Source organism: Flavobacterium sp. IC2-16 (assembly GCF_055521455.1).
In genome coordinates this window covers 1,153,429-1,384,114 of the sequence record NZ_CM145480.1, presented here as the reverse complement: position 1 = coordinate 1,384,114, position 230,686 = coordinate 1,153,429, and the positions used below count along the sequence as shown (strand labels likewise).

215 protein-coding genes and 1 tRNA gene (1 of these 216 cut by a window edge) are annotated in these 230,686 nt (G+C 35.3%); 106 read left to right on the top strand and 110 right to left on the bottom strand.

Translation table 11 applies throughout. The features are described 5' to 3' along the window. The 4 genes from ACZ1JT_RS06260 to ACZ1JT_RS06245 all read left to right on the top strand — a co-directional run. Window positions 1-911, top strand: the 3' portion of a protein-coding gene (locus tag ACZ1JT_RS06260) for an ATP-binding protein (protein WP_465092987.1). It extends 436 nt beyond the left edge of the window; the window shows 911 of its 1,347 coding nt (coding positions 437-1,347); its start codon lies beyond the left edge, outside the window; its stop codon occupies window positions 909-911. 139 nt (window positions 912-1,050) lie between these two features. Continuing rightward, window positions 1,051-1,542, top strand: coding sequence for a hypothetical protein (locus ACZ1JT_RS06255; RefSeq protein WP_465092986.1), 492 nt, complete (start codon window positions 1,051-1,053; stop codon window positions 1,540-1,542). A 12-nt stretch (window positions 1,543-1,554) separates the two neighbouring features. Further along, window positions 1,555-2,019 carry a hypothetical protein gene (locus tag ACZ1JT_RS06250; protein ID WP_465092985.1) on the top strand — a complete coding sequence of 155 codons (465 nt, stop codon included), beginning with the start codon at window positions 1,555-1,557 and terminating at the stop codon, window positions 2,017-2,019. Window positions 2,020-2,021: 2 nt separating this feature from the next. Beyond that, window positions 2,022-2,816 (top strand): YoaK family protein, encoded by a 795-nt coding sequence (locus tag ACZ1JT_RS06245; protein WP_465092984.1) that lies wholly within the window; start codon window positions 2,022-2,024, stop codon window positions 2,814-2,816. Between the two features lie 53 nt (window positions 2,817-2,869). Here ACZ1JT_RS06245 and ACZ1JT_RS06240 read toward each other — a convergent pair whose 3' ends face one another. Both ACZ1JT_RS06240 and ACZ1JT_RS06235 read right to left on the bottom strand, forming a co-directional pair. Beyond that, window positions 2,870-3,085: a hypothetical protein gene (locus tag ACZ1JT_RS06240; protein ID WP_465092983.1), complete on the bottom strand. Its 216-nt coding sequence runs from the start codon at window positions 3,083-3,085 to the stop codon at window positions 2,870-2,872. Window positions 3,086-3,106: 21 nt separating this feature from the next. Then, window positions 3,107-3,325: a DinB family protein gene (locus ACZ1JT_RS06235; protein WP_465092982.1), complete on the bottom strand. Its 219-nt coding sequence runs from the start codon at window positions 3,323-3,325 to the stop codon at window positions 3,107-3,109. 80 nt (window positions 3,326-3,405) lie between these two features. On the opposite strand from ACZ1JT_RS06235, the gene ACZ1JT_RS06230 reads away from it, so the two are divergent. From ACZ1JT_RS06230 to ACZ1JT_RS06205, 6 genes are all read left to right on the top strand, one after another. After that, entirely contained in the window at window positions 3,406-3,756 is a 351-nt protein-coding gene (locus ACZ1JT_RS06230; protein WP_465092981.1) for an arsenate reductase family protein, read from the top strand. Beyond that, a complete protein-coding gene (locus ACZ1JT_RS06225) occupies window positions 3,756-4,688 on the top strand; it encodes a DMT family transporter (protein WP_465092980.1) in 933 nt (310 codons plus the stop codon). The genes ACZ1JT_RS06230 and ACZ1JT_RS06225 overlap by 1 nt, the downstream gene beginning before the upstream one ends. Window positions 4,689-4,727: 39 nt before the next feature. Next, window positions 4,728-5,588: a YicC/YloC family endoribonuclease gene (locus ACZ1JT_RS06220; protein WP_465092979.1), complete on the top strand. Its 861-nt coding sequence runs from the start codon at window positions 4,728-4,730 to the stop codon at window positions 5,586-5,588. 72 nt (window positions 5,589-5,660) lie between these two features. After that, on the top strand, window positions 5,661-6,236 hold the full coding sequence (gene gmk / locus ACZ1JT_RS06215) for a guanylate kinase (protein ID WP_465092978.1): 576 nt from the start codon (window positions 5,661-5,663) through the stop codon (window positions 6,234-6,236). A gap of 67 nt (window positions 6,237-6,303) precedes the next feature. Further along, window positions 6,304-6,885 carry a nicotinate (nicotinamide) nucleotide adenylyltransferase gene (nadD, locus tag ACZ1JT_RS06210; RefSeq protein ID WP_465092977.1) on the top strand — a complete coding sequence of 194 codons (582 nt, stop codon included), beginning with the start codon at window positions 6,304-6,306 and terminating at the stop codon, window positions 6,883-6,885. A gap of 70 nt (window positions 6,886-6,955) precedes the next feature. Next, window positions 6,956-8,122: an iron-containing alcohol dehydrogenase gene (locus ACZ1JT_RS06205; protein ID WP_465092976.1), complete on the top strand. Its 1,167-nt coding sequence runs from the start codon at window positions 6,956-6,958 to the stop codon at window positions 8,120-8,122. A gap of 21 nt (window positions 8,123-8,143) precedes the next feature. On the opposite strand, the gene ACZ1JT_RS06200 is transcribed toward ACZ1JT_RS06205, so the two are convergent. Together ACZ1JT_RS06200 and ACZ1JT_RS06195 are read right to left on the bottom strand one after the other, a co-directional pair. Then, window positions 8,144-9,688, bottom strand: coding sequence for a T9SS type A sorting domain-containing protein (locus ACZ1JT_RS06200; RefSeq protein ID WP_465092975.1), 1,545 nt, complete (start codon window positions 9,686-9,688; stop codon window positions 8,144-8,146). A 105-nt stretch (window positions 9,689-9,793) separates the two neighbouring features. Then, on the bottom strand, window positions 9,794-10,672 hold the full coding sequence (locus tag ACZ1JT_RS06195) for a nicotinic acid mononucleotide adenyltransferase (RefSeq protein ID WP_465092974.1): 879 nt from the start codon (window positions 10,670-10,672) through the stop codon (window positions 9,794-9,796). 136 nt (window positions 10,673-10,808) lie between these two features. On the opposite strand from ACZ1JT_RS06195, the gene ACZ1JT_RS06190 reads away from it, so the two are divergent. Together ACZ1JT_RS06190 and ACZ1JT_RS06185 are read left to right on the top strand one after the other, a co-directional pair. After that, window positions 10,809-11,804, top strand: coding sequence for an NAD(P)H-dependent glycerol-3-phosphate dehydrogenase (locus tag ACZ1JT_RS06190; RefSeq protein WP_465092973.1), 996 nt, complete (start codon window positions 10,809-10,811; stop codon window positions 11,802-11,804). 196 nt (window positions 11,805-12,000) lie between these two features. Continuing rightward, entirely contained in the window at window positions 12,001-12,978 is a 978-nt protein-coding gene (locus ACZ1JT_RS06185) for a TerC/Alx family metal homeostasis membrane protein (RefSeq protein WP_465092972.1), read from the top strand. Between the two features lie 11 nt (window positions 12,979-12,989). Here the strand turns inward: ACZ1JT_RS06185 and ACZ1JT_RS06180 are convergent, their stop codons facing one another. The 4 genes from ACZ1JT_RS06180 to ACZ1JT_RS06165 form a co-directional block, all read right to left on the bottom strand. Then, window positions 12,990-15,755, bottom strand: coding sequence for a GH92 family glycosyl hydrolase (locus ACZ1JT_RS06180; RefSeq protein ID WP_465092971.1), 2,766 nt, complete (start codon window positions 15,753-15,755; stop codon window positions 12,990-12,992). Between the two features lie 102 nt (window positions 15,756-15,857). After that, on the bottom strand, window positions 15,858-16,265 hold the full coding sequence (locus ACZ1JT_RS06175; RefSeq protein ID WP_465092970.1) for a hypothetical protein: 408 nt from the start codon (window positions 16,263-16,265) through the stop codon (window positions 15,858-15,860). Window positions 16,266-16,307: 42 nt separating this feature from the next. Next, window positions 16,308-17,327, bottom strand: coding sequence for a phenylalanine--tRNA ligase subunit alpha (gene pheS, locus ACZ1JT_RS06170; RefSeq protein ID WP_465092969.1), 1,020 nt, complete (start codon window positions 17,325-17,327; stop codon window positions 16,308-16,310). A gap of 78 nt (window positions 17,328-17,405) precedes the next feature. Beyond that, entirely contained in the window at window positions 17,406-17,762 is a 357-nt protein-coding gene (locus ACZ1JT_RS06165) for a hypothetical protein (protein WP_465092968.1), read from the bottom strand. Between the two features lie 144 nt (window positions 17,763-17,906). On the opposite strand from ACZ1JT_RS06165, the gene ACZ1JT_RS06160 reads away from it, so the two are divergent. After that, a complete protein-coding gene (locus ACZ1JT_RS06160; RefSeq protein WP_465092967.1) occupies window positions 17,907-18,452 on the top strand; it encodes a CvpA family protein in 546 nt (181 codons plus the stop codon). Between the two features lie 4 nt (window positions 18,453-18,456). Here the strand turns inward: ACZ1JT_RS06160 and ACZ1JT_RS06155 are convergent, their stop codons facing one another. The 9 genes from ACZ1JT_RS06155 to ACZ1JT_RS06115 all read right to left on the bottom strand — a co-directional run bounded on the left by ACZ1JT_RS06155 (window position 18,457) and on the right by ACZ1JT_RS06115 (window position 28,360). Continuing rightward, window positions 18,457-19,200: a tetratricopeptide repeat protein gene (locus tag ACZ1JT_RS06155; protein WP_465092966.1), complete on the bottom strand. Its 744-nt coding sequence runs from the start codon at window positions 19,198-19,200 to the stop codon at window positions 18,457-18,459. Window positions 19,201-19,210: 10 nt separating this feature from the next. Next, entirely contained in the window at window positions 19,211-21,025 is a 1,815-nt protein-coding gene (locus ACZ1JT_RS06150; protein WP_465092965.1) for a BatD family protein, read from the bottom strand. Window positions 21,026-21,039: 14 nt separating this feature from the next. Beyond that, the gene (locus ACZ1JT_RS06145; protein ID WP_465092964.1) at window positions 21,040-21,783 is read right to left on the bottom strand and encodes a tetratricopeptide repeat protein; all 744 of its coding nucleotides are present in this window, start codon (window positions 21,781-21,783) and stop codon (window positions 21,040-21,042) included. Then, window positions 21,783-22,829 (bottom strand): VWA domain-containing protein, encoded by a 1,047-nt coding sequence (locus ACZ1JT_RS06140; protein WP_465092963.1) that lies wholly within the window; start codon window positions 22,827-22,829, stop codon window positions 21,783-21,785. The genes ACZ1JT_RS06145 and ACZ1JT_RS06140 overlap by 1 nt, the downstream gene beginning before the upstream one ends. Window positions 22,830-22,835: 6 nt before the next feature. Beyond that, a complete protein-coding gene (locus ACZ1JT_RS06135; protein ID WP_465095277.1) occupies window positions 22,836-23,837 on the bottom strand; it encodes a vWA domain-containing protein in 1,002 nt (333 codons plus the stop codon). Continuing rightward, window positions 23,837-25,453, bottom strand: a complete 1,617-nt coding sequence (locus tag ACZ1JT_RS06130; protein ID WP_465092962.1) for an LPXTG cell wall anchor domain-containing protein — start codon at window positions 25,451-25,453, stop codon at window positions 23,837-23,839. The genes ACZ1JT_RS06135 and ACZ1JT_RS06130 overlap by 1 nt, the downstream gene beginning before the upstream one ends. Window positions 25,454-25,467: 14 nt before the next feature. Further along, complete coding sequence (locus ACZ1JT_RS06125) at window positions 25,468-26,331, bottom strand: DUF58 domain-containing protein (protein ID WP_465092961.1); 864 nt, start codon at window positions 26,329-26,331, stop codon at window positions 25,468-25,470. Window positions 26,332-26,398: 67 nt separating this feature from the next. Further along, entirely contained in the window at window positions 26,399-27,403 is a 1,005-nt protein-coding gene (locus ACZ1JT_RS06120; protein WP_465092960.1) for an AAA family ATPase, read from the bottom strand. A 153-nt stretch (window positions 27,404-27,556) separates the two neighbouring features. Continuing rightward, on the bottom strand, window positions 27,557-28,360 hold the full coding sequence (locus ACZ1JT_RS06115; RefSeq protein ID WP_465092959.1) for a DUF4382 domain-containing protein: 804 nt from the start codon (window positions 28,358-28,360) through the stop codon (window positions 27,557-27,559). Window positions 28,361-28,481: 121 nt separating this feature from the next. On the opposite strand from ACZ1JT_RS06115, the gene ACZ1JT_RS06110 reads away from it, so the two are divergent. Continuing rightward, a complete protein-coding gene (locus ACZ1JT_RS06110) occupies window positions 28,482-29,639 on the top strand; it encodes a DUF5929 domain-containing protein (protein ID WP_465092958.1) in 1,158 nt (385 codons plus the stop codon). A gap of 90 nt (window positions 29,640-29,729) precedes the next feature. On the opposite strand, the gene ACZ1JT_RS06105 is transcribed toward ACZ1JT_RS06110, so the two are convergent. From ACZ1JT_RS06105 to ACZ1JT_RS06085, 5 genes are all read right to left on the bottom strand, one after another. Continuing rightward, window positions 29,730-30,545 (bottom strand): carboxypeptidase-like regulatory domain-containing protein, encoded by an 816-nt coding sequence (locus ACZ1JT_RS06105; protein ID WP_465092957.1) that lies wholly within the window; start codon window positions 30,543-30,545, stop codon window positions 29,730-29,732. 126 nt (window positions 30,546-30,671) lie between these two features. After that, window positions 30,672-31,196 (bottom strand): hypothetical protein, encoded by a 525-nt coding sequence (locus ACZ1JT_RS06100; RefSeq protein ID WP_465092956.1) that lies wholly within the window; start codon window positions 31,194-31,196, stop codon window positions 30,672-30,674. A gap of 129 nt (window positions 31,197-31,325) precedes the next feature. Further along, entirely contained in the window at window positions 31,326-31,988 is a 663-nt protein-coding gene (locus tag ACZ1JT_RS06095) for a response regulator (protein WP_465092955.1), read from the bottom strand. A 32-nt stretch (window positions 31,989-32,020) separates the two neighbouring features. After that, window positions 32,021-33,847: a tetratricopeptide repeat-containing sensor histidine kinase gene (locus ACZ1JT_RS06090; RefSeq protein ID WP_465092954.1), complete on the bottom strand. Its 1,827-nt coding sequence runs from the start codon at window positions 33,845-33,847 to the stop codon at window positions 32,021-32,023. Between the two features lie 245 nt (window positions 33,848-34,092). After that, complete coding sequence (locus ACZ1JT_RS06085; RefSeq protein ID WP_465092953.1) at window positions 34,093-34,302, bottom strand: hypothetical protein; 210 nt, start codon at window positions 34,300-34,302, stop codon at window positions 34,093-34,095. Window positions 34,303-34,464: 162 nt separating this feature from the next. On the opposite strand from ACZ1JT_RS06085, the gene ACZ1JT_RS06080 reads away from it, so the two are divergent. From ACZ1JT_RS06080 to ACZ1JT_RS06070, 3 genes are read left to right on the top strand one after another with little or no spacing between them, the layout of a single operon-like run. Continuing rightward, the gene (locus tag ACZ1JT_RS06080) at window positions 34,465-35,193 is read left to right on the top strand and encodes a metallophosphoesterase family protein (protein WP_465092952.1); all 729 of its coding nucleotides are present in this window, start codon (window positions 34,465-34,467) and stop codon (window positions 35,191-35,193) included. A 26-nt stretch (window positions 35,194-35,219) separates the two neighbouring features. Continuing rightward, a complete protein-coding gene (locus ACZ1JT_RS06075; protein ID WP_465092951.1) occupies window positions 35,220-35,765 on the top strand; it encodes an autotransporter outer membrane beta-barrel domain-containing protein in 546 nt (181 codons plus the stop codon). A gap of 10 nt (window positions 35,766-35,775) precedes the next feature. Next, a complete protein-coding gene (locus ACZ1JT_RS06070) occupies window positions 35,776-36,360 on the top strand; it encodes a PhnA domain-containing protein (RefSeq protein WP_465092950.1) in 585 nt (194 codons plus the stop codon). A gap of 67 nt (window positions 36,361-36,427) precedes the next feature. Here ACZ1JT_RS06070 and ACZ1JT_RS06065 read toward each other — a convergent pair whose 3' ends face one another. From ACZ1JT_RS06065 to ACZ1JT_RS06055, 3 genes are read right to left on the bottom strand one after another with little or no spacing between them, the layout of a single operon-like run. After that, entirely contained in the window at window positions 36,428-37,795 is a 1,368-nt protein-coding gene (locus tag ACZ1JT_RS06065; RefSeq protein ID WP_465092949.1) for a DUF5689 domain-containing protein, read from the bottom strand. Between the two features lie 6 nt (window positions 37,796-37,801). Continuing rightward, entirely contained in the window at window positions 37,802-38,413 is a 612-nt protein-coding gene (locus tag ACZ1JT_RS06060; RefSeq protein WP_465092948.1) for a choice-of-anchor J domain-containing protein, read from the bottom strand. Window positions 38,414-38,425: 12 nt separating this feature from the next. Then, complete coding sequence (locus ACZ1JT_RS06055) at window positions 38,426-41,218, bottom strand: carboxypeptidase-like regulatory domain-containing protein (protein ID WP_465092947.1); 2,793 nt, start codon at window positions 41,216-41,218, stop codon at window positions 38,426-38,428. A 412-nt stretch (window positions 41,219-41,630) separates the two neighbouring features. Here ACZ1JT_RS06055 and ACZ1JT_RS06050 point away from each other — a divergent pair, with 412 nt between their 5' ends. From ACZ1JT_RS06050 to amaB, 3 genes are all read left to right on the top strand, one after another. Then, window positions 41,631-42,728 carry an endonuclease/exonuclease/phosphatase family protein gene (locus tag ACZ1JT_RS06050; RefSeq protein ID WP_465092946.1) on the top strand — a complete coding sequence of 366 codons (1,098 nt, stop codon included), beginning with the start codon at window positions 41,631-41,633 and terminating at the stop codon, window positions 42,726-42,728. 66 nt (window positions 42,729-42,794) lie between these two features. Beyond that, the gene (locus ACZ1JT_RS06045) at window positions 42,795-43,331 is read left to right on the top strand and encodes a 3-hydroxyanthranilate 3,4-dioxygenase (RefSeq protein ID WP_465092945.1); all 537 of its coding nucleotides are present in this window, start codon (window positions 42,795-42,797) and stop codon (window positions 43,329-43,331) included. A gap of 97 nt (window positions 43,332-43,428) precedes the next feature. Further along, entirely contained in the window at window positions 43,429-44,979 is a 1,551-nt protein-coding gene (gene amaB / locus ACZ1JT_RS06040; RefSeq protein WP_465092944.1) for an L-piperidine-6-carboxylate dehydrogenase, read from the top strand. A gap of 108 nt (window positions 44,980-45,087) precedes the next feature. On the opposite strand, the gene ACZ1JT_RS06035 is transcribed toward amaB, so the two are convergent. The 3 genes from ACZ1JT_RS06035 to ACZ1JT_RS06025 all read right to left on the bottom strand — a co-directional run bounded on the left by ACZ1JT_RS06035 (window position 45,088) and on the right by ACZ1JT_RS06025 (window position 56,440). After that, window positions 45,088-46,956, bottom strand: a complete 1,869-nt coding sequence (locus ACZ1JT_RS06035; RefSeq protein ID WP_465092943.1) for an OmpA family protein — start codon at window positions 46,954-46,956, stop codon at window positions 45,088-45,090. Between the two features lie 18 nt (window positions 46,957-46,974). Beyond that, window positions 46,975-47,898 carry a PorP/SprF family type IX secretion system membrane protein gene (locus ACZ1JT_RS06030; RefSeq protein ID WP_465092942.1) on the bottom strand — a complete coding sequence of 308 codons (924 nt, stop codon included), beginning with the start codon at window positions 47,896-47,898 and terminating at the stop codon, window positions 46,975-46,977. A gap of 67 nt (window positions 47,899-47,965) precedes the next feature. Further along, window positions 47,966-56,440 carry a choice-of-anchor J domain-containing protein gene (locus tag ACZ1JT_RS06025; protein WP_465092941.1) on the bottom strand — a complete coding sequence of 2,825 codons (8,475 nt, stop codon included), beginning with the start codon at window positions 56,438-56,440 and terminating at the stop codon, window positions 47,966-47,968. Window positions 56,441-56,626: 186 nt separating this feature from the next. On the opposite strand from ACZ1JT_RS06025, the gene hflX reads away from it, so the two are divergent. Beyond that, window positions 56,627-57,847, top strand: a complete 1,221-nt coding sequence (hflX, locus tag ACZ1JT_RS06020) for a GTPase HflX (RefSeq protein WP_465092940.1) — start codon at window positions 56,627-56,629, stop codon at window positions 57,845-57,847. A 55-nt stretch (window positions 57,848-57,902) separates the two neighbouring features. Here the strand turns inward: hflX and ACZ1JT_RS06015 are convergent, their stop codons facing one another. The 13 genes from ACZ1JT_RS06015 to ACZ1JT_RS05955 form a co-directional block, all read right to left on the bottom strand. Then, window positions 57,903-58,811 carry a DUF3078 domain-containing protein gene (locus ACZ1JT_RS06015; RefSeq protein ID WP_465095259.1) on the bottom strand — a complete coding sequence of 303 codons (909 nt, stop codon included), beginning with the start codon at window positions 58,809-58,811 and terminating at the stop codon, window positions 57,903-57,905. Between the two features lie 72 nt (window positions 58,812-58,883). After that, window positions 58,884-59,387 (bottom strand): DUF2480 family protein, encoded by a 504-nt coding sequence (locus tag ACZ1JT_RS06010; protein WP_465095258.1) that lies wholly within the window; start codon window positions 59,385-59,387, stop codon window positions 58,884-58,886. 64 nt (window positions 59,388-59,451) lie between these two features. Beyond that, window positions 59,452-59,775 (bottom strand): SUF system Fe-S cluster assembly protein, encoded by a 324-nt coding sequence (locus ACZ1JT_RS06005; protein ID WP_026980635.1) that lies wholly within the window; start codon window positions 59,773-59,775, stop codon window positions 59,452-59,454. A gap of 10 nt (window positions 59,776-59,785) precedes the next feature. Continuing rightward, entirely contained in the window at window positions 59,786-60,208 is a 423-nt protein-coding gene (locus ACZ1JT_RS06000; RefSeq protein ID WP_465095257.1) for a SufE family protein, read from the bottom strand. A gap of 1 nt (window position 60,209) precedes the next feature. Beyond that, window positions 60,210-60,680: a hypothetical protein gene (locus ACZ1JT_RS05995; RefSeq protein ID WP_465095256.1), complete on the bottom strand. Its 471-nt coding sequence runs from the start codon at window positions 60,678-60,680 to the stop codon at window positions 60,210-60,212. Window positions 60,681-60,692: 12 nt separating this feature from the next. Continuing rightward, window positions 60,693-61,907, bottom strand: a complete 1,215-nt coding sequence (locus tag ACZ1JT_RS05990) for an aminotransferase class V-fold PLP-dependent enzyme (RefSeq protein ID WP_465095255.1) — start codon at window positions 61,905-61,907, stop codon at window positions 60,693-60,695. A 67-nt stretch (window positions 61,908-61,974) separates the two neighbouring features. After that, on the bottom strand, window positions 61,975-63,132 hold the full coding sequence (locus ACZ1JT_RS05985) for a hypothetical protein (RefSeq protein WP_465095254.1): 1,158 nt from the start codon (window positions 63,130-63,132) through the stop codon (window positions 61,975-61,977). Then, window positions 63,116-64,111 carry a DUF2157 domain-containing protein gene (locus ACZ1JT_RS05980; RefSeq protein ID WP_465095253.1) on the bottom strand — a complete coding sequence of 332 codons (996 nt, stop codon included), beginning with the start codon at window positions 64,109-64,111 and terminating at the stop codon, window positions 63,116-63,118. Before ACZ1JT_RS05980 ends, ACZ1JT_RS05985 begins: the two co-directional genes overlap by 17 nt. Before the next feature lie 109 nt (window positions 64,112-64,220). Beyond that, on the bottom strand, window positions 64,221-65,537 hold the full coding sequence (gene sufD / locus ACZ1JT_RS05975) for a Fe-S cluster assembly protein SufD (RefSeq protein WP_465095252.1): 1,317 nt from the start codon (window positions 65,535-65,537) through the stop codon (window positions 64,221-64,223). Between the two features lie 60 nt (window positions 65,538-65,597). Next, window positions 65,598-65,972, bottom strand: a complete 375-nt coding sequence (locus ACZ1JT_RS05970) for a four helix bundle protein (protein WP_465095251.1) — start codon at window positions 65,970-65,972, stop codon at window positions 65,598-65,600. Between the two features lie 41 nt (window positions 65,973-66,013). Then, window positions 66,014-66,751 (bottom strand): Fe-S cluster assembly ATPase SufC, encoded by a 738-nt coding sequence (sufC, locus tag ACZ1JT_RS05965; RefSeq protein ID WP_465095250.1) that lies wholly within the window; start codon window positions 66,749-66,751, stop codon window positions 66,014-66,016. Between the two features lie 31 nt (window positions 66,752-66,782). After that, the gene (gene sufB, locus ACZ1JT_RS05960; RefSeq protein WP_465095249.1) at window positions 66,783-68,231 is read right to left on the bottom strand and encodes a Fe-S cluster assembly protein SufB; all 1,449 of its coding nucleotides are present in this window, start codon (window positions 68,229-68,231) and stop codon (window positions 66,783-66,785) included. A 15-nt stretch (window positions 68,232-68,246) separates the two neighbouring features. Then, window positions 68,247-68,576: a HesB/IscA family protein gene (locus ACZ1JT_RS05955; RefSeq protein WP_465095248.1), complete on the bottom strand. Its 330-nt coding sequence runs from the start codon at window positions 68,574-68,576 to the stop codon at window positions 68,247-68,249. Window positions 68,577-68,752: 176 nt separating this feature from the next. Here ACZ1JT_RS05955 and ACZ1JT_RS05950 point away from each other — a divergent pair, with 176 nt between their 5' ends. The 4 genes from ACZ1JT_RS05950 (at window position 68,753) to ACZ1JT_RS05935 (ending at window position 73,924) form a co-directional block, all read left to right on the top strand. After that, window positions 68,753-69,613, top strand: a complete 861-nt coding sequence (locus ACZ1JT_RS05950; protein ID WP_465095247.1) for an MBL fold metallo-hydrolase — start codon at window positions 68,753-68,755, stop codon at window positions 69,611-69,613. 99 nt (window positions 69,614-69,712) lie between these two features. After that, on the top strand, window positions 69,713-70,141 hold the full coding sequence (locus ACZ1JT_RS05945; protein ID WP_465095246.1) for a MarR family winged helix-turn-helix transcriptional regulator: 429 nt from the start codon (window positions 69,713-69,715) through the stop codon (window positions 70,139-70,141). Between the two features lie 250 nt (window positions 70,142-70,391). Further along, a complete protein-coding gene (locus tag ACZ1JT_RS05940) occupies window positions 70,392-71,990 on the top strand; it encodes a S8 family peptidase (protein WP_465095245.1) in 1,599 nt (532 codons plus the stop codon). Window positions 71,991-72,052: 62 nt separating this feature from the next. After that, the gene (locus ACZ1JT_RS05935) at window positions 72,053-73,924 is read left to right on the top strand and encodes a M1 family metallopeptidase (protein ID WP_465095244.1); all 1,872 of its coding nucleotides are present in this window, start codon (window positions 72,053-72,055) and stop codon (window positions 73,922-73,924) included. 53 nt (window positions 73,925-73,977) lie between these two features. Here the strand turns inward: ACZ1JT_RS05935 and ACZ1JT_RS05930 are convergent, their stop codons facing one another. Then, window positions 73,978-74,583 (bottom strand): acyloxyacyl hydrolase, encoded by a 606-nt coding sequence (locus tag ACZ1JT_RS05930; protein WP_465095243.1) that lies wholly within the window; start codon window positions 74,581-74,583, stop codon window positions 73,978-73,980. Between the two features lie 75 nt (window positions 74,584-74,658). Between ACZ1JT_RS05930 and rnpA the strand changes: the two genes are divergently transcribed. The 6 genes from rnpA to ACZ1JT_RS05900 all read left to right on the top strand — a co-directional run bounded on the left by rnpA (window position 74,659) and on the right by ACZ1JT_RS05900 (window position 81,403). Next, on the top strand, window positions 74,659-75,057 hold the full coding sequence (gene rnpA, locus ACZ1JT_RS05925; protein ID WP_465095242.1) for a ribonuclease P protein component: 399 nt from the start codon (window positions 74,659-74,661) through the stop codon (window positions 75,055-75,057). 60 nt (window positions 75,058-75,117) lie between these two features. Next, window positions 75,118-75,993: a DUF4349 domain-containing protein gene (locus tag ACZ1JT_RS05920; protein ID WP_465095241.1), complete on the top strand. Its 876-nt coding sequence runs from the start codon at window positions 75,118-75,120 to the stop codon at window positions 75,991-75,993. A 2-nt stretch (window positions 75,994-75,995) separates the two neighbouring features. Beyond that, window positions 75,996-77,633 carry a S41 family peptidase gene (locus tag ACZ1JT_RS05915; RefSeq protein WP_465095240.1) on the top strand — a complete coding sequence of 546 codons (1,638 nt, stop codon included), beginning with the start codon at window positions 75,996-75,998 and terminating at the stop codon, window positions 77,631-77,633. Between the two features lie 66 nt (window positions 77,634-77,699). Beyond that, the gene (locus tag ACZ1JT_RS05910; protein ID WP_465095239.1) at window positions 77,700-79,688 is read left to right on the top strand and encodes a KUP/HAK/KT family potassium transporter; all 1,989 of its coding nucleotides are present in this window, start codon (window positions 77,700-77,702) and stop codon (window positions 79,686-79,688) included. Window positions 79,689-79,690: 2 nt separating this feature from the next. Beyond that, the gene (locus ACZ1JT_RS05905; protein WP_465095238.1) at window positions 79,691-80,503 is read left to right on the top strand and encodes an OmpA family protein; all 813 of its coding nucleotides are present in this window, start codon (window positions 79,691-79,693) and stop codon (window positions 80,501-80,503) included. Window positions 80,504-80,509: 6 nt separating this feature from the next. Next, window positions 80,510-81,403, top strand: coding sequence for an OmpA family protein (locus tag ACZ1JT_RS05900; RefSeq protein WP_465095237.1), 894 nt, complete (start codon window positions 80,510-80,512; stop codon window positions 81,401-81,403). A 1-nt stretch (window position 81,404) separates the two neighbouring features. On the opposite strand, the gene ACZ1JT_RS05895 is transcribed toward ACZ1JT_RS05900, so the two are convergent. The 4 genes from ACZ1JT_RS05895 to ACZ1JT_RS05880 form a co-directional block, all read right to left on the bottom strand. Further along, the gene (locus tag ACZ1JT_RS05895) at window positions 81,405-81,851 is read right to left on the bottom strand and encodes a GNAT family N-acetyltransferase (protein ID WP_465095236.1); all 447 of its coding nucleotides are present in this window, start codon (window positions 81,849-81,851) and stop codon (window positions 81,405-81,407) included. Then, window positions 81,820-82,839 carry a DUF4837 family protein gene (locus tag ACZ1JT_RS05890; protein WP_465095235.1) on the bottom strand — a complete coding sequence of 340 codons (1,020 nt, stop codon included), beginning with the start codon at window positions 82,837-82,839 and terminating at the stop codon, window positions 81,820-81,822. Before ACZ1JT_RS05890 ends, ACZ1JT_RS05895 begins: the two co-directional genes overlap by 32 nt. Before the next feature lie 31 nt (window positions 82,840-82,870). Then, window positions 82,871-84,745, bottom strand: a complete 1,875-nt coding sequence (locus ACZ1JT_RS05885; RefSeq protein WP_465095234.1) for a LysM peptidoglycan-binding domain-containing protein — start codon at window positions 84,743-84,745, stop codon at window positions 82,871-82,873. A gap of 101 nt (window positions 84,746-84,846) precedes the next feature. Continuing rightward, entirely contained in the window at window positions 84,847-86,034 is a 1,188-nt protein-coding gene (locus ACZ1JT_RS05880; RefSeq protein WP_465095233.1) for a phosphoglycerate kinase, read from the bottom strand. A gap of 138 nt (window positions 86,035-86,172) precedes the next feature. Between ACZ1JT_RS05880 and ACZ1JT_RS05875 the strand changes: the two genes are divergently transcribed. Both ACZ1JT_RS05875 and ACZ1JT_RS05870 read left to right on the top strand, forming a co-directional pair. Then, window positions 86,173-87,321 carry a DNA polymerase III subunit gene (locus tag ACZ1JT_RS05875; RefSeq protein WP_465095232.1) on the top strand — a complete coding sequence of 383 codons (1,149 nt, stop codon included), beginning with the start codon at window positions 86,173-86,175 and terminating at the stop codon, window positions 87,319-87,321. A 5-nt stretch (window positions 87,322-87,326) separates the two neighbouring features. Next, on the top strand, window positions 87,327-87,722 hold the full coding sequence (locus ACZ1JT_RS05870) for a DoxX family membrane protein (RefSeq protein WP_465095231.1): 396 nt from the start codon (window positions 87,327-87,329) through the stop codon (window positions 87,720-87,722). Here ACZ1JT_RS05870 and ACZ1JT_RS05865 read toward each other — a convergent pair. From ACZ1JT_RS05865 to ACZ1JT_RS05840, 6 genes are all read right to left on the bottom strand, one after another. After that, window positions 87,717-89,987, bottom strand: a complete 2,271-nt coding sequence (locus ACZ1JT_RS05865) for a helix-turn-helix domain-containing protein (RefSeq protein ID WP_465095230.1) — start codon at window positions 89,985-89,987, stop codon at window positions 87,717-87,719. The genes ACZ1JT_RS05870 and ACZ1JT_RS05865 overlap by 6 nt on opposite strands. Before the next feature lie 62 nt (window positions 89,988-90,049). Further along, window positions 90,050-90,619, bottom strand: coding sequence for an OmpH/Skp family outer membrane protein (locus tag ACZ1JT_RS05860; RefSeq protein WP_465095229.1), 570 nt, complete (start codon window positions 90,617-90,619; stop codon window positions 90,050-90,052). Between the two features lie 242 nt (window positions 90,620-90,861). Further along, window positions 90,862-91,716 carry a class I SAM-dependent methyltransferase gene (locus ACZ1JT_RS05855; RefSeq protein WP_465095228.1) on the bottom strand — a complete coding sequence of 285 codons (855 nt, stop codon included), beginning with the start codon at window positions 91,714-91,716 and terminating at the stop codon, window positions 90,862-90,864. A 135-nt stretch (window positions 91,717-91,851) separates the two neighbouring features. Further along, window positions 91,852-93,729 carry a tRNA uridine-5-carboxymethylaminomethyl(34) synthesis enzyme MnmG gene (gene mnmG / locus ACZ1JT_RS05850; RefSeq protein ID WP_465095227.1) on the bottom strand — a complete coding sequence of 626 codons (1,878 nt, stop codon included), beginning with the start codon at window positions 93,727-93,729 and terminating at the stop codon, window positions 91,852-91,854. Window positions 93,730-93,775: 46 nt separating this feature from the next. Then, a complete protein-coding gene (gene ybeY / locus ACZ1JT_RS05845) occupies window positions 93,776-94,195 on the bottom strand; it encodes an rRNA maturation RNase YbeY (RefSeq protein ID WP_465095226.1) in 420 nt (139 codons plus the stop codon). Further along, a complete protein-coding gene (locus tag ACZ1JT_RS05840; protein ID WP_465095225.1) occupies window positions 94,188-97,493 on the bottom strand; it encodes a hypothetical protein in 3,306 nt (1,101 codons plus the stop codon). The genes ybeY and ACZ1JT_RS05840 overlap by 8 nt, the downstream gene beginning before the upstream one ends. 801 nt (window positions 97,494-98,294) lie before the next feature. Between ACZ1JT_RS05840 and gltX the strand changes: the two genes are divergently transcribed. Then, window positions 98,295-99,797 (top strand): glutamate--tRNA ligase, encoded by a 1,503-nt coding sequence (gltX, locus tag ACZ1JT_RS05835; RefSeq protein WP_465095224.1) that lies wholly within the window; start codon window positions 98,295-98,297, stop codon window positions 99,795-99,797. Window positions 99,798-99,832: 35 nt separating this feature from the next. Here the strand turns inward: gltX and ACZ1JT_RS05830 are convergent, their stop codons facing one another. Continuing rightward, on the bottom strand, window positions 99,833-100,486 hold the full coding sequence (locus tag ACZ1JT_RS05830; RefSeq protein WP_465095223.1) for an outer membrane beta-barrel protein: 654 nt from the start codon (window positions 100,484-100,486) through the stop codon (window positions 99,833-99,835). A gap of 102 nt (window positions 100,487-100,588) precedes the next feature. Here ACZ1JT_RS05830 and ACZ1JT_RS05825 point away from each other — a divergent pair, with 102 nt between their 5' ends. Then, window positions 100,589-101,554 carry an SPFH domain-containing protein gene (locus ACZ1JT_RS05825; protein ID WP_465095222.1) on the top strand — a complete coding sequence of 322 codons (966 nt, stop codon included), beginning with the start codon at window positions 100,589-100,591 and terminating at the stop codon, window positions 101,552-101,554. Between the two features lie 30 nt (window positions 101,555-101,584). On the opposite strand, the gene ACZ1JT_RS05820 is transcribed toward ACZ1JT_RS05825, so the two are convergent. The 4 genes from ACZ1JT_RS05820 to ACZ1JT_RS05805 all read right to left on the bottom strand — a co-directional run bounded on the left by ACZ1JT_RS05820 (window position 101,585) and on the right by ACZ1JT_RS05805 (window position 104,910). Continuing rightward, complete coding sequence (locus tag ACZ1JT_RS05820; protein WP_465095221.1) at window positions 101,585-101,821, bottom strand: DUF6327 family protein; 237 nt, start codon at window positions 101,819-101,821, stop codon at window positions 101,585-101,587. A gap of 9 nt (window positions 101,822-101,830) precedes the next feature. Continuing rightward, window positions 101,831-102,181 carry a phage holin family protein gene (locus ACZ1JT_RS05815; protein WP_465095220.1) on the bottom strand — a complete coding sequence of 117 codons (351 nt, stop codon included), beginning with the start codon at window positions 102,179-102,181 and terminating at the stop codon, window positions 101,831-101,833. 2 nt (window positions 102,182-102,183) lie between these two features. Further along, a complete protein-coding gene (locus ACZ1JT_RS05810; RefSeq protein ID WP_465095219.1) occupies window positions 102,184-102,480 on the bottom strand; it encodes a YtxH domain-containing protein in 297 nt (98 codons plus the stop codon). Between the two features lie 330 nt (window positions 102,481-102,810). Continuing rightward, entirely contained in the window at window positions 102,811-104,910 is a 2,100-nt protein-coding gene (locus tag ACZ1JT_RS05805) for a glutamine--tRNA ligase/YqeY domain fusion protein (protein WP_465095218.1), read from the bottom strand. A gap of 84 nt (window positions 104,911-104,994) precedes the next feature. Between ACZ1JT_RS05805 and folB the strand changes: the two genes are divergently transcribed. Both folB and ACZ1JT_RS05795 read left to right on the top strand, forming a co-directional pair. Then, complete coding sequence (folB, locus tag ACZ1JT_RS05800; protein WP_465095217.1) at window positions 104,995-105,354, top strand: dihydroneopterin aldolase; 360 nt, start codon at window positions 104,995-104,997, stop codon at window positions 105,352-105,354. 58 nt (window positions 105,355-105,412) lie between these two features. Next, window positions 105,413-105,483: transfer RNA gene (locus ACZ1JT_RS05795), tRNA-Cys, on the top strand. 59 nt (window positions 105,484-105,542) lie between these two features. Here the strand turns inward: ACZ1JT_RS05795 and ACZ1JT_RS05790 are convergent. The 4 genes from ACZ1JT_RS05790 to rnr form a co-directional block, all read right to left on the bottom strand. Further along, the gene (locus ACZ1JT_RS05790) at window positions 105,543-106,232 is read right to left on the bottom strand and encodes a LysE family translocator (RefSeq protein WP_465095216.1); all 690 of its coding nucleotides are present in this window, start codon (window positions 106,230-106,232) and stop codon (window positions 105,543-105,545) included. Window positions 106,233-106,317: 85 nt separating this feature from the next. Beyond that, complete coding sequence (locus tag ACZ1JT_RS05785; RefSeq protein WP_465095215.1) at window positions 106,318-107,007, bottom strand: head GIN domain-containing protein; 690 nt, start codon at window positions 107,005-107,007, stop codon at window positions 106,318-106,320. Window positions 107,008-107,011: 4 nt separating this feature from the next. Then, the gene (locus ACZ1JT_RS05780; protein WP_465095214.1) at window positions 107,012-108,409 is read right to left on the bottom strand and encodes a T9SS type A sorting domain-containing protein; all 1,398 of its coding nucleotides are present in this window, start codon (window positions 108,407-108,409) and stop codon (window positions 107,012-107,014) included. 26 nt (window positions 108,410-108,435) lie between these two features. Further along, window positions 108,436-110,613, bottom strand: coding sequence for a ribonuclease R (gene rnr, locus ACZ1JT_RS05775; RefSeq protein WP_465095213.1), 2,178 nt, complete (start codon window positions 110,611-110,613; stop codon window positions 108,436-108,438). Between the two features lie 110 nt (window positions 110,614-110,723). Between rnr and ACZ1JT_RS05770 the strand changes: the two genes are divergently transcribed. Further along, window positions 110,724-110,963, top strand: a complete 240-nt coding sequence (locus tag ACZ1JT_RS05770) for a putative signal transducing protein (protein ID WP_465095212.1) — start codon at window positions 110,724-110,726, stop codon at window positions 110,961-110,963. Here the strand turns inward: ACZ1JT_RS05770 and ACZ1JT_RS05765 are convergent, their stop codons facing one another. Beyond that, the gene (locus tag ACZ1JT_RS05765; RefSeq protein WP_465095211.1) at window positions 110,964-112,433 is read right to left on the bottom strand and encodes a T9SS type A sorting domain-containing protein; all 1,470 of its coding nucleotides are present in this window, start codon (window positions 112,431-112,433) and stop codon (window positions 110,964-110,966) included. 76 nt (window positions 112,434-112,509) lie between these two features. On the opposite strand from ACZ1JT_RS05765, the gene rpiB reads away from it, so the two are divergent. Both rpiB and ACZ1JT_RS05755 read left to right on the top strand, forming a co-directional pair. After that, on the top strand, window positions 112,510-112,941 hold the full coding sequence (gene rpiB / locus ACZ1JT_RS05760) for a ribose 5-phosphate isomerase B (RefSeq protein WP_465095210.1): 432 nt from the start codon (window positions 112,510-112,512) through the stop codon (window positions 112,939-112,941). A 120-nt stretch (window positions 112,942-113,061) separates the two neighbouring features. Then, window positions 113,062-113,973, top strand: coding sequence for a cation diffusion facilitator family transporter (locus ACZ1JT_RS05755; RefSeq protein ID WP_465095209.1), 912 nt, complete (start codon window positions 113,062-113,064; stop codon window positions 113,971-113,973). Here ACZ1JT_RS05755 and ACZ1JT_RS05750 read toward each other — a convergent pair. Both ACZ1JT_RS05750 and ACZ1JT_RS05745 read right to left on the bottom strand, forming a co-directional pair. Then, a complete protein-coding gene (locus ACZ1JT_RS05750) occupies window positions 113,970-114,233 on the bottom strand; it encodes a DUF1294 domain-containing protein (RefSeq protein ID WP_465095208.1) in 264 nt (87 codons plus the stop codon). The two genes, ACZ1JT_RS05755 and ACZ1JT_RS05750, sit on opposite strands and share 4 nt — an antisense overlap. Before the next feature lie 30 nt (window positions 114,234-114,263). Further along, entirely contained in the window at window positions 114,264-114,845 is a 582-nt protein-coding gene (locus tag ACZ1JT_RS05745) for a hypothetical protein (protein ID WP_465095207.1), read from the bottom strand. Window positions 114,846-115,074: 229 nt separating this feature from the next. On the opposite strand from ACZ1JT_RS05745, the gene ACZ1JT_RS05740 reads away from it, so the two are divergent. Further along, complete coding sequence (locus ACZ1JT_RS05740; protein ID WP_465095206.1) at window positions 115,075-117,198, top strand: Tex family protein; 2,124 nt, start codon at window positions 115,075-115,077, stop codon at window positions 117,196-117,198. Window positions 117,199-117,252: 54 nt separating this feature from the next. Here ACZ1JT_RS05740 and tatA read toward each other — a convergent pair whose 3' ends face one another. Further along, window positions 117,253-117,435: a twin-arginine translocase TatA/TatE family subunit gene (gene tatA, locus ACZ1JT_RS05735; RefSeq protein WP_465095205.1), complete on the bottom strand. Its 183-nt coding sequence runs from the start codon at window positions 117,433-117,435 to the stop codon at window positions 117,253-117,255. A 201-nt stretch (window positions 117,436-117,636) separates the two neighbouring features. Here tatA and ACZ1JT_RS05730 point away from each other — a divergent pair, with 201 nt between their 5' ends. The 10 genes from ACZ1JT_RS05730 to rfbD are packed head-to-tail and all read left to right on the top strand — an operon-like array spanning window position 117,637 to window position 126,800. After that, complete coding sequence (locus ACZ1JT_RS05730; RefSeq protein ID WP_465095204.1) at window positions 117,637-118,110, top strand: peptidase; 474 nt, start codon at window positions 117,637-117,639, stop codon at window positions 118,108-118,110. A gap of 5 nt (window positions 118,111-118,115) precedes the next feature. Further along, the gene (locus ACZ1JT_RS05725; protein WP_465095203.1) at window positions 118,116-118,460 is read left to right on the top strand and encodes an SdpI family protein; all 345 of its coding nucleotides are present in this window, start codon (window positions 118,116-118,118) and stop codon (window positions 118,458-118,460) included. Window positions 118,461-118,462: 2 nt separating this feature from the next. Continuing rightward, window positions 118,463-119,950 (top strand): GH3 auxin-responsive promoter family protein, encoded by a 1,488-nt coding sequence (locus ACZ1JT_RS05720; protein ID WP_465095202.1) that lies wholly within the window; start codon window positions 118,463-118,465, stop codon window positions 119,948-119,950. Between the two features lie 4 nt (window positions 119,951-119,954). Further along, window positions 119,955-120,791 carry a carboxypeptidase-like regulatory domain-containing protein gene (locus ACZ1JT_RS05715; RefSeq protein WP_465095201.1) on the top strand — a complete coding sequence of 279 codons (837 nt, stop codon included), beginning with the start codon at window positions 119,955-119,957 and terminating at the stop codon, window positions 120,789-120,791. 43 nt (window positions 120,792-120,834) lie between these two features. Further along, entirely contained in the window at window positions 120,835-122,523 is a 1,689-nt protein-coding gene (locus tag ACZ1JT_RS05710; RefSeq protein ID WP_465095200.1) for a DUF6909 family protein, read from the top strand. Between the two features lie 9 nt (window positions 122,524-122,532). Continuing rightward, entirely contained in the window at window positions 122,533-123,516 is a 984-nt protein-coding gene (locus ACZ1JT_RS05705; RefSeq protein WP_465095199.1) for a hypothetical protein, read from the top strand. Continuing rightward, window positions 123,516-124,526, top strand: coding sequence for a dTDP-glucose 4,6-dehydratase (gene rfbB, locus ACZ1JT_RS05700; protein ID WP_465095198.1), 1,011 nt, complete (start codon window positions 123,516-123,518; stop codon window positions 124,524-124,526). The genes ACZ1JT_RS05705 and rfbB overlap by 1 nt, the downstream gene beginning before the upstream one ends. Window positions 124,527-124,555: 29 nt before the next feature. Further along, window positions 124,556-125,413 (top strand): glucose-1-phosphate thymidylyltransferase RfbA, encoded by an 858-nt coding sequence (gene rfbA, locus ACZ1JT_RS05695; protein ID WP_465095197.1) that lies wholly within the window; start codon window positions 124,556-124,558, stop codon window positions 125,411-125,413. Then, window positions 125,413-125,964, top strand: coding sequence for a dTDP-4-dehydrorhamnose 3,5-epimerase (gene rfbC / locus ACZ1JT_RS05690; RefSeq protein ID WP_465095196.1), 552 nt, complete (start codon window positions 125,413-125,415; stop codon window positions 125,962-125,964). Before rfbA ends, rfbC begins: the two co-directional genes overlap by 1 nt. Next, the gene (gene rfbD / locus ACZ1JT_RS05685) at window positions 125,958-126,800 is read left to right on the top strand and encodes a dTDP-4-dehydrorhamnose reductase (protein WP_465095195.1); all 843 of its coding nucleotides are present in this window, start codon (window positions 125,958-125,960) and stop codon (window positions 126,798-126,800) included. Before rfbC ends, rfbD begins: the two co-directional genes overlap by 7 nt. A 4-nt stretch (window positions 126,801-126,804) precedes the next feature. Here the strand turns inward: rfbD and ACZ1JT_RS05680 are convergent, their stop codons facing one another. Further along, entirely contained in the window at window positions 126,805-130,161 is a 3,357-nt protein-coding gene (locus ACZ1JT_RS05680) for a CotH kinase family protein (RefSeq protein WP_465095194.1), read from the bottom strand. Window positions 130,162-130,392: 231 nt separating this feature from the next. On the opposite strand from ACZ1JT_RS05680, the gene ACZ1JT_RS05675 reads away from it, so the two are divergent. From ACZ1JT_RS05675 to ACZ1JT_RS05610, 14 genes are all read left to right on the top strand, one after another. Further along, the gene (locus tag ACZ1JT_RS05675) at window positions 130,393-131,454 is read left to right on the top strand and encodes an NAD-dependent epimerase/dehydratase family protein (protein ID WP_465095193.1); all 1,062 of its coding nucleotides are present in this window, start codon (window positions 130,393-130,395) and stop codon (window positions 131,452-131,454) included. Window position 131,455: 1 nt separating this feature from the next. After that, on the top strand, window positions 131,456-133,369 hold the full coding sequence (locus tag ACZ1JT_RS05670) for a hypothetical protein (protein WP_465095192.1): 1,914 nt from the start codon (window positions 131,456-131,458) through the stop codon (window positions 133,367-133,369). Then, complete coding sequence (locus tag ACZ1JT_RS05665) at window positions 133,369-134,433, top strand: NAD-dependent epimerase/dehydratase family protein (RefSeq protein WP_465095191.1); 1,065 nt, start codon at window positions 133,369-133,371, stop codon at window positions 134,431-134,433. Before ACZ1JT_RS05670 ends, ACZ1JT_RS05665 begins: the two co-directional genes overlap by 1 nt. A gap of 2 nt (window positions 134,434-134,435) precedes the next feature. Continuing rightward, window positions 134,436-135,170, top strand: a complete 735-nt coding sequence (locus ACZ1JT_RS05660) for a glycosyltransferase family 2 protein (RefSeq protein WP_465095190.1) — start codon at window positions 134,436-134,438, stop codon at window positions 135,168-135,170. 51 nt (window positions 135,171-135,221) lie between these two features. Further along, window positions 135,222-135,770, top strand: coding sequence for a hypothetical protein (locus ACZ1JT_RS05655; RefSeq protein ID WP_465095189.1), 549 nt, complete (start codon window positions 135,222-135,224; stop codon window positions 135,768-135,770). A 75-nt stretch (window positions 135,771-135,845) separates the two neighbouring features. After that, window positions 135,846-136,661 (top strand): FkbM family methyltransferase, encoded by an 816-nt coding sequence (locus tag ACZ1JT_RS05650; protein WP_465095188.1) that lies wholly within the window; start codon window positions 135,846-135,848, stop codon window positions 136,659-136,661. A 6-nt stretch (window positions 136,662-136,667) separates the two neighbouring features. After that, entirely contained in the window at window positions 136,668-137,966 is a 1,299-nt protein-coding gene (locus ACZ1JT_RS05645) for an oligosaccharide flippase family protein (RefSeq protein WP_465095187.1), read from the top strand. Between the two features lie 242 nt (window positions 137,967-138,208). Then, window positions 138,209-139,207 (top strand): hypothetical protein, encoded by a 999-nt coding sequence (locus ACZ1JT_RS05640; protein WP_465095186.1) that lies wholly within the window; start codon window positions 138,209-138,211, stop codon window positions 139,205-139,207. Further along, window positions 139,197-140,303, top strand: a complete 1,107-nt coding sequence (locus ACZ1JT_RS05635; RefSeq protein WP_465095185.1) for a glycosyltransferase family 4 protein — start codon at window positions 139,197-139,199, stop codon at window positions 140,301-140,303. Before ACZ1JT_RS05640 ends, ACZ1JT_RS05635 begins: the two co-directional genes overlap by 11 nt. A gap of 45 nt (window positions 140,304-140,348) precedes the next feature. Continuing rightward, a complete protein-coding gene (locus ACZ1JT_RS05630) occupies window positions 140,349-141,443 on the top strand; it encodes a DUF1972 domain-containing protein (RefSeq protein ID WP_465095184.1) in 1,095 nt (364 codons plus the stop codon). After that, the gene (locus ACZ1JT_RS05625) at window positions 141,397-142,719 is read left to right on the top strand and encodes an O-antigen ligase family protein (RefSeq protein ID WP_465095183.1); all 1,323 of its coding nucleotides are present in this window, start codon (window positions 141,397-141,399) and stop codon (window positions 142,717-142,719) included. Before ACZ1JT_RS05630 ends, ACZ1JT_RS05625 begins: the two co-directional genes overlap by 47 nt. Before the next feature lie 6 nt (window positions 142,720-142,725). Continuing rightward, window positions 142,726-143,709, top strand: a complete 984-nt coding sequence (locus tag ACZ1JT_RS05620; RefSeq protein ID WP_465095182.1) for a UDP-glucuronic acid decarboxylase family protein — start codon at window positions 142,726-142,728, stop codon at window positions 143,707-143,709. A gap of 1 nt (window position 143,710) precedes the next feature. Continuing rightward, entirely contained in the window at window positions 143,711-145,063 is a 1,353-nt protein-coding gene (locus ACZ1JT_RS05615; RefSeq protein WP_465095181.1) for an undecaprenyl-phosphate glucose phosphotransferase, read from the top strand. After that, window positions 145,063-145,839, top strand: coding sequence for a glycosyltransferase family 2 protein (locus ACZ1JT_RS05610; protein WP_465095180.1), 777 nt, complete (start codon window positions 145,063-145,065; stop codon window positions 145,837-145,839). The genes ACZ1JT_RS05615 and ACZ1JT_RS05610 overlap by 1 nt, the downstream gene beginning before the upstream one ends. On the opposite strand, the gene ACZ1JT_RS05605 is transcribed toward ACZ1JT_RS05610, so the two are convergent. Next, a complete protein-coding gene (locus ACZ1JT_RS05605) occupies window positions 145,812-147,134 on the bottom strand; it encodes a phenylacetate--CoA ligase family protein (RefSeq protein WP_465095179.1) in 1,323 nt (440 codons plus the stop codon). The genes ACZ1JT_RS05610 and ACZ1JT_RS05605 overlap by 28 nt on opposite strands. 113 nt (window positions 147,135-147,247) lie before the next feature. On the opposite strand from ACZ1JT_RS05605, the gene purD reads away from it, so the two are divergent. Next, window positions 147,248-148,519: a phosphoribosylamine--glycine ligase gene (purD, locus tag ACZ1JT_RS05600; protein ID WP_465095178.1), complete on the top strand. Its 1,272-nt coding sequence runs from the start codon at window positions 147,248-147,250 to the stop codon at window positions 148,517-148,519. A gap of 48 nt (window positions 148,520-148,567) precedes the next feature. On the opposite strand, the gene ACZ1JT_RS05595 is transcribed toward purD, so the two are convergent. Then, window positions 148,568-148,798: a DUF6341 family protein gene (locus ACZ1JT_RS05595; RefSeq protein ID WP_465095177.1), complete on the bottom strand. Its 231-nt coding sequence runs from the start codon at window positions 148,796-148,798 to the stop codon at window positions 148,568-148,570. A 117-nt stretch (window positions 148,799-148,915) separates the two neighbouring features. Here ACZ1JT_RS05595 and ACZ1JT_RS05590 point away from each other — a divergent pair, with 117 nt between their 5' ends. Further along, complete coding sequence (locus tag ACZ1JT_RS05590; protein WP_465095176.1) at window positions 148,916-149,845, top strand: DUF6427 family protein; 930 nt, start codon at window positions 148,916-148,918, stop codon at window positions 149,843-149,845. Here the strand turns inward: ACZ1JT_RS05590 and upp are convergent. Then, a complete protein-coding gene (gene upp, locus ACZ1JT_RS05585) occupies window positions 149,840-150,493 on the bottom strand; it encodes a uracil phosphoribosyltransferase (RefSeq protein ID WP_465095175.1) in 654 nt (217 codons plus the stop codon). The two genes, ACZ1JT_RS05590 and upp, sit on opposite strands and share 6 nt — an antisense overlap. Before the next feature lie 67 nt (window positions 150,494-150,560). On the opposite strand from upp, the gene ACZ1JT_RS05580 reads away from it, so the two are divergent. Continuing rightward, complete coding sequence (locus tag ACZ1JT_RS05580) at window positions 150,561-151,166, top strand: DUF4254 domain-containing protein (protein WP_465095174.1); 606 nt, start codon at window positions 150,561-150,563, stop codon at window positions 151,164-151,166. 11 nt (window positions 151,167-151,177) lie between these two features. Next, entirely contained in the window at window positions 151,178-152,215 is a 1,038-nt protein-coding gene (locus ACZ1JT_RS05575) for a glycosyltransferase family 9 protein (RefSeq protein WP_465095173.1), read from the top strand. Window positions 152,216-152,227: 12 nt separating this feature from the next. Here the strand turns inward: ACZ1JT_RS05575 and ACZ1JT_RS05570 are convergent, their stop codons facing one another. Both ACZ1JT_RS05570 and ACZ1JT_RS05565 read right to left on the bottom strand, forming a co-directional pair. Further along, complete coding sequence (locus ACZ1JT_RS05570; RefSeq protein WP_465095172.1) at window positions 152,228-153,016, bottom strand: hypothetical protein; 789 nt, start codon at window positions 153,014-153,016, stop codon at window positions 152,228-152,230. Window positions 153,017-153,185: 169 nt separating this feature from the next. Then, the gene (locus ACZ1JT_RS05565; RefSeq protein ID WP_465095171.1) at window positions 153,186-154,238 is read right to left on the bottom strand and encodes a 2Fe-2S iron-sulfur cluster-binding protein; all 1,053 of its coding nucleotides are present in this window, start codon (window positions 154,236-154,238) and stop codon (window positions 153,186-153,188) included. A 184-nt stretch (window positions 154,239-154,422) separates the two neighbouring features. Between ACZ1JT_RS05565 and porW the strand changes: the two genes are divergently transcribed. The 10 genes from porW to atpG all read left to right on the top strand — a co-directional run bounded on the left by porW (window position 154,423) and on the right by atpG (window position 163,237). Continuing rightward, the gene (porW, locus tag ACZ1JT_RS05560) at window positions 154,423-157,086 is read left to right on the top strand and encodes a type IX secretion system periplasmic lipoprotein PorW/SprE (protein WP_465095170.1); all 2,664 of its coding nucleotides are present in this window, start codon (window positions 154,423-154,425) and stop codon (window positions 157,084-157,086) included. 2 nt (window positions 157,087-157,088) lie between these two features. Continuing rightward, window positions 157,089-157,490, top strand: a complete 402-nt coding sequence (locus ACZ1JT_RS05555) for a bactofilin family protein (protein ID WP_465095169.1) — start codon at window positions 157,089-157,091, stop codon at window positions 157,488-157,490. Beyond that, complete coding sequence (locus ACZ1JT_RS05550; RefSeq protein WP_465095168.1) at window positions 157,462-157,686, top strand: AtpZ/AtpI family protein; 225 nt, start codon at window positions 157,462-157,464, stop codon at window positions 157,684-157,686. Before ACZ1JT_RS05555 ends, ACZ1JT_RS05550 begins: the two co-directional genes overlap by 29 nt. Next, a complete protein-coding gene (locus ACZ1JT_RS05545) occupies window positions 157,679-158,110 on the top strand; it encodes a hypothetical protein (RefSeq protein WP_465095167.1) in 432 nt (143 codons plus the stop codon). The genes ACZ1JT_RS05550 and ACZ1JT_RS05545 overlap by 8 nt, the downstream gene beginning before the upstream one ends. Before the next feature lie 81 nt (window positions 158,111-158,191). After that, window positions 158,192-159,334, top strand: a complete 1,143-nt coding sequence (atpB, locus tag ACZ1JT_RS05540; protein WP_465095166.1) for a F0F1 ATP synthase subunit A — start codon at window positions 158,192-158,194, stop codon at window positions 159,332-159,334. Window positions 159,335-159,367: 33 nt separating this feature from the next. Further along, entirely contained in the window at window positions 159,368-159,559 is a 192-nt protein-coding gene (gene atpE, locus ACZ1JT_RS05535) for an ATP synthase F0 subunit C (protein WP_008255642.1), read from the top strand. 87 nt (window positions 159,560-159,646) lie between these two features. Further along, window positions 159,647-160,147: a F0F1 ATP synthase subunit B gene (locus ACZ1JT_RS05530; RefSeq protein ID WP_465095165.1), complete on the top strand. Its 501-nt coding sequence runs from the start codon at window positions 159,647-159,649 to the stop codon at window positions 160,145-160,147. A 6-nt stretch (window positions 160,148-160,153) separates the two neighbouring features. Beyond that, window positions 160,154-160,681: an ATP synthase F1 subunit delta gene (gene atpH / locus ACZ1JT_RS05525; RefSeq protein WP_465095164.1), complete on the top strand. Its 528-nt coding sequence runs from the start codon at window positions 160,154-160,156 to the stop codon at window positions 160,679-160,681. 38 nt (window positions 160,682-160,719) lie between these two features. Continuing rightward, entirely contained in the window at window positions 160,720-162,294 is a 1,575-nt protein-coding gene (atpA, locus tag ACZ1JT_RS05520; RefSeq protein ID WP_465095163.1) for a F0F1 ATP synthase subunit alpha, read from the top strand. Window positions 162,295-162,379: 85 nt separating this feature from the next. Beyond that, window positions 162,380-163,237 (top strand): ATP synthase F1 subunit gamma, encoded by an 858-nt coding sequence (atpG, locus tag ACZ1JT_RS05515; protein WP_465095162.1) that lies wholly within the window; start codon window positions 162,380-162,382, stop codon window positions 163,235-163,237. A gap of 50 nt (window positions 163,238-163,287) precedes the next feature. Here atpG and ACZ1JT_RS05510 read toward each other — a convergent pair whose 3' ends face one another. Next, the gene (locus ACZ1JT_RS05510) at window positions 163,288-165,366 is read right to left on the bottom strand and encodes a prolyl oligopeptidase family serine peptidase (RefSeq protein WP_465095161.1); all 2,079 of its coding nucleotides are present in this window, start codon (window positions 165,364-165,366) and stop codon (window positions 163,288-163,290) included. 148 nt (window positions 165,367-165,514) lie between these two features. Here ACZ1JT_RS05510 and ACZ1JT_RS05505 point away from each other — a divergent pair, with 148 nt between their 5' ends. The 6 genes from ACZ1JT_RS05505 (at window position 165,515) to ACZ1JT_RS05480 (ending at window position 171,941) form a co-directional block, all read left to right on the top strand. Further along, complete coding sequence (locus tag ACZ1JT_RS05505) at window positions 165,515-166,981, top strand: lipopolysaccharide biosynthesis protein (RefSeq protein WP_465095160.1); 1,467 nt, start codon at window positions 165,515-165,517, stop codon at window positions 166,979-166,981. A gap of 35 nt (window positions 166,982-167,016) precedes the next feature. Further along, the gene (gene dut, locus ACZ1JT_RS05500) at window positions 167,017-167,451 is read left to right on the top strand and encodes a dUTP diphosphatase (RefSeq protein WP_465095159.1); all 435 of its coding nucleotides are present in this window, start codon (window positions 167,017-167,019) and stop codon (window positions 167,449-167,451) included. Between the two features lie 94 nt (window positions 167,452-167,545). After that, window positions 167,546-168,556 (top strand): sugar phosphate nucleotidyltransferase, encoded by a 1,011-nt coding sequence (locus tag ACZ1JT_RS05495; RefSeq protein ID WP_465095158.1) that lies wholly within the window; start codon window positions 167,546-167,548, stop codon window positions 168,554-168,556. A 1-nt stretch (window position 168,557) separates the two neighbouring features. Then, window positions 168,558-169,910 carry a tetratricopeptide repeat protein gene (locus ACZ1JT_RS05490; RefSeq protein WP_465095157.1) on the top strand — a complete coding sequence of 451 codons (1,353 nt, stop codon included), beginning with the start codon at window positions 168,558-168,560 and terminating at the stop codon, window positions 169,908-169,910. Then, complete coding sequence (gene lolB1 / locus ACZ1JT_RS05485) at window positions 169,910-170,677, top strand: lipoprotein insertase outer membrane protein LolB1 (RefSeq protein ID WP_465095156.1); 768 nt, start codon at window positions 169,910-169,912, stop codon at window positions 170,675-170,677. Before ACZ1JT_RS05490 ends, lolB1 begins: the two co-directional genes overlap by 1 nt. 19 nt (window positions 170,678-170,696) lie before the next feature. After that, on the top strand, window positions 170,697-171,941 hold the full coding sequence (locus ACZ1JT_RS05480) for a murein hydrolase activator EnvC family protein (RefSeq protein WP_465095155.1): 1,245 nt from the start codon (window positions 170,697-170,699) through the stop codon (window positions 171,939-171,941). A gap of 34 nt (window positions 171,942-171,975) precedes the next feature. Here the strand turns inward: ACZ1JT_RS05480 and ACZ1JT_RS05475 are convergent, their stop codons facing one another. Together ACZ1JT_RS05475 and ACZ1JT_RS05470 are read right to left on the bottom strand one after the other, a co-directional pair. After that, window positions 171,976-172,485 (bottom strand): acyl-CoA thioesterase, encoded by a 510-nt coding sequence (locus tag ACZ1JT_RS05475; protein WP_465095154.1) that lies wholly within the window; start codon window positions 172,483-172,485, stop codon window positions 171,976-171,978. 68 nt (window positions 172,486-172,553) lie between these two features. After that, on the bottom strand, window positions 172,554-173,498 hold the full coding sequence (locus tag ACZ1JT_RS05470) for an HU domain-containing protein (protein WP_465095153.1): 945 nt from the start codon (window positions 173,496-173,498) through the stop codon (window positions 172,554-172,556). 183 nt (window positions 173,499-173,681) lie between these two features. On the opposite strand from ACZ1JT_RS05470, the gene dprA reads away from it, so the two are divergent. Beyond that, a complete protein-coding gene (dprA, locus tag ACZ1JT_RS05465; protein ID WP_465095152.1) occupies window positions 173,682-174,788 on the top strand; it encodes a DNA-processing protein DprA in 1,107 nt (368 codons plus the stop codon). 49 nt (window positions 174,789-174,837) lie between these two features. Here the strand turns inward: dprA and trpS are convergent, their stop codons facing one another. Continuing rightward, window positions 174,838-175,809 carry a tryptophan--tRNA ligase gene (gene trpS, locus ACZ1JT_RS05460; protein ID WP_465095151.1) on the bottom strand — a complete coding sequence of 324 codons (972 nt, stop codon included), beginning with the start codon at window positions 175,807-175,809 and terminating at the stop codon, window positions 174,838-174,840. Between the two features lie 68 nt (window positions 175,810-175,877). Here trpS and ACZ1JT_RS05455 point away from each other — a divergent pair, with 68 nt between their 5' ends. Continuing rightward, window positions 175,878-176,627, top strand: a complete 750-nt coding sequence (locus tag ACZ1JT_RS05455) for a lysophospholipid acyltransferase family protein (RefSeq protein WP_465095150.1) — start codon at window positions 175,878-175,880, stop codon at window positions 176,625-176,627. 94 nt (window positions 176,628-176,721) lie between these two features. Here the strand turns inward: ACZ1JT_RS05455 and ACZ1JT_RS05450 are convergent, their stop codons facing one another. The 4 genes from ACZ1JT_RS05450 to recA all read right to left on the bottom strand — a co-directional run bounded on the left by ACZ1JT_RS05450 (window position 176,722) and on the right by recA (window position 180,538). Further along, window positions 176,722-178,452, bottom strand: a complete 1,731-nt coding sequence (locus ACZ1JT_RS05450) for a hypothetical protein (RefSeq protein ID WP_465095149.1) — start codon at window positions 178,450-178,452, stop codon at window positions 176,722-176,724. Next, complete coding sequence (locus tag ACZ1JT_RS05445) at window positions 178,449-178,994, bottom strand: RNA polymerase sigma factor (protein WP_465095148.1); 546 nt, start codon at window positions 178,992-178,994, stop codon at window positions 178,449-178,451. The genes ACZ1JT_RS05450 and ACZ1JT_RS05445 overlap by 4 nt, the downstream gene beginning before the upstream one ends. A gap of 26 nt (window positions 178,995-179,020) precedes the next feature. After that, window positions 179,021-179,437 carry a hypothetical protein gene (locus tag ACZ1JT_RS05440; RefSeq protein ID WP_465095147.1) on the bottom strand — a complete coding sequence of 139 codons (417 nt, stop codon included), beginning with the start codon at window positions 179,435-179,437 and terminating at the stop codon, window positions 179,021-179,023. Window positions 179,438-179,533: 96 nt separating this feature from the next. After that, window positions 179,534-180,538: a recombinase RecA gene (gene recA, locus ACZ1JT_RS05435; RefSeq protein WP_465095146.1), complete on the bottom strand. Its 1,005-nt coding sequence runs from the start codon at window positions 180,536-180,538 to the stop codon at window positions 179,534-179,536. Window positions 180,539-180,725: 187 nt separating this feature from the next. Between recA and trhO the strand changes: the two genes are divergently transcribed. The 9 genes from trhO (at window position 180,726) to ACZ1JT_RS05390 (ending at window position 190,338) form a co-directional block, all read left to right on the top strand. Further along, window positions 180,726-182,099, top strand: a complete 1,374-nt coding sequence (gene trhO, locus ACZ1JT_RS05430) for an oxygen-dependent tRNA uridine(34) hydroxylase TrhO (protein ID WP_465095145.1) — start codon at window positions 180,726-180,728, stop codon at window positions 182,097-182,099. 190 nt (window positions 182,100-182,289) lie between these two features. Next, window positions 182,290-183,462: a PSP1 domain-containing protein gene (locus ACZ1JT_RS05425; RefSeq protein WP_465095144.1), complete on the top strand. Its 1,173-nt coding sequence runs from the start codon at window positions 182,290-182,292 to the stop codon at window positions 183,460-183,462. Continuing rightward, entirely contained in the window at window positions 183,434-183,931 is a 498-nt protein-coding gene (locus ACZ1JT_RS05420) for a gliding motility lipoprotein GldH (RefSeq protein ID WP_465095143.1), read from the top strand. Before ACZ1JT_RS05425 ends, ACZ1JT_RS05420 begins: the two co-directional genes overlap by 29 nt. A 2-nt stretch (window positions 183,932-183,933) precedes the next feature. Continuing rightward, window positions 183,934-186,234, top strand: a complete 2,301-nt coding sequence (locus tag ACZ1JT_RS05415) for a penicillin-binding protein 1A (RefSeq protein WP_465095142.1) — start codon at window positions 183,934-183,936, stop codon at window positions 186,232-186,234. 60 nt (window positions 186,235-186,294) lie between these two features. After that, window positions 186,295-186,996, top strand: coding sequence for a CoA transferase subunit A (locus tag ACZ1JT_RS05410; RefSeq protein WP_465095141.1), 702 nt, complete (start codon window positions 186,295-186,297; stop codon window positions 186,994-186,996). 2 nt (window positions 186,997-186,998) lie between these two features. Then, entirely contained in the window at window positions 186,999-187,658 is a 660-nt protein-coding gene (locus tag ACZ1JT_RS05405) for a 3-oxoacid CoA-transferase subunit B (RefSeq protein ID WP_465095140.1), read from the top strand. Between the two features lie 10 nt (window positions 187,659-187,668). Next, window positions 187,669-188,688 (top strand): polysaccharide pyruvyl transferase family protein, encoded by a 1,020-nt coding sequence (locus ACZ1JT_RS05400; protein ID WP_465095139.1) that lies wholly within the window; start codon window positions 187,669-187,671, stop codon window positions 188,686-188,688. Between the two features lie 20 nt (window positions 188,689-188,708). Beyond that, complete coding sequence (locus ACZ1JT_RS05395; RefSeq protein ID WP_465095138.1) at window positions 188,709-189,875, top strand: class I SAM-dependent rRNA methyltransferase; 1,167 nt, start codon at window positions 188,709-188,711, stop codon at window positions 189,873-189,875. Window positions 189,876-189,885: 10 nt separating this feature from the next. Then, window positions 189,886-190,338 (top strand): hypothetical protein, encoded by a 453-nt coding sequence (locus ACZ1JT_RS05390; protein WP_465095137.1) that lies wholly within the window; start codon window positions 189,886-189,888, stop codon window positions 190,336-190,338. 136 nt (window positions 190,339-190,474) lie between these two features. Here the strand turns inward: ACZ1JT_RS05390 and ACZ1JT_RS05385 are convergent, their stop codons facing one another. The 13 genes from ACZ1JT_RS05385 to hemA all read right to left on the bottom strand — a co-directional run bounded on the left by ACZ1JT_RS05385 (window position 190,475) and on the right by hemA (window position 203,088). After that, complete coding sequence (locus tag ACZ1JT_RS05385; RefSeq protein ID WP_465095136.1) at window positions 190,475-192,076, bottom strand: fumarate hydratase; 1,602 nt, start codon at window positions 192,074-192,076, stop codon at window positions 190,475-190,477. A 228-nt stretch (window positions 192,077-192,304) separates the two neighbouring features. Next, window positions 192,305-193,744, bottom strand: coding sequence for a nucleoside recognition domain-containing protein (locus ACZ1JT_RS05380; RefSeq protein WP_465095135.1), 1,440 nt, complete (start codon window positions 193,742-193,744; stop codon window positions 192,305-192,307). A gap of 57 nt (window positions 193,745-193,801) precedes the next feature. Next, entirely contained in the window at window positions 193,802-194,515 is a 714-nt protein-coding gene (locus ACZ1JT_RS05375) for a 3'-5' exonuclease (protein ID WP_465095134.1), read from the bottom strand. A gap of 60 nt (window positions 194,516-194,575) precedes the next feature. Continuing rightward, window positions 194,576-195,733: a serine hydrolase domain-containing protein gene (locus ACZ1JT_RS05370; protein WP_465095133.1), complete on the bottom strand. Its 1,158-nt coding sequence runs from the start codon at window positions 195,731-195,733 to the stop codon at window positions 194,576-194,578. A 178-nt stretch (window positions 195,734-195,911) separates the two neighbouring features. Beyond that, the gene (locus ACZ1JT_RS05365; RefSeq protein ID WP_465095132.1) at window positions 195,912-196,382 is read right to left on the bottom strand and encodes a methylated-DNA--[protein]-cysteine S-methyltransferase; all 471 of its coding nucleotides are present in this window, start codon (window positions 196,380-196,382) and stop codon (window positions 195,912-195,914) included. 59 nt (window positions 196,383-196,441) lie between these two features. Then, window positions 196,442-196,828: a c-type cytochrome gene (locus ACZ1JT_RS05360; protein ID WP_465095131.1), complete on the bottom strand. Its 387-nt coding sequence runs from the start codon at window positions 196,826-196,828 to the stop codon at window positions 196,442-196,444. Beyond that, window positions 196,828-197,826, bottom strand: a complete 999-nt coding sequence (gene hemB, locus ACZ1JT_RS05355) for a porphobilinogen synthase (RefSeq protein ID WP_465095130.1) — start codon at window positions 197,824-197,826, stop codon at window positions 196,828-196,830. The genes ACZ1JT_RS05360 and hemB overlap by 1 nt, the downstream gene beginning before the upstream one ends. Before the next feature lie 19 nt (window positions 197,827-197,845). Further along, window positions 197,846-198,220, bottom strand: a complete 375-nt coding sequence (locus tag ACZ1JT_RS05350; protein ID WP_465095129.1) for a four helix bundle protein — start codon at window positions 198,218-198,220, stop codon at window positions 197,846-197,848. A gap of 25 nt (window positions 198,221-198,245) precedes the next feature. Beyond that, the gene (gene hemF / locus ACZ1JT_RS05345) at window positions 198,246-199,160 is read right to left on the bottom strand and encodes an oxygen-dependent coproporphyrinogen oxidase (RefSeq protein ID WP_465095128.1); all 915 of its coding nucleotides are present in this window, start codon (window positions 199,158-199,160) and stop codon (window positions 198,246-198,248) included. Between the two features lie 41 nt (window positions 199,161-199,201). Beyond that, window positions 199,202-200,227, bottom strand: coding sequence for a uroporphyrinogen decarboxylase (hemE, locus tag ACZ1JT_RS05340; RefSeq protein ID WP_465095127.1), 1,026 nt, complete (start codon window positions 200,225-200,227; stop codon window positions 199,202-199,204). Between the two features lie 17 nt (window positions 200,228-200,244). Further along, complete coding sequence (locus tag ACZ1JT_RS05335) at window positions 200,245-200,913, bottom strand: uroporphyrinogen-III synthase (protein ID WP_465095126.1); 669 nt, start codon at window positions 200,911-200,913, stop codon at window positions 200,245-200,247. After that, window positions 200,913-201,836: a hydroxymethylbilane synthase gene (hemC, locus tag ACZ1JT_RS05330; RefSeq protein WP_465095125.1), complete on the bottom strand. Its 924-nt coding sequence runs from the start codon at window positions 201,834-201,836 to the stop codon at window positions 200,913-200,915. The genes ACZ1JT_RS05335 and hemC overlap by 1 nt, the downstream gene beginning before the upstream one ends. Next, the gene (gene hemA / locus ACZ1JT_RS05325) at window positions 201,829-203,088 is read right to left on the bottom strand and encodes a glutamyl-tRNA reductase (protein ID WP_465095124.1); all 1,260 of its coding nucleotides are present in this window, start codon (window positions 203,086-203,088) and stop codon (window positions 201,829-201,831) included. The genes hemC and hemA overlap by 8 nt, the downstream gene beginning before the upstream one ends. 230 nt (window positions 203,089-203,318) lie before the next feature. On the opposite strand from hemA, the gene ACZ1JT_RS05320 reads away from it, so the two are divergent. After that, entirely contained in the window at window positions 203,319-204,185 is an 867-nt protein-coding gene (locus ACZ1JT_RS05320) for a helix-turn-helix domain-containing protein (protein WP_465095123.1), read from the top strand. Window positions 204,186-204,222: 37 nt separating this feature from the next. On the opposite strand, the gene ACZ1JT_RS05315 is transcribed toward ACZ1JT_RS05320, so the two are convergent. The 9 genes from ACZ1JT_RS05315 to ACZ1JT_RS05275 all read right to left on the bottom strand — a co-directional run bounded on the left by ACZ1JT_RS05315 (window position 204,223) and on the right by ACZ1JT_RS05275 (window position 211,870). Next, window positions 204,223-205,044: a hypothetical protein gene (locus ACZ1JT_RS05315; RefSeq protein WP_465095122.1), complete on the bottom strand. Its 822-nt coding sequence runs from the start codon at window positions 205,042-205,044 to the stop codon at window positions 204,223-204,225. Window positions 205,045-205,056: 12 nt separating this feature from the next. Continuing rightward, on the bottom strand, window positions 205,057-205,818 hold the full coding sequence (locus ACZ1JT_RS05310) for a hypothetical protein (protein WP_465095121.1): 762 nt from the start codon (window positions 205,816-205,818) through the stop codon (window positions 205,057-205,059). A gap of 12 nt (window positions 205,819-205,830) precedes the next feature. After that, window positions 205,831-206,577 (bottom strand): hypothetical protein, encoded by a 747-nt coding sequence (locus ACZ1JT_RS05305; protein WP_465095120.1) that lies wholly within the window; start codon window positions 206,575-206,577, stop codon window positions 205,831-205,833. A 334-nt stretch (window positions 206,578-206,911) separates the two neighbouring features. After that, window positions 206,912-207,733 (bottom strand): hypothetical protein, encoded by an 822-nt coding sequence (locus ACZ1JT_RS05300; RefSeq protein ID WP_465095119.1) that lies wholly within the window; start codon window positions 207,731-207,733, stop codon window positions 206,912-206,914. A 7-nt stretch (window positions 207,734-207,740) separates the two neighbouring features. Beyond that, window positions 207,741-208,508, bottom strand: a complete 768-nt coding sequence (locus ACZ1JT_RS05295) for a hypothetical protein (RefSeq protein ID WP_465095118.1) — start codon at window positions 208,506-208,508, stop codon at window positions 207,741-207,743. Window positions 208,509-208,521: 13 nt separating this feature from the next. After that, complete coding sequence (locus tag ACZ1JT_RS05290; RefSeq protein ID WP_465095117.1) at window positions 208,522-209,271, bottom strand: hypothetical protein; 750 nt, start codon at window positions 209,269-209,271, stop codon at window positions 208,522-208,524. A gap of 249 nt (window positions 209,272-209,520) precedes the next feature. Continuing rightward, complete coding sequence (locus ACZ1JT_RS05285) at window positions 209,521-210,336, bottom strand: hypothetical protein (RefSeq protein ID WP_465095116.1); 816 nt, start codon at window positions 210,334-210,336, stop codon at window positions 209,521-209,523. Window positions 210,337-210,347: 11 nt separating this feature from the next. After that, a complete protein-coding gene (locus tag ACZ1JT_RS05280) occupies window positions 210,348-211,106 on the bottom strand; it encodes a hypothetical protein (RefSeq protein WP_465095115.1) in 759 nt (252 codons plus the stop codon). Window positions 211,107-211,117: 11 nt separating this feature from the next. Beyond that, window positions 211,118-211,870 (bottom strand): hypothetical protein, encoded by a 753-nt coding sequence (locus tag ACZ1JT_RS05275; RefSeq protein WP_465095114.1) that lies wholly within the window; start codon window positions 211,868-211,870, stop codon window positions 211,118-211,120. A gap of 360 nt (window positions 211,871-212,230) precedes the next feature. On the opposite strand from ACZ1JT_RS05275, the gene hemH reads away from it, so the two are divergent. From hemH to ACZ1JT_RS05245, 6 genes are all read left to right on the top strand, one after another. After that, a complete protein-coding gene (gene hemH / locus ACZ1JT_RS05270; RefSeq protein WP_465095113.1) occupies window positions 212,231-213,247 on the top strand; it encodes a ferrochelatase in 1,017 nt (338 codons plus the stop codon). A gap of 2 nt (window positions 213,248-213,249) precedes the next feature. After that, window positions 213,250-213,807: a CopD family protein gene (locus ACZ1JT_RS05265; protein ID WP_465095112.1), complete on the top strand. Its 558-nt coding sequence runs from the start codon at window positions 213,250-213,252 to the stop codon at window positions 213,805-213,807. Further along, a complete protein-coding gene (locus tag ACZ1JT_RS05260) occupies window positions 213,808-215,280 on the top strand; it encodes an ATP-binding protein (protein WP_465095111.1) in 1,473 nt (490 codons plus the stop codon). 5 nt (window positions 215,281-215,285) lie between these two features. Further along, window positions 215,286-216,068: an enoyl-CoA hydratase/isomerase family protein gene (locus ACZ1JT_RS05255; protein ID WP_465095110.1), complete on the top strand. Its 783-nt coding sequence runs from the start codon at window positions 215,286-215,288 to the stop codon at window positions 216,066-216,068. Window positions 216,069-216,141: 73 nt separating this feature from the next. Beyond that, window positions 216,142-217,485 carry an NADP-specific glutamate dehydrogenase gene (gene gdhA / locus ACZ1JT_RS05250; protein WP_465095109.1) on the top strand — a complete coding sequence of 448 codons (1,344 nt, stop codon included), beginning with the start codon at window positions 216,142-216,144 and terminating at the stop codon, window positions 217,483-217,485. Between the two features lie 248 nt (window positions 217,486-217,733). Continuing rightward, the gene (locus ACZ1JT_RS05245; protein WP_465095108.1) at window positions 217,734-218,501 is read left to right on the top strand and encodes a hypothetical protein; all 768 of its coding nucleotides are present in this window, start codon (window positions 217,734-217,736) and stop codon (window positions 218,499-218,501) included. Window positions 218,502-218,594: 93 nt separating this feature from the next. On the opposite strand, the gene ACZ1JT_RS05240 is transcribed toward ACZ1JT_RS05245, so the two are convergent. The 6 genes from ACZ1JT_RS05240 to ACZ1JT_RS05215 form a co-directional block, all read right to left on the bottom strand. Beyond that, complete coding sequence (locus tag ACZ1JT_RS05240) at window positions 218,595-219,239, bottom strand: HD domain-containing protein (protein WP_465095107.1); 645 nt, start codon at window positions 219,237-219,239, stop codon at window positions 218,595-218,597. 61 nt (window positions 219,240-219,300) lie between these two features. Then, window positions 219,301-220,299 carry an acyl-ACP desaturase gene (locus ACZ1JT_RS05235; RefSeq protein WP_465095106.1) on the bottom strand — a complete coding sequence of 333 codons (999 nt, stop codon included), beginning with the start codon at window positions 220,297-220,299 and terminating at the stop codon, window positions 219,301-219,303. Window positions 220,300-220,304: 5 nt separating this feature from the next. Beyond that, window positions 220,305-221,039 (bottom strand): lysophospholipid acyltransferase family protein, encoded by a 735-nt coding sequence (locus ACZ1JT_RS05230; RefSeq protein WP_465095105.1) that lies wholly within the window; start codon window positions 221,037-221,039, stop codon window positions 220,305-220,307. Window positions 221,040-221,127: 88 nt separating this feature from the next. Then, window positions 221,128-221,538 (bottom strand): BrxA/BrxB family bacilliredoxin, encoded by a 411-nt coding sequence (locus ACZ1JT_RS05225; RefSeq protein WP_465095104.1) that lies wholly within the window; start codon window positions 221,536-221,538, stop codon window positions 221,128-221,130. Window positions 221,539-221,606: 68 nt separating this feature from the next. Continuing rightward, window positions 221,607-222,077, bottom strand: a complete 471-nt coding sequence (locus tag ACZ1JT_RS05220) for a thioredoxin family protein (protein WP_465095103.1) — start codon at window positions 222,075-222,077, stop codon at window positions 221,607-221,609. Beyond that, window positions 222,077-224,329, bottom strand: a complete 2,253-nt coding sequence (locus tag ACZ1JT_RS05215; protein ID WP_465095102.1) for a TonB-dependent receptor — start codon at window positions 224,327-224,329, stop codon at window positions 222,077-222,079. Before ACZ1JT_RS05215 ends, ACZ1JT_RS05220 begins: the two co-directional genes overlap by 1 nt. 99 nt (window positions 224,330-224,428) lie before the next feature. Here ACZ1JT_RS05215 and ACZ1JT_RS05210 point away from each other — a divergent pair, with 99 nt between their 5' ends. The 3 genes from ACZ1JT_RS05210 to ACZ1JT_RS05200 are packed head-to-tail and all read left to right on the top strand — an operon-like array spanning window position 224,429 to window position 227,370. Further along, entirely contained in the window at window positions 224,429-225,085 is a 657-nt protein-coding gene (locus tag ACZ1JT_RS05210; protein ID WP_465095101.1) for a metal-dependent transcriptional regulator, read from the top strand. Window positions 225,086-225,087: 2 nt separating this feature from the next. Continuing rightward, entirely contained in the window at window positions 225,088-226,971 is a 1,884-nt protein-coding gene (locus ACZ1JT_RS05205; protein ID WP_465095100.1) for an Nramp family divalent metal transporter, read from the top strand. 3 nt (window positions 226,972-226,974) lie between these two features. Beyond that, window positions 226,975-227,370, top strand: coding sequence for a hypothetical protein (locus ACZ1JT_RS05200; protein ID WP_465095099.1), 396 nt, complete (start codon window positions 226,975-226,977; stop codon window positions 227,368-227,370). A gap of 127 nt (window positions 227,371-227,497) precedes the next feature. Here ACZ1JT_RS05200 and feoB read toward each other — a convergent pair whose 3' ends face one another. The 3 genes from feoB to ACZ1JT_RS05185 all read right to left on the bottom strand — a co-directional run bounded on the left by feoB (window position 227,498) and on the right by ACZ1JT_RS05185 (window position 230,611). Next, window positions 227,498-229,600 carry a ferrous iron transport protein B gene (gene feoB / locus ACZ1JT_RS05195; RefSeq protein WP_465095098.1) on the bottom strand — a complete coding sequence of 701 codons (2,103 nt, stop codon included), beginning with the start codon at window positions 229,598-229,600 and terminating at the stop codon, window positions 227,498-227,500. Between the two features lie 3 nt (window positions 229,601-229,603). After that, window positions 229,604-229,840, bottom strand: a complete 237-nt coding sequence (locus ACZ1JT_RS05190; RefSeq protein ID WP_465095097.1) for a FeoA family protein — start codon at window positions 229,838-229,840, stop codon at window positions 229,604-229,606. Window positions 229,841-229,933: 93 nt separating this feature from the next. Then, window positions 229,934-230,611 carry an SCO family protein gene (locus ACZ1JT_RS05185; RefSeq protein WP_465095096.1) on the bottom strand — a complete coding sequence of 226 codons (678 nt, stop codon included), beginning with the start codon at window positions 230,609-230,611 and terminating at the stop codon, window positions 229,934-229,936. Window positions 230,612-230,686 lie beyond the last annotated feature (75 nt).

Sequence of the window (230,686 nt, the reverse complement as noted above, 5' to 3'; positions counted from 1 at the left end):
ACTTAATCAAAACGTTACTTTTTGCAATTGTAGCCGCCTTTTTACTATTGCTCTATATTGCCATTTATTTTTCGAAAAACATTTTCAAGCCTATTTCGAAAATTAATGAACAAGTAAAAGAAATAAGTTCTGAAAATTTACACCTCAGACTTAAAGACCACAATAACGAAGAAATCAACCAGCTTACAAATACGTTTAACGATATGCTGGATCGAATCGAAACTTCATTTGAGACCCAAAACAACTTTATCAGTAATGCATCACACGAACTAAGAACACCTTTAACGGCAATTATTGGTGAAGCCGATGTTGTTTTAACCAAAGAACGATCGGCTGACGAATACATCGAATCACTAAAAATTATTTTACAAGAAGCAGAAAAACTCGACAATAAAACCAAGGCTTTATTGTTTCTGGCACAAACCGGTTTTAATGGCAAAACTCAAAAATTCGAAGAAATTCGCATTGACCAAGTGCTTTGGGATGTTAAGGAAACTTTAGAAAAATTGAACCAAAAACATGTCATTTTTTTCGATATGGATTTACTTCCTGAAGATCCTTTAAAACTAAAAACATTTGGTAATGAACAACTTTTACATTTGGCCTTCAGCAATATTATAAGTAATGGTTGTAAATATTCCAACTACAACACCGTTCGCGTTTCAATTGGAGCATCAGATGATTTTATATACATCATAATTAAAGATGAGGGTATTGGAATCCCTGAAAACGAAATAAAATACATTTACGATCCATTCTTTAGAGCTTCAAACACTAAAAACTTTGAAGGTTACGGCATTGGTTTGCCGCTTACTCGTAATATCATACGAATGCACCACGGTACATTACTAGTTTCCTCTATAGAAAACCAAGGAACCACCGTTCAAATTACACTACCTGTGGGCAGTTAAAAAAACTAATTCGATTTCTATTTATTTTCTAATCGTATTCTAATCTCTTGCAGCCTATTTTAATTGAATTTTAATTCCGCTTTTATTAGGCTCTAATTTGGAGCAGATAATTTTGTCTTGTAAAATTAAAACAACCGTTATGAGAAAAAAAATTCTGATTCAAATTGACTTTACTATACAATCGTTAGCCATTCTAAAAAAAACATTACAGCAAAACCCTAAAACATCTTACGATATTATCCTTATTCATGGGTGGCATTCCAGTGATTCTATTCGTGAATTACTTTTTGCGCCAAAAGCCAAACAACTTGAAAAAATAACACCCTCCGATTTCGAAGAGGCTCTTGAAGTTATTCGAAACAAATTTTCCAGTCAAATCAATTCATTGGTCATCGATCTTTTTTCTGGAACAAATCAAAACGCTTTCAACAATTATGTAAATGCCAAACATATCGATGAAATTATACTCTCTAATCAGAAACATGTTTTGAAACATTTCAAGAGTTTTGATTTAACCTCGTATGCAAAAAAAAGTAAAATCTCAACAACCATACTGGATACAGCTATCGATAATCTTCCTGAAAAAGGAAAATTAGCCGAAGTTTTTTTCAATCAGGTATCGGTTGGTTAATACCTTAAACTGATGAAATTTTTAATTAAATATTTTAGTTTCTTAACTCTTGGCGTACTGCCATTATTGCTGTTAATGAGTGCTTCGAAAAATCCAGAATCCTCAATAACTGGAGGCTGGCAAGAAGTCAACTGGGAATATGAACGAGCAGATAAAAACGATACCGTGGATGCTCATTTTAACACCATAACCAATTACGCAAAAGATATTGTAGGTCAGAATTTAATCATTCATAGAGCCGAAAAATGGAATTTCTATCCGAATGGAACTCTTATTCTAAAAGGAGCAAATGGCTATTTGGAAAAATTAGATTGGGTTTTAAAAGGACGAGGAAATTTATTGGTTATTAAACACTCATCGGGCAAAGAAGAGAATTACACCATCAACGAAATCTCTAAAAACAAACTTGTTCTAAATTTTAACACCGATACACAAATACGAGGAATTGCAAGATTAACTTTTGAAAAAATAAAATAATTATGCTTCGAAAACACGATAAAAGAACTTTAGCCGACAACATTAAATTAGGAACCTTAACCGCATTTTCTGCCGGGATGGTTAATATTGGATCACTATTATTGTTCTTCTCGTTTTCATCTAATGTAACAGGACATTATGCAATCTTGGCTTCCGAAATAGTGAAAGGCAATTTCTACCAAATCGCAGTTGTGTTTTGCTGGATTTTTTTCTTTTTCTTCGGAAGTTTTACTTCTAACCTAATTATCATTCATTTTAACCATAAAAACACATACGTTGCTCATGCTACACCATTAGTTCTTGAAATGATCTGCTTATTATTCGTAGGTGTTTATGGTGACTATTTTTATACAGAAACTTTAACAGAAACGGAAGTTTTACTCACTCTGATGCTTTATGCTATGGGATTACAAAACGGATTAACCGCCAGCATCTCCAACTTATCCGTAAAAACAACACATCTTACCGGTACTACTACCGATTTAGGCATTTTGTTTTCAATGTTTACCATGCGTGAGAACAGACAGAACAAAGCATTGCGAGGCAGAGCCAAACTTTTATTGGCAATAACGAGTTCATATTCAATTGGTGCTATTCTTTCTGGTTTTACGTATATCTACCTAAAATTTAAAATGTTTTATGTAGTAAGTTTAGTTCTGGTTATCATTATTTGCTACGATTTATATCGTTTACGCATCAAAAAAAACCGACATCAAAAAAGAAGTCTCAAAATCAATTGGGAAAATATACCCATTACTTTTAAATTGATAAAACGCAAAGAATCAATCACGTCATAATCCGATTGATGAATACTCCGAATAGCCATTTTTTTTCTATTCGGAGTTATTTTTTATAAAAACTTGCGAATTTGCATCATGATTCCCGTATGAATCGCTTCGTGGTAATTGTTAAATTCCATAGCTTCTTTAGCATTTCTAATCGTAAATCCAGACATCGTTGTAAATTCATTATAGTCTTTAAAAATTTCGGTAGAAAAATCGGTTTTGGTCTTCTCAAGCGTATCAAAAAGCAACCCTTTTATTGTTTCTATTTCAACAGCATCCACAATTCCTTCAGGCTTTGTACCTCACTTGTATTTTTCTACCATCGCATCGGAAACCATCATAGGCAAACCCGACAATTTATACACCAACATTTGCTGCACCACCACAATGTGGCCAATATTCCAAATAAGATTATTGCTAAAACCTTCTGGGATAGTATTCAATTGATTAAGACTATAATTTTCAAGGAAATTCAACAATACATTACGACTGGTTCGATTAATTTCAAAAGTAGATTGCATAATTTTTTTTATAAAAATAGTGATTTTTAGACTTCAAAACGGTGTATTTTTGCACTTCACTTTGAACATAATCTACCATTATGAGAAAAATATATTATCTTAAAACGTGTAGCACCTGCCAACGCATTTTAAAATCGCTTCCTAACTTAGAAAGTTTTCAATTACAAGACATAAAAACAGAACCAATGACTATTAAACAAGTAGATGAAATGGCTAAAATGGCCGGTTCGTATGAAGCCTTGTTTAGCAAAAGAGCTACTTTATACAAAGAAATGGGCTTGAAAAACGAAACCTTAACAGAAGCCGACTACAAACGCTATATATTAGAACATTACACCTTTTTATCGCGCCCAGTTATCATAGCTGATGCTAAAATTTTTGTAGGTAATAGTTCGAAAACTGTTCAGGCTGTAATTGAATTTTTAAGCTAATGAAGGCGCGCTCGTATGCCCTTATAGCCGCCTGGATGGTCGCTATGATTTACGGGGTAACTTTCACCATTGCTAAAGATGTAATGCCAAAATACATTGATGCTTTTGGTTTTATTTTTCTTCGCGTTGGAGGCTCGATGCTACTCTTTTGGCTAGTTGCCTTATTTGTAAAAACCGAAAAAGTTGACCGAAAAGATTTTCCAAGAATTTTAGCCGCAGCCTTTTTTGGTGTGGCATTCAACATGCTTACCTTTTTTAAAGGATTAAGCTATACTTCTCCAATTATGGGAGCCGTATTAATGGTTACTACTCCAATGATTGTTTTGGTTTTGTCGGCTATTATTATGAAAGAACGCATGGAAAACCGAAAAGTTTTTGGCATCCTACTCGGATTGGTCGGAACCGTTACCCTAATTTTATACGGCAGAGAGAAAGTAAACGCACCTAATGCAAGTTTAGGGAATTTACTGGTTTTTGTCAATGCGGTTTCTTACGGTTTTTACCTGATTTTAGTAAAAAAGCTAATGGACAAATACAATGCTTTTTCATTTGTAAAATGGATTTATCTCTTCGGATTTCTAATGGTTTTTCCGTTTGGATGGCGTGAATTTGAGGTAGTAGATTGGAGCATAGTGCCAGCCTCGGCGTATTTGAAAATTGGATTCGTGGTGGTGGTATCTACTTTTCTGACCTATTTATTAAACCTACTCTCCATGCGGGAACTTAAACCAACCACAGTAGCAGTTTTCATCTATTTACAACCTTTGTTTGCATCTATTTTCGCAATAGGATTAAGTAAAGATTCTTTAAGTTGGATTAAAATAGGTTCTGCTGCATTAATTTTTATTGGTGTGTATTTGGTAACACAGAAAAAACCCGTTGTAAAGGAGTCTCTGTCGGAGGAATTAAACCTCTCAGAGCACAAACACTAAATACTTTTAATTATCTTTGAAGTTTATTTCTCAAAAAGTATGATACAATCGATGACCGGATTTGGTAAAGCAACATTACAGCTGCCAACCAAAAAAATTACCGTTGAAATCAAATCATTAAACAGTAAAGGTTTAGACTTGAATGTTCGAATGCCTTCGGTTTATCGTGAAATGGAATTGGGACTTCGCAATCAGATTTCTCAAAGTCTAGAACGCGGAAAAGTTGATTTTTCCTTATATATTGAAGTGACTGGAGAAGAAACTTCAACAAAAGTTAACGCACCTATAGTAAAAGCTTATATTTCACAAATGCGTGAAATTCTTCCCGATGCCGACGCTACTGAACTTATGAAAATGGCTGTTCGAATGCCGGATGCAGTAAAAACAGAGCGCGATGAAATCGACGAAAACGAATGGAAAAAAATCGCATCGGTAATAGAAGAAGCCTTAACCAATATCAATCAGTTTCGAAAAGACGAAGGGATTTCTTTAGAAAATGAGTTCAAATTACGTATTGCTAACATTCGCATGTATATGGAACAAGCCTTAGAGCTTGATCCAGAACGTATTGCCAACATTAAAAACAAATTGCAAACCGCAATTGATGAACTAAAAGTAAATGTTGATGAAAATCGCTTCGAACAAGAACTGATTTACTATTTGGAAAAATTAGACATTACGGAAGAAAAAGTTCGATTAACCAATCACTTAGATTATTTCATTGAAACACTAAACGGAAACGAAGCCAATGGCCGTAAATTAGGATTCATTACTCAGGAAATGGGTAGGGAAATAAACACTATGGGATCCAAATCAAACCACGCAGGCATGCAAAAACTGGTGGTAAAGATGAAAGATGAATTGGAAAAAATTAAAGAACAGGTTTTGAATGTCTTATAAACCATCATTACAAAAAACAAACAACAACACAATAAAGCTAAAGGCTAGCCGCTAAAAGCTAAAAATAAAAGAATGAATAAAGGAGGAAAATTAATTGTATTCTCGGCGCCTTCAGGCTCTGGAAAAACAACTATAGTAAGACATTTATTGGGAAAAGAAGATTTGAATCTTGAATTTTCCATTTCGGCAGCTACACGTGAACCTCGTGGCGAAGAAGTGTCCGGAAAAGATTATTATTTCATGTCGATTGAAGAGTTCAAAAAACATATTAAAGCTGAAGATTTTGTGGAGTGGGAAGAAGTTTATCGAGACAATTTCTATGGCACATTAAAAAGTGAAGTAGAGCGCATTTGGGCTTTAGGAAAAAATGTGATTTTCGATATTGATGTGGCGGGTGGACTGCGAATTAAATCGAAGTTTCCAGAAGAAACTCTAGCCGTTTTTGTAAAACCGCCTAGTGTTGACGAATTAAAACGTCGTTTAAAAGAACGTTCTACCGAAAGTGAAGATAAAATCAACATGCGAATTGCAAAAGCCCACGTAGAATTAGCTACTGCACCACAATTTGACACCATTATCAAAAATTACGATTTAGATATCGCGAAAGAAGAAGCGTATCAATTAGTGAAGGATTTTATAAATAAGTAAAAAGAGAAAAGGGATAAGAAAAAAGTAAACTGCTTTTTACTTATCTCTCCTCACTTATCCCTAAAAAATGAAAATCGGACTCTATTTCGGAACCTTTAACCCCATACACATCGGGCACCTCATCATTGCCAACCATATGGCAGAGCATTCCGATTTGGATCAAATTTGGATGGTGGTAACACCGCACAATCCGCACAAACAAAAAAGTTCCTTATTGGATGATTACCATCGCTTACACATGGTGCATCTGGCCACAGAAAATTATCCAAAAATTAAACCTTCAGATATCGAATTTAAGTTGCCTCAACCCAATTATACCGTAAACACACTCGCTCATTTGCAGGAAAAACATCCAAATCATGAGTTTTCATTAATTATGGGCGAAGACAACCTGAATTCGCTTCACAAATGGAAAAATTATGAAGTGATTCTGCAAAATCACAACATTTATGTGTATCCAAGAGCTGCTTCAGGAGAAATAGATGCTCAGTTCATCAATCATTCAAAAATTCATCGTGTGGGAGCACCCATTATTGAGTTATCATCAACTTTCATTCGTGAAAGCTTAAAATCGGGTAAAAACATTAGACCAATGCTCCCTGAAAAGGTTTGGGACTACATTGACCATAATTTGTTTTATAAAAAATAAGTTCAATTAACATAGTTTTAAAAGTCTTTAATACAATCTTCAGTAACTTTAGGCTTCAAAATTTTAAATCATGTTAAACTTCGAATTATACAATCCTACCAATTACGTTTTTGGAAAAGGACAAACTTCTAAATTAGTTGATTTAGTTCCAAAAAACACTAAAATCTTACTGGCATACGGCGGCGGAAGTATTTTTAAAAATGGTGTTTATGAACAAGTAAAAGCTGCACTACCTAACGCTGAAATTTTAGAATTTGGTGGTATTGAGCCAAATCCGCGTTACGAAACCCTAATGAAAGCCGTAGAAATTATCCGAAATGAAAACATCGGATTTATTTTGGCTGTTGGAGGAGGGAGTGTGATAGACGGTGTAAAATTTATCTCGGCTGCGGTTAAATTTGACGGAAACCCAATGGATATCTTACACAAACGTCTTCTCATTAAAGACACCTCTCAAGTTATCCCATTCGGAACCGTATTAACATTGCCCGCTACTGGTAGTGAAATGAATTCGGGAGCAGTAATTACTATTAATGAAACACAAGAAAAACTATCCTTTGGCGGTAGTGCCTTGTTTCCGAAATTTTCAATTTGTGATCCAACTGTTATTGAATCACTCCCAAAACGACAAATACAAAATGGTGTTGTAGATGCCTTTACACACGTAATGGAGCAATATTTAACCTACCCGACAGACGCCCTTCTACAAGACAGAATTGCTGAAAGCATTTTACAAACACTCGTAGAAATTGGTCCTGGAGTAGCTGAAAATCCTACCGATTATAAATTAGCTTCCAATTTTATGTGGTGTGCAACCATGGCGTTAAACGGATTGATTCAAAAAGGCGTACCTACCGACTGGGCTACACACATGATTGGACATGAATTAACAGCTTTGTACGAAATTGACCATGCACGTACACTTGCAATCATTGGACCGAGTCTATATCGTGTAATGTTTGAAACCAAAAAAGAAAAATTAGCCCAATACGGCGAACGTATATTCAAAATCAATGAAGGCTCAACAGAAGATAAAGCCGAGAAAGCTATTGAGAAAACTGTTGATTTCTTCCATAAAATGGGTATGTTAACCAAACTTTCGGAAAACACTAGTAACTACGAAAATACTGCCGACTTTATCGTAAATCGTTTTGAAGAAAGAGGTTGGAAGGCATTGGGTGAAAAGCAAAATATAACGCCTGATAAAGTGCGTGAAATTGTCGAAATGAGTTATTAATAAAGCGCTCTTAGGAGCGCTTTATTGTTTTATAATTTTAATTTCTTTAGAACCATATTCACCATATAGTTTTAGAAAATAAACCCCGCTAGTCAAAGAAGAAAAATCGATAGGTTGACTTACCAAGGCTCCAGTTATAAACTTAATTTCTTGACCTAAAGCATTAAGAAGGACTATTGTATAAATTTCCTTTTCATGCAATACCGTAAGCTTATTTGATACCGGATTGGGAAACACTTTTATATCTTGATGTTCCAAAGAATGTAAACCTAAAGACGGCTGAACTTCTATACTAATTACAAATGTGCTAGTTCCATTAGAATTTGATGCTGTTATTAGATAATCTGTCATTGGAGAAACTTGCGTAGGTGTCCCACTAATAACCCCAGTAATTGCATCGAATAACAACCCTGGAGGTAATTCTGGAGAAATGCTATATCCATAAGTGGAAATTTTTCTAATCTTATGGTTTCCATAATCGGAAATGTAAAGTTCAGAATCGGAAGCTGCACATATCCCGGTTGGATTTTTAAAAGAAGCTAAACTAGCCGAACCATCAACAGCTCCCATATTGCCAGAACCTGCAAAGGTAGAAACCTCACCAGTTAAACTTATTTTTCTAATTTTATGATTACCCTCATCGGTAACATAAAGCACATTGTTCATGTCGATAGCAACAACTGCAGGATTAGTAAACCTTGCATTATCACCAACTCCATCAATTGCCCCAGAAGTTCCGTTTCCGGCAAAAGTTGTAACCTGACCCGTATTGTCAATTTTTCTAATACTGTGATTACTATAATCGGCAACGTAAAGATTTCCTAAAGAATCGAACGCTAGCCCAGTTGGACCATTAAATTTAGCAACATTAGAAGCCCCATCTTGAAATCCTTGTGTTGTACCTGAATACGTTGTAACAACTCCGCTTGGTGTAATTTTTCGAATTTTATGATTGTTCCAGTCGGCAATATATAAATTATCGTTTGCATCAATTGCCATAGCTGCCGGATAGTAGAATTTGGAAGCAGTACCCGTTCCGTCAAGATAACCCGCTACAGAACCCGCAAAAGTTGAGACAATTCCAGAAGGTGTTATTTTTCGAATACGATGATTACTTTGGTCGGTTATAAAAATATTGCCGTGCGAATCGGTTACTGCGCCATCAGGATATCGAAAAGTTGCCGAACCAACGCCTCCATCTGTATTTCCAAGCGTACCTGTTCCCGCATAAGTTGACACCAAACCATCGGTAGTTATCTTGCGAATTTTATTGTTACTTCGGTCTACCACAATAATATTACCAAGATTATCAAGAGCCACTACAGTCGGATAATTAAAACTTGCCGCCGTACCGATGCCATCTGCATTCCCAATCGATCCAGAACCCGCCAACGTAGAAACTACAGGCTCATTAGGAACATCTCCCCCGTTGTTTATTGGCGTTAATGGAGAAATTTCTATTCCAGCAAAAAATGAATTCGGTGTAGCATAGGAAATATTCGGTGCTTGCCCATACAGCAATTCCGTCAAGAATAATACCGCTAAAATCCTGATTATCCGAATCATATTAAAAAAACAAAAGCAAATGTACTAAAAAAACGGAAGGCGCTCCGAAATAAATTTCAAGAGCGCCTTCCTCACCAAAAACAAAAAATATTAACTAATCCTAACCTACACTTTTATGGTATTTTTAATACGTTCTTTACCTCCTTGTTTCATGTATTGGATAAAACCTCTACCTTGAAACTCATATGTTGTTCCTGAACTTTGATGGTATAATCGTATTCTGTTGTCATTGATAACGGTGAGAACAAAAGATTCATTGCCCCAAAAATCATAATCTAGTGTTAAAATTTTCTGATACGGATTTCCCGAAACATTAAACACTCCGTAAAGCCCAGTAAAATCCCAATAAATAGAATTTACAGGAATTCCTGGCATATCTTGAGACGAACGAAATTGATTTCCAGATGATAAGAACTGAATAAAATGTTCGTTATCAAAATCGTTTAAAGCTCCTACATTGCTTGTATAAACCTTTTCCCAGGCACTATATTCCTGAAGAAAATAGGTAATATTATCGTAAAACAATGCATCATAATTAAACGTATTTCTCTGATAACCTATCAAATAATAGCTCACATTGTGATAATGATCAATTAACTGAATACGATTAGCACTAATTTGAACTACTTCGGTTTCATAATATCCATAGATATCGTGATAAAAACGAATTGTATTGGGTGTATAATCGTAATATCCGATGTCTATACCAAATCCATTACCCGTGGAACCGCTATATGCAATATTATTGTTTGCATATAATGTTCCGTTTAAAAACGAAATGGTAAAAGCACGGGTTAAAAAAGGCACATCTCCAACTCCGGTTGTTGCATTATAATCTACATACCAAAGTTCGTAGCGTTCCATTAACTGCGGAAGCGTAACTCCGTTATTTACATAATCATCGTGATACGTATTCTCAACATAACATGATGAGAGCAATAGAGGCGCTACAATGGCGGCGAAAAGTAATTTTACAGTTTTCATACGCTTCATATTTAAAGTTCAAAATATGTAATTCAATTAGCATGCCAAATTGCATTAAGCCTAACGAAGTATTCTTATAAATTTTAAAAGATTAGTAAAATTGAGTATTTTTGGAATTAGAAATTTGAAAATCAAAATGACGGATACTCCAAAATTTGCAGTTATTGGTGGTGGAAGCTGGGCAACAGCTATTGCAAAAATGCTATGCGTAAACCTACCAGAAATATCTTGGTACATGCGAAACACCTACGCTGTAGAGCATATTAAAATAAACAAGCACAATCCGAATTATTTGAGTTCAGTTGAATTTGATACCAAAAAATTACGCCTTACTACCGATATCAATGAAGCGATTGCTTACGCTGATTACATCATTTTTGCTATTCCTTCAGCTTTTTTAAGCAGTGAATTGGAAAATTTAACAGTTGATTTAAAAAATAAAGTTATTTTTTCAGCCATCAAGGGTATTGTTCCTGAAACAAGTTTAATTGTTGGCGAACATTTTCACAAGACATATTCCATTCCTTATGAAAACATTGGAGTAATCACAGGACCTTGCCATGCTGAAGAAGTTGCGTTAGAGCGTCTATCGTACTTAACCATTGCTTGTGGTGATGAAGAAAAAGCAAAAGTCATGGCTAAGAATCTAAACAGTCATTATATCAAAACTAAAATATCAGACGACATTATTGGTACCGAATATGCTGCAATGTTGAAAAACATTTACTCTATTGCTGCAGGTATCGCTCACGGATTAGGTTATGGAGACAACTTTCAAGCCTTATTGATGAGTAATGCAATTCGGGAAATGAAAAAATACATCAAAAAAGTCCACAAAATGAAACGAAACATTAACGATTCGGCTTATTTGGGGGACTTACTGGTAACTGGATATTCCATTTTTTCACGAAACCGTATGTTTGGAAATATGATTGGAAAAGGATACACGGTAAAATCGGCACAAATGGAAATGAGTATGGTTGCCGAAGGGTATTATGCTACTAAAAGTGCTTACAATCTTAATCAGGAATACAAGGCAAAAACTCCCATTATAGACGCCGTGTATGACATTCTTTATGATGGAAAAGAACCAAAAAAAGTATTTAAAAAGCTAACTGAAAAATTAGACTAATTTTTTTACTTTTAAGACGTTTCAACGGTTTTTGATTTTAAAACCTCATAAACCCTTGTTTTTAAAGCATTTATAGCTGTGTTTGGAAAAATAGCCTTATTTTAAAACCTGCCAAAACCCTTGATTTTACTGGGTCTTTCATTTTTTTCCTTGGATAAAAAAAGAACACTTATCTTCGTTTCATAAATACCGAAAAATGGACAAACTAATTAACCATCCGGGCATTTTAACTGTTTTTGGCATTGTTATACTTGCCATGTTGTTACTGGATTTAGGCGTTTTCAAAAAAAGCAATCATGCAATTAGCAATCGTGAGGCCTTACTCTGGTCGGCACTTTGGATTTCCTTGGCAATGGGATTCAGCGGAGTTATATATTATTATATGGGTGTCGAGAAATTTGCTCAATTTCAATCGGCTTACTGGATAGAAAAGGCACTTTCGGTAGATAATCTTTTTGTTTTTATACTGGTTTTCGGATTTTTTAACGTCAAAAAAGAATTGCATCACAAAGTCCTGTTTTGGGGTATTTTAGGCGCCTTGGTTTTTAGAGCTATCTTTATTTTTACCGGTGTTGAGCTGATTAATCTAACCTATTTACCCGAAATGAATGTTTTAGGGCATTTGGTAAAAATTAATGTAATTCTTTCCCTTTTCGGACTTTTCCTGGTTTTTGCCGGTATAAAGTCTTGGTTTTCAGACGAAGACGACGATGGCGAAAGGGATTTTACGAAAAGCCCAGGTGCCAAGCTTATTTACCGTTTTTTCAAGGTAAGCTCAAACTACGACGAAGATAAATTTTTCACCATTCAAAACGGTATAAAAATGGCTACTCCGTTGCTTGTAGTTGTAGCCGTAATTGAATTTACCGATTTGATTTTTGCAGTAGATAGTATTCCTGCCATTTTTGCCATTGCGCCAAACGATCCGTTTATCTTATACACCTCAAATATTTTTGCCATTTTAGGCCTTAGAGCGCTTTATTTCCTATTAGCTAACTTCATGCATATGTTTAGCCGTTTAAAGTACGGATTGGCCATTATTTTAGCCTTTATCGGAGTTAAAATGCTTATCGCTCCTTTCTTTCACATTTCTTCTCCCGTTTCTTTAATGATTGTAGGTAGTGTACTGCTGCTTTCTGTGGCTTTATCGCTTGTTTTTCCTGTAAAAGAATAGTTGGATTGTATTTATTTTATATTAATCTCATCTATAAAAATATAAGCATCGCCACCTGCTCCTTGATGCCAGCCAGGTAATTGTCCGTAATTATATGCTAGTATTTTCACGTATTGGGCCTGCGTGTTTTTTAATTTCAAACTAAAATTTCGAATTTGAGACTCTTCACTGCTCGCTTCAATTTGATTGACAACAGTTCCTAGCAAAGTAAACGTAACATTATCGTTAGATATATAATACTCTACTTTCGTGGGCATTAAAATCCAAGCTCTAGAATCTTGCAAAAAACGAGCATCTATCTCACTAATCTTTTGCAGTTTTTTTAAATCAATTATGGCTTCAAAATTCTGCCCTTGAAAACCTTGCCAATCCCCTTTTCGCCAATTTTCTGTTCCAATAATACCGTCTATTAACCCTTCGGGACCACCGGCATGGTATTGAGGATTATACTTCGATTTTAAATCAACAGTCCATTCGTTTGCTTTTTTGAAATATTTGGCCGAAACCACATTACTTTTTTGGCCAAATTGATTGGTTGTATAAGCATAAACAACAGTCGTTTTATTTATTTTAAAAGGTTTTGAATATTTTTTAAACTTTTTATTGTCTAATGAATAGTAACTCGTTCCCTTAGAATTAGAAGCTATTGTAACAAACATTTTACCTTTAAATGATTTGCTATCGGACTTTATTACTGGAACCGGAACAAGATTTGTGCTTTCACTTGATTTATTCTCAGCAATTGTTTCAGAATATTTTTTAACATCCAACTGCAGTGATTTTCCACCTTCTAAATTCACATTTATAGAATTAAAAAAGGGTTTTGTATGTTGCCAAGTTCCTGAACCTGGTGTAACCGAATACATGCCCATTGCACTTAAAACATACCATGCACTCATTTGACCGCAATCTTCGTTGCCAATTAAACCATCAGGAGTGTTTTTATAAAATTCATTTAAAATAAACTTTATTTTTTCATGCGTTTTTTCGGGTTTCCCAATAAAATTATACAAATACGCCATATGATGACTTGGTTCGTTACCATGAGCATACTGCCCAATAAGTCCTGTAACATCAACCTGTTCTCTTCCTGTGGTTTTGCTTTCACTATTGAACATCTCATCTAACTTGGCTTCAAATTTTTCAGGCCCACCATATGCTTCAATCATACCAGGAATATCTTGTGGAACAAAAAAAGTATATTGCCAAGCATTTCCTTCGGTAAAATTATTATTCACTTCTCTAGGGTCAAAAGGTGTATCCCAACCTCCATTTTTCTTCGGACGAATAAATCCCGTTTCCCAGTCAAAAAGGTTTTTCCAATTTTGAGAACGTTTCATGAAATAATCATAATCATCCTTTTTGTTGAGCAGCAAAGCCATTTGAGCTATACACCAGTCGTCATAGGCATATTCCACCGTTTTGGAAACGCTTTCATGCTCGTCATCAATAGCAATAAAACCATTTTTTTTATACGCGTCCAACCCCAAATGGTCCAGCATGGCCGAATGTTTTGCTGCTTCAAAAGCTTTTTCATAATCAAAGCCTTGAATTCCTTTTACCATGGCATCTGCTATTACTGATACTGAATGATAACCAATCATACAATCTGTTTCGTTAGAAGCCAGTTCCCAAACAGGTAATCGCCCACCTTGTTCGTATTGTTTAATGAAGGTGTTGATATAATCGGAAGTTCTTTTTTTATCTATAAATGTATACAAGGGATGTGCACCGCGAAACGTATCCCAAAGCGAAAAAACACTGTAATAATCGAACGTGTCTGCTACATGGATTTGATTGTCACGGCCTCGGTATTTACCATCCAAATCTTCTGCAATGTTAGGTTGCATCATGGTGTGGTACAACGCTGTATAAAAAATGGCTAATTGGTCTTTGTCTTTAGAGTCTACTTCAATTTTAGAAAGTTCTAAATTCCATAGAATTGCTGCGTCTTTAATTGTACGCTCAAAATCCCAATGCTTAATTTCAGTTAAATTTAATGCCGCTCCTTCATAACTTGTTGGAGACAAGGCAACTTTTACCCAAATTTTTTCGCCTTTTACAACTTCTTTAGAAAAACTTAACGCTAAGTCGGTGCCGGTATACCAATTCGATTCGTTTTTACCGTTTGCTCGCACTTTTGAAATAGTCATCGGTAAGTTAAATTCTATACGAGCATACACATACTGATCTCTTGCCCAAGCCTCACTTCTTCTTAAAACTTCAACAGTCCGACTATTTACTACTCGAATTTCGCCTTCTAACAATTTATCTCGATGATTTAAATCTAAAATGATATTGGCTTGTCCGTTTTGATTGAATGTATACTCATGAAAACCAACACGTGTTGAAGCGGTTAATCGCACGTTGATGTTGTGCTTATCTAATGTAACACTATAAAATCCAGCCAATGCTTTTTCGTTTTGATGTGAAAAAGAAGAAGAATATTTTGAATTATCCAATGAAGGTTCGCCCATGGTAGGCATAAGCATAATATCGCCATAATCGGAAACACCTGTGCCGTTTAAATGCGTGTGTGAAAATCCGTAAATAACAGAATCGGAATAATGATAACCGCCACAACCATCCCAACTACCATCAATTCTAGTATCGGGAGACAACTGAACCATCCCGTAGGGCGTTGTTGCACCAGGAAAAGTATGTCCGTGTCCTCCGGTTCCAATGAACGGATTTACATATTGGACAAAATTATGCTGTTGTGAAAAGGCTAAAACCGAAAATAAAAGGGCTAAAAAAAGAAAAGCAGATTTTCTCATAAAGGTTACGACTGAAAATTTTCTCTAAAATAAAAAATAATCAAGAACCTACTCAATAAAAAATATGATTTACATCCCAATTTTAAGGGTTTATGTCATGTTTTATTTTACGAGAACACCACGTTTGTTCATAACAGGAACATCGGTTAAGGCTTTATCATTTATAGTGTTAGCGCGAAACACATACGTTTTATCATAAAGCTTGTCTCCAATAAAAAAAGTAACTGCAAATTCATTATTCAGTTGTAAAACATTATTTTCAAGCAATTCTATCTTTACTGCAGTATTGGCTTCCACTTCTTTAAAAGCATGACGAAAAGTACCTGTTTTACGGTCTTCTCCATTAATTTGACCGTAAGCTCTAGATACCACGATAGCCATTTCTAACTTCACATCGTTGTCGTTAACCAAATGAGCATACCAGGAATTTTCCATAAAATCATCGTTCCATTCCTGAACGGCTGCTACGTAAACATTTTCTACTTTGGGAATAATAATATCTTTTTGCATAAACTTAAAAGCGGAAAAAAGGCGGAAAAAATCCGCCTAAAATTATATACTCGATTTGAATTGTTCCAAGAAACGAACATCGTTTTCATAAAACATTCTAATATCTCCAATTTGATATAATAACATTGCAATACGCTCGATACCCATACCAAAGGCAAAACCATTGTATTTGTTTGCGTCAATACCACAATTTTTCAAAACATTAGGATCAACCATACCACATCCCATAATTTCCAACCATCCAGTACCTTTGGTAATACGGTAGTCGGTTTCAGTTTTTAATCCCCAATAGATATCTACCTCAGCACTTGGTTCGGTGAACGGGAAATAACTTGGACGCAAACGGATTTTTGATTTTCCGAACATTTCTTTCGTGAAATACAACAACGTTTGCTTTAAATCGGCAAAAGAAACATTTTGGTCTATATACAAACCTTCCACTTGGTGGAAAATACAATGCGAACGGGATGAAACCGCTTCATTACGAAAAACGCGGCCTGGCGAAATTGTACGAATAGGTGGTTTATTACCTTCCATATAACGAACTTGAACGGAAGAAGTATGCGTACGCAACAAGACATCCGGATTGGTTTGGATAAAGAATGTATCCTGCATATCACGTGCTGGATGATATTCCGGCAAGTTTAATGCAGTAAAATTATGCCAATCATCTTCAATTTCTGGACCTTCGGAAACATTAAAACCGATATTGGAAAAAATATCAACAATTTGATTTTTTACAATAGAAATTGGGTGGCGCGAACCAATAACCAAAGGCTCGCCTGGGCGTGTTAAATCTCCATAAATTCCAGTTGAAACTTCTTTGCTTTCTAGAATATCCTGAATTGTTTTAACCTTTTCTTCCGCAGTAGTTTTCAAAAGATTGATTACTTGGCCAAATTCTTTTTTCTGATCGTTTGGAACGTTTTTAAATTCGGCAAATAAATCCTTCAATAACCCCTTACTTCCCAAAAATTTAATTCGGAAAGCCTCTAATGTTTCTTTATTATCTGTAGTAAAAGCTTGAGCTTCACCAATGTATTCTTTGATCTTATCTGTCATCGTCGTGCGGTAATTGGATGCAAATTTAGTTTTTTTTGAGTGATTAGTAAATAGGTAACATGAATTAGTTCCTAAATCTTACTCAATAAATTCTTTTTCTAAAAAATAGTTTACAATTGCTTCTTTCATTAAAACAGATTGCTCCCCGGCTTTTAATGGCGGTAATTGTTCTTTTATTTTATAATGAGGCCATCTTTCTTCATCAAAAAAATCGAATTCGTAATATCCATAAGGTTCTAGAAGTCGGCAAATAGCAATATGCATTAAGTTGACTTTTTCGTCTTTTTTGAATTTTCGATTCAATTGTCCTAATTCTTGAACGCCAATTAAATAAATAATTGCATCTAAATCGAGGATTTCGCCATCGGCAAATTGATTGGAAAGTTTATGTACAACCGCATCCCAGCGGGTTTTTAATTGCTCGTCTCTTGACATTTTTTTGAGTTAAGAATTAGAAAGTTAAGCGTTAGGGTTTTTTCCTTTTCGAAACTTCTAAAATTATTTTCACAAAGATACGCTTGAATTTATAAGTTATAAAAAAACTTTTACCTTTGAAGCTTTACCTTTTTTACTTAAACCATGAGTTATATTGATATTGTTCTAGCCGCATTACTTGTTTTCGGACTTATTAAAGGATTGAGAAACGGACTCTTTGTAGAATTGGCTTCTCTAATTTCTTTTTTTGTTGGAATTTACGTTGCCATTAAATTTTCTTATGTTGCAAAAGGTATTTTAGAAGGGGCGGTTTCTTGGTCGCCAAAAACCATCCAAGTTGCTGCTTTTGTAATCACATTAATTATTGTAGTTGTAGGCATTCATCTTCTAGCCAAGGTGTTTACCGGAATTGCCAATTTTGCTTTTTTAGGATGGTTAAACACTCTTGGTGGTGGTGTGTTTGGTGCTTTAAAAACAGCTTTATTACTTGGAATCGTATTGAGTTTATTTCAAAAAGTCAACCTCAACGATATGATTATATCAAAAGAAACTCAAGAAAAATCATTGCTTTTTAATCCGATTTTAAAAACTTCCGAAGTATTGTTACCTGTATTAACCGATTGGTTCGACGAATTAAGAAAATCACAGGAAGCGAATCCACAAACGGAAAATTCGAATCCATCCGAATAACTGCTTATTTTAGTTCTTTAATAACGTCTTTAGGAATCCAGCCTTCGGTTTCATCAGTGAGTTGAATTTTTCGCCAACTGTCTTGTTCTTCCAAAACAAAAACTTTAGCTCCTTCGTGTAGTTCAAAAGCCTCAGGCGCATTAGTTTTAGGTTCACTTTTAACCGAAACCACTTCATTAAACACTATAGCTGGGCGCTCTGATTTGTAGTTGTTACGTTCCGAAATTGCTGCACTCACACAAAATAGTATTGTTATCAATCCAATTACCATACTCACAAAAAATGTGCGTTTTAGCAATGATGTTCCAGCAAAATAGTACCCTATAAAAAACAACAAAAACAACACCGAAAATGCTGTGGCGAATTTAGCCCAAGTATCGTAATGAAACACATCTAAAGCTTCGTTCAACATAACAGAAAAACCAACTTTAGGCACTACTTTAATTTCATCGATTGCCATTTTTTGGGCAAACTTCAAATTGGTTTGAATTTCTTGATCGTTTGAATTAAGCAATAACGCTTTTTCGTAATTGTATATCGCCGGAGCTACTTTATGTAGTTTATAATAGCAGTTTCCTAAATTAAAATACAATTCGGCCGATTGCTCACCAGATTGCAAAACAGCATCATACGCCACTATAGCCTCTTCGTATTGCTCCTTCTTATACAAATCGTTTCCTTTTTGAAAATCAGATTGAGCCATCATTACTTGAGAAACCAATAGCACTATGTATAGTATCTTTTTCATTTTTTTACCCTTAAATCTGTTTACTTAATTCGGAAATTACACGTACGGCTTTATCATAATCTTGTTGCATTGCTACCGAAGTGGCTGGTGCATATCTGGCAAATTCACAGTTATCCATCAACTGCATAAAGCTTATTGTTGTTTCGTTTTGAGCATTTTTAGACTCTAAAAGCTCCTGAATGTTTTCCTTACTCATCTCGGAGGTTTCAATTTTGAGTTTTGCTTTTAAGAAATTATGCATAGCGCGCTCCAAGGCATCATAAAACGGTTCTTTATTGCCCAATTGTTTGCTCGCTTCCGAAAGGAATTTTCTAGCCAGTTTGTTGGACTGTCTGATTTTATTTCCAGCAACATCACCATCGATAGCTTCTTTTTTCTTTTTGGCCAATACAATGATTGGAATGATGAAAAACGGAGCAAAAAGTAATCCGTAAAACAGATTGGAACCCAGAAAATCGGTTTTATTTATTGCTGTGAGTTCAGTTTTCGATTTGATAAAAGCAAACTGATCGCTTTTACTAATAGTTTGTTTTTGACTTTCATTCGACTTTCCTTCAGCAACCGGAACATTTCCTTCTAAAACATTGATTTTAATTTCTTCGGAAGCAATTGTTTTGTAGGTTTTAGAGTTTAAGTCAAAGTATGAAAACACAATCGGCTTAATAATATAGCTGCCTTTGTATTGAGGCACAACCGTATAGGTATCGGAAATTGTACCTTGAGTTCCGCTTAATGGTGTTGAAACGTTTTCTTTGTGTTCCGGATCGTACATTTCTAAAGCATTTGGCACTACTGGTTTAGGCAAAGAAAACAGTTTCATATTACCCTTACCGGCTACGCTTACCTCAATTTGCATTGATTCGCCAGCTTTTAAGGTTGTTTTAGACGGTTTTACTTTGAAATCGAAATACCCAACAGCACCCGAAAAATCTTCCGGCTTACCGGCTTCAGGCAGTGGTTTTACTGTAATTTTCTTTTCTCCGGCAGAAACCTTTTTTGTTCCATTAGCATATTCCATTCTTCCAAACATATCACGACGCCCTGTTGGTGATTGCATGGTAATATCTAACGACAAAGGCTCTATAGTTAACATACCAGCTTTTTGAGGATATAAAACTGTTTTTCTAAGGATGACATAACGGTAGTCTTCACCATTGTATTTCCCCATTTGAACCGACAGGTTTTTCACATCGATGGCCTGGCTCCAAAAATTATTGTATTTAGGACTTGTAGCCTCTCTAAAGTCGCTTACACTTACATACGGACTCACATAAAGTTTGTAAACAGCGGTAATAGGTTCGTTTAAGTATGGATTAGCATTGGAAATTTCGGCTACAAGGTGAATACCATCGCCTTTTAACTCTGGTGGGGCAACCGGCTGCACTTGGCGTGGTCTTCGGTTACCGAAAATAATAGCAAAAGGATCTTCCTCTTCTTCCGGTTCGGGTTGTACAACTGCATTTCCAACAGTCACTTTTACCGAATTGGTTTTATATATTTTTCCTGCAATTTCTATAGACGCCGGACCAATTACAAATGTTCCTTTTTTGGTTGGTGCTAAGAAAAAAGAATATGATTTACTAAACGATTTTTTACCGTTTACCCATGAATAATTTACCGATTGATTTGGACCACCAAACACTTTAAACGACTCGAATGAGGGAGCTTCAAAATTATCACCATCATCATTCATTGTAAAGTCGATTCGCAATCGTTCGTTGATTCCAATAGACGATTTGCTCACCGTTGCTTTAAACTCAACTTGAGCAAAAACTGCTTGAACAGCAAGTAATATCAGCGCTATACATCCTTTAATCTTCATCATTCCAGTACTATTGACTACCAGTCTTTTTCATTTTGTTTCGGACTTCCTTTTACTTCTTTCCCTTTAATACGTTCCTGAATTTTCTTTTCTTCGTTATTTAAAGCATCCAGTAATTTTTGCATTTGCTCCTTAGAAGCACCGCTTGGCTGGGGCTTAGGTTGCTGTTTGTCTTGATTTTCTTTATTGTCTTTATCCTTGTTTTCGTCAGGTTTGTTTTGTTGATCTTTTTGATCTTGTTTGTCTTTATTTTGGTCTTTATTGTCCTTTGGTTGTTGTTGTTTGTCTTGGTTTTTATCCTTATCCTTTTTGTCTTTATCGTCGTTTTTAGGCGGATTCTCTTTTAACTTTTGCTTAGCCAAAGCATAATTATACCTTGTTTCTTCGTCCTTTGGATTGTTACGAAGTGCGTTTTTATAGGCTTCCACTGCACCTTGATAATTTTTTTCGGTCATTAATGCATTACCAAGATTATGAAAAGCGCGGTGTTTTTCATCTTTCGTTTTGGCTTCCTGAACCGTTCTTAAATAAGCACTTTTGGCCTCACTCGGTTGGTTTTGACGGTAAATAGCATTTCCTAAATTAAACGATGCCTTTGCCTCTTTTGGATTTTTAAATTGTGATTTTCGATACTCCACCTCAGCCTCAGCATACTTTTTTTCTTCGAATTCATCATTGCCTTTAGGCAAATTTTTATCTTTCTCTTGAGCAAAAAGCACAACAGAAAAAAGAAGAAGACTATAGTTAAAAACAATTTTCATTATTTTTTATTCTTTTCATTAAATAAATTCAAACGGTGAACCCAAGCTGTTTTTCGTTCTAAAAAGAAAACATCTAGAAACAACAATAAAAATGAAGCGCCTAAAAACCATTGAAATTGCGATTGGAAATTAGCCACTTGTTGGCTTTCGAAATCGGTTTTTTCAAGATTGTTGAGTCCGTTTTTAACAAATTCCAACACCTCTTTAGTGCTTCCACCAAAAACGTATCCTCCATTGGCATTTTTAGCAATTGTTTTAAGCGTTTCTGGGTATAATTTTGTCATTACGGTTTCTCCATTTTGATCTTTTTTAAAGGCCTCAATTACTCCATTATGACGTAACGGAATTGGCCCACCTTTTTCGGTTCCAACCCCTATGGTAATAATTTTTATTTTCTTTTCTTTAGCCGCTTCCAAAGCTTCTTGAAATCCATCACCGTGATCTTCACCATCGGAAACCAAAATAATAAGCTTACTGGTTTGTGGATCATCAAAATATTTTGTTGCCATAGTTATAGCATCTCCTAAAGCAGTTCCTTGGGATGAAACCATATCGGTATTCATACTTTGAAGGTACATCTTTGCTACACTATAATCTGTTGTGATGGGCAAAACCGGATAAGCACTACCAGCATATCCAACAATTCCAATACGGTCACTTCCGAGTTGATTGATAATTTGAGAAATCAATTGTTTACTCTTTTCCAATCGATTCGGTGCGATATCTTCGGCCAACATACTTTTAGAAATATCGATTGCAAATACAATATCGACACCTTGTCGTTTAACCGTTTCTACCTTAGTCCCAATTTTAGGGTTTACCAATCCAACAATTAAAAAAGCAAGTCCCAATAAAACCACAACCACTTTTAAAACAGGTTTAAAAGTAGATTTTTCAGGGCTTAGGTGCTTTAACATTTGAACATCGCCAAATTCTTTTTGCTTTTTTTGTTGCCAAAATAAATTCACAAGAAAAAGCACCAGCACTATTGGGAGAATTGCTAGCAAATAAAAATATTTAGGCTCGTCTAATTCAAATAAATTCATAATTAACTATATAAAACTTCTAAAAATAGTTTTACGCAACACCATTTCGAGTACTACAAAACCTAAGGCAAACAATGCCATCATTCGAAACTTTTCGTCGAAGTTGTAAAATCGTTGTTCTTTTATTTCCGTTGTTTCCAACTTATTAATTTCCTTGTAAATGGATTCTAAACTCTGATTGCTTGTAGCCCTAAAGTATTTACCGTTGGTCATTTTAGCAATTTCTTTCATCAAGTTTTCATCAATTTCAACTTTCATCATTTTGTACAAAAACTTTCCGTTTGGTGCTATTGCATATGGAAATTCGGCATTCCCGTTGGTTCCAATTCCTACTGTATAAACTTTAATACCGTATTCTCTAGCAATTTCTGAAGCCATACGAGGATCAATAAAACCAGAATTATTAACCCCGTCGGTCAAAAGAATGATAATTTTGCTCTTGGCTTTACTATCTTTCAAGCGGTTTACTGCAGTGGCTAATCCTACACCAATTCCAGTACCGTCTTGAAGATTATTGTCGTATTTTACATTGGCTAATGCGTTTAACACGACATCTTTATCGCTAGTTACCGGTGTTTTGGTATAACTTTCAGCAGCATAAACCACTAATCCGATTCTATCGTTTACGCGTTCTTCCACAAAAGAGGAGGCTACCCGTTTTAACGCTTCCATTCGGTTTGGCTTTAAATCTCTCGCCAACATACTTCCAGAAACATCAATTGCCATAACAATGTCAATTCCGCGGGTAGTTCTAGATTTATTGGTTACATCGGTAGATTGAGGTCGGGCCAAGGCAACAATTAAAGCACTTAGAGCCAACATTCGTAATACGAATAAAAGCGGCTTTAATTTTGGCAATAGCGAACCCGTAATTTTAAACCCTTTAGTTGTACTAATTTTTAGCGTTGCTGCCTGTTCATTTTTTTTCCAGAAATACCAACCTATTGCTAAAGGTAGCAGTAAAAACAGCCAGAAAAATTCTGGATTTGCAAATGTTATATGCTTCATCATGGTGCTGCTTTTCTTAGTTCAATTGAGTTTAAAATACGGCTGGTTATTTTGTTTCCAAATTCATCACCTTCTTTAGAAGCTAAAATAATTTGTTGTAAACCACCTTCTTGACCAAAAACAATAAACTCGTAATATAATTTTACCGATGTTCTCTTTATAGGATCCAGCATTGACATTGTGCCATACGCCTTTCTGCCCGAAAGTCCTTCTCCAGTACTAAAATCTTCAGTTTTTACAATAACATCTTGAGCCCCACGAGCTTCAAGCAATTTCAGCCCTCCTTCGATAGCCTTATCCAAAACGTTTGAAGCTTGATCTTCAGGCATTGCCTGCTTAAATTTAGTGGTGCTTACCGTAATGAAATAGTCGTCAAAATACCCACCAAACTGGAACATCTGCATTTCCTTAATTAAAGCCATAGCCTCTTTAGGAATTTCTTTGGTGGCATCCATTCGTTTTAAAACCTCAGGCGTTGAAATAACTACACCTGGATTTCCATATTCACTGGTTATCCATTCTTTCTCATATAATTGTTCTGTGGACTGACCAAAAATACCGCTGTATTGAAAAAGGAAATACGAAGCTCCTAATCCAATTACAGCTCCTAAAACGGTTCCAATAATTTGATTGCGTTTTTTAATTTTAGCTTTTCTAAGTTCTTCCTGATGTCTAGCATAATCGAAAGTATCTTCTTCATCAATTTCTTTTGGAAGCGATTTATCGATAGTAACAATTATTTTTTCAATATTTTTTCGATCCTCTACAATTTCAAAATCCAATGGTTTGGATTTAGCAAACTTAACCAAATCAGCATTTTTAAGGATTTTTTCGAAAGTTTCCATGGTTTCCTGACGAATGCCCATTTTCTTTTTCATAGAAGCGGTTTTCATTGCTTCTAATAGCTCATCCGTTGTGCTTTCCATAGCTGGAATATGAACCGTTTCTTCAATGTAATTTCGAGTAATATCGGTCATTTCAGAATAATACGATTTTACATCCCCTTGTTCCAAAAGCGCTTTTTTCTCTAGATTTTGCAATAGACTTGTTGCTTTTTCAATAGGAGACGCATAAACGATTTCTTCTTCTTTAGGTTTGTTTTTATATTTTTTGTACAACCAAAACGCTAAAAACCCTAGTAATGCAAGTAATAACAACCCTAACAAAACCCACCAAATTGTTGAAGAATCGTTTTCTACTGCAATAATTGGCTTGATATCGTACATTTTTTGTTTAAGAGTATCGACAACAACATTATTAACCTCAACAACAGCCGAATCAGACAAAAACTGTTTGTTTCCAATTAATACCGGAATACGTGGCAACACATATCTCCCGGAATCAAACTGTGTTAAACCGTATTTTTTAATGAATTCGTATTGGGCATTTTTCTTAACCGTATCTACAGGCATCGATTCAAGAACTTCAAATGGACCAATATTTTTTACCTCGGGAAAAGCAACACGCGTTTCTTTGGTTCCTTGTATTTTAAGGGTTAAAAAGAATTGTGAGCCAATTTTAATTTTGGTTGAATCTACACTGGTTTGTACCGGTTGTTGTGCAAAACCGGCAATGGTAATCCATAAAAATAAAAATATGTACTGTATTTTTTTCATTTGGCTTTAACGGACTATCTTGATTTAAAATACCCCAATAGTTTCTTCACATAACTTTCGTCTACACGAGTACTCACGGTACCAGAACCGCAACGTGAAAAAGTTTCCTTAAAATATTTTACGTTTTCTTGATATTGCTTTTCATACTCCATTCGCACTGTTTTTGAATTGGTATTAACCAACATAATCTCTCCAGATTCGGCATCTTCCATAGGAACCATTCCTAAATTTGGTAGCGTTTCTTCACGTTGATCATAAACTCGAACCCCTGTCACATCGTGTTTTTTTCCAGCAATTTTAAGCGTTTGCATATAATCGCTAGTCATAAAGTCTGAGATTATAAAAACAATAGCCTTTTTCTTTTGAATTCCGGAAAGAAACTTAAGTGCTTGAGACAAATCAGTTTTTTTGCTTTGAGGCTTAAATTCGATTAATTCACGAATGATACGTAAAACATGGGATTTCCCTTTTTTAGGCGGAATGAACAATTCGATTTGATCTGAAAACAGAATCAAACCAATTTTATCATTGTTTTGAGTTGCCGAAAAAGCCATGGTTGCAGCTATTTCGGTAACAATTTCATTTTTAAACTGATTTTGGGAGCCAAAAGTTTCCGAACCACTGCAGTCGACCATTAACATCATAGTCAATTCGCGTTCTTCTTCAAAAACTTTCACATAAGGTTCGTTGTAACGTGCCGTAACATTCCAATCGATTGCACGAACATCGTCACCAAATTGGTATTGGCGCACTTCCGAAAAAGTCATTCCTCGGCCTTTAAAAGACGTGTGATATTCTCCCGAAAAGATGTGATTGCTCAATCTTCGGGTTTTGATTTCTATTTTGCGTACTTTTTTTAGTAATTCTTTGGTATCCATCTTCTTCAGTAATTAGCACTTCTTTGTTAGCTGCCACTGTGAACTGTGACTGAAAACTGTTTACTGATTAAGGCACTTCTACTTCGTTAACAATTTTGTTTATGATATCTACCGAAGTAATGTTTTCTGCTTCTGCTTCGTAGGTAATTCCGATTCTGTGACGTAACACATCGTGAACCACGGCGCGAACATCTTCAGGAATCACATAACCACGACGTTTGATAAATGCATAACATTTTGCAGCGGTTGCTAAATTAATGCTTCCCCTTGGTGATGCTCCGAAACTGATTAACGGTTTCAAATCGGCCAATTTGTATTTTTCTGGATAACGAGTAGCGAAAATGATATCCAAGATGTATTTTTCAATTTTTTCGTCCATGTAAACTTCACGAACGGCTTGTTGCGCCCGTAAAATTTGTTCTAACGAAACTACTTGGTTTATTTTTTCGAATCCGCCGCTTAAGTTTTGGCGAATAACTTGACGTTCGTCTTCCATTTTAGGATAATCGATTACGACTTTCAACATAAAGCGGTCAACTTGAGCTTCTGGTAACGGATACGTTCCTTCTTGTTCTACTGGGTTTTGAGTAGCCATAACCAAGAATGGTTTGTCTAGCTTAAATGTTTCGTCACCAATAGTTACCTGCTTTTCTTGCATTGCCTCTAAAAGCGCCGATTGCACTTTTGCAGGAGCACGGTTAATCTCATCTGCTAAAACGAAATTAGCAAAGATTGGACCTTTTTTGATGGAGAAATCATTTTGTTTGATATTGTAAATCATCGTTCCCACAACATCCGCAGGAAGTAAATCGGGAGTAAACTGGATACGACTGAATGAACCGTGAACGGCTTGGGAAAGTGTATTAATGGCTAAGGTTTTTGCTAAACCCGGAACACCTTCTAACAAAATATGCCCTTGTGCTAAAAGTCCGATAAGCAATCGTTCCACCATTGTTTTTTGACCCACAATTACCTTGTTCATTTCCATGGTAAGAAGATCGATAAAAGCGCTCTCTCTTTCTATTTTTTCATTAATTGATCTAATGTCGAAAGTAGTTGTATTTTCTTCCATACTGCTTATTTTTTTGAGCCGTGAAATTACTAATTCATTTTGATAGTGCAAATTGAAAATTAATTTGTTGCTTCGTTGTTAATAATTGGTTAAAAAACAAAAGACAACCAAGGTTTTGGCTGTCTTTTAATAAAATTTTCAATAGTTTTTAACTTATGGCAGTGTAACGCTTCCTAAATTGGTAATTTGACCGTTAACCACAACCACATTTTCTACCATAAAAACGGCCAATCCTGAAGTAGGATCTGGAGTTATGGTTACAGTATATGTTCCTGATGGAATTCCGTTTAACTGAAACGCTCCTTCTTCATTGGTATAAGCCGAAACTTCCACACCATTAACATCTACCGACACTAACATTTGCGTGGAAATTGGCAACACTGTTCCTTTAATTATACCAGATGTTGCTTCGGTAACAACTCTTATCACTGGATGCAAGTTATAATTACCAGAACCCCCTGCTTCTACAACCACAGAATGCTCTACATCAAAATCCAGAAGAAAATTATAGGTAACTCCGGCTTGTAAATTCTGATTCACTTTCAATTTTAAACCCGATTGTTGAGCACTTGGCGTATTTAGCGGATATGTTACCCCGTCTTTCACGACAGAATTTTCACTTCCCAACACCAAACGAATCTGACCTAAATAGCCTGAAGGAATACTATTGTCAGCCAACAAAACATTAATTCCGCCGGTTAAATCTAATAAATTGTAAACCCCCGGATTAACATTACCAACACTTACCCAACCGTTGTCGTCTGCATTCGAATTGTTTTTTATCTTCACATCTACAACCTCAACATATACCGCATCATAATCGCCAGGCGCATCGGCCATTCGAATTGTTACCCTTGAGGTTCCTGATTCATCATCTGTACTGGAACAACCCACTGCCATAACAGCAATGAAAATGGTTGTTAAAATTGTCTGCAAATAGTTTTTTAAATTATTCATAAGAATTCGTTTTAAATTACTAATTTGATAACGTGTTCCTTTACTATGGTCATATATCTGTTAACAAAAATTAACGAACTTTATAAAAAATTTAGGTTTCCATATTTAATCGCTCTTTAAGATGATTAACAAACGCTTATTAATTAAAAACCTTTTAGCTCACAATGATGAGTGCAGTTTTTATGACAAAAAGCGTCAATTGAATTTACACACTAAGGAAGGAAAAGCGAAATTTTTAAAACACATCTGTGCTTTATCTAATTCTAACCCCATGAACAACTCCTATATTGTGGTGGGTGTAGAAGATCAAGACAATGAAATTGTGGGCGATGATTTTTTTGACGATAGTCGGATACAAAACTTGGTTAACGCTTTTTTGGAAAATCCTCCTAAAATTCAGTATGAAAATGTTCCTTTTCCAAATTTACCAAAAGACAAAGTAATTGGGTTGGTTACCATTAAAGCTAATAATAAAGTTTCGTCTTTTAAAAAAGGGATTTATACCATTCCGGCCAATAGCATATTTATGCGCAGAGGCAGCAATTCAATTCCTGTTGAAAATGTATCGGAAATCCCAAATTCAATTAAAACAAAAAATCAGAATACCGATACTGTAATCAGTATAGAAAACAACTCCAGAAACAGCATTGCGCATACGCTTGAAGGGGTAATTGATTTTATGAACAACCGTCATAAAGACATGAGCCCAAGGTATCATGTTTTTAAAGAACTCTTTGTGGTGTGCTGGGCCGGAAACAAAAAGAAAGTGCGCGACAAAACTTTTTTTTTTCGCGTAGATATTGAGCTCATTAACGAACAAGTAAAGTTATTTTATTCGGCTTTAGATGAAGTCACAATTGCGTTTGATGACAAAACATTTTCGATAACCGAATACGTTCCTTTAGGATTAAACGATAAAACCAGCTACTATCCATTAGAAAAAGTAACCTTGCATTTTTTTGATAACGGTTATTATAAAATGGAAACTGAAATGTTATTTGAGCCCCCAGAATACAATAGAAAAATGTTGTTTCATATTTACAATTCCAATTTATCCTTGCTCGCCAAGTTGGAAAAAGGAATGTCTTTATCGGAACGGGAAGAAAAAGATTTGGAAAACTTACCTCCCACGCTTATGATTTGCTATTTGAATGGTTTTAAAGATGCTAAACAAAAACTGATTGATGCAAAAGTGTTTTTAAAACAGCACATGAACCCAGCAGTATACATTTCGTTTAAGGAAATGATGCGAATTTTAAGAAAAGTAAAATACAATTAAGGAAGCAAGATGTTGCACATGATGCTGAATACCCAAGTAAAACAGATGAAAAGCAACTTTATCATTAGTCGAATTATTTTAAGTCGAAAGCTATTTAATAATTGTCATTCCGAAAGACATACTTCTGTTAACATTTTTACCTGAAGTGTTTTTTATTATATCATTAATAGACATTTTGTTAAGTCTCATATCGAAAACGTATTTAATATATGAAGCTGTAGTATAATCTTCAATTTTATTATCTGTCAAGGCAACATGAATAAAGGATTTTTCTTTTAAAATTTCACCAGTAGCATCAATATCCCCAATTACCTCCAACCCCAAAAAAATTCCATTTTTAGGAATAAATATATTCTCACCTTCAATATCAATTTCTAATTTTTCCTTTTTATTGGGATCAATTAAAAAAACATTACTACTATATATTTGTTTTTTAATGTTATGATTTTTATCTGTTGAGTAAACATTAATCCTAATAGCTGTTTGAGCAACTTTATTGGCGTTTTTCTCTTTTCTTTTTATAAAATTAAACGTGAAATTTTTTATTGTAGAATTAATACTTTGCTCACTTGGAATTATTAACGTTACAATTTCTGATTTAGGGCTAACCGGCCAACTTGAAAAGCTACTATTCTTTTTAGGAAAATCTATATATTTACTAATAGTCACCTTATTCGACACAACAACTTCTCTTAACAAAACGGCATTTTGCGATAAAATTATTGTGTCTTTAATTTCTGCAGCTTTTACAAAATAATTATTAAAAGAAATATGAGAAAACAATAGTGTATCATTAGAACTTTTATCGATTTCAAAAAAGCCGTTCTCGTCGGAATAAACACCATTTTTATTGCCAAATAAAATAGAGACAAATGGAATAGGCTTACGATTCAATGAATCAATCACGATAACTCTTTTCTGAGAAAAAACATTTGTGATGGTTAATAGTGTAGTAATAAATAGTATTGTTCTCATTTTCTAACTAATGTTAATACAGCCGTTTAAATATTTAATCGGCTGTATTTTAATAAATTAACAACCTTCTATATATGTCCCAGTGTTTACCCACATAACATAATAAGAACATGATCTATAACATTCACCCGTAGGTGTAGTCCAAGATGGTCCGCAGCTTTCTCCCCAAAATTTTAAAGCAGAAGAACCGTTCAAATTGATTTTTTCAATTTCTTTAACTAAGTCAATCTTTATAAAAGATTCAAATTGATTTTCTTTTTGTAAATTAATTATATCCGTTTTGTTGTTTTTAATACTTATTGCTTTTATCTCCTTTGTTTCACTTAGGTAATCAACCAAATACAAAACTTCATTCGTGATCTTATCTACAGCAACATATCCTTTGATTTGTCCATTTTCTTTGTTTAACACTTCTGAAACTATAACGGTTTCATTATTTACCTTAGTCTCTGTGGATTTACCCAAAAAATATCCCGACGAATAATAGCTGTCCAAAAATTTACTTTTTAATGGTGAGGCAAAAAGTACACTTGTTGACAATAAGATTGTTAGAATAAAAACTTTAGAGAATATTTTTTTCATTTTTACTTTTAACTTTTAATAATTAATTTTTACTTTTTTTCTTCAAATTTTCTGCAGCAATTTGATAGTGTAAAAGTACTTTTATCAGAAAAATCACAGTTGTGGTTTTTCCGCAATTAATGTTAAAAGTTAAATAAAGCTCATTTTTTTTGCCTCACGAATAATGTCTTCATCATTGCCTTTATCAATACAGAAATAGTCTTTTATTTTGGCTTTTCGTTTTTCGACAGCACTTTCCGTTAAGTTTACCTCCGTGGCAATGGATTTAGTTTTGAAACCCTGGGAAATTAAAATGATTATTTGTCGGTTAATGCTATCTAGATACTCTTCTCGGGAAAGCAACTCTTTAATCGCTTTTTGAACTGTTTCGCTATAGTAGGTTTTACCTTCCATTATACAATTGAAGGCTAAAAGAAGCTCATCGCCGCTAAAATCGCTCTTAATCAAGAGTCCGTTAGGATTTATTTTTTTTACGATATCATAAATAATAAAGGATTCTGCATGCGAAGTCACCATCACAATTTTGGTTTTTGGATGATTTTTTCGAATTAGCAATGCCAAATCTTCACCAGAATGAATGCCTTCTTCTTCATAAGGCGGCATGCTTCGGTCAAGAAAAACAATATCGAAATTGAATGGAATTTCTCTATTAATGATACAATAAAAAGCATCTTTACAATTGTAACATTCGGAAGATTCGATTGTTATATTTTGTTCGTTGTAGGTTAATATTGTTTTATAGCCGAGGATTTGGGTTTGATGATCGTCTATAAACAAAATTTTAACTGGCATCTGATTAAGAAATTTCGTGTGAAAGTAGGAAATTATGTCGGAACATTCAAGGTTATTCGGGTTCCTTTTCCTTTTTCAGAATTAATTTTCAGCGTTCCGTTGATTTCCAAGGCGCGATCTTTCATGTTTTTAAGACCAATACCTCCTTTGGTAGCCTTTAAATCGAATCCGACACCATCATCGGCAATGAAAATAACAAAACCTGTTTCATTTTTTTGCATTTCGATGGTTACCGATTTAGCTTCGGCATACTTCTGTACATTCTGTAATGCTTCCTGAAGAATTCGATACACCTGCATTTTAACCATGCTAGAAACTATAGACCAATCGATTTTTTCGTCGACAATTAATTTAAAATTCACCCAAGAATGTTCTTTGATGCCACCAATAAGGTTGGTAACTACTGCGGTAAAATCGGAAGAATCGGCAAAGAGATTATTGGATAAATCGTGGGATATCTGACGAATTTCTTTTTCTACATCTTGAATACTGTTCACATGTTCTACGCAGCGCTGCAAGACTTCGCTATCAGGATTTTTACCCAACACAAACAAATTCATTCGTATTCCAGACAATTTCCCTATGACACCATCGTGCAAATCTTTAGCGATTCGACGTTTTTCAATTTGTTTGCCTTCTTCAATTTTTTGATGCTGATCGAGCATGAGTTGGTAAATTTCAGCATTGGCCTTTTGTTGACGTTGCAAAAATTCCAATTCACGATTTTTGGCCCGCTGAATTTGAATAACATACAACAACCCTAAACTGGCTAATAGGAAAATGGCTCCGCCAAGAATCAAGGAACGTTGTGCTGCAATTTTATCTTTTTCGATTTCAACCAATTTCTTTTCGTTGGTGATTTCATCGGTTTCAAATTCAATTCGGGCAAATTTGTTTCGTGTGGCGCGTTCTACATTTTGAAGGCTATCACTTAAAGTAATATAGCGCTGATTGTATACTGTGTTATGCTCCGGCTCGATATGGGTTAATAATTCGAGTGCTTTTAGTTCATCTTCAAAAAGTCTGTTTTTATGAGCCAATTGTAACACCTCATGACCGTATTTTTTAGCTGTATATACATCCTTTTGCGCAAAGTAATATTCGGAAAGATTGAGTTTGGAGGTAATTTGAATGTGGATATTGTTTAAACTGTCTCCAATTTTTAAGGCTTCAAAAAAGGTTTTTAAACAATCTTTTTTACCCAATTTAAATTGAGCATAAGCCTTATTGTTCTTTAAATAGCAGTACATTACAGGGTCTTTTTTAAAAAAATTGTCAATTTTCAAAGCTTTGTCCAGGTTAAAAATAGCTTCTTGGTAATTTTTCTTTTTTAAAAGAATTTTAGAAATGTAATTATATGGTTGAGCTTTTAATGTAAAATACTGTGGGTCGTCAATTAATTCATCAACTTTAATAATTGCTTTTTCATAATATTTTTGAGAATTTTCATAATCTTTAGTTTCAAAAAGGGAATTACCAATAGTAATAAAAGAATCATAAACTATTCTTTTATTATTTTTCTTTGAGGCTATTTTCAGTGATTTTATAGCAATTTGTTCTGCACTAGCATAATCTTTAGCCAAAAACAACAATGTGGCCTTGTTCGCTAAAATTTCTTCTAAATATTTTTTCTCAATACTTGACCTAGAAATCTTTTCGGCTTTAGAAAAATAAAAAAAAGAACTGTCACTTGAGTAATTAATTAAATTATATACTCCTAATGCATAATTAGACTTAATCCCTGCAAAAATATTTCCTGTTTTTTTATAGTATTCTAAAATCCTTTTATTAATGTCTAGATATGAATTGTAGTCATCAATATAATAATATTTATCAGCCAGAACAATATACTTAGTCAACACTATTGAATCAATAGGTTCTGAATCTAAACACTTCTTAACACTATCACAAAATTGTTTTTTGTTACTTTTTGATAATGCTTTTTTAATGTTGACTGAAGATAATGAATCCTTTGCAAAAACTTCTTTATTAATTTCTGAGCTTTGTTTTTTACACCCAAAAAAAAGAAAACAAATTATAAATAGAAAGATATTTTTTTTCAAGAAAATTTTCTTTCAAAAATAACAATTCTAATCAAATATTTTTATGGTTTAGGTTTTGTAGGCGGCTCAGATTCATCCTCATCTTTAGAAATCGAATCCCGCATCATCATCGCTTGGGTTATTTCTTGTTGTGGTTCAGTATTTTCAATTGTAGTTTTTTTAGGACCGTTCGATTCCATTTCATCAACAGAACACGAGTAAATGGTTAGCGATAATGCTATTAAAAGGGCAATTTTTGTGGTGGTTTTCATAGGTCTTGTGTTATTTTTTGTTACGCCGCAAAACTATTTTAACTCAAAACGTATTTTTTGTGGATTTTTATCAAAAAATGTTAAATTTATTTTAACGCCTAGTTCCGCTTTGATTATCCCAATAGTTTTTGGAACTTTGACTAAAATTTGAAGTCTTTTATCATGAACAGAACCCTAGTAATTGGAGACATTCACGGTGGCTTAAAAGCCTTAGAACAAGTATTGGATCGTGCTAAGGTCACCCCCAATGATACTCTTATTTTTTTAGGTGATTTTGTTGATGGTTGGAACGATACGCCTCAAGTACTTGATTTTCTTATCACACTTAATACCACGCACAATTGCATTTTTATTCGTGGAAACCATGAAGAAATGGTGCTCCAATGGCTAGCCTTTGGAGAAGACAATGAAGAATGGAGAAGACACGGCGGCCAGTCAACAGTAGATGTGTACCAAACTGTTTCTGAAGAAAGAAAAATCAAACACATAGATTTTCTAGAAGGGTTACAGGATTATTATCTAGACACTAAAAACCGTTTGTTTATACACGCGGGCTTTACCAATTTAAAAGGTGTAGAATACGAATATTTTAAGGCTATGTACTGGTGGGATAGAACCTTATGGGAAGCGGCATTGGCTATGGACAAAACACTTTCCAAAAAAGATCTTTTTTACCCAAAACGATTGGCTTTGTATAACGAAATTTTCATCGGACATACACCCGTAACGCGTATCGGGTATTCTGAACCTGTAAACCGGGCCAACGTATGGAACATTGACACTGGTGCTGCTTTTAAAGGCAGATTAACCATAATGGATGCCGATACTAAAGAATATTGGCAAAGCAAGCCCCTACCAGAGCTTTATCCAAATGAAAACGGTAGAAATTAATTAGGTATATTTGTAAAAAAAGGAGTATGAAAACAAAACCTTTTCTTCCGCTTCTGTTGCTGATGTTCACTCTTGTTACTTCGGCACAGTCTAAAAACGAAATAAAACTTAATATCCTAAACACTATAGCGATTGCTTCGGTTGAGATTGGCTATGAACATTTTCTAGACAACAATCAAGCGGTAAACGTAGAATTATTGATTAATGATCAGTTTTCCTATTTCTTGGAAACCAGTTGTAAGAAGTTCAACACAAGTAGCGTTTTAACATCATATAATTTCTATTTCAACAACAAAGGTGATAAAGGTTCGGGATATTATATGTATCCACTTTTAAAATATCGCTTTGGTGCATTTGAAGAAAAGAAAACTATTGATGGGATTGAAGTAACTGAAAAAACTCAACTAGACAGTTTTATCTTAGGTTTGGGAACGGGTTATAAATGGTCATGGAACGATAAATTTGCTATTGGACCATATGCTAGTATTGCTCGTAATTTTAGCAGTACTGTAAATGATAAATTTATGGCAATAGAAGTAAACGCCGGATTTAGTATAGGATATCGATTTTAAAACAGGAAAAATGAGTGTAATTGAAAAAAAATTAAAGGACAGAAGTGATTCAAAATGCGAATTGTGTGGCAACCCCCACGATTTAGAAGTATATAACATTCCGCCAGATTCTACCGATAGTTTAACGGATAGTCTTTTGGCTTGTAAAACATGTTTGGAGCAGATAAACAATCCCGAAACAACAGATCCAAATCATTGGCGTTGTTTAAGTGAAAGCATGTGGAGCGAACATCTACCTGTTCAGGTTGTAGCTTGGAGAATGCTTAACCGATTGAAAAAAGAAGGTTGGCCTCAAGATTTATTGGACATGATGTACTTAGATGAAGAAACCTTGACTTGGGCTGCTGCTACAGGAGAAGGAGATGATGATGAAGGCAAAATTATTCACAAAGACTCTAATGGCAACATTTTAAATGATGGAGACTCGGTAGTTTTAATTAAAGACTTAGATGTAAAAGGCGCAAATTTCACCGCAAAACGTGGAGCACCAGTTCACAACATTAAATTGGTTTGGGATAACGCAGAACAAATTGAAGGACGTGTAGAAGGCCAACACATAGTGATTTTAACGCAATACGTTAAAAAAACAAAGTAATTTCAATTTCATTCTTAAAATAAAAAAAGCCCGCAAATGCGGGCTTTTTTGTATTTATATACAGCTATTAGTTTACTGTAATATCGTCAATTTGCATAGTTGTAGTAATACCACCATTTCCATTTCCAGAATATTCAAAGATAAAATATCCATTTCCAGTTAAAGCAGCTGGAATAGCATAGTTACCACTAGCGGTAAATGTAGTAGCATAACCACTAGCAGGACCATTAGGGATTGTAAAATTAGAAGTAATATTAACTAATGTAGCATTGTTGATATTTGTTCCTGGAACGTAATCCATAGAGTAATATATTTTCAATGGAGAACCATTATCATATCCAGACAATGTTTTGAAAGAGAATGTACTTGCAGCAGTCATATCTACAGGAACAATGAACAATGTTCTGTTTTGCTCAGGTGTACCACCAAAAGAACTCATTTGAATGTATTTGTTACCTCCAAATGTTTTCACTTGCCAATATCTTGTACCGATTGCGGCATCATTGATATATTTAGGGAATATTTGTTGGTTTGTAGTTGTATACGATGTAAATGGCTCCGTAAAAGCGCCTGAATAAACAATTGCAGTACCACCAATTGGAGGGAACATGTCGATAGCTAAACGATCGTTTTCCAATTGAATATCTCCTTCGGTACGAACCATAAATTGAAAATCACTACCAAATTTGGTCATAACTCCACGAATTTTTCCATTTAAAGATGGAACTGATTTTGCAGAAAAAATAGCAAACTCACTAACTCTAAGAATTACAGTGTTTCCAAATTCATCTGTAATTAAGTGATTGGTTGCACTTCCTAAGTTGTTAAGTGATGGGTCAAAATATTTTTTCCCTAATGATGCATCAGTAAACTGAACATTATCCAATTCGATAAGTTTGTTCAAATTGGCATTGTTTTTAGCTTGAGTGATTGTTAAATGGTTAACAATATCATCTTCGTCTACTTTATCACAAGAACGTTTTACAACATCTTGATATTCAACCCCAGAAATTCTTCCAACTTGACCAGCATAATCAGAACCAATTACCGTAGAACTGTTCGACGTTGCAAAGTATCGATCTTTCATGTTTACATATACCTTTCTTCCTGGCTCATATTTAGTATATAAATTATAAGCGTCGATTGGCATACTAAACCCAACAGCTCCATCGGTAGATACCATTGAAATCGATTTGTAAAAATTACCACCTTCATCACTTGAAGTCACATACGCTTCGATAATATCATCTCCAGTATATTGTTGTTCAGAAGCTGTAGCAGTAGAAGTAATATCGATTACTTCTTTAGTTACCGTCAATGAAGTACATTCACCCGATAAATCCGGAGTGTTATAATCATCTCCATTCACACAGCTCATAGCAATTGAACCAATAAGTCCTGCTGCTAATATTCCTTTTATAGTTACTTTTTTCATAGTCAATTAGTTTAAAGTATAAACTTTGATTTTATCTACCTGAAACAATCCGTCTAATGTTGTACCATTACCTGTTACTTTGAAAGCAATATGTAATGTTCCTGTGTATGAAGACAAATCAATCTCTCCAGATGGAATGTAGGTATAATTATTAGTTGTATTATCTGCAACTACAGCGTCTAACTGCGTCCATGTAGCAGCAGCAACGTTTGAACCATCGTAATCTGTTGAAACGAATACTTCAATTTTATTGTTTGGATTATCCACAAAGTTTGATGCTGTTTGGAACGTTAATATCTCACCTTCGTTCGCATCCATATCTATACCTGGAGTAATAAGCCATCCAATGTTAGAAGCTTGTCCACTACCAAAAGAACTAAATTGTGCATAACCATCATTGTTGAAATCTCTTTCAATCCACAATTTTGTACCGGCTTCTGCATAGTTTGTCCAACCTACATAATCAAAATTTTGATTATAATTGATATCGTTGAAATCTTCTGAGAATATTACCGGACGAACTGTTGGAATGTCATAATCATCTTCACTCACACAACTAGTCATTACTCCTGCTAAAGCAGCTAAAAGTAAAATAGGTTTTATAAATAACTTTTTCATAGCTAATCTAAATTAGAAGTTAATGTAAACGTTTACGAAATAAGTTCTTCCGTATCCGTAGAAATATTTAGGGCCAAAACCTCTTGTTCCACTTGCCATATCTTGCAACATATCTGGATACGTTGCTTTTCTTGACTGTTCAAAACCTCCAGTTTTGTATTCAATATCAAAAACGTTGTTAACCGTTGCGAAAAAACCTAGAGTACTTCTTGTTTTCTTGTCAATCATCCAAGATTTTCCTCCAGTTAAATTAACTAAGGTAAAGTTATCAAATTTTTCTTGTTTTAATAAAGTACGAACGTTCTCATTTGTTGCTCCAGGGTAAGAAAGACCTGTAGTTCCATCAATAGAGAAATTGTCTGTACGTAACACGTTTGAAACATCTAAAAAGTTATCTGCTAAGTAGTTCGCATTTGCACTTACCCACCAGAAATGAGGATCACGGTATTCTAAACCAAATGAATACGCTTGTTGTGGCATACCCGCTTGTCTGTAACCTCTTAAATATGTTTTTCCGAAATCTACTAACGGGAACTGATTAGTCACAGAAGCTTGTGCGTCATCATTCAATTTTAAGTTCGGGTTGTTTGTATAGATATACTGACCGTAAGAAGCTACTCCTGTTGCTTTAATTGTTGAAGTAATTTGGTATTCGATACCTAACTCTCCACCAATATTTCTTTTATCCATTCCGGTAACAATTTCACTTACGAAAGCATCAGCATCGCCACCATCATCTCCTCCAATACTTTCAGCATAGTAGAATGATAATTTAGACGTGTTTTGAATCTTAGAGATAAATCCTGTTAAACGCGCTTTTACTTTTGGCGTACGTAAAACATAACTTGCATCTGCACTGAATACTCTTTCATTATCTAAATCTGGAGTAATGTTGTTATTTAAACGTGCATTAGCAAATGTATTTCTTAACGTTGGTGCTTTAGTTAAATAAGCTCCGTTAAAGTTCAACATGTGATTTCCAGTGATTTTATACGTTAAACCACCTTTGAAACCAAAGTTTTCGAAAATTTCTTTAGCACTATCTCCATAAGAGTTGTTTGCATAAATTCCGTTACGGTACAAACCTTCTCTTTTGTATTCTGATCTTGAAAACGATTGAGCTACATAAAAATCAACTTTTTTGTAGTTGAATTTAAATTGAGTAAATCCGTCGAAAACTGTTGCAAACAAATTATAATTATATCCATATCTGTCTCCTTCACCTACTTGACGGTTTGGATTGTTCAAGTCTGATTGTGAAGCATCACCAGTATAGAAAGTATCAATGTCGTTAAAATAAGCACCTCCCATTAAATCCAATAAGTTTTGGAAATTGTGCGATTTTAATCTTTTAAAAGTAGCACCTGCATTTAAGGTAATGTTATCACTTAACTCTGAAGTTAAAATTGAGTTAGCGCTAATTTGTTTGTCGTCTGTACGATCTTCATACAACACATATGCACTGTTTCCTCCAGCTGTATTTTGGTTCGCTTGGTACATTGCATTCCAATCAATTTGGCTGTGGCTTAAGAAATAGTTCTTAGCGATATCTGCTTGAACATAATCCGGTTGCCAAACTCCTGTTGATGAATGATAGTTCAAGTAGTAACTTGGTAAGTTTCTGTAGTAGGTAGGATCCGGGCTGTTTGCCAATTGGTAATCTAATCTTGAGTTACCGATTGAACCCGACTGATATGCTACGTTTGTATTTAATGTGTTTTTAGTGTTGATTTTCCAATAATGACTTAACATTAAAATTGGCTCTTCAACATCTTTATCACGAGAGTTTCTTTTCTTTCCATCTTGCCATCCCCAGTATGAGTTGTAACGAACACCCATTAAGTCGTTTACTTCTTTAGTATTTGGAGAAGATTTTCCTCTACTGTTTTGCGCATAAATTGAAGTAAAGTTCAAACTGTGTTTTTCACCTAATTTCTTTTCAACACTTGCGAAAATTGAATTAGCACCGTAATCGGTTCCTTCAAAATAACCTTCTTGTGCCCAACGTCTAGACGCTGAAACCACAAAAGCCCATCCTTTAGAATTCATACCTGAAGCATGAGTTCCCATAGCTCTCCAGCTATAGTTCGTGTTAGTTCCAGAGAATGACACTCTGTTTCCTGGACGATAGAAAGAAGCTCTAGTGTTAATTTCTTGTGTTCCTAATATGCCACCGAAAGTATAATCTGATGGTGCAGAACCCATTGTAAATTCCTGGTTACGGGTTGCGTCATTCAATCCACCCCAGTTACTCCATTGTGGTCTTCCATCGTATAACTTATTCATAACAATACCATTAATCATGGTAGTTCCATAAGCATTATCTAAACCACGTATTCTAAAACGTGCTTGACCCCAGTTAAAAGCAGCCGCTTGCTGATATGCATCACGTGAAGCTTGTAAAAGTCCAGAAGTAGTTTCCGAACCACTGTTGTCATCACCTAAATCATTTTCGGTGATTGTGATTAAAGACATTTGTTGCTCAGAAGTAACGTCTTCTTCTAAAACAACTACACCTAAATCTAGCGTTTCACCTTTTTTAATTTCAACTGCAAAAGTTTGAGAAGTATAACCAGGGCTACTAATTTGTATCGATTGGTTTCCTTCTGCAACAACTGGAAAAACAAAAACCCCGTCGAAATTTGTCAACGTAGATTGGTTAGTGTTTAGAACTGTTGCAACAACATTCTGTAATGCTTTTTGACTTTTTGAATCAACAACTTTACCCTTCAATGAAGGATTTTGTTGTGCCCAGGCAAAAACTACCTGCATGACAAACAAAGTACTAATTACAAATTTTTTCATAAATAAAATTAAAGTTAATTCCTTGTCTTTTAATAAATAAGAACACAAAGGGCGGCAAATTTACATGTTTTAATACAACTTTTAGCATTCCTGTTAAATTTTTTATAAAAGTTAACCCTAAATTAATATAAAAAGCAAAGCGACAACTGTTTGTTATACAAAATAAAACCTATATAAAACACTAAAAAACAACGGATTACGCAAAATTAAAAAAAGAATTTTCAACGATTTATGATATCTTAAAAAATTATTAACCAAATAAAAGTGAACATTTTAGCATTAATATTTTACATTTGTTGCCCCAATTCAAAAATTTTGTATTCAATTTTTGTTTTGGCTTAATAATTGTATGGATTTTAAAACGGATATTTAGTAAACAAATCCACTAGACGTTAAACTGATACTTATACCTATGAAAAAAAGAATTATTTTTTTGTTGGCTGTTGCGTTCTCTACCCTTTCGGTTGTTGCTCAACAAAAGAAATTTATGGTTCACACCGTTGGGTTTTACAATTTTGAAAACCTTTTTGACACCATAAACGGACCAAACATCGATGAAGAATGGCTTCCGGATGGAAAACAAAACTGGACTGGTAAAAAATACAAAACCAAACTAGAGCATCTAAGCCGTGTTTTAGCGGAATTAGGAACCAGTGATAGTCAAAAAGAGTCACCGGTTATTATTGGTGCTTGTGAAATTGAAAATCGTGGCGTATTAGAAGACCTTATTAAACAACCGCTTCTAATTGACAAAGGATACGGTATTATTCATTTCGATTCTCCAGACAAACGTGGAATTGATGTTGGATTTTTATATAAGAAAAAACACTTCCAGCCTTTAAGCTATAAAAACATTCCGTTGTACATCTACGAAAAACAATCGGGTAAAAAAGAAAAAGGTGAAGAAGAAGAAAAAGAAGAGAATGTAAATTTAGACAAAGAAACCAAACGTATTTACACACGTGATCAATTATTGGTTACTGGTTTATTAGACGGTGAAGAAGTGAACATTATTGTGAATCACTGGCCTTCACGTTCGGGTGGTGAGAAAAAAAGTAGTCCAAATCGTGAAGCTGCTGGTCGTTTAAATCGAAAAATAATTGATTCCTTATATGCCATCAACCCAAATGCGAAAATTATTTCTATGGGCGACTTAAACGATGGTAGTTTCAACAAAAGTGTTAAAGTTGAAGTAGGAGCTAAAGGAAAAAAAGAAGACGTAAAGCCATTAGGTATGTACAATCCAATGCAAAAAATGGCGGAAGAAGGCTTAGGAACTTTAGCATATCGTGATGCGTGGGATTTGTTTGATATTATTATGGTTTCAGAGCCTTTAATCCGAAATGACTATTCTTCTTGGCGTTATTGGAAAGCGGGCATCTACAACAAAGCTTTCTTAGTTCAGAAAGCCGGACAGTACAAAGGCTATCCATTACGAAACTCAAATGGTGAGGTTGGTTATAGTGATCACTTCCCTGTGTATATCTACTTGATTAAAGAAGCAAAATAATATTTTAAAGGTCAGCGAAAGTTGACCTTTTTTATTTTCGTAAATTAGCTGTATTAAATTCAAATTATGGCTATTCAAAAACCTTTTAATCTCACGAAGTGGATTGAAGAAAACAGACATCTTTTAAAACCACCTGTTGGAAATAAAAATCTATATGTCGATTCGGGCGATTACATTGTAATGATTGTTGCCGGACCTAATGCTAGAAAAGACTACCATTACAACGAAACCGAAGAGCTTTTCTATCAACTGGAAGGAAACATCAAAGTTATCATCCAAGAAGAGGGTGAACGCAAAGAAATGGAACTTCACGCGGGTGATATGTATTTACATCCTGGCAAAATTCCTCATTCTCCTGTGCGAAGTAAAGATTCTATCGGATTAGTTATCGAAAGAAAAAGAGCTGGAAAAGGCTATAAAGATGGTTTACTATGGCATTGCGAAGCGTGCAATAATAAATTATATGAAGTGTATTTCGAACTTAATGATATCGAAAAAGACTTCTTACCTCATTTTCAACATTTTTACAATTCCAAAAAACTACGAACCTGCACCGAATGCGGTACTGTAATGGACTCTGATCCAAAATACATAAAACACTGATTATCTTTGTGTTAGATTTAACAACTAGCATTGTTATCGATTTAACAAAAAACAGTAACTTTGCACAAAATTTTGTAAAACAGATTAAAGTAATATAATGACAACAACGGCAGTAGACCAATTTGGTATTCAGGAAGCCTTACAACAATTAGGCTTAAAAGAAATAAATGAAGGAGCTTCAACCGGTAAAAACTGGTTCTCTAACGGAAAAATCATCGAGTCGTATTCTCCAGCTACTGGTGAATTAATCGGACGTGTAAAATCCGCAACAAAAGAAGATTACGAAAAAGCGATGAGTGCGGCAGAAGAAGCGTTCAAAACTTGGCGTTTGGTTCCCGCTCCTAAACGTGGTGAAATTGTTCGCCAAATGGGTGAAGAATTGCGTAAGCATAAAGAAGCTTTAGGTAAATTAGTGTCTTTCGAAATGGGTAAATCATATCAAGAAGGTCTTGGAGAAGTTCAAGAAATGATTGATATCTGTGATTTCGCAGTAGGTTTATCGCGTCAGTTACACGGTTTAACAATGCACTCAGAGCGTCCAATGCACAGAATGTATGAGCAATGGCATCCTTTTGGAATTGTTGGTATCATTTCAGCCTTTAACTTTCCAGTTGCGGTATGGTCATGGAACTCAATGATTGCTTGGATTTGTGGTGATGTTTGTATTTGGAAACCAAGTTCAAAAACACCTTTATGTGCTGTTGCATGTCAGAACATCATTCAAACAGTTTTAGAAAGAAACAATTTACCGGAAGGATTAAGTTGTTTGGTTGTAGGAAATGAATCGGGTGATTTAATCAACAACGACAAACGTATTCCTTTAGTATCCTTTACAGGTTCAACAAGAATTGGTCGTCATGTATCACAAGTAGTGGCTTCTCGTTTCGGAAATACTATTTTGGAATTAGGTGGAAACAACGCTATTATTGTTTCAGAACATTCAGACCTATCTATGGTATTAGTAGGAGCTGTATTCGGAGCGGTAGGTACAGCGGGACAACGTTGTACATCAACGCGTCGTTTAATTGTTCATGAAAGTGTATATGATAAAACGTTAGATGTTTTGAAAAACGCTTACGGACAATTGAAAATTGGAAATCCTTTGGATGAAACCAACCACGTTGGACCACTTATCGATAAAGGTGCGGTACAAGATTACCTAAACGCTATTGAAAAAGCTAAAGCGGAAGGCGGAAGAGTAATTGTAGACGGTGGTGTTTTAGAAGGAGATGGATACGAAAGTGGTTGTTATGTTAAACCATGTATTATCGAGGCTAAAAACGAATTCGAAATCGTTCAACACGAAACGTTTGCACCGGTATTATATGTTATGAAATACAGCACTATTGAAGAAGCTATTGCTATTCAAAACGGTGTACCACAAGGTTTATCTTCATCAATCTTTACTAACAACATGAGAGAAATGGAATTGTTCCTTTCGGCTGCTGGTTCAGATTGTGGTATTGCTAATGTAAACATCGGAACTTCTGGTGCAGAAATTGGTGGTGCTTTTGGTGGTGAAAAAGAAACTGGTGGTGGGCGTGAGTCTGGTTCAGATGCTTGGAAAGCTTATATGAGAAGACAAACGAATACAATCAACTACGGTACAGCTTTACCGTTAGCACAAGGAATTAAATTTGATTTTTAACATCATCTCATTCTAAATACAAAACCGGCTTATAGCCGGTTTTTTTTATATGTTAATCAAATAAAAAAGCACCTGTTGGGTGCTTTTTTATTTGCTATTTGGTTTGTGTTATTTCTTAACGATTAAGAATTCTGAACGACGGTTTTTCGCGTGTTCTTCTTCCGTACATTTATCGCAAGCCACTTTCGGTTCGGTTTCTCCAAATCCTTTTCCAGAGATACGATCCTTAGCAATACCTTTAGAGATAATATACTGTACCGTAGATTTTGCTCGTCTTTCCGATAAATCCATATTGAAACTGTCGCTTCCTCTATTATCCGTATGCGATTTAACCATAATTACCATCTCCGGTGAATTCTTCATCACCTGAACCAATTTGTCAAGCTCAAAAGCTCCTTGTTTGGTAATGTTGCTACGGTTGAATTCGAAATAGATATCGTTTAAGATAACTTCTGTTTCCGTAACAATTACGTCTATAGGGTCTAATTCTACCACAATCGGTAACTCTCCACCCTGACTCTTATCTACCGGAACCGTTTTGCTTACAAAGCCGTCTTTAGAGACTTGTAACGTATATGGTTTGTCGCAATCTACTGCATACCCCACAAATCCGTCGGCTGCAGTATATTTGGTTTCGATTAGGTTGTTGCGGTCATCCAATATCGCCACGGCTGCTCCTGAAAGCAATTCTCCTGTTTTGGCATTCTTGGTCGTGGTTTGTATTTCAACCCCACACACCGGAATTGCCATCATGATATCGTCTTGACCTCCGCGGTTACTCGAGAAGAATCCCAGTTTTTGATCTGCATTATAACTAAAGGCGAAGTCGTCTTTTTCCGAGTTTACCGGTTTTCCAACGTTTTTAACCTCCATGCCTTTGTTTAAATCCACCACGAAAACATCCAATCCTCCAAATCCTTGTCTGGCATCTGAAGCAAAATAAAGCTTGTTCTCGTCGGTAATAAACGGAAAGTTTTCTCTTCCTTCGGTATTGATTTCTCTTCCTAGGTTTTCAGGAGTACCATAATCGTTGTTCCCGTTTATGGCTACGCGCCATATATCCGACCCTCCTATTCCTCCAGGCATATCCGAAGCAAAGTAAAGTGTTTTTCCATCTTTGGATAAACTAGGGTTTCCTACGTTGTAGTCTTTGTTATTGAACGGTAGAGCTTGAATGTTACCCCACTTCCCATCGACTTTCGTAGCTTTAAAAAGACCTACGTTACCGTATTTCAACTTTTTGGCTTTGTCTTTGTCGAAAATCTTATCGCGGAACGTTTCACTGGCAAAATACATCGTAGTTCCATCGGCACTTACCGTTGCAGGGCCATCGTGCCATTTGCTGTTTACGCCTTGGGCTTCCGTAGGCTTACTGAAGGTTCCATCGGCATTTCGTGTCGCTTGGTATAAATCCAAGTACGGTTGGTCGTTATACCCGTATGTCTTTCTGCTGGTATTACGTGCACTGGCAAAATACAGGGTGTTATCGCTGGTTAAAACCGCTCCAAAATCCGATTTGTCGCTGTTCACATCCATACTCTTGGTATCGAACAACTTTTGTTGCGAGCTCAATCTCGGAATATAATTCGGCTCGGCTTTAAAAGTTATGGCACGCTGGTCGTTCGGAGCCAAATCGGCAAACTTCTTCATTTGCTTGTTTGCCTCATCGTACTTACCATCCGCTTTAAGCATTTGAGCATAACGGTAGTAGATTTCCGCTTCCTGTTCCTGTTCGGTAGCCTTGGCATACCATTTGGCTGCTTCCTGCGTGTTAAACACATTGTAGTAGCTATCGGCCAACTGACGGTAAACGTAATTATCCGCCTTGTTGGCACTTACCAGTTTTAAATAGGCATCTGCCGCATCAATATATTCGTAGCGGTTGTATAATTTATCCGCTTCCTGTGTGTCTTTGTTTTGTGCTGATAAGGTTAAACCAGCGAGTACAAGACTAAAAGTAATATATGTTTTCTTCATGTTCGTTTCGCTGTTAGGTTAGAAAAATCGTGGTGAGGTAGATACTTTCTTGTAGAAGTTAACATCCCACAACAACATAAACTCGTGTGAGGCCTTGGTTTTTGCCGATAAATCCGATACGATATAGTCGTAGGCGTACCCGATGCGAAGCTCCGGAGTAATCGAAAAGTTAACCATCGCTCCAAAGGAATCTTCCAAACGGTACGTTAATCCCAATTCAAGTTTGTTGTACAACAACGTGTTTAACGAAGCGTCTAATGAGGTCGGTGCATTGAAAGCCGATTTAAGCATCGCAAAAGGCTTTAATTTTACGTTCTCGTTAATATCGAAAACATATCCTCCCGTTAAGAAATAATGCGATACTTCCGAACCGAACTGCCTCCCGTTATAATCCAAATGTTTCGACTTCAATAAATTCGGAACCGAAAATCCAACATAGTATTTATTGGTGTAGTAAAACAATCCCGATCCTATGTTTAAAAACGTTCTGCTGCTGTTTTGAGAAAAGGCAGGGTCATTCAAATCCGGAACGTGGCCGTTACCAATATCGTCATACAAACCTACCTTGTGGAACGTAGCGCCCCCTTTCATACCAAAGGCCAACTTGTGGTCGCCTCCCAATTTCAACGTGTACGAGAAATCAGCATATGCATTGTTCTCCTCAACAGGGCCAATCTTATCCGATATTACAGATAGACCCAATCCCACATTCTTCCCAACAGGACTGTGACCGAAAAATGTTGCCGTGGTAGGCGCATCCTCTATCTCAACCCATTGCTTTCTATATAACAAACCAAGAGATAAACTCTCTTTTGAACCCGCATAAGCCGGATTCATAACACTCATATTATACATATACTGCGTGTAGTGCGGGTCCTGTTGTGAATAGCCCTCTGACAATCCCAAAACACCCAGCAAAACACCTAAATATAGTTTCTTCATTACTTGTATTGTTTAGCTTTTAGTAATACCACTCCCTCCCTTGAAAAGGAGTGGTATCCCTCTTTTTTTATCTCTCTTTGTTTATATATACCCAACCTGTCTTGGTTTGTCCGTCTCCTGTCTCAACAACATAGTAATACGTGCCGTCTGGTAACTCATGACCAGCATTAGACTGACCATGCCATTGCTTAGTATAGCCCGAACCAAAACTGTAAACCTCCATACCGTAACGGTTGTAAATTTTAACAGATCTAGCATGTAGACTTTCGATGTCCCAAGAATCGTTCATACCATCACCATTTGGTGAAATACCTTTAGGAATTTGACAACCTTCGTCTACTACAGTAACCGAAGCAATTTGAGATATACATCCTGTTGCCGTATCCATAACAGAAATTTGATAAACTCCTTCATTCAAACCACTGAAAGTAACACTGGCCTGATATGTTCCTCCATTCAACGAATACTCATAAGTAGAACCAAGTGGTGAAAGTACCTCTATACTACCTGTTAAATCATTACATACTGGTCTTGTGTTAACCACTAAACCTGGAGTATCTGGTGCAACCGGTACAATAATCTCTATTGAAGACTGAGAAGTACATCCAGTAGTGTTATCACGAACAGTAACCGTATGCATACCTTCTGTAACTCCAGAGAATTGAGTACTTGATTGGAATGCTGAGGCATCAATATTATACTCATAATTACCTCCTGTTGGAGTAATAATCTCTATAATAGCTGTAGGGGCTGTACAAGTTGGTTGAACAACAACTGTTATGCTTGGTGCTAATGGACTAGCAGGTACTGGATCAACAACAACAATAGTTGCTGGAGATATACAGCCCGTAGTCATATCACGAACAACAACATTGTAGGTTCCAGAAGAAAGACCGATAAAAGTAGTTCCTGTTTGGAATGTTGTTCCGTTAACACTGTATTCATAATTAGCACTTAATGGTGCTGTAATCACAATTGTGCCAGTAGGAACAGAACAAGTTGGTTGAACAGTCGTATTAGCTGTTGGCGCAACAGGTGCTCCGGCTACAGGATTAATAACAATTGTTGTTATTGAAGACACGCATCCTGTTACAACATCACGAACTGTTATATCATAAGATCCTGGAGATAAATTAGCGAAAGTAGTACCCACCTGATATGTAGAACCATCAATACTATATTCATAATTTGGATCTATAGGATTAGAAACCTCTATAGTACCTGTTGGAGTTGTACATGTTGGCTGAACCGTTACTGCTGCAGTAGGAGCTACTGGGCTTGCAGGGATTGGATCAATTGTTACAGTTGTAATTGATGAAATACATCCAGTTACAATATCTTGAGCCGTAACATTATAAGTATTACCCGGAGTCAATCCAGAGAATACAGTACTTGTTTGATAAGACCCACCACCATCAATACTGTACTGATAATTCGCTCCAATTGGATCGGAAATTGTAATTGTTCCAGTTGGAGTTATACAAGTAGGTTGACTTGTAACAGTAACTGTTGGAGCATTTGGATTCGCTGGTATTGGATCAACTGTTAAGCTTGTTGCTGAAGAAATACAACCAGTAGATGTATCACGTACCGAAACATTGTATGTTCCAGGAGCTAATCCGGCAAATGTTGTACCAGACTGATATGTTATTCCATCAACAGTATATTCCAATGTAGCGCCTACAGGAGCAGTAATCACTATTGTTCCTGTTGTAACTATACATGATGGTTGCTCGGTAACACTTGCTGTTGGAGCAGCTGGCGCTCCTGGTGCAGGGTCAACAGTAACTGCTGTTGCTGTTGAAATACATCCAGTCACTAAGTCTTTAACCGTAACATTATATGTTGCTGGTAATACTCCGTTGAAAGTAGTTCCTGCTTGGTATGTTGTTCCGTCTATACTATACTCATAAGAAGCTCCTAATGGATTTGTTACAGTAATAGTTCCAACAGAAACCGCACACGAAGTTGGTGATGTTGGTGTTGCAGTTGGAGCAACAGGACTTGCAGGAGTAGTTAACACAACTACAGTAGCAGTTGATATACACCCAGTAGTCATATCTTGAACAGTTACATTATAACTTCCTGCTGGAAGGTTCGGGAATGTTGTTCCTGTTTGATATGTCGTTCCATCAACACTATATTGATAGTTAGATGTTGCTGGTGCAAAGCTTCCAACATTAGTATACACCTCTGGATCAACAGCATCCCAATCTGCTGGATTCCATGTGTTACTAGGAGCCACAGCAGTATTTAATCTTCTATAAGAATAACCTGCTTGATTATTCGGTGTAAAGTTAATACCGTCTCTTCTTCCCCAGTTATCAATTTCAACACCAGCACTAGTTGTTAAACGAATGTTGTCATCCGTATTAATACCTGCGCATAAAGTTGCCGATTGATTAGGAGTTATACCTGCAATATTAGCATCACTACTTACTTTTACAACCCATGTTGCATTATTAGCTAACATAGTGTTTGTAAGTAAAATGTCACAATTCGTAGATGGCGTTGAAGCACCATTATTATAGAATTTCAATCGATATCCTGATAAGTTAACTGGCGAACCTGTTCCATTATAAATTTCAACATATGTTAACGAACCTGTATTTGCATCTGTAACTTCTGAAATAAATAAGTTTGGATAACTTATAACTCCGTTTGTAGGAGATGTAACCGTGATTTGACCACCTGTTAAACAGGTAGGCTGAATGCTTGTAGTTGAAGGTGCACTTGGTGCGGTAGGAACCGCATTTACTGTTGCAGGAACAGGAATTGATGAACATCCTGTTGCGGTATCATGAATCATTACGTTGTAGTTTCCTGGAGTCAAACCAGCAAACACATTCGATGAAGCATAAGTACTTCCTCCATTAATGCTGTATTCGTAAGTTGCCGCTGTAGGTGTTATTGTAATTGTACCCGTAGTTGTTGTACAATTTGGTTGCACAACACTTGGAGTAGGATTAGCCACTGCATTAATTACTACAGTCGTTGTAAATGATGTTTGACCACAACCACTTGAGGTTGGGAAGTTATACGAAACTGTATAGGTACCCGCAGCACTACTGCTAGGTGTAATTGTTCCGTTATTTGCATCAATATACAACCCAACTGGCGAAACCGAGAATGTTCCTCCAGGTGTTCCTGAAACATTTACAACCTGTGTCCCAACTGAATTACTACAATATGCTGGTGCACTATATGAAATTGTAGCGTTTACAGGGTCAACAATTGTTATTACGTATGAATATGTTTTTGCAGAACATGTACTGTTTGCTGCCAATGAATTATAAATAATATAATTACCTGCAGGGGTTGCTGCCAAATCAATTTCACCTGTAGTTGTACTAACAAATACAACAGCTGGATTTGGAGAAGAAAAAGTACCCGCAAGAGATCCTGATGCGATTACTGGAATTGGGTTAGCACTACTTCCCTTACAATATGTTCCAGGAACATACGAGAAGTTGGCATCTGGACAACATATTGTTTGTCCTGCTCCTGGAGTTGTAGCATTAGTTTGGTTCAAACTAATCACACCTGGTTGGTTAGAGTAGTTGGTTATCAAAATGATATAAAACTCACCTGCCTGAGCATTTGCAATATTAAACGTTTCAATAGGAGCCGCAGAGAAACTACATCCTGTTGTAAGGCCTGTTAGTGGCGCTTGACCACCAGAAATAGCCGCACAACCAGCTGCCTGACTTGTAAATGGACCCCAAGCAGCATAATCAACATCTAAATCCGGTGTTGGACTACCAACAGTCGACTGAGTTAATTGATAGCTAATTGGACCAGAAACAGCAACCTGAATTGTAAAGAACGTAGGGTTAGGAGAACTAAACAAACATCCAATTGTTCCAAGTGAAGTTACACCAGTAGTATTACCGTAAGTAATATTACATACCGTAGAAGAGTTTCCACAAGTTGATGGTGTAGAAATACATAAATCAAAAGTAGTTGTCTGTGCAGTAGCTGCATTTGAATACACACGAATATAGTATGTTTGTCCAACTGTTAGCCCATTTAATGTTCCGTTTAAAGAACCTGCTGTACTACAAAATACCTGTGTAAAAGTTCCGCATGATCCAGAATATACGACGAAGTTCAAGTTTGTTGTTGAACCCACTACGTTTTGCAATGATACATTCAAATATGAATTGGTTGCAATAAACTGATACCAAACATCATCATCTGGTGTTCCAACACAAGGTGCTGTAACTGCAGGTGCTGTTGAAGGAGTTGCAAAAGCTAATGAGCCAGAAACTGTTTGATTACATGTTGCGTCAGAGTTAACTGGAACAAATATAGCCGATGCACATTCGTCATTAGGTGGTGCAGTATAAAAACTCATCCCAGTAGACCAGAAACTGGTTCCAGATGTCGGACATATTGATCTTACATAAAATGTATAATGCCCACTTGGGTTTAATCCTGTAATAAGAGCAGGGTTAACACTTACAAGTGTACCTACATCTGTTGATGTTGGAGGTGGCGAACCAAAAGGTACAACAAACACTTCCCATTGTGTAGACGTTCCAGTCTCAGTCCAACCCAATAAGGCTGAGGTTGAAGTAATATTCGATACTGTTAAGTTTATTGGTTTAGTACAGTTAGGTGCTGGTGAACAAGATACTGATGCTGCCCATCCTGCTAGTTGAACTGAACTATCCGAAGTAAACACAAAAGTTAAACATCCATTGGTTGCAGATGATGTAAATGATGGTGGTAGCACAGTTCCTGTTAAGTTCGCTAATAACGGAGCAGCGGTACTGTTTCCATCATAAATCTTTAAGAAATCAAAGTTGTTTTCTAAAGCAAATGCTGAGAAAGTTACTGTTACAATGTCGCCAGGGTTTGCTGGACAAATTGTTACAGTACTATTTGAACTTGCAGCGTAATTTGCTGAAGGTCCGGCTGGATCATAGAAACTTCCACCACAAGCTGGAGGAGTTACTTGAGTTGTTGCCGTATATGGATTTGAAGCTGTACTTGCATCTGTTGGTGAACAAATACCTCTTACATAAAAATCATAACACGTTGTTTGGTTTAATCCTGTTAACACAAATGGATTGGTTGGTGCAGGCACCCATCCCGAAGTAGCCCCTGTTGGAATTGGAGAACCACATGGTAATGCAATTACTTCCCAAGAAGTTGCAGGTCCAACATTGGTCCATCCTAATGTAGCAGAGTTGTTTGTAACTACTGTCGCCGATAAACTTGTTGGTCTAGGACATGTTGGTGGTGGTGCACATGTAACGTTTGCTGCCCATCCCGCTAACTGAACTGAACTATCCGAAGTAAATACGAATGTTAAACATCCATTTGCTGCTGATGAAGTAAATGAAGGCGGTAATGTAGTTCCGGTTAAGTTGGCTAATAAAGGAGCCGCTGTACTATTACCGTCATATACTTTCAAGAAGTCGAAATTATTTTCAAGAGCAAATGCTGTAAATGTAACTGTAACTAAATCCCCAGGGTTTGTTGGACAAATTGTCACAGTACTATTTGAACTGGCTGCATAATTTGCCGAAGGACCCGCTGGGTCATAAAAGTTTCCTCCACAAATTGGTGGTGTTAAAGGTGTTGTTGCACTTACTGGCCCAACAACAGCACTTGCATCGGTTGATGAACAAACACCTCTTACATAGAAATCATAACAGGTTGAACCATTCAATCCTGTTAGTGTAAAAGGATTTGTTCCTGCAGGTACCCATCCAGAAGTTGCTCCTGTAGGTCTTGGAGATCCACAAGGCACTGCGATTACTTCCCATGCTGTAGCGCTGCCTCCTGTCCATGTAAGATTTATTGAGTTATAAGTTACGCCAGATTGTGAAAGTGAAATAGGTGCTTCACAAGTTGGTCGTGGTCCACAAGTGACATTTGCTGCCCATCCAGCCGCATTTGTCGAACCGTTTGATGCAAAATTAAATGTTAAGGATCCATCTGCTGCAGAAGAAGTAAATGGCCCTGGAACAGTAGTTCCCCAATAAGCACCTGGTAAGTTTAGTGGAGTTCCATTTCCATTTACACTTGAAAATTGAGGTGCTGCAGTGGTATTACCATTGTAAACATATAAACCATCATTTGTTGCTTGAACATTGAATGAAGTAAATGTTACAGTAACTACATCACCTGGATTAGTAGGGAATATAGTCCACGTTAAGTTTTCATTATTAGCATAGTTTGCAACCGAACCTCCAGAGTCAAAAAATGTTCCTCCACAAACTGGTGGTGCAACTAATGTTGTAAAAGTTATAGGTCCACTCCAAACGCTTGGTCCGTTACCCCCGCAATTTGCCAAAACATACACATCGTATGTTGTTGAACCCAAAAGCCCAGTAGCAATGTATGGTGGGGCTGGAGTGTTCACCGTTGTACCAGCAGTTGGCAATGTCGGTGCGGGTGACCCTGTTGGCTGTACTACTACTTGCCATGTGGTTTCAGTCCCTCCTGGTGTCCAACCAATTGTTGCTGAGTTTGGAGTAATGGTAGATACTGTTAAGTCTATCGGCTGAGGACATGGTGGAATATCTTCGACAATAACCGCGTCGATAAAAATTCTAGATCCATTTGCCCCAGGAGCCACATGCCATCCGATATTAACGTTACCTGTTATTCCTGTTAGGTTAACAAACTTCTCTAAATACGTAACATTCGAATATGAAGTTTGAGGTACTATAGTCGTTGTAAAGTTCGCGGGTGTTGGTCCTGTAGTTGATACCTTAACTTCAAAGTTACAAGGTGATGCTGCAGAAAGAACACGGTAACGATAACGTAAACGTTGGTTTCCATTCAACACTAATTGAGGTGAAATCAACCAGTCATCGTTAGTGGATGTACTTGAAACAATACTTGCCGATTGGTCTCCTTCAAAAGGTGTTGTGGCATAGTTCATATTCCATGCATTTGCATCTGCATTGACATTCAATACTGTCCAACAAATTTCTGTTGGTGAAGCCGGAGTCCCATTAAATCCTTCAAAAAACGGAACCGCTATTGGTCCACATAGTGTTCTGAAGTTATAAGGACCAGCCCAAATACTATAAAGTCCACCCCCACAATCTGTTCGTACATAATACTCATATTGTGTGTTTGATGTTAATGTATTAACCGTAACTGGGTTTGCAGAAGGAGTTCCTGAGCCCATAGGCACGCCAGTTCCCGCAGGTTGAATTACATATTCAAATGCTGAAAAACCACTTGTCCAACTTAATGTTGCTCCAGAAGAAGTTATCGCCGAAGCTGTTAAAGCTGTTGGTTGTGCACAATTCACTTGTTGTAAAACCAAAGTATATCCTGTACTTTGAGGAGTACCGTTAGTAGATATAACTATATAATAAGTTGTTCCTGCAGTAACTGCTAAGTTTGGAATATTTCTTATACCTCCGCCGGTATTTGAAACTCCCGCCAAACAACTTACGCCAATATTAGCACAACTACTATATACAAATACCCCTGATGCGTTAGCAGTTGGGGTCATAGTGATATCAACCGTGCCTGTAAAAGAAGGTGTGAAAGAATATACCACATCATCTCCATTCAAGTAATTTCCTGCTGTTCCGCAAGAAGCCCCTGCTGAAGCGTTGTAATCATCACCATATAAGTTGGTGTTACTTGTATGTGTATAAGGTAGTGATCCAATTACAATGGGTCCAGAACAGGTTTGCCCCAATGGCGTTGTAATAAATACGAATGGTCCAACCCAATTACTTTTATTGTTCGAAGAACAAACTGAACGCACATAATATGAATATTGTGTACCCGGCGTTAAACCAGTATATATATATGGATTACTGTTAGCTGTAGCTGTTGGAATACCCGTTGGTGATCCTGGAGAAGCAACTGCTTCAATTTCCCATTGTGTAGCAGGCCCTGGACTTGTCCAACTTAATTGTGCAGTAGTTGACGTAACATTACTAGCACTAAGTGTTAAAGGATCCTGACATTGTGAAGCAACATTAACGTCATCAATCAACCATCTGTCTCCAGAAACAGTTGCTCCTGTTTGTGTATGAACACGAACAAATGACACATAAATTTGTTGTCCAACATAAGCACTTAAAGGAAGTACAATTTCCCCATACACATTAAATGCCGTTGAGCCCCCTGTAGCCATTGCAGCTTCAAGTTGAGGCTCTGTCCATTGTTGGATTTGTGTAAAACTAGCTTGATTGGTTTGAGATGTAGTTGAGACTTTAATTTGATAAAGAGTCCCTTGGTCTCCCGAAAGTGTCATACGTGTAAAAAAACGTAGCTGACCACTTGTTGGTACTGTAAACTGAGGGGTAACCAACCAATCCTCAGATGTATTTCCCGCACCAATAGCTTCTCTATCTATAAAAGCAGCTATTGAACCGGTGTAGGCCGGGAAAGCTGCTGCTGGAGCATTAACTTTCCAACTTTGTGCAGTACCAGTACCATTATCCATTATATGCCACGATGCTGGAGGTACCCCCCCTTCAAATCCTTCGGGAAATTGAGCGTATCCCAAAAAAGATAAGAGCGACATAAAAATTACGAGTGTAATTTTTTTCATAACTATTATTTAGGTTTGTTGTTTGTATAGTTGTCAAATATAAAATAAATTTAGCGATTGCTTAACACAGCCCACCAAAATTCACAAAAAATCGACCATTTGTTTAGATTTTTATCAATCATCTATGCCGTTTTTAGTTTAATTTCTATTTTAATATTGTCTACTTTTGTATTTTGATTATAACTTATGCTTGAAAAACAAAACCATACTTTTGAAAAAACTGTTGTTGTTGGAATTATTACACAACTTCAAAACGAAGATAAACTTAATGAATATCTTGATGAGTTAGAGTTTCTAACTTTTACTGCTGGAGGTGAGGTTGTAAAACGTTTTTTCCAAAAAATGGACAAACCCAACCCAAAAACATTCGTTGGGAGTGGAAAATTGGAAGATATTAAATATTATATCAAGGAAAATGATGTAACTACTGTTATTTTTGATGACGAACTTTCTCCCGCTCAACAAAAAAATATAACTCGTGAATTAGATTGTAAGGTTTTAGACCGAACAAACCTCATTCTTGATATTTTTGCCCAACGTGCTGAAACTTCTTATGCCAGAACACAAGTTGAACTAGCACAATGCCAGTATTTATTACCACGTTTAACTGGTATGTGGACGCACTTAGAACGTCAGCGAGGTGGAATTGGTATGCGTGGTCCGGGGGAAACCGAAATTGAAACCGACCGCCGTATTGTTCGTGATCGTATTGCTTTGTTAAAAGACAAGATTAAAACCATAGACAAACAGATGGCCGTTCAACGCAGTAACCGTGGCGCGATGGTTCGTGTTGCTTTAGTGGGTTATACCAATGTTGGAAAATCGACTTTAATGAATGCTGTTGGGAAAAGCGATGTATTTGTGGAAAACAAGTTGTTTGCGACTTTAGATACAACCGTTCGAAAAGTAGTAATTAAAAACCTTCCTTTTTTATTGTCGGATACAGTTGGTTTTATTCGAAAATTACCGACGCAATTGGTAGAGTCTTTTAAAAGTACTTTGGATGAAGTTCGTGAAGCCGATTTGCTTCTTCATGTGGTTGATATTTCTCACCCGGATTTTGAAGATCATATTACTTCTGTAAATCAAATTCTTCAGGATATTAAAAGTGCCGACAAACCCACAATAATGGTTTTCAATAAAATTGATGCTTACAAACACTTAACTATTGAAGAAGGAGATCTTGAAACGGAGAAAACCACAAAACACTATTCGTTAGAAGAATGGCGTAAAACCTGGATGTCTCGTGTTGGTGAAAACAACGCGCTGTTTATATCGGCTACCGACAAGCAGAATTTTGAGGAATTTCGTGAAAAAGTATATGAGGCGGTTCGTGAAATACACATTACCCGCTTTCCATACAACAAGTTTTTATATCCCGATTATAAAGATGCTATCGAAGAATAATACTTATAAAAAAAGCCGCTTTTAATAGAGCGGCTTTTTTTATTTTTTGTTTTAATTAAAATCCATAATTGAATCCTAAACCAATAACCTGACGAGTTTGAAAACCTCTAAAGGCATTATCGTCATAAATAGTTTGGAAAGCAAAGTTGGTAGTTAAGTATTTGTTGATTTTCATAACAATATTCAATTGGTAATCTAAATCAACATTTTGTGGGTCTTCTAAGTAATTAGAATACAGGTTCAAAACATTCTCAACAGAAACGTTTTCCATCAACTTAAACTTATAATACCCATTTAAAGCAGCTCCCAGCTCATAACGAGTGGTTTCGTTTGCTTTCACACCAAAATAGGTTACTCCATCTGGAAGATCTTTGGTAAAATGACCATGCACAACAATCAATTTGGATGTGGCTGGCGCAATGTTTACTTTCAGATTATCGCTTTTTTTCCAAAGCAAACCAGGTCCCATTTGAAAATATGCTGGTGAAAAGAAATGTGAAATAGTCGTAGTACGCGTTTGCGGGTCAACCCCGGCATCCATTTGCGTTTTAAAATTCAAAAACATCGAATAATACCAATATTCACCAAAAGCTTTACGACCTGCCAAAGAGTTTAATTCAATTCTATCGTCTGTTTTTTGTTTTTCGGCCCCTTTAATTTTGGTAATTCCGTAAGTAGCAATAAATTTATTGTCCCAAGTCCATTTTTCATTTTTGTAGTTGAAATTATAGTTTAACCCCACATTTCCTGAAAAATTATTTTGTCCACCTGCTAACCAATTGCTGAATGATGACTGACTGGCTAATGCAGTAAATGTTCCATTTTTAACCCAACCTGCTGGGCGTTCTTCTCCTGCTTTTTTAACCGCTTCTTCGTTTTTGTTTAAATTTTCCTTTTCTGTTTCTTGTGCATGGACACTTAGAATTCCCATAACACAAAGCGCAAAAATTGCAATCTTTTTCATAGTATTTTCCTTTTTAAAGGAGCAAAATAACAAAATTGATAAGGAAAATTAGTATTAAAATCGTTGAAAAGTTTATTTTTTCTTATAAAGTGGTACTGATGAACAGGCTTCACCAAACATAATACTTTTGGCAAACGGCATTAATTGCTGAATTGCCAATACGTAGGCTTCTTGTGGAACAGGTTTGTTTGAACAACCTTTTAAAATAACAGGTTTATCTTGAAAATCGCTATAGTTTAGATTTTCTAAAGTATTCTGATAATAGTATAGCAAAAGTTCTTTTTTATAGCCTTGATATACACTTAATACGTGTGGTTTTAAAAAAACGGAAACCAAAGCATAAGTCCATGCAGGTAGTATGGCTTCTTCGGAACAATAAAGCGCTACATGTTTTTGAGCATATTGGGTCCAATCATGGTTTTTTAAATGATCTCTAAATTCGGTTTCTTTGAGAATAAAACCACCAAAAAGCCATTGTGAAATATCCAGTTCAACAATCTCATCCTTTGGAAAATAATCTTCCAAATCGAATACTTGCAGTGCACTATTGGCAACTCTGTTTACTATTTCTTCCATATTTAGCCACAGTCAAAGTCACGGTTCACAAAAAATGCAAACTGAAACCGAAGACCGTTTACTATTAAAGCATCCCTAATTCTAATTTAGCCTCTTCACTCATTAAATCTTTGCTCCAAGGCGGATCGAAAGTGATTTCTACTTCACAAGATTTTACAGCATCTATCGATTTGATTTTTTCCTCAACTTCTTGTGGTAACGTTTCTGCAACTGGGCAATTGGGAGAAGTTAATGTCATTAAGATTTTAACATCGTTGTCTTCGTTAATCATTACATCGTATATCAACCCCAGTTCGTATATATCAACAGGAATTTCAGGATCGTAAATCCCTTTTAAAACCTTTACTACGTCTTCACCTAAATTTATGGTGTCGTTAAATTCTTCCATTTTTTATTATTTATTCCGATTTAGCCTGAAAAGCTAAAGCATACATTTTTATTTGTTTAATCATCGATACCAACCCGTTGGCGCGAGTAGGTGACAAATGTTCTTTAAGACCTATCTCATCAATAAAGTCGGTATTTGCGTCTAAAATTGCCTGAGGCGATTGGTTGGAAAAGGCTCTAACCAAAATCGCTATGATTCCTTTTGTTAAAATGGCATCGCTATCGGCAGTAAAAACCACTTTTCCGTTTTGTTCGTCAGCATGAACCCATACTTTTGATTGACAACCTTTAATAATATTGTCGTCGGTTTTGTATTGATCTGCTATCAAAGGCAAGCTTTTACCAAGTTCGATGATATATTCGTAGCGTTGCATCCAATCGTCAAACATGGAAAACTCATCTACAATTTCTTCTTGTATTTCTTTAATGGTCATTTTATTTTACTTTATCGCCAATAGCAATAACTTTATTTACGATTTTTTCAATTTCAGCTGGGGGAAAACCACCGTCAAAAGTAGCCGATTCAAATGTTTCAGCATTCGTAATCACTCTAAAATTTGCCATTGGAGCTCCGTCATAAAAACGTTTTTCAGTTGGTGCTTTCAGCGCAGCAAGTCCTTGTGGATTAACTGATTTAAACAATGCAACCAATTCATTCCAATCGGCATCGGAAACCGGCACCTCAACAGCCTTACCGTCACGAACTGGAACTACCCATGCCTTATGATCGGCAATTGTTATTTTTCTATAAAAACCACGAGTGTTAGCTTCATATTCTAAAGACGGAATTTCGTTTTCTTGCATAACGGTTTTGGATGTCAATTCATTTTTTTCAGCTGCTACTTTTTGACAATTGCAGCTTGCAAATGTTACGACTACAGACGCTAAAAGAGTAATTGCTTTCATAAATTCTACTTTTTAAGATAACATCATTTGGGCTTTTTTAACCGCTTCTACAAATATATCAATTTCTTGTTTGGTATTGTAAAACGCGAAACTCGCTCTAATCGTACCCGGAATATTGAAATAATTCATAATAGGTTGTGCACAATGATGGCCGGTTCGCACCGCTACTCCTAACTTATCTATAATTGTGCCAATGTCGTACGGATGAATTCCTTCTATGTTGAAAGAAATTACTGAAGCCTTGTTTTTACTGGTTCCGAAGATTTTCAAACCTTCAATTTCCAGAAGTTTTTCAGTTGCATAATCCAATAGCTCTTGTTCGTATTTCGCGATGTTGTCGAAACCGATACCGTTCAAATAATCGATGGCCGTTCCTAAAACAATTCCTGCTTCTATATTTGGCGTTCCTGCTTCAAATTTATGCGGTAATTCGGCATAGGTAGTCTTTTCGAAAGTTACTTCTTTGATCATTTCTCCCCCACCTTGGTAAGGTGGTAAAGCATTCAACCAGCTTTCTTTTCCGTATAAAATTCCAACACCGGTTGGACCGCAAACTTTGTGTCCGGAAAACACGTAAAAGTCGCAATCCAGCTCCTGAACATCAGGACGTAAGTGTGGTGTTGCTTGAGCCCCATCAATTAAAACCGCGGCACCCACTTGATGCGCTTTTTCAATAATGTGTTTAATCGGGTTAATGGTTCCCAACGCATTGGAAATATGATTTACCGCTACGATTTTGGTTTTAGCAGTAAGCAATTTTTCAAATTCCTCCATAACCAATTCGCCTTTCTCATTCATTGGGATTACCACCAAAGTAGCTCCGGTTTTTTCACACAAAAACTGCCAAGGCACGATGTTACTGTGATGTTCTAAAGCAGAAACCATGACCTCATCACCTTCTTTCACAAACTTGGCAAAACCGTTTGCTACCAAATTAATCCCAGCAGTTGTACCGGAAGTAAAAATGATTTCGTGGTTGTGTTTGGCATTCAAATGATTTTGAATGGTATTTCGAGCAACTTCATACGCATCGGTAGCCAACTGACTCAACGTATGCACTCCACGATGAATATTGGCATTTATTTCGCTGTAATATTGAGAGATTGCATCAATAACCACCTGAGGTTTTTGAGCTGTAGCCCCGTTATCAAAATACACCAAGGGCTTTCCGTTTACGGTTTGGGACAATATGGGGAATTGTGCTCTTACTTTTTGAACATCAAACATTTTAAACTGAATTTGATGCAAATTTAAGGCTTGTTATTTGAAATAGATATAAATAAATGATAAAATATTAAAAAGTCTCCCCGGCTCCTCCTCCACTGAAACCGCCGCCGCCAAAAGGCATTTTGTCTTCTGTTGGTGCAACTTTGGTTTGAATTTGAGATGAAATAAGTATGGCTTGAGCATTTAAAATAAAACTATTATCACTACCTCGATCCGGTTTGAACGTTATACCCTGTTCTCTATCTTTTAATTTATGAATGGCAAAATAACTAATTGCAAAAAGAATAATTCCGCCAAATAGTAAAGCAACCTCCAAAGGCATTAGCTGGTAATAAAAACGAATAGTGAAAAACGAATAACCCAGTGTAAACAATCCAATAAGCAACAACAATCGGTCTTTGTTTTTGAAAGCAAATACAATATAGCCAATCGGAATAACAAAAGTCAATCCGTAGAACAAAAACGCCAATGGGATATCGTTTTCTGGCGTGACTACTATGTTCATCAAATCTTCTGAAAGTTCTCGAACTACCATATAATTCAAAGAGAAATAGCCCAATAATAAAGCAAAACCTTTGGTCAGCATTACTGCTTGTCTGTACCAATAAAATCGGCTTTGACTATCAATTTTGAAACTGAGAACATAAATTCCAACAGCTAATACAAAACCCAAAAAAGGCAAAAACAATTTATCCAGTAAGGCATGATTCACCATTAAATCAAACAACAATCCTACAATACCTACCAATCCCACTAATACAGATAAACTATGCACATAGCGAATACAGCACGCAAAACCTAGAATTGTCATCATTACAAAAACCATAGTCATGGAACTGGATATAATACCTACTCCGATGCAAAAAAACATAGGGATTGAAAGAATAAACGCATCGTCTAATCCGTGGTTATAATAACCGGTTCTCGCTAAAAATTCGGACCCAATTATTCCAATAATGGCATAAACAAATACCATTGACTCATAATTGTTATCCAGAATCGGTGAAAAGAACAAAGCCAAAAATCCTGTTATAGCCGATATAAGCATACAGCCCAAAAGAAAAAAACCAATTCGAATTAATACATTAGTACTGCTGTGAAATAATGTGAGTTGGGAACTTATATCCTGCAATTGAGGCTTTGAAATAAATTTCAAATTGTAAAGCGCTTTTGCTTGAGCCACCAATACATGATTGTCTAATGTTTCTTTATTGTACGCCTGCATGTTTTTCTTTATTAAAATTACGTACTACTTTGATAAACATAACGATTGAACCCACCACATAAATCGGTGAAAGATAAATCAGCGGCACTATTATATCGTTGATATCCAAAAAGTTCAGAACTCGGGCAAAAAAGATATTTAACCCTATATAGCCATAAAGCAAGGAAAATACAAATAACGATGTGGCATTATGTTTATGACTCGTTCTATAGAAAAACCAACTACTACCAACCAAAACAGGAAGAAACCAAAACCAATTATCTTCAATTAAACCTGCAATAGTACAAATGCCAAGTAAATGTTGAGCAAAAGTGTAATAAACAAAGTAGAAATGTGCTTTGATGTTTTCTTTCAAACTATACAAGGTCCACATTATGAGGATAACAGCAATAAAAATTCCAAAATAAACCAAATTCGGATTGGAATAAATAGCGTTTTCAAAAACGGTTTGTGTCGTTAAAGTGATGCCTGCAAAAGCAATTAATGATGTTATCGCCATGGATAATACAGTTCGATTATCGAAATAGTATGCTATAGCAAAACATAAAATAGCTGAAAATAAAGAAACTAAACTGAAATCTTTACCAAAAATACCATACTGAAACTGCAGGTAACCAATAAAAATAGTTGCTAATAAACTAGCAGTCAACACCAAATAATCATACATCGGGTTATCGAAAAGGACTTCTGCTTTTGAAAACCCTTTTGCTTTTTTAAAACTGAAGTAAAAGCAAACCAACATGAGACTAAAGTTTACCGCTAAAATGGCAATATGCCCTATGCTATCGATGTTTTTGTAGATTAAAGTCCCAACCCCGCCGGTAAACAAAAGCACGGATAAGTACAACAAAAACAAAAGTTCAGCGTTCAGTGAAAAAAGACCCAACGCTTTGTATTCTTTTACTTCCTGGTATTGTGATTCAGAAATAAACCCTTTTTCAAGCAGCTTTTGAAGTTGGTTTTCCGGGAGGTTTTCCATGGTTTCTAATTGATATTAATCAAATATAGGGAAATCAATCGTATGCGAAAATCCTTAAATAAAAAAACCGCCATAAAAGCGGTTTTCAAATTCATATGTTGTTTTGTGCTTACAAATCAAAGCCCATATTTACATTCAGCTTTGTCGCGATGATTTTCGCAATTTTAGCTTTTAATTCTGGTATTTTGATGCTCGAGGTCACTTCACTAGTAAACGCGTACATAAGCAACGCTTTAGCTTCTTTTTTCGGGATTCCACGTTGTTGCATGTAGAACATCGCGCTGTCGTCCAACTGACCTATCGTACAGCCGTGGGAACATTTCACATCATCGGCGAAAATTTCCAATTGTGGTTTTGCATTGATAGTCGCTTTATCGCTCAACAAAATGTTGTTGTTCTGTTGGAACGCGTCGGTTTTCTGTGCTTCTTTCTCCACGAAAATTTTACCGTTGAACACTCCTGTCGATTGTCCGTCCAAAATCGTTTTATAGTTCTGGTGGCTTTCGCAATTCGGTTGTTCATGATTCACTAATGTATAATGATCGACGTGCTGTTTATCTCCAATAATCGTAATTCCTTTCAACGTCGAATCAATTCTTTCTCCATGGTGGTAGAAGTTCAAGTTGTTGCGCGTCAGGTTTCCACCGAATGAAAACGTGTGCACCGCAACACGACTTTCCTGTTTCTGTGAAATATACGTATTGTCTATTAAGTTCGCCGTCTGCACATCGTTTTGCACTTTATAGTAATCCACAATAGCACGTTTCTGAGCAAAAATTTCGGTAACCGAATTGGTCAACACCGGATTCTCGTTCAAACTTTGGTGACGCTCCACAATCTGTACGTGAGCATTTTCTCCAACAATCACCAAGTTTCTGGGTTGCACCATCAAAGCATCTTCTTTTCCGGTTGAGAAATAGATGATTTCAATCGGTTTTTCCACCACTTTGCTTTTCGGAATATTGATGTAGGCTCCTTCATAGGCAAAAGCGGTATTTAACGAAGTCAAGCTTTCTTCTTTATTGGCCACCTGATTGAAATACGTATCGATAATCATCTTGTATTTCGGTTTTGTTAGCGCCGAAGACATCAAACAAACATCCAAACCATCATGTGTGGTCGACGATAAAAACGTACTGAAAATTCCGTCGATAAAAATTACCTTATAAGTATCAATATCATTCAAAAAGTATTTTTTTACTTCTTTAAATTCAATTGCGTTATCCTTTTTGGGAAAGATGCTGAAATCGTTTTTCAATACTGCATTCAGCGAAGTATATTTCCAAGCTTCCTCTTTTTTGGTAGGAAACCCTTTTGTTTCAAAGTTTTTCAAAGCTTCGGTACGAAGATCGTGCAGTTCGGTACCTACATCGACTTTCTCTTCAAAAGCCATGAACGATGATAGTAATTTTTCTTTTAAATCCATGTTTACTTTTATAGTCAAAAGTCAAAAGTCAAAAGTCAAAAGTTTAAAACCTCTTCGTCTTTATTCCTTTTTAATACTTTGAAGATATTTTATAAAGCCTCCTATCAATCTTGATATCTCGGATACTTCATTTAGCAACTCCTCAAAATTTTCTTTTGTAATGTAATTCAAATCAAATGCCAAGTACAACTGGGATCTTACTTCACCAGCTGAAGCTTTAGCAATAAATAAAAAATGTATAAATTCTTTGTCAGTGTTCCTTTCAAATCCTTCTGCAATGTTTGAAGAAATTGATAAAGAAGCGCGTCGTATTTGTCGAACAAAATCATAATCGTTTTTAAAAGTAACTGTCTCTGTGGCTATATATATTTTCTTATTGAAAACTCTTGATTTCTGCCAAGATGTAATCTCTTCAAAAGAAATAAATTTTCCCATCAACTCACTTTCTGACTTTTGACTTTCGACTTTCGACAAAATTATTTTAACCAGTCGTATCCTTTTTCTTCTAACTCCAATGCTAAATCTGCACCGCCCGATTTAATGATCTTCCCGTCCATCAAAACGTGCACAAAATCAGGAATAATATAATCCAACAAACGCTGATAGTGTGTGATTACCAACACTGCGTTATTCTCATTTTTAAGCTTGTTAACACCGTTCGCCACAATACGTAATGCATCGATATCCAAACCAGAATCTGTTTCGTCCAAAATAGCGATTTTCGGTTCCAACATCGCCATTTGGAAAATCTCATTACGTTTCTTTTCACCACCCGAAAAACCTTCGTTTAACGAACGCGATAAGAACTTACGGTCCATTTCCAATAATTCCGATTTCTCACGGATTAACTTTAGCATTTCATTAGCGGGCATTTCCTCTTGACCGTTTGCTTTGCGTTTTTCGTTGATCGCGGTTTTGATGAAATTCGTTACCGATACTCCCGGGATTTCCACAGGGTACTGGAACGATAAGAACACGCCTTTGTGCGCTCTTTCTTCCGGAGCCAATTCCGATAAATCTTCACCATCCAAAACGATTTCTCCTTCGGTTACTTCGTAGGTTTCGTTTCCGGCGATAATGGATGAAAGTGTACTTTTTCCGGCACCGTTAGGTCCCATGATGGCGTGTACTTCGCCTGCTTTGATTTCAAGGTTAATACCTCTTAATATTTCTTTATCCTCTACTGAGGCATGCAAATTCTTTATAGTTAACATGCTATTGCTATCTTTTTAATTTTTGTAATGATTATCCAACGGAACCTTCCAACGAAATTTCCAGTAATTTTTGAGCTTCCACTGCGAACTCCATCGGTAATTTGTTCAATACCTCTTTGCTGAATCCGTTTACGATAAGCGCAATGGCTTTTTCGGTCGGAATTCCGCGTTGGTTACAGTAGAAAACCTGGTCTTCCCCAATTTTTGAAGTCGTAGCCTCATGTTCGATTTTAGCCGAAGTATTTTTAGATTCGATATATGGGAAGGTATGCGCTCCACAATTATTCCCCATCAACAACGAGTCACATTGCGAGAAGTTACGGGCATTATCGGCTCTTGATGAAATCTGAACCAAACCACGATAACTGTTTTGCGATTTTCCGGCAGAAATACCTTTGGAAATAATAGTCGACTTGGTATTTTTACCCAAGTGTATCATTTTCGTTCCGGTATCGGCCTGTTGAAAGTTATTGGTAACGGCAATAGAGTAGAATTCACCGATAGAATTATCCCCTTTCAAAACACAAGACGGATATTTCCATGTTACGGCAGAACCGGTTTCTACTTGTGTCCAGGAAATTTTTGCGTTTTTCTCACACAAACCTCTTTTGGTCACAAAGTTGAAAACCCCTCCTTTACCTTCTTTGTTTCCAGGGTACCAGTTTTGCACGGTAGAATATTTGATTTCCGCATCGTCTAAAGCGATAAGCTCAACTACTGCTGCGTGCAATTGGTTTTCATCACGACTAGGCGCTGTACATCCTTCCAGGTAAGAAACATAACTGCCTTCATCGGCAATGACCAACGTTCTTTCGAATTGACCTGTTCCTCCCTGATTGATACGGAAGTAGGTTGATAATTCCATCGGGCAACGAACGCCTTTCGGAATGTAGCAGAACGAACCATCTGAGAACACCGCCGAATTTAATGCCGCATAGAAATTATCTTTTTGAGGCACTACTGTTCCCAAATGTTTTTTTACCAATTCCGGATGTTCTTGAATCGCTTCAGAAATCGAACAGAAAATAATGCCTTTTTCCGCTAAAGTCTTCTTGAAAGTTGTGGCTACGGAAACCGAGTCCATTACGATATCTACCGCAACACCGGCCAGTTTCTTTTGCTCGTCTATAGAAATTCCAAGTTTTTTAAAGGTTTCCAGTAATTCCGGATCGACCTCATCCAAACTTTCGTATTTATCTTTCTTTTTGGGAGCCGAATAATAAGAAATCGCCTGAAAATCAGGTTTTTCGTAATGTACGTTTGCCCACTCCGGTTCCTCCATTTCGGTCCAAACACGGAAGGCTTCCAAACGCCATTCGGTCATCCATTCGGGTTCGTTTTTCTTTTTGGAAATGGCGCGCACGATGTCTTCGTTTAGCCCAGCAGGAAACGTATCCGATTCGATGTCGGTATAAAAACCGTATTCGTATTCTTTATTTTCGAGTTCGACTTTTAAGTCGTCTTCTGTGTATTTTGACATTTTTATATTTTAAATTTATAAGGAGAATGATTCCCCGCAACCGCAAGTTCTTTGTGCATTTGGATTATTAAACACAAATCCTTTTCCGTTCAATCCTCCGGAATACTCTAAGGTCGTTCCTACCAAGTAAAAGAAGCTTTTTTTGTCTACGGCAATTTTTATATCGTTATCTTCGAACACTTTATCATCTTCACCTAAAGTCTTATCAAACTTTAAGTCGTACGAAAGCCCAGAACAACCACCGCTTTTCACGCCCACACGAACGTAATCTGTAGTAGTGCTGAACCCATCATCTTCCATTAAAAGTGCGATACGCTTTTTTGCGCTTTCTGAAACTTTAATCATAATATTAAAACAGATTAATTCTAATTTAGTGCAAAGATATTACATAAAACGTTTACTACCTAACTACTAACATTTTTATAACTTATTCAATGATAGTCTTTTCTTATCAAGCGATTTAAATTGGTATTTCCTAACAGATTTACTAATTTGCAAACGCAATTTTTAAGCACATAGAAATGAAAATCTACCCTATAGAAGCCGGAAATTTCAAATTGGATGGCGGCGCCATGTTTGGAGTGGTTCCGAAAACCATTTGGAATAAAACCAATCCCGCCGATGAAAACAATCTTATTGATATTGCAGCACGATGCATGTTGATTGAAGATGGAAACCGTCTTATTCTAATCGACACCGGCATGGGCGATAAACAATCTGAGAAATTTTTTGGCTATTATTCACTTTGGGGTGATTATTCATTGGACAAATCGTTAGCCAAATATGGTTTTCACCGTGACGATGTAACTGATGTTTTTATGACCCATCTGCATTTCGACCATTGTGGCGGAAGTGTAATCTGGAATAATGACCGGACAGGCTATGAAGTTGCTTTTAAAAACGCAACATTCTGGACAAATGAAAACCACTGGGAATGGGCTACCAAGCCAAATCCGCGTGAAAAGGCGTCTTTTCTTTCCGAAAACATATTGCCTATGCAAGAAAGTGGTCAGTTAAAGTTCATCGAACGTCCGGAAGCCGATTTTGGAATTTCAAAAGAACTTGGCTTTGGAATATTTTATGCAGATGGGCATACCGAAAAACAGATGCTACCACACATTCAATACCAAGGTAAAACCATTGTTTTTTGTGCCGACTTATTGGCCACAGCGGGACACATACCAATTCCATATGTAATGGGCTACGATACACGTCCGCTATTAACGATGCCGGAAAAAGCTAAATTTCTTACCAATGCTGTGGAGAACAATTACTATTTGTGGCTAGAACACGATGCGCACAACCAAATAATTACCGTTGAACAAACTGAAAAAGGTGTTCGTTTAAAAGAGATTTTTCGTTGTGAAGACATTTTGGGCTAAAACCACAAATATCAAGCGTTGTTAATTTTGTATTAAACTTTAGTTGATATATCAATTGTTCCGAATTTCTTAGTATTTTTGATTAGTTAAACTAATAACGTGGAGAAATTAAACGATATCATTTTTTACAACATCGATCATGGCATTCGTTTATACCGTATGTACGCTCAAAAAAAATTACGCGAACACGGTTATAAAATAACAATAGATCAATGGTTGGTTATTAAGTGTATATTGGAAAATCCCACTATTACACAACAACAGTTAAGTGAAAAGGTCTTTAAAGATAACGCTTCGGTAACTCGAATTATAGAGTTGTTGGTAAAAGCCGGTTATCTTGAAAGAGAGGTGAATTCGATAGACCGACGAAAATTCATCCTGAATGTGACCCAAAGTGGTAAAGAAATTATTGAAAATGTTCAACAGTTAGTTCTCCAAAACAGAAGCAATGCGTTGAAAGGAATTAGTACTGAAGAATTAAAAATTACCGATTCTGTTTTACAAAAAATAATTCAGAATTGTAAATAAATCATCAATCGGATTCATCAATCAAAAAACGAACGAGTTATGGTTAAGATTGCATTATTCCTAATTACATTGGCCATCGCGGCGGTTAGCTACATCTTTATTTAAAAGTTAAAGCCTTTTTTTAGTTATTTGCTTATTCATTTCGATTAAAAGCAGTAACTTGGTGTGTTGTGAAAAATGTTAATTCTTTGCAAAACTGTAACTTTTACTAATTCTTTAAGACTAATTTCTTAAAATACTTTAGATTATTATGACGTTATTGAAAAACTACTATGTTTGTGCCGCTTTAGCACTAGCGCTAGCTAGTTGTGGTACTCAAAAAATGGTTTCTACTTCGGTTGAGAACATTGATAAAATGCCTCTAAAAGTTGGCAAAATTGCAGAAAACGACTTAAAACGTTGGAGCCACCTAGATCTACAAAAAGACACAATCCCGGGTATGAGTGTTGATAAAGCTTATGCACAATTACTTAAAGGCAAAAAAGGAACAACTGTTATTGTTGGTGTAATTGATTCGGGGGTAGACATTGATCATGAAGATTTAAAACCAGCGATTTGGACCAATCCTAAAGAAATTGCAGGAAACGGAAAAGACGACGACAACAACGGTTATGTGGATGATATTCACGGATGGAACTTTTTAGGCAATGCGGAACATGAAAACATGGAGTATGTTCGAATCCTTAAAAAAGGAAACGATGGTTCTGCAACATATATGAAAGCCAAAGCCGAACATGAAAAAGATATGGCCGAAGCAAACCAAGGAAAAATGCAGGTTGATTTCATCTTAGCTGGCGATAAAGCCATTGCGGACTATCTTAAGAAAAAAGACTATACTTTAGAAGATGTAAAGAAAATCGAAACTACCGACCAAACTTTACTTCAATATAAAGGGATGATGATGCAAATTTTATCACAAACCTCTAAAGAAGAATTTGATAAAGAAATTGGCGAATACAAAGATTATGTATACGGTCAATTAAACTATCATTTAAATTTAGAGTTTGATGGTCGTAAAGCTGTTGGAGACAATCCAAACGACATCAACGATAAAAAATACGGAAACAACAATGTTATTGGTCCTGAGAAAAAAGGCGCAAAACATGGTACACACGTAGCGGGAATCATTGCTCAAACCAGAAACAACAACAAAGGTGGCGATGGTGTGGCCAGCAATAATGTGAAAATTATGGCCGTGCGAGCTGTTCCAGACGGAGACGAATACGATAAAGACATCGCATTGGCAATTCGTTATGCTGTAGACAACGGTGCAAAAGTGATTAACGGAAGTTTTGGGAAATACTATTCAACACATCCGGAATGGGTACATGATGCTATTAAATATGCAGCCAGTAAAGATGTATTGGTTGTGTTTGCAGCTGGAAATGACTCCTACGATTTAGACACCGTAAACAAATATCCAACAGATTCATACGACAACCAACCTGAAGTAGCAAACAACGTTTTAATCATTGGGGCTATTACACCAAATTATGGGTCAGAAATGGTTGCTGGTTTCTCGAATTATGGAAAAACAAGTGTTGATATTTTCGCGCCGGGTGAAAAAATTTATGCAACAACACCGAGCAATACCTACCAATATTTACAAGGGACATCTATGGCTTCGCCAAATGTAGCCGGAGTTGCAGCATTAATTCGCGCCTATTACCCAACGCTAACGGCAGCGCAGGTTAAACAAATTATCATGGATTCTGGAACTACATTAACCCAAAAAGTTGCTGTGGGCGAGAAAAAAGAAATAAAACCATTCAACGAAACATCAAAATCAGGAAAAATTGTTAATGCTTATAATGCCTTGTTAATGGCAGAAAAAATGGCAAAAAAATAATTATCTTTGAAAAATTCTTATAATCGGAAGGGAAATATCCCTTCCTTTTTATTTCTAATACCATGAAAAAATTAAGTTTAGCAACACTGTTTATTTCATTTGCGCTTTTTGCACAAAACAACCCAAATCCCGGCTATTGGCAACAACATGTTGATTACAAAATGGACGTTAACATGGATGTTAAAACCTATCAATACAAAGGAAAACAAGTATTGGTATATACCAACAATTCGCCAGATACTTTAAAACGAGTTTATTATCATTTGTTCAACAATGCATTCCAGCCAAACAGCGCTATGGATGCTCGTTTAAAAACGATAAAAGACCCTGATGGCCGAATGGTTACCAAAGTCAAAATAGACGATAAAGATGTTAAACAAAGTCGTATAGCTGCCTTAAAACCAAATGAAATTGGCTATTTAAACATTTCCAATTTAAAACAAGATGGGCAAAACGCAACCAACAAAGTAGTCGGTACTATTCTAGAAGTAGATTTACCTCATCCGTTACTACCTAAAACCTCAACAACTTTTACATTAGATTTTGAAGGTCAGGTTCCGGTTCAAATTCGTCGTTCAGGCAGAAACAACAAAGAAGGTGTTGAACTTTCAATGGCACAATGGTATCCGAAAATGGCTGAATACGATCGCGATGGCTGGCAAGCCGACCCTTATATTGCTCGAGAGTTTCATGGCGTTTGGGGTAATTTCGATGTTTCTATAACTATTGATAAAAACTATATTTTAGGAGGTAGTGGTTATTTACAAAATGGAAATGCAATTGGATTCAACTACCAAGATAAAAGTGTAACCGTTAAAATTCCAAGAAAACAAAAAACACTAACATGGCATTTTATTGCGCCTAACGTACATGACTTTACCTGGGCGGCCGATAAAAACTATATTCATGACACTTATGAAACCGATTTTGGTGTAACACTACATTTCTTATACAAAAACAATCCAAAAATAATTGACAACTGGAAAAAATTGCAGCCTAAAACAGCCGAATTAATGCGCATTTACAACACCACTGTTGGAAAATATCCATACAAACAATACTCGGTAATTCAAGGGGGTGATGGTGGTATGGAGTATGCCATGTGTACATTGATTTTGGGAGAAGGAACTTTTGACGGTTTATTAGGTGTTACTGCACATGAAATGGCACATTCTTGGTTCCAACATGTATTAGCTTCAAACGAAACCAAACACAGTTGGATGGACGAAGGTTTTACCACATGGTTGGAAAACTACGGACTAAACGAAATTGCAGAAAAGAAGGTTGAAAACCCACATGCAGATTCTTATATCGGGTATTATTCATTGGTAAAATCTGGGAAAGAACAGCCGCAAACCACTCATGCCGACCGTTACGATGAAAACCGCCCTTATAGTATCCAAGCCTACAGTAAAGGAAATATTTTCCTTTCGCAATTGGAATATTTAATTGGTAAAGAAAACTTGTTGAAAACCTTAAAGCGTTATTTCAACGATTACAAGTTTACACATCCAACACCTACCGATATTAAACATACTGCAGAAAAAGTTACTGGTGCTAACCTAGATTGGTATTTAAACGAATGGACACAAACCACCAACACCATCGATTATGGAATTAAATCGGTAGAAGAAACCGGAAATCACACCACACTTACTTTGGAGCGTATTGGACGAATGCCAATGCCTTTAGATATTGTTGTAACTTATGACGATGGAACTTCTGAAAGTTTTTATGTTCCATTAACGATAATGCGTTGGACAAAACCAAATCAAACCGCTCTAACTCGAAAAGTAACAGACGCTTGGGATTGGGCGTATCCAACTTTTGAAATCAGCATTAAAAAACCAAAAGGAACTATAAAAAGCATTGCAATTGATCCAAGCGGACTAATGGCCGATGTAAATCGAAGCAACAATAACTATCAAAAATAAAAACCAAAAGCTGCCTATAAAGTCAGCTTTTTTAGTATAATAAGATCTCGTAATTACAAATCGAAAGTTACACACAATTCAATATTTTGCGTGTTTATTCCAGCGTTTGAAGACTGCAATCCACCGTTTGAAACATGTCGTAAACTTGGGCGAAGATCAAAATTCGTTTTATCCGCTTTAAAGGAAAAGCCCAATGCGATAACATCCGAAAAAGCAAATCCTTTAGAAAGCCGTTCCGTTTCAGTATCGGTTATCATAGGCCCAATACTTCCTAAGATATAAATACTAAACGACGATGTAATTGGTTTTCTAACAGTCCCTCCAACATTTAAAACATAATCGTTGATGTTTTTTAGACGGGTAAAACGATCACGACGTTCTTCATAATTAGGTTCGTCAGGCTGCACAAAATATTTATTGAGTAGCTGATGTTTGGCAAAATTAACTTCCGGTTGAATAAAAAGAGTATAGGTAAAATTCACACTTTTCTTCAACTGATATTCCAATTGTAATTTGACAAAATGGTTGGAAAATGTATAATCCTTATTTTTCATTTGATCACCAAAACCATAGCTAAAACCAAGACAATAAGGCGATTTTATTTGTGAATAAGAAAATTGAACAAAAAAGAAAAAAATCCAGAATAAATAGCGTGTCATATTTCAAAAATAATGTGGCAAATATCGTTCATCTGTAAATAAAAAAACAAGCTGTTCTTTTATATCTTTGTCCAAATGAAAAAAATCTATCCAAAGCACGAGAAACTCAAAAGCAAAATGCTTATCGACTTACTTTTTTCCGAAGGGAAGTCGGTTTCTAAATATCCGTTGCGATTGGTATATGCTCCTATTTCGAACGAAAGTAACGCCTCAGACGCCCCAAAGTCCTCACATAAAATAGGCGTTTCCGTTTCTAAAAAATACTTCAAAAAAGCCGTTGACCGAAACTATTTCAAACGTGTTCTTCGAGAATGTTATCGGTTAAACAAAGAAATCATAGAAAATGAAGAGCAACGCTATGCTATTATGTTTTTCTATCAAACAAAAGAACGCCTTACCTATCAGGAAATCAACGAAAAAACCATTATGCTCTTCGAAAAATTTTTGAGCGCCATCCAAAATCCAACTAAATAATTTCTGGCCAAAGTACTTTTTTAAGAAATAGTTGCGTTATCCTCATAAAACCAAAAGCTTATGAGAACGATTCTATTTTATACGATTGCGTTAATCGTGTTGTGCGGTTGTAAAAAATCAAAGGAAGAATATTCAGAAAACAGTATGCACACTGCATTATTGCCGCCTCCGCCTAGTGAAGAACGTGTAGTATTATCCTATGACAAAGACGCTATGGAAGTAACTACAGAAGTTGTGGATTCTGCCGCTGCTATTGTGTCCGCACCAAATGCAGAGGCAAGTCAACCTAAAATTATCAAAACCGGAATATTACGATTTGAAACTGAAAATATCGATAAATCATTTGCAACGGTTCAAAAGGCACTAATCAAAAACAAAGGACTTGTTCAAAATGACGAATCCGGTAAAAACTACAACTCTTCTTATCGAAATATAACACTAAGGGTACCCAGTGCTTCTTTTGATGCTTTTATAGCGGAAATTAGTCACGGTGTAAAACATTTCGACCGCAAAGAAATCTCGGCTCAAGATGTTACCGCAGAATATGTGGATGCAGAAGCCCGACTAAAAGCCAAACGTATTTTGGAAAAAAGGTATTTCGAATTACTAAATAAAGCCACTAAAGTTTCTGAAATGCTGGAAATTGAACGAGAACTTTCCAACATTCGTGAAGAAATTGAAGCTAAAGAAGGTCGCTTAAAATATTTAAGCCATCAAGTTGCTATGAGTAGCATAACATTAGAAATGTATACCATAAACGCCTCCGAAAGCGGGGCTACAGTATCCTATTTTGGAAAAATGTGGAATGCACTCCAAGATGGTTTTAACAACATAGCAACTTTCTTCTTGAGTTTACTGAACATATGGCCTTTTATTCTTATTTTCGTAATGGTGATTTATTTCATCCGAAAAAAACTAAAGAAAAAAACAGCGTAAAAATGCCATCATTATTCAAAAAAAAATACATACTTCCGGTACTTGCCAGTGGGTTTCTCTTTGTTGGGGTTAGTTTCCAACAGGATTTCTTTGAAATTGCCAAACAACTTGAAATCTTTACCACCCTTTTTAAAACCGTAAATCAGAATTATGTTGATGAGGTAAATCCCGGAGAAATGATGGACAAAGCAATCAAAAGCATGTTGGCCGATTTAGATCCGTACACCAACTATTTCAACGAACAAGATGTGGTCCGATTTAAAATCAACTCAACGGGAGAATATACCGGAATTGGGGCTATGATTAACCGAAAAGAAGGACGATTAATCGTTGTTGAACCTTACAAAAATTTTCCTGCTGATAAAGCGGGACTTAAAGCTGGAGATGAGATTATTCAAATTGGTGATATCAATCTAATCGATTTTAAAGAAGACGCCGGAACATTATTACGCGGAGCCAAAAACACTAAGGTAAGTATCAAGTACAAACGCCAAGGTAAACTATACGATACACAAATTGTTTTAGACGAAGTAGATGTAAAAGCAGTGCCTTTTTACACTCTTTTGTCGGATAAAACCACCGGATATATAGTGCTTTCACAATTCAACTCGAAAGCCTCTACCGAAACAAAAGACGCGCTTTTAAAATTAAAAAGTGAAGGGGCTACAAAAATAATTTTAGATTTACGAGGAAACCCTGGTGGGTTACTACATGAAGCGGTAAATATTTGTAATTTATTTGTGCCACAAAACGAAATCATAGTAACAACCAAATCCAAAAACGAAAAACACAACAACACCTACAAAACGCAACGCACGCCAATCGATTTAGACATTCCACTTGCTGTTTTAGTTGACGGAAAAAGTGCTTCCGCTTCCGAAATTGTTGCTGGAGCATTACAGGATTTAGATCGTGCCGTGATTGTGGGAACACGCAGCTTTGGAAAAGGTTTGGTGCAAAGACCTTTAGATTTATCGTACGGAACTCAAGTAAAAGTTACTATTTCTCGCTATTATACTCCATCGGGAAGATGCATTCAGGCGTTAGATTATGCGCACAAAGACAAAAACGGCAAAGCTACACGTACCGATGCTAAAAATTATAACGCGTTTAAAACACGTAAAGGAAGAACGGTTTATGATGGTGGAGGAATTCAACCTGATATTGAATTGGAAGAAGCCAAAAGAAGTACTATTGCCGAAGCGCTTTTAAAAAGTGATGGCATCTTTAATTTTGCTACCGAATATTATTATAAAAATTTGAGTGGCAATACAACACCGGCAATTACCGACGTTGATTTTACCAACTTTAAAGCTTTTTTGAAAAAGGAAAATTTTCAACTAGATACAGAAACCGAAATTGCTTTAAAAAACACCTTAGCAGCTGCTAAAAAAGAAAAAATTGACGAAAGTATAACAGCCGAATACCAACAATTGCTTAATGCATTACAAAGAACAGAAGAAAAGGAATTGGAAAAAAACAAAAACGAAATCAAAGATTTAATTCGCGATGAGGTAATCAAACGCTACCAATATCGTGAAGGGCTTTACTTGTTTTACACCTCAAATGACCCTGAAATTTCAAAAGCAAAGAGTATTTTGAGCAATAATTTGGAGTACAATCGAATAATTAAAAAATAAATACAGTGAAATACAAATTATCATAGCTTTTTATGATAATTTTGTGACTATTAAAATTTTCAAAACGTGAGTTCACACAGCCACAACCACCTAAATAAAATTACACTAGGCGGTTTAATTGTTACCCTAGGAATCATTTATGGAGATATCGGTACATCTCCGCTTTATGTAATGAAAGCTATTGTTGGCAAAGAAGCCATCAATTATGACATAGTACTTGGAGCCATATCCTGTATATTTTGGACCCTAACACTTCAAACGACTTTAAAGTATGTTGTTTTAACGTTAAAAGCCGATAACAAAGGCGAGGGCGGTATTTTTTCATTATACACTTTAGTAAAAAAATTAAAAAGGAAATGGCTGATTGTGCCCGCTATTATTGGTGGTAGTGCATTGTTGGCTGATGGTATCATCACCCCTCCTATTTCTGTTTCGTCTGCCATTGAAGGGTTAAAAACCTACAACCATGACTTAAACACAATTCCCATTGTAATCGGGATTTTATTTGTTTTGTTTTTCATTCAACGTTTTGGAACAAAGTTCGTAGGTAAATTTTTTGGACCTATGATGCTACTTTGGTTTGGTATGTTGGGTGTGTTGGGCGGAATGCATTTGTTCGCAAATATTGAAGTTTTAAAAGCTTTAAACCCGTACTATGCAATTCATTTGCTTCAAGTTCACCACGAAGGCTTCTATGTTTTAGGCTATGTTTTCCTTTGTACTACTGGAGCTGAAGCGCTATATAGTGATTTAGGACATTGTGGTATTCAAAACATTCGTATCAGCTGGGTTTTTGTAAAAACCATGTTGGTGCTAAACTACTTTGGACAAGGTGCTTATTTAATTTCACATCAAGGCAGTACGTTAATCGATTTGAGTGGAAGCGCCAGTAATCCCGGCAACCCATTTTATTTGGTAATGCCGAATTGGTTTTTACCATTCGGAATTGCTATTGCAACAGCAGCCGCTGTTATTGCATCGCAAGCCTTAATTAGTGGTTCTTTTACGCTTATCAGTGAAGCAATGCGTTTAAATTTATGGCCAAAAGTTCGTGTTAAATTCCCAACCGAATTAAAAGGTCAACTTTATATTCCATCCATTAACTGGCTTTTGTTTATTGGGTGTGTATTCATTGTATTGCATTTTAAAGAATCTGGAAACATGGAAGCCGCCTATGGTTTAGCCATTGTTTTGTGTATGATTATGACCACTATTTTGCTTGGTTTCTTCATGGTGCTTAAACGATACAATCCATTCTTTATCGTAATTGTTTTACTAACCTATTTGTCTATCGAAATTTCCTTCTTTATGGCAAATATTAGTAAGTTTTCGCATGGTGGATACGTTTCGGTATTTATTGCCGGATTACTTGCGTTCATTATGGTGGTGTGGTTTACCGCAAAAAAAATCAGAAAAGATTACACCGAGTTCGTTAAAATTGACAGTTTCAAAAATGTAATTTGCGATTTAAGTAACGACATCTCAATTCCGAAATATTCTACCCACTTGGTGTATTTAACCAACGCAAGTCACGGAGATGAAATTGAGTCTAAAGTAGTTTATTCTATCTTACAAAAAAGACCAAAGCGTGCTGACATTTATTGGTTTGTACACGTAAATGTTACCGATGAACCGTATGAAATGGAATATCGAGTTCGAGAAATTGCTAAAGACGATATTATTCGTGTGGATTTCTATCTAGGTTTCCGTGTTGCACCACGCATCAATTTGTTATTCAAAAAAGTGGTACAGGATTTAGTGAAAAATGGCGAAGTAGATATCACCAGCCGTTATGAATCGTTAAACCGTAACAACGTTTTAGGGGACTTCAAATTTGTTTTAATTGAAAAATTTATTTCTTACGATAACGATTTCCCTTGGTACGAAAGAATTGTATTGGATATTTATTATTTCTTGAAGAAAATCAGTTTATCAGAAGAACAAGCTTTCGGTTTGGATAGCAGTTCGGTAAAAGTAGAACAATACCCAATTGTTATTCATCCACCAGATGAAATAAACCTAACCCGTATTAATGAACCCCGATCACATCATTAAGTATGAAAAAAATTCTTTTAATCTGTTTGTTTGCCGTAAACCTGGTTGCTGCTCAGGAAGAAGTGGTGCATTCGGTTTACTTCGAATTTGATAAGTATAACCTCGATGATAAACAGGCCGATGCTGTGGTAAAGTTTGTGCGCGACATCGATACTACACGCATAGAAAGCATCCAAATTTATGGCTATTGCGACGATAGAGGTAAAGATGCCTATAATTACATTTTATCGAACAATCGAGCCAATACCATCAAAAACAAGCTGATTGAAAAAGGGATAAAAAATAAAATTATTGTTACCATTGAAGGTAAAGGCCGGGTGTTGATTGAAGATGATATTATTGAAAACCTGCCGGAAGTTCGTCAAAAAAACCGTCGCGTTGACGTTTTAATGAATTTCAAACCGGTTCCCATTAAGCCAATTCCGGGTGTTTATATGGATTTAAAAGCAGATATGGTTGTTGGTGACCGAATTTGTTTTGATAAAATTTTATTCGATAAAGGAAGAAGTGTTTTAACCTTTAAAGCGCGACAAGAACTCGACAGAATCGCTCGTTTTTTACATAAATACAAAAACATTCAATTTGAAATTCAAGGGCATATTTGCTGTACGCCTACCTTTCAAAAAGAAGCTATTGATAAAGACACAAAAAAAAGAGCCTTATCAAGTAACCGAGCGCAAGCAGTTTTTAAGTATCTTGTGGCCAAAAGAATCGATAAAAAAAGAATGACATTCAAAGGATATGGAAATACACAACCGCTAGGTAATGGTGCGGAACAAGACAGACGTGTAGAATTCCTTATCACTAAGATTTAATAAACGATGAAACAGCTTTATACTTTCATACTCGTATTATGCTTTAGTTTTGGTTTTTCGCAAGAATTAACCAAAATTAAAACCGATAAATATTCGGTTTATTTTGATTTTGACAAGTATAAATTAACTGATGAGGAAGACAAAAAACTTCACAATTACATTGAAAATCTAGGAAACATCGTTATTCTTTCCATTGGATTGGAAGGTTTTTGCGACGATAGAGGAACTATAGAATACAACCGCGTTTTATCGCAACGTCGTGCTAAAACCGTAGAAGATATCCTTCAAGAAATTGCATCCAAACAAAAGAACGTAGAGGGAAAAGGTAAAATTGATTTGCGTATTACCGAACTTAGTTCTGATGAATTGGATGCGACCAGAACCTTAAACCGTCGTGTGGATGTGTATTTAGAATACTTCCACAACGATTATATCGATTTGAGTAAACCTAAAGACTCACTTCCTACCAAAGTAGAATTGGTAAACCGTCAAATGCGTTTAAAAACGTTTGAAGACAAACCGTTAAAAGCGGGTGACATTATTACACTTAAAGATTTATATTTTGAAGGTGGTAGAGCTGTTTTGCTTCGTAAATCGGAAAAACAACTTGAAAAGTTACTTAAAAAATTGCGCGAAAACCCAAACATTAACTTCGAAATTCAAGGTCATGTTTGCTGTATAGATACCCAATATTTTAGAGATGCCGTAGATGAAGACACTGGTATTAGTAATTTATCGGAAGCGCGCGCACAGGCTATTTTCAAATATTTAAAAGCCAACGGTATTCCCGAAGAACGAATGACGTACAAAGGTTATGGTCGCGATTTCCCGTTAGAGGGCGAAAAAGAACGCAACAACAAACGGGTAGAGATTTTCATCACCAAAGTAAATCCAATATAATTTAACCGCGTTTCATTTGAATGTGCGGAATATCATCTTCTAAATACATTTCGCTGGTTTTTACAAATCCGTGGCTCTCATAAAATTTCTGAAGGTACAATTGCGCCGAAATCGTGATTTTCTGCTCCTGATAATATTGCTCAATCCCTGCAATAGCAACACGCATTAAATCATGACCCCATTTCTTTTCTCGATAAATTGGCTTAACAACAACACGACCAATAGACGATTCTTCAAAATAAGCACCCGAAGGAAATAATCGACAATACGCTGCTAATTGTCCTTCAAAAAACCCTAACACGTGTAATGCTTTCTCATCTTTACCGTCTATGTCTTGATAAACGCAATTTTGCTCCACCACAAACACTTCAGATCGCAATTGTAGTATTTGATATAGTTCTTGGGTAGAAAGTGCTTTAAATGGCTTTATTTCGAATTGTAGTGTCATTGGGTTTTAAAAATTGAATGGATTTTATAATCGATTCCAGTTCAAACAACATATCTCGTTTGGCACTTGAAGGGTTATAAACAAATCCTTCAACGATTATATAGCGGTTGTTTGAGGTATCTTTAATAGCATAGTTCAAAAAAGGGCCGTTCATAAAACTATTACGCAGTTCCCAGGTTCCACGGGTTTCTAAGGCGTCTTTAAAATCGATTTTCGAATGACTAACATAGGGGAAGTAGCTGTCTTCGGTAACCATTTCGGCCTGATCTACCATGCCTTTTATATATAAACCCCCAATAGAATCACGAACCCGAACAATATTAGCTGCAAAGTTATTGTCTTTTTCTATCGCGGTAACAGGCACATCGTAAATGAGAATATTCGAATTGCCGGATGGGATATCTTTTTTCAACCATAAAAAACTGGAATTCGCTACTGCAAATGTATAGCCAGATGGAATTTGAATGGTGAATCCGAAATTAGCAATGATTTTTTTATCGTTCATTAACGAAACCGCAGTTTGTCTTTGATTTTCAATAACCTCATAAAACTTTATACTGTTAATGAGTGTTTGCGCATGAAGATCGATGGTTTCATTAATTTCGGGAATGGAATAACCCGTGATATAAAAAACATTTTGTGGTGTTGCATACAGGTTTTCTACGTGGCGAAATTCATTTTCATTCGATTTGGAAACAATAATGATATTTCGATTTAGTTTGACTGTGTTGTCAAAAATTTTGGGAGAATACTGGTTGATGGTAAACAACGGTTCTTCGTCTTGAAGTCCGTCTACTGGAGCTGCCAATTTCTTACGAAGACTATCGCCTATTTCGCCACTCCAAAGCACATCGTCTATAACCACAGCAATGCTGTTTATTTTACCGGTAGATTCGGGTAAAACCAAAGTTCCTTTTTTTGATTTTTCAGAACACGATAAAATAACCAAAGTGAAGAGGAGTCCGAAAAAAAAATTCGCTTTTCTCACAGTTGTTTGTTTGAAAAGCGAATTTACTAAATTATCCGTTGATTTTAAGTTTCATACCGGGTTTGATTTTGTCGTCCTTGATATTATTAAGTCGTTTAATCTCTGCCACCGAACTTCCGGGATATTTTTTTGAAATACTCATTAAAGAATCGCCTTTCTGAACAATGTATTCTTTAATCTTATTATATTCTTTTTCTCTTTGAGAAACATTTGCTTTTTTTAGTGTTGTTGCTTCTGCTTTTTCAGTATCAACTTCAGCAACTGCTTCTGTAGTTTCAGCTTTTACTTTAATTTTTTGTCCTAACTGAATGTTTTCATTTTCTAAAGCATTCCACTCTTTTAATTGAGCCACTGTAACTTTATTTTTTAGTGCAATTTGCGTTAGGTTATCGCCTTTTTGAACGGTGTAAAGCTCTTCAGAAACCACTGGGTTTTCTTTAACAATTTCTATGGTTTTAACCGGAATAGAATCTTTAACTTTTTTCTTAACCGGAGTTTTATCGGCAATTACAACCTTGGTTTCATATTGAATCTTCAGTTTTTGTCCCGCATTAATTGAACTTCCTTTAATACGATTCCATTTCTTCAAGTCGGCAATTGAAACGTCATATTTTTCGGAAATTTCAGATAAATTATCGCCGCGTTTAACCGTATGAAACTTCGTTTTAGTTTTAGTGATTGTTCGTGTACTTCCATCTGTACTTTCATCATCAGAATCATTTGATGCCAAAGCAGATTCGGTAGTCGAAGGAGTGAATGTTTTCTTTACAGGAACCCATTGTTTTTCGCGTTTGTTTTCTTCATAGTCAACATACGCATACACTTTGTTTTCATTGGAAGCAAAAACTGCGATTTTTTCTTTTGGCAAACGAAGAAAATGTGCCTTATCTGCCATAAAAGGAATTACATCACGCTTATAAATTGGATTTAAAAAACGAAGTTGTTCTTCAGAAATATCCAACAAGTCTGAAATTTGCTTAAATGAAATTTGTTTTTTAACCATTAACGTATCGGTTTCAAAATACGTAATAGACGGTTTATTTGGCACTATACCATGTTCTTTTTTGTATTCATACACATACATAGTAGCATAAAAAGCTGGTAAATAGCCTTGTGTTTCTTTGTGCATGTATTTACGAATATTCCAATAGTTTGTATAACCTCCAGAACGACGAATTGCTTTTGAAATATTTCCCGGTCCTGTATTATACGAAGCCAATACTAAATCCCAATCACCAAAAATTTTGTACATATTGGTGAAATACTGGCAAGCCGCTTCGGTTGATTTTAACGGATCGAAACGCTCATCTACATAAGAGTTTACTTCCAGGTTATATTGCTTACCGGTACCATACATAAATTGCCATAGACCACTTGCTCCCACACGTGATTTCGCTAACGGATTTAAAGCCGATTCAACAATGGCTAAATATTTAATTTCAAGAGGTAAATCGTATTTTGCCAAATTCGCTTCAAACATTGGGAAATAATATTCCGACAGAGCCATTAGGCGTTCAAAAGCTTTTGGACGATTTTTAAGAAAGGATTTAATCACATTTTCAACCGTAGTATTATATTCTACGTGAAATGGCGATTTTGCGTCCAGCTTTTTCAAGCGTTCTTTAAGTAATTCCGTTGAAAGATCAAACGAAACCGATTCGTCTAAATTAACATTTGCCACATCGGTTTGCATGGCTTCAAAAAGCTCTTGGTTACTGAGCTCTTTCATCCATCTTTCATCTATACAATTGCTTGTTTCGTGATTTACGAAAGTAGCTTTAATCGAGTCTAAGTAGGATAGCTTTGGGAGCTGAGTAATTTGAACTTCTTTTTCAGAAGTTTCCTGAGCCAGTGCAGCAAAGGAAAGTATTCCGAAAACTAAGGAAAATACTTTTGTTTTATTCATGCTTAACTTTTTAATCCATTATCATTCAACATCTTACCGAAGTTGCAAACATAATGGGTTATAACTTAATAATTAAAAAAATATTGTTAAAAATTTTAACTTTAACTTAATATGGCGGCAATTCCAGGAAGTGTTTTCCCTTCTAACATTTCCAACATAGCGCCTCCACCTGTTGAAACGTAGCTCATTTTTGGCTCCAAGCCAAATTGCTTTACCGCTGCTACAGAGTCACCACCTCCTACTAGAGAAAAAGCTCCGTTTTTTGTAGCTTCTGCAATAAAATTTCCTAGTGTGATTGTTCCTTCAGCAAATTTTTCCAATTCGAAAACACCCAATGGACCATTCCAAAGAATTGTTTTAGAATCTTTTATAACAGATTTAAGCGCTTCTAACGTTTTAGGACCCACATCCAAACCTTGCCAACCGTCTGGAATAGCATCAACGGGAACTATTTGAGTAGCCGCTTCATTCGAAAAAGCATCAGCCGCAACCACATCTACCGGCAAATGAATCTGAACATTTTTAGCTTTCGCTTTGGCCAAAATATCTAGTGCTAATTCCATTTTGTCATCTTCACAAATCGAATTTCCAATATGGCCGCCCATTGCTTTAATGAAAGTAAATGTCATTCCGCCACCAATAATCATGTGATCGATTTTATCTAAAACATTCTCGATTACCGTAATTTTTGAAGAAACTTTTGAGCCTCCCAAAACTGCAGTAACGGGTTTCTCGGAATTGTTTAATACTTTATTTAAACTTTCAATTTCTTTAGCCAAAAGCAAACCAAAACATTTGTGTTCTGGAAAAAATTGTGCAATAATGGTTGTTGAAGCGTGTGCTCGGTGCGCCGTTCCAAAAGCATCATTAACATAAATATCACCTAAACTGGCTAACTTTTTAGAAAATTCAACGTCGCCTTTTTCTTCTTCTGCATAAAAACGTAAATTTTCCAACAATAAAATTTCCCCAGGCTGTAATTCACTTGCGGCTTCTTCAGCTACAGCTCCAATACAGTCGGATGCAAATTTTACAGGTTTTTCTAATATTTCGGATGTTTTAGCAACAATATGCTTCAACGAATATTTTTCTTCAACACCTTTTGGTCTTCCTAAATGCGACATCAAAATAACACTTCCACCATCGTTAAGGATTTTATCTATGGTTGGCTTGGCAGCTTCAATTCGTGTAGCATCGGTAACGTTAAAATTTTCGTCCAATGGTACATTAAAATCAACTCGAATTATCGCTTTTTTACCAGCAAAATTAAAATTAGATAGTGTTTTCATTATTTGTTGTTTAGTCGTTTGTTTATTCAATAATTCGCAAATATAATATTTTATTTTTTTTGGGATTTTGGAAATTTTCAAAATCAAGTACAAAAAGATTGCTGGCAAAACTTTGGAAGTTTCTGTTATCTTTGCTTTATGCTATTTCAGGAAATTTTAGGGCAACAACATCTTAAAAATCATTTGACCAAAAGTGCCGATTTAGGTCGGATTCCACATGCCCAATTGTTTGTGGGTCCAGAAGGATCTGGAGCGCTTGCCATGGCTATTGCTTATGCACAGTACATTTTGTGTGCCAATACCTATGGAGAAAACACAAATGGAAATGCTGCTTGTAATTTAAAATTTGAGCATTTTTCGCATCCTGATTTACATTTTGTTTTTCCCGTTGCGACCAATAACGATGTAAAATCACACCCAATAAGCGATAATTTTCTTCCGTTATGGCGGGAGTTTATTAGTAAGAATGTTTATGCTGGTTTATTCGATTGGTTAAAATTTATTGGTGTCGAAAATAAACAAGGCCAAATTGGTGTTGATGAAGCTCAGGAAATTGTAAAAAAATTATCCTTAAAAGCCTACGAGGGCGGATACAAAGTGATGATAATTTGGATGGCTGATAAGATGAATACGGCTACGTCTAATAAATTGTTGAAATTGTTGGAAGAACCACCTCAAAAAACCATTTTCTTGCTCATTACCGAAAATCCGGACGACATTATGCAAACCATTTTATCACGTTGTCAAGTGTTGGATTTTAAAGGACTACCAGAGTGTGTTATTGCTGAAGCCTTGGTTTCTAAAGAAAATGCAGATGAGCGATTAGCCTTAAAAATTGCACATCAGGCCCAAGGCAATTATAATAAAGCATTACAGCTTTTTCATAAAGAAGACAATGAATTTCCTTTTGAAGAGTGGTTTGTGCAATGGGTTCGCGCCTCGTTTAGAGCCAAAGGAAACGCATCGGCAATTTTAGATTTAACGGCTTGGAGTGAAGAAATCGCCGGAATTGGCCGTGAGGCTCAAAAACAATTTTTACATTTTTGTGTGGAAATGTTCCGTCAGGCTTTGTTGCTTAATTATCAATCGCCCACTTTGGTTTACATCGAACCTACTGTAGATAAATTTAAATTGGAAAATTTTGCACCCTTTGTAAACGGCAATAACATTCATGAGATCTACAAAGAACTCTCGGACGCTATTTACCACATTGAACGAAACGGAAACGCTAAAATTATATTAACCGATTTATCTATTAAATTAACCCGATTAATTCATAAAAAATAATACCTATGCTACCCAATCAAATTTACGCAGTTGCACTGATTTTACTTTTTTTAGCTATTACTTTTTTACAATCCGGATACGATAAAATTTCCGATTGGAAAGGAAATGTTGAATGGTTAAAAGGTCATTTTTCTCAAACCTTTATCAAAAATCAAGTTCCCGCTTCTTTAGCATTGATTCTAATTACCGAAGTTATTTCTGGAATTTTATGTGTTGTGGGTTTTCTTCAAATTTTAGTAACCGATGGCCTTCGTAGTGACTTTGCTTTATACGGTGCTATTATGTCGTGTATTACTTTGCTTTTCTTATTGTTTGGCCAACGAATTGCAAAAGATTATGACGGTGCAAGAACCATTGTGATTTATTTCATTCCAGCTATTTTAGCAGTATATTGGTTATAAATTTAGTGTGGCTTTGTAAAGGCGCAATTCATCCCAAGTGAATTTATCACCATGGGTGTCTTTGAGTTCACCCAAACTTTCGCCTTGGTAATTTACAAATGCCTCTTGAAGTTCAAGTATTTTTTCTTCCGGTAAAATATCGGAAAGCGCTAACGTTTGCAATTGTATCAGTTTGGTAAAATGACTGAAAATAGTTCCTGGCGTTAATTTTCGCTTTTGAGCTATTTCGTGAATAGACAGGTTTTGTTTCCAAAGTTCTAATGTCTCTTCAATTGTAGCTTTTTTAGGTTCTTTTTGTTTTTTGGGTTTATCGTCATAATACGAAGCATCTTCTTCCTCTTCTAACAAGCTGGCGTGTTCTTTTCTAAATCGTTCGGAAACAGTAACGAGCTTGTTGATTTTATAATATTTTGCCGCTTCTAAATTTAGATTTTCTTTAGTAATCGCTTGTCCTTGAGCAACAACTTGTAATAACAATTGCATTTTTTTCAGTTGCAAAACGGTTTTAATTTGCAACTCCTCCAATTCCAATAACTCTTCATAAAACGCTTTTACTTTTTTAGTCCGTTTAATCTCTTCAATTTTTAAAAGCAGTTCTTCCACTCCATTATCCAATAGCGGGAAAAAATAATTGTATGCTGCTTCACAACGTTGTTGAATAAAATCGATATCAGATTTTGACGAAAAGAGCTTGTGCAATTGATTTTGAAATTTTTCGGAAGCATCCGCCAATGCAGCCATTTTTTCCATGTTTGTTTTGGCCCATTCCTGATGTTTGCGTTTAGGGGATTTTGGTGCCTCTTGATTGTAATTAAAATAATGATTGCGCCATTCTTGGATTACATTTTTAAAATCGAAACTGAAAATCAAGGTTTTAAATAAATAATTTTGGGTTTCAATTTGTAACGATTCTTCCAATACTGCAGCCGATGCTTTATGATTGGCGTATTCCAAGACATCTTCATCTGAAGAAATGCCATTCATTTTTAGCGGAGAAAGCAAAATAAGCCCGTTTAAAGAACGTAAACGCGAAAGAGCCACATAGGCTTGTCCGGGCGCAAAAACACTTGATACGTCGAGCACAGCTTTGTCAAATGTAAGGCCTTGACTTTTGTGAACCGTAATAGCCCACGCCAATTTAATTGGAAAGTGCGTAAATGTCCCTAGAAGTTCTTCTTCTATTTCCTTGCTATTTTCATTTACTTTATACCTAATATTCTGCCATTCATAACGTTCCACTTCAATCAATTTGTTTTCTTCTGGAAAATGAACGACAATTTCGTTATCGGACAAAGAACGGATGACACCCATTTTTCCATTAAAGAAACGCTTTTCATACGATAAATCATTTTTAACAAACATAACCTGTGCCCCTACTTTTAGCACCAGCTTTTCATCTATAGGATAAATTTTTTCGGGAAAATCATCTACAATTTCAGGTAAAAAAGTAAATGTCTTACTCTTTAATTCTGCTAATGAATCGGCGTTAAGAGCATCTGCTTTAGCATTATGTGTAGTTAAGGTAATATAACCTTGGTTTGTTTTAAAATCAAAATCAGGTTGAACATATTCATTTAAAATATCCAAATCCGATTGACTGATAGCATTATTTCGAAGATGATTTAAAACTGATATAAATCGCGTATCGGTTTGACGAAAAATCTGTTCCAGCTCAACATACATTGGTGGATATTTTTGAACAACATGCGAATGAAAAAAGAATATACCACGATAATATTGTTTTAACACCTGCCATTCTTCATTTTTAACCACCGGAGGTAATTGTAGTAAATCTCCTATATATAAAACTTGGGCACCACCAAATGGCTGTTCGTTTCTTCGGACTTTACGCATCATAAAATCCATTGCATCCAAAACATCAGCACGAAGCATACTGACTTCATCAATAACAAGTAATTCCATATTTCGAATCACTGCTTTTTTGGTCGCATTCATGTTAAAATGCCTCGTTAAGGAATCTTGATTTTCAAATTTAACCGTTTCAGAAAAATAAGGAAGGTACTGATTGTCAGGAATAAAGGCTGCAAAAGGCAACTGAAACATGGCATGAATGGTTACGCCGCCAGCATTTAAAGCGGCAATACCTGTGGGAGCAACTACTACCGTGTTTTTATGTGTTGTTGCTATTATTTCACGAAGTAAAGTAGTTTTACCTGTACCTGCTTTACCGGTTAAAAAAACCGATTTGTTGGTTTGATTGATAAATCGAAGTGTGTATTCGGCGGCTTTATAAAATTGTTCCACGTGGCGTATAAATTTGTCAAACGTAAAGATATAAAAAAGCCTTCCGATTGGAAGGCTTAGGCTTATTTTTTCTCTTCAGTTTTTGGCTCCTCTTTCTTAGCCGTTCCCTGATAAGAATCGTTTAATTCTTTACTGATCGTTGCGGTAATATCATACCCTTCTTTACCGTATAATACACTTGCAGCATCACCAGTACCATAGATATAGTCGTAACCTTTTTTCTTACCGTAATCTTTAATATAGTTTTTAATACGTTTTACCAAGCTATCCATTTCTTTACCGCTTTCTTGTTGAAGCGTTTGCATCATCGCTTGTTGTTTCATACCTAATTCTTGCTCACGTTTTTGCAATTCGGCACCTTTAGCTTGCGCCCAAGCCTGACCTTTAATCATGGCATTTTGTTGGAAAGATGCTGCTTCGCTTTGGAACTTACTAGCTTCTGAACGCAATTCACGTCCCATTTCTTCCGATTTTACTTTATATTTCTCTTCAATATCTTTAGCTTCTTTATTTTCTTCTAACAATTTTGAAGTATCGATAAAAGCAGTTTTTAATTTTTCTGGTGCTTGAATTTCTTTATTACAAGAGATCATTGCAAAAGCTGCAATAGAAAGTACAATCAGTTTTTTCATTTTTAAGCGTTTTATTTTTAAAATGGGTATTTCTTTTTTAGGGTCTCAAAGATGCTAATTTTTAGTTTAAAAAAGCAACATTTTGTTTTAATTTTATAATATAATCAATATTTATAAGGATATTATTTTTAATAAATATTCGTTATTAAAAACAACCCACATAGATTGGCTCTAAGCAATCCTTTAAAAAAAGGAAGTAAATGGATTGTTTTTACTTAAAATCGTTTAAAATTTAGCTTTATTTAATTTTTTGAGTTTTGAATGATGTAAATATGCGATGAATACTCTAAATTTTTCTTTGCTTTAAGGTTGGAACGTAAACCATTCCAAAAACCTTTTATAAAATTCATTTTACCCGTTTTGTATTTCTCGGATAATAAGGAAACATAAAAGCTATCAAAAAGCATCGGTTTAACAGCAACCAAGTGTAATTTTTCTACAGCGAAAAGTTTTGCAATTGCGGTTTTAGAAAAATGCCATAAGTGTCTTGGCACATCATAAGCGGCCCAAAATTTTCCATAATGTTTGGCATCGAACGATTTAAAATTGGGAACAGCAATAACTATAGTTCCTGTTGGTTTCAACAAACGCTTCAATTCTTGAATTTGTTTTTCTAGATCGGGAACGTGTTCCAAAACATGCCACATGGTAATCACATCAAAGGAATGGTCTTGTAAAACAGTCATGCTTTCGGCAAAGTCAACACCTTTAGAAATAGCACTGTTTTTTGCTTTTGCGCTTGGTTCAATACCAATACAGTTCCAATTTTGATTTTTAGCTTCCGATAAAAAATCTCCAGTTCCGGCACCAATATCCAACAACAATCCTTTATTCGGTTGAAGCGTTGTGATTAAATGTACTTTATCACGAATTGCTTTACGCTTAATAATATGATACACTTTTTCAAACAACGAGCGTTTTCCATCGGTATGGGAAATATAATCATCGCTTTCGTAATAACCAGGAAGTTTTTCCAACGAAGGTTGTGGGTGGGTTTTAAGCAATTGCAATTCTTCATCTAAAAGCAAATCGAAATTTTCTCCAGACACAGAATAATCTTGAACTCGTACAAAAACGTTATCGTTTGAAAAATGCATTTTAAAAATTTATTTTATATAATCGCTTTAAATATAAGGCTTCGCGCCGTAGTTTCACGTGGAACATTTTTTAAGTCGCAGTTTTCGGTCACCGGAAACAGTCAAAAAAACTACTAACTGAAACTGCCAACTAATTTAGCGTCCCATATGAATTAACAAGATAGAAATATCTGCTGGTGAAACACCTGAAATTCGTGAAGCCTGAGAAATAGTTACCGGCTTGATTTTTTTTAATTTTTCACGAGCTTCATGCGAAATTGATTTTACCAAATCGTAATTGAAGTCGGGGCGAATTTTTAAATCTTCTAAGCGATTCAATTTATCGGCATTACTTTTTTCTTTCTCAATATATCCAGAATATTTCACTTGAATTTCTGCTTGTTCTATAACTTCTCTTTCGAGATCATGAGCTTCAATGTATTTTTGAACGTCTTCAAAACGTAAAAAATCTTCCAATTCCAATTGTGGTCTAGAAAACACTTTAAACATTTTGTCGGGTTGAGCCATAGGAGATGAACCTTTCTCTTCTAAAATTGGATTCGCTTCTTTAGGGTTTACACTAGTTTCTTTAAAGAAGGTAACAAATGCTTCAGAAGCATCACGCTTTTTTTCCATGGTACGCAAACGATCTTCTTTAGCCAGACCAATTTCGTACGCCATTGGTGTTAATCTAAAATCGGCATTATCCTGACGAAGTAGTGTTCTGTATTCTGCACGCGAAGTAAACATACGATACGGTTCTTCTGTACCTTTAGTAATTAAATCGTCAATCAAAACCCCAATATATGCCTCGTTACGTTTTAAAATAAAAGGATCACGACCTTGTACTTTTAACGATGCATTAATGCCGGCCATCAAACCTTGTGAAGCAGCTTCTTCATAACCGGTAGTTCCGTTGATTTGTCCGGCAAAATATAAACCTTCAACTAACTTCGTTTCCAAAGTGTGTTTTAATTGTGTTGGTGGAAAGTAATCGTATTCGATAGCATAACCTGGTCTAAAGAATTTTACTTTCTCAAAACCGGCAACAGAACTTAACGCTTTAAATTGTACATCTTCCGGAAGTGACGTTGAAAAACCATTTACATACACTTCAACAGTATTCCATCCTTCGGGTTCTACAAATAATTGATGGCGTTCTTTATCGGCAAAGCGGTTAATTTTGTCTTCAATAGAAGGACAGTAACGCGGACCTAAACTTTTAATACGTCCGTTAAACATTGGTGAACGGTCAAAACCTTCGCGTAATAAATCATGTACTAACTCAGACGTATACGTCATATGACAATCGCGCTGAACCGTTAAAGGTTTAGTTATTCCTAAATATGAAAATTTATTAGGTTGTGCATCGCCCGGTTGTGGTTCCATTTTAGAATAATCTAAAGAACGACCATCAACTCTTGGAGGAGTTCCGGTTTTCATTCTTCCAGCTTCAAAACCAAGTTTTACTAAATCTTCTGTTATTCCATAAGCAGCACTCTCTCCTGCTCTACCACCACCAAATTGTTTTTCTCCAATATGAATTAATCCGTTAAGAAACGTACCATTGGTAAGTACAACAGATTTAGCTTTTATCTCAATTCCTAAAGAAGTACGGATTCCAGTTACTCTTCCATTTTCGGTTAACAAACCAGAAACCATCTCTTGGTAAAAATCAAGATTTGGAGTTTGTTCCAATATGGTACGCCATTCTTCCGCGAAACGCATACGATCGGATTGTACACGTGGCGACCACATGGCAGGTCCTTTTGATTTGTTCAGCATCTTGAACTGGATAGCGGTTCTATCTGACACAATTCCAGAATAACCCCCTAACGCATCAATTTCTCGTACGATTTGTCCTTTCGCGATTCCACCCATAGCAGGATTACACGACATTTGCGCAATATTCTGTAAACTCATGGTAACCAAAAGTGTTTTGGAACCCATGTTTGCAGCCGCAGCCGCAGCTTCAGAACCCGCATGTCCTGCACCCACCACAATTACATCATATACATCTTGAAATAAACTCATTGTTCCACGTGAAACATTTTATAGTTTCAATTTTTTAGTATTATAATTAATGTTCCACGTGGAACATTGCAACTTTTTCATCTTCTTTAGAGCGCATTATTTTTTCGTCGGTTACAGATTTATCCTTATAACCACAATAGTGTAAAACACCATGAATGATAACGCGTTTTAATTCATCATCAAAAGAAACCTTAAAATCATTAGCATTATCTTGAACGCGTTCAATAGATATAAAAATATCCCCGTGTAAGATATTACTTTCAGAATAATCAAAACTGATAATATCCGTTAAATCATCGTGATTTAGGTATTCTACATTGATTTTATGCAAGTATTCATCATCACAAAAGATATAACTTATCTCTCCCAATTCTTTGTTCTCAGAAGCTATAACACGCGAAATCCAATTATTAAAAACTTCTTCATTATCCAACTGAAAGTCGGTTTCGTAATTAAAACTAATCATTTGATTTAAAATATGTTTGCACCTTTTGATTGAAATTTGGGCGCAAAGGTAAGCTTTGTCTATTTAAAATTTCAATACTCTGTAAATATTCTTTTAAAGCAGCAGGAATTGCAGTTCCATTAGTATCATAATTCTTAGTATTAGTTTGCGACTGACGCTTAGTATCTTCGCCTTGTTGTTGTATGGCTTTTTCCAGTTTTAATAATTCGTGCTTTAAATTAACCATGCGTTCAAGCGTTTCGTTTTTAAAACCTTTGTTTAATAACTGCTTTTCAATTTCTTTCATTTGTTGTAAAGCACTTTGACCACTGCCACCCATTCCTTGCTTTTGCAATTCCTTTTCTAAAGCTTCCCGTAACGCTTGTTGTTCTTTAACTATTTCCAAAAGCCTACCTGCATCACCTTCTCCATCATGTCCTTCACTTCCTTCGCCACTTTTACCATTCTTTTGACCGTTGTTATCTGGTTTACCTTCACCGGGTTTTTTGCCTTGCTTCATACCCTCTTTCATTTTATCGGATAAACCATCTTGTTTTTTTATAATATCTGGCAATTGCATTCCTTGACCTTGACCTGGTTTAGGTTTACCTTTTCCTTGACCTTGAGCGTCCATCATCATTTGAGCTTGCATATCATTCATCGCATCACTTAAAAAATCAGCTAAGCGATTAGATGCTGCTATGGTATATTGTTCATGAGAAACCCCTTTAGGAATGTTATTATCGGATAGATTATCGATAGATTTTTCAATATTATACGTAACATTACCAACCTCTTTCGTAATGATTTCAGAAATTTTAGGATTGCGTAATGACACGGCAAACAAACTATCATCAATATGTTTGAATTGATTTTTTAAGTCTTGTTGTTTTTTTAATAACGAATTAAAACCTAAACTACGATTAGAATTCATTTTAAATTGCTTCATTAAATCTTCCTGAGAAAAAGAAAATGCCAGTAGATTATCCAAAATCTGACGCAACATTTTAACATCTTCCTCCATTTGATCCATTTGTCCCATCTCCATAGACTGCTTCATTTTCATGCTCATTTGTTGCATTTTTTGGGAAGCAGATTTTTGCTTTGGTTTGGCTTTAGAAGCATTGTTTTTTTGAAGCTCATCTGAAGCTTTTTGCAAATCTTTATCGATACTTTCTTGGTCTTGCTTGTCGGAAGGAATATCCATAGGGGATTTTAAGTCTTGGTTTTGCTGTTGCAATTCTTTTAAATCCTCTTGAATTTTATCAAATTCCTTATTGATTTCATTTTGATCTTTCGCATTATTATCTTTGTCTTCAGCTAATTTATCTTGAGTTTTAGAAAGTTGATCTAATTTATCAGCTATTTGTTCAGCCTTTTTTTCAACATAAAAACGCTTCGTTAATTCTACTAATTGCTCTAGATTTTTACTTTGATCTTTAGTGTTTTGTTTTAACTTATCTACTTTATCGAATAATTCTTCTTTTTGTAATTTTTTGGTTAACTCTTCTAATTCTTTGAGTAACTTTTCATTCTTCTCAGCTTCTTTATCAGCTTTATCAAGCTTTTTTAAGAGTTCTTCTTTAAATTCGTCTTTATTATCCGGATTGAACTTTTCAAGATTTTCTTCTAATTTTTTAGAAAATTCTTTCATCATTTGATCTTGAACTTTCTGACGATTAATAAAATCTTCAACTTTCTTCTGATCTTTAAAATCTAAAGTAGGCTTCTCTTTTCCTAATTTTTGAAGCTTATCCATTTCGGAAAGCTGTTTTTCTTGGTTTTTAATAGATTTCGATAAGCTATTAATATTAGAATTTTGTTCTTGAAGATTTTGTTCTTCAATTTCATTTTTAGTTAACTCGCGATGAGAAAATGCAGCTGATTTTGAGCTTTTATAATGATGAACCGCATCGTTATCGAAAATTTCAAAATAGTATTCGTAATCTACACCAGGTGTTAAAGTAATTCCTTTAGGAAAAGCATAAACAAATTGATCAAACGTAGAATTTTTGACAGTTAACTCAAATTTTTTTGATTTAGTTTCTTGATTTACAGGATAATATACTACTTGTAAACGACTTAAACCATAATCATCAGAAACTTGACCAAGAACTAACTTTTCCGATACATGCAAACTATCGGGAGCTGATTGAACAGAAATAGTAGGAAATTCATCTTTTACAACCGTTAATTGATACTGCAATTTTTCGTAATTCTTTACTTTAGAATTAGAAGTAACAATTTCATAATCAATATTTTGATTTATATTTTTAGCTAAAGAAAATTCAGATTCCTTTTTAACAAAAGAAGCACTCATACCTTGAGATTTCCATTCTAAGTGAGAAGCTGCTAGAGCTTTAATAGTCCAACGAACTTGAGTACCTTCAGGAACCATAGCATTGCCACTACCTGAAATAATTTCTTGTTTTTTATGTAAATACGATGGATAGGTAAGCACCATTTGGAAACTAGCAATAGTAGGAACAGCTACAACATTTAGTTGATATGATTTAGAAGTAACCGAATTGGCACTAAGTTGAAAAGTAGATGATTTAGCTACTTTTTCAAATGTATATTGAAAAACACCGGGTTTTACAGTTTCTAAAAAATACGTTTCAGCTCCAATAGTAACTGAAGCATTTTCAGGTATTACCGAACCTACAGTTTTAACTTGTAAAACAAAATCTGCTCCTTGTTCTACGTTTAATGAGGAATTTTCAATTTGAAATTCAAAAGGTGCTGGTGGAACAAATTCTTTTTGAAAATGCAATACCCTATTAAAACTTTGCGTAATTACTTTAGCATTACCACTAAAAAAAACAAGAGCTAAAAGTAAAATAGGAACTAAAGCATAAGGCAAATACTTAGAATTCTTTTTAAAATTAATAGCATTATTAAAAGGAATTGGTTTTAAATTATTTGCTTTTTGTTCAATAGAAGCAAGAAGTAATTCTGAAGGATTACTTTGATTGGTTAATTGAATAAAATTTAAAAGTTTATCGCTTACTTCAGAAAAATGATTCCCAATAATAGCAGATGCATCAGTAAAATCAATGCCTTTCTGAAATTTAAAAAGTTTAAAAATTGGAAAAAGAATAAAACGAAACAGTAGAAAAAGTTCCACAAAAATAAACAACCAAAATAAAACCAGTCGTCCTTTTGGTGCTAGCCATAAAAAATATTCAATAAGTAAAGTACCTATAAAATACAATAAGCCAAATCCTATAAAAAGCAATATCCCTTTGATTAATTCATTGGTATAAAACTTTTTGATAAAGGCTTCTAACTTATCGAATATAAGATTCTGTTTATCCAAGTTTACAAATTTTACTTCTAACTGATAAAATTACAATTTTATAAATAACGAAATGCTTTAAAATTCGTTAAAGCGTCAACTTCCTTTAAAAAAAAGTAAAATCTAATTGAAAGTTGTTAACAGTAATTAAAAACTAAAAAATAATTCTTTTATAAAATTTTAAAAAATGATTGTTATTATAGCTTGTTAATTGGTAGTAAAACTTTTTACCAAAAGGTTCTTTATTTTAGTTATACATTTTTATAACGATTTATTAACATAGCTATTTCGATACAAAATTCTGAAAATCAAGCCTACAAAAATGGTTATTAACAATCGTTGAAATCTAATTTTTTACGGCAATTATTAATAAATTGGTAGTACCTTTTTTGTTAATAAAGCGTTTATTTCGTTTGATAAAATTGAAATAAAAAAGAAAAACTATACTAGGATTTCTTCTTTAGCTTTTGGATTATAAAAAATTTTGAAAGAATCAAAAAACAGTTGTTATATTCTATTCAAAGTTATGAACAAAAGTTGTTAATCGGTAAAAGCTTGTTTTTCAGCGATTTTTTTAATTTCATTAACAATAAAAAAAATAGGTGTTAAATGATTATAAAAACAATATTATTTAATTCGTTTTATTAACAATCTAAAAATATTACATAGAATACAAATACAACAAATCCTTTAAAATAAGCAAATTACAACTTATTTGTTGCTATTAACAATTGTCAATAGTGTTAAGTGTTTTAAAAAAACTATTGTCTAAAAACTATAAACTGTAAACTTAAAATTATCTTTGCACAAAATTTAATTACGATGTCAAAACCAGTTAGAGTGCGTTTTGCACCAAGTCCAACAGGACCTTTACATATCGGTGGAGTACGAACTGCCTTATTTAATTATTTATTTGCTAAAAAACACGGTGGAACATTTTATTTACGTGTAGAAGATACCGATCAAAATCGTTTCGTACCGGGTGCAGAAGCTTATATAATGGAATCGTTGGAATGGTTGGGTATTGCACCCGATGAAACCGTTGGTAAAAATGAAAAATTTGGTCCGTACCGTCAAAGCGAACGCAAACCATTGTACAAGCAGTATGCGGATCAATTGGTAAATTCGGGTTGGGCGTATTATGCATTCGATACAGCTGAAGCTTTAGACATGCATCGTAAACAACACGAAGAGCAAGGTAAAACATTTATTTACAACTGGCACAATCGCGAAAAATTAGATACTTCGTTAGTCCTTTCTAAAGAAGAAACAGAAAAGAGAATTGCCAGTGGTGAAGAGTTTGTGATTCGTTTTAAAACTCCAGTGAATGAAATATTACACTTAAATGATATTATCCGTGGAGAAATAAAATTTGATACCAATTTATTGGATGATAAAGTTTTATTTAAAAGTGATGGTATGCCAACCTATCATTTAGCGAATATTGTTGACGATCATTTAATGGAAACGTCACATGTAATTCGTGGAGAAGAATGGTTGCCTTCACTTCCATTACACAGTTTATTATATAAAGCCTTTGGTTGGGAAGCACCTGAGTTTGCGCACTTACCTTTAATTTTAAAACCGGTTGGTAATGGAAAATTATCCAAACGTGATGGGGATAAAATGGGATTTCCGGTATTTCCTTTAGAATGGAAAACAGAAGAAGGTGTATCTATGGGATACCGTGAAGCAGGATATTTTCCGGAAGCAGTGGTAAACTTTTTAGCTTTATTGGGTTGGAATGACGGTACGGAGCAAGAATTATTTTCGTTAGAAGAACTTATTCAAAAATTCGATTTAAACCGCGTAAACAAATCGGGAGCTAAATTCGATCCAGAAAAAAACAAATGGTTTAACCATCAGTATTTGATTCACAAATCGGATGCAGAATTGGCCGAACTTTTTAAAATAGAATTAGCAAAGAAAAACATTACTACTTCATTAGATATTACGCGAATTGTTGGTTTGGTAAAAGAGCGTGCACACTTTGTTAATGAGCTTTGGGATTTATCCGATTATTTTTTCATTGCCCCTACTTCGTACGATGAAAAAGCACTTAAAAATTGGAAAGAAGAGACTCCAGGATTGTTACAACAATTAATTTCTGTATTGGAAAACATTGGAGATTTTACTTCAGTTACTATTGAAACTATTGTAAAAGACTGGATGACACAAAACGAAATTGGAATGGGTAAAGTAATGCAACCGTTTCGTTTGAGTTTGGTAGGTGCTTTAAAAGGTCCTCACCTATTCGATATCGTAGAAATGATTGGTAAAGATGAAACCATTAAACGCTTACAACAAGCAATTGCAACGATATAATAAAAAAGCCCCCGAAACTCGGGGGCTTTTTTTATTTATAAGTTAAATAAAACTTGTCCTGTAAGTATACCAAGGTTACCTTTAAAGGTACCACCGTTCAATGTTTTTAATTCTTCTTTTTTATTTAAATTATTCAAAAAATTGTTTACGCCGTATTGGTAGTTCACCAACAAACGAACGCGTTTATTTCCGCCAGATACACCAAAATACAAGTTTCCGTTAATTTTAGTAACATCGGTAATTTGTTTGGTGGTTAAAGCGGTTTCTGCTACTATATTGTTTTCGTATTTACTGTCGAATTTTAATTTATCATTCACTTGTAACACCGGACCAAAGTCTATAGAAACATGGTCTTTCACCACGTTGTAACTCAAAAGTAAACGAATTTGGGCGCCCATAATTTTATATTTTACTTCTTGTTTTTGAAGTAACGGCGATATTGTTTCCACTGAAAAATTGTTTTCTGAAAACTGCATTCCGAAAATCATACTCCAGTCGTTGTAATAGTTTCCACGCACTTGCATACCGGCAGACCAACCTAGTTCTGGCTTGGTGTTAAAATCGGAAGTAAATAAAGAAGTTTGGTTTACCCCTGCATACAAACCAATTCGATTTCCATCGCGATACCCGTGTTGTGCAAAAACTCCAAAACTTAGAAGGAGAATTGTATAAAAGAATAATTTTTTCATTTGTTTTTTAAAATTTTCGCAAAATTAAACTTATTTTTAGTAAATCTGTAACAATAACAGAGAAAAGGCGTATAATATTATAAAACCATTAAATATTAAACTATGGCACTAATTCCTATTTTAGTCATTGGACTTTTCCTTCTTTTAGCTTCTTTCTTTACAGTAAAACAGCAAACGGCTGTTATTATTGAGCGATTTGGAAAATTTAACAGTATTAGACAATCGGGTTTACAGTTAAAAATCCCAGTTTTTGACCGAATTGCAGGTCGTGTGAATTTGCGAATCCAACAGTTAGATGTTATTATTGAGACCAAAACCAAAGACAACGTATTCGTTAAAATGAAAGTATCGGTACAATTTAAAGTACTTCAAGAAAAAGTTTACGATGCTTTTTATAAATTGGAATATCCACACGATCAAATTACATCGTATGTGTTTGATGTGGTTCGTGCTGAAGTTCCAAAATTGATTTTGGACGATGTTTTCGAACGTAAAGATGATATTGCAATTGCGGTTAAACGTGAATTAAACGAAGCAATGACAACTTACGGGTACGAAATCATTAATACACTAGTTACCGATATTGATCCGGATATTCAAGTTAAAAACGCCATGAACCGTATTAATGCTGCAGATAGAGAAAAAACAGCTGCAGAATATGAAGCAGAAGCACAACGAATTCGTATTGTAGCGAAAGCGAAAGCAGAAGCAGAAAGTAAGCGTTTACAAGGTCAAGGTATTGCCGATCAACGTCGTGAAATTGCACGCGGATTAGTAGAAAGTGTAGATGTATTGAACAAAGTTGGAATCAACTCACAAGAAGCTTCAGCGCTTATTGTTGTAACGCAGCATTATGATACATTACAATCTATTGGTTCTGATGCCAATTCAAATTTAATCTTGTTGCCTAACTCACCACAAGCGGGTAGCGACATGTTAAACAACATGGTGGCAAGTTTTACAGCGAGTAATCAAGTAGGCGAAGCCATGAAAAAGGCTGCAACCAAACCTAGAAAAAAAGATGCTCCAGAAAATTTTGGAGAATCTGATCTTTCTGAAAACAGTTAATATGAAAAGAGGCCTGCAAAGGCCTCTTTTTTATTTTGTAAACTTACTTATTATAAAGGGAATTACTATTTTTTGTAGCAACCCATATTTGGTTATAGTACTCCCAATAGAACCAAATATACTCTGCACCATGTTGTGTGGTGTTAATCCATCAAGGGTTTTTTCCACAGTAAGAGAGAGCTTTTGAGAGTCAATTTCTTTTTGAAGTTTTAGGATTTCTAAATCTCTATCAATTTCTTCATACGACGAATAAACAATAGTTTTCATAAGCAGGAATTAATCGTTAAAAAAGATTTTTGAAAACTTTTCCAATACAGGACCTTCGATAATTTTATCCTTAATAAGGTTAACAACGAGTGCTAGTACCAGATAAATTCCAGCCACAGCTAAAAAACCATACGCATTGCTTTCAAATTGTTTTCCTAAATAAAAGGCTAATGCAATTGAAGAAAACAACAATCCAAACATTAAAAAAAAGGCCATTATAATGATTTTCAGCAATGTAGTTGCCGATTTTGTAGCTACTTTAAAAAACCAAAGCTTGTAATAGGCAATAGAACTGTCTACTACATCCTTTACTTTTTCCTGAACTTCTTCTGCACTTTCTTTTATGTTTTCAAAAGACATACTTAATTTTTAGCAGTTGCAGCTTGTTTTTTTAATTCCCCTAATTTTTTTTCTAATGCGTCAATTAGTTCTTCTCGTTTCGAATCGGTATGAGATAAAAAGTAATCGAATTTAGATTCTAAATCGATATTAGCTCTTGAAAATCTGTTTTTTAAATTTTCAGAGACATCGTCAAAACTGTCTTTAATCTTTTTACGGGTATTAGAACCTTTATCGGGAGCAAACAAAATTCCTAAACCTGCTCCCACTGCTGCGCCAGCCAAAACTGCCAACAAAGTGTTTCCTGTGTTGTTTGTCATGATTTCTATTATTTTGAATTAATACTAAGTAAAAAACGAGAATTTTATTTGAGGAATTTAAATTTACAAAATATGAAAACGCCTTGCCGTTAATTTCTAGTTAATATATCCCTTAAAAATCTTAAAATTTATTTAGAGCCGATTTAACAAACGAATTTGACTTTACACGATAAATCACCTTGTCTTTTTTTTAAAATTGTTTTAAAGTAAAATATGAAAGCAGTTTTTAATAAATATAATTTATTTAAAAATATTTTTCAATAATAATTTATTATAATAAAAAAATCCGCAGTAAAGCGGATTTTTCATTTATAAAATTTATAGTGTGATTTACACAATTTCAGAAAGCAAGTGTAAAACAAAGTCACTTTTTTCTGCAGATTTGATTTCAGAGAGTAACGGTTTAAAACCATCAAAAGCAGCTTCATTTTTTTTCAGGTTTTGAATACCTTCATAACGAACAAATGGCGATTCACTTTTTAGTGACATTGTATATAATTTATGAAGCAATTCGGTATCTACATCTGAAGCTTTTATTTTTTCTGAATATTTTAAAATCCAATTTGAAAACAACAACGAACTTTTATTATTCGTGATGTTTTTCTTTAATGAATTTTGCAACAAGCTGTAATTGCTAATCGTTTTAATGTTTTCGCCAATTGTAGTTTCAATGGCAGTTCTTTCTTCTGCTGTTTCTACTTTGAAATATTTATTGATTTCTTTAAGCGAATTATTAATAACGTTCTCTTCTTTTTTTCCCTTTTCTTCCCAAGAATCTTTCAAATCTACCGTTTTGTTGAAAACTAAAGCACCTGCTTTAGAATCACGATCTACACAGAAATAACCCATTCTTTGAAATTGGAAACTATCACCTTCTTTTGCTTCTGCCAAACTAGGTTCTACAAATCCGGTTACTGTTTTTAAGGAATTTGGATTAACAAAATCTAAGAAATTCTTGTCTTTGTGCGTGTCTGGCGACTCGTCTAAAAACAAACGATCGTATAAGCGAACTTCAGCAGCAACAGCATGTTCGACCGAAACCCAATGAATGGTTCCCGCTACTTTTCTTTTACTTGCCTCGCTTCCACTTCCACTTCTACTATCATCATCGTAAGTAGCATGGATTTCAGTTATTGTACCGTTGGCATCTTTAATAACGCTTTCACCTTTAATGATATAAGCATTTTTTAAACGAACTTCTTTTCCAAGACTTAATCGGAAAAACTTATTACTAGCTTCTTCTAAAAAGTCTTCACGTTCAATATAAATTTCTTTCGAAAAAGGCACTTTTCGATATGTCATTACCTCTTCTTCCGGATTGTTTTCAGCCTCTAACCATTCCGTTTTTCCTTCCGGATAGTTAGTAATTACGAGTTTTACTGGATCTAGTACGGCCATAACGCGTGGTGCAATTTTATTCAAGTCTTCACGAATACAGAATTCTAATAAAGAAACATCAATTAAATTGTCACGCTTTGCAATACCAATAGTGTTGGCAAAGTTACGGATAGCAGCAGGGGTGTAGCCTCTACGACGCATACCCGAAATCGTACTCATACGTGGGTCATCCCAGCCGGTAACATGTTTTTCTTCAACCAATTGCAGTAATTTTCGTTTCGAAACTACAGTATGTGATAAATTACGACGGGCAAATTCGCGTTGTTTTGGTCGCACTTTATGGCTATCGTAAATTTGATCTAAAAACCAGTCGTATAATTCACGGTGCGGCAAAAACTCTAACGTACAAAACGAATGAGAAATTTGCTCTAAATAGTCGCTTTCGCCATGCGCCCAATCGTACATTGGATAAATGCACCAAGCATCGCCTGTTCTGTGGTGATGTTTATGTAAAATACGATACATAATTGGGTCACGCATCAACATATTGGTTGATTTCATGTCGATTTTTGCACGCAAAATATGAGTTCCTTCTTCAAACTCACCATTTTTCATACGTTCGAATAAATCCAGATTTTCTGTTACCGAACGATTTCTGTATGGCGAATCGGTTCCTGGTGTGGTAGGTGTACCTTTTTGCAGTGCCATTTCTTCAGAAGTTTGGCTATCTACATAGGCTTTACCTGCTTTTATAAGTTGTACAGTCCAATCGTATAATTGTTGAAAATAGTCGGAAGCATAACATTCTTCAGCCCATTTAAAACCAAGCCATTCCACATCACGTTTAATAGCATCAACATATTCTTGTTCTTCTTTAGCGGGATTGGTATCGTCAAAGCGTAAATTTACTGGAGCTTGATAATCAATACCAAGTCCGAAATTTAGGCATATTGCACTGGCATGGCCTACGTGCAGGTACCCGTTTGGCTCTGGTGGGAAACGAAAACGTAATTTAGAGGGAGACAAACCATTTTTTAAATCGTCTTCAATGATTTGCTCTATAAAATTCAATGATTTTTCTTTCGTTGACATAGATTTTATGTAATTTTAGCAAAGATAAGTTTAATTAGTCAATTTGAAAATCGGAAGTTTTGAAAATGACTGCTAAAGAGTTGTATGGGAGTAATTAAATTAAAAAATATCAGAACTTTTTCGTACCACGGTTGTTTGGTTGAAGAAGGAAAAATAGGTTCCGACTATTCGGTTGATTTGGAAATTAAGGCGGATTTGCGAAAATCGTCTTTTTCAGATGAATTAAGCGATACGGTAGACTATGTGCATTTGAATCAAATTGTAGTAGAAGAAATGGCGATACGTTCGAATTTATTGGAGCATGTAGCCCAGCGAATATTAGCTCGTATTTTCAAAGAAATTCCTTCGGTGTCAAGAATTGTGGTAGGGGTTTCAAAATTGAACCCGCCTATAGGTGGTGATGTTGAAGCAGTTACAATTCAGCTGGAAGAATACCGCAGTTAATTTAGAATTTCCAATTTGGAATTTGAAATTTATTGTTATATTTGCCATCCATAAGTCTGGCATCGTGTCCGAGTGGCTAGGAAGCGGTCTGCAAAACCGTCTACAGCGGTTCGAATCCGCTCGATGCCTCAAAACAAAAAGCGCTTCAATCGAAGCGCTTTTTTTATGATTTTTTCTTAGATAATGGTCTAAGATTTTACTTTTTCTATTTTCTTTAAAGTATCTTTTACAAATTCCTTTTCACGCGGAAACCAGCCTTGTAACATTAAAACCAATCCGAAAATCACCAATAAAACACTACTTGCTTTTTTCACTTTGATAATGTTGGTCGGGGTAAGCTTGCTTCGTAATTGTTTGGCTAAAACCACTTTACCAATATCGGTTAGTAAATAGGAGCCCAACACCGCCGAAAAGAAAATCAACATTCTGCTAGCTTCCATATCTAATTTAGGACCGAAGGCAATAATAATGGCTAGCCAAAAGCCAAGCACACCAATATTGATAAAATTCAATAGAAACCCTTTTATAAAAAGACTGAAATAATCTTTTTTGATCATTTCCACCACCTCTTCATCCGGATCAATATTTTTATGGGCTTTTCGTAATTTTAAAAAAGTGATGACACCGTAAGTAAACATAATAATCCCGCCAAAAATAAATAGGGCAGGATCATCTTTAATACTCTGTATTAGGCGGTAGCTACTAAAATAAGCTACAGCAATAAAAAAGATATCGGCTAGAACAACACCCAAATCAAATGACATTGCAGCACGAAAACCTTTGGTGATACTGGTTTCGATTAGCACGAAAAAAACCGGCCCAATCATAAAACTGAGAAAAAAACCTAGTGGAATTCCGGTTACAATGTCGTTAATCATTTAGCAAGCGTTATTCTTACAAAGATAAGAGAATTACTTTCCAAAAGGCAAAATAATTCAAAACCTATAAACACACGGCTTATGATTACTGTTTAATTTTATCTAGATTGTGTTGACGAATTGTACCGCCAGCAACCGTTTTTTCGTTGATTTGTCTTGGGTTTCCAAATATAGTAATGATTCCACCGGCTCTGGTTTTAGCATCTACCAATTCGGTTGCAGTTACATCGGCTTCTCCACCGGCATTAATTACCACTACGGTTTGTTCACCTTCAAGCGCACTAGCTTTAACCGTTCCTCCTCCTGAGACTACGATGTCTTGATTTTGAGCTTTTCCTGTTAAACGAACCATTGCCCCCGAAGAACATTTTACTGTAGCGCGTTTGCTATTCAATTCCAATTTAATTTCGGCACCTTCTTTAGCGTTTACATTGAAATCGAGTGCATTTATAGCTGTAGGGCATGATACATAAGCCCCTTCGCTAGCCTGAACACTTTCTAATTTTTTAAAATAAACAATTGCAGTAATTTCTTCTCCTTTTAGGAGTTTTGGAAATGGCATTCTGATTTTCAATTCACCATTTTTGTTGACCAACTCTACTTCGGAAGCCCTATCACCAGAAAGTTCTACTTTAGTTTCTGAGCCTTCTATGAGTTGTACCGAAATTTTATCAAATACCCTTACGACGTTAAAATCGCCAATATTTTTTGTAATTTTTTCTTGTGAAAAACTTAGTTGTGCTAATAGAAGCAATGCTATTATGTGATATTTCATAATTTTAATTTTTAATTACTTTAGTATTTAAAACACCTTTCTCAGAAATTATTTTAAAAAAATATATTCCACTAGAGAAATTACTCATGTTTATTCGATTAGTATTTTTATTCATAGCTTGAACAGCTATGACACGACCATTGCTATCACAGATTTGTAAATTGGCATATAATTGTTCATTAAGTTCGATGGTTATTTCATTTTGAACAGGATTGGGAAAAAGTTTACAATCGGAATTAAAACTAAAATCTTCTGTATTTAAAACTGCGGTATTTCGAATTCTTGCAAAATAATCTAAAGATGTACCATTATAACTGTTAAAATCGCCACCAATAACAGCTTTACCATCATTTTGTAAAGCGATTGTTCGAATTGCCGAACTAGGACCGCTACCTGGATTAAAACTTGAATCTAATGAACCGTTATTGTTCAAACGTGCAATTCTAGTTATCGATACACCGTTAAAGGAAGTAAAATTACCACCTATTAAAATCTTTCCATCAGGTTGTAAGAAACACGAAAGTAAAAAATTATTTGGGCCTAAACCGGTTATAAAAGAAGTATCAGTAGATCCATTATTATTTAATCGGATAATATGTTTTTCTGGAGTGCCGTTAAATTGTGTAAAATATCCCACGGCTATAATTTTCCCGTCATTTTGAAGTGCCAAATCATATATTCTAAAGCCAGATCCCGCCGCTCCATTAGAAAAAGTAGTGTCTAGAGTGCCATTGGTGTTGATTCTTGCAATATATTCCTGTAAAACACTATTATATGTTCTAAACTCACCTCCAATAATTATTTTACCGTCATTTTGAATAAGAATTTTGCAAATTGTTCCACCAGCACCAAAACCAATATTGAAAGTATTATCTATGGTTCCATTGGGATTTATTCTGACAAATCTTGAGACAGATGTTCCGTTATAATTGCTAAATACCCCTCCCACAATAACTTTTCCATCGTTTTGTACAGCTACGGCTTCTGCCATGCCATTTATTCCGGTACCAACATTAAAAGAAGAGTCAATAGATCCATCGCTGTTAAGACGCACAATTCCTTTTGACGATATATTATTGAAGGTATTAAATGATCCCCCAATAATTATTTTTCCATCACTTTGTAAGGCAATAGAGCGAACTACATTATCTGCACCAATTCCTGGATTGAAACTAGTATCTAAAGATCCATCAGTGTTTACTCTAACTATTCTATTTCTAGAAATCCCATTGTAGTTGCTAAAGTCTCCAACTTTAATAATTTTTCCATCGGGCTGAATCACTAAACCTAAAACGGATCCAATACCACTTCCAGTAGAAAAAGTAGGATCTAATTGACCATCTTGAGCGTAAAGAAAAAGCCCTTGAAATATGAAAAGAAAAAATAATAAAGATTTATTCATATATAATGTAATTTGAAATGCAAATTTTATTCTTTTCTTCTTATAAAATGGAAATCCAATTGTTTTTTAACTAAATCGGCGTTTTTTACTTTCACGTAAACTTCATCACCTAGCTGTAAAAGGTTGTTTGACATTTCGCCGACTAAGGCATATTGTTTTTCATCAAACGTGTAATAATCGTCTTTTATTTCACGAATACGAACCATTCCTTCGCATTTGTTTTCGACAATTTCCACATAAATACCCCATTCGGTCACACCAGAAATTACGCCTAAAAATTCTTGATCTTTATGATCCTGCATGTATTTTACCTGCATGTATTTTATGGAATCCCTTTCGGCATTGGCAGCTAAAGCTTCCATTTGTGACGAATGTACACACTTTTCTTCGTAATCTTCTTCATTCACGCTTTTACCACCATCTAGGTAATGTTGTAGCAAACGGTGTGCCATGACATCAGGATAGCGTCGAATAGGTGAAGTAAAATGCGAATAATAATCGAAAGCTAAACCATAATGGCCGATATTTTCCGTAGAATATACAGCCTTACTCATGCTTCGAATGGCCAAGGTATCGACCAAGTTTTGTTCTTTTTTACCGTTTACATCTTCCAATAAGGTGTTCAACGATTTTGAAATACTTTCTCGCGATTTAAAATTCAAACTATATCCAAATTTTGCAATCACCGTTTGAAGGTTGATTAACTTGTCTTCATTCGGTTCATCGTGAATACGGTACACAAAGGTCTTTTTCTGTTTGCCGATAAACTCCGCTACTTTACGATTGGCCAACAACATAAATTCTTCAATTAAATGATTGGCATCTTTAGCGACTTTAAAATATACTCCTGTAGGCTCATCGTTTTCATCCAAACGGAATTTTACTTCTACTTTGTCAAACGAAATCGCACCGTTGGCCATACGTTTTCTGCGCATGATTTTGGCTAATTCATCTAACTTTAAGGTAGCTTCCACTATAGGAGCAGAGACTTGATACGCTTCTCCGGTTAAAGAAATTTCAGCAGGAATTACATCGCTTTTGCTTTCAATTATATGTTGCGCTTCTTCGTAAGCAAAACGTTGATCGGAGTAAATTACAGTTCGTCCAAACCACTGATTAAGTAATTCGGCTTTGTTATTCAGTTCGAAAACGGCAGAGAATGTATATTTTTCTTCATTCGGACGAAGCGAACAGGCAAAATTACTCAGCACTTCGGGTAGCATCGGAACTACACGGTCTACCAAATACACTGATGTGGCACGTTTGTATGCTTCTTCCTCTAAAATAGTGCCTTCTTGTACGTAATGCGAAACATCGGCAATATGAATTCCGATTTCGTAGTTTCCATTTTCCAACACTTTGAAGGAAAGCGCGTCATCAAAATCTTTGGCGTCTTTTGGGTCGATGGTGAAAGTTAAGGTATCACGCATGTCACGGCGTTTGGCAATTTCTTCCGTTGTAATAGAAGTGTCTAATTTTTTAGCAAACGCTTCAACTTCAATTGGGAAATCGTAAGGCAAGCCGTATTCGGCTAAAATAGCATGAATTTCAGTATCGTGTTCGCCGGGTTTTCCTAAAACTTTAATTACTTCTCCAAAAGGGCTATCGGCTTTTTTAGGCCAATCGTCCATTCGCACAAGTACCACATCACCATGTTCGGCTTCGCCTAATTTGTTTTTCGGAATAAAAATATCGGTGTACATTTTTGCATTGGCAGTAGTTACAAAAGCAAAATTCTTTTGTACATCAATAACTCCAACAAATTCGGTTTTAGCTCTTTCCAGAATTTCCAACACTTCAGCTTCGGGTTTTCTGGAGCTTCTTCGATTATATACATATACTCGAACTTTGTCACCGTCTAGTGCATGGTTAAGATTTGGAAACGGGATAAACACATCGTGTTCCAATTCTGGGCAAATGAAATAACCGGTTTTTCTGCTGGTCATATCAACGGTGCCTTCATAATACTCCGACTTCGAAATGACTTTGTATTTTCCGCGTTCTACTTCTTGTATTTTTTCTTTGGAAGCTAAATAGCCAAGTTCTTTGATAATTTCATTCCGACTTTTGGTGTCGTTAAGCTCTAATATGGCCGCTATTTGTTTGTAATTGAATATTTTATTCGGGTCTTGGGATAAAATTTTAAATATTTTGGCGGAAAAATCTTTTTGTTTTTTTCCACCTTTTTGAAACTTCTTATTCATTTTTCTCTTACTATAAGTGCTGAAAATTACGAATTACAAATCATAAATCAGAATTTACGCATTAGAATTATAGAAAAAATAACTTTCGTATCTTTAACAAAAGCTTTTCTATGAATGATTTAATAACTGTAGCTGTTTTTGATTATCCACATGAAATTAGTGTGTTACGACACCTATTGGAGCAATCGGAAATACACTATTTTTTTGAAAATGAAACCATGATGAATATCGCACCAATGTATTCGCAGGCTTTGGGCGGCATCAAACTTAAAGTGTATGTTCAAGACGTGGAAGCAGTAAAAGAAATTTTAAAAAAATTGGGTGACGATTCGAATTTGAAGATTGTTTAATTATTCAATAATAATGGTTCGTGTCGCTTTTCCGTTACTGGTATAAACTTCTAGGAAATAAGTAGCTTTTGATAAATCAGACACCGTAATTGTTTTTTGATAAGTGGTTTTGATAAGTTGTCCACTTACAGAATAGATGTTGGCTTTTTCAAATTCTGAATTTTTTTCGATTTCAATAGTAATCTGTGAGTTTGCTGGATTTGGAAAAACTTTAAATGGAATTCCGGCGAAATCTTCCAAATCTAGTAATGCGGAAAGGTCAAAAATTCGCACATGTCCTGAATTAGCGCCATTCCCAGCATTTCTTCTTGCACCAATTGCTAAAACATGGCCGTTTGCAGAAAGGGAAACACTTGATCCGCTTAGGTCACCCGCAGCCTCTCCAGGTATACTAAGTCCTATTTGTACCCAATTTGCTGAAATAAATTTATAAACTTTAACATGCCCGGAATTAAGGCCGTTTGAGTCGTTGTAAACAGAACTGATGGCAACGATGGTTCCGTCATCTGAAAGTGACACCGCCCACCCATTATAATCATTAGGTCCTTCGCCGTCAATATCCTGTCCAATTTTAGTCCAAATCCCGCCAATGTTTTTGTAAACACGAACACTCCCATAATAACTAAAAGGAGCACCAGGGCCACTGTTATAAAGGGACCCTATAGCTACGGTTGAGCCGTCTGCGGATAGAGAAAGACTGCCTGAACTTATGTCGTTTTCCGCTTCGCCGTTAATATCTTGTCCGATTTGTGTCCAAACATTACTAATATTTTTATAAACACGAACATGACCTGAATCAACACCACTGCCATCATTTCTATCGGCACCTATTGCTACAACGGTTCCATCATTTGAAAGTGAGACTGTTATACCACTGTCATCGTCTGCTGCTTCGCCATTGATGTCTTGACCTATTTGAGACCAAACCCCACCGATATTTTTATATACACGAACATGACCTGAATCAACACCATTTCCATCATTTCCTCCGGCGCCAATAGCAACAATTGTTCCATCTGCCGAAAGAGAGACTGATCCACTAACATCATTTGTGTTTTCTCCATTAATATCCTGTCCAATCTGAATCCAATTTCCTGAAACATATTGGAAGACTCTTACATGACCCGATTCTGGTTCATTCCCATCATTAAGTGGAGCTCCAATAGCCAAAGTAAGACCGTCTGATGAAAGTGAGACTCTGCCGCTATTATCGTTTGCCGCTTCACCATCAATATCTTGGCCTATTTGCGTCCAAGTCCCTAGATTATTTTGGTAGACACGAACATGACCCGAATCGCTTCCGTTTCCATCATTATTTTTAGCACCAATTGCAATTATAGACCCATCTGAAGAAATAGAAATAAATTCACCACTTCCATCCCCGGCAGCTTCACCATCAATATCGGAGCCAATTTGAGTTTGACCAAAGCAAAAGAAGGGAAACAACAAGAAAAGGTATGTTTTGTTCATGTTATGTGATTTAAGCAGGCAAAATTAAAGATAAAATTAGATTATTTGTATTTTTGTAACAAACAAACACAACACCATGATCATATCCATTGGAAACGACCACGCTGGTCCCGACTACAAAGAAGCTATTGTTAAACATTTAGAATCAAAAGGACATACTGTTATCAATCACGGAACCAACACTTTTGACAGTGTGGATTATCCAGATTTTGGTCATGCAGTAGGCAACGATGTAGAAAATGGAACTGCAGATTTTGGAATAATAATTTGTGGTAGCGGAAACGGGATTGCCATCACAGCAAACAAACACCAAGGCGTTCGTGCAGCTCTTTGCTGGATTAATGAAATTGCAGCATTAGCCCGTCAACATAACAATGCTAACATTATTAGTATTCCGGCGCGTTATACCAACATCAAACAAGCGGTGGAAATGGTAGAAACTTTTTTAACTACCGATTTTGAAGGCGGAAGACACGCCACAAGAGTTAATAAAATTGCCTGTCAGTAAAGATTTTAGACATCTTAGATTTTTAGTAGGTTAGGAAAATTTGAGGTTTTATTTTGTTTAAAAGCTATTTTCTAACAACCTAAAAATGTCTGACTTTCTAACAATTTACGAAGTCTAAGTATGGAGCACTCACACAACCACCGCATTCAAAAACACAATGTTGAAGGAAAAAACTTGGTTCTTTCAATTGTACTTAACATACTAATTACTTTAGCTCAAGTAGTTGGCGGTTTTGTATCGGGTAGTTTGGCTTTACTTTCAGATGCCTTACATAACTTTAGTGATGTGTTGGCATTGTTGTTTAGTTATGTTGCGCACAAATTATCGCGCCGAAAAGCGTCCATCAATCAAACATTTGGTTTAAAACGAGCCGAATTAATAGCCGCTTTTGTAAATTCTTTTACCTTGGTTCTAGTGGCTTTGTTTTTAATATATGAAGCTGTCATGCGTTTTTTTGAACCAAAGGAGATTGCTTCCGATACCGTAATTTGGTTGGCCTTAATTGCAATAGTAGGCAACGGACTTTCGGTACTGTTGCTTAAAAAAGATGCCGATCACAACTTGAATATGAAATCGGCGTATTTGCATTTGCTAACAGATATGATGGCTTCTGTAGCTGTATTGGTTGGTGGATTGTTGATGAAATACTACGGAATTGTATGGATTGACAGCATCATGACATTATTAATAGCTCTATATTTAATTGTTGTTGGAGCTGATTTGTTAAAGAAATCTACTAAAATGCTAATGCTTTTTACTCCAGATCATATCGATATTAAAGAAATTGTTCGGGAAGTACATAAAATACAAGGGGTAAATAAGTTACACCACATTCATGTATGGCATTTAAATGAAGAAGAGCTTCATTTGGAGGCCCATTTAGATTGCTCAAACGACATAACCATGAGTGAATTTAACGAATTGCTTCATCGTGTGGAAGAATTACTGTATGAAAAATTTGGCATTAACCACGTGAATATACAACCCGAGTTTCTTAAGGAAGACCCTAAACATTTTATAGTTCAGGATTAGTCTCTGAAATAAAAATACAATCCGATTAGCTGTATTGAAACAATTCCCAAAAAAGTAAGCAAAAAGCTTTTTTTAGATGTTTTATGACGGAATAAAAACATTGCTAATGCACTGCCAAGTGTTCCTCCAAGCAAGGTGAAAAAATGTAGTGTTTTTTCCGGAATTCGCCTTTTCTGCTTAATAGCCAAAAACTTATCAATGCCTACCAAAGCAAATGAAAGCAAGCTTACTGCAATCAGAAAAATATAAAGTATACCCATAACCGTTCATAAACGACAAAGATATCTGTTTTATTCTTCAAAATCGAGATTCATCGGTTCATCTTTAACTTTCACGCGGTCTGCCTTTTTACCTGTAGTGGGGGTGTTATTATCCACAACTTCAAAAGTAAGTTTATCAAACCAAATCTGTCCTGTTCCTCTTAGCAAAGCGCCATACGAAATTTGCGATGCTCCTTCAGGAACATCTAAAACAATATGGTATTTTTTCCACTCGGTTGTTCCGGTAATTGCACGATCCATCATGTTGTCGAATGCTAAAAAATTCTGTGAATTTGCCTGGCCAACACGTAACCAAAAACCGGCTTTTTCGGATACATTAAGACTCTTGATATACCCACTTAAACGGATTCGTTTTCCTAAAAATTTATCGGATGTAGAACTTTGCATTAAAGTACCGTAACCCTCTATTACCTTATCAACAGATTTAATGCTCGCGGCATTTTTACCATCCATTCCGGCACCTTTATCAATGCCCATATCGTAGCTTTCAGATTTGTTTCCAGCCTTAAACCATCCCGTAGGAATTTCAAAGGAAAGGAACAAAAGAGCAACGAGAAACAAGAATACAATTCGTAAAGTAGTTGTTTTCATATAGTAACGAATTAATGAATACGATTAAATTAAAGTAATAGGTTAATTCGTTAGTAGTGAAGCAATTATAAAATTACAGAAAAAGGCTAAATCTTATTAAATCAACAATTTTTTTTCTGTTAAATGAACTATAATTCGGACGAAATGTTCAAATTGAACAATGCTGTAAAAAGGAATGGTGAATTAACCTCAAAACTGTAATTTAGCATTCTTATTTTATTTGAATTTTATGACTGTTATTGAATTTATCCTGAAGTTCGTTCCAACGGCTTCTAAAAATATTGAAGCCACCTTACAATTATTGTCCGAAGATTGCACGATTCCTTTTATTGCGCGATATCGCAAAGATAAAACAGGCAATCTTGATGAGGTTCAGATTGAAAACATTGCCAAATACAACAAGCAATTTGAAGAAATAGTCAAGCGAAAAGAAAGCATTTTAAAATCCATTGACGAACAACAAGCGTTAACGCCCGAATTGAAATCGAAAATTGAACACAGTTTTGATTTGCAAGAACTGGAAGATTTCTATTTGCCTTATAAAAAGAAAAAGAAAACCAAAGCGGATACAGCTCGTGAAAACGGTTTAGAACCTTTGGCAAAAATAATTATGGCTCAAAACTCAGATGATGTAGCGTATATCGCTTCCAAATATCTGAATGATAAAGTGGCAAATGAAGACGATGCGCTTCAAGGTGCGCGTGATATTATTGCCGAATGGATTAATGAAAACATTTTCATTCGTAAAAATTTACGTCGTATGTTTCAGCATAAAGCGATGGTTTCAACGAAACTGGTAAAGGCCAAAAAAGACGATGAAGCCGCTAAAAAATTCGAACAGTATTTTGATTGGGGTGAGCCGGTTTCTAAAGCACCAGCACACCGATTATTGGCCATGCTTCGTGCTGAAAACGAAGGTTTTGTAAAGCTTTCTGTTGAGGTAGAAAAGGAAGAAGCTATCGGGTTTATCGAAGACAACATTATTAAAAACAATAATGAAACGGCCGACCAGCTGCGTCTGGCGATTAAAGACAGTTACAAGCGTTTGTTGGAACCCGCTATTTCTAACGAAGCGTTACAGGAAGCCAAAGCCAAAGCAGATGTCAATTCTATTCAGGTGTTTGCTGCGAATTTGAGTCAACTTTTATTAGCATCACCTTTAGGTGAAAAACGAATTTTAGCCATCGATCCCGGATTTAGAACAGGTTGTAAAGTTGTGTGTTTGGATGAAAAAGGTGATTTGTTGTATAACGAAACCATTTTTCCTCATGCACCGCAAAACGAAACCACAATGGCGATGAAAAAAATCAAATCGATGGTGAACGCGTATAACATTGAAGCGATTTCCATTGGGAACGGAACAGCTAGTCGTGAAACGGAATTCTTCATAAAGAAAATTGCGTTTGATAAGCCTGTTCAGGTTTTTGTAGTTTCCGAAGCAGGTGCTTCAGTGTATTCGGCTTCTAAAATTGCTAGAGAAGAATTTCCAAATTACGATGTAACAGTGCGTGGCGCGGTTTCCATAGGAAGACGTTTGTCTGACCCTTTGGCGGAATTGGTGAAAATCGATCCGAAATCCATTGGGGTAGGTCAGTACCAACACGATGTGGACCAAACAAAATTGAAAGAGGAATTGGATACAACCGTTGTTCGATGTGTAAATTCGGTGGGTATTAACATCAACACAGCCAGTAAATCGTTGTTGAGTTATGTTTCGGGGATTGGTGAAAAAATGGCCGAAAACATTGTTTTGTATCGTTCTGAAAACGGCCCATTTGAAGACCGTAAACAATTAAAAAAGGTACCAAGATTGGGTGAAAAAGCGTTTCAACAAGCAGCGGCATTTATCCGAATTAAAGATGGAAAAAATCCGTTGGACAATTCTGCCGTGCATCCCGAAGCCTATGGTATTGTGGAAAAAATGGCTAAAGACTTGGGCGTTAAAACAAACGAGTTAATTGCCAACAAAGAAAAAATTGCAAGCATCAAAGCCGAGAATTATATCACCAACGACATTGGAATTTTAACGTTAAAAGACATTTTGAAAGAATTAGAAAAACCAGGCCTAGATCCGCGTAAAGCTGCTAAAGTTTTTGAATTCGACCCTAATGTAAAAACGATAAACGATTTGCGTTCGGGTATGATTTTACCAGGAATAGTAAATAACATTACCGCTTTTGGTTGTTTTGTGGATGTCGGCATCAAGGAAAGTGGCTTGGTACACATTTCCCAATTGAAGGCTGGTTTTGTGAGTGATGTCAATGAAGTAGTAAAGCTGCACCAACATGTACAAGTGAAAGTGGTTGAGGTAGACGAAGCTAGGAAGCGTATTCAGTTAACAATGATTTTATAAAAATAAAAACCCGGATGCTATTTAGATCCGGGTTTTTTAATATCGTAAGAGTAATTATTTGTTCTCTTCGTCTTTTCTTGAGTCTGCAGGTTTATTTTCTTCCCCTTTAGCAGCATCTTTAAATTCTTTGATTCCGGTTCCTAAACCTTTCATCAATTCTGGAATTTTTTTACCACCAAAAAGCAATAGAATCACTACTACAATTAAGATTATTTCGGTTCCACCTAATTTTCCCATGATTTATAATTTTATTGAAAATTCTTTTTTTAGTTCTTCAGACAAAGGTAGCTATAAAATTTATTTAGCAAACAACTATTGATTTGTTTTTAAGTCGGATACGTAAAATTTAGGTTTTCTTTAACCAAAAGCCGTAAACTGTACTTTAACTTCACCCAATACAAGGCTATATTTTCTATATTTGTGAAACAAACGTAACCGATGTCTGAAAAAAGATTCAAACGACAAAAAATAAAGAAGAAACTCTTCAACAAGAATCGTCTGGTAATTTTAAACGAAGACACTTTTGCTGAAGTTTTTTCACTACGATTAACCCTAATGAATGTCTTTGTAGTGGCAACATTAGGCGCGGTTTTAATTATTTTCGTAACAACATACATCATAGCTTTTACACCGTTGCGCGAGTATATTCCGGGTTATGCATCAACCGATTTAAAACGCAAGGCTATCGAACTCAGTATCAAATCTGATTCGCTAGATAAAGCCATGAAACGCAATAACATGTATATTGAATCTATTAAAAAAGTTCTTAATGGTGATTTGGAATATGCTAAATTAAACATAGACTCTATTATTGTTGCCGAACAAATTGATCCGGAGATGAATAAAGTGGAAGTATCAAAAGCCGAATTGGAACTTCGAAAACAAGTAGATTCTCAAAAAGAAAAAAAATAATGGATATGCTGCATCAATTTACCGAAATGCCAATGCTATGTGGTGTTATATTTACAGTTGCAGGATTAGTTCAGTTTATTTTTCCACCCAAAAACATAAACAGCCTCTACGGGTATCGAACATCAACGTCTATGAAATCTAAGGAACAGTGGGATTTTGCCCAGCGGTATTCCTCAATTAAACTTATTCAACTCGGATTTCTTTTATGCGGAATTTCGCTAGTGATTCACTATTTAGAGATTAATCCAAAATTTCAAATGGCAATCGGAATCGGATTTATTCTATTCACCGTTTTTATTTTGTTGTTTCTTACTGAAAGAGCTTTAAGAAGAAAATTTCCAAATCCATAACAATGGCATTAAAAGCGTTTTTTGCAAAGCAATTTGCTCACTATATTTCAAAACAGACTAAAAAATGGTCGGATAATCCTGTAGCGACCCAACAAAAGGTTTTTCAGGATTTAATTCGCCAAGCGGAAATTACCGACTTTGGTAAAGATCACGATTTTAAAAAAATACAGTCGCACCAAGATTTTTGCAACAAGGTTCCGATTCGGGATTATGAAGCATTACGACCTTATATTGATCGCGTAGTAAAAGGCCATGAAAACATTCTTTGGAAAGGAAAACCATTGTATTTCGCCAAGACTTCCGGAACAACCTCGGGAGCTAAATACATTCCGCTTACTAAAGAATCAATGCCATATCATATTGAAGCGGCCCGTAATGCCATATTAAGTTACATTCACGAAACGGGTAAAGCCGATTTTGTTACCGGCAAAATGATTTTTTTACAAGGCAGTCCTGTTTTGGAAGAAAAAAACGGAATCAAACTCGGAAGATTATCTGGAATTGTAGCGCATTTTGTTCCGAAATATTTACAAAAAAACCGAATGCCAAGTTGGGATACCAATTGTATTGACGATTGGGAAACTAAAGTAGATGCTATTGTATCGGAAACTATTAATGAAGATATGGCCGTTATTTCGGGAATTCCATCTTGGGTTCAAATGTATTTTGAAAAACTTAAAGAAAAAGCCAATAAGCCCGTTGGCGACATCTTTAAAAACTTCAATTTATTTATTCATGGAGGAGTAAATTATGAACCGTATCGTGCTAAATTTGAAAACTTAATTGGCAGAAAAGTAGATTCTATTGAGCTTTTTCCTGCTTCCGAAGGCTTTTTTGCCTATCAAGATTCACAAACCGAAAGAGGAATGTTGCTCTTGCTGAATTCCGGTATTTTTTATGAATTTGTGAAAGCAGATGAGTTTTTTACTGAAAACCCGAGACGTTATACAATCGGCGAAGTAGAATTGGGTGTTAATTATGTTTTAATTATTTCTACCAACGCCGGGCTTTGGGCGTACAACATTGGAGATACAATTCAGTTTACTAGTTTAAAGCCATATAGGGTTATTGTTTCCGGTCGAATCAAACATTATATTTCTGCTTTTGGAGAACATGTTATCGGGAAAGAAGTAGAGGCGGCTTTACAAGAAGCTATGGATGGCACCGATGTTCGAGTAAACGAATTTACCGTAGCACCACAAATTAATCCAACTCAAGGATTGCCGTACCACGAATGGTTTATTGAATTTGAAAACGAACCCGAAAACCTCGAGGTTTTTGCGTTAAAAATAGATGCTGCAATGCGCAAGCAAAATGTATATTACGACGATTTGATTGTTGGACATGTTTTACGAACCGTACGTATTTCAAAAGTAGCTCAAAACGGATTTCAGGATTATATGAAATCTATTGGAAAGCTAGGCGGGCAAAACAAACTACCAAGATTGGCTAACGATAGAAAAATAGCCGATTTTTTCTCAAAACCCTAATTTTATGTTGAAGATAAAAACAACTCTTTTTTTTATTTTGATGTTTACTCATTATGGGTTCACTCAAATTCAGGGTGTGATAAAAGACAGCATTACCGGCAAACCTATTCCATATGTGAGTGTGTGGGTTGAGAACGAAACCATTGGCACAACCTCGGAAGAAAACGGTAAATTTTCAATCAATGTTGATGCAAATAAGACTTTGATTTTTTCGGCTTTAGGTTATCAACGAAAAAAGGCAAGAAAAATTCAAAACAATAACATCTTGTTAGTTCCTCAGGCAACTCAACTTGAAGAAATGGTTATTTCCAAATGGAGAGGAACTAAGCTGAAAGAAATTGGCGAAACAGAAAACGGTATTTACCAAGCGTTTGACAATGCACCCAATATCGACATTAAATATTTTCCTTACGACAAATCATACACCAAAACAAAATTCATTAAAAAAGTATCCATTTATGCCGATTGCCGCATTGAAGGTGTACACATGAAACTTCATTTTTACAATGTGGATGCAAATGGCTATCCCGGTGAAGAACTTTTAACTAAAGAGTATATCGTTTCGGTTAAAAAAGGAGTGGGGAAAAACGGATTTAATGTTTCCGATTTGGGTTTACGAATGCCAACAAACGGAATTTTCGTAGGTTTTGAAAAGCTTATGATTGAAGACAACCGTTTTGGAGAAAAACACTTTCCGTTAGTTCTATACGATTATGTTCCTAAAGATTTTATGTTTAAATTTTTAGGTGGAAAATGGGTAAAGAAAATTTTAAAAACAGAAACATCACCCGAAGTTGTTCGGGCTTTTGAACCCGCGATAAATCTTACATTGACGAACTAAAAAATAAAAGCCTATATTTGCAGGTTAGAAAAGATAAAATTTAATGAAAGAATTAAAGAACATTTCGCGCTCAAGAGCGCAAGAGTCCTCGGCAGCTATCGAGCGACTGTACATTACCATGAGACATTTATTCAACAGAGGTTTTTATAAACCAATGGGTGTTTCTGGAGAAACATTACGCGAAGCCTTACTGTCGCTTCGCCCTGAAATTTATGGTTCCATTGCCGAAGAAAAGGTAGAACTTAACGGATTATTGTATGTAATTGAACGTCTTCCAGTAGGAATCGAGGAATGCCGTTACATTAATCTTACTTCAGACGAAGGGTATTCAAAATCGCACTTTAAACCGATTGTACCACCAAAGCGAAGAAGAAATTGTTATCGTATTGACGACGAACAAATGAATGTGGAAATCACACGCGGACGTTCGGATATCTACGACATTCTAACACATTTAACATTCATTTTCATCGAGTCTCACAAAATTAAAGATCGTGTTTTGATTGATGAAGAAGGACGTTTAACTCGCGATTGGGAAAAACTGGAGCAAGTTGTTTTGCAAAACAAAAAACTTTCACTAGTAGATAGAGAACAGGCCATTTCTCATGCTTCTAATATTTTAGGAAGAACCTTTGCTGAAGTTATTGATATTTATGATGGTTTTGGTACCAAAGAAAAACCAGACCGTTTTCTACATGTAATTTACTGGTTAGGAAAACTAGCCATTGAAGAAGTGGTGGATAATAACAAAAGAACTATTACGTTTAGTCCGATTTTACGTGAGCGTCTTGGGCATCATATTTATGGCGAAATCTGGGCAAACAATATTAAAGAAGTTTTAGAGAAAAACGATTTATTAGCCCGTCCGATTCATATTATTAGTGCAAATATGCACAGCGTTATGAATTCTATTTTTGCGGAGCCTGTTCACGGGAAAAAATATAAAGGAGGGGACGAGTTTCAGATTTTTGAAGATTTGAGTAAATCTGGAAACGATGCCTTACGTAAAAAGGTTGAGGAACTAGCATTGACCAACGGAATGATTTCATTGCCGGATACGTCGGGAACCAATATCGATGTTCAGATTTTCGACACCGCTAAAATTGATATTAAAAAATCGGCTTTTCCAAAAGCTAATCTAGGAAAAGACAAACCGGTTTTAATAGTAATGGACTATGCTTTTGGAGAACAAGCATATGAAACCATAGATGAATTATTAAAACCCTTTAAATCGACTAAAGGGAAAGTGTTTTTGAATGTGGAGTCGGTTTCGATTATGGGTAAAGCTGGAATTTTAGAAGGCGGAAAAGGAGACATTATGATTCCGAATGCTCATATTAACGAAGGAACAGCAGATAACTATCCTTTTGAAAACGAATTAACGGCCCAAATGTTTGATGGAAATGACATTCCGGTTTTTGCAGGACCGATGGTTACCGTGCTGGGAACATCGTTACAGAATAAAGATTTGTTGAAGTTTTTCCACGAATCTACATGGGGAGCCATCGGACTGGAGATGGAAGGAGCGTATTATCAAAAAGCAATACAATCGGCTTCTAAAATCCGTAAGAGCATACCACCAAATGTAAAAGTTCGTTATGCATATTATGCTTCCGATAACCCACTTGAAACAGGAAGTACATTAGCCTCTGGAGGATTAGGAACTACTGGAGTAAAACCAACTTATTTGATTACTATTAAAATACTAGAACAAATTTTTAACGTAAAATAACGCAACAAGATGAGTACCAATCCTCAAGTCAACCCAAACGATCAGGAAATTGATTTAGGCCAACTTTCAAGACAAGTGGGTAGTTTTTTCCAAAAGTTAATCGATCGATTTTTTGATGGAATCCTTTTTTTAATTCGAAATAAAATAACAATTGGAATTTTATTTGTTTTAGGGTTTGCAGGGGGATTTTATTTGGATACTAAACATAAAGTTTATGACAATCAAATTATTGTTACACCAAACTTTGGTAGTACCGATTATTTATACTCTAAAGTTGATTTAATTCAATCAAAAATTAAAGAGAGAGATACCGTTTTCTTAAAACAAATTGGTATTGAGAATCCTAAGAATTTTTCGGATATCGAAATTGAACCAATTTTAGATGTATATCGTTTTGTTAGCAACAGTCAGCAAAATTTCGAATTGTTAAAGTTAATGGCTGAAGACGGGGATGTGAAGAAAATTGTGGAAGAAAACCTTACCAGTAAAAACTATATGTATCATATGATATCGTATACAACAAAAGGTAAGACTACAAAAAAACAAACGTTAAATCCGATTTTAACCTTTTTGAATCAAAGTGATTATTACACAAATATTCAAAAAGAGTATATTAATAACGTAAATGAGAAAATTAAGGCTAATGAAAACACAATTATGCAGATTAATGGTGTTTTAAATCAGTTTTCAAACTCAATTAGCAATAATCAGAAAAGTGATAAGTTAGTGTATTACAATGAAAACACTCAGTTAAATGATGTTATTAATACTAAAGACGGATTGATTAAAGAACAAGGAACTCACAGAATAGAGCTTATTGATTTTGCTAAAGTGATTAAAGATATTAGTTTTACACTGAATCTTGAAAACACAAAATTAGTAAATGGAAAAAAGAAATTAGTATTTCCAATTTTATTAATCGGGTTGTTTGTGCTTTTTAGCTGGATTCGATCTTTCTACAAAAAACAATTGCGCAAAAGACAATTAGCATAATGAAAAACATTTTAGTTACTGGAGGAGCTGGTTTTATTGGCGCCAATTTTGTTCCCTTTTTTATTGAACACAATCCAGATTATCATTTGGTAAATCTTGATTTACTTACGTATGCGGGAAATCTTGACAATGTAAAAGAAGTTGAAAATCATCCAAGATACACTTTTATTAAAGGAGATATTTGCGATAGAAATTTTATTGAAGACTTATTCAGTAAATATCAATTTCACGATGTAATTCATTTTGCTGCCGAAAGTCATGTTGATAATTCTATTTCCGGACCAGAAGCTTTTATAAAAACAAATGTTTTAGGGACTTTCAATCTTTTAGATACAGCCAGAAAATTATGGATGAATAGTCCAAACGATTATAAAGAAACATTTAAAAATTCACGTTTTCATCATGTTTCTACCGATGAGGTATATGGAACGCTTGGCGAAACAGGTTTGTTTGAAGAAACAACACCGTATGCACCCAATAGCCCGTATTCGGCTTCAAAGGCGGGCTCTGATTTAATTGTTCGAAGTTATTTCCATACATATGGTATGAATGTGGTGACCACCAATTGTTCAAATAATTATGGTCCAAAACAACACAATGAAAAATTGATTCCAACCATAATCCGTAAAGCATTAACTGGTGAAAATATTCCTATTTATGGCGATGGTAAAAACGTACGCGATTGGTTGTATGTTTTAGACCACTGTAAAGGAATAGAATTAGCTTTCAAGAAGGGGCTTTCGGGAGAAACATATAATATTGGTGGCAGAAACGAAAGAAACAATCTATATATTGTAGATAAAGTTTGTTCTATTTTGGACGAAATGAAACCAAAAAATTCAGGAAGTTATAAAGATCAAATTACATTTGTAAAAGACCGCCCAGGTCACGATTTGCGCTATGCAATCGATGCTTCTAAAATTGAAAATGAATTAGGTTGGAAAGCCGATGAAAATTTTGAAACCGGAATTGTAAAGACTATTGAGTGGTATCTTAAAAAATTTAATTAGACTGACAGCTGTCAGCTAAAAGCTTTAAAATGAAAGGAATAATATTAGCAGGAGGTTCAGGGACACGTTTACATCCATTAACATTGGCGGTGAGTAAACAGTTAATGCCAATTTACGATAAACCGATGATTTACTACCCACTTTCAACATTAATGTGGGCGGGAATTCGAGAAATATTAATCATATCTACACCCCACGATTTACCGTTATTTCAACATTTGTTGGGGGACGGTTCTACATTGGGTTGTCGGTTTGAATATGCTGTTCAAGAACACCCTAATGGTTTAGCCGAGGCCTTTATTATTGGTAAAGAATTTGTTGGAAACGATAAAGTTGCCCTAATTCTTGGAGATAATATTTTTTACGGCACTGGATTAGCAGAATTGCTACAGGCTAATAACAATCCCGATGGAGGAATTATTTATGCATACCATGTTCATGATCCAGAGCGATATGGTGTGGTAGATTTTGATAAAGAAGGTAAAGTACTATCTATTGAAGAAAAACCAACTCAGCCTAAGTCGAATTATGCTGTTCCTGGAATTTATTTCTATGATAATGATGTTATCGAAATAGCAGCTAATATTAAACCAAGTCATCGCGGTGAGCTGGAAATCACAGATGTGAATAAAGAATACCTTAATAGAGGCAAACTTCAGGTTAGTATTTTAGATAGAGGAACAGCTTGGTTGGATACCGGAACATTTCAGTCGTTAATGCAGGCAGGTCAATTTGTTGAGGTAATCGAAGAACGTCAAGGGTTAAAAATTGGCGCTATAGAAGAAGCTGCATTTAAAATGGGATATATCGATTCTAAGCAATTAAAAGCATTAGCCGAACCACTTTTAAAGAGTGGATACGGTAAACATTTAATGAGTTTATTATAATGAAATTTATTCCAACTAAACTTTCCGGCTGTTATATTCTTGAGCCTAATGTAATAGGTGATTCAAGAGGCTACTTTATGGAAAGCTTTAACGAAAAAACTTTTTCAGAAGGTATTGGGAAACCAATACACTTTGTTCAAGACAACCAATCTTTTTCTACAAAAGGCGTTTTGCGCGGAATGCATTATCAGCGTGGGGAACATGCTCAAGCAAAATTAGTTCGGGTATTGCAAGGTGAAGTTTTAGACGTGGCCGTAGACGTCAGACCTGAATCTGAAACCTACGGTCAATATGTGGCTGAAATTTTATCTGCTGAAAATCAACGTCAACTCTTTGTGCCTCGCGGTTTTGCTCACGGCTTTTTAGTGCTTAGTGAACAAGCTACTTTTTTCTACAAATGCGATAATTTTTATAATAAAGAATCCGAAGAAGGTATTATCTATAATGATCCAACTTTAAACATCGACTGGAAATTTTCTCAAGAGGAATTGTTGATTTCAGACAAAGATAAAATGTTACCCAATTTTTCTGAAGCCAAAGCAATATGGTAGTTTTAGTTAGCGGTGCAGGAGGTCAGTTAGGACAAGCATTACAATATATTTCTAAAAATTTTCCTCAAATCGATTTTGTGTTTTGTACATCATCCGAAATGGATATTACAAATCAAGAAATATGTTCTTCAGTGTTTCGAAAATACAATCCCGATTTTTGCATAAATACAGCGGCTTATACTGCAGTTGACAAAGCAGAAAGCGAAGCAGACAAAGCAAGTCAAATTAATGTTTCAGGAGTAGAAAATCTGGCAAGAGCTTGTAAAGAAAGTAAAACGGTTTTGCTACATGTTTCAACTGATTTTGTATTCGATGGAAATAAAACAACTCCTTATACAGAAGAAGACACACCAAACCCAACAGGTGTTTACGGAAAAACAAAACTTGAAGGAGAGCAAAAAGTTCAAGCGATTTTAGCGCAATATTATATCATTCGAACATCTTGGGTTTATTCTCAGTTTGGACATAACTTTATGAAGACAATGTTGCGATTGGCTTCTGAGCGTGATTCGCTTTCTATTGTAAACGACCAAACAGGCACACCAACTCATGCTGTCGATTTAGCAGAAGCTATACTCAAAATAATTACCAGCGGTAAAAACGCTTATGGTATTTACAATTTTAGTAATGAGGGTCAGTGCAGTTGGTACGATTTTGCGAAAGCCATTTTTACAACAAATCACATTGCAATTGAAGCTAACCCCATTCCAACATCAGCATATCCAACACCTGCAAAAAGACCTTCGTATAGTGTTTTAGATAAAAATAAAATCAAGTCGGTTTTTGGACTTGAAATACGAAGATGGGAAGACACCATAGTGCCATTCCCATCATAAAATTTTATTGTTTCAAGAATTTTCGAACCTCAGTTTTATTGTCTGTTTCTAGGTGTAGAATATACACACCTGAAGGAAATTGCGACACATTCACTTTTGCGTTATCCATTTTCCCCGATTTAATCAGTCGTCCTTCAATGGAGAAAATTTTATAATTCAAATCCGCTTTAGCATCATAAGCTATATTTAAATTGTCTACAACCGGATTCGGGTACACGATAAAGTTCGGTACTTGATTTTCAGGCGTGCTTAAAGTCATATTAACTCCTTCTACACTGAAATTATTAAAGGTTACTCGCGCACCAGTATCTGCAGTCATATTTGGTCCGGTGAAACGAAGTCTAACTTTAAAATTAGCATTGTCATTAGCGGCAATAACAGGAGTAAAATCGGCTTCAATACGTTGATACGCATTACTTATTGGAAAAGAAGAAGCACTTAAATTAGCAGTTGTCCATACTGGAGCACCAACATTTGTAGCATAGTCAACAGTAATCCCAGTTGCTGCACCTTCATCTAAAGCAGCAAAAGCAAACTTAATATTTTTGTATCCGCTGGTAGAAAAATTAAAAATCAAGGTGTTTTCTAACCCACTACTTTGAAAAGGCTGTTTGATCTGAATACCTCTCATGTCCGATAAGGCATATTCTTTTCCACCATTTGCTGAAGGTATATAATTTAATGGAGTAGGGCTGTTTCGTCGTTCCATTGATGCTTTTCTCCAATTCGGACTAATATCTGTAAACGGATATCCTGCTAAACACGATTGGTATTGTAAAACCCCTTCCGGATTCATTTCAAAAGTTGAATTTATTGCAGTTAATGGTATATTGTTTGGAATAGCCGTATTCATCATCCAATAATAAACAATTTGAGGTGTTTCTACATTTCCAGACGGTATAAAATGAGCCGTCACCGAAAAATTAGCGGTAGGAGTTATGGTTATTTCAGGATTTGTACTTGATGAGGCTCCACTCCAATGGCTAAACTGATAGCCGCTAAATGGAATAGCTTTTATGGTTACTGGAATATTGTTGAAATAAATTCCTGTCCATGGATAGGGTGTTGATGATACACCTGGTGTACTAGGGAGAATAGTAATGGTGTTCATTTTAATATATCCTTGAGCCATATCATTAACATCCAATGTAGCATTTACATCAGAACTGATTCCAAATTTACTTCGTATATGTTGTCGTTGATAGGTAGGTCGCTCTGTTCCAAAATCATTCATTAAATTAATAGATTCTTCCCACCAACCAAAATCAGTTGCATTCCAACGATCCAGATGTTCTTGTATTTCGGGTTGAATTTTACCCTTCATGGCATTGGAAACTGCTACAAAACGACTGGGTAAAAAATAGGTGTTCATTAAATCGGCGAACCTATTTATGAAGTTGTTTTTAAAAGTTGGATTGGCCAATAAACTTCGTAAAATTAATGTAGACGATGGCGGATTAGGATACGATGGGCCGTTTGTTGCCGTAGCTACAGCCAAATTATTATGATTGTTAACTCCAACAGCCAGTCCAAAACAATCGTCGTTGTCTTTCATAGCAGCGCGCCATCTTCCATCTTGGCCGTAAAGCGCATTGGGTTCGTAAGCAGTGGTTCTTTTTCTCCAAAATATAGTATTCCACCCGGGCCAATCGGTATTATCGTAATAAATGTTTGCAATATAATAGTCTCTCATATTGTCTACATCCATTTGAGTTTTTATGTAGTCATAATTGGCCTGAATAGCCAAACTGTTGCTAGATAAAAAATTTGCCATATTGGTATAATGTACTGCATCACCTTCGCTAGGCGTTAAATCATCTTCTAGTAAATCGAGGCTGTTTAAACCGATATCACAAACATTTTTGAAATAATATTTATCATAGCGCTCCCGTAAATTCAAGATTCCCCAATATTCTCCATTAACCAAAGTTATGGTGGGTTGATAGGCCTGAGTTTCCAACCCAAGACCTTTTACCAATTCATGGGCTAAAGCATCACGATACATACTGTCGAAAAAATCACCACCAGAGTTTCGAAGGATCAATCGATTAAAAGTGGTAAGGGTTTCATCTGCAAAGAATTTATAATTTAAAGCATCACTACCATAATCGGTTCGTGGTACTAAACGCAATGACTTACTTTGCCATGCACGCGTAGAACCACCATTAATGCGAACGCCAAGGTCTTGATTTACAACTTCACTACCGTTGACGAAATACGATAAGTTTGCAGTTCGTTCCGAAGGATCGCCACTCATTTTGTAATTCGCATCATAATTTAATTCATCAACATTGGCATCTACGGTTGGGTTGGCAGCTCTCCACAAATCGAAAAGTTGTCCCGCAACAAAAACTCCATCGGTGTAATTAAAAAACTTGTTTTCGCTTAAGCTAATTGATGCTATTGGTAACGAAAACCGGTTAACTCCTGAGGGTGAAACGATGTATGTTTTAGAGGCTATTTTACTGGGAATAGCTCCGGGTTTAATCACTTTTGCACGAACAACAGTTCCTTTAAAAATCGGACTCGAAGGAAAATAATCGGGCGTATGGTGATGGGTTGACGATATTGTTGCTAATTTATTGGGTTGCGAAGAGCGATCAATAATAGCAATAGGCGAACTGTAGGAAAAAGAACGGAAGCTTTTTTGCTGTAAACTTCCACTGGATTGTCCGGCGAGTTCAGCATAACTATTTTTATAGGAATAAGTTGTGCCTGCAAGATTGTTTTCGTCAGGATCCGAACCATCAAGAGTATATATTATTGTAGCACCAGGAACCGAAGCTAAGCTTAAATTAAAAGTTGACGTGTAAAATCCACTCGGATTAGAAAATGTTGGAGGCGAAAGCGCTTCCGAATAGGTTGTGGTTGAATTGGATTGCCCAGGAGTTGGCACAGCAAAGAAAAAATAGCTTCCGGTACCATTTGGCGATTTCCCATACGACACGTTTTGCTGAAGCGATACTGCTGGCATAGTACTTACAGTTACCGATGAAGGACTGGTAAGATACAGTGTTTCTCCAGTAGCACTAATTTTAAAGTTGGTATGAAGTGGGCTTCCGGGAGCTATTCTGTTTTTATCCGAACACCACACCATTAGATATTGTCCTGCATTTAAGGATATGTTGGGGAAAGCCCATTTATACGGTAAGGTAACATCATCGGAAAGTCCGTAACCGTTTAAATTAATAGCACTTGCACCATAATTATAGAGCTCCACCCAGTCTTCATAATTACCATCTTCATCAGCGATAACTGTTGTGTTGGAAGACATCATTTCATTGATGGCGATAGTTTGTGTATGTATGGAGTAGGAAAGTAGGAGGGCGATAAAGGTCAGAAGCGTAGAGAATGTTTTCATAATACAACCCGTTGATTATTAATTATATAAAGTTATTTAATAGTAAACGGAGTTGTACTTTTTTTCGGCTAACAGATAAAATTGACGATGAATAGAGAATTTATAAAAACAGAATGAACGAAAAAATAATTCAAAGTCAATAACAATTCCATAAATTTACATCCTTTTGTAGGTTTTTAGAATTGGAGAACAAACTAAAACGCAAAATTTATTTACTAACAGGTTTATTACATGAAAATTATAATTACAGGAGGAGCTGGTTTTGTAGGTTCAACGTTGTGTATTCAATTAAAAAAGAAATACCCGAATTATGAGATTATAGCTTTTGATAATTTAAAAAGAAGAGGTTCCGAATTGAACTTAATAGATTTTCAAAAAGAGGACATCCAATTTATTCATGGTGATATTAGAAACAATGAGGATTTGTTGGCATTAGGGGCTTTTGACGTTTTGGTTGAAGCTTCTGCAGAACCATCGGTAACAGCGGGACTGGATTCTGACCCTACCTATGTAATAAATAACAATCTTTACGGTTCCATAAACTGTTTTAATGCTTGTGTTCGAAATAAAGCCAAGTTGATTTTTCTTTCTACCAGTAGAGTTTATCCAATAGATGTAATTGAAAATGCATTGTTTACCGAGCAAGAAACCAAGTTTTCATTTGTAGATAACCAACCAGTTCCTGGAATTTCATCAAGAGGAATTTCCGAGCAACTCTCACTAGAAGGCGCTCGTTCTTTTTACGGAACCACAAAATTAAGTTCTGAACTTTTTATTCATGAATACGCTGCTTTTTATGGGTTGAAGGCCGCTATTACACGTTTCGGTGTTATTGCCGGTCCGCGACAAATGGGGAAAACCGATCAAGGCGTAGTAACCCTATGGATGGCAAAGCACTATTGGAAACAATCCTTGAAGTATATTGGTTATGGAGGAAAAGGTAAGCAAGTTCGAGATTTGCTTCATGTTGATGATTTGGTTGATTTGATTGACTTACAAATTCACAATATTGATAAATTTTCCGGTAAAGTATATAATGCAGGAGGCGGTGTAGCCAATAGCGCTTCTTTGCAAGAAATGAGGGCCATTTGTGAAAAGATATCAGGCAATACAATTCAAATTGATGAAGTAGTTGAAACACGTACTGCCGATTTACGTATTTTTATCACGGACAATTCTAAAATTGAAAATGAGATTGGTTGGAAACCAAAAAAATCTGTGGAAACCATCTTTCAGGACATATACGATTGGATTAAAACAAATGAAAAACAATTGGAATCAATATTGAAATAGTATGGAAAAATTAAGCACAAAAATATTTTCAAAACAAAACTTGAAATATCTAAGCCTATTTATTTCTTTTTTTTGTGCCTATTTACTTTTTCCAAATTATTTTGAATTAAACATTTTTCCAATACAAGCATCGGAATATGCTTGGACATCTCTAGATCCATCTTGGACAGTAACATTAAACTATATAAAAATTAAAGGCTTAACTTGGGGAGATGATATTGTTTTTACTTATGGGCCATTAGGTCAACTTTGTACTAGAGTTGGTTGGGGAGAAAACAAATTTTTATTCCTGATTTTTGATATATTCATGTTCATCAATTGGTTTTTAGTTTTTCATTTATCACTCAAAAAATCTAAAAACATAATTCTAACAATATTTTTAATCATTTTTGTTAGTTTAATTTTTCCAATTTGGACAGGAATTGCAAATTCATTCATTTTGTTACTATTTTTTATGTTTTGGTTAAGAGAAAACATAGAAAGTAATTCAAATGCAAGTTATGTTTTTTTAATTCTTATTTCCGTGTCAATGTTTTTCATTAAACTTAATACTGGATTAATTGCATTACCATTATTATATACTATTATAATTTACAAAGGAATTAATAAAAAAATATCTAAAAAAAGGTTTTTATTTTTAATTATTATTCCTTTTGTTCTTATAGCTTTTCTTACCAAATTATTAAATGTTTCCATAATTAAATATATATCTTCTGCACTAGAAATTATTTCAGGGTATAATGAAATTATGTATTTAGACAACCAAATAGAAAACAGTATACAATATGTAAAATTGATATCATTGATATCATTTACAGCAATTTTGACGAGTCTTTATTTAAATAAAAATTTAAATAACCTTGAGAAATTATTTATACTTGGTATTTCAGTCTTGAGCTTTTATTTAATGTATAAACAAGCTTTTGTTAGGGCGGATGTGAATCATATTATGGAGTTCTTCCTTTATTTTTCATTATTTGTTTTAGTTTTTTCAGATTTTCACACTTCATTAAAGAATTATTTTATCAGTAGTTTGGTTGTTTTAAACATTATTACTGTTTTTTATTTTTTAAACAGTAATCAACCAAAAACAATTCTTTTTAACGAAAAATTGTCTAAAAAAGAATATTTTTTAGCGTTTAAAAATTTTAATTCTACTTCTGGAATACACCTTGAAGAAAATTATTTAAAACTACCAGATTCATTTCTAAGTAAAATTGGAAATCAAACAGTTGATGTATATCCTTGGAATATTCAGATGTTATTGGAGAACAAATTAAACTACAAGCCAAGACCGGTTATACAAAGTTATACGGTTTACACTAGAGAATTAGAAAACCTAAACTTTAATCATTATAATTCAGCAAATGCCCCTCAATTTGTGATTTATGAGTTTGAAGCAATAGACCAAAGATACCCATTGTTTGATGAGTCTAAATTAAATTTAGCTTTGAAATTGAATTATGAGATTGTTGATAAAGGATTAATAAACAACAAAAAAATCCTTTTATTAAAAAAGAAGATAAATTTTAAAAGAATAAGATTTGAAAAAATAAAGGAATACGCCATGTTCCTTGATTCTCCATTAATTCCTGAAAAAGGTAAATATTATGAAATTGAATTATATAATAATATATTTGGAAAATATTATTCTGTTTTGAAGAATAGCCCTGAAATCAAGCTTCAAATTCAAATTGATAAAGGGAGGAATGTTGAATACAAAACCTCAAAAAAGTTATTAGAATCTGGAATTTTTTCATCTGCTTTTATTGGAAATACAGATGAATTTGAAGTTTTTATGAAAAACAAGGATTCAGATTCTCTTCAAAAAATAAAGTTTTACAACTTTAGATTATTGGATAAAAAAATGTTTAAAGGAAAAATGAAAGTAACTGAATATAAAATAACACAATAATGAATATTTGCATAGTAACTGGCTCTTCTGGATTAATTGGAAGTGAATCTGTAGCTTTTTTTGCCGAAAAATTTGACAAAGTTGTTGGTATTGACAACAACATGCGCGCTCGTTTTTTTGGTGAGGACGCTTCTACAGAATGGAACACAAAGCGTTTAATTGATACTATCCCGAATTTTGAACATCATGCTGCAGATATTCGTAATATATCCGAATTAGAGGCGATTTTTTCCAAATATAGAGATGCTATAAAATTAGTAGTTCATACCGCTGCACAGCCAAGTCATGATTGGGCAGCTAGAGAACCAATAACGGATTTTACAGTAAATGCCAATGGAACTTTGAATTTATTGGAAGCAACTAGACAGTATTGTGAAAAAGCAGTATTTATCTTTACATCTACCAATAAAGTTTATGGCGATACACCAAATTACCTTCCGTTAGTTGAGTTAGAAAAACGCTGGGAAATAGATTCATTACATCCTTATTTTAAAGAAGGTATCGATGAAAACATGAGTATCGATCACACGAAGCATTCTTTGTTTGGCGCCTCTAAAGTTGCTGCCGATGTTTTGGTTCAAGAATATGGTAAGTATTTTGGCATGAATACAGGTGTTTTTAGAGGAGGATGTCTTACAGGGCCAAACCATTCTGGTACACAATTGCATGGCTTTTTATCTTACCTAATGAAATGTGCTATAACGGGAGATAAGTATACGGTTTTTGGTTATAAAGGCAAACAAGTAAGAGATAACATTCACAGTTGGGATTTAGTTAATATGTTTTGGCATTTTTATCAGAATCCACGTCAAGGTGAGGTTTATAATGCAGGAGGAGGTAGACATTCCAACTGTTCAATGGCTGAAGCAATAGAGATGTGTGAAGCCATTACGGGTAAGCCCATGAATTACGAATATTCTGAAACCAATAGAATTGGAGACCACATTTGGTGGGTTAGTGATGTTTCTAAATTTAAAGCACATTATCCAGATTGGAATTGGAAATACAACATCAATGACATTTTAACTCAGATATACGAGAATATGTCGAAGAGAAATAATTAATCATGAAACTGAGTATAGTAATTCCTGCTTATAACGAAGAAGAGTCTATTTCGGAAACCATTGATCAAATAGAAGAAGCTTTTTCGAAAGTGAACATTGACCATGAAATTTTTGTAGTAAATGATAACTCAAAAGACAATACCTTAAAAGTATTAGAAGGGTTGGCTTTGAAATATCCATCTCTTAAATATGAAACGAATGAAGGGCCTAATGGGTTTGGATATGCGGTACGCTATGGTTTAGAGCGTTTTTCAGGAGATTGTGTTGCGGTCATGATGGCCGATTTATCCGATTCTCCATACGATTTGATACGCTATTATACCACAATGGTAGAAGGGAATTATGATTGTGTGTTTGGGAGCCGTTTTATAAAAGGCGGAAAAGTAATAGACTATCCTTTTGTAAAAAAGATAATCAACCGTATTGCCAATTTTATCATCAGAATGGTAATGCGAATAAAATACAATGATACCACCAATGCATTTAAGCTGTATAAAAGCGAGGTTATTGATGGTGTAAAACCAATATTATCACCTCATTTTAATTTAACAATCGAATTACCATTAAAGGCAATTATAAGGGGCTATTCTTTTGCAGTAGTCCCTAATTCATGGACCAATAGAAAATATGGTGTATCTAAACTCAAGATTAAAGAAATGGGTAGCCGTTATTTCTTCATATTAATGTATTGTTTTGTGGAGAAATATTTTTCTAGAGGCGATTTTAAGAGAAAATAAATTTAAACAAAAAAAAAAATAATATAAATTTGCTAAAAAAATAATAAAAATATGAAACTTAAGTTGATTTTAGTTTTGGCTATCATCGGAAGTGTTTTTATTTCATGTAAAAATGAAAAATCTGCTGATGATTTAGAAATTGTAAAGCCAGAAATAATAGATAACACATTTAAGGTAACACTTGATGTTACTGTAGCAGAAAATGATGATTTTAGTCTTTTTTATACAGAAGACGGATCAACAGATTTTACAAAAATTCAACCTATTTGGATTGGAGTTAAAGGCTCTCAATATCCTCAAAAAGTGTTGTTTACTTTGCCAGAAGATGTTATACCGACACAATTAAGATTAGATTTCGGAATTAACAAAAAACAAAAAGATATTATACTAAATAGTGTAATGATGGAATACAAAGGCAAAACTAAAAAAATTGGCTGCCCTGAAATAGTATCTTTTTTCAGAGCAGATGATTCTAAATGTACGTTTGATCATGTGACAGGTAAAATAGTTGCCAAAATAGTAAATGGTGAAAGACAATATCCATCATTATATCCACATGAAACTGTATTACAACCTGAAATTGAAAAATTAATAAGATAATTTTACATCTTAAATTTTAGAATGCTATTCTTGTTTTACAAAGAATAGCATTCTTATTTGATAAAAACATTATTTATGCGTAGAATAAAAATATTGTTTTTTTGGATTTTTATTAATAAAAACAATGTTAGCTTTTCTGAATTAATAACGTTTTTGTTTAAACCAAAGGTAGCGGCTATAGCCAGTAAGTTTATCCTGAAAATAAGCCAAAAAGAAGATTTTGAAATTACTTTTCGAAATATTAATAAAACACTATTTTGGCCATCAAAATTCTCAATTTCAAGATTAAATCAAGTAGTTGCAGAAACATTTGATAAGGAGGATTGGCATTATTATCAAAAAGAGCATACAGAAATTGAAAATGGTGAAATTATTTTAGATGTTGGAACAGCAGAGGGTTTGCTGCCAATCTCGGTAATAGATAAGTGCAATCATGTATACTTGATAGAACCGAGTAAATTGTTTTGTGATTGCTTAGAAAAAACATTTTTAGATTATAAAGAAAAAACAACCATCTTTAATGTTGCTGTTGGTAATACTGATGGTAAAATTAATTTTGATGAAAACTCATTAGATGGAATGATTTCTAATGAAAGCACTACCTCTACTCAAGAAATAGTGATTAATAAAATAGATACTTTGTTAAGCGAAAACCAACCAATTACATATTTGAAAGCAGATATAGAAGGTTTTGAAATAGAAATGTTAAAAGGGGCTGAGCAAACAATTAAAAAAAACAAGCCTAAAATTGCAATTACAACGTATCATACTCAAAATAATCCAAAAGAAATAATTGATTTAATCAAAAGTTTTGTTCCAGAATATAATTATTATGTAAAAGGGATTTATGAACAAACACCAAAGCCAGTGTTAATTCATTTTTGGATTTAAATTACTATGATTAAAACCAAACTCACATCTTTTTTTTTAGATAAAAAAAAAACAAATTTTTTTATTTATGGTTTTGGACAAGTTTTTAATCTATTAAGTCCATTATTAGTAGCACCTAAAATTGTTTTTGTTTGTGGAGAATCTGGATTTGGAAAAGTAGGGCTTGGATTTGCCTTATCATTGTTCTTGATTTTAATTGTTGATTATGCGTTTGACGTAAAAGGAACAAAAACTGTTTCTGAAAACAGAAGTTTACCAACAAAACTAAATAGATTATTAAATACTGCAATTTTCACCAAGATAATTCTGTTTTTCTTTACATTACTTTTATTTCTAATTCTTCTTTCTTTTTCAACATTTTTTAAAGTAGAAAAAGAATTATTTTTACTAAGCTTAACAATTGTTTTTGCTCAGGTTTTTAATCCTTTTTGGTTTTTGCAAGGGGTAGAAAATTTTAAATTGCTTAGCTTTTTAAATATTTGCTCAAAAACCACATATGTAGTGTTGGTTTTTCTTTTTATAAAAGAATCAAATGATTATGTTTTTGTAAATTTATATTTAGGATGCAGTTCATTATTTTTTAATTTATTAGGCTTATTAATAATTAGAAACAAATATCACTTTAATTTGTTTTTACCTAAATATTCAATTGTCAAAGAAATACTCCTAAATGATTTCTCCTTTTGTGTTTCGCAACTGTTTTTGTCGGTACGACAACTTTCACCACTTGCATTAACCAGTTTTTTTTTAGGATTTACAGTTGCAGGACAGTATAAAATAATTGAACAAATAATCAGTTTATGCAGAACATTTATTCAAGTTTATTTAAAGTTTTATTTCCCTAGTGTCTGCTTAAAGTTTAAACTTTCTAGTGAAGACGGTATTTTGTTTTGGAGAAAATATACCGTATTGTGTATTGGATTGATTACTGTTTTTTTATTATCGATTTTTCTTTTCTCTGATCATGTTTTGCAGTTCTTTAAATTATCGGAATCTGCCATAAATAAATTAAGTGGATTATTTAAAATTTCTTTAATAATCTCGTTTTTAATGACCTTGTCATTACCATTAGAGCAATTAATGTTTATTAAGGAAAAACATTCAAAGTACTTTAAAACAACTATCTTTGTTACTATAGTAAATGTTTTGTTAATACTGTTTTTGGTAAAAACATTTAAATTGGAGGCAGTAGTTTTTTCATTGATAATATCAGAGTTGCTGTTTATAATTTTGTACTATAAGTTTACAAAATCTAACTTACCATTAAAAATTTTACCAGATTCTATCCAAAAACTTAGTAAATGAAAATCAACAGGAGTTTTATAAATAAAGTTTTGTTTTTTATTTGCATTTTGGTTTCATTATTTCCAAATTATGAATTAACTTTTGTAGTCTGGACGTCTACTTTTTTGTTTACAATAAATAAAAGTTATTCAACTGTTATTTTTAAATATGTTCTGGTTTTTCTTGTAATATTCATAATTGGATTAATTGCAACACTTTTTCATAATCCTAAAACATTTGACTTCATTAAAGACATAACCTACATGATTAAGCCCATTCTGGGGATGTTGCTAGGTTATCAAATATTAAAACAGAATAAAAAATTCAGTTTAAATGATTTTGTTTATGTTGGTTTGTTTATTGCAGTAATTCACATTGTAATTGTATTTGTAGCCTTTATTAAGTTTAAAACTTTAGATTTAAATTTACTTAGGGCAAGTGGGGGTTATTTTAGTGATTACGAAATTTATGTAATCATAATGTTGTTGTTTAAAAATGAATTAAACATTTCGATTCCTAATTTAAAGTCAAAATATATTATAGGGATTATAATATTGTCAAGTATCCTCTATGCCGCCAGAACAAATATGATTCAATTTGTAATTTTGTTTTTAGCGATGAAGGGATATTTTAAACTTACTAAAAAATCGGTTACAATAATGTTTACAATTTTTAGTTTGGTTACAATTTCTTATTTTTCCATAGTCTATTATAACCCTAAGAGACAAGGAGAAGGATTAGATGCTTTTTTATATAAGGTTAAAATAGCTCCAGAAGAGGCATTTAAGACAAAGATAAATAAAGATGATTGGAAAGATTTTAATGACAACTACCGATCTTTTGAAAATATAATTACTGTTAAACAAGTTTCAAGTGATGGGGTATCCTCTATACTTTTTGGAAAAGGACTAGGGTCAAACATAAACTTAGGCAGAAAAGTACTAACAAATGACGGGTCGGAAGTTCAATATATACCTATATTACATAATGGATTTATGACCGTCTTTTTAAAGTCTGGTTTATTAGGTGTTTTTTTTCTGTTTTTATTTATTTATTTATTGTTTAATCAAAAAAAATCAGAAAACAATACCATACAAAACATCAATTACCTTTTAATTGGGACAAGTGTTTTTTTAATAGTGTCAAATTGGGTTTTTATGGGCTTATATTTAAAGTTAGATAATAAATCAATAATCATTGGTTTTTTAATTGCACTAAAAGAAATAATTGCTAATCAATCTAAAGAACTAGTTGAAAAATAATACTTCAAAAAACATAAAGCTATTAGTAGATTGTCATGTTTTTGATGGTAAGCCTCAGGGGACAACTACTTATCTGAAAGGGCTATATTCCGAATTAATAAAAGATATAAGTATTGACTTTTATTTAGTAGCCTCAGATATAGATAATCTTAAAAAAGTGTTTGGCACACAATCTAATATTCATTATTTAACGCTACATTCAAAAAGTAAAATAATTAGATTACTATATGAATATCCATCTTTGATTAAAAAAAACAGCATAGATTTTGCCCATTTTCAATACATTGTTCCGCCAATTAAATTATGTAAATACTTGGTGACAATTCACGATGTGTTGTTTATAGACTACCCCAAATATTTTCCACTTTCTTATAGAATTAAGAATAAAATACTTTTTCTAATTAGTTCTTGGATAGCCGATATAAACCTTACAGTTTCAAAATACTCACAAGAAAAAATCAAGAAACACTTTATAATAAATAATGTTTATATTACACCTAATGCTGTAGCTGAAAAATATTTTGAATCATTCAATAAAGAGGATGTAGAGAAACAGGTTTTAACTAAGTTTAATTTAGAAAAATATTTTTTGTTTGTAAGTAGAAGAGAACCTCGTAAAAATCATTTAAATTTATTAAAAGTATTTGTTGAGTATAAATATTTTGAAGATTATCAATTGGTTTTTGTTGGAAACTTAGACATTATTGATGATGAATTTGAAGATTTTTATTCAGCGTTAGAAAATAAAGTAAAAGAAAAAATAATTTATATTGAAAAAGTAAATGAGACTGACTTATTATTAATAATAAGAGGAGCAAAAGTTTCAGTTTACCCATCTTTTGCTGAAGGATTTGGAATTCCCCCTTTAGAATCTATTGCTTGTGGCATACCTACAATTTGTTCAAATACAACAGCAATGAAGGATTTCGACTTCATCAAGGAATACTTATTTGATCCAAATTCATTACAAGATATAAATGATAAATTATCGAAGGCAATTGAAACTGAAATAAGTAAAAGTATAATCAAGGAAATGAAGAATAGGTATTCTTGGGAAAAGTCTGCTAAAATAATCCAGAATGTAATAAAAAAGTAAGGATAAATAGTTAAAAGAGATTATTTTTGCTTTTTAACAGATAGAATGAGAATAGGAATTATAGGAACAAGAGGCGTTCCAAATCATTACGGTGGATTTGAACAGTTTGCCGAGTTTTTTTCGGTGTATTTAGCCCAAAAAGGCCATGAGGTTTATGTTTATAATTCCCATAATCATCCCTATCAGGAAAAAGAATTTAAAGGGGTTAAAATTTTACACCAATACGACCCAGAATTTAAAATAGGAACCGCCGGACAATTTATCTATGATTTGAATTGTATTTTAGATTCTCGAAAAAGAAACTTCGACATAATATTACAGTTAGGTTATACCAGTAGTTCGATATGGAGCTTTTTAATGCCTAAAAAAGCATTAATAATAACCAACATGGATGGTTTAGAATGGAAAAGAACTAAATATTCAAAACCAGTTCAGAAGGTTTTAAAATTTGCTGAAAAATTAGCCGTGGATAATAGCGATTTTTTAGTAGCAGATTCTTTAGGAATTCAAAAATATCTTTTAGAAAAATACAAAAAAGCCTCGACATACATTGCTTACGGTGCTCATGTTTTCAGTCAACCCAATGAAAAATTTATTGAAGAATACGGCGTTGAAAAGTATAATTTCAATATGATCTTGGCGCGTTTGGAGCCCGAAAATAATATTGAAACTATTTTGGATGGTGTGGTTAAAAGTCAGGACAACAACACGATGCTTGTAATTGGAAACCACAATACTAAATTCGGGGTTTATTTAAAAGAGAAGTATAACGCCAATCAAAACATAAAATTCATAGGAGCTGTTTATAATCTTGAGCATTTAAACAATCTTAGATATTATTCCAATTTATATTTCCACGGCCATTCTGTTGGCGGGACAAATCCATCTTTGTTAGAAGCCATGGCATCAAAAGCATTTATTATTGCTCACAACAACGATTTTAACAAAGCTATACTAAAAGAAAACGCATATTATTTTGCAAATAGTGATGAAGTAAAAAAATTACTTCTTGAAGTCAAAAAAAGTGATAACTTGCAGCTCATTCAAAACAACTTTGAAGCGATAGCCAAGGAGTTCAATTGGGATAAAATAAATGGAGAATACCTACAATTATTTCAACAAAGCCTTTCTAAAGATTAAAGCATTAAATGAAAAAGGAGTTTTATTAGCATTCCTTTTAACACTTATTCTAGTTACCATTCCTTTGAGATATGCTTACAGTAGTATTGCTACTATTGTTTTTGTTGTTGTTTGTTTTTTTTCTTCTAAAATTAAATTTCACCCAAATAGAAGTTTATTCTTACCGGTTATCCTCTATATAATAATGCTTGCATCACTTTTCTGGACCAGAGATAGTGGGCTTACAACTAGTGGTTTGCAAAAGGAAATTGCTTTTTTATTTATTCCAATAGCCTTTTTATTTGTTTCGGATCTGGAAAAATTAAATAAAGCTTTAATTTTCAGAATGTATAGTTTTAGCATGGTGCTTTATGCATTCTTTTATTTGATAAAAGCAGTTTTTAGATATTTAGAATCGGGCAACATATTAGTTTTTTTCTATCATGAATTGGTTACCGAAGATCTGAATGCAATTTATGTTTCAGTTTTTGTATCATTAGCTATCTTCTATTTTATTTCACTCGATGCGAAAAAAGTGATTGACAAAATTAGTCTTGTTATATTGATAGGATTGGTTTTTTTGCTTTCTTCAAAAAGCATCATTACGATAGATTTTATACTTATCCTTTTTTATTACACTTTTTTTTCGAAAGTTCCTAAAAGTGTCAGGTATACCACTATTGCTATTATTGTATTGTTTTTAGTGGGGTCGTTTACCTATGTAAAAGAAGTAAAAGAGCGATTTCTATTGGAGTACGAAACCGCTTTTGTAGATAACACCTTGAACAAAAATATAGGCGATGATACGGCAAAAGTTTATAATATAAGTTGGAGGCAGGCTTGGAGCAATGATACTTTTCAAGCAAATCAATTTTTTCCTGGAGCCGCTTTACGAATTTATCAATTCAGGATTTTTAAAGAAATGTTATTCGAAAACAACATTTTTTTTACTGGTTTTGGGTTAGAAGCCTCTCAAGATAAAATCCGTGAAAAGACAAAACAGTATGGGCTTTACACGAGCTATGGGGAGTTTAATTTTCACAATCAATATATTCAAACTTTTTCAGAGCTGGGTGTGTTTGGTTTTTTGATTGTTTGTCTAATGTTGTTCATGAATTTTAAAAATGCATGGAAAAACAAAGATTTTTTACATATTGCTTTTTCGGTAACAATGATAATCCTATTTTTGACAGAATCCTTTTTCTGTAGACAGAGAGGCGTTCTTTTCTTTATTGTGCTTTATTGTATTTTTAATTCAGTAAGCAGAATATCAGAAAAGGAAATAGTTAGAAATTAAAGGAATATGAAAAGAATTTTAATTACCGGAGCCGCAGGATTCCTGGGCTCGCATTTGTGCGATCGGTTTATAAAAGAAGGATATCACGTTATCGGAATGGATAATATGATAACCGGAGATTTAAAAAATATTGAGCATTTATTTAAACTAGAACACTTCGAATTTTACCATCACGACATAACAAAATTTGTACATGTCCCGGGTAAACTAGATTATATTCTTCATTTTGCTTCTCCTGCAAGCCCTATTGATTATTTAAAAATTCCCATTCAAACGCTTAAAGTCGGAGCTATGGGAACTCATAACCTTTTAGGATTAGCAAGAGTTAAAAAAGCAAGAATATTGATTGCCTCTACGTCTGAAGTGTATGGAGATCCATTAGTACACCCTCAAACAGAAGATTATTACGGCAACGTTAATACCATTGGACCTCGTGGGGTATATGATGAAGCGAAACGCTACCAGGAAGCTATAACTATGGCGTATCATACGTTCCACGGACTTGAAACTCGTATTGTTCGTATCTTCAATACGTATGGACCAAGAATGCGACTCAACGATGGACGAGTTATTCCTGCTTTCATTGGGCAAGCTTTGCGCGGTGAAGATTTAACTATTTTTGGAGATGGCTCACAAACACGATCATTTTGCTATGTGGATGACCAGGTTGAGGGTATTTTCAGGTTATTGCATTCCGATTACCATCTTCCAGTAAACATTGGTAATCCTGATGAAATTACGATCAAAGACTTCGCCGAAGAAATTATTAAATTAACCGGAACCAATCAGAAAGTAGTATATCATCCTTTGCCGGTAAACGATCCAATGCAACGTCAGCCGGATACAACACGGGCCAAAGAAATTTTAGGCTGGGAAGCTAAAGTGAGCAGAGCTGAAGGAATGAAAATCACATACGAGTATTTTAAATCGTTATCTCCTGAAGAGCTGTCAAAAGAAGAACATAAAGACTTTTCAAAATTTATTTTCTAAAGTGAGAAAGCATACGGGGAGATATTCCGGCTATATTAGGCCTTTTTCTTATTTATTGGACTTGATAATAATCAATGTTCTAGCCTCGGTATTGCTTTCAAATTCGCAGCAAATGGGCTATTTTCACTTGTTTGCTTCTTTTTCATGGGTGGTAATTGCATGGAACGTTGGGTTTTACGAAGTGTATCGATTTACGAAAGCATTCGAAATCATTGGTAAAATCTTCAATCAATATGTGTTATTCACGATCTTAAATTTCGCCTTTTTCGGCTATTTTTTAAAATTCTCAGAGCCTTACCAAATCTTAAAATTTGTATCCGTAGCGGTAGTACTTATCTCGATTACCAAACTATTCGTTTTTTATTTCCTTAAAAAATTCAGAGCTGTATTTGGAGGAAATTTTAGACGGGTTATTATTGTTGGTTCGGGTAAAAATGTAGAAGAATTAGAGGCTTTTTTCAACGACAACCCCGATTACGGCTACAACCTTATTGCTAAATTCGATATGGATGGGATTAGACAAAATCAAGTTGATCGTTGTTTTTCTTTTGTTATCGATAATAAAATTGATGAGATATATTGCTCACTTTCGGGCATGAATAATGAAGAAGTAAATCAATTTATTGACTTCACCGATAACAATTTGAAAGTACTTAAATTTTTACCAGATGAACAAGAAGTGCTTTCTAGAAACATGAAATTTGATTATTACGGATATATACCAGTAGCTTCATTAAGAGACATACCTCTTGATAAAACCGTAAATACTGCTATTAAAAGAACTTTTGATATTGTCTTTTCCTTGATTGTAATTATAGGTATTCTTTCGTGGTTAACCCCGATTTTGGCTTTTTTGATTAAAAGAGAATCTAAAGGACCGGTTTTCTTTAAACAACGACGAAATGGGTTAAACTATCATGAATTCGATTGTTATAAATTCCGTTCGATGCGTCCAAATGCAATTGCGGATTTGGAGCAGGTTTCAAAAAATGATCCAAGAATTACTACTATAGGTCGTTTTATCAGAAAAACAAGTATTGATGAGCTGCCACAGTTTTTCAATGTATTATTAGGGGATATGTCTGTTGTTGGCCCTCGGCCACACATGGTCAGCCATACCGAAATGTATGCCAAACGCGTAGATAAGTTTATGGTTAGGCATTTTGTAAAACCGGGTATTACTGGTTTAGCACAAACGAACGGATACAGAGGGGAAGTGGAAACAGATCAAGACATTATCAATCGTGTTAAATACGATATCTTTTATCTTGAAAATTGGTCATTGTTATTAGATGTTAAAATAATATTCATGACTATTTATAACGCGGTTAAAGGTGAGGAAAAAGCGTACTAATGAATGATTTGGTTTCCATTATTACACCTACATTTAATTCTGCTAAATATATTGCAGAAACCATTGCTTCAGTTCAAGCACAAACGCATTCCAATTGGGAAATGTTAATTGTTGATGATTGTTCTACAGATGAAACCGAACAAATTGTTAATGGACTAGCTGAGCAGGATTCTAAAATTAAATTTTTTAGGCTACCCAAAAATTCTGGTGCTGGAGTAGCTCGTAATACGGCAGTGGCAAATGCAAACGGTGATTACATTGCTTTTCTAGATTCTGACGATTTGTGGAAACCAGAAAAATTAGAAAAGCAGTTGGAGTTTATGAGTAAAAACAATCTCCCTTTAACATTTTCTTTTTACGAACGAATTGATGAAAACGGGAAGCTGCTTTATAAAACGGTTACATCTCCTAAAATAATCACCTATAAAATGTTGTTTTTTTGCAATTGGATTGGGAATTTAACAGGGATTTATTCGGTTCAATATTTCGGGAAAGCCCCTATTTCAACTACAAAAAAAAGACAAGACTGGATTTTATGGCTCACTTTACTTAAGAAATCGAAACAGATAATTGCAATTGAAGAAAGTCTGGCTTATTATCGAATTCGTGAAAACTCAGTTTCTTCAGACAAAATAAAACTTATCAAACACAATTTTAATATTTATAGAAATTTCCATAAAGCAAATGTGGTCATGGCAAGTTTATATTTGTTTGTTTTTTTGTTTCACCATCTCGTTGTTAAATCAACTTATATTAAGACATCTAAATCCGATTGAAACTGTTTTAGTTTTCCGCGCAGGGTTCGTTCCAAAATTTCTTTTCGATGATATGAAAATTGCAAACCAGGTTCTAAATAGGTGTCGATAGCTTTTTGGATTTCCTCTTTTTGATTTGGTGTCAATTCTGAAGAGGCAACATAATCAATTTCGAAAGTATCTAGCTTGGTTTGTCGTACGATGAATTCTTTCACATTACCATCATCTTCAATAATCGATTTAGTCACATAATAAAAAGTAAGACCAGGTGCTTTTTTTCCACTTGGTAATAGTGCAATATCGTTTGTCCGCCCAATGAGTTTTTTTAGGATGGGTTTTTTATCTGTACTCTTTTCGTCTAAAATACCAATGTCGCCTATGTCGTAACGAATAAAGGGATGTGCTTTGTTAAATAAAGATGTAATTACAACTCGACCTTCTTTTCCATGTGGGACAGGAAGGTTGTTTTCATCTAAAATTTCAACAAATAGTGTTTCCGAATTAACTTGCCAATCGCCATTAGTGTTTTGAAAAGCGATTAAGTCTAATTCTGAAGCGCCATATTCGTTTACAATTGGAATTCCGAATTGGGTTTCCAACAGTTTTTTATCTTCGTCAAAAAGCATTTCAGAGGTTACCATACATACTTTTAACGAAGGGCAGATGGTTTTCAAAACTATGTTTTTCGTTTGAAGAAACTTGGCAAACAAAACAATAGAACTGGTATACCCATTAATGTAGTCGAATTTTTTATAACGAAAATGCACTAGAACTTTTTCAAGAAAAGCATCCGATAAATCAAAAATCGGAAAACGATACCGATGGCCTAAAAAATCTTTTAATCGTTCTTTGTGATAGCCAATAAAATCTAGGGGAATGCCATAAAATCGTGCTTGATACGATTTGTTAAAGTCGATTCCGTACCAACCAAAACGATAAATATTTGAAGCCCAGGTTAAGGCATGTGCATCTTTATCTTTGGCAAAAACAAAGGGATCACCACTTGAACCTGAAGTTTTGTTTACAAAAACTGTTTTTTCAGAATAATCATTAGACAATCGCTCTGCTAAGGGTTTTTGTAAATCTTTTTTAGTTAGTATGGGCAATTCATGCCAGTTTTTATATTCCGAAGTGCCAACAAGTTTTTGGTAAAAAGGGTTGTTTGCTAAATGATACTCTACTATTGATTTCCTTTGTTGTTCGATAAAATGAGAATATTCATTTTCCGGAACAGCAAGAATTTTATCAAAAGTAGCTTGTGCTTCTTTTATATTGAAGCCGTTTACGCTGAGTGAAAAATCAAATAGTCGAAACACCTAAACTGGATTTTTTTCAAAAATAGTAAAACCTTATCCTATAAACTATTTGTCTAAACTTTTTTTTCCGTTCAAAACCGACTATTTTTGCACACGAAAAAACAACACAACACATGACAATTTTACTATTGGGTTCAGGCGGAAGAGAACACGCACTTGCCTGGAAAATGCTTCAAAGTTCTCATTGCTCAAAACTATTAGTGGCTCCCGGAAATGCTGGAACTGCCGAGATTGCTACCAACATTAACATCAACCCTAACGATTTTGCCACAGTTAAAAACATTGTGCTGACAGAAAAGGTTGATATGGTAGTGGTGGGTCCGGAAGATCCTTTGGTCAATGGAGTTTACGATTTTTTCAAAAACGACATTGATTTAAAGAACATTCCGGTTATTGGGCCTTCAAAAGAAGGTGCCCAATTAGAAGGAAGCAAAGAGTTTGCAAAAGAATTTTTGGTTCGTCATAATATTCCAACCGCTCGTTATCAGAGTTTTACTAAAGATACTGTTGAAGAAGGCTGTACTTTTTTAACAACGTTAACTGCACCGTATGTTTTAAAAGCTGACGGATTGGCTGCGGGAAAAGGTGTTTTAATTTTAAACGATTTGGCCGAAGCTCAGCAAGAGTTAAGAAATATGTTGGTTGACGCTAAATTTGGAGACGCTTCTTCTAAAGTGGTTATTGAAGAATTTTTAGATGGAATTGAGTTGAGTTGTTTTGTCTTAACCGATGGGAAATCCTATAAAATTTTACCTACCGCTAAAGATTATAAAAGAATTGGTGAGGGCGATACAGGATTAAATACAGGAGGCATGGGGGCGGTTTCTCCGGTTCCATTTGCAAATGATGAATTCATGCAAAAAATTGAAACCCGAATTGTAAAACCAACCATCGACGGATTTCAAAAAGACAAACTGGAATATATAGGTTTTGTATTTATTGGTTTGATAAAAGTGGGTAATGATCCTTTTGTAATTGAGTATAACGTTCGCATGGGTGATCCAGAAACCGAAGTGGTAATGCCACGTTTGAAATCGGATTTAGTTGAAATTTTTCAGGCAATGGCCAACCAAACGTTAGACCAAGTAGAATTTGAAATCGATTCGAGAAGCGCTACAACTATTATGGTGGTTTCCCGGGGCTATCCAGAAGCGTATGAGAAAGGCAAAATTATTACGGGTCTAAATCAAGTAGATGGTTCACTTGCTTTTCACGCCGGCACCACTATTAAAGATGGAGAGGTAGTAACTAATGGCGGACGGGTGATTGCGGTTACTTCTTATGGAGAAAATTTTAAAGAAGCTATTGCAAAATCATACGAAAACATCGAAAAATTACAATTCGAAAATATGTACTACCGAAAAGATATCGGTTTCGATTTGTAGCAAATGATAAAAGAAAATCCCGATTTCACAATCGGGATTTTTTATTTTTTACTTTAAGAAAGAATGTGCGGTTGTATCTTGCTCATCTTGCCCTTTGTCTTTGAACATCTTTAATTCTTTTGTCCAATACCAAGTTGCATACATACAAATACAGATAAAAATCCAATTTACTGTGTTTGCAGTCCACCAGTTTGATAGTTCCATTTCTCTAAACCAATTCATTGGTAAGAAAAGCACATGCTCAAATAAATACTGAATTCCTTCAAAAAAAGCTTTCATAGGTTTCGTTTTAAATTTATCGGGAACAAACAATAAAGAAATAAAAACTTCCGTCTCTTGTTCGTCTCTTTTTATACAAATGTTATCTTTACAGTCACAAAAATATAAAATATCTGCATGATAGCAAGTCTTTTTAATAAAACACGTCCAATTAATTATCTTTTAATAGGTTTATTGTTGGTGGTGTTCTATTTTTTATACCAAACAATCGATCTTTCTTGGACAAAAACCTATTTAGGAATCGTTGAAAAAATTATTTTGCTATTGGTTTTGGTTGGTTCCATGTTTTTGGTCCGATTCATCAACAAACGGAATAATTTGAGCCGAGACAATAGTTATGCAGCATTGTTATTTGTGCTTTTCCTGATTCTTTTCCCAACCGTTTTAGTTAATGTTAATGTAATTCTAGCTAACTTTTTTCTTTTATTGGCTTTACGCCGATTGGTTTCCATGCAGTCTATGATTACACCAAAAGAAAAAATTTTTGATGCATCACTCTGGATTTTCGTAGCCTCATTATTTCACTTTTGGAGTATCTTATTTTTATTGTTAGTTTTTATTTCGATTATTTTTCACGTATCACGTGATTATCGCAATTGGATAATTCCGTTTATCTCCTTTTTTACGGTATTGGTTTTGTTTGCGATGGCTGTTTTGCTAATCGATGATAGTCTGTTGGATTTTGTTCGTAAACAAATTGGTATAAGTTTCGATTTTACCTATTTCGAAAACATTTTCCAAAACATAGCATTGGCTTTTTTCTCATCTGTTGCAGTATTGTTTTTCACAACGCAATTGCTGGCTCTGCAAAACAAACCGTTGAACATGCAATCGTCCTATAAGAAAATACTTTTCACTTTTTTATTAGGAGTTGGGATTTATGTTTTATCCGATGCCAAAAACAATAGTTTTTTAGCATTTACATTTTTCCCATTATCAGTGCTTGGGGCTAATTTTTTGGAAAGCCAAGAAAACAATTGGGTTAAAGAAACAGTGCTTATTACCCTTACAGTAGTTTCGTTTGTGATTTTTTTCGGTCAATTATAGCTTACTTCCGTAGGCTAAATCACCCGCATCACCCAATCCTGGAACAATATAGTTTTTTTCGTTGAGTTTTTCATCCAGTGCCGCTACCCATAAATGACAGTTAGAAGGAAGGTTTTTTTCAAGAAATTCTATTCCTTCAGGTGCTGCTATAACAACAGCAATATGGATTTCTTTCGGTTTTTGTTCTAAATGTAATTTGTGTAATACTGCCACAAGTGATTGTCCCGTTGCGAGCATTGGGTCAATCAATATGAGGTTTTTACCTTCAAATGATGGAGCTGCTTGATATTCTACTAAAATTTCAAAAGCATCATCGTTATTGTAATGGTGACGGTAGGCTGAAACAAATCCATTTTCAGCATCATCAAAGAAATTCATAAATCCCTGATGCAATGCTAAACCGGCACGAAGAATAGAACACAACACCACAGGCTCTGCAATAGTTGTAGTGTTTTTAATACCTAAAGGTGTTTGAACGGAAATGTTTTTATACTCTAACGTTTTACTCAACTCATAGGCCATAATTTCGCCAATTCGTTCGATGTTTTTTCGAAAACGCATGCTGTCTTTCTGAATGGAAACGTCACGAAGTTGTGTTAAAAAATGATTGAGAATACTATTTTGTTCAGAGATATAATGAATGTGCATAAGGAATTGAATTTATTTTCCGACTATAAAAGTATAAAAACTATATTTGTAAATAAAATTAAGAATTATGTTTGCTGAATTCGCGTTTCCTATTTTTGAACAAAGTATCAAAGAATACCATATTATAGATGATGTATACCAACCGGTTAAAAACCCATATGAAAAAGGTTCAATAGAATATTTATTGTATGCAAAAAACTGGGTAGACACTGTACAATGGCATTATGAAGATATTGTTCGTGACCCGAATATTGATCCAGTAGCGGCTTTAGATTTAAAACGTAAAATTGATGCGTCCAATCAAGTTCGTACTGATATGGTTGAATTTATTGATAGTTATTTTCTTCAGAAATATAAAGAAGTTCAGGTAAAACCAAACGCTAAAATCAATACAGAAAGTCCAGCTTGGGCTATAGACCGTTTGTCTATTTTAGCTTTGAAAATTTATCACATGAATGAAGAAGCAACTCGTGCAGAAGCAACTCCAGAACATCGTGCAAAATGTCAGGAGAAATTAAATGTATTGTTAGATCAAAAAAACGATATGTTTACTTCAATTAGCGAATTGTTAACCGACATTGCCAATGGCGATAAGTATATGAAAGTATACAAACAGATGAAAATGTATAATGATGAAGAGCTGAATCCAGTTTTATATCAAAATAAAAAATAGCATCTTTTTAGGTGGCTAAACCAAAACATATTGTAGTTATAAGGCTCTCAGCTATGGGTGATGTTGCAATGACAGTTCCTGTGTTGAGAGCTTTGTATTTACAGTACCCAGATGTAAAAATCACAGTAGTTTCACGTCCCTTTTTTAAGCCTTTTTTTGCAGACATTCACAATGTTGATTTTTTTGCAGTCGATTTAAAAAAACGGCACAAAGGTTTTTTGGGCTTGCTACGCTTGTTTAATGATTTGCGAAAACTAGATGTGGATGCTGTTGCCGATTTGCATAATGTGTTGCGTTCTAAAATAATTCGAACTTTGTTTTTTTGTATAGGAAAACAAGTTTCAGCTACAGATAAAGGTAGAGCAGATAAAAAAGCATTAACGCGCGCAGAAAATAAGGTTTTTAAACCCTTAAAATCAATGTTCCAAAGGCATTGTGATACTTTTTCCAGATTAAATATCTCAATCGATTTAACTAATCCCGTTTTTCCTGCTCCGAAACAGTTGTCTCCTAAAACAATTTCTATAACAGGAGAAAAACACACAAAATGGATAGGTATTGCGCCATTTGCACAGTATGACAGTAAAATTTATCCATTAGATTTACTTGAAAATGTACTTTTGGAAGTGTCTGCAAACTCAAACACCAAGATTTTGCTTTTCGGAGGTGGGGCTGCTGAAATTAGTATCTTAAATTCTCTTTCAGAAAAATATCCAAACGTAATAGTTATTGCTGGCAAACTTCAACTGGATGAAGAACTTGAAGTAATTTCAAATTTAAATCTAATGCTTTCCATGGATTCTGGAAATGCACATATAGCCGCCATGCTCGGTGTTAAAGTAATAACATTATGGGGAGCAACCCACCCGTATGCCGGATTTAAACCTTTTAATCAGCCAGACGATTTTTGTATTACTTCAGATAGGACAAAATACCCTTTATTGCCAACGTCAGTTTATGGTAATAAAAAGCTGGAAGGTTATCAAGATGCGATGCGCACTATTTTGCCTGAAACGATTGCAAATAAAATAAAAAAGGAGCTTGAATAAGCTCCTTTTTATTTATCGCCCAATGAACGTTATATTGACTTCACATAAATTACCTAAAACTGTGGTTTTTCCAACGGCATGCGCATTGGTTTCCCAGATATTATCATCGGCAGCGCCATTGTATGAGGCATTTATAGTGCAGTTTTGGCCGGCTGTAAGATATATATTAACGGTAATGTTCGTTTCGTTGAATAATTCATAATAGTCTGTTGTTGTTGCGCTATTATAAAAACTGGTTGAATGCGAATATTTTCTATAATCAGTTCCGTTGATTGTCATTTTAAAATTCCCTTCTACAAATCCCATTTTCGCCGATTGCGTATCTACAGTACCTGCACCTAAATACCCTGTAAATACAAAAGTATACTCTCCGCTATAAGGAGCAGTAAACGATTTATTATTCAATCCTGGAATGTTTGTGTAGGTAGAAGCAGTTGTTGCTACCGTTAAATCTGTTGTTTGAGTAAATTTTTTCTCAAAATAACGATGAACTTGAGAAATCCAGTTGGTTCCATCCCAATAATAAATACCCGGAATAACACCATAAGTACCAGTGGTAGTAGCGGTATTAAAAACGATGGTGCCAACAACTAAATTGTTGTTGTTTGTTGCAGGGTTAATAACCGGTGCGGCAACATTGGTAGCAGTTAAAGCAATTCGAGGAATAAGTAATCCAGCTGTGCTGTTTGTAATGTCTAGGGCAGCTTTTGGGGTAGTAGTTCCAATTCCAACTTGTCCTTTTGTGGTATGGCTCACGATAAGCAATAAAAGACAAATTGAAACTTTTTGTAAAGTTTTCATAGTTTAGATTACAAATTGATTAAAAATGTGTTTTTTTGGAAATAAGTTGTGCGAATCTAAAAAAACACAACAAAAAGATGACGAATTGTTATTTAATTTCGATTAAAAACAAAAAAAATCGATTAACTACATAAATTAATCGATTTCTTACAAAAAACACATTTTTTACTTATACATCATCGTAATCTACATAAATTTCATTCGATGTTGGATGTGCCTGACAGGTTAAAATTAAACCGTCAGCTATTTCTTTATCAGTTAAAATAGAATTCTTTTTCATTTCAGCCGTTCCTTTTGTAATACGAGCAATACAGCTACTACAAATGCCCCCTTGACAGGAATAAGGCGCGTCTATACCTTGTTTTAAAGCAGCTTCTAAAAGCGTTTGTTTTTGAGCCATTTCAAAATCAAATTCTTCATCGTCTACCATAACAGTAATTTTGGTGTGACCGCCTAGTGTGTTTTCAACTTTTGTTTCGTTTGGTGTTGCGGTAAACAACTCAAATTTGATGTCTTTTTCAGCTACATTTTGTTCCTTCAGCACATTATTAACTGTAGAAATCATTTCTTCAGGGCCGCACAAATAATATTTGGAAAATTCTTTTTCGCCATGTTTGTTTTTAAGTACAAAGTTTACAATCGATTTGTCAATTCTTCCAAAAAGCGAATCGTCTGTTTTGGTTTGGGTAAACGAAAAATGGACAAAAAAACGACCTACATATTTTAGTTGTAAATCATGCAATTGGTTATAGAAAATAGTTTCCTCAGGACTTTTATTGGCATAGGTCAATACCATAGTGCTTTGAGGTTCGTTTTCTAGTACAGAATGAATAATAGACATAATCGGCGTAATTCCACTTCCAGCAGCAAAGGCAGCATAATTTTTCTGATTTCCAGCTTTTGGTTCGAAGGTAAATCGACCTTCAGGAGTTCCTACTTCCATATGGTCGCCCACTTTCATTTTTTCATTAGCATAAGTGGAAACGAAACCATTTTTAACTGCTTTTATAGCAATACGAAGTTCACCATTATTTGGAGCCGAACAAATAGAGTATGCCCTTCGTTGCTCTTGGCCATCCATTATAAATTTTAAATTGATGTACTGTCCGGCTGTAAACATAAAGTCTTTTCTCAAATGTTCCGGAATATCAAAAACCACAGAAATAGCATGTGGTGTTTCGCGAGTAATCTCTTTTATTGTTAAATTATGAAATGCAGACATAGTGTTTAAGTTTAATCAAACAAAAGTAATAAAAGTAATTCCGAGATTTTTAATGAAAAGCAATAAAACTGTTTAATTGTAATTTTTAATATAGATTTTCCTATATATAAAAAAGAAACGTATTTTTACCAGTTAATATACTAAAACAGTACTTTTAAAAGTTAAAAGAAAAAACGTTTTTGCTTTGAAAAATAGTAATCTAAAATATATTTTTTCGATTGGATTTGTTGCAATATTAGTGGCTTGTTCGACCAAAAAAAACACATTCATTAATAGAAATTTTCATGCCGTAACTACAGAATATAATGTACTGTATAACGGACAAGTTGCTTTTGATAAAGGAGTCGAAGATTTAAAAGCTTCCTACAAAGATAATTTTTGGGATATACTTCCTGTCGAGCGCATGCAAGACAAAGAAGAGGCGGTATTACCGGGACAAACGAAAAATGCCAATTTCGACAGAGCCGAAACCAAAGCCATCAAAGCCATTCAAAAGCATGCAATGTATATTGATGGAAGCGAAAAAAATCCGCAAATGGATGAAGCTCATCTTTTATTAGGTAAAGCCCGATATTACGACAATCGCTTTCTTCCAGCTTTAGAAGCCTTCAACTATATTCTATACAAATATTCCAATAGTGATAAAATATACGAAGCAAAAGTATGGCGTGAAAAAACAAACATTCGACTTGAAAACGATGCGCAAGCTATTAAAAATTTAAAGCGTCTACTTAAAGATAAAAAAGTAAAAGGACAGGTTGAAGCAGATGCGAAAGCTATTTTAGCCCAAGCCTACCTTAATACTGGAGTAAAAGATACTGCAATTGCATTACTAAAAGAAGCGCGTGAACTAACCAAACACAACGAAGAAAAAGCGCGATACCATTTCATATTAGGGCAATTGTACGAAACTTTACAGTACAACGACAGTGCTTTTGCTTCATTTCAAGATGTAATCGATATGAAACGTAAAGCCCCTAGACGCTACGTTGTCTGGGCTCATGCGAAACAAGCTCTTCAGTTCGATTACCAAAAAGGAGATACTTTAGCATTTACCGAAAAATTCAAAAAGCTGTTGGAAGATCGTGAAAACAGACCGTACCTGGATGTTATTAATCATCAAATGGGATTGTTTTACGACAAACAAAATATAAAAAAACAAGCTAAAAAATACTATAACAAATCGTTGCGTTCTGTTTCTCAGGATAATTATTTAATGGCTTCTAACTACAGAAACTTAGCTGAAATTTATTTTGATGAAGCGCGTTATGCCACTGCAGGTCAGTATTTTGATAGTACGATGATTCGCCTGAACAATAAATCAAGAGAATATTTCGCTATCAAAAAGAAACGAGAAAACTTATCGGATGTTATTAAATATGAAGGAATTATACAGGTTAATGACAGTATTTTAAAAGTTGTTGCAATGAATGATTCGGATAAAAGAAGTTTTTACCAATCGTTTATTGATAAACTGAAAATTGCCGATGAAAAGAAAGCGGAAGAAGAAGCAAAACGATTAAAAGAACAACAAAATCAACAAGATAACGGTGGCGGAAATATGAAACCGGGAACCGATATTAAACCTGAAATTAGTGGTGGGAAAATGATGCCACCAATAGCCGATGAGCAACCGATAGTTACACCGCCAAGAGGAGCTATGGAACAGGTTAAAAGCAATTTTTATTTCTACAATCCTACCACAGTTGCTTATGGTAAAAGAGAATTTCAGAAGAAATGGGGTAAGCGTCCGTTAAAAGAAAATTGGCGTTGGGCATCAACTCAAAGCAAAGGAGATTCGGATAATCCTGAAGAAAATTCAAACAGCAAAAATGATTCATTGCCTTCTGGTAAAGAAGATATTGTAAAGAGCGACAAACCGGAATACAATGTAGCGTATTATTTAAACCAATTGCCTACCGATGCTAAAGTTCTCGATAGCTTGGCAAGAGAGCGAAACTTTGCTTATTTTCAATTGGGAACAATTTACAAGGAGAAATTCAAAGAGTATGAATTGGCAGCGTCCAGGTTAGAAAAATTGTTGGTGAGCCAACCCGAAGAACGTCTTATATTACCTGCGAAATACAATTTATATAAAATCTACGAAATTATTAACGCCTCAAAAGCAGCAAGAATTAAAGAAGATATCATTTCAAATTATCCGAACAGCCATTATGCAATACTTTTGGCCAATCCGGATTCTGAGATTGCTAAAAATCAAAACAGTCCCGAAGAAACCTTCCGCTTGCTTTATAAAGACTATGAGGATGGAAAATATCATGAAACCTTGGCACAAACCGAAATTATGCTTGAGCGTTTTTCGGCAGATGAAATAGCACCTAAACTTGAAATGTTACGCGCTAATTTGATTGGAAGACTGCAAGGATTGGAAGCTTATAAAAAGGCACTTAATGCAGTTGCTTTCAATTATCCAACGCTGGAGGAAGGAAAATATGCCGATGGTGTTGTTAAAGAAAACCTTCCTAAGTTAGAACAATTAGCTTTTGGTGCTATTCCACCGATTAGTTGGAAAATTGTATATCCAATTCCGTATCCAAACGATAAAGATCCGAAGGTTAAAGCGTTACTTGAAAAACTTCAGAAATATATTAAAGAGCGTGACAGCAAAAAAATTACATTATCTAACGATGTGTATACCATGACTGAAAGCTTTTTAGTAATTCACGGTTTCGATAGCAATGAAGGAGCAGCATCAACATTGTCTGTTTTAAAAGAATTCAAAACCTATAAAATAAACAATCCTGCTTTTGTGATTTCGAATGAAGATTATAAAATTGTTCAAATTAAAAAGAATTTAGAACAATATTTAGCCACTCTAAAACAATAGTTATGTTCGACAAACCCCAAAAATCGTATACCGACATACTAGGAAAAACCAACCGAATTGTAGAAGGCACTACAATTAACGGAAATATACTTTCGCAAGCTGATTTTCGATTGGATGGTGATTTAATTGGCAACCTAACGACCAAAGGCAGGTTAGTTATAGGACCAACGGGTAGTATTGTTGGTGAAGTGCACTGTAAAGCTGCAGATATTGAAGGAAAATTTCAAGGGAAGATTGAAGTAACCGATTTGCTTAACATACGAGGCAAGGCATCCATTAAAGGAGAAACGCTGGTTGGAAAACTTTCGGTAGAACCTGGAGCTGATTTTAGTGCTACATGTACCATGCGTAGTATGGTAAAAAACATAAACGAAGATGAGCAATCCGGAGAAAAAACAGCCTAACAAATGGCTTGCCTTGATTAACATTCCCATACAAATGGGCGCTATTATTTTTGCATTTGCTTATCTAGGGCGTTGGCTGGATGAAAAGTATCCAAATAGTAGTAATGTATATGCAAAGGTTTTGACTTTGGTTGGTGTTTTCTTGGCTTTGTACAATGTAATTCGTCAAGTAAACGAAATGAATAAAAATGAATAAAGAAAAAAGAAACGCACTCGGGTTTCTGTTTGTAATAGCGGTATTCGCATACCTTATTAATATAGGAATACTTTCTCTATCCGAGTTTAAATCCGATTACAGCTTGTATCATTACTCTTTAGAAAAGCTGTATGTAGTCTTCACGGGTTTTTCAGTGCTAATCTTAATGGTGGTTTTAACGGTAAAAGAAAGAAATCTCGATCATGTTGGAATGACTTTTTTACTGATTACGTCTATCAAAATGGGAATTTCGTTTTTTGTAGCACGACCAGTCTTACTTAAAGAGAATCAAAATCAAGTAGAAAAAATTAATTTTTTTGTGATTTTCATTTTATTTTTAGCAATAGAAACAATAATCACTATACGATTATTGAATAAAGAAAATAATTTAGCTAAACAAAATACAAAATTGCCTAAAAAATAATTCCAATACACTTTCAATATTAATAAAATAGTTACCTTTGCACCAAATTTAAGAATTCCTATAATTAAGATATCAATAGATATGGTGATTTCGAAAAAACCACTCCACTTTATAGCAGCAATTTTATTTGCACTATTGCCTCTATTTTCATTTGCTAATACAGTTAATGATTCTATAGTTGAAAGCGCAGAAGTAATTCATGCGGAGAAACCGGCTCATGTTGAAGGACAAAGTGATTTAAAAACTGAAATAAAAGAATTTATAGGGCATCACTTATTGGATTCTTATGATTTCCATATTACATCTTATATGGATGATTCTGGAGTTGAACACCATTATGGGTTTCCATTACCTATAATTTTATGGGATAATGGGTTGCAAGTTTTTTCATCAGCCGCTTTTCATCATGGTGAGCACGCTGCAGAAAGCAATGGTAACTTCTATAGAATTCACCACGGTAAAATCTATAAAGTAGCTAATGCAGAAGCGGAAGTTACTTTAGACGAACACCACCATGCTACAAACGAAAAACCATTAGATTTTTCGATTACGAAAAACGTTTTCATGATGATTTTGGTTGGTTTAATTATGTTCTTATTGTTTAGCCGTTTGGCAAAATCATATGGTAAAAATAACGGAATTGCTACAGGAGCAGGTCGTTTCTTCGAGCCAATCATTTTGTACATTCGTGATGATATTGCCATTCCAAACATTGGTAAAAACTATAAAAAATACATGAGTTATTTATTAACCATCTTCTTCTTTGTTTGGTTTTTAAATATCTTCGGATTAACACCACTAGGGGTGAATGTTACTGGAAATATTGCCGTAACTGCTTGTTTAGCAATACTTACCTATTTAATTACTACATTTACAGCTAATAAAAATTATTGGGGACATATTTTCTGGATGCCTGGTGTTCCAGTACCAATGAAAATTATTTTAGCACCAATCGAGCTATTGGGAACTTTCATTAAGCCATTTTCACTTATGATTCGTTTGTATGCGAATATGGTGGCAGGTCACGTGGTATTAATGAGCATCATTGGGTTGATGTTTATTTTCAAAAACTGGTTGGGTAGTAGTTTATCTTTTATGCTAGCATTTGTGTTGTCATTACTAGAAATTTTAGTAGCAGCACTTCAAGCTTATATTTTCACGATGTTATCCGCGCTATATTTTGGTGCAGCCAATGAAGAACATCATCACGATGATCATCATTAATAAATTGAATGTTTAATTAAATATATATACATTATGCAAATTCCAACTATTGTAGGTGCTGGTTTAATCGTAATCGGAGCTGGTTTAGGTATTGGTAAAATTGGTGGTTCAGCTATGGACGCTATTGCTCGTCAACCAGAAGCTTCAGGAAAAATCCAAACAGCTATGCTTATTGCAGCTGCACTTATTGAAGGTATTGGTTTCGCAGCTTTATTCGCAGCTTAATCAAAAGAATTTAAACAACAGTTGTAACGGTTGGTTGGAACTGTTGTTTTTTAAAAAATTAAGTATTCTAATTCAGAATTTTATATAATGGAAAAGTTATTAGAACAGTTTTCACTAGGTTTATTTGTATGGCAAGCGCTACTTTTTGTAGGGTTAATCCTTTTACTTAAAAAGTTTGCTTGGAAACCTATTCTAGATGCAGTTAATGAAAGAGAAGAAGGTATTAAAGATGCTTTACTTTCTGCCGAAAATGCAAAGAGAGAAATGATGAATCTTAAAGCAGACAACCAACGTTTGTTAGACGAGGCTCGTGCTGAAAGAGACATCATGATTAAAGAAGCTCGTGAAATCAAAGAAAAAATGATCGCCGATGCTAAATCTGAAGCTGAAGTTCAAGGAGCAAAAATGATTGCTCAAGCTAAAGCTACTATTGAGAGCGAAAAAAATGCTGCTATGGCAGAATTAAAAGCTCAGGTATCTGGAATTTCTTTGGAAATCGCAGAAAAGTTGGTTAAAGCAGAACTTTCTAATAAAGAATCTCAAACGGTTTTGGTTGAGAAAATGTTAGACGACGTAAAATTAAATTAATCGTATATGTCAAGAGCAGCGATTAGATACGCAAAAGCAATTTTAGATATTGCCAACTCCAACGGAAAAGCAGCTAATGTAAATAACGATATGAAATCTATCGTTGCTTCTATTGCTGAAAGCCGTGAGTTAAGCGAATTTTTAACAAACCCTACAGTTAAAGGTGACGTTAAAATTTCGGCTTTATCTGAAATATTTGCTTCAGTACAAAATGAAACAAAAGGTTTGTTCCAATTGTTGTTGGCTAACAAAAGATTTGAGATTTTACCATCGGTAGCTTCTCAATATAGTTTGTTATTCGATGAAATGAGCGGAATTGAAGTGGCTAAAGTTACTACCGCATTTCCAATGACTACAGAATTGGAAGCGAAAGTAATGGCTAAAATCAAAGAATTTTCAAATAAAACCATTACTATTGAAAATATAGTTGACGAATCTATTATTGGTGGTTTCATTTTGAGAATCGGTGACAAACAATTCAACGCATCGATAGCAAACCAATTGCAAACATTAAAAAGAGAACTTTTAAATTAGTATTTACCACACTGAAAAGTGTTTAAATTATAAACAGAATGGCAGAGATTAAAGCTGCTGAAATTTCAGCAATATTAAAGAAACAATTATCTGGTTTTGAATCAGGTGCTACATTAGAAGAAGTGGGAACAGTTCTTCAGGTAGGTGACGGTATCGCACGTGTTTACGGTTTGTCTAATGCACAATACGGTGAGTTAGTTCAATTCGAAAACGGGTTGGAAGCTATTGTATTGAACCTTGAAGAGGATAACGTAGGGGTTGTATTATTAGGTCCATCTACAGGTATCAAAGAAGGTTCAACTGTAAAAAGAACACAACGTATCGCTTCTTTAAAAGTTGGTGAACAAATGGTAGGTCGTGTAGTGGACACTTTAGGTTTCCCTATCGATGGTAAAGGACCAATTGGTGGTGATCTTTACGAAATGCCATTAGAAAGAAAAGCTCCGGGAGTTATCTTCCGTCAGCCGGTAAACGAACCATTACAAACAGGTATTAAATCGGTAGATGCAATGATTCCTGTAGGTCGTGGTCAGCGTGAGCTTGTAATTGGTGACCGTCAAACTGGTAAAACAACAGTATGTATCGACACCATCTTAAATCAAAAAGAATTCTACGATGCTGGTAAACCAGTATTTTGTATCTATGTTGCAGTTGGGCAAAAAGCTTCTACTGTAGCTGGTATCGCTAAAACATTAGAAGAAAAAGGAGCAATGGCTTATACCGTAATTGTTGCTGCTAACGCTTCAGATCCTGCTCCAATGCAGGTATATGCTCCAATGGCTGGTGCAGCTATCGGAGAGTATTTCCGTGATACAGGTCGTCCTGCTTTAATTGTTTATGATGATTTATCTAAACAAGCAGTTGCTTACCGTGAGGTTTCATTATTATTAAGAAGACCACCAGGTCGTGAGGCTTACCCAGGAGACGTATTCTACTTACACTCTCGTTTATTAGAAAGAGCTTGTAAAGTAATTGCGGATGACAGTATTGCTAAAAACATGAACGATTTACCAGAATCGTTACGTCCAATTGTAAAAGGTGGTGGTTCGTTAACTGCCTTACCAATCATCGAAACACAAGCGGGTGACGTTTCTGCCTATATCCCAACTAACGTAATTTCGATTACAGACGGACAGATTTTCTTAGAGTCAGACTTGTTCAACTCTGGTGTTCGTCCGGCGATTAACGTAGGTATCTCTGTATCTCGTGTAGGAGGTAATGCGCAAATCAAATCGATGAAAAAAGTATCGGGTACATTAAAATTAGACCAAGCTCAATTCCGTGAATTAGAAGCGTTTGCTAAATTCGGTTCGGATTTGGATGCGGCGACTATGAATGTAATCGAAAAAGGTAAACGTAACGTAGAGATCTTAAAACAATCAGTAAACACTCCGTTTACAGTTGAAGATCAGGTTGCTATTATCTATGCTGGAACTAAAAACTTATTGAGAAATGTTCCAGTTAACAAAGTAAAAGAATTTGAAAAAGATTTCTTAGAGTACCTTAACGCGAAACATAGAGATACGTTAGATGCTTTAAAAGCAGGTAAATTTGATGACAACATCACTGATGTTTTAGAAAAAGCTGCTAAAGAAATCTCTGCAAAATATTAATAATTAAGGGAATAGGTGTTAGTGGTTAGTAATTAGTCTAAATCACTAACTCCTAACTCCTAATTCCTAATTACTAGAATAGAAAATGGCAAACTTAAAGGAAATACGTAATAGAATCAGTTCCGTTTCATCTACGATGCAAATTACATCGGCTATGAAAATGGTTTCTGCTGCAAAGCTGAAAAAAGCGCAAGACGCCATTACAGCTATGCGCCCTTATGCCGAAAAACTTACGGAGTTAATCCAGAACTTAAGCGCATCATTGGAAGGTGATGTAGCGGGTCAGTATACGCAACAAAGAGAAGTGAAAAGAGTATTAGTTGTTGCTATTACTTCAAACAGAGGTCTTTGTGGTGCTTTTAACTCTAACGTGCTGAAACAAATTCGTAATCTTACCGAAACATACGGTCAAGACAATGTTGGTATTTTTGCTATTGGTAAAAAAGCTAACGATGCATTACACAAGGTAAATCACGTTGTGGCAAATCGTAGTGATGTTTTTGATGATCTAACATTTGAAAATGTTTCACATATTGCCGAATCGTTGACTCATTTATTTATTGATGGTGAATACGATAAAATCGAATTGGTGTACAATCAATTTAAAAATGCGGCAACACAAATTGTAGTTACTGAACAATTTTTGCCATTAGCGCCAATGGATAATAAAGCGGTAACAAGTTCAGATTATATATTTGAGCCTTCGAAAGAAGAAATTGTTCTGACTTTAATTCCGAAATCATTAAAAACACAATTGTACAAAGCTATTCGTGATTCATTTGCTGCAGAGCATGGAGCACGTATGACAGCAATGCACAAAGCAACTGATAATGCGACTGAGTTGAGAAACCAATTGAAGTTGACATACAACAAAGCACGTCAGGCTGCTATTACTGGAGAAATCTTAGAAATCGTTGGTGGTGCGGAAGCATTGAATAACTAACATACTTCTAAAGACGATATTAAAAAGCCGAACAATTTGTTCGGCTTTTTTTATTTGTTCAAGTGGTAAAGTAAAAAGCTATAAAAACTCGCACTTTCCTCGATATATTCATTATAGGTATTAATTTTTCCATTATGACCCGAGTCTAAGTTTGTTTTTATATAAATGTTGTTTTTCTGAGCTAATCTGTTTTGAAGTGCTGCAGCAAATTTGTACGACTGAAATGGTGTTACACGGTTGTCGTTTTCTGATGCAATAATTAAGGTTGTTGGATAGTTCGTGTTTTCGTTTATGTTGTGATATGGCGAATATTTGAGTATGCGCTCCAAGTCTTCTTTTATTTCGGGGTTACCGAATTCATCTAAATGATGTGTTCCTACTGTAAATAAATTAAATTTTGCCATATCGTATACACCAACAATTGGAATTGCAACTTTAAACAAATCAGGTCTTTTTGTAAGCGCAACCCCAACTACTAAACCGCCATGTGAGCTGCCACTAATTCCTAATCGGTTGGCACAGGTATATTTTTCATTGATTAAGAATTCTGCAGCGTCTATAAAATCATTAAAGGAATTTATTTTATTTATTCCTTTACCATCGTTATGCCATTTTAATCCTTTTTCACCACCACCTCTTATATCAGCAAAAGCATACACGCCTCCTTGTTCCAAAAAATACAGTAATCCAGTATCATAATGAATACCACTTACAACTCCAAAGCCGCCATAGGCTTCTAGCAAAGTGGGGTTATTACCATTAAGTGTTATGTTTTTTTTATGTATGATGGTAATGGGAATATCTTTACCATCACGACTTTTATACGTTAGAGATTTGGTTGTGAAATAATTTATAGGGAAAAGGGTAGGTTTTGGTTTTAAATAGTCATTAAAGTAGGGTTCTGCTGTACCTTTTTCTATGTTAATAGTATAATTTCTGTGGGGCAATGTGCGCGAAAAAAGCGTTACAAATAAGTCTTTAGTTTCAGAATTATAAAACTTAAATTTAAAGTCAACTTGTTCTGGAACATCAATTTTTCGAACAAATTTACCATCAGAATCATATACAATTAAATAAATTTTACCATGATTTTTATACTTACATATAATATAATCTTTTAAAAAATATTGATCAAGTAAAAGATGAGTATAAATTTGAGGAATAATTACTTTTTCATCAGAAGGATTGTTAATGTCCATTACTCTAATTTCTCCCCAATCGTAAGCAGTGGAAGAAAAATAAATTTTATTGTTATTAAAAGCTAACTGCTTGAATCCTTTTTTATCTTTAATAACTATTGGTTTTAATTGTAAGGGAAATTCTTTTAGGTTAGCTGAATAATAGATTTTTTCATCGCGATTGTTTATTTCAACAACAAAAAGACGTTCCTCTTCAACAAAGTATGAAAACGAATTTCCTTCCTTTGAAGCATCAAAAATCAAGTCGTCAGCTTCTTGTAGAGTGCCTATACGATGATAGAAAAGCTGGAATGTTGAATCTTTTGCAAAAACATTTTCATTTCTATTACGTTTATAAAAAACACCCAAATCACCATTCCAAACGATATTAGAATATTTTACATCTTTTAAATAATCATCTTGGGTTTTTCCAGATGTAATATTTGTAAATCGGACTTCGTTGTTGTCACTTCCGTTAAGTAAAAATTTAGTTGCTATATATTTTGAGTTTTTGGAAGGTTTATAACTATAAATAACCGCACCACCATTAGGATATATTTTTTGGGTATTAACAGCCAAAATTGGATCATCATTTAACGATTTTCTATAGAAAAGAGAACCAGGAGTTTTGTTGTCTTTTCTTAAAACACTATAAAAATAACGGCCTCGTTTTTCAGGTAATGAGTTTGTAGATAAATAGTCGTATTCTTTTATTTTTCGAGCAATTTGTTTTTGATTGCCTATGCTGTCTAGATGAGAGTTAATAGTATTGTTTTGTTGAATCACCCAATTTTTTAAATTCTCATTTTTTATATTTTCCATCCAAGCATAATCATCTTGTATTTGGATTCCATGCTTTTGGTAGGGAGGTGTTTTTTTAATAGATAGATTGCTTTGACTCCATGAAGCATAACAAAAAAAGGATAGTAAAATAAAAAGACGAATTTTCATGAGTTATAAATTTAACGCAAATATAAAGCAATCGATTTTATGATAATCAAATAAACCACTTCGCTGGGAAAACCAAGATTACTTGGTTCTGTTGAATTAATTTAGCACAGATTGTTTATTTTTGTTCTGCATAGTCAAAACAAACACTTTGAGTTTATATAAAAACCTATTCAAACAAACTTTTATTTACGGAATTGCCACGGTGCTTCCGCGAATGATTAGTTTTCTTCTCAATCCCTTGTATGTAAAATACTTGCCGAATAAAAGTGAATTTGGTGAAGTTACCGTTGTGTTTGCATACATGGTGTTTTTTAATGTTTTGCTTTCTTATGGAATGGAAACGGCTTTTTTTCGTTTTTTCAATAAAGAAGAAAACAAGAAAAAAGTAACCGAAACGTCCATGATTTCATTATTTTGGACATCTTTAGGGTTTTTAGGGACTGCATTATTGTTTAAAAACACACTCGCGCATTGGCTGGAAATCGATTCGCAATACATCTCCTATACTATTTGGATTTTAGCATTAGATGCTTTGGTGGTGATCCCGTTTTGTCAGCTTAGGGCAGAACAACGCCCCATGAAGTACGCAGTTATTAAAATTGCAAACGTCATGATTAATCTGAGTTTGAATGTGTTTTTCCTTATTTTCCTACCTAAAATAGTTTCAGGTAATCCAGAAAGTGTATTTGAAGGAATTTATATATCCGATTTTCAGGTAGGTTATGTGTTTGTTGCTAATGTAATTGCAAGTTTTGTCACTCTAATGGTGTTTCTTCCAGAATATTTCAAATTGAATTGGAAGTTCGATGCTGCGCTTTGGAAACAAATGCTCAATTATGGATTTCCTGTGCTTTTGGCTGGTTTGGCTTTTGGCATTAACGAACATTTCGACAAAATTCTATTGAAACGATTCCATGTCGATTTAGCTGAAATTGGGGCTTATGGCGCCTGTTATAAAATCGGATTGTTTATGGTTTTATACCGAACGGCTTATACTTTGGGAATTGAACCTTTTTTCTTCAGTCATGCTAGCAATGAAAGTGCACCTCAAACGTATGCGGTTATCACTAAATATTTTGTCATTTTCGGGTCTTTAATTTTTCTAGGTGTAGTTGTTTTTTCAGATGTTATTAAAATATTTTTAGTACCTAACAAAGAGTATTGGGATGCCATGAAAGTTGTGCCATTAATTGTATTGGCTAATTTCTTTTTAGGAATCTACACGAACCTTTCGGTTTGGTATAAACTAATCGATAAAACCAAAATAGGAGCCTACATTTCGGCGGTGGGAGCTATAGTTACTTTGCTGTTGAATTTTCTATTGATTCCAAAATTTAGTTATATGGGGTCGGCTGTTGCAACTTTAGCAGCGTATGGTTCGATGATGTTTATTTCCTATTATCTTGGGAATAAATATTACCCAATTCCGTACGACAAAAAAAGAATTTTCGGCTATTTAGGTTTGTCTGCAGTATTAGCGGGGTTATCTTTTTATGTAGAAATGTTTCGCAATAGCTATGTTTTTGGAATAGCAGCCATTCTTGTTTTTGGCTATTTTATTTATTACAACGAAAAAGAAACATTACTGCGCATTCTTAAGCGAAAAACCGCGTAAATTTTTTATTTTTAGACTTTATTAAATTTTCCACAATGACCATTAAAATCATCAATAAATCGCAACATCCGTTACCTAGTTATGAAACTCACGCTTCAGCAGGAATGGATTTACGCGCCAATATTACCGAACCTATTACATTGAAGCCTTTAGAAAGAGCTTTGGTAAAAACAGGTCTTTTCATCGAATTGCCTATTGGATATGAAGCACAAGTTCGACCTAGAAGCGGTTTGGCATTTAAAAAAGGGATTACGGTGTTAAATTCACCAGGAACGGTTGACGCTGATTACCGTGGTGAAATTGGGGTGATTTTAGTGAATTTATCCAACGAACCTTTTGTAGTCGAAAATGGTGAGCGTATTGCTCAACTCGTTATTGCACAACATGAACGTGCCGACTGGAGTGAAGTTATAGAACTTTCGGAAACGTCTCGAGGCGAAGGAGGATTTGGTAGTACAGGAGTAAAGTAAGTTTTCAGTCGAAGTTTTAATTCGGCAACTTAACAAATAGAAAAGTATAATTGTTGCCTAAGTTTTAGGCGATTTAAGTAAAAAAACATAAAAAATGAAAATTATAGTTCCTATGGCCGGACGCGGTTCTCGCTTACGTCCTCACACATTAACAGTGCCTAAACCATTAATTCCTATTGCAGGAAAACCGATAGTTCACCGATTAGTGGAAGATATTGCAGGAGTTATTAATCAGAAAATAGATGAAATTGCTTTCATTATTCATGAAAGTTTCGGAAAGCAAGTGGAGAATGATCTGATTGCAATTGCAGAAAAATTGGGATCAAAAGGAACAATCTATTATCAAAATGAAGCTTTAGGAACAGCCCATGCTATCATGTGTGCTAAAGAAAGCATGAGTGGGCCAATTGTTGTGGCGTATGCCGACACACTATTTCGTGCCGATTTTACGTTAGATACTACGGCAGACAGCGTGATTTGGGTAAAGCAAGTGGAAGACCCAAGTGCTTTTGGAGTGGTTCAGTTGAATGAAAACAATGAAATTATTGATTTTGTTGAAAAACCAAAAGAGTTTGTTTCCGATTTAGCGATTATTGGCATTTATTATTTCAAAAGCGGCGAAACACTTCGTTCGGAATTACAATACTTGTTAGACAATAATGTTGTTAAAGGTGGCGAATACCAATTAACTGACGGTTTGGAGAACATGAAACAAAAAGGGATGAAATTTGTTCCGGGTAAAGTTGATGAATGGATGGATTGTGGAAATAAGGATGTAACTGTAGAAACCAACAGCAGAATGTTACACTTTCTTCACAATGATGCTGAACAAATGGTTTCAGATACAGTTCGTATTGAAAACTCAACTATTATTCCACCTTGTTTTATAGATGAAGATGTGGTTTTAATCAATTCGATAGTTGGTCCAAATGTTTCATTAGGAAAGTCAACACATTTAACGAATGTTAAAATTCAAAATAGTTTGGTGCAAACGCATGCCCATTTAAAAAATGCAAAATTAGATAATGCTATGATTGGAAATCACGCAGTATTTAATGGCGATTTCACCAGTATTAGTATTGGTGATTATTCCGTTTTAGAATAATATGAAAATAAGAAAGTATCTTTTTTTAACTAGTGTATTCGGTTTTTTTGTTGTTTCTCCTAATTTGAGAGCACAAGATAACCCGGATAGTATTGCATTGAAGAATGATGCTTTCGAAAATCATTTTTATGAATCGCTAAAACAAAAAGCCATCGAAAATTACGATTTGGCAATATTGGAAATTCAGCAATGCATACAAATGCAGCCCAAAAACCCAGCCTTGTATAACGAGTTGGGTAAAAATAATCTTTCCTTAAAAAGATATGCGGAAGCCGAAAACGCCTTTCGTAAAGCTACAGACTTAAATCCAAAAGAACGTTGGTATTGGAACGGATTATACGATGTGTATTACGAAACCAAAGATTACAACAGTTCGATTTCGGTGGTTCAAAAACTAATTGAGTTCGATAAAAAATTTCAAGACGATTTGGTGTCGCTATACATGTACACACAGCAGTACGACAAAGCGCTATTCTTAATTGAAGAGATGGAACGCACTACCGGCATCAGTTCAACACTTGAATTATACAAACTTCAAATCACAAACGATACCAAATATAAAAATCCACAAAAGGATCAGTTGGAAGAAGCCATTCTTAAAAATCCGAAGGAAGAACAAAATTATATTCAGTTAATTTATTTGTATTCCCAAAGTAATCAGGAAGAAAAAGCCATGGAAGTGGCCAAAAAACTGGAAAAAGAGATTCCGGATTCCGATTGGGCTCAAGTAAGTCTGTTTAAGTTTCATCTGAACAATCGCGATGGAGGCAAGGCGGCTCATGCTATGTTTAAAGTTTTGAAAAGTAGAAATATTGATGTAAAAATTAAACACCGAATTCTAAACGAGTTTTTAATTTTTGTGAACAACACCAATACTTTTTTTGATGATTTAGACAAAGCGACTGAGTATTTTAGCGATAGCGGCGATGTGGATGTAAATAAAGAAGTGGGTATTTTTTTTCTAAACAAAAAGAAAATCGATCCCGCTATTCATTATTTTGAAAAGAGTTTAGTGGTCTATAAAGATAATATTACCGTTTTAGAATTATTGCTTCAAGCTTATGTAGATGCTGGAAATTTCAACACGGTAGCTTCAAAAACTAAAGAATACATCGAGCTTTTTCCAACCCATGCCCGTTTGTATTATTTTGCCGGTATGGCCAACAATCAATTGAAAAATTTCAGCGACGCTATTGTATATTTAAATTCAGGAATAGATTTTGTAGTAGATGATAAAGAACTCGAAATAAATTTCAACATTCAGTTGGGTGAAGCCTATTTTGGATTGGGAGATACTAAAAAGAAAGAGTTCTATTTTTTAAAAGCCGAACAGTTAATTAAACAAAAAAAATAATGCAAAGATTCCTGATTGCTTTAAGTCTGATTTTTCTAGTGTCCTGCAAAAGTAAAAACGCTGTTGTTGCAGAAGAAAGCGCGTCTGATAACACCGAATTGGCGGCTATTATATCAGGACATTATGCGAATAAAAAAGATTTTTCAACGGCTAATTTCAGAGCGAGTGCTCATTACGAAGATGGAAAACAATCTCAAAATGTTACTGCCGAAGTTCGTATTAAAAAGGATGAAAAAATTTTAATCATAGTTCGATTTTTTGGAATTACCATGGCCAAAGCACTTATTACCCCAGAAGGTGTAAGTTATTATGAAAAAATAAACGGTCAATATTTTGAAGGTAATTATAAGGTGTTAAGTAATTGGCTTGGTACCGATTTGAATTATCAAAAAGTTCAAAATTTATTGGTGGGTCAAGCATTAGACGATTTAACCATTGGTAAGTACACGACTTCAGTGGAAAGTGGTTTGCATGTTTTGAAAAGCAAAGACAGTAAATGGATTAATAAACTTTTTATGTTCGAGGGAGCTAATTTCTTATTGAAAAAAGAAGTATTAGAGCAGCCTTCAGAAAATCGCTCAGTAGAAGTAAGTTATCCTTCTCATAAAGCTACTGAAAATGGGATTTACCCTTCCGAAATTTTAATTGAAGCCACCCAAAAAGATAAGGTAACGATAAAAATTAATTACAACAATGTAACATTTAATGAAGATTTGTCGTTTTCATATAGTGTGCCTGAAGGTTTTGAACAAATATTTATTGACTAAATTTGCCAAAAATTAAAAAATGCAGAAATTCATTTTCACCATATTATTAGTTTGTTCCTCTGTTGTTGCTTTTTCTCAAAATAGCGATGAAAAACAGCGTCAGTTGGAAGAACGAAAAGCACAAATACAAAAGCAAATTCAGGAAATGCAGCAATTGCTTCAGTCTGAAAAAAAGAAGGAGAAAAATATACTTGGGCAAATTTCACAACAGAATGCTAAAATTCGTTTGAGTGAAAAATTAATTAATACTACAGCCAAACAAAAACGATTGCTTTCGGATGATATTTATTTGAAACAATTGGAGATTAACAAGTTAAATAGAGAACTCAAAGAGCTTAAAGACGACTATACTAAAATGATTGTTAAGTCGTATAAAAGTCGTTCGGAACAAAGCCGAATCATGTTTGTTTTGTCTTCACAAAATTTTCTACAAGCCTATAAGCGCATGCAGTATATGAAACAATATGCTAGTTTTAGGAAAATGCAAGGTGATGAGATAAAAGTGAAAACCAGTGAATTATTGTCTGTTTCTCAAAAGTTAGAGGTTAAGAAAAAAGCAAAAGAAAAAGTTTTAGCGGAAAGCGAGCAAGAAAAGAAAGAATTAGAAAAAGATCGTCAAGAGCAAGAGCGTTTGGCTAAAGCGGTTCAAAAAGACAAGAAAAAGCATATTGCTGAAATTCGTAAGATGGAATCTGAATCCAAAAAAATCGAAGCTCAAATTCAGCGCCTGATTCGTGAAGCCATTGCAGCAGCAAACAAAAAAACAAAAGAATCTGGAAAAACAATTAGTAAAGAAAGTGATACAGGAGCTTCTGCAAAATTTGTATTAACTACAGAAGGTCAGTTGTTAGCCGATAATTTCAAAGCCAATCGTGGGCGTTTGCCATGGCCGGTAGAAAAAGGATATGTGTATTCGGCTTATGGAACACATGCGCACCCAGCCTATCCAGATTTGGTTATTACCAACAGTGGAGTGGAAATTGCAACGCAGCCCGGTTCGAATGCCAGAGCCGTTTTTAGTGGTGAAGTACTGCGTGTTCAGGTAATCAATGCCAACAACAAAGCTGTTTTTATTCAACACGGGGATTATATTACGGTGTACAATGATTTGAGCACGGTTACTGTTTCTGCAGGCGATAAAGTTACTACCAAACAGGTTATTGGAAAAATCCACACAAATTCATCGGGAAAATCAATCATGAAATTTATGATGTATCAAAATACAGTAACGCTTAATCCGCAAATTTGGATTAGTAATATGTAATAAAAAAGGGAACTGAAAAGTTCCCTTTTTTATTTTAAGCAAACAACGCTTTTAATTCGGTTGCATCTGCAGGATTCATTTTCCCGGCTAAAATTAAACTTAATTGTTTTCGGCGTAATGCAGCGTCAAAACGTTTTTTTTCTTCATCTGTTTGTGGTATAACTGCGGGTACAGGAACAGGACTTCCAGTATCATCTACCGCTACAAAAGTGTATATGGCCTGACCAGCACTGTTTTTTATTCCCGATTCGCGATCTTCTGTCCAAACATCAATCACAATTTCCATAGAACTGGTAAACGTTCTCGATACTTTAGATTCAATGGTTACTACCGCTCCTAGTGGAATAGCACGATTAAATGCTACGTGATTAACCGATGCCGTTACACAAATTCTTCTAGAATGTCTTCTAGCGGTAATACTAGCAGCTCGGTCAATTCGTGCTAATAATTCTCCACCAAATAAATTGTTTAAAGGGTTCGTTTCTCCTGGTAAAACCAAGTCGGTTAGTACCGTAAGCGATTCTGATGAAAATTTTTCTTGCATTGTGTTTGTTTTTTGCAAAGTTAGCAATATGGACATAAAAAAATCCTCATGAATTGAGGATTTGTTATTTATAATTCTTTAATCAGCAGCCAAGCTTCTTTGTTGTGCGATTTATGAATTTCCCTCATTTTTTCTTGAGCTTCCGTATAAGTAGCAAAACTACCATATACTACAGGATAAAGTCCGAAATTGTTTTTCTCAATACGTTTAGCGTCGTAACCTAATTTTATAAGATCGGTCAACATTCGGTCGGCATTGCTTTCGTTTCTAAAAGTCCCGGCAACAATATGGTATGGTTTGGCGATTACGTTGTTTTCGGAAACCGTTACCGAAACAGCAGGCATTGGAGCTTCAATAAAAAAGGTAGCTTCTTGAATTTCTTTTTGAACTTTATCTTGAACTGTTTTTTCTACAACTAATGTTTCTTTTGCGATTTCTTCATCACGATAAAACTTGAAAGCAGTTCCGCCCATTCCTAATAAAATTACAAAAGCAGCAGCATATTTTAAGAAACTGTAATTTTTCTTTCTTTCTGGAGTGAACACAATTGGGGCTTTCTCTTCAAGTTCTTCAACTTGCTGTTTTAGCTCTTCGCGTAAAATTGAAGGCGAAACCACATTGCTTAATCCGAACGAATCGGCTAGGTAATTTATCGTGTTAATCGGTTCGAAAACCCAATTTAATTCTGAATTAACCTTAATTGCACCAATGTTTTTTAAGCTAATAGTTTCTCTATTTTGCAATTGAGAAATCCAAGATGTTACTTCATTTTGAATGAATGTAACTGCAGCATCGTATGATATTTTTTCTTGTAATGAAATATGATTGGCCAACAATCCGTCATTGTTTTTAATGTGCGGATTAAACGAAACCACTTTTTTTGGTGGTGTAAAGGTGTTGGTGCTTTCATTTAAAAAAGAAGAATGAACTTCAGTTAAAAATGCACCAAAGCCTGGCACAGTAACACACTGATAGCGGTAAAGTAAATCGGATATATAATTGGCAGTATTCATTGCTACAAATTTAATTATTCAACAGCGCCAACCAAAAATTATCAACAAATTTTATTAACAATTTGAATTCAAGGGTAATCACTTGAGTGCCTTTGTTTTTTGTACATCACAAACTTAAAATGTAGTATTTTTATTTCAAATTTATAATTTATTCCCTTACTTTGAATTTTATTTATACGCCATATGACACAATCAGAATTGTATTTCGCTCTCGCATTGTTGAGCGTTGAAGGAGTTGGAGACATTTTAGCCAAAAAATTAATCAATCATTTTGGAAATGCCGAACAAGTATTTGCGGCTAAAAAATTAGATTTACTTTCTGTTGATGGTGTTGGTGAGATTCTTATAAAAAAAATTCAAGATAAGAAGGTATTTGATATTGCTCAAAAAGAAGTGAAATTCATTGAAAAAGAAGATATCACCTGTAGTTTTTATAAAGAGGAATCGTATCCGTACCGTTTAAAACATTGTATAGATGCACCTTTAATTCTTTTTCAAACGGGAAATGTTAATTTGACTAATTCCAAAATAATAGCAGTTGTTGGTACTCGCAAAATTTCATCGCAAGGTACTTCTTTTACAAAAAAACTAATTGAAGATTTGACGCCATTAAATCCTATTGTTGTAAGTGGTTTTGCTTATGGAACAGATATCGTGGCGCATCAAGCTGCCTTAGATTGCGGCTTGCAAACCGTTGGTGTTTTGGCTCATGGACTCAACCAAATTTACCCTAAAACACACAAGAAATTTGTAGCTCAAATTGAAAAAAATGGAGGTTTTATGACTGAATTCTGGAGTTCGTCTAATCCGGATCGCGAAAATTTTGTTAGACGAAATCGTATAGTCGCCGGGATGACTGAAGCTACAGTGGTAGTTGAAAGTGCCGAAAAAGGCGGGTCGCTTATTACCGCTAATTTTGCGAACGAATATAATCGTGAAGTTTTTGCGGTACCAGGCCGAACTACAGATGTATACAGTCATGGTTGTAACAATTTGATTAAAACACACCGAGCTCATTTGCTTACTTCGGCTGCCGATTTAATTTATGTTTTAAATTGGGAGTTAGAAACAAAAAAGAATAGCAAAACCATTCAGAAGCAACTGTTTGTTTCCTTGGAACCGGAAGAACAAACGTTGTATGATTTTTTAGAAAAACATAGAAAAGAAACGCTTGACATAATTTCTTTAGAATGTCAGATACCGGTTTTTAAAGTTTCATCTTTGTTATTGGGAATGGAACTAAAAGGTGTAATACGACCTTTACCAGGGAAACAGTTTGAAATTGTATAATGTCAAACAAAAAAGAGAATTAACAATTTCATTAATTCTCTTTTTTTATTTATTCAAAGCCTAATTTTTCTCGAACTCGATTAAGGACTTCATCCGCTTTTTTACCAGCCTTTTCAGCGCCAATTTTTAAGAGTTTGTCTACTTCTCCAAGATTGTTCATGTAGTAAGCATACTTTTCTCTTTCGGTTTTAAATCGGTCTGTAATAAGTTCAAATAGTGCTTGTTTGGCATGACCATAACCGTAATTTCCACCCAAATAGTTTTGACGCATTACCGCTATTTGATCTGTACTTGCCATTAATTTGTATAATGCAAATACATTACAAGTATCGGGGTTTTTAGGATCTTCCAATGGTGTACTGTCGGTTTGAATAGTCATAACTTGCTTACGCAAAGCTTTGTCGTCTAAGAAGATATTGATATAGTTATTTCTTGACTTACTCATTTTTTCTCCGTCAGTTCCAGGAATAATCATACTGTCTTCCTGTATTTTAGCTTCCGGTAAAATAAAGGTTTCACCCATCTGATTGTTGAAACGGGATGCGACATCACGAGTAATTTCAATATGTTGTAACTGATCCTTTCCTACAGGAACGAAATTCGCATCATATAATAAAATGTCGGCAGCCATTAACATCGGATAAGTAAACAATCCAGCATTCACATCGTCCAACCGATCTGCTTTATCTTTAAAAGAATGAGCAAGTGTTAAGCGTTGAAAAGGGAAAAAGCAACTTAAATACCAGGATAATTCTGCAGTTTGCGGCACATCACTTTGTCGGTAAAAAGTAACGGTATTTACATTTAAACCACAAGCAAGCCAAGTTGCTGCCACACTATAGGTGTTTTCACGAAGTGTATCTCCGTTTTTAATTTGTGTCACCGAATGTAAATCGGCAATAAAAAGAAACGATTCGTTTTCGGGCTTACCAGCCATTTCAATAGCAGGTAAAATTGCTCCTAAAAGATTTCCTAAGTGTGGTGTTCCTGTACTTTGAACTCCGGTTAAAATTTTTGCCATTCGTAATTAATTTACGCAAAGGTAAAGGTTTTGTGAAAATTCCAGCTTGAATTGTTACATTTGAACCTATGAAAATTTTCAAAATTATTTTTTGGACGCTTTGGCGCATTTGGTTTTATGTTTTGGTAACCGTGCCAATTATACTTCTTTTTCCGATTTTGTTTTTAACGATTCTTTCCGAGAAAACATACGGTAAATTTTTTGTGCTTGCTCGTTTTTGGGCAAGAATTGTACTTTATGGAATGGGATTGTACTATGTGGTTGAAAAGGACTACGAACTTGAAAAACACAAAAGTTATATGTTGGTAGCCAATCATACTTCCATGATGGATGTTATGCTCATGCTTTTATTGGTTAAAGACAATCCGTTTGTGTTTGTTGGTAAAAAAGAATTGGTTAAAATTCCCATATTTGGATTTTTTTACAAACGTACCTGTATTATGGTAGACCGAAGTAGTTCAAAAAGCCGTTTTGAAGTTTTCGAACGAGCTCAGAAAAGAATTAATCAGGGGTTGAGTATTTGTATTTTTCCTGAGGGGGGAGTGCCGGAAGACGAAAGCATTCTTTTGGATGAATTTAAAGATGGAGCATTTCGTATCGCCATTGAGCATCATTTACCAATTTTACCAATGACGTTTGCCGATGTAAAGGAGCGATTTTCGTTTACTTTTTTTAGTGGAAGTCCCGGTAAAATGCGCGTTAAAATTCACAAGCCGGTTGAAACTCTTGGAAAAACATTAGACGATAAAAGTGCTGTTAAGGCAGAAGTGCGAAATATTATTTTGAAACAACTTGAGTTATTTGAGAACCAAAAATAAAAAAGACACTCTTAACCCAAAAAGAGTGCCTTTTTACTGTTTCTAACCACCACGAAAGAAACAAACTTAACTAAAAAACTTAACTAACTAATTTTTAAAATCTATAACTTATCCCGGTATATAAACCAAACAGATAAGGTTTGAAATCACCTACATTGGTTGTATAGGTGTTGATTTGATATTTGAACATCGGTTCGAAATTAGCTTCGAACGATTTTGCAAAATTGTATTTAAAACCTAACCCAACATTACTGCTCCAATGAACATCGTTAAGGTTACTTGCTTCTCCAATAACCATGTCTTCTTTTGCCGAAACAAGGGAAATTTTATTTTCATTTAAGAAAAGGGTACTTACACCACCAATTACTTCAATACCAAACTTTCTGTCTAGAAGTTTATATGATACTTCTAATGGAACTTCTATATAACCTGTTTGCTGTTTTAGCATAGCATTGGTTTTAGTGGTAACAAGTTGTGCTTGAGTGTACTCTAGTTTTCGTGCATCCTTGTCTTCTACCTGAATAAACGAACCGGTTTCATTTCTTTTTACATTTTGTAAACCAGTTCCGTTTTTTGCATTGTAATACAACACATCATTCGTGTTATATTCCATTGCCAAACGATTTATTCCGGTGCGAACGGCAAGCTTTTTATTTACAGCATACGAAGCCCCCATTCCAAAACTAAAAGTAGTTTGGTAGGATTTGCTATTATTGTCAAATTGTGCATCAAGTACTGAACTGTTTCCTGAAGCGTTCATGAACACTGGCCCAGCTTTAGGAGTAACAACCCATTTACTTGCCATAGAATTATTCTTCTCTTCTTTTTCTTGATTTTCTTTATCCTTAAGAATTTGATCTAACGGGTTAACTGTGTTTTTCCCTTTGGCGTTCAAAATTGAATCTTGAACAGAAGCTACAGTGTTTTTATTAGACCAGTTAGATTTCACCACAGCATTATTTCTAAAGTCAGCAGCAGATTTTAAATTTTCACTTTTGTCGTTATTGACAAGCTGAGAATTAGGCTGATTAAATGCATCAGACTTTATAGCTGCATAACGTTCTTTTCCTGCTTCAAATGCTACTTTTGAGTTGTTGTTTTCGAAAATAAAATCGTTTTCAGCGTCATCTTCTTCATGATAAGATAAGGCAATAGTTTCTTTTTCCGGCGAAGTATGCGATGTAGTACTATTGTTTTCTAAAATCATTCGATTCTGAATTAGACTATTTTCTATTTTTTCAGAATTATCTTTTTTAGTAGAAACAGTTTCGGTCACTGCAACTGAGTTTTTCACCGCCATTGGACTTACTATAAAGGAACTTCTGTGATTTTGTCTTCGTCTTGTGCTTACGTACGAATTTTTAGCTTTCGAATCGTTTGTAGATTTTAGGCTATTTTCGACTAATTGATTTGTTGAGTTAGCTAAACTTTCTATTTGTTCTGAATCGTCAGAATTAGAACGGGTAGTCACCAACGAACTAGTATTGGGCGTAGTATTTTGATTAGAGGTTTTTTCTGAAGAATTTTTAGATTCATTACTAGAAGAAGCTGAAAATTCATAACTACTTACTACTGAAGTGGCATTTGAATCATTTTTAGAATCAGAATTCATAAAAAATGTTCTTCCAATTGAAAAACCAATTAAAAAGATGGCAGCAACGCCCGAAAAACGCACCCAAAAAGGCACTAATAATGCAGTTTCCTCTTCTTTTTTAGACGCATCAAGTTTACTTTGAATTGCTTCCCATGCCGATTTTGGCGGAGTAGCTTCAAAGTCTTTAAACTTTTCCTGAAAGAGGCGGTCTATATTTTTTCTTTCGCTCATTTTACATTAGGAAATTTATGGTTCGCTTGTTGTGCTTCAATTTTATCTTTCAATATCATTCGGGCTCTGGCTAAGTTCGATTTTGAAGTCCCGATGGTAATATTTAGCATTTCTGCTATTTCTTTGTGTGAATAATCGTCAATAACATAAAGGTTAAAAACCAAGCGATAACGATCGGGTAATTGTTGAATAATAGTCACCAAATAATCCATAGTGATGTTGTCTTCATCAATTTCCAAATTAGGAACATCGGGAATGTTTTCATGGACTATTTCGAAAATACCTTCTGTACGATACTTTTGAAGAATATGATTAACAACAACACGTTTTGCCCAACCTTCAAAAGATCCTTTAAACTGAAATTGATGAATCTTGTCAAAAATCAAAAGAAAGCCATCTTGTAAATTATCTTCGGCTTCTGCTTGATTTCTTGAATATTTTAAACACACTCCAAATATTTTAGACGCTAACAATTTATACAACTGTCCTTGGGCAATTGTATCCTTTTGTTGGCATTTTTGTATTATTTGTGTTATGTCCAAAACAATAGTCTCTTTTTTTAATCTTTTTAGTTTTGTACCGTTACGACATAGGTTGTAAAAACATCGTTACCGGCAGTGTCTTTCCCTTGCCAAAATTTAAAAGTATAATCTCCAATTTCTTGAGGATTGAATTTTAACGTTTGGGTGGCAATATTATTGTCAGTCAAAGGTTTGCAGCCATTGTTTTTGAAAACAGCTGCTTCTACAGCTACAGTACGAGTCATTTCAGACGTTTCATAATAAAACGCATTAAACGCATAACAATTTGTTGGTCTTACAAAACGAACAAGAATATTGTTGTCTTGGTTAACTTTAAAACTAGCCGGCATCACAACCTCGTGTACGGGTAGTAATTCATAGCTTACATCTTCTATGTTGTCATCTTTGGAGCATGAACTAAAAAAGGACGCAAAAAGGGCTATTATAAAAATTAGTTTTTTCATTGTTTTAAACAAAATTACTTTAACATAAGATGCAAGAAATAACAATTGGTTGCGTAATATAAATAAAAAAATCCCGAAATTTTTCGGGATTTTACTTTATGCGTTTTGTTCTTTTATATGTTCTTTAATTTTTTGCTCTAATTCATCCATCAATTCTGGGTTGTCTTTAATTAAAGCTTTTACAGCGTCACGGCCTTGTCCTAATTTAGTGTCGCCATAACTAAACCACGAACCACTTTTCTTAATAATTTCGAATTCTACTGCTAAGTCTAATACTTCTCCAGTTTTTGATATTCCTTCACCATACATAATGTCGAACTCTGCAGTACGGAAGGGAGGTGCAACCTTGTTTTTAACCACTTTTACTTTGGTTCTATTTCCTAAAACAGTTTCACCGTCTTTAATTTGCGTTGATTTACGAATATCAATACGAACCGAAGCGTAAAACTTTAATGCATTACCTCCAGTGGTGGTTTCTGGATTTCCAAACATTACTCCAATTTTTTCACGAAGCTGGTTAATGAAAAATACAGTACAGTTGGTTTTGTTAATTGTCGCAGTTAGTTTTCGTAAGGCTTGCGACATTAAACGGGCATGTAATCCCATTTTAGAATCCCCCATTTCACCTTCAATCTCACTTTTAGGAGTTAGGGCAGCAACCGAGTCGATAACTACTAAATCAATTGCACCAGAACGAATTAGGTTTTCAGCGATTTCTAAAGCTTGTTCACCATTGTCGGGTTGCGATATAATTAAATTGTCGATGTCTACACCTAATTTTTGGGCATAAAAACGATCAAAAGCATGTTCTGCGTCAATAAAAGCGGCTAAACCGCCTGCTTTTTGAGCTTCAGCAATGGCATGTAAAGTTAAAGTTGTTTTACCAGACGATTCTGGCCCGTAAATTTCTATGATTCTTCCACGAGGGTAACCGTTTACCCCTAAGGCCAAATCGATTCCCAATGAACCCGACGGAATGGCATCTACTTCTTCTACGGCAGCATCTCCAAGTTTCATAACCGTACCTTTTCCGTAGGTTTTATCTAACTTGTCTAGTGTTAATTGTAAGGCTTTTAATTTGGCTTCTTTCTCTGAACTCATGGTATAAATTTTTGCTAAAAATAATGCTTTTTTTTGAGTTACAAATAGGTTGTTAATAACAATGTGATTTATTTTTAATCGGCTGAAAGTCAATATATTTTGAAATTATTTTAAAATGATTATTTTTGCATCAAATTCTTCCATTTAGAGTTTTAAATAACATATTTTCTCACTTAACGTTTATAGCATGCAACTGTATAACACCTTAAGCGCAGAAGAAAGAGCTAAGCTAATTCAAGAAGCTGGTCAACAAAGACTAACTTTGTCTTTCTATGCGTACGCAAACATTGAAGATCCCAAAAAATTTCGCGACGATTTATTTGTAGAATGGAATAAACTTGATGCTTTAGGCCGAACTTATGTGGCCAAAGAAGGAATCAACGCGCAAATGTCTGTTCCAGCCGAAAATTTCGAAGCTTTTAGAGATACACTTGAAGCCTACGATTTTATGAATGGTATCCGATTAAATGTGGCGGTAGAACACGACGATTTATCATTTTTAAAACTAACGGTTAAAGTTCGTCATAAAATTGTGGCCGATGGGTTAAATGATGACACTTTCGATGTTACCAATAAAGGAATTCACTTAAAAGCAAAAGAGTTTAATCAATTGCTTGAAGATCCAAACACTATTGTTGTAGATTTTAGAAATCATTACGAAAGTGAAATTGGTCGTTTTAAAGGAGCAATAACGCCCGATGTAGATACATTTCGCGAATCGCTACCCTTAATTGAAGATCAAATTGCAGCTCATAAAGAAGACAAAAACCTTTTGATGTATTGTACTGGGGGAATTCGATGTGAAAAAGCATCCGCTTATTTTCGTCACAAAGGCTTCAAAAATGTTTACCAATTAGAAGGTGGAATTATTCAGTATGCCAAACAGATTAAAGAAGAAGGAATAGAAAGCAAATTCATTGGTAAAAATTTTGTGTTCGACCATCGTTTGGGTGAACGAATTACTGATGATGTTATTGCAAATTGCCACCAATGCGGAAAGCCTTGCGATACTCATGTAAATTGCGCTAATGAGGCTTGTCACTTGTTGTTTATTCAGTGTGATGAATGTGCCGAAAAAATGCAAAATTGTTGTTCCGATGCTTGTTTGGAGATTATTCACCTTCCGGAAGATGAACAAAAAAAGTTACGCCGCGGTATAAAAAAAGGAAACATGGTTTTCAAAAAAGGAAAATCACCGGCTTTAACCTACAAGCAAAATGTAGAGCGCAATATTTTTGAAGAACTGGCTCAAAAAGCTGTGAAAGTTAGCGCTGTTACTCAAATCCGTAAAAAGAAATCCGTTAAGAAAGTATTGGTTGGAAAAGGCGAACATTATTTTACGAAAGCTAGTGTTGCCCAATTCACTATCGAAAATCAAGAAATAAAAATAGGGGATAAAGTAATAATTGCTGGTCCAACCACAGGAAACCAAGAGATGTTTATTGAGGCCATGCGAGTAAACGGGCAAGAAAACACTATTGCGGTTAAAGGCGACAAAGTAACATTTGCTGTTCCGTTCCGTATTCGCTTATCCGATAAATTATATAGAGTTTTAGAATAAATTCGTTATATAACACTAATTCAAGACCTGTTGCGTTTTAATTCGCAACAGGTTTTTTATTTTGCAAAACTTTAATACAGTTAGCCTAACCGTCTTTGTAACTTTGCACTGAAAAAACACTATATTTACACACAAAATTAATTACGAACGAGTAGTCTCGTTATTGAGACAACCACTATATATTCAAATTATGGCATGTACCAACTGTTCTACGGGTTCCAAAGACGGAACGCCCCGCGGATGTAAAAATAATGGGACTTGCGGCACCGATAGCTGCAATAAATTAACGGTTTTCGATTGGTTGTCAAACATGAGTCTTCCTGGAGGCCAAGAACCTTTTGATTGCATTGAAGTTCGATTTAAAAACGGACGTAAGGAATTCTATAGAAATACTGAAAACCTAACATTGGCAATAGGAGATATTGTAGCAACCGAAGCCTCACCCGGACACGATGTTGGGATTGTCACTTTAACGGGTGAATTGGTTAAGGTTCAGATGAAGAAGAAAGCCGTGAATCCAGATGGAGAAGTGCCTAAAGTGTATCGAAAGGCCTCTCAAAAAGATATCGATATTTGGAGTGAAGCACGCGATCGCGAAGAACCAATGAAGGTTCGTGCTCGTGAAATGGCTATCGCTTTAAAATTGGAAATGAAAATTTCTGACATTGAATTTCAAGGAGATGCCTCTAAAGCAACGTTCTATTACACGGCTAATGACCGTGTGGATTTTCGTCAGTTGATTAAAGATTTCGCCAAAGAGTTCAGCATCCGTATCGAGATGAAACAAGTTGGTTTCCGTCAGGAAGCAGCACGTTTGGGAGGGATTGGATCGTGTGGGCGCGAATTGTGTTGTTCAACTTGGTTAACCGATTTCAGAAGCGTAAATACTTCTGCAGCTCGATACCAACAATTGTCTTTAAATCCGCAAAAGTTAGCGGGGCAATGTGGTAAATTGAAATGTTGTTTGAATTACGAATTAGACACCTATTTGGATGCTTTAAAAGATTTTCCGGATAGTGAAACTAAAATCCATACCGAAAAAGGTGATGCAGTTTGTCAAAAAATAGACATTTTTAAAGGTTTAATGTGGTTTGCTTATACCAATGATTTTGTTCAATGGCACGTTTTAAAAACAGCACAAGTGAAAGAAATTGTTGCAATAAACAAACAAGGAAAAAAAGTTGCCGCTATTGAAGATTACGTAGAAGATGTTGTTAGCGAAACACCTAAAAACTTCCAAAACGTAGTAGGTCAGGATAGCTTAACACGTTTTGATCAGCCTAAAAAGAAAAAAAGAAACAACAACAATAAAAAAAGAAATAACACGAAACCGAATGAGAAGAAAAATGTTCAGAAAAAATAACCTTTGGATTATAGGAGTTGCTTTGTTGCTTATTTCCTGTGATAAAAAAAGGGTTTTTGATGAATACCGAGAACTTAACGGTGTTTGGAATAAAAATCAAAAAGTAGCTTTTACTTTTGAACAAAAAGATACGCTTGACAAATACAATATGTTTGTAAATGTTAGGAATAATAATGCCTATCCGTTTAATAATTTGTTTCTAATTGTTTCGATGTTGCAGCCTGATGGTGTAACTCAAATTGATACCTTAGAATACCAAATGGCTAATCCCGACGGAAGTTTAATGGGCAACGGTTTTAGTGATGTTAAAGAAAGTAAATTGTGGTACAAAGAAAACACAGGATTTACTAAACCAGGTAAGTATATCGTTAGTATTCAACATGCCGTACGTGAAACTGGAAAAGTTGGCGGGGTAGATGAATTGCAAGGTATTTCAGAAATCGGATTCAGAATTGAAAAAGCAAAATAAAAATGGCTCAAATCAATAATAAAAAGGAGAATTTTGCTCCGTATGTAAAAAAATTCTGGAAGGTGTTTTTATACTGTTTCGGAGGTGTAATCTTGTTTTTCCTTTTTGCATCTTGGGGACTTTTTGGTTCCATGCCTTCTTTTGACGAATTGGAAAATCCAAATTCAAATGTTGCTACCGAAATTATTTCTTCCGATGGGGTAACCATCGGTAAATTTTATTTAGAAAACAGAACTCCAGTTAAATATGCCGATCTTCCAGATCATTTGGTTAAAGCTTTAATTGCTACTGAAGATGAGCGTTTTTACGATCACTCAGGGATTGATACTCGAGGCACATTGCGTGCGGCTATGAGCCTAGGTAGTAGTGGAGGAGCAAGTACCATTACACAACAGTTAGCTAAAAACCTTTTTCACGGGGAAGGTTCAAAATTCCTGCCATTCCGTATTATTCAAAAAGCCAAAGAATGGATTATAGCTACTAAATTAGAGCGTCAGTATACCAAACAAGAAATTATTGCCCACTATTTCAACACAGTCGATTATGTAAACAATGCTGTTGGAATTCGATCGGCGGCTAAAATTTATTTCAATAAAGAACCAAAAGATTTAACGGTTGACGAAGCTGCCATGTTTGTGGGAATGCTTAAAAACCCTTCGTTATACAATCCGAGAAGACGTCTTGAAAAAGTTCAGGAAAGAAGAAATGTTGTGTTACACCAAATGGAGAAAAACGGTTTTCTTTCTAAAGAAAAGAAAGAATACTTTCAAAAAATGCCTTTGGTTTTAAAATATACCCCCGAAAGTCATGTTGAAGGGACAGCAACATATTTTAGAGAATACCTTCGCGATTTCATGAAGAAATGGGTGAAAGACAATCCGAAAAAAGACGGAGATGGTGAATACGATATTTATCGTGACGGATTAAAAATTTATACTACAATCGATTCCCGTATGCAGTTATATGCTGAAGAAGCGGTAACTGAACATTTGTCAAATTTACAAGAAGAATTTTTCATCGAACAGAAAAAAAACACCAATGCTCCATTTTTAGATATCACTACCGATGAAACTAAAAAGATTATTGCTAGATCCATGAAAAACTCCGAACGTTGGAGAATCATGAAAGAGAAAGGTTTCGAAGAAGATCAAATTGTAAAATCGTTTGGGGTTAAATCTAAAATGAAAGTGTTTACTTGGAAAGGTGAGCGTGATACGATTATGACACCTCATGATTCAATTTTATATTACAAGCATTTTTTACAAACGGGTATGATGGCCATGGAGCCACAAACCGGTTATGTTAAAGCATGGGTGGGAGGGATCAATTATAAACATTTCCAATACGATCACGTAGGTCAAGGTGCACGTCAAGTAGGTTCAACCTTCAAGCCGTTTTTGTACGCAACGGCTATTGAGCAATTAAAAATGTCTCCTTGCGATTCAATTATAGATTCCCCATTTACCATGCCCAGAGGGCGTTATGGTATAGATGCAGACTGGACGCCTAAAAATTCCAATGGAAAATACAGAGGAATGGTAACCTTAAAACAAGCTTTGGCGAATTCCATCAACACGGTTTCCGCAAAGTTGATGGATAAAGTTGGACCCGATGCTGTTGTTGATATGACTGAAAAATTAGGGGTTTCTTCCAAAATTCCAAAACAACCGGCTATTGCTTTAGGAGCAGTAGAAATCACAGTTAGCGATATGGTTGCCGCGTTTAGCACTTTCGCAAATCAAGGGGTGTATATGAAACCTCAATTAATTACAAAAATTGAAGATAAAAACGGAGTGGTTTTATACGAACAGATACCAGTTTCCAAAGATGTATTAAGTAAAGATGTTGCATATGCGGTGGTGAAATTAATGGAAGGAGTTACCGAGTCAGGTACTGGAGCGCGTTTGCGTTACGGTTCTGGTGGGCCAACGTACAAACGTGTGACCGGTTTACCGTATGCTTTTGTAAATCCTATTGCAGGTAAAACGGGTACATCTCAAAATAATTCCGACGGATGGTTTATTGGAATGGTGCCTAATCTTTCTGCGGGAATTTGGGTAGGGAATGAAGACCGATCCGCACATTTTAAAAGCACTCAAATGGGACAAGGTGCAACTATGGCATTACCAATTTGGGGATTGTTTATGAAAAAATGTTATGCCGACAAAACATTAAACGTTTCACAAAAACCATTTGAAAGACCAGACAATCTTTCTATTAAAGTAGATTGCTGGAAACCGAAAAAAATAGAGAATGATTCAACCAAAGTAGAAGAGCCTACTACGGAAGAGTTTGATTTTTAAAAACAAAAGTCGTCATAATTCATGACGACTTTCTAATTATAACAAACACAAACTAAAACAATGATTACCCGAAAAGTAAACAACGTACAAGAAGCGTTAGAAGGAATTCAGGACGGTATGACCATCATGTTAGGTGGTTTTGGACTTTGCGGAATTCCAGAAAACAGCATCGCCGAATTAGTTCGTAAGGAAGTAACCAATTTAACTTGCATTTCCAACAATGCAGGTGTAGATGATTTCGGTTTAGGCTTATTGCTACAAAAAAAACAAATTAAAAAAATGATTTCTTCTTATGTAGGAGAAAATGCAGAATTCGAACGCCAAATGTTGAGTGGTGAATTGGAAGTAGAATTAACGCCACAAGGAACTTTGGCCGAAAAATGCCGCGCTGCTCAAGCCGGTATTCCAGCCTTTTTTACACCTGCCGGTTACGGAACTGAAGTGGCCGAAGGTAAAGAAGTGCGTGAGTTTAACGGAAAAATGCATATTATGGAATTGGCTTACAAAGCAGATTTTTCCATCGTAAAAGCATGGAAAGGCGATGAAGCGGGTAACCTTATTTTCAAAGGAACTGCTAGAAATTTTAACGCGCCAATGGCAGGAGCGGGAAAAATTACTATTGCTGAGGTGGAGGAATTGGTGCCTGCCGGAACTTTAGATCCGAACCAAATCCACATTCCTGGAATTATGGTAAATCGTATTTTCCAAGGTGAAAAGTTTGAGAAACGAATTGAGCAACGAACCGTAAGACAAAGAAGTTAATCATGGCTTTAGATAAAAATCAGATTGCAAAGCGTATTGCAAAAGAAGTTAAAAATGGGTATTACGTAAACTTAGGAATTGGAATTCCAACCTTGGTGGCTAATTTTGTGCGTGAAGATATTTCAGTAGAATTTCAGAGTGAAAATGGGGTATTGGGAATGGGACCCTTTCCTTTTGAGGGGGAAGAAGATGCCGATATTATCAATGCCGGAAAACAAACAATTACTACTTTACCGGGAGCGAGTTTCTTTGATTCGTCTTTCAGTTTTGGAATGATTCGTGCCCAAAAAGTCGATTTGACTATTTTAGGCGCCATGGAAGTTTCCGAAAATGGCGACATTGCCAACTGGAAAATCCCTGGAAAGATGGTAAAAGGAATGGGTGGTGCTATGGACTTGGTGGCTTCTGCAGAAAATATCATCGTTGCCATGATGCACGTTAACAAAGCTGGAGAATCTAAAATTCTTAAAAAATGTACGCTTCCACTAACAGGTGTAGGCTGTGTGAAGAAAGTAGTAACCGAATTGGCTGTTTTGGAAGTAACACCAAATGGATTCAAACTTTTAGAACGCGCTCCGGGTGTTTCTGTAGAAGACATTATTCACGCTACCGAAGCTTCATTACAAATAGAAGGAGAAATCCCAGAAATGATAATAGACTAAATAATACTATATGAGAGAAGGTTTAATGACAATAGAGTTCACAGACGGACGTTTGAACATAGGGGACTATGTGCAAAGTATCGCTGCGAAACAATTTTTAAAAGACAAAAACAATTTTGTTTATGTTGATAGAGAACATTTAGACAGTTATGATGGTGAAGATCTTAAATTGATTTTTAATGGATGGTTTTTGATGAAACCTGAAAACTTTCCACCTTCTCCAAAAATTAAACCGATTATTGTTTCGCATCACTTAAACGTTACTGTTCAAAATAAGTTTGACAACAATCCAGAGGTTATCGCTTTTTATAAAGCCAATGAACCGGTAGGTTGTCGTGATTATTTCACATTAGATTTCATGAAAAAACATGGAATTGACGCTTATTATACAGGATGTTTAACCTTAACACTTGGGAATACGTATAGTTCTAATGAGAATTCAGACAAAGTATATTTTGTAGACCCACGTTATAAAAAACATAAAGGGTTTGCTGCTAAGTTTGAAACGATATTGTTGGCATTAGCCAAATTCAACACGATTAATACTATTCGTAAGCGTTTTAAAAAAGAAAACAATTGGAAGAGCTGGTATAAAACAGTTCAGTTTTACAAATCATATTCTCAAATTTTTACTGATGAGGTACTGATGAATGCTGAATATGTTAAGCATTTTATTCCTGCGAAACAATTTAAAAGCGAAGATGAAATTTTTGCTTTTGGAGAAGACCTATTACGTAAATATGCAAAAGCTAATTATGTAGTAACTTCTCGTATTCACTGTGCTTTGCCAAGTGTTTCTATGGGTACTCCAACGCTATATATTGATATTCCAGACGATAACGATGTAAGCGATTGTCGTTTAAACGGAATTAAAGAATATTTCCATGTGGTGCAAAATCATAAAGGGAAATTAACCACCGATTTATTGAAATCTGGTGAGAAATTTGGATGGAAAGTGAATTTTGAAAATAAAAAAGACTTTATTCCAATTAAAGAAAATCTAGAAAAAATAGTTCAAGAAAGAATGTAATTTCTTGAATTCTGAATAGTATGAGTTATCCGAAAGTAATTTTAAAGCAGGGAAAAGAAAAATCCGTGCAACGTCGTCATCCATGGGTATTTAGTGGTGCAGTGTATGGCGTGAGTCAGGAGTTGAACGATGGGGAAATGGTCGACGTGGTCGATTCCCAAAACAAACATTTGGCTACTGGGTATTTTAGTGATCGTGGCAGTATTGTGGTACGTGTTTTAACTTTCGGTAAAGAACAATTCGATGCTAATTTCTGGGCAGATAAATTGCAATCCGCTTGGGAATTGCGTTTGAAATTGTTGCAGTTGGAAGTGACCAATGCTTTTCGTGTAATTCACGGAGAAGGCGACGGAATTCCAGGACTAATTATCGATTATTACGACAAAAACTGGGTGTTGCAGGCGCATTCTTCTGGAATTTACCTTCAGATGGAACAAATTGCCGAAGCAATTAAAACCCATTTTGCTGAATATTGTGAAACCATTTATTGCAAGAGTTCGGGAACGTTGCCCAATACTGGAAAGGATTTCTTTTTATATGGGGATAAACCCGAAACCGTTGCGAAAGAAAATAATATTTTGTTCGCTGTAAACTGGGTGGAAGGTCAGAAAACAGGTTTCTTTCTAGATCAGAGAGATAACCGAAAATTGTTGGCGCAGTATGCGCATGGGAAACGTGTATTGAACACGTTTTGTTACACAGGAGGGTTTTCGATTTATGCAATGAGTGCTGGCGCTGAATTGGTAACTTCGGTAGATATCTCTGAGAAAGCTGTAGCGCTGGCAGAAAGAAACATGGAACTGAATTTCGATGATTGTAATCATGAAGCCGTAGCCTCAGACGTGTTCAATTTTATGAAAGAACACAACCAACAATACGATTTGATTGTGCTGGATCCGCCGGCCTTTGCCAAAAGTATCAAGAGCAAACACACGGCAACGCAAGCTTACAAACGTTTAAATATAGCCGGATTGAAAGCCTTAGCCCCCAAAGGAATTTTGTTTACGTTTTCGTGTTCTCAGGTCATTGACGATGTGTTGTTTTACAATACGATTGCCGCAGCGGCGATAGAAACAGGAAGAAATATCCGTGTACTGCATAAATTATCTCAAGGACCAGACCACCCTACAAATATTTACCATCCGGAAGGACATTACCTGAAAGGTTTGGTGTTGTATGTGGAATAAAAATATGCCGATGTTTTCAAAAAGACACACTGTAAAAACAGCTTATACCAAAGATGAGGTATTGGCAATAATTGAGAATTATACTGATTTGTACAAAAAGGATAGTTCTGATTTACCCTTTGAAGGAAGAATCGAGTCTTCTGGAAAATTTACCCTGAAGCCATTATACGACTATGGTCCAAGAAACCAGTTTCGGCCTGATATTCATGTTCGTGTTTCTAATTATGAAGTGGAATTGGTTTTTAAGCTCAATCCTCTTTTTAAAAGTATAATGTTGCTGGTATTGGTAATGGATATTGGGGTTTTAGCCTATGTTTATTTTAAAATGCATATTGCCCAATCCCTTTTACTTATCCCTATTATGATTGGTTTTCTACTCGTTCTTGGAATTCAGTTTAAAACAAAAACAGACAAAGGAATAAGTATTTTTGAAGGTTTGCTTACAACTAAGGTAACCATATAAATTCAGATAAAATTATAGATTGGTATTGTGTATGGAATAATGAATTAGTTCATAAGCACAACATACAGAAAACCCCGAAAAATATTTTCGGGGTTTGTTTTTATAATGGTTTTCAAAACTGAAAACTGTAACTGAATTAAAGGTTTTCAAAAAAGTCATTCCCTTTATCATCGGTAATGATGAACGCCGGGAAATCTTTAATCGTGATTTTACGAACGGCTTCCATGCCTAATTCTTCGAAATCCACCACTTCTACCGAAAGGATGTTTTCTTTGGCTAAAATCGCGGCAGGACCTCCAATCGATCCCAAATAGAAGCCACCGTATTTGTTACACGCATTGGTTACGTCTTTCGAGCGGTTTCCTTTTGCTAACATAATCATACTTCCGCCGTTTTTCTGGAATTCATCCACATACACGTCCATACGGCCGGCAGTGGTTGGTCCGAAGCTTCCTGATGGCATGCCTTCTGGAGTTTTCGCAGGACCCGCATAGTAAATCGGGTGGTTTTTAAAGTATTCCGGCATTGGTTTTCCGGCATCCAGCAATTCTTTGATTTTTGCATGAGCGATATCACGCGCTACAATCAAAGTTCCGTTTAATTTCAAACGAGTTTTGATTGGGTATTTAGATAATTCCGTCAACACTTCTGCCATTGGACGGTTCAAATCGATTTCCACTGGTGCTTCTAGATGTGGAGCGGTTTCCGGTAAAAACTGTTTTGGATTCACTTCCAATTGTTCTACGAAAATCCCGTCTCTGGTAATTTTTCCTTTGATGTTTCTATCGGCAGAACACGAAACACCCATACCCACCGGACAAGAAGCAGCGTGACGCGGCAAACGAATCACACGAACATCATGCGTTAAATATTTCCCGCCAAATTGCGCACCGATGTGACTTTCCTGGCAAATTTGCTGTACGCGTTTTTCCCACTCCAAATCACGGAAAGCCTGACCTGCCATGTTTCCGGAAGTCGGTAAATTGTCGTAATACCCAGCAGAGGCTTTTTTCACCGCAGCTAGATTCGCTTCCGCAGAAGTGCCGCCAATTACAATGGCTAAGTGGTACGGAGGACAAGCCGAAGTACCCAAGTCCATGATGCGCTCGCGAACGAATTCATCCAAAGACTTTTCGTTTAACAACGATTTAGTTTTTTGGTATAAGAAGGTCTTGTTGGCAGAACCGCCACCTTTAGCTAAAAACAAGAACTCATACGAAGTGCCTTTTTTAGCATAAATATCGATTTGCGCCGGAAGGTTCGATCCTGAGTTTTTCTCCTCGAACATCGAAATCGGAACAATCTGTGAATAACGTAAATTTCTTTTTTGGTAGGTGTTGAAAATCCCTTTCGACAACCATTCGCTGTCATCGGCTCCGGTGTACACATTTTCCCCTTTTTTAGCCATTACGATTGCCGTTCCGGTATCTTGACATGACGGTAATTGACCTTCTACAGCGACTACGGCATTTTGTAATAAATTGTAAGCTACGAAACGGTCGTTGTCGGTAGCTTCGGGATCGTCGATAATGTTTTTCAGTTTTTGTAAATGCGAAGAACGCAACATGAACGATACATCACTCATGGCTTCTTCCGCTAACAATTCCAACCCTTTAGGATCCACAGTTAGAATTTCACGGTCACCTAATTGTTCTACTGTAACGTAATCGGAAGTAATTTTTCGGTATTGCGTATCGTCTTTTAAAATCGGATACGGGTCTTGGTATAGAAAGTCCATTGATTGTAATTTAAGGAGCGTAAATATAAGGAATATTGAGGGAATGAAAAATGATTTTGAAAGGCTTAGGTTCTCTTGCGCAAAATTTTTAGAATCATTTTAAAAACAATATAGCAGAATGTTATCAAAACGATAAATAGGAAAAATTGCCAAAGAAAAAGGCCTATCGAAAAATTTTCTATTAAGGTTTCCATGTTTTAATATAGTTTGTTAGAGTAAAAAAAATGTTTAAAAAAACATGCTCGCCACTAAAATAGCGGTAATTACACAAATCACATCCACTAAAAGCATGGTTCCTAAAGCGTAACGCGTGTTTTTAATGTTTACGGAACCAAAATATACCGCAATCACATAAAAAGTACTTTCGGCACTGCATTGGAAAATACTGCTCAAACGTCCGGTTAAGGAATCGGCGCCAAAAGTATTCATCGAATCAATTAAAAAGCCTCGTGATCCTGCAGAACTAAATGGTCGTAGCATGGCCACTGGTAAAGCATCGGTAATTTCTTTGCTTACGCCCATGTTAGAAAAAATAAAAGCAATCCAATTGCTGATGATTTCAAACAAGCCGCTGTTCCGGAATAAAGAAATGGCAACCAACATTCCCAAAACATAAGGAAAAATAGTAACCCCGGTTTTTAGTCCGTTATTGGCACCCGTTACAAAAGCTTCAAATACTGTCGTGTCTGCCTCCGTGAATTTCTTTTCCTTTAAGAAGGAAAAAATTAAAGTGAAAACGATTATTCCGACTAGTATCAACGCGGAAAGATTGGAGGTAAAATAGTTTTTACCGATTAAATCCAAATGGTTTACATACATCAGCAAACCAATTATACCGGCGATTAAGGCCATTAATGATGCCACCAAAGAAGCGCTTTTGAAATTAATTTTTTGTTTTGCGCCAACAATAAGAAAAGCGGCAATCGTGCCAATAAATGAAGTGATGATACAGGGTAACATTACATCGGCCGGATTGCTAGCGCCCGCAGCCGCTCGATATCCAATGATGGAAGTGGCAATTAACGTCAATCCCGACGCATGCAAACACATGAACATAATTTGGGCGTCACTGGCTTTGTCTTTATCCGGATTGATTTCCTGTAAACTCTCCATGGCTTTTAATCCGAATGGCGTGGCTGCAGAATCCAATCCTAGAAAATTGGCCGCGAAGTTTAACGTCATATACGAAATCGAAGGATGGTTTTGAGGAATACTCGGAAACACTTTTACAAATACCGGACTTAATACTTTAGCTAATTTTCCGGAAGCGCCCGAAATAATTAACAACTCCATTAAGCCACAGAAAAAAGCCAGATAGGCGATAAGCGGAAGAATTAGATCAATCAAGGTGCTCTTACATGTTGGCAGTAAGCCATCAGATTTTTGCACACCACTAAATATTTTTACTGTTTTGTTTTTGTAAACGTAAGTAGTATCCGGATTGGTTGTAATCTTATTGATAACGATTGTGTTATCCGACGCTTTTTCAATACTGTCTTTAATGAAAGCAGGTGTGTCTTGCAGGTATTTTTCACTAATCAGAATTGGTTCGTCTTTTTTGCCGTTCAATACATTATCAATCGAATAGCTGTTGCCGGAAAATAAACCGATAACCACAAAGGCAATAGATGAAATAAAAATTACGAGCCAGAATCTGCTTAAAACCATACTTTATATTTTTCGTAAATGTAAGTAATTCAATGAAAGCACACAATGAAGTTGTATTTACACGTGTATGATTTCTTCATCAATTAATAAATCTTCTCGGCGCATTTTTAAGAAAACTTGAGCTACAGCAATTACGTCTTTTTCGCAATAGGTGATAATGCGGTCGATGTCTTTATCAATGTAATACACTTTACCAACTTCGCTTCCGTCGATGTCGTCTTTAGGTGATGGTATGCCTAATACATTGGTGAGTAATTTTAAAGAAGTAAAGGTTTTATAATCACCAAATTTCCATAGTTCCATCGTGTCCAGATGCGGTACATCCCATGGTTTTTTGCCGAATAAGTTTAGTTTTTGCGGAATTTGAATGCCGTGAATAAGCATTCTTCTGGCGATAAAAGGGAAGTCAAATTCCTTCGCATTATGACCGCATAACAAATGTTGTGGTTGCGAAAAGTGATTGTTTAGTAAATTGGAAAAGTCTTTCAGAATTTTAGGTTCCTCCCCAAAAAAGGAAGTCACCCGAAAATGGCGGATATCGCTTTTCAACGTAAAATAACCAACCGAAATGCAAATAATTTTCCCAAATTCAGCCCAAATACCTGCGCGTTCGTAGAACTCTTCTGGGGTATAATCGTCTTTGCGTTGGTATTGGGTTTTGGTAGCGAACAACTCTTTTTTGGTGTCGTCTAAAGCATTAAAATGTTCTATTTCTGGCACAGTTTCAATATCCAAAAACAAGATATTGTCTAATGAAATTTTTTCAATCATGATTGTTTGGCGTGTAAATAATTAATCATTTTATGTGAAAAATATTACAAATAAAAGATTTTATTTTCGTTTTTCCAACATTTTGTAGGCTTCGTTAAAGTATACATACAAGTCATTGCTGTGTGGGTCGGTTTCGGTTTGAACACCTTTCAAGTGACCCAAACGAACAATAATAACATTGTCTTCCGGGACCACGATTACAAATTGTCCTAAGTGACCACGCATGTAAAATAATTTTTTATTGTTAATTGTGTGCATCCACCAACCGTATCCGTATTGCGGACTATCAGCAAATCGTGGCGTTATGGATTTGGCTACAAACGCGCTGTCTAAAAGTTGTTTGCCGTTCCATTTTCCGAAATCGCGGTACAATTTTCCAAAACGCGCAAAGTCACGGGCATTGCTGGCAATACAACAATACGCTTTTTCAATACCGTCTGGGGCATGATCCAATTGCCAAAGTGCATCGTTTTCAGCACCCATTGGTTGCCAGAAGTTTTTGGATACGTAATCGGATAAGTATTCACCCGTTGCTTTTTCGATACACATTGCCAATAATTGTGTCGCACCACTTAGATATTTGAAAGATTGTCCTGGTTTTTCAGATACATCTAAACCTAAAATTACTTTCTTTAAATCGTCATCAAAATAGGCGCGGGTTACTATGGAAAACGGACTGTAGTATTTCTCGTCCCAACTCAATCCCGAAGCCATGGACGATAAATCACCAAGGGTAACTTCCTTAGCATATTTTCCCTTTAATTCTGGAAAAAAATCAGCTACTTTCTGATCTAGGCTTTTAATTTTACCTTCCATAATTGCTTTACCCAACGCGGCCGACACCACACTTTTTGCCATAGAAAACGAATTCGATTTAGAATCTTTTCCATAGCCATCAAAATAGCTTTCGTGCCAGATGCTGTCATTTTTGATGATGAGATAAGCAACAGTTTGTAGTTCTTTATGGGTTTTGTTTAATTCTTCAGTAGCGGGAACCGAGTTGTAATCTTTGGCAATCGCCCAAGGTTGTGCCACTCCTTTTTTAATTTCACGATTTGGGAAATGGGTGTAATCGTCTAAAAATGCCGTAGTGTAACCTCTAAAATAAATAGTTCGAACGGCGCGCAATAAATAGTCTACATCAAAAATATACATTAGAATAATGATAGATACTATTATAATAGTAAACCACTTTAAAAAGCTTTTTAGAAATTTCATAGTTTGAGATTTAAAACGACCATTTCCACGAATTTACGCAAATCCAGATTATGTTTTGTTTTTTAAAGCAAAAGGTTTAGGATTTTTTTGGAGCCATTTTCCCGCTATCCGCACTACACGGTAGTTGCTCCTATCGGGGCTAAGTAAGAATTCATAGCACTTTTTCGAATTTTTGTTTTTAAAAAAGGGTTTGTTGTTTGTTTGGATTTTCATGATCCAACAACCATTGTTTTCGCCATAAGCCTCCAGCATAACCGGTAAGCGAACCATCAGAACCAATTACACGATGGCATGGCACAACAATCCAAAGCGGATTTTTACCGTTGGCAGAAGCTACAGCGCGAATCGCTTTCACATCACCTAATTTTTTGGATAAATCCATGTATGAAGTAGTTTTGCCAAACGGAATTTCTAAAAGGGCTTTCCAAACTTTTTGCTGAAAATCGGTACCTTTTGGGTTTAACGGAAAATTAAAAGTAGTGCGTTTGCCTTCAAAATATTCTTGCAACTGTTTTACTGCGTCTTTTAATTCTAAAGGAATGGTTTTCGATATTTCACCTTCCTGAAGAATAGAAATCATTGAAATGCCCTTTTCATCACCTTTTATTTTGGCGGTACCTAACGGAGTATTTATGAAGACAGTTTGCATTTCATAAAAGTAACTATTTTAAATAAAAAAAGCCATTTGATAATGGCTTTGATTTTGTTTTATTTTGAAAAACTCAACATATACGTTTCTAAGGCTTTCAGTTCTTCTTCCGGTAGGTTTTTGGTGATAGCAAAATTGGTTTTCATCACACTGTACTGAGTCGGATCGACAATCGGGCCGCTTTTTTCAGTTAGGAAATCGGTAATCTTGGCACCTTTCTCCTTATAGATTTTAGCGATATCCGCCACACTCGGACCAATAACTTTCTGATTGGGTTTGTGACAGGAATAGCACATGCCTTTTCCATCGAAAACTTCTTTTCCTAAAGTAAGAGCTGTTTCTTCGGGAGATTTTTTAGCTTCCGGATACAAAGCTGCCTTTTCTGTTTCTTCTTTTTTGCAGGCTGTCAGCGTAAGTGCAGCAAGCATCAAAACACTCTTCTTCATTATTTCTTGTTCAATAAAATAGCCGCTTCTTTGGCGAAATAGGTGGAGATTAAACTTGCACCTGCTCTTTTAATACACATTAATTGTTCCATCATAATTTTGTCGTGATCCAGCCAGCCTCTTTCCGACGCGGCTTTAATCATCGCATATTCTCCTGATACATGAAAGACGGTTACCGGAACATTTACCGCGTTTTTCACTTCACGAACAATGTCTAAATACGCAATACCTGGTTTTACCATGACCATATCGGCACCTTCTTCCACATCCATCAATGCTTCTTTAACAGCTTCGATACGATTAGCGTAATCCATCTGGTACGTTTTTTTGTCTTTTGGTACTTCAATATCAGCTTCTTTCGGAGCAGAATCCAAAGCATCACGAAACGGTCCGTAAAAAGCAGAAGCATATTTCGCGGAATAACTCATGATGCCCACATTGTGGAAACCAGCTGCATCTAAACCTTCACGCAAACGCAATACACGACCATCCATCATGTCGCTTGGTGCAACGAAATCGGCGCCCGCCTGTGCATGGGAAACGGCCATTTTAACCAAAGCGTCCACGGTTTCATCATTGGCAATATCACCATCTTTGATGATTCCGTCGTGACCGTACATCGAGTACGGGTCCAAAGCGACATCCGGCATGACAATCATTTCCGGGCAAGCCGTTTTGATTGCTTTAATTGCCTTTTGCATTAATCCGTTCGGGTTCCAAGCTTCTTTACCGGTATTGTCTTTTAAATCGTCGTTGACTTTCACATAAATATTTATCGCACGAATGCCCAAAGCGAATAATTCTTTCACTTCTTCCACCGTTAAATCAATCGAACGACGAAAGATACCCGGCATCGAAGGAATTTCCACGTTGTAGTTTTCGCCTTCGGCGATGAACATCGGGAACATAAAATCCGCCGGACTTAAACTGGTTTCGCGTACTAAACTTCTAATGCTTTCGTTAACGCGTAATCTTCTGCCTCTGTGTAATGGGAACATAATTTTAGGCTTTAGGCTGTTAGCTTTTAGCAATTAGCTTTTCGGCTTCCAGTATTGAAATTAATTTATTTAACATCTTTTTTATTTCTTCAATTTTCGAAATCAAATTTACAGCTGTCTCCGATTCCAAAAAATTTAAGTCTTTACTTAAAATGATTTGGTACTCCAATTCATTAGCTGAACCAAAAGCAAAATATAGAAATCGACAAAAATCTTTATCGGTATTTCTACCGCAACCTTCAACAATATTTGTTGGAATTGATGAAGATGATCTTCTCATTTGACTTGTCAATCCATAAATTTCTTCTTTAGGATACTGACTTGTAACTTTATAGATTTCTAATACCAGTTCATGTGATTTTTGCCAAACGGTATATTTTTTATAATCTCTCATTTTTTGATTTGCCAATTGCTAAAAGCTAAATGCTGTTAGCTAACCAGTTAACAGGATTGGCTAATACTTTAATCAATTTTTCTTCTTCGCTTCCTGCTTCCGGATGATGGTCGTACACCCATTGCACATGGGGTGGTAAACTCATCAGGATGGATTCGATTCTTCCGTTGGTTTTCAATCCGAATAAGGTGCCTTTGTCGTGAACCAAATTGAATTCCACATAACGGCCGCGACGGATTTCCTGCCACGTTCTGTTTTCTTCCGTGTAAGGCAAATCTTTTCTGCGTTCTACAATCGGTAAGTAAGCCGATAAGAAGCTATTGCCAACCTCGGTTACAAAGTTGTACCAATCTTGCATTTTCATAGCTTCCGTTTCTTTCAGGTAATCAAAGAATAGACCGCCTAAACCACGCGCTTCGTTGCGGTGTGCATTCCAGAAATACTCGTCACACTTCTTTTTATACAACGGATAAAACTCCGGGTTGTGTTTGTCGCAAGCGGTTTTGCAGGTTTGGTGAAAATGTTTCGCATCTTCTTCAAACAAGTAATAAGGTGTTAGATCCTGGCCACCGCCAAACCACTGGTTGATGATGTTTCCATTTTCATCGTACATTTCAAAATAGCGCCAGTTGGCATGTACGGTTGGGACCATCGGGTTTTTCGGATGAATCACCAAACTCAGTCCGCAGGCAAAGAAATCGGCTTCGCCTACGCCAAACATTTTTTGCATGGTGTCGGGTAATTTCCCATGCACGGCTGAAATATTTACGCCGCCTTTTTCAAAAACATTTCCGTTTTCAATCACGCGGGTTCTTCCTCCACCACCTTCGGGACGCTCCCATAAATCCTGACGGAATTTAGCTGAGCCATCCAGATCTTCCAAACCTTTACAGATTTGGTCCTGGAGGGTTTGTATGTATGAATAAAATTGTTCTTTCATTCTTTTAGCTAATAAATAGCTAACAGCTAACGGCTGTCAGCTTATTTTTTATATTCTTTCACTGCGTCTACAAACGCTTTAGCGTGATCAACCGGAATATTTGGTAAAATTCCGTGACCTAAATTCGCGATGTATTTGTCTTTTCCGAATTCGTCGATCATTTCGTGCACCATTTTTTTGATGGTCGGGATTGGCGACAATAATCGTGAAGGATCGAAATTACCTTGAAGGGTGATGTTTCCACCTGTTAAATAACGGGCATTTCTTGGTGAACAGGTCCAATCCACACCCAATGCCGATGCTTTTGATTTCGACATTTCGTTCAGAGCAAACCAACATCCTTTTCCAAATACGATTACTTCAGTTTCTTCCGCTAAAGCTTCAACAATCTGATTGATGTATTTCCAAGAGAATTCCTGATAATCGGTTGGTGATAACATACCGCCCCAAGAATCGAAAATCTGAACGGCATTCACTCCCGCTTTTACTTTCTCCTTTAAATATAAGATAGTGGTATCGGTAATTTTCTGAAGTAACGTATGTGCGGCTACCGGATTCGAAAAACAGAATCCTTTTGCCGTATCGAAACTTTTAGATCCTTTTCCTTCCACGGCATAGCAGAAGATGGTCCAAGGCGAACCGGCAAATCCGATCAACGGCACTTCGTCGTTCAGCATTTCTTTGGTCAGTTTGATGGCATCCATCACGTAACCTAAACTTTCTTCAATATTTGGGATGAAGACTTTTTCCACCTGTTCCATCGAACGGATTGGATCTGGAATGATTGGCCCTAGATTATCTTTCAGTTCCACGTGAATACCCATCGCTCTTGGCACTACTAAAATGTCCGAGAACAAAATGGCAGCATCCGGTTTTACGATACGAATTGGTTGTACGGTGATTTCCGCCGCCAATTCTGGGGTTTCACATCGAGTGAAGAAATCGTATTTGTCGCGTAACGCACGGAATTCCGGTAAATATCTTCCCGCCTGACGCATCATCCATACCGGGGGACGTTCTACGGTTTCTCCTTTTAAAGCTCTTAGAAATAGGTCGTTCTTTAACATGTCTTTTTAGCTTTTAGCTATTTAAATTCGTTTATACATTGAATAATCGTGTTCTCAATGGTGGGTTGATTCGCGATTACGATATTTTTTATCCCTTGGATGGTTGCGGCTTCTGCGGTGGTGTTTCCGATGCAAAAGGCAATTTCCTGGGTGATTTTATTTTCTTTCAGATAACTTTCAACTCCTGACGGACTGAAAAATAAAATGCCATCCGGTTTAGTGTTGATTTTTTGAGGCGTCAATACCGTTTCGTAGACGGTGATTTCATTAAAAACCACTCCGGCTGCTGTAAGCATTTCCGGCAACGTATCGCGACGCAGGTTTCCGCTGAAGAAGGTGTACTTGTTGTTTGGGTACACTAAGCTGATAATTTCAGCCAAATCTTCAGCATATCCAGTATAAGCAATTACATTAAAACCGCTGGCTTCCAGAAAGGCTTTGGTTTTTAAGCCCACGCAGAACACGTCTTTGGACTTCAGTTCTTGAACTTTTGGATGCTGTAAAATGCTTTCCACACCATTCTGGCTGCTGAAAATCAGCGCGTCATTGATGTTTTTCAGTTCAAACGCGGTGGGTTTGGTAGTGATGAAATCCGCTTCCACAACAGAAAATCCGGCATTCAAAAGGTATTGCTTCTGATTGCTCAATAATTTTTTTGTGGATACGATGCGAATTGCGTCACTCATTATTTTTTCAGTTTTGCTTTAATGTCGGCCATTAATTCCGAACCGCCGTTATCCAATATTTCCTTGGCACAGTTGAAACCTAATTTTTTCCATTCCGAGATATCAAAAGTGCGTTTGATTTCTAATTTTTGTTGCCCATCAATAGAGAATAATACGCCGTGAAAATCCAACGTGTCATTTTCTTCATCATATTTAACTAAAGCACCAATAGGAGCGGTACAGCCACCTTCAAGTGTTCTTAAAAACTGACGCTCGATATACGTGCAGATTTCAGTTTCGATATGATTCAGTTGGGATAAAGCGTCTAAAGCGAATTCGTCATTTTCCATGGCAACCACCATCATGGCGCCTTGTGCCGGTGCGGGAATCATCCAATCCAGGTCGATGTACGTTTTCGGTTTTCGGTTGATGCGCTCTAAGCCGGCAGCGGCGAAAACAGCTCCGTTCCAGTCGTTGTCGTGCAATTTCTGCATGCGGGTGTTTACGTTTCCGCGTAAATCCACAACAGTATGATTGGGGTATTTGTTCAGCCATTGTGCCTGACGGCGTAAACTTCCGGTAGCAATGGTTCCCTCAGTAGTTAGGAAATCCAGATTGCCTTTGTGAACTAAAATATCCAATACGTTGGCTCTTTCCAAGACTGCTGCCTGAACAATTCCTTGTGGTAAAGCTGTCGGTACATCTTTCATGGAGTGAACGGCAATATCAATCTGCCCTGAAATCATGGCAACATCCAAAGTTTTGGTAAAGATGCCTGTGACTCCTAATTCGTATAAAGGCTTGTCTAAAATAATGTCGCCAGTAGATTTTACCGCTACGATTTCAGTCGAATAGCCAAGTTGTTGTAATTGGTGCTGAACCGTGTGCGCCTGCCAAAGTGCTAATTCGCTATCACGGGTTCCGATGCGTATTTTTTTAGTCATTTTTTACGGTTTCTATCTGAAAGATTTTCTCGATCCATTGGATGCTTTCGTCTACCATGGTGTTGTCGTCTTTCAGATGATTGGCAAAATGGTTGGTTATTTTTTGGATGATGCGGTTGCTGATGATTTCAGCTTGTTCTTCATCGAAATTGCTGACTTTTTTGCGTTGTGCAGTCAGCTCTTTATCTTTAATTGTATTTAGTTTTTCTTTTAAAGCATGAATGGTGGGTGCAAATTTTCGGGCTTTGGTCCAACCGATGAATTCATCTTTAATTTCTTCGATAATCGCTTCGGCTGCCGGAATGTGTTTTTTGCGATTTTCCAGTGTTTCATCGGTCATTTGCGATAAATGATCCATGTGAACCAAAGTAACGCCTTCTAATTCCTGCACGTTTTCGTTAACGTTTTTCGGAATGGACAAGTCCAAAATCAACAAAGGCTTTTTTAGATTCAAAATGGCTTTGTCAATAGTTGGGTTTTGTGCTCCTGTAGCCACCACTAGTACATCGGCTTTTTGGATTTCCAGTTGCAAATCGGCATAATCTTTTACAATCAGGTTGAATTTGCCAGCCACTTTTTCCGCTTTGTCTTTGGTGCGGTTGATTAAGGTAATGTGATCGTTTTTGGTGTGTTTTACTAAATTTTCACAAGTATTTCGACCGATTTTACCCGTTCCGAAAAGCAAAATGTTTTTATTAGAAATATCTTCTACGTTGCGCATGATGAACTGCACCGCAGCAAAAGAAACCGAAGTGGCTCCTGAGGAAATTTCTGTTTCGTTTTTGATGCGTTTGCTAGCCTGAATTACAGCATTGGTGAGGCGTTCCATATAATTGTTGGCCAAATCGACTTTTTTGCTTTCTACAAAACTGTTTTTGATTTGACTGATAATTTCGAAATCGCCTAAAATTTGACTATCCAAACCAGTTCCCACGCGAAACATGTGATTGATGGCTTCGGAATTTTTATGTACGTAGGCAACTTGTTGAAAATCTTCTACTGTGCCTTGTGAATTGTCGCAAAGTAATTTAATTAGTTGGAACGGATGTTGGGCAAAACCATAAATTTCCGTTCGGTTACAAGTTGAAGTTACCAGTAAACTATCAATATCGCTATCTTTGGCTTGTTGCAACAAGTTTGTTTTAGCCTCAGGATCAAGGCTAAATTTACCTCTAATCTCGGCATCTGCTTTCTTATAGCTCAATCCAACAACATAGAATGAAGCAGGCTTTGATATCGTGTTATTTTCCATTCTTTTCACTTTATCCGTAAAGTTCAACAAAAGTACTATCTGCAATTTTATAAAAATAACGCTGGAAGTTCTTTTTGTGTCGCTCAGAGATATTTTTGAGTGAATTCGACTTTTAAGCGTTATTTCTTTTAAATTTGTATTAAAATCAAGCCTTAAGATTGTTTTTATTTAGAGTGATTCTAAATAAATTCTCATTATTGATTTAAATATATATACGAAAAAATACCGCTATGGGTTCTACAGAAGAGATAAAAATTGAAGATGATTTTATACTGTTACGTTTTCAGAATGATTCGGATGAAACCATTCGTTTTGAACGTCAGGTAAATAGTAGTTTGATTCAGTTTCATTTTGGACTGAAAGGGAACGCTATGTTTGTTTTTAATCAGGGTAATTATACTTTAGAATTAAAGGAAGAAAAATCCTTGTTATTTTATAATCCGCAGAAAGAATTACCGCTGCAAATGGAAATTGCACCAAAATCGTGGGTAATTACGGTTTTGGTATCAATTAAAAAGTTTCATGGGTTATTTTCAGAACAGGCGGAACATATTCCTTTTTTGAGCGAAGAAAATAAGGATAAAAAATACTATGGTGAAGAAAACATTAGTCCATCGATGGCTATTGTACTCAACCAAATGTTTCATTATTCTTTGAATCCATCGATTAAAAACATGTATTATAAAGGAAAAGGTTATGAATTGTTGAGTTTGTTTTTTAACAGAAATGAAGATCCTACTGCAGAACAATGCCCTTTTTTAATTGATGAAGAAAATGTTTTAAAGCTCAAAAAAGCAAAAGAAATTATTATTGAAAATATGGCGGAGCCTCCGGGGTTGCAAGAACTGTCAGATCAGGTTGGTTTGAACCTGAAAAAACTTAAAATGGGTTTCAAACAAATTTATGGCGATACAGTGTACGGTTTTTTGTTTGATTATAAGATGGAATATGCCCGCCGACTTTTAGATTCTGGTTCGTATAATGTAAACGAAGTGGGTTTAAAGATTGGATATAGTACGGCAAGTCACTTTATAGCGGCATTTAAGAAGAAATTTGGCACAACACCCAAAAAGTATTTACTAGAGAAAACCTTATAAAAAAAACGACCATTTGGTCGTTTTTTTTATAAGTCTATTAATAGAAATAATGGGCTATAATTTGAACTTCATCTTTATCGGTTCCAATATACATTTTCATAGCTCCCGAGCTACTACCGTCTGCAACAGCAAGCTGGCCAGAAAACATTGGGCAATAAGTCCCAGGTGGAAGTTTTACATAATCTGTTCCTGTATTGTGGAATCCAGTATATTCTCCTTTTAAAGAGTGTTTGTTGTTGTAAAATTGTCCTGTAATACCAAGTCCACCACCTAAAGTAGAAGAACCATTGTCAATTTCGAAGGCACCACCAATAAGGTTACCGTCTAAATCTGTGGTAACTACTGGTCCAAGATAATTGTTTTGTCTAAAATACAATAAGGTTTGTACTACCCTTGCATTTCCGTCACCTACACGGTTACTACCGTTTTTTTCGATATACCACGATACAGAATAGTTGATTTCTACAATAGCAGGACGAGTTAATGTAAATGTTGAGTTTGGAATATCTCTTGGTATACCTGCATAAGTGAATCCGTCACCATACCCGTGTTGTGTTATTTGGTTAACACTTGGATTACTATTATCATCTAAATAATTTTCTGAATCAAATAGAATTTCAATATTATTTTGTGCTGTTCCTAAAACCAAATCACCATTTGTATCCACTAATACTCTTGTAGTACTACCTGGTCCTAAGTTATTAGGGTTTGTAGGATAGCTTAATCCGTCAATTTTAACTGTAGATGTAGCTCCGCCAACATGAACTCCTTGTTGCGGATTAGTTGTGTTAATTCCCACTTGCGCATTCATAAAAACTGGGGCCAACACTAATGCTGAGATAAGTATATTTCTTTTCATGGCTATGGGATTTTAATTGTAAATTCTAATTTTTAATTGGTCTGCGCTCCCTCCAATACCTACGCTGGTGTATTTTGTATCACCATCATATATATCTACAAAGAAATGTAATGAATGATTTCCTGGAGGAATGTTTGAATATCCATGGCCACTACTGTATGCATATCCTAAGATTCCTTGTGTGTGAGAAGAGTAGTAAAATCCATTTAAACCGTATTTTTTACTAAGTTCTGTTGCATCTAAACCATCATTATTAATGTCTATACAGTAATAGTATTTTATTGCTCTTGTCGAGATATCACTAAAATAGGTTAGTGCTACATTTAAGTCTGTACTTGATAACAGGGTAGTTAGACTGTATTTTACTTCGATAAGAGCAGCGGTTGGCGATGTAAATGGAACAACTGTAATTAGGCTGTTTTTAGTGGTTTCGGTATCTGTATTATTTACAATGATTCCTCTGTTTAAAGGGCCGTCTGGAATAAAATTTGGAATTGTAGTCAAGAAATTAATCGGCGCTACACTTCCACCAGGTCCGGTTCCGTTAATGTGTGAAGGATCTATAGTAACATCTCCGTTTGCAGTTACAAAAGCAGGAGCAGGTTTTACACCATCATTATATGTTGGGTAATTGGTTGAACTCAAACTTTCAATACGTACTGTTGATGTATTGCCGGCAACATGCAAATCAGCTTGTGGATTTGCCGTACCAATCCCTACCTGAGCAGACATACTTATAGGGATTAACATATAGATTAGTAATGTTTTTTTCATAGCAGTTTGGGTTTAGTATAATCTCATGAAAATTGAATCAGTATCGATGGCTAATTTTACATAGGTAGCCTGAGCAGGAAGGTTTGATGATACTTCCGCTTTAAATTGAATAGTGTGAGTACCTGGAGATAACTGTACATAGGTAGTTGCATTGTTGTATGCAATTCCGCCAGCAGCAAGTACATCTGTAGCAGTATAAGGAGCAGGATTAGATAGATTGTTGTTCATGTAGCATTTTGATGCTTGACCATATCTACGTGTTCCACCATCTAAAGTATAGTAAGTAGTGATTCTTCTTGCAGCTGCATCTCTAAATTTTGCCAAAGTTGCATTTGCATAAACATCAAAACTTACACTATATTTTACTTCAAGAATACTTGCACGGGCTACAGTTATAGTATAGGTTTGAAAAGTGGTATCTTCTTTACCGTCCACATCTGATGATGGTAACGTTACAGAAGAAGAAGGAATAGTAACGCTGTCAAAAGCATCACTACCGTCACTGTTCATTAAAGTTTCAAGTTTAAGTGTTAAAACACCATTGCTGTCTACATATAAAGGATAGGTTCCTGTAGGAGCAAGATTTCCGCCATTGTATAGATTGTTGTCTTTGTCAAGACTTTCTACACGCATTGTGCCAACAGTGTTAGCTAAATGTAATTTTTGTTGCGGATTTGTGGTCCCAATTCCAACAGCACTAATTTGAGCGATTGCAAATTGACTAAGGAATAACGAAGCTAGAAGGTAGGTCTTTTTCATAATCTTCGGGTTTTTGGGTTAGTAATTTGGGTTTTGGAGGTCTTTTTTAATATAGATGCATTGTAATCAAATTGGTTGCGTAAAATTCAAAAAAAAATTAAAATCTTTATCAAGTACACAAGAATTAATGGTATTTGTTGTAATGATAATAATAAAGATAGTAAAACATTATTAATAATACAATACAAAATCATTAAATATAACAAAAGGGTGATTTCATGTTATGGATTTAAGAAAAGGCCAGTTTTGTTATATTTCTATGCAAAAAAAGGCGCTAACCTTTAATTGAAGGTTAGCGCCTTTTTTTATTTGCGTTAAAAATGTCTAGCTAATGTTAATTGTAATAGTGTGCTACAATTAAAACTTCGTCGTCACCGTTACCAATTTGCATTTTAACAGCTCCAGTTCCAGCTGTATTGGCTACGAATAATATTCCGGCAAACATAGGACAATAAGTTCCGGCGGGTAGTTTTATATAGTCGTGTCCGGTAGCATAGAAGCATTTGTTAAAAGCTTCTCCTCCGCCTGCTCCAGCAGAATTACCATTAGTGTAAAAATTACCGCTATAGCCTAAAGCTCCAGGATTACCTGCAAAGTCAACAGGCGCTCCATCGTAATCGGTTGTAACAATTGCTCCTGTAGGCCCACCTACTCTTAAATAGGTGTAGAATTGTGCAGTACGGGCATGGTAATCGTCAATTGGAATTCCAGATTTGTATATTTTGTATGAAATGGCGTAATTGATTTCTACAATTGCGGGACGTGTTAAAGTAAAAGTTGATAATCCAGCACCCGATTGTCTAGGCCAACCTGCTTCTGAATAACCAGAACCCACACCGGTTTGGTTGATTTGGTTACTTTGTGCTCCACCAGTAACTAATGGATCTGCTAAATAATTGGCTGGATTAAACAAAATGTCTATAGTGGTAGGAACGTTGCTTAAAACCAAATCTCCATTGGTATTGGCATACACTCGCGTATTTTCGTTAGCGCCTAAATTTAATGCATTGTTGGCGGCATTTAGTCCTTCAACACGAATGGTTGAATTTGATCCCGAAACATGTAGTTTTTCCTGAGGATTACTATTGTTAATTCCTACTTGGGCAAATGAAGCCAACGCAAAAACCAATGATAATAATGTATAAGTGTTTTTCATAATTGCTCTAGTTGTAAATACGAATTTTTAAATAATCGGATGATCCGCCAAATCCAACATAAGTATCCCTGTTGTTTCCATCGGAAGTTTCCCCAAAAAATACTAATGAGTGGTTTCCTGCAGGAATACTACCATATCCAACACCATGGATGAATGCGTATCCAACAGAACCTTGTGCATACGAAGTATAAGCTTCTCCGTGCAACCCATATACTTTAGATAATTCAGTAGCATCTAGTCCATCACTGTTTAAATCGATATAAAAATAACAACGAACAGCACGAGCAGATACATCGTTGAATGTGGATGCAGCTGGTGCAGGTAAAAATTGATCGGATAAATCGATTGTCATAGCATAACGAACTTCAATAAGAGCGTCTTGCGGACTACTGAAAGGAACCGAAACAATTTGAGCAGTAGCGTTGGTAACACCAACAGGATTTTCAACTACAGTTCCGTCTCCATAAGGCCCGTTAGGGATAAAGTTAGGAATACTAATTAAGAAATTGATTGGGGCATTAGTTCCTGCGCCACCACCAGTTGTAAATCCTGGAGGGTTTAAAGTTAAATCTCCATTAGGTTTAACGTAAACAGGAGCCAGTTTTGTTCCGTCATTTAAAGTAGGTTGATTGATGCTATTTAAGCTCTCAATACGAATGGTTGAAGTGGTTCCTGCAACATGTAAATCTTGTTGAGGATTAGCGGTACCAATTCCTACTTGTGAATACGAAAAACTACCTGCTAAGAGTAATATATATGTGATATGTTTTTTCATGAATCTATTTCTTTTAATATAAACGTAGGAATATAGCATCTGGACCACCAGCAAACCTAACATAAGTTGCTCTATTGTTTGTTCCAGAGCAAGCTGTTCCATAAAAACGAAGTGTATGAGCTCCTGGTGTTAATGGAATATAGGTAGTTCCGCTATTATAAATAAATCCTGTGGCAGCATCAGGTAACGCGGCAGGATTTGTTGCTATATCATTTCTATTAAAATAGCATTTAGAACTGGCAGCATATCTTCTTGTAGTAGCCAATAAGGTAGGCGTGTCTATGGTAAAGAAATTGGTTATGTTTCTAGCATACGCATCTTTTATTATAGTTAGAAGGTTGTCTTGAAACACCTCTATACTCAAAGAATACTTTACCTCTAATATAGTATTACGAGTGATGTTAAAATTGAAAGAAGTAATTTCCACAACTTCATATCCATCGTCAGCTTGTACAACGGGTATGATAGATACGGAACCATTAATCGCAGCTGTTGAGAATGCATCACCACCGTTACTGTTGTTATACGCTGTGGTTTTAAGGGTCATGTCTCCATTGCTATCTACATATAATGGATAGGTTTGATCTACGCCCCCTCCATTGTATGAATTGTTTGGATTGTTTAGACCTTCAACACGAATAGTTCCGGTTGGAGAAGCAATGTGTAATTTCTGCTGTGGATTAGAAGTGTCTATTCCCACATTTTGCCCCATCAGCTGTAGTGAAATAAACGATAAGAGTAAAATCAAGTAATGTTTTATCATATAGACCGTATTTATTTTCTAGTAGCTTATTAATGAATAAGATACGTTTAATTACGGGCTTAAAATAAGAAATGTTTATCTATTTCTTAAGATTTTCTTAAAAAGTATCTATAAAAGGCATAAAAAATCGATTAAAAGCAACTGCTGTAAGAAAAAGTTAACACTTTGTTAATGTTAAAAAAAATCAGAAAACAAATATTATTAACAATTCGTTAAAAAGCGCTTTTTATTAAGAAAAAAAACACAATGTTAATTGTAATAATGGGCTATAATCTGAACTTCGTCATATCCTGTTCCAAGATACATTTTCATTGCTCCAGAACTACTCGCATCGGAAACGGCTAATTGTGCTGAAAACATCGGGCAATAGGTGCCTGCAGGTAAATAGACATAGTCAGATCCAGAGTTGTGAAAATTTTCAATTTCGCCAAATGTTGTATCATTATTGGTATAGTATTGTCCCATTATTCCTAAACCACCACCAATGGTTGAAGTTGCGCCATCAATTTCAAATGCTCCGCCAATTAAATTTCCGTTTAAATCGGTAGTAACAACTGGTCCGGTATAATTGCCTTTTCTGAAATATAGCAAAGTCTGCACGGCTCTTGCATATCCATCACCAACTTTGGTACTAAGGTTTTTTTCAATTCGCCAGGAAACAGAATAGTTTATTTCCACGATTGCCGGACGTGTTAAAGTAAAGGTGGAATTTGGAATATCTCTCGGTACACCAGCATAAGTAAATCCGTCACCATAGCCGTGTTGCGTGATTAGGTTTATACTAGGAGTACTGCTATCATTCAAGTAATTTTCAGAGTCGAAAAGAACTTCTATGTTGTTTTGTGCTGCACCTAATACAAGATCGCCATTAGCATTGACAAAAACGCGACTTACACTTCCGGGGCCTAAATTATTTACATTATTTGGATAACTCAAGCCATCAACTTTAACAGTTGAGGTTGCTCCAGCAACATGAAGACCTTGTTGTGGGTGATTTGTTTTTATTCCTACTTGTGCTGTTACAACAATTGGAAATAGAATTAAGGTTAGGTAATTTATTTTCATAAGAGTTGATTTTAGTTGTAAATTCTGATTCGTAATTGATCTTCTTTTCCACCAAATCCAATACTGGTGAATTTGCTGGCCCCATCTATAATTTCAGCAAAAAAATGTAATGAATGATCTCCTGCGGGAATGGTTGTATACCCATGACCATTGGTATATGAGTAGCCTAAAATACCTTGATTGTCTGAGGTATAGCATTGTGCGTTAAGACCATATTTTCTAGATAATTCGGCAGCATCTAATCCGTCATTATTAATATCAATGCAGAAATATATTTTATAAACACGAGAAGAAATATCGTCTAATGGAGTAAGCGCAATATTTAAGTCGGTTTTTGATAATAATGTGGAAATGGAATATTTAACTTCAATAAGTGCTGCATTAGGTGAAGAAAAATTAACTTTTGCCAATAACCCAGATGCAGCTGTGGTTAATAAAGAATTATTAACAATAACGCCTTTATTTGTTGGGCCATCGGGTATAAAATTGTATTGAGTTAAAAGAAAATTAATTGGAGCAATACTGCCGTTAGGGCCAAGTCCATTTACAACAGATGGTGTTATTGTGATATCGCCATCTGCATTAACGTAGGCAGGAGCTGGTTTAACACCATCGTTATAGCCATGACTATTTGTAGTGTCTAAACTTTGAATACGTATGGTGGAATTGTTACCAGCCACATGCAAATCGGCTAAGGGCTGTGAGGTTCCAATTCCCACTTGCGCATACATATAAAAAGGAAGAATAAGTAGAAGTAGATTTTTTTTCATAGCGTTTGGTTTTAGTATAGTCTCATAAAAACAGAATCGGTATCAACAGCCAATTTTACAAAAGTGGCTTGAGCAGGTAGTCCCGAAGAAACTTCAGCATTAAAATATAAGGTGTGAGTACCTGGGGATAATTGAACATAAGTTGTATTGGAAGTATAAAGTTGCCCAACAGCTCCAATTCGATCGGTAGAAAGAAAAGGTAATGGATTGTTGATGTTTTTGTTGAGGTAACTTCTGGACGACTGACCGTAGCGTCTTGGATTACTATCTACTGTATAAAAGGTTGTCACACGACGTGCACCTCCATCTTTTATCATGGTTAATGAAGGGGTGTCGGTTTGATATACTTCAAAACTTAAACTGTATTTTACTTCTAAAATGGCCGCACGAGGCACAGTGATAGTATAAGTAAAAAAAGTGGATTCAATTTTTCCGTCTGCATCACCTGGAATAAGTTTAATAGTAGACTGCGGAATAGTAGCGCTATTGATGGCGTCACTTCCATTACTGTTCATTAAAGTTTCAAGTTTTAAAGTTAGAAAACCATTGCTATCTACATATAAAGGATAAGTAGCTGTCGGTTCATTGTTCCCTCCGTTGTATATGTTGTAGTCTTTGTTCAGACTTTCAACACGAAGTGTTCCAACAGTAGCATCTAAATGAAGTTTTTGTTGAGGGTTTGCTGTTCCAATGCCTACAGCTCCTGTTTGGGCATGTAGGGTAAAGCACAGCGTGGTCGCGAAGATTGTGTAAATGTTTCTCATACACTTTGCTTTTAATCGTTAAAAATTTTGTTACGTATTAGCCACAATTACCGCACAATAATTTTTCAACAAACACAAAGTGTTTTTAAAACAGACATTATTGTTTTTGGTAAAAGACGATTAAAAAAACACAACGACAACAATATTCTTAATTTGTAACCCGTAAAGAATATTATTTTTTGTTGAACTTTTTTAATCTTGATTTAAATTTATCGAAGAATAATTTAACGATGTGTAACTTTTGATGAGAAATCTATAAAACGGCGTGTATTTTCGTTGAGATGCATAAATTTGGATTTTGGAAGTTCCAAATCAAAATATAAATCTGAATAATTGTATTACCTTTGAAAAAAAAATAAAATGAAGGGAGTTTTACTGGTTAATCTGGGTTCGCCTGAAAGTCCAGAACCAAAGGATGTCAAGCCATATTTGGATGAATTTTTAATGGATAAATATGTAATTGATGTTCCGTATTTATTAAGAGCATTTTTAGTTCGAGGAATAATTTTAAGAAAGCGTCCTGAAAATTCATCGAATGCTTATAAACGAATCTGGACAGAAGAAGGATCTCCTTTAATAGTAATTTCCAAAAAAACACACGAAAAAGTCAAGCAAAGAGTTAGTGTTCCAGTTGCATTGGCAATGCGTTACGGTAAACCTAATATTCTTTCGGGATTGCAAGAGTTGCAGAACCAAGGCGTAACCGAAGTAATGCTTTTTCCATTGTACCCACAACACGCTATGGCTTCAACTACAACCATATTGGTTCTTGCTGAAGAATTGCGAAAAAAACATTTTCCTGAAATGTCGTTTACCACGGTACCGGCGTTTTACAATAAGAAAGAATATATTCAAAATTTAGCCGATTCTATCAAAAAGCATTTAAGTGGTTTTGAATACGATCATTTGTTGTTTTCCTATCATGGAATTCCTGAGCGCCATATTCGTAAAACCGATGTGACAAAATCGCATTGCAAAATCAACGGGAGTTGTTGTGTAACCGATTCTCCGGCACATGAGTTTTGCTACCGTCATCAGTGTTTTGAAACTACAAGACAAGTGGTGGCCTTGTTAGGAATTCCTAAGGAAAAATACAGTGAAACATTCCAATCGCGTTTGGCAGGCGATAAGTGGTTAGAACCCTATACCGATATTGAAATCAACAAAATGCCGGAAAAAGGAATTAAAAACTTAGCGGTTGTAACACCTGCGTTTGTAGCCGATTGTTTGGAAACCCTAGAGGAAATAGCCATGGAAGCCGATCATCAGTTTAAAGCGCACGGAGGGGAAAACTTTTTAGCCATTCCATGTTTGAACGACGATGATGCTTGGATGGATACTTTGGCAAAATGGATTAACGAATGGGTAGCTAAATAACCATGGACGAATTTTACAATTACATAAAATCACTTCATTTAATTTTTGTAATTACCTGGTTTGCGGGCTTGTTCTATATTGTCCGTTTGTTTGTTTACCATGCAGAAGCTACTCAAAAACCGGAACCGGAACAAAGTATTTTAATCAAACAATACCAACTTATGGCGTATCGGTTATGGTATATAATTACTTGGCCCAGCGCTATTTTAGCAAGCATTTTCGCGTTTTGGATGTTGTTTGGAACAAGTTTAGGCAACGCATGGTTGAAAATGCCATGGATGCATGTGAAATTAGGCTTCGTCTTTTTACTATATTTATATCATCTTAAATGCCATCAAATTTTTAAGCAACTGCAAAACAACCAGGTAAAACATACTTCTGCTTTTTTTAGATTGTGGAATGAAGGAGCAACCCTAATTTTATTTGCCGTGGTTTTTTTGGTTATATTGAAAGACGCTTTCAATTGGATATATGGTGTAATCGGAATTTTTTTATTTTCGATTTTACTGATGTTGGGCTACCGATTTTATAAAAAAATACGAGAGAAAAACGAAACCTAAATGCCGGATTCATTTAAAATAACGCAACTGTCACTTCGATTGAGAATTTTTCTTTCGATGATTTTTCTAACTTTAGTTGCGTCAGTTTTAATTGCAGCAGTTTCTATTTATCAATTCCGAAAAGAAGCCCGTGACTATCATCAGGATAGGTTGGAACGTAAGGAAGATGCCATTACTGAGCATATTAATTACATACTTTCTACAACTACTTATCCACTAACAACCGAGAATCTTCCGCTAATTTTTAAAGATAAAATCTATGAATTGGCGAACATCCATAGTTTAGAAATTAACATCTACGATTTAAAAGGGCAATTGCTTATTTCGTCTAAAGGTTCTTTTACAGTCGATAAAATAGCAAAACCAATTTCGCCTATCATTTTAAAAATAATACAGTCTACACCCAGTAAACGTTTTGTGGATTTACAAACAGTGGAGGGTCAGAAATACCGTTCGTCTTACAGTTATTTAAAAGATACCAAATTCAAGCCGCTAGGAATCATTAACCTTCCGTATGTAGAAGAAACTAGTTTTTATGAGAATGAGGTTAAAAACTTTTTAATGCGCTTTGGACAAGTATATGCGTTCATGCTTTTAATTTCGTTTGTTATTGCATATTTCTTATCGAGTTATATTACCAAGTCATTACAAACTATTAGCGACAAATTAAAGCAGACTCAATTCTATAAAAAAAATGAAAAAATTCAGTTAGAATCTACCAGTAAAGAGATTAACTCCTTAATTTCTGCATACAATGCCATGGTAGATAAATTGGAAGAGAGTGCCGTGTTGTTAGCGCAAAGTGAACGAGAACAAGCTTGGCGTGAAATGGCAAAGCAAGTGGCTCACGAAATTAAAAATCCGCTAACACCCATGCGTTTGACAGTTCAGAGTTTCCAACGAAAGTTTGACCCTGAAGACCCTAATGTGAAACAAAAAATGGATGATTATTCTAAAACACTCATTCAACAAATTGATACCATGAGTTCGGTGGCATCGGCTTTTTCTAATTTTGCGTCATTACCGGCACAACAAAACGAAACTTTAAACATTGTATATGTAGTACAATTGGCTCTAGATATTTTTACGGAAGATTACATTCAGTTTGAAACCAACGAAGAAGAAATCATTACCAAAATAGATCGAACACAGTTGATTCGTATTATTACCAATCTTGTAAAAAATGCCATCCAAGCAATACCGGAAACCGAAGTTAATCCATTAGTTGTGGTTCGTGTTATTCGTGAGGAAGGAACCGCAAAAATAATCGTAAAAGACAACGGAAAAGGCATCGCTATTGAAAATAAAAACCGTATTTTCGAACCTAAGTTTACCACCAAAACAAGCGGCATGGGTCTTGGTTTGGGGATTATTAAAAACATCGTGGAAAGTTACCACGGCACTATAGATTTTGAAAGTGAATTGGGCGAAGGTGCTACATTTACCGTAACCCTTCCCATTATAAATACGTAATACAGATGAACTACGAGAACATTTTAATTGAAAAAAAAGACGGAATTTCTATAATTACCATTAACCGTCCAACAAAATTGAATGCTTTAAATAAAGCAACAATACAGGAATTACATAACGCATTTGAAGCTGAAGAAGCCGACAAAACAACCAAAGTAATTATTATTACCGGCAGTGGTGATAAAGCTTTTGTTGCGGGAGCTGACATCTCAGAATTTGCCGATTTTTCGGTTGGTGAAGGAAAACAATTAGCCGCAAAAGGCCAAGAGTTGTTGTTTGATTTCGTGCAAAATTTAAAAAAACCGGTTATTGCTGCTGTAAATGGTTTTGCTTTAGGTGGTGGTTTGGAGTTGGCTATGGCTGCTCATTTTAGAATAGCTTCCGATAATGCCAAAATGGGACTTCCTGAAGTTACACTAGGGGTTATTCCTGGGTATGGAGGTACACAACGTTTGCCGCAATTAGTAGGCAAAGGACGTGCCATGGAAATGATAATGACTGCCAGTATGGTGGATGCTCCAACTGCATTACAGTTTGGGCTGGTTAATTATGTGGTTCCTCAGGCCGAATTGTTGAGTTTTACAGAAGGTATTGCCGGAAAAATTCTTAAAAATTCTAGCGTTGCTATTGCAAAGGCAATCAAAGTGATTAACGACAATTATATTGACGGAACAAATGGTTTTGAATCGGAAATTAAAGCCTTTGGCGAGTGTTTCGGAACAGCGGATTTTAAAGAAGGTACAACTGCCTTTTTAGAAAAAAGAAAAGCAGTTTTTCCTGGAGAATAAATTTAAAGCGAACCAATTTTGGTTCGCTTTTTTTGTACATTTATAAAACTAACCGAATAAACAACAATAGATTATGACAAAAAATGTAGCTAATTTCATTGAAGCAGTAGCTAAAAAAAATCCAAACGAACCAGAATTTATTCAAGCAGTTCAAGAAGTAGCCGAGACGGTAATTCCTTTTATTGAACACAACGAAAAGTATAAAAATAAAATGTTGCTAGAGCGCATGGTTGAACCGGAAAGGGTTATTATTTTTCGTGTGGCTTGGGTAGACGACAAAGGTCATACACAAATTAATCGCGGTTTCCGTATTCAAATGAACTCAGCCATTGGGCCATATAAAGGCGGATTGCGTTTTCACCCTTCAGTTAATTTAAGTATTCTTAAATTCTTGGCTTTCGAACAAGTATTCAAAAACAGTTTGACAACTTTGCCAATGGGTGGAGGAAAAGGAGGTTCGGATTTTGACCCTAAAGGGAAATCAGATAATGAAATTATGCGTTTTTGCCAAACCTTTATGACGGAGTTGTCACGTCATATTGGTGCCGATACCGATGTGCCTGCAGGTGATATTGGTGTTGGAGGTCGCGAAGTTGGCTATATGTTCGGACAGTTTAAAAAATTGCGCAACGAGTTTACAGGTGTTTTAACGGGTAAAGGAATTTCACATGGTGGATCGTTAATCCGCCCTGAAGCTACAGGCTATGGTTGTGTGTATTTTGCTCAAAACATGTTGCACATGCGTGGTGATGCTATCTCTGGAAAAACAGTAGTGGTTTCCGGTTCGGGTAACGTGGCACAATATGCTGCCGAAAAAGTGCTTCAGTTAGGAGGGAAAGTGGTAACGCTTTCAGATTCTTCTGGATATATTTATGACGAAGCTGGAATAGATGCCGAAAAATTGGCTTTCATAATGGACTTAAAAAATGTTCAATACGGGCGAATTAGCGAATATGCAAAAAAATACCCGTCGGCTAAGTTTGTTGCCGGAAAAACACCTTGGGAAGTTAAGTGCGATATTGCATTACCGTGTGCAACTCAAAACGAATTAAACGGGGATGATGCCAAAAAACTAACCGATAATGGTTGTATTTGTGTTGCCGAAGGAGCTAACATGCCATGTACACCAGAGGCCGTTGAGGTATTCCATAAAACAAAAATATTGTTTGCTCCTGGGAAAGCATCGAATGCTGGTGGAGTTGCTACTTCTGGTTTAGAGATGTCTCAGAATTCGTTACGCTTGAGTTGGTCTCGTGAAGAGGTAGATGAGCGTTTGAAAAAAATCATGTGGGATATTCACGAATCGTGTGTAAAATATGGGGCAGATGCTCACGGCTATGTAGATTACGTAAAAGGCGCTAATATTGCCGGTTTCGTAAAAGTAGCCGATGCAATGTTGGCACAAGGGGTGGTTTAGTCGTTACAGTTGATAATCACATTGTCAATGAAATAAAATAACGGGTATCGGTTTGATGCCCGTTTTATTTTGAAATTAAGTGCGAAGAGTATTTAAAATCACCTAATTTGGTGATTGTATACGTAGTGTTTTATAGGTATGTTTGTTGTTTGATATTGCAGATATGTATTTGTGTTTTGAATAAGTTATATGTAAATATCGACAAGTTGAATGTTATTTAAACAATTGAGAATGAATTCCTCTATTATATGAAATATTTACTAATTAATTTTCTTCTTTTCTCAAGTCATTTTTTTGGTCAACAGCTAAAAAACAGTCAGAATATAACACTTGAAGATAGTCAACAACTTATTAAATACAAAACTGTAGAAATTATTGATTATTATGATGTCAGAAGAAAATCAGGTATATCTAGAAAAATTTCATTAGAAAATGGAAAGATACGCACAGTGATGACATATTATAATAATAAACCGACTTATAAAGTTGATTATCATTACGATAAAAATAATGATTTAGATTTTGAAATTGTAAAATTTAGAGGTTCTACAGGTAAATCTAATGATACTATTAGCTATTCGTATTTATACAATGATAAGGGACAGTTAGTCGAAAATAAAATATTTGTTAAAAAATATTTTTCAAATTTTAATAGTCAAAATTTGCCTCAAACAATCGAATCAGATAAAACAGCAATTGATTCGTTGAATGGGTATAGAACGGAGTTGGTTTATGATGACAACGGAAACATAATAATTGAAAAAATTTTCTCAAAAATTGAAAATAAATATATAACAGAGATAAATAAATTTAAATACGATAGCTCCAATAATTTGATTGAAGTGCAACGAAGTTCCATTCCTGAATCAACATATCCAATCTATATTGTTGGAGGTAGACATCTCTATGAAAATGAAAAATATAGGTATGTATACAATAGGGATAATTTGTGGGTAAAAAAATATTGGATAGTGGAGGGCAAAGAGCACCTAATTCAAAAAAGGAAGTTTCTGTAAAGAGCAAAAGTACTGGTTAAACAAATATTGGATTAATATTTCTTTGAAAATGAACATTATATAAGGCTAACTCAAAACTGCAAGTAATTCCAACTACTTCTCTCCATCCCATTCGGCGTAAAATTGTGCTAAGAAACCTTCCATGTACGCATGACGTTTTTCGGCAATTTGTTTTCCGGTTTCGGTATTCATTTTGTCTTTAAGCAACAATAGCTTTTCGTAGAAGTGATTTATGGTTGGTGCTTCCGAATTTTTATATTCTTCCTTACTCATGTTTAAAACCGGTTGAATTTCAGGATTGTATAATGCCCTGTTTTTAAAACCTCCATAATTAAAAGTTCGTGCAATACCAATGGCGCCAAGAGCATCCAATCGGTCTGCATCCTGAACAATTTCAAGTTCTTTTGAGGAAAAGTGTTTTGCGAAATTTCCTCCCTTAAATGAAATGTTCTTAATAATTTGAATGACATGAGTGATAACTTCCTCGGATGCGTTTTGCTCTTCTAAAAATTTTCGAGCGGTTTTCGGTCCGATTTCTTCATCGCCGTTGTGGAATTTACTGTCGGCGATATCATGCAATAGGGCGCCCAGCTTTACAACCGTTAAATCACAGTCTTCTCCTTGTGCAATTAGCATAGCGTTTTTGTATACTCGTTCTATGTGAAACCAATCGTGGCCTCCTTCGGCATTTTCCAGTTGTTGTTTTACGAAGAGAATTGTCTTGTCAATTAATGTCATAGCATCCAATTAAAAAATCCTTTCGATTCGGAAAGGATTTTTAGTTATTTTCTTTAAAAAATTATTTCACTAAAGCGGGTTGTACCCATTTGAAAAGCTTTTCTTCTGCAGGGACTACCATACGTTCGGCAATTCTTGTCATACGTTCTGGTAATTTTGTCAGATAATCACGAGCTTTTTCGGCTTCATCGGTTAGGTTGCCAATTTTTTCAATTTCCCAACGAGCAATTAGTTTTTGTAAAATTTCAACATAGTCCATTGAAGTATATACACCGATTCGTTGTGCTGATTCTGAGAATTTTTCGAAAGCTGTTCCAATACTCTCTCCAGACTCCCGAATTAAATGAGCAGGCATTGTGATTTTTTGTTTCATCATATATTGAAAAGCCAACATCATTTCACTTGGGTCAACTTTAAAAATGCGATCAACAAATTCTGAATAAGCGTGGTGATGACGCATTTCGTCTCCCGCAATTAAACGACATATTTTAGATAACTTATGGTCGCCAAATTTTTTTGCCATTTGGGCTACACGATTGTGCGAAACATATGTGGCCAGCTCTTGGAAACTGGTAAACACGAAATTTTTATACGGATCACGATCGGTTCCTGGATCAAAACCATCATTAATTAAATGTTGGGTTGTGATTTCCATTTCACGCATGTTTACACGGCCAGATAAATACAAGTATTTGTTTAGCAAATCACCATGACGGTTTTCTTCACCCGTCCAATGACGAAGCCATTTTGCCCAACCATTGTCGCCTTGGCCACCTTTTTGGGATACGCCTTCTACGTCCATTAGCCAAGTTTCGTAAGTTGGTAAAGCTTCTTCGGTTATGGTATCGCCTACTAAAACTACCCAAAAATCATATGGTAAATCTTTGGCAATTTCGCGCAATTCGGTTACGTCTTCTAAAAAAGTTTCCTTTTCAGAATTAGGTAATAGGTCGCTTGGTTGCCATATTTTTTCAACTGGAATCAAATAGTTTTCTACGAAACTATCGATATTTTTTTCTAAAAACTGCATCACTTCCAGACGCACATTTTGTATTGACATAATCTTTAATTTTTTATTCCTTGTACTACTGCATTTTCTGTTTTCTCCATCAATTCTGGGAATGAAAAATCTTTTATTGCTATAGGTTCGTGAATGGTGAATTGTAATTTGTTACCTAATCCCATTGGAAATTGTCCGTAACGAACCATTTTCCATGAGTTGCTTATTGAAATCGGAACAACATAAGCTGAAGGGGCATATTTGCATAAAATCTTCAAGCCGTTTTCCGAAAAACGTTTTGGAACACCCGTTTTGCTTCTTGTTCCTTCCGGGAAAATTACGGCAGAACGATGGTGTTTTTCTATATAGTCTCCCAAACTTTTAATAACCGGTAAGGCCTGTTTTGGGTCTTTTCTGTCAATTAAAACGGAACCGCCATGGCGTAAATTGTAGGATACACTTGGAATTCCTTTTCCTAATTCTTTCTTACTTACAAATTTAGGGTGAAATCTTCGTAAATACCAGATAATTCCAACAATATCATACAAACTCTGGTGGTTGGCTACAAATATGATTGGAGCATCTTTAGGAATTAAATCTATATTTTTTACCTTATACGTTGTGCCTAGTATGTTGGTGCATTTTGTGAGGCAAAAATTCAAATAATCGACACTTTTTTTGTGGGCTTGATATCCGAATAAATTAAAGCAAATCCATTGAATCGGATGAAATACCAACAAGCACATTCCGAATGCCAAGTAGTAAACGATAGATAGGGGATATGAAATAATTTTTTGCATTGTTAAAAAATAATGGCAAATATAAGGGTATAAAATAAAAAAACCACCAGAAAATCAGTGGTTTTATAGTATGCAAGCATAGTAAACACTAGCAAAATTCGTTGTAAGCATCTTTCAGATTTTCTGCAATTAATTCTGCAGGTCTTCCTTCAATATGATGACGTTCTAGCATGTGAACCAACTCTCCATTTTTGAATAAAGCCATACTTGGTGATGAAGGAGGGAATGGAAACATGTGTTGACGAGCAGCGTCTACGGCTTCTTTGTCTACACCGGCAAAAACAGTAATCAAATTGTCTGGTTTTTTACCACCGTCTAAGCTCATTTTTGCACCTGGGCGTGCATTTCTTGCAGCACAACCACAAACTGAGTTCACTACCACCAATGTGGTTCCTTCTTTAGCTAAAGCCGTTTCTACAGCTTCTGCACTATATAATTCTTGAAAACCTGCTTCTGATAATTCAGCACGCATTGGTTTTACCATTTCTTCTGGATACATAATTATTATTTCTAAATTGTTGTGTTGCAAATTTACAAAGTAAAATCGGAATTTCTGTTAGAATGATGTTAATGAAAATGAACAGCGTCTTTAAGTATTCCAATTAGGGTTTTTGCATCGGTAAATTCGGCAATTTGTAACACAATGGTGTTGGAGTTGTTTAAGATGGTAAAAGTAGGATAGGTTAAACTACCATCTATGGTGCCAATTTCTTCTGCCAATTCGTTAACGCCTAAATTATTTCCTTTGGGTTTAAATTTGAATGTTTTGTTTTTAAAGGTAATGGGCGTTTTTTGTTCGGCATCTAAAGAAACAAAATAGAAATTTTCGTTTAATAGTTGTACTACTTCCTGATTTTTAAAGGTAGTGTTTTCCATCATTTTGCAGTATTTACACCACGAGGTATGGACAAATACAAAAATAGGTTTCGGGTTTTGCGTTTCTAGTTTTTCAGCTTCCGTAAAGGTATAGGTTTTCAGTTGCGCTATTCCGTTGAATGTGCAAAAGAAAAACAATACGATTAACAGCTTTTTGATCATTATTTTAAAGTATAACGAATTCCTAAAAAACTCCGGATTCCTTGATTTGGTCCGTACACATAACCCGGGTCAAATGTTAATGCGTATGGGTTGTTTGGTGTAGCCATAACGCTGCTATCGGGATTATATTGTACATTCTCGTCAAAAGGATCATTTGCTCGAGCAATGATAAAAGGATTTCCTTTGTTTGGAGTCCAATTTAATAAATTTTTTATTCCTGCATAAAATTCGAAGCCTTTTAGTTTGTTGCAAGTAAATTGAATATTCTGAATGCTCCAAACAGGCGAATAATTTTTCCTAGGGTCTAAAGCACCTAAAACAGGAAGTCGCATTGGCCCGTAGACGTTACCGGTATAATCGATATCCAAAAACCATTTTTTTATGCGGTAGGATACTGCCCAGGTGCCTGTAAATTTTTCAGTCAGTAGTTGTCGGGTTGTTCTGTTATTTTCGGTTTTGGTAACATCCATATATGTAGCGCCCACAATTATTTTTAATCCGTTTTGAAACACTGCATCCAAATTCATACTAACTCCTTGGGTAATCGAATGGCCATCTAAATTTTTATAGATGATTTTATTAGGGTCGGTATCATAATCCGGAATAATTGAATTGGTAAAATACGTGTGCCAAATGGTCGTTTCAATTCCAATGAGATTTCCATTCTTCGTATATAATTTTTTTAAGAAATTCAGATTTGCGTTGTAAGAACGCTCCGGTTGCAAGTCTTCTAAAACTTCAACTTTTCGAGAACCGGTTAACGCGGCATGTTCTTCGGTAAACAAATTAACAACCCTAAAACCTGTTCCCGCATTAAATCGAAAAATGGTATTATCATTTATCTTCCATTTGTGTGCTAAACGAGGCGTAAAAATATTTCCATGTCGGTTGTTGTAATCATACCGCAAACCGATTAGTAAATTGTGTTTTTTGGAGATATGCAATTCGTCTTGAACAAATAAACTGGTAATCGAACTTTTGTCTGCGGTAGTTGTAGCAGGGGTATTGTCGTTATAAAATTGATAGCGAACCGCAGTGCCTATTAGAATGTCGTGAGTTCTAATTTTTTTATCTAAGGTAAGTTGCGAAAAGCCAATTTTTTGTTGCGCTAAATAAGGAATAGCGCCATAAACAGAATTCTGATCGTGATCGGTATAGGAAAAAGTAAATAGCATTTTTTCTGAAACGGGAAGTTCATACGAACCTAACAATTCATAGCGTTTGGTGTAAATACTTTCGCCATATACTTCATTTCCACCTCTGTATTTTTTCTCCCATTGCATTTCACCACCCCAACGATCTTCATAAAAAAAACGGCCAGCCATGGAAAAAAGTTTATTGGATTTTCGATTCAAATTCCATTTTTGAAAAATTGAAATCCGGTCTTGAAGGGTAACATCGGTAAAATTATCATGATTGTTGTCAATTGGATTACCATATTTGAAGTAATTAACTCCGGTTAATACCGATGCTGTTGTACCAAGATTTCCTTTAAATCCTAAATCAGCATTGGTTTCCCCCCAACTATTTGAAAATACATCGACGGCAACTAACGGAGCATTTTTTGGATTTTTAGTAATGATGTTTATAAGGCCACCTACGGCTTCACTCCCATATAATGATGATGCAGGTCCTTTAACAACTTCAATGCGCTCCAATAACGAATTGGGTATGCCGGAGAGCCCGTAAACAGTCGATAATCCACTAACAATAGGCATTCCGTCAATTAAAACTAGCGTATAAGGACCTTCAAGACCGTTAATATGAATGTCGCCTGTATTGCAAACATTACAATTTAATTGTGGACGCACACCATTAACGTTTTGCAAAGCTTCAAAAATATTGGCTGTTGGGTTTTTTTTAAAGAAAGAAGGTTTATACACTTCAACGGGAACAGGGCTTTCTAAGCGATTTACCGGCTTTAAGGTGCCGGTTATAACGACTTCGTCTAGCGTGTTGTTGGATTTTAAATCGAAATCGAGTTCTAATGCGGTGGAATCGGTTACTGTAATTTTTTTAAAACTTGTTTTTAAACCCGTAAATGAAACCTTTAATTCATAGTTACCACTTGGAATTTTTTCCAATCGATATTGTCCAATACTATCGGTAACGGTGGTTATTTGGGTTTTAGTTAGAATAACGGTGGCATATTCTAGCGGATAGCCATTGGAAGTTACCACGCCACTAATGGAACTTTGTGAAAAAGCCGATAATGTAAAAATGAATACAAACAGAAAAATTAGTTTTTTCACAATAATATTTTAGATTATAATTAAATAAAAATTTAGACAAATCTAAAAAATTATTTTCAATCAAAAAAAATTGTATTTTTGGTAAGGAAAAAATTTGAAATGACATATTCAGAAGAAAATTATCTTAAGGCAATCTATCATCTTTCTCTGTCTCAAAAGCAAGGAGTAAGTACAAATGCTATTGCAGCATTAATTGAGAGTAAAGCATCGTCGGTAACAGACATGGTTAAAAAATTAGCCGATAAAAACTTAGTAGTTTATCAGAAGTATCAGGGTGTGGTTTTAACTGAAAATGGATTGCTTGCTGCGAAAATGATTGTTAGAAAACATAGGCTTTGGGAAGTTTTTTTAGTAGATAAGCTCGATTTTTCTTGGGATGAAGTGCATGATGTGGCCGAAGAACTAGAGCACATTAAATCGGAAAAACTGATTAACAAATTGGATGCATTTTTAGGTTTTCCAACCGAAGACCCACATGGCGATCCAATTCCGGACAAGAACGGTAATATTGTTAAAATTGAAAAACAATTACTTTCTGAATTGGATATTTTACAAACCGGTATATGTGTTGGGGTTAAAGATTCATCGGCTACGTTTCTACAATATTTAGACAAACAACAAATCGCATTAGGTTCGGTAATAAAAGTTTTGGCTAAAGAAAGTTTCGATATGTCATTAACAATCGAAGTAAATGGGAAGGCCATACTTATTTCAAACAAAATTGCGGTTAATTTATACGTTAAACGTCAGGCATAATCATGACAACAAAAAACACAAATTCCTTAGAGGAGGTTCACGAATCGGTAAACATTGTCCAGAACACATCGGTTTGGAAACGCATCTTGGCTTTTTTTGGTCCAGCCTATATGGTTAGCGTTGGTTATATGGATCCGGGCAATTGGGCAACCGATTTAGCCGGAGGAAGTCAATTTGGCTATACGTTAATTTGGGTGCTTTTAATGTCGAACATTATGGCGTTGTTGTTGCAGAGTTTAAGCGCACGACTCGGAATTGTTCGTCAAAGGGATTTAGCCCAAGCTTCACGAGATACGTATTCGAGACCGGTGAATTTTGTGTTGTATTTTTTAGCAGAAATTGCCATTGCCGCTTGTGATTTGGCTGAGGTTTTAGGAATGGCTATTGGTTTACAATTGCTTTTCGATATTCCGTTATTATGGGGTGTAAGCATAACCATGTTGGATACTTTTTTATTGTTGTTTTTATTGAATAAAGGCATCAAAAAAATGGAAGCCTTTATTATTGCATTAATTGCTATTATTGGTGTTTCTTTTTTAATAGAAATGTTTTTGGCCCAACCAGAAATGACACAAATTGCAGGAGGATTAATTCCATCAATACCAAATAGTACAGCCTTATATATTGCTATTGGAATTATTGGTGCTACCGTAATGCCGCATAATTTGTATCTGCATTCGTCGTTGGTTCAAACCCGTAAATTCGACCGCTCCTTGAAGGGTATTAAGCAGGCAATTCGGTATAACTTTTTCGATTCGTTAATTGCACTTAATCTCGCATTTTTTGTGAATGCTGCAATATTGATTTTAGCCGCTGCAACATTTTATAAAAACGGTATGTTCGAAGTGGCCGAAATTCAAGATGCACATCATTTATTGACACCTTTATTAGGTACGAAATGGGCTTCTATATTATTCGCTTTGGCTTTGTTGGCTGCGGGTCAGAGTTCTACAATTACTGGAACCTTAGCGGGTCAAATTGTAATGGAAGGGTATTTGAATTTACGTATTCAGCCTTGGGTCCGACGTATTATTACCCGTTTAATTGCTATTGTTCCAGCGTTTTTGGCTATTGTTTATTTTGGAGAACAAGCCACGGGTAAACTATTAATATTGAGTCAGGTTATTTTAAGTTTGCAACTTGGTTTTGCCGTAATACCGTTGATCCATTTTGTGAGCGATAATACTAAAATGAAAGGATTTGCTATTGGGACTTATACTAAAATAGCGTCGTGGGTAGTAGCTTTAATTATTGTCTCTCTTAATGCCCGATTGGTTTATGATGAAATTGAAGGTTGGATTGCTACTTCCAATCATCCAATTTATATATGGTTGTTTGTAGTGCCATTAGCCGTAGCTTCGGCTTTATTGTTGTTGTATATTGTAATAAAACCGCTGCTTGATAAAACTATTGTAAACCCAACATTGGTTCCACACATTAAAGAAATAATAGTTAAAGAGTCTGAAAAGCCAATCGTATATAAAGAGATTGCCATAGCGTTAGATTTCTCCAAAACCGATCAAAAAAGTATAGAAAGTGCCTTGCAATTAGGAGGAAAAGAAGCCAATTACACTTTAATTCATGTGGTAGAATCGGTAGGAGCAATGGTTTATGGATCAGAAATTCAGGATTTTGAAACGTCCAGTGATGCTAATTATTTAAAAGATTATCAAGCATTATTAGAAAGTAAAGGGTATCTTGTAAGCATTAAATTAGACTTTGGTAGTCCGAAAAAGAGTATTGCGAAAATTGTAAATTCTGGAAATTTCGACATTCTGATTTTAGGAGCTCATGGGCACAATTGGTTTAAAGATTTATTGTTTGGTACAACTGTTGATGCAGTTCGTCATAGTATAAGTATTCCGTTGTTAATCGTTAAAAATTAAGTGATGAAAAAAGGATTTGTTTTATTTTGTTTTTCTTTCTTGTTGTTCAGTTGCGCTTCTTCTTCAACCAATAAGAATGAAATTGATCAAAAACTCGATGCCAAATCAAGTAAAGAAATTGTTTTGGTTAGAGTTGTTAGCGATTCGCGTTGTCCGGAAGGCACTCAATGTGTTTGGGCTGGCGAAGTAACCATTGAAGTTGCTGCTTATGAAAATAAAACATTGATAGAACAAACCGAATTTACGTTAAATGCAAAATCTGCGGAAACAGTAAAAGAGTGGTTTACAAAACATCTTCCTAAAAATGAAGACAAACTGAAAGGTATTGAGGTTTTTCCGTATCCTAAAGACGGACAAGTATTGGAGCCCGAAAATTATAAATTGGTGCTAAAATATTAATGGCAACCGCAATCGCCATTATTGCCGCAGTTTTTGTTTTTTTTCTTTTTTCCAAAGAATTTTTTCCAGAGAAATACAATGGCAATTGCCAGTAGTATATAGGCGAATATTTCTTGAAAAGGCAGCATTATTTTAAAATCTGATATACTATTAAACAAACCGTATAGGCCAAACCACTCATAAAGGTAAGCTGAATTATCGGCCATTTCCATGAATTGGTTTCTTTTTTGGTAATGGCTAATGTTGAAATACACTGCATGGCAAAAGCATAAAACAACAATAGGGAAATACCGGTTGCAAAATTGAAGACTTTTTCTCCAGTTACCGGATGCACTTCTGCGGCCATTTTGTGTTTAATGGTCGTTTCTTCTTCAGCATGACTTCCAACACTATATATTGTGGCTAATGTTCCAACAAAAACTTCACGTGCTGCGAACGAACTCACTACTGCAATTCCAATTTTCCAGTCGTAACCCAAAGGTTTAATAACGGGTTCAATGCTTTTTCCAATTATTCCGATATACGAGTTTTCCAATTTATAAGAGGCAACTAAATCTTCTTTTTCTCCAGAAATGGAATGATTTTGTATTTGAGTATCTACAATTTGTTCGGCTTTGTGAAAGGTATCATTAGGACCGTGTGAACCTAAAAACCATAAAATTATTGATAGTGCTAAAATTATTTTTCCGGCACCAAAAACAAACGATTTGGTCTTTTCTATTACATTAATGGCTACGTTTTTAAACATAGGCACTTTGTAACTCGGCATTTCAACCACGAAGTACGAACGTGACTGTATTTTTAAAATTTTATTTAAAATATAAGCCGAAAATATAGCCATACCGAAACCAAGCATGTATAAAAACATCAGGGTCAATCCTTGCAGATTAAATAGTCCTGCTATTCTTCGGTTAGGGATAATTAGTGAAATTAAAATGGCATAAACAGGCAAACGTGCCGAACAGGTAGTAAAAGGAGTAACAAGTATGGTAATTAGTCGTTCTTTCCAGTTTTCAATATTTCGGGCAGCCATAATTGCGGGTATAGCACAGGCGGTTCCAGAAATTAAAGGAACCACACTTTTACCACTTAATCCAAAGCGACGCATGATTTTATCCATTAAGAACACAACACGACTCATGTAGCCACTTTCTTCTAGTACCGAAATAAATAAAAATAAAAAGGCAATTTGCGGAATAAAAATAACAATACCCCCTAGACCCGGAATGATACCTTCAGCAACAAGATCGGTTAAAATCCCTGGAGGCAAATGCAATTTGGCATACGAGCTTAAGGATGCAAAACTACTGTCAATAAACTCCATAGGTATGCTAGACCAATCAAAAATCGATTGAAAAATCAATAATAAAATTCCGAAGAAAATCAAGTACCCAAATATTTTATGGGTTAAAACGCGATCCAGTTTTGCTCGAATATCGGTTGCTTTCTCTTTATCTACTTTGTATCCAACTTTTAAGGTATCATTGATAAACTGATAGCGCTTAATGGTTTCTTTTTGTTGTAGTTTTTTGAGTTCGACTTTGGGTTTGGCAAACGAATTTTCTTCAACTTTTTTCCGATGTAGGTTTGCAAAGTTTACATCTTGCGTGATAACCAACCATAATTTGTATAAAAGCTGATTTGGGAAAGCCCGTCTTAAATTATTGAAATATTCAGGATCAATACTTGAGGCATTTAAGCAAGGTTCGGTTGGTAGTTCTTTATAATTAATAATGAGTTTTTTCAACTCGGTAATCCCAGTTTTTTTTCGGGAACTTACTAAGGCAATTTTCGTTTTTAATTGTTTTTCCAAAAAGGGAATGTCTAGCGTAATTCCTTTCGCATCCATTCGGTCGCTCATGTTGATAACCAAAATAGTAGGAATTTCTAAATCTTTAATCTGGGTAAATAATAGTAGGTTTCGTTTTAAATTTTCAACTTCCGAAACCACAACAGCAACATCTGGAAACTCTTTGTCGTTTTTATTCATTAACAGTTCAATGACCACACTTTCATCCATGGAACTGGCATTTAAACTGTAGGTTCCGGGTAAATCAAGAATGGTGGCTCTCGTGTATTCTGATAATTTGGCAAAGCCTATTTTTTTTTCAACGGTAATGCCGGGATAGTTTCCAACCTGTTGATTTAATCCGGTTAACTCGTTAAAAACAGAAGTCTTTCCAACGTTTGGATTTCCAATTAAAGCTACTTTTATCGTATTGTGTGTCATAAATTAAATAGTACTTATGATTTCAATACGAATCTCTTTTGCTGTTTCCAATCGAATGGCAACATGGCTATCGTTAACATTAATATATAACGGATCACCAAAGGGAGCTGTTTGAAGCAGTTCCACTTCGTTGCCGGGCAAACATCCCATTTCCAGAAGCTTTAACGGAATCTCATCTACGTTAAAATCTTGAATGATTGCTTTTTGTCCGCGTTGTAATTGAGCTAATGTAAGAGCCAAACTTTATTTAGATTGAATTTAGATTACAAAAATAGCGATTAATCCTTTGTAAAAGATGATAAAAATCAATTTTACAGCATTTTTAAGAGAATTTTATTTTTGACTTTCCATTAAAAACAGAATGTCTTCTAATAACCTCTCGACATCTTCTTTTTTGGTTCCATCGTAAAAACCACGCACTCTGCGTTGTGGATCTACCAAAACAAAATTTTCAGTATGAACCATATCATATAATTCATAAGGGCTACCTGTTTTTACAGCTAAATACGATTTTCTAGCGAGATAATAAATTTCTTTTTTGTCACCAGTAACCAAGTTCCATTTGCGGTCTAACACGCCTTTTTCAATAGCATATTTTTTTAGAACAGGAACGCTATCAATATCTGGTGTAACCGAATGAGAAAGCAGCATTACGTTGGGGTAATCTTTTATTTGCTCTTGAAGCCAACTCATATTGTTTGTCATTTTAGGACAAATGCTTTGGCAGCTGGTGAAGAAAAAATCGGCCACATAAATTTTTCCTTCATAGTCTTTTTGTGTGATGATTTTTCCGTTTTGATTAACAAAGGAAAAGTCGGCAATTTTATGTTGGTTTTTATTAGCTATGTGCTGAATGGTAGAGTCAACCAACTCTGGGTTTACCATGGAAGGGGTATAAATGGGAAGTGTTTTTTTAGGTTTTAAAGCCGAATAAAACAAAGCAATAATAATCACCGAAAGTATGCCTAAAACAATAAAAAAAGGAATATATTTTTTAAAAAAAGCGCGCATAATTTTTTTTGCAAAGGTACAATGTGTACACTAGAAACTGCAAACCTATTTTGAGGCAATATGTTAAAATTGATT

Bases quoted from the DNA above. Each gene is read 5' to 3' on its own strand.
- ACZ1JT_RS05650 (WP_465095188.1), top strand. From the start codon at position 135,846: ATGCGTAGAATAAAAATATTGTTTTTTTGGATTTTTATTAATAAAAAC.
- ACZ1JT_RS06175 (WP_465092970.1), bottom strand. From the start codon at position 16,265: ATGCAAAAAGATATTATTATTCCCAAAGTAGAAAATGTTTACGTAGCA.
- ACZ1JT_RS06100 (WP_465092956.1), bottom strand. From the start codon at position 31,196: ATGAAAAAAATATTCTCTAAAGTTTTTATTCTAACAATCTTATTGTCA.
- hemH (WP_465095113.1), top strand. From the start codon at position 212,231: ATGAAGGGAGTTTTACTGGTTAATCTGGGTTCGCCTGAAAGTCCAGAA.
- ACZ1JT_RS05565 (WP_465095171.1), bottom strand. From the start codon at position 154,238: ATGTCTGCATTTCATAATTTAACAATAAAAGAGATTACTCGCGAAACA.
- ACZ1JT_RS06160 (WP_465092967.1), top strand. From the start codon at position 17,907: ATGAGTTATATTGATATTGTTCTAGCCGCATTACTTGTTTTCGGACTT.
- ACZ1JT_RS05305 (WP_465095120.1), bottom strand. From the start codon at position 206,577: ATGAAAAAGACCTACCTTCTAGCTTCGTTATTCCTTAGTCAATTTGCA.
- ACZ1JT_RS05710 (WP_465095200.1), top strand. From the start codon at position 120,835: ATGAAAGAATTAAAGAACATTTCGCGCTCAAGAGCGCAAGAGTCCTCG.
- ACZ1JT_RS05790 (WP_465095216.1), bottom strand. From the start codon at position 106,232: ATGATTAACGACATTGTAACCGGAATTCCACTAGGTTTTTTTCTCAGT.
- ACZ1JT_RS05655 (WP_465095189.1), top strand. From the start codon at position 135,222: ATGAAACTTAAGTTGATTTTAGTTTTGGCTATCATCGGAAGTGTTTTT.
- ACZ1JT_RS05885 (WP_465095234.1), bottom strand. From the start codon at position 84,745: ATGAATAAAACAAAAGTATTTTCCTTAGTTTTCGGAATACTTTCCTTT.
- ACZ1JT_RS06255 (WP_465092986.1), top strand. From the start codon at position 1,051: ATGAGAAAAAAAATTCTGATTCAAATTGACTTTACTATACAATCGTTA.
- ACZ1JT_RS05720 (WP_465095202.1), top strand. From the start codon at position 118,463: ATGGCATTAAAAGCGTTTTTTGCAAAGCAATTTGCTCACTATATTTCA.
- ACZ1JT_RS05225 (WP_465095104.1), bottom strand. From the start codon at position 221,538: ATGTATCCAGAAGAAATGGTAAAACCAATGCGTGCTGAATTATCAGAA.
- ACZ1JT_RS05895 (WP_465095236.1), bottom strand. From the start codon at position 81,851: ATGACACTACAATTCGAAATAAAGCCATTTAAAGCACTTTCTACCCAA.
- dprA (WP_465095152.1), top strand. From the start codon at position 173,682: ATGACACAATCAGAATTGTATTTCGCTCTCGCATTGTTGAGCGTTGAA.
- ACZ1JT_RS06075 (WP_465092951.1), top strand. From the start codon at position 35,220: ATGAAAACAAAACCTTTTCTTCCGCTTCTGTTGCTGATGTTCACTCTT.
- ACZ1JT_RS05315 (WP_465095122.1), bottom strand. From the start codon at position 205,044: ATGAAAAGAAATATACTTATCTCAGCATTAGTGTTGGCCCCAGTTTTT.
- ACZ1JT_RS05725 (WP_465095203.1), top strand. From the start codon at position 118,116: ATGCTGCATCAATTTACCGAAATGCCAATGCTATGTGGTGTTATATTT.
- ACZ1JT_RS05745 (WP_465095207.1), bottom strand. From the start codon at position 114,845: ATGAAAACAACTACTTTACGAATTGTATTCTTGTTTCTCGTTGCTCTT.
- ACZ1JT_RS05235 (WP_465095106.1), bottom strand. From the start codon at position 220,299: ATGTCAATACAAAATGTGCGTCTGGAAGTGATGCAGTTTTTAGAAAAA.
- hflX (WP_465092940.1), top strand. From the start codon at position 56,627: ATGCTTGAAAAACAAAACCATACTTTTGAAAAAACTGTTGTTGTTGGA.
- ACZ1JT_RS06060 (WP_465092948.1), bottom strand. From the start codon at position 38,413: ATGAAAAAGTTATTTATAAAACCTATTTTACTTTTAGCTGCTTTAGCA.
- ACZ1JT_RS06065 (WP_465092949.1), bottom strand. From the start codon at position 37,795: ATGAAAAAAGTAACTATAAAAGGAATATTAGCAGCAGGACTTATTGGT.
- ACZ1JT_RS05240 (WP_465095107.1), bottom strand. From the start codon at position 219,239: ATGACATTAATTGACAAGACAATTCTCTTCGTAAAACAACAACTGGAA.
- ACZ1JT_RS05705 (WP_465095199.1), top strand. From the start codon at position 122,533: ATGAGTACCAATCCTCAAGTCAACCCAAACGATCAGGAAATTGATTTA.
- ACZ1JT_RS05385 (WP_465095136.1), bottom strand. From the start codon at position 192,076: ATGGACTTTCTATACCAAGACCCGTATCCGATTTTAAAAGACGATACG.
- ACZ1JT_RS05770 (WP_465095212.1), top strand. From the start codon at position 110,724: ATGAATGATTTAATAACTGTAGCTGTTTTTGATTATCCACATGAAATT.
- rfbB (WP_465095198.1), top strand. From the start codon at position 123,516: ATGAAAAACATTTTAGTTACTGGAGGAGCTGGTTTTATTGGCGCCAAT.
- ACZ1JT_RS05880 (WP_465095233.1), bottom strand. From the start codon at position 86,034: ATGAAAACACTATCTAATTTTAATTTTGCTGGTAAAAAAGCGATAATT.
- ACZ1JT_RS05375 (WP_465095134.1), bottom strand. From the start codon at position 194,515: ATGATTGAAAAAATTTCATTAGACAATATCTTGTTTTTGGATATTGAA.
- ACZ1JT_RS05815 (WP_465095220.1), bottom strand. From the start codon at position 102,181: ATGTCTTTTGAAAACATAAAAGAAAGTGCAGAAGAAGTTCAGGAAAAA.
- hemA (WP_465095124.1), bottom strand. From the start codon at position 203,088: ATGGAAAATAACACGATATCAAAGCCTGCTTCATTCTATGTTGTTGGA.
- ACZ1JT_RS05335 (WP_465095126.1), bottom strand. From the start codon at position 200,913: ATGAGTGACGCAATTCGCATCGTATCCACAAAAAAATTATTGAGCAAT.
- ACZ1JT_RS05740 (WP_465095206.1), top strand. From the start codon at position 115,075: ATGACTGTTATTGAATTTATCCTGAAGTTCGTTCCAACGGCTTCTAAA.
- ACZ1JT_RS05930 (WP_465095243.1), bottom strand. From the start codon at position 74,583: ATGACACGCTATTTATTCTGGATTTTTTTCTTTTTTGTTCAATTTTCT.
- ACZ1JT_RS05750 (WP_465095208.1), bottom strand. From the start codon at position 114,233: ATGGGTATACTTTATATTTTTCTGATTGCAGTAAGCTTGCTTTCATTT.
- trpS (WP_465095151.1), bottom strand. From the start codon at position 175,809: ATGGCAAAAATTTTAACCGGAGTTCAAAGTACAGGAACACCACACTTA.
- hemF (WP_465095128.1), bottom strand. From the start codon at position 199,160: ATGAAAGAACAATTTTATTCATACATACAAACCCTCCAGGACCAAATC.
- ACZ1JT_RS05920 (WP_465095241.1), top strand. From the start codon at position 75,118: ATGAGAACGATTCTATTTTATACGATTGCGTTAATCGTGTTGTGCGGT.
- ACZ1JT_RS05415 (WP_465095142.1), top strand. From the start codon at position 183,934: ATGGCTCAAATCAATAATAAAAAGGAGAATTTTGCTCCGTATGTAAAA.
- ACZ1JT_RS06180 (WP_465092971.1), bottom strand. From the start codon at position 15,755: ATGAGAAAATCTGCTTTTCTTTTTTTAGCCCTTTTATTTTCGGTTTTA.
- ACZ1JT_RS06225 (WP_465092980.1), top strand. From the start codon at position 3,756: ATGAAGGCGCGCTCGTATGCCCTTATAGCCGCCTGGATGGTCGCTATG.
- ACZ1JT_RS05450 (WP_465095149.1), bottom strand. From the start codon at position 178,452: ATGAGCGAAAGAAAAAATATAGACCGCCTCTTTCAGGAAAAGTTTAAA.
- ACZ1JT_RS05680 (WP_465095194.1), bottom strand. From the start codon at position 130,161: ATGAAAACATTCTCTACGCTTCTGACCTTTATCGCCCTCCTACTTTCC.
- ACZ1JT_RS05820 (WP_465095221.1), bottom strand. From the start codon at position 101,821: ATGAAAACTATTGTTTATTCGTCGTATGAAGAAATTGATAGAGATTTA.
- ACZ1JT_RS05755 (WP_465095209.1), top strand. From the start codon at position 113,062: ATGGAGCACTCACACAACCACCGCATTCAAAAACACAATGTTGAAGGA.
- ACZ1JT_RS06005 (WP_026980635.1), bottom strand. From the start codon at position 59,775: ATGGAAGAATTTAACGACACCATAAATTTAGGTGAAGACGTAGTAAAG.
- ACZ1JT_RS05440 (WP_465095147.1), bottom strand. From the start codon at position 179,437: ATGAAAAAACTAATTTTTATAATAGCCCTTTTTGCGTCCTTTTTTAGT.
- atpE (WP_008255642.1), top strand. From the start codon at position 159,368: ATGCAAATTCCAACTATTGTAGGTGCTGGTTTAATCGTAATCGGAGCT.
- ACZ1JT_RS05980 (WP_465095253.1), bottom strand. From the start codon at position 64,111: ATGGAAAACCTCCCGGAAAACCAACTTCAAAAGCTGCTTGAAAAAGGG.
- hemE (WP_465095127.1), bottom strand. From the start codon at position 200,227: ATGTTAAAGAACGACCTATTTCTAAGAGCTTTAAAAGGAGAAACCGTA.
- ACZ1JT_RS05405 (WP_465095140.1), top strand. From the start codon at position 186,999: ATGGCTTTAGATAAAAATCAGATTGCAAAGCGTATTGCAAAAGAAGTT.
- ACZ1JT_RS06200 (WP_465092975.1), bottom strand. From the start codon at position 9,688: ATGATTCGGATAATCAGGATTTTAGCGGTATTATTCTTGACGGAATTG.
- ACZ1JT_RS05380 (WP_465095135.1), bottom strand. From the start codon at position 193,744: ATGGTTTTAAGCAGATTCTGGCTCGTAATTTTTATTTCATCTATTGCC.
- ACZ1JT_RS05550 (WP_465095168.1), top strand. From the start codon at position 157,462: ATGAGCAATCCGGAGAAAAAACAGCCTAACAAATGGCTTGCCTTGATT.
- hemB (WP_465095130.1), bottom strand. From the start codon at position 197,826: ATGTTCCCATTACACAGAGGCAGAAGATTACGCGTTAACGAAAGCATT.
- pheS (WP_465092969.1), bottom strand. From the start codon at position 17,327: ATGACAGATAAGATCAAAGAATACATTGGTGAAGCTCAAGCTTTTACT.
- ACZ1JT_RS05825 (WP_465095222.1), top strand. From the start codon at position 100,589: ATGGCACTAATTCCTATTTTAGTCATTGGACTTTTCCTTCTTTTAGCT.
- ACZ1JT_RS05940 (WP_465095245.1), top strand. From the start codon at position 70,392: ATGACGTTATTGAAAAACTACTATGTTTGTGCCGCTTTAGCACTAGCG.
- ACZ1JT_RS05285 (WP_465095116.1), bottom strand. From the start codon at position 210,336: ATGAAAATAAATTACCTAACCTTAATTCTATTTCCAATTGTTGTAACA.
- dut (WP_465095159.1), top strand. From the start codon at position 167,017: ATGACCATTAAAATCATCAATAAATCGCAACATCCGTTACCTAGTTAT.
- ACZ1JT_RS05545 (WP_465095167.1), top strand. From the start codon at position 157,679: ATGAATAAAGAAAAAAGAAACGCACTCGGGTTTCTGTTTGTAATAGCG.
- ACZ1JT_RS05205 (WP_465095100.1), top strand. From the start codon at position 225,088: ATGACAACAAAAAACACAAATTCCTTAGAGGAGGTTCACGAATCGGTA.
- atpA (WP_465095163.1), top strand. From the start codon at position 160,720: ATGGCAGAGATTAAAGCTGCTGAAATTTCAGCAATATTAAAGAAACAA.
- ACZ1JT_RS05390 (WP_465095137.1), top strand. From the start codon at position 189,886: ATGTTTTCAAAAAGACACACTGTAAAAACAGCTTATACCAAAGATGAG.
- ACZ1JT_RS05230 (WP_465095105.1), bottom strand. From the start codon at position 221,039: ATGCAAAAAATTATTTCATATCCCCTATCTATCGTTTACTACTTGGCA.
- ACZ1JT_RS05275 (WP_465095114.1), bottom strand. From the start codon at position 211,870: ATGAGAAACATTTACACAATCTTCGCGACCACGCTGTGCTTTACCCTA.
- ACZ1JT_RS05785 (WP_465095215.1), bottom strand. From the start codon at position 107,007: ATGAAATATCACATAATAGCATTGCTTCTATTAGCACAACTAAGTTTT.
- gdhA (WP_465095109.1), top strand. From the start codon at position 216,142: ATGACAAAAAATGTAGCTAATTTCATTGAAGCAGTAGCTAAAAAAAAT.
- upp (WP_465095175.1), bottom strand. From the start codon at position 150,493: ATGCACATTCATTATATCTCTGAACAAAATAGTATTCTCAATCATTTT.
- ACZ1JT_RS05455 (WP_465095150.1), top strand. From the start codon at position 175,878: ATGAAAATTTTCAAAATTATTTTTTGGACGCTTTGGCGCATTTGGTTT.
- ACZ1JT_RS06115 (WP_465092959.1), bottom strand. From the start codon at position 28,360: ATGAATAATTTAAAAAACTATTTGCAGACAATTTTAACAACCATTTTC.
- ACZ1JT_RS06250 (WP_465092985.1), top strand. From the start codon at position 1,555: ATGAAATTTTTAATTAAATATTTTAGTTTCTTAACTCTTGGCGTACTG.
- trhO (WP_465095145.1), top strand. From the start codon at position 180,726: ATGCAACTGTATAACACCTTAAGCGCAGAAGAAAGAGCTAAGCTAATT.
- ACZ1JT_RS05495 (WP_465095158.1), top strand. From the start codon at position 167,546: ATGAAAATTATAGTTCCTATGGCCGGACGCGGTTCTCGCTTACGTCCT.
- ACZ1JT_RS06055 (WP_465092947.1), bottom strand. From the start codon at position 41,218: ATGAAAAAATTTGTAATTAGTACTTTGTTTGTCATGCAGGTAGTTTTT.
- ACZ1JT_RS05200 (WP_465095099.1), top strand. From the start codon at position 226,975: ATGAAAAAAGGATTTGTTTTATTTTGTTTTTCTTTCTTGTTGTTCAGT.
- gltX (WP_465095224.1), top strand. From the start codon at position 98,295: ATGTCAAAACCAGTTAGAGTGCGTTTTGCACCAAGTCCAACAGGACCT.
- rnr (WP_465095213.1), bottom strand. From the start codon at position 110,613: ATGAATAAGAAGTTTCAAAAAGGTGGAAAAAAACAAAAAGATTTTTCC.
- ACZ1JT_RS05210 (WP_465095101.1), top strand. From the start codon at position 224,429: ATGACATATTCAGAAGAAAATTATCTTAAGGCAATCTATCATCTTTCT.
- ACZ1JT_RS06235 (WP_465092982.1), bottom strand. From the start codon at position 3,325: ATGCAATCTACTTTTGAAATTAATCGAACCAGTCGTAATGTATTGTTG.
- ACZ1JT_RS06150 (WP_465092965.1), bottom strand. From the start codon at position 21,025: ATGATGAAGATTAAAGGATGTATAGCGCTGATATTACTTGCTGTTCAA.
- rfbD (WP_465095195.1), top strand. From the start codon at position 125,958: ATGGTAGTTTTAGTTAGCGGTGCAGGAGGTCAGTTAGGACAAGCATTA.
- ACZ1JT_RS05475 (WP_465095154.1), bottom strand. From the start codon at position 172,485: ATGCAAGAAAAATTTTCATCAGAATCGCTTACGGTACTAACCGACTTG.
- ACZ1JT_RS06025 (WP_465092941.1), bottom strand. From the start codon at position 56,440: ATGAAAAAAATTACACTCGTAATTTTTATGTCGCTCTTATCTTTTTTG.
- ACZ1JT_RS05360 (WP_465095131.1), bottom strand. From the start codon at position 196,828: ATGAAGAAGAGTGTTTTGATGCTTGCTGCACTTACGCTGACAGCCTGC.
- ACZ1JT_RS05480 (WP_465095155.1), top strand. From the start codon at position 170,697: ATGCAGAAATTCATTTTCACCATATTATTAGTTTGTTCCTCTGTTGTT.
- ACZ1JT_RS05290 (WP_465095117.1), bottom strand. From the start codon at position 209,271: ATGATAAAACATTACTTGATTTTACTCTTATCGTTTATTTCACTACAG.
- ACZ1JT_RS06230 (WP_465092981.1), top strand. From the start codon at position 3,406: ATGAGAAAAATATATTATCTTAAAACGTGTAGCACCTGCCAACGCATT.
- ACZ1JT_RS05410 (WP_465095141.1), top strand. From the start codon at position 186,295: ATGATTACCCGAAAAGTAAACAACGTACAAGAAGCGTTAGAAGGAATT.
- ACZ1JT_RS05370 (WP_465095133.1), bottom strand. From the start codon at position 195,733: ATGAAATTTCTAAAAAGCTTTTTAAAGTGGTTTACTATTATAATAGTA.
- ACZ1JT_RS05905 (WP_465095238.1), top strand. From the start codon at position 79,691: ATGAAAAAAATTCTTTTAATCTGTTTGTTTGCCGTAAACCTGGTTGCT.
- ACZ1JT_RS05830 (WP_465095223.1), bottom strand. From the start codon at position 100,486: ATGAAAAAATTATTCTTTTATACAATTCTCCTTCTAAGTTTTGGAGTT.
- nadD (WP_465092977.1), top strand. From the start codon at position 6,304: ATGAAAATCGGACTCTATTTCGGAACCTTTAACCCCATACACATCGGG.
- folB (WP_465095217.1), top strand. From the start codon at position 104,995: ATGGGAGTAATTAAATTAAAAAATATCAGAACTTTTTCGTACCACGGT.
- ACZ1JT_RS05950 (WP_465095247.1), top strand. From the start codon at position 68,753: ATGAAAATCTACCCTATAGAAGCCGGAAATTTCAAATTGGATGGCGGC.
- mnmG (WP_465095227.1), bottom strand. From the start codon at position 93,729: ATGAGTTTATTTCAAGATGTATATGATGTAATTGTGGTGGGTGCAGGA.
- ACZ1JT_RS06155 (WP_465092966.1), bottom strand. From the start codon at position 19,200: ATGAAAAAGATACTATACATAGTGCTATTGGTTTCTCAAGTAATGATG.
- ACZ1JT_RS06070 (WP_465092950.1), top strand. From the start codon at position 35,776: ATGAGTGTAATTGAAAAAAAATTAAAGGACAGAAGTGATTCAAAATGC.
- ACZ1JT_RS06195 (WP_465092974.1), bottom strand. From the start codon at position 10,672: ATGAAAACTGTAAAATTACTTTTCGCCGCCATTGTAGCGCCTCTATTG.
- ACZ1JT_RS05670 (WP_465095192.1), top strand. From the start codon at position 131,456: ATGGAAAAATTAAGCACAAAAATATTTTCAAAACAAAACTTGAAATAT.
- ACZ1JT_RS05260 (WP_465095111.1), top strand. From the start codon at position 213,808: ATGCCGGATTCATTTAAAATAACGCAACTGTCACTTCGATTGAGAATT.
- ACZ1JT_RS05625 (WP_465095183.1), top strand. From the start codon at position 141,397: ATGGAGAATACCTACAATTATTTCAACAAAGCCTTTCTAAAGATTAAA.
- ACZ1JT_RS05530 (WP_465095165.1), top strand. From the start codon at position 159,647: ATGGAAAAGTTATTAGAACAGTTTTCACTAGGTTTATTTGTATGGCAA.
- ACZ1JT_RS05855 (WP_465095228.1), bottom strand. From the start codon at position 91,716: ATGCATTTTTCAAACGATAACGTTTTTGTACGAGTTCAAGATTATTCT.
- ACZ1JT_RS05280 (WP_465095115.1), bottom strand. From the start codon at position 211,106: ATGAAAAAAAATCTACTTCTACTTATTCTTCCTTTTTATATGTATGCG.
- atpH (WP_465095164.1), top strand. From the start codon at position 160,154: ATGTCAAGAGCAGCGATTAGATACGCAAAAGCAATTTTAGATATTGCC.
- ACZ1JT_RS06030 (WP_465092942.1), bottom strand. From the start codon at position 47,898: ATGAAGAAACTATATTTAGGTGTTTTGCTGGGTGTTTTGGGATTGTCA.
- ACZ1JT_RS05570 (WP_465095172.1), bottom strand. From the start codon at position 153,016: ATGAAAACTTTACAAAAAGTTTCAATTTGTCTTTTATTGCTTATCGTG.
- ACZ1JT_RS06120 (WP_465092960.1), bottom strand. From the start codon at position 27,403: ATGGAAGAAAATACAACTACTTTCGACATTAGATCAATTAATGAAAAA.
- ACZ1JT_RS05995 (WP_465095256.1), bottom strand. From the start codon at position 60,680: ATGAAAGCAATTACTCTTTTAGCGTCTGTAGTCGTAACATTTGCAAGC.
- ACZ1JT_RS05990 (WP_465095255.1), bottom strand. From the start codon at position 61,907: ATGTTTGATGTTCAAAAAGTAAGAGCACAATTCCCCATATTGTCCCAA.
- ACZ1JT_RS05220 (WP_465095103.1), bottom strand. From the start codon at position 222,077: ATGATCAAAAAGCTGTTAATCGTATTGTTTTTCTTTTGCACATTCAAC.
- atpG (WP_465095162.1), top strand. From the start codon at position 162,380: ATGGCAAACTTAAAGGAAATACGTAATAGAATCAGTTCCGTTTCATCT.
- ACZ1JT_RS05715 (WP_465095201.1), top strand. From the start codon at position 119,955: ATGTTGAAGATAAAAACAACTCTTTTTTTTATTTTGATGTTTACTCAT.
- lolB1 (WP_465095156.1), top strand. From the start codon at position 169,910: ATGCAAAGATTCCTGATTGCTTTAAGTCTGATTTTTCTAGTGTCCTGC.
- ACZ1JT_RS06095 (WP_465092955.1), bottom strand. From the start codon at position 31,988: ATGCCAGTTAAAATTTTGTTTATAGACGATCATCAAACCCAAATCCTC.
- ACZ1JT_RS06080 (WP_465092952.1), top strand. From the start codon at position 34,465: ATGAACAGAACCCTAGTAATTGGAGACATTCACGGTGGCTTAAAAGCC.
- ACZ1JT_RS05860 (WP_465095229.1), bottom strand. From the start codon at position 90,619: ATGAAAAAACTGATTGTACTTTCTATTGCAGCTTTTGCAATGATCTCT.
- ACZ1JT_RS05640 (WP_465095186.1), top strand. From the start codon at position 138,209: ATGATTAAGCCCATTCTGGGGATGTTGCTAGGTTATCAAATATTAAAA.
- ACZ1JT_RS05900 (WP_465095237.1), top strand. From the start codon at position 80,510: ATGAAACAGCTTTATACTTTCATACTCGTATTATGCTTTAGTTTTGGT.
- ACZ1JT_RS06245 (WP_465092984.1), top strand. From the start codon at position 2,022: ATGCTTCGAAAACACGATAAAAGAACTTTAGCCGACAACATTAAATTA.
- sufC (WP_465095250.1), bottom strand. From the start codon at position 66,751: ATGTTAACTATAAAGAATTTGCATGCCTCAGTAGAGGATAAAGAAATA.
- ACZ1JT_RS05675 (WP_465095193.1), top strand. From the start codon at position 130,393: ATGAAAATTATAATTACAGGAGGAGCTGGTTTTGTAGGTTCAACGTTG.
- ACZ1JT_RS05935 (WP_465095244.1), top strand. From the start codon at position 72,053: ATGAAAAAATTAAGTTTAGCAACACTGTTTATTTCATTTGCGCTTTTT.
- ACZ1JT_RS05875 (WP_465095232.1), top strand. From the start codon at position 86,173: ATGCTATTTCAGGAAATTTTAGGGCAACAACATCTTAAAAATCATTTG.
- ACZ1JT_RS06035 (WP_465092943.1), bottom strand. From the start codon at position 46,956: ATGAAGAAAACATATATTACTTTTAGTCTTGTACTCGCTGGTTTAACC.
- ACZ1JT_RS05730 (WP_465095204.1), top strand. From the start codon at position 117,637: ATGTCTGAAAAAAGATTCAAACGACAAAAAATAAAGAAGAAACTCTTC.
- ACZ1JT_RS05915 (WP_465095240.1), top strand. From the start codon at position 75,996: ATGCCATCATTATTCAAAAAAAAATACATACTTCCGGTACTTGCCAGT.
- ACZ1JT_RS05245 (WP_465095108.1), top strand. From the start codon at position 217,734: ATGAAATATTTACTAATTAATTTTCTTCTTTTCTCAAGTCATTTTTTT.
- ACZ1JT_RS06130 (WP_465092962.1), bottom strand. From the start codon at position 25,453: ATGAAAAAAATACAGTACATATTTTTATTTTTATGGATTACCATTGCC.
- purD (WP_465095178.1), top strand. From the start codon at position 147,248: ATGACAATTTTACTATTGGGTTCAGGCGGAAGAGAACACGCACTTGCC.
- ACZ1JT_RS05510 (WP_465095161.1), bottom strand. From the start codon at position 165,366: ATGAAAATTCGTCTTTTTATTTTACTATCCTTTTTTTGTTATGCTTCA.
- ACZ1JT_RS05970 (WP_465095251.1), bottom strand. From the start codon at position 65,972: ATGGGAAAATTTATTTCTTTTGAAGAGATTACATCTTGGCAGAAATCA.
- ACZ1JT_RS05645 (WP_465095187.1), top strand. From the start codon at position 136,668: ATGATTAAAACCAAACTCACATCTTTTTTTTTAGATAAAAAAAAAACA.
- gmk (WP_465092978.1), top strand. From the start codon at position 5,661: ATGAATAAAGGAGGAAAATTAATTGTATTCTCGGCGCCTTCAGGCTCT.
- ACZ1JT_RS05555 (WP_465095169.1), top strand. From the start codon at position 157,089: ATGTTCGACAAACCCCAAAAATCGTATACCGACATACTAGGAAAAACC.
- ACZ1JT_RS05780 (WP_465095214.1), bottom strand. From the start codon at position 108,409: ATGAATAAATCTTTATTATTTTTTCTTTTCATATTTCAAGGGCTTTTT.
- ACZ1JT_RS05620 (WP_465095182.1), top strand. From the start codon at position 142,726: ATGAAAAGAATTTTAATTACCGGAGCCGCAGGATTCCTGGGCTCGCAT.
- ACZ1JT_RS05320 (WP_465095123.1), top strand. From the start codon at position 203,319: ATGGGTTCTACAGAAGAGATAAAAATTGAAGATGATTTTATACTGTTA.
- ACZ1JT_RS05255 (WP_465095110.1), top strand. From the start codon at position 215,286: ATGAACTACGAGAACATTTTAATTGAAAAAAAAGACGGAATTTCTATA.
- ACZ1JT_RS05265 (WP_465095112.1), top strand. From the start codon at position 213,250: ATGGACGAATTTTACAATTACATAAAATCACTTCATTTAATTTTTGTA.
- ACZ1JT_RS06045 (WP_465092945.1), top strand. From the start codon at position 42,795: ATGGCTATTCAAAAACCTTTTAATCTCACGAAGTGGATTGAAGAAAAC.
- ACZ1JT_RS05765 (WP_465095211.1), bottom strand. From the start codon at position 112,433: ATGAACAAAACATACCTTTTCTTGTTGTTTCCCTTCTTTTGCTTTGGT.
- ACZ1JT_RS06000 (WP_465095257.1), bottom strand. From the start codon at position 60,208: ATGACCATTAAAGAAATACAAGAAGAAATTGTAGATGAGTTTTCCATG.
- rfbA (WP_465095197.1), top strand. From the start codon at position 124,556: ATGAAAGGAATAATATTAGCAGGAGGTTCAGGGACACGTTTACATCCA.
- ACZ1JT_RS06125 (WP_465092961.1), bottom strand. From the start codon at position 26,331: ATGGATACCAAAGAATTACTAAAAAAAGTACGCAAAATAGAAATCAAA.
- ACZ1JT_RS06220 (WP_465092979.1), top strand. From the start codon at position 4,728: ATGATACAATCGATGACCGGATTTGGTAAAGCAACATTACAGCTGCCA.
- ACZ1JT_RS06140 (WP_465092963.1), bottom strand. From the start codon at position 22,829: ATGAATTTATTTGAATTAGACGAGCCTAAATATTTTTATTTGCTAGCA.
- ACZ1JT_RS05580 (WP_465095174.1), top strand. From the start codon at position 150,561: ATGTTTGCTGAATTCGCGTTTCCTATTTTTGAACAAAGTATCAAAGAA.
- ACZ1JT_RS05590 (WP_465095176.1), top strand. From the start codon at position 148,916: ATGATAGCAAGTCTTTTTAATAAAACACGTCCAATTAATTATCTTTTA.
- amaB (WP_465092944.1), top strand. From the start codon at position 43,429: ATGACAACAACGGCAGTAGACCAATTTGGTATTCAGGAAGCCTTACAA.
- ACZ1JT_RS05185 (WP_465095096.1), bottom strand. From the start codon at position 230,611: ATGCGCGCTTTTTTTAAAAAATATATTCCTTTTTTTATTGTTTTAGGC.
- ACZ1JT_RS06110 (WP_465092958.1), top strand. From the start codon at position 28,482: ATGATTAACAAACGCTTATTAATTAAAAACCTTTTAGCTCACAATGAT.
- ACZ1JT_RS05425 (WP_465095144.1), top strand. From the start codon at position 182,290: ATGGCATGTACCAACTGTTCTACGGGTTCCAAAGACGGAACGCCCCGC.
- ACZ1JT_RS05365 (WP_465095132.1), bottom strand. From the start codon at position 196,382: ATGCAAACTGTCTTCATAAATACTCCGTTAGGTACCGCCAAAATAAAA.
- ACZ1JT_RS06085 (WP_465092953.1), bottom strand. From the start codon at position 34,302: ATGAAAACCACCACAAAAATTGCCCTTTTAATAGCATTATCGCTAACC.
- ACZ1JT_RS05985 (WP_465095254.1), bottom strand. From the start codon at position 63,132: ATGCAGGCGTACAATAAAGAAACATTAGACAATCATGTATTGGTGGCT.
- atpB (WP_465095166.1), top strand. From the start codon at position 158,192: ATGGTGATTTCGAAAAAACCACTCCACTTTATAGCAGCAATTTTATTT.
- ACZ1JT_RS05470 (WP_465095153.1), bottom strand. From the start codon at position 173,498: ATGAATACTGCCAATTATATATCCGATTTACTTTACCGCTATCAGTGT.
- ACZ1JT_RS05870 (WP_465095231.1), top strand. From the start codon at position 87,327: ATGCTACCCAATCAAATTTACGCAGTTGCACTGATTTTACTTTTTTTA.
- ACZ1JT_RS06135 (WP_465095277.1), bottom strand. From the start codon at position 23,837: ATGAAGCATATAACATTTGCAAATCCAGAATTTTTCTGGCTGTTTTTA.
- recA (WP_465095146.1), bottom strand. From the start codon at position 180,538: ATGAGTTCAGAGAAAGAAGCCAAATTAAAAGCCTTACAATTAACACTA.
- ACZ1JT_RS05395 (WP_465095138.1), top strand. From the start codon at position 188,709: ATGAGTTATCCGAAAGTAATTTTAAAGCAGGGAAAAGAAAAATCCGTG.
- ACZ1JT_RS06190 (WP_465092973.1), top strand. From the start codon at position 10,809: ATGACGGATACTCCAAAATTTGCAGTTATTGGTGGTGGAAGCTGGGCA.
- ACZ1JT_RS05955 (WP_465095248.1), bottom strand. From the start codon at position 68,576: ATGATTAAAGTTTCAGAAAGCGCAAAAAAGCGTATCGCACTTTTAATG.
- ACZ1JT_RS06050 (WP_465092946.1), top strand. From the start codon at position 41,631: ATGAAAAAAAGAATTATTTTTTTGTTGGCTGTTGCGTTCTCTACCCTT.
- hemC (WP_465095125.1), bottom strand. From the start codon at position 201,836: ATGACTAAAAAAATACGCATCGGAACCCGTGATAGCGAATTAGCACTT.
- ACZ1JT_RS05805 (WP_465095218.1), bottom strand. From the start codon at position 104,910: ATGTCAACGAAAGAAAAATCATTGAATTTTATAGAGCAAATCATTGAA.
- ACZ1JT_RS05310 (WP_465095121.1), bottom strand. From the start codon at position 205,818: ATGAAAAAAACATTACTAATCTATATGTTAATCCCTATAAGTATGTCT.
- rpiB (WP_465095210.1), top strand. From the start codon at position 112,510: ATGATCATATCCATTGGAAACGACCACGCTGGTCCCGACTACAAAGAA.
- ACZ1JT_RS05660 (WP_465095190.1), top strand. From the start codon at position 134,436: ATGAAACTGAGTATAGTAATTCCTGCTTATAACGAAGAAGAGTCTATT.
- ACZ1JT_RS06205 (WP_465092976.1), top strand. From the start codon at position 6,956: ATGTTAAACTTCGAATTATACAATCCTACCAATTACGTTTTTGGAAAA.
- ACZ1JT_RS06165 (WP_465092968.1), bottom strand. From the start codon at position 17,762: ATGTCAAGAGACGAGCAATTAAAAACCCGCTGGGATGCGGTTGTACAT.
- ACZ1JT_RS06015 (WP_465095259.1), bottom strand. From the start codon at position 58,811: ATGAAAAAGATTGCAATTTTTGCGCTTTGTGTTATGGGAATTCTAAGT.
- ACZ1JT_RS06010 (WP_465095258.1), bottom strand. From the start codon at position 59,387: ATGGAAGAAATAGTAAACAGAGTTGCCAATAGTGCACTGCAAGTATTC.
- ACZ1JT_RS05490 (WP_465095157.1), top strand. From the start codon at position 168,558: ATGAAAATAAGAAAGTATCTTTTTTTAACTAGTGTATTCGGTTTTTTT.
- feoB (WP_465095098.1), bottom strand. From the start codon at position 229,600: ATGACACACAATACGATAAAAGTAGCTTTAATTGGAAATCCAAACGTT.
- sufB (WP_465095249.1), bottom strand. From the start codon at position 68,231: ATGTCAAAATACACAGAAGACGACTTAAAAGTCGAACTCGAAAATAAA.
- rfbC (WP_465095196.1), top strand. From the start codon at position 125,413: ATGAAATTTATTCCAACTAAACTTTCCGGCTGTTATATTCTTGAGCCT.
- ybeY (WP_465095226.1), bottom strand. From the start codon at position 94,195: ATGATTAGTTTTAATTACGAAACCGACTTTCAGTTGGATAATGAAGAA.
- ACZ1JT_RS06185 (WP_465092972.1), top strand. From the start codon at position 12,001: ATGGACAAACTAATTAACCATCCGGGCATTTTAACTGTTTTTGGCATT.
- ACZ1JT_RS05610 (WP_465095180.1), top strand. From the start codon at position 145,063: ATGAATGATTTGGTTTCCATTATTACACCTACATTTAATTCTGCTAAA.
- ACZ1JT_RS05420 (WP_465095143.1), top strand. From the start codon at position 183,434: ATGAGAAGAAAAATGTTCAGAAAAAATAACCTTTGGATTATAGGAGTT.
- ACZ1JT_RS05665 (WP_465095191.1), top strand. From the start codon at position 133,369: ATGAATATTTGCATAGTAACTGGCTCTTCTGGATTAATTGGAAGTGAA.
- ACZ1JT_RS05810 (WP_465095219.1), bottom strand. From the start codon at position 102,480: ATGACAAACAACACAGGAAACACTTTGTTGGCAGTTTTGGCTGGCGCA.
- ACZ1JT_RS05630 (WP_465095184.1), top strand. From the start codon at position 140,349: ATGAGAATAGGAATTATAGGAACAAGAGGCGTTCCAAATCATTACGGT.
- ACZ1JT_RS06145 (WP_465092964.1), bottom strand. From the start codon at position 21,783: ATGAAAATTGTTTTTAACTATAGTCTTCTTCTTTTTTCTGTTGTGCTT.
- ACZ1JT_RS05300 (WP_465095119.1), bottom strand. From the start codon at position 207,733: ATGAAAAACACTTATACATTATTATCATTGGTTTTTGCGTTGGCTTCA.
- ACZ1JT_RS05350 (WP_465095129.1), bottom strand. From the start codon at position 198,220: ATGAGAGATTATAAAAAATATACCGTTTGGCAAAAATCACATGAACTG.
- sufD (WP_465095252.1), bottom strand. From the start codon at position 65,537: ATGGATTTAAAAGAAAAATTACTATCATCGTTCATGGCTTTTGAAGAG.
- tatA (WP_465095205.1), bottom strand. From the start codon at position 117,435: ATGGGAAAATTAGGTGGAACCGAAATAATCTTAATTGTAGTAGTGATT.
- ACZ1JT_RS05295 (WP_465095118.1), bottom strand. From the start codon at position 208,508: ATGAAAAAACATATCACATATATATTACTCTTAGCAGGTAGTTTTTCG.
- rnpA (WP_465095242.1), top strand. From the start codon at position 74,659: ATGAAAAAAATCTATCCAAAGCACGAGAAACTCAAAAGCAAAATGCTT.
- ACZ1JT_RS05595 (WP_465095177.1), bottom strand. From the start codon at position 148,798: ATGAAAGCTTTTTTTGAAGGAATTCAGTATTTATTTGAGCATGTGCTT.
- ACZ1JT_RS05400 (WP_465095139.1), top strand. From the start codon at position 187,669: ATGAGAGAAGGTTTAATGACAATAGAGTTCACAGACGGACGTTTGAAC.